This window comes from Curvibacter fontanus (assembly GCF_054780335.1).
Map to the genome: position 1 here is coordinate 109,470 of NZ_BAAGWN010000012.1, position 221,074 is coordinate 330,543.

General features: G+C 65.1%; 220 protein-coding genes, 6 tRNA genes and 1 riboswitch (2 of these 227 only partly in view). Of the genes, 126 read left to right on the top strand and 100 right to left on the bottom strand.

Features of this window, described 5'->3' with window-relative positions:
- The 4 genes from ACYVH8_RS08310 to ACYVH8_RS08325 form a co-directional block, all read right to left on the bottom strand.
- Positions 1-274: the beginning of a M20/M25/M40 family metallo-hydrolase gene (locus ACYVH8_RS08310; protein WP_460488379.1), read on the bottom strand. Its footprint begins 977 nt before the window's first position; 274 of the gene's 1,251 nt are visible here — the first part of the coding sequence; its start codon is at positions 272-274; its stop codon lies off the left edge, out of view.
- A gap of 185 nt (positions 275-459) precedes the next feature.
- Positions 460-2,229 (bottom strand): 2-oxo-4-hydroxy-4-carboxy-5-ureidoimidazoline decarboxylase, encoded by a 1,770-nt coding sequence (gene uraD, locus ACYVH8_RS08315; protein ID WP_460488380.1) that lies wholly within the window; start codon positions 2,227-2,229, stop codon positions 460-462.
- 11 nt (positions 2,230-2,240) lie between these two features.
- A complete protein-coding gene (gene puuE / locus ACYVH8_RS08320; RefSeq protein ID WP_460488381.1) occupies positions 2,241-3,191 on the bottom strand; it encodes an allantoinase PuuE in 951 nt (316 codons plus the stop codon).
- Positions 3,188-3,853, bottom strand: coding sequence for a GntR family transcriptional regulator (locus ACYVH8_RS08325; protein WP_460488382.1), 666 nt, complete (start codon positions 3,851-3,853; stop codon positions 3,188-3,190). Before ACYVH8_RS08325 ends, puuE begins: the two co-directional genes overlap by 4 nt.
- 78 nt (positions 3,854-3,931) lie before the next feature.
- On the opposite strand from ACYVH8_RS08325, the gene uraH reads away from it, so the two are divergent.
- Together uraH and ACYVH8_RS08335 are read left to right on the top strand one after the other, a co-directional pair.
- Complete coding sequence (uraH, locus tag ACYVH8_RS08330) at positions 3,932-4,285, top strand: hydroxyisourate hydrolase (protein ID WP_460488383.1); 354 nt, start codon at positions 3,932-3,934, stop codon at positions 4,283-4,285.
- A 3-nt stretch (positions 4,286-4,288) separates the two neighbouring features.
- Positions 4,289-5,488 (top strand): urate hydroxylase PuuD, encoded by a 1,200-nt coding sequence (locus ACYVH8_RS08335; RefSeq protein ID WP_460488594.1) that lies wholly within the window; start codon positions 4,289-4,291, stop codon positions 5,486-5,488.
- 142 nt (positions 5,489-5,630) lie between these two features.
- Here the strand turns inward: ACYVH8_RS08335 and ACYVH8_RS08340 are convergent, their stop codons facing one another.
- The 4 genes from ACYVH8_RS08340 to ACYVH8_RS08355 all read right to left on the bottom strand — a co-directional run bounded on the left by ACYVH8_RS08340 (position 5,631) and on the right by ACYVH8_RS08355 (position 9,627).
- Positions 5,631-6,407 (bottom strand): ABC transporter permease, encoded by a 777-nt coding sequence (locus ACYVH8_RS08340; RefSeq protein WP_460488384.1) that lies wholly within the window; start codon positions 6,405-6,407, stop codon positions 5,631-5,633.
- Positions 6,408-6,432: 25 nt separating this feature from the next.
- Complete coding sequence (locus ACYVH8_RS08345; RefSeq protein WP_460488385.1) at positions 6,433-7,329, bottom strand: ABC transporter ATP-binding protein; 897 nt, start codon at positions 7,327-7,329, stop codon at positions 6,433-6,435.
- A 64-nt stretch (positions 7,330-7,393) separates the two neighbouring features.
- On the bottom strand, positions 7,394-8,428 hold the full coding sequence (locus tag ACYVH8_RS08350; protein ID WP_460488386.1) for an ABC transporter substrate-binding protein: 1,035 nt from the start codon (positions 8,426-8,428) through the stop codon (positions 7,394-7,396).
- 287 nt (positions 8,429-8,715) lie between these two features.
- A complete protein-coding gene (locus ACYVH8_RS08355; protein ID WP_460488387.1) occupies positions 8,716-9,627 on the bottom strand; it encodes a LysR family transcriptional regulator in 912 nt (303 codons plus the stop codon).
- Positions 9,628-9,865: 238 nt separating this feature from the next.
- Here ACYVH8_RS08355 and ACYVH8_RS08360 point away from each other — a divergent pair, with 238 nt between their 5' ends.
- The 6 genes from ACYVH8_RS08360 to ACYVH8_RS08385 all read left to right on the top strand — a co-directional run bounded on the left by ACYVH8_RS08360 (position 9,866) and on the right by ACYVH8_RS08385 (position 16,318).
- Positions 9,866-10,945 (top strand): Ldh family oxidoreductase, encoded by a 1,080-nt coding sequence (locus tag ACYVH8_RS08360; protein WP_460488388.1) that lies wholly within the window; start codon positions 9,866-9,868, stop codon positions 10,943-10,945.
- Positions 10,942-12,318, top strand: a complete 1,377-nt coding sequence (locus ACYVH8_RS08365) for an NAD-dependent succinate-semialdehyde dehydrogenase (RefSeq protein WP_460488389.1) — start codon at positions 10,942-10,944, stop codon at positions 12,316-12,318. The genes ACYVH8_RS08360 and ACYVH8_RS08365 overlap by 4 nt, the downstream gene beginning before the upstream one ends.
- 157 nt (positions 12,319-12,475) lie before the next feature.
- Positions 12,476-12,898, top strand: coding sequence for a cupin domain-containing protein (locus tag ACYVH8_RS08370; protein ID WP_460488390.1), 423 nt, complete (start codon positions 12,476-12,478; stop codon positions 12,896-12,898).
- 73 nt (positions 12,899-12,971) lie between these two features.
- Positions 12,972-13,955, top strand: coding sequence for a Bug family tripartite tricarboxylate transporter substrate binding protein (locus ACYVH8_RS08375; protein WP_460488391.1), 984 nt, complete (start codon positions 12,972-12,974; stop codon positions 13,953-13,955).
- 46 nt (positions 13,956-14,001) lie between these two features.
- Complete coding sequence (locus ACYVH8_RS08380) at positions 14,002-15,255, top strand: LVIVD repeat-containing protein (RefSeq protein WP_460488392.1); 1,254 nt, start codon at positions 14,002-14,004, stop codon at positions 15,253-15,255.
- Positions 15,248-16,318 carry a CobW family GTP-binding protein gene (locus ACYVH8_RS08385; RefSeq protein WP_460488393.1) on the top strand — a complete coding sequence of 357 codons (1,071 nt, stop codon included), beginning with the start codon at positions 15,248-15,250 and terminating at the stop codon, positions 16,316-16,318. Before ACYVH8_RS08380 ends, ACYVH8_RS08385 begins: the two co-directional genes overlap by 8 nt.
- Before the next feature lie 28 nt (positions 16,319-16,346).
- On the opposite strand, the gene ACYVH8_RS08390 is transcribed toward ACYVH8_RS08385, so the two are convergent.
- A complete protein-coding gene (locus ACYVH8_RS08390; RefSeq protein ID WP_460488394.1) occupies positions 16,347-16,775 on the bottom strand; it encodes a helix-turn-helix domain-containing protein in 429 nt (142 codons plus the stop codon).
- Positions 16,776-16,967: 192 nt separating this feature from the next.
- Positions 16,968-17,672, bottom strand: a complete 705-nt coding sequence (locus tag ACYVH8_RS08395; RefSeq protein WP_460488395.1) for a hypothetical protein — start codon at positions 17,670-17,672, stop codon at positions 16,968-16,970.
- 75 nt (positions 17,673-17,747) lie between these two features.
- Between ACYVH8_RS08395 and ACYVH8_RS08400 the strand changes: the two genes are divergently transcribed.
- The 13 genes from ACYVH8_RS08400 (at position 17,748) to hslO (ending at position 31,396) form a co-directional block, all read left to right on the top strand.
- Complete coding sequence (locus tag ACYVH8_RS08400) at positions 17,748-18,950, top strand: ABC transporter substrate-binding protein (protein ID WP_460488396.1); 1,203 nt, start codon at positions 17,748-17,750, stop codon at positions 18,948-18,950.
- Positions 18,951-19,065: 115 nt separating this feature from the next.
- Entirely contained in the window at positions 19,066-19,986 is a 921-nt protein-coding gene (locus tag ACYVH8_RS08405) for a branched-chain amino acid ABC transporter permease (protein ID WP_460488397.1), read from the top strand.
- A 124-nt stretch (positions 19,987-20,110) separates the two neighbouring features.
- On the top strand, positions 20,111-21,055 hold the full coding sequence (locus tag ACYVH8_RS08410) for a branched-chain amino acid ABC transporter permease (protein WP_460488595.1): 945 nt from the start codon (positions 20,111-20,113) through the stop codon (positions 21,053-21,055).
- Positions 21,052-21,813 carry an ABC transporter ATP-binding protein gene (locus tag ACYVH8_RS08415; protein ID WP_460488398.1) on the top strand — a complete coding sequence of 254 codons (762 nt, stop codon included), beginning with the start codon at positions 21,052-21,054 and terminating at the stop codon, positions 21,811-21,813. The genes ACYVH8_RS08410 and ACYVH8_RS08415 overlap by 4 nt, the downstream gene beginning before the upstream one ends.
- On the top strand, positions 21,813-22,385 hold the full coding sequence (locus tag ACYVH8_RS08420; protein WP_460488399.1) for a hypothetical protein: 573 nt from the start codon (positions 21,813-21,815) through the stop codon (positions 22,383-22,385). The genes ACYVH8_RS08415 and ACYVH8_RS08420 overlap by 1 nt, the downstream gene beginning before the upstream one ends.
- Positions 22,382-23,092 carry an ABC transporter ATP-binding protein gene (locus ACYVH8_RS08425; protein ID WP_460488400.1) on the top strand — a complete coding sequence of 237 codons (711 nt, stop codon included), beginning with the start codon at positions 22,382-22,384 and terminating at the stop codon, positions 23,090-23,092. The genes ACYVH8_RS08420 and ACYVH8_RS08425 overlap by 4 nt, the downstream gene beginning before the upstream one ends.
- 167 nt (positions 23,093-23,259) lie before the next feature.
- On the top strand, positions 23,260-23,661 hold the full coding sequence (locus tag ACYVH8_RS08430) for a hypothetical protein (protein ID WP_460488401.1): 402 nt from the start codon (positions 23,260-23,262) through the stop codon (positions 23,659-23,661).
- Between the two features lie 91 nt (positions 23,662-23,752).
- Positions 23,753-25,048, top strand: coding sequence for a TolC family protein (locus ACYVH8_RS08435; RefSeq protein ID WP_460488402.1), 1,296 nt, complete (start codon positions 23,753-23,755; stop codon positions 25,046-25,048).
- A gap of 18 nt (positions 25,049-25,066) precedes the next feature.
- A complete protein-coding gene (locus ACYVH8_RS08440; protein ID WP_460488403.1) occupies positions 25,067-26,224 on the top strand; it encodes an efflux RND transporter periplasmic adaptor subunit in 1,158 nt (385 codons plus the stop codon).
- A gap of 4 nt (positions 26,225-26,228) precedes the next feature.
- Positions 26,229-29,315: an efflux RND transporter permease subunit gene (locus tag ACYVH8_RS08445; protein WP_460488404.1), complete on the top strand. Its 3,087-nt coding sequence runs from the start codon at positions 26,229-26,231 to the stop codon at positions 29,313-29,315.
- 11 nt (positions 29,316-29,326) lie between these two features.
- A complete protein-coding gene (locus ACYVH8_RS08450; protein WP_460488405.1) occupies positions 29,327-29,671 on the top strand; it encodes a P-II family nitrogen regulator in 345 nt (114 codons plus the stop codon).
- Between the two features lie 198 nt (positions 29,672-29,869).
- A complete protein-coding gene (locus ACYVH8_RS08455; protein WP_460488406.1) occupies positions 29,870-30,394 on the top strand; it encodes a gamma carbonic anhydrase family protein in 525 nt (174 codons plus the stop codon).
- 15 nt (positions 30,395-30,409) lie between these two features.
- Complete coding sequence (hslO, locus tag ACYVH8_RS08460; RefSeq protein WP_460488407.1) at positions 30,410-31,396, top strand: Hsp33 family molecular chaperone HslO; 987 nt, start codon at positions 30,410-30,412, stop codon at positions 31,394-31,396.
- Here hslO and ACYVH8_RS08465 read toward each other — a convergent pair.
- From ACYVH8_RS08465 to ACYVH8_RS08490, 6 genes are all read right to left on the bottom strand, one after another.
- Positions 31,350-31,763 carry a hypothetical protein gene (locus ACYVH8_RS08465; RefSeq protein ID WP_460488408.1) on the bottom strand — a complete coding sequence of 138 codons (414 nt, stop codon included), beginning with the start codon at positions 31,761-31,763 and terminating at the stop codon, positions 31,350-31,352. The two genes, hslO and ACYVH8_RS08465, sit on opposite strands and share 47 nt — an antisense overlap.
- A 7-nt stretch (positions 31,764-31,770) precedes the next feature.
- Positions 31,771-32,046 carry a septum formation initiator family protein gene (locus tag ACYVH8_RS08470; protein WP_460488409.1) on the bottom strand — a complete coding sequence of 92 codons (276 nt, stop codon included), beginning with the start codon at positions 32,044-32,046 and terminating at the stop codon, positions 31,771-31,773.
- A 179-nt stretch (positions 32,047-32,225) separates the two neighbouring features.
- Positions 32,226-33,509, bottom strand: a complete 1,284-nt coding sequence (gene eno / locus ACYVH8_RS08475; RefSeq protein ID WP_460488410.1) for a phosphopyruvate hydratase — start codon at positions 33,507-33,509, stop codon at positions 32,226-32,228.
- 34 nt (positions 33,510-33,543) lie between these two features.
- Positions 33,544-33,852, bottom strand: a complete 309-nt coding sequence (locus tag ACYVH8_RS08480) for a DUF1330 domain-containing protein (protein ID WP_460488411.1) — start codon at positions 33,850-33,852, stop codon at positions 33,544-33,546.
- A 27-nt stretch (positions 33,853-33,879) separates the two neighbouring features.
- A complete protein-coding gene (kdsA, locus tag ACYVH8_RS08485) occupies positions 33,880-34,734 on the bottom strand; it encodes a 3-deoxy-8-phosphooctulonate synthase (RefSeq protein WP_460488412.1) in 855 nt (284 codons plus the stop codon).
- A gap of 10 nt (positions 34,735-34,744) precedes the next feature.
- Positions 34,745-36,415: a CTP synthase gene (locus ACYVH8_RS08490; protein WP_460488413.1), complete on the bottom strand. Its 1,671-nt coding sequence runs from the start codon at positions 36,413-36,415 to the stop codon at positions 34,745-34,747.
- 126 nt (positions 36,416-36,541) lie between these two features.
- Between ACYVH8_RS08490 and coaBC the strand changes: the two genes are divergently transcribed.
- Together coaBC and dut are read left to right on the top strand one after the other, a co-directional pair.
- The gene (coaBC, locus tag ACYVH8_RS08495) at positions 36,542-37,798 is read left to right on the top strand and encodes a bifunctional phosphopantothenoylcysteine decarboxylase/phosphopantothenate--cysteine ligase CoaBC (protein ID WP_460488414.1); all 1,257 of its coding nucleotides are present in this window, start codon (positions 36,542-36,544) and stop codon (positions 37,796-37,798) included.
- A gap of 22 nt (positions 37,799-37,820) precedes the next feature.
- A complete protein-coding gene (dut, locus tag ACYVH8_RS08500) occupies positions 37,821-38,270 on the top strand; it encodes a dUTP diphosphatase (RefSeq protein WP_460488415.1) in 450 nt (149 codons plus the stop codon).
- Here dut and ACYVH8_RS08505 read toward each other — a convergent pair whose 3' ends face one another.
- Positions 38,271-38,804 (bottom strand): FKBP-type peptidyl-prolyl cis-trans isomerase, encoded by a 534-nt coding sequence (locus tag ACYVH8_RS08505; protein WP_460488416.1) that lies wholly within the window; start codon positions 38,802-38,804, stop codon positions 38,271-38,273.
- A 35-nt stretch (positions 38,805-38,839) separates the two neighbouring features.
- Here ACYVH8_RS08505 and ACYVH8_RS08510 point away from each other — a divergent pair, with 35 nt between their 5' ends.
- From ACYVH8_RS08510 to ACYVH8_RS08520, 3 genes are all read left to right on the top strand, one after another.
- Positions 38,840-39,973 carry a JmjC domain-containing protein gene (locus ACYVH8_RS08510; protein WP_460488417.1) on the top strand — a complete coding sequence of 378 codons (1,134 nt, stop codon included), beginning with the start codon at positions 38,840-38,842 and terminating at the stop codon, positions 39,971-39,973.
- Positions 39,963-40,469, top strand: coding sequence for a hypothetical protein (locus ACYVH8_RS08515; protein WP_460488418.1), 507 nt, complete (start codon positions 39,963-39,965; stop codon positions 40,467-40,469). Before ACYVH8_RS08510 ends, ACYVH8_RS08515 begins: the two co-directional genes overlap by 11 nt.
- A gap of 361 nt (positions 40,470-40,830) precedes the next feature.
- Positions 40,831-41,034 carry a hypothetical protein gene (locus tag ACYVH8_RS08520; protein WP_460488419.1) on the top strand — a complete coding sequence of 68 codons (204 nt, stop codon included), beginning with the start codon at positions 40,831-40,833 and terminating at the stop codon, positions 41,032-41,034.
- Between the two features lie 63 nt (positions 41,035-41,097).
- On the opposite strand, the gene bamC is transcribed toward ACYVH8_RS08520, so the two are convergent.
- From bamC to ACYVH8_RS08550, 6 genes are all read right to left on the bottom strand, one after another.
- Entirely contained in the window at positions 41,098-42,180 is a 1,083-nt protein-coding gene (gene bamC / locus ACYVH8_RS08525; RefSeq protein ID WP_460488420.1) for an outer membrane protein assembly factor BamC, read from the bottom strand.
- Between the two features lie 299 nt (positions 42,181-42,479).
- A complete protein-coding gene (gene dapA / locus ACYVH8_RS08530; protein ID WP_460488421.1) occupies positions 42,480-43,376 on the bottom strand; it encodes a 4-hydroxy-tetrahydrodipicolinate synthase in 897 nt (298 codons plus the stop codon).
- Positions 43,377-43,449: 73 nt separating this feature from the next.
- Positions 43,450-44,022 carry a class I SAM-dependent methyltransferase gene (locus ACYVH8_RS08535; protein ID WP_460488422.1) on the bottom strand — a complete coding sequence of 191 codons (573 nt, stop codon included), beginning with the start codon at positions 44,020-44,022 and terminating at the stop codon, positions 43,450-43,452.
- Entirely contained in the window at positions 44,019-44,831 is an 813-nt protein-coding gene (locus ACYVH8_RS08540) for an SDR family oxidoreductase (RefSeq protein ID WP_460488596.1), read from the bottom strand. Before ACYVH8_RS08540 ends, ACYVH8_RS08535 begins: the two co-directional genes overlap by 4 nt.
- Before the next feature lie 53 nt (positions 44,832-44,884).
- Positions 44,885-45,013: a hypothetical protein gene (locus ACYVH8_RS08545; RefSeq protein ID WP_460488423.1), complete on the bottom strand. Its 129-nt coding sequence runs from the start codon at positions 45,011-45,013 to the stop codon at positions 44,885-44,887.
- On the bottom strand, positions 45,010-46,230 hold the full coding sequence (locus tag ACYVH8_RS08550) for an MFS transporter (protein WP_460488424.1): 1,221 nt from the start codon (positions 46,228-46,230) through the stop codon (positions 45,010-45,012). Before ACYVH8_RS08550 ends, ACYVH8_RS08545 begins: the two co-directional genes overlap by 4 nt.
- Positions 46,231-46,339: 109 nt before the next feature.
- Between ACYVH8_RS08550 and ACYVH8_RS08555 the strand changes: the two genes are divergently transcribed.
- The 5 genes from ACYVH8_RS08555 (at position 46,340) to ACYVH8_RS08575 (ending at position 53,771) form a co-directional block, all read left to right on the top strand.
- The gene (locus tag ACYVH8_RS08555; protein ID WP_460488425.1) at positions 46,340-47,353 is read left to right on the top strand and encodes a chorismate transformation enzyme, FkbO/Hyg5 family; all 1,014 of its coding nucleotides are present in this window, start codon (positions 46,340-46,342) and stop codon (positions 47,351-47,353) included.
- A gap of 49 nt (positions 47,354-47,402) precedes the next feature.
- Positions 47,403-49,370: a DNA topoisomerase IV subunit B gene (locus ACYVH8_RS08560; RefSeq protein WP_460488426.1), complete on the top strand. Its 1,968-nt coding sequence runs from the start codon at positions 47,403-47,405 to the stop codon at positions 49,368-49,370.
- Entirely contained in the window at positions 49,370-50,101 is a 732-nt protein-coding gene (locus ACYVH8_RS08565; RefSeq protein WP_460488427.1) for a lytic transglycosylase domain-containing protein, read from the top strand. The genes ACYVH8_RS08560 and ACYVH8_RS08565 overlap by 1 nt, the downstream gene beginning before the upstream one ends.
- Positions 50,102-50,108: 7 nt before the next feature.
- Positions 50,109-52,448: a DNA topoisomerase IV subunit A gene (gene parC / locus ACYVH8_RS08570; RefSeq protein ID WP_460488428.1), complete on the top strand. Its 2,340-nt coding sequence runs from the start codon at positions 50,109-50,111 to the stop codon at positions 52,446-52,448.
- Positions 52,449-52,589: 141 nt separating this feature from the next.
- Positions 52,590-53,771 (top strand): FAD-dependent monooxygenase, encoded by a 1,182-nt coding sequence (locus tag ACYVH8_RS08575; RefSeq protein WP_460488429.1) that lies wholly within the window; start codon positions 52,590-52,592, stop codon positions 53,769-53,771.
- Positions 53,772-53,781: 10 nt separating this feature from the next.
- On the opposite strand, the gene ACYVH8_RS08580 is transcribed toward ACYVH8_RS08575, so the two are convergent.
- The 3 genes from ACYVH8_RS08580 to ACYVH8_RS08590 are packed head-to-tail and all read right to left on the bottom strand — an operon-like array spanning position 53,782 to position 56,229.
- Entirely contained in the window at positions 53,782-54,087 is a 306-nt protein-coding gene (locus ACYVH8_RS08580; RefSeq protein ID WP_460488430.1) for a YkgJ family cysteine cluster protein, read from the bottom strand.
- Positions 54,087-55,007 carry an ornithine carbamoyltransferase gene (argF, locus tag ACYVH8_RS08585; RefSeq protein WP_460488431.1) on the bottom strand — a complete coding sequence of 307 codons (921 nt, stop codon included), beginning with the start codon at positions 55,005-55,007 and terminating at the stop codon, positions 54,087-54,089. The genes ACYVH8_RS08580 and argF overlap by 1 nt, the downstream gene beginning before the upstream one ends.
- A gap of 10 nt (positions 55,008-55,017) precedes the next feature.
- Positions 55,018-56,229, bottom strand: coding sequence for an acetylornithine/succinylornithine family transaminase (locus ACYVH8_RS08590; RefSeq protein ID WP_460488432.1), 1,212 nt, complete (start codon positions 56,227-56,229; stop codon positions 55,018-55,020).
- A 264-nt stretch (positions 56,230-56,493) separates the two neighbouring features.
- On the opposite strand from ACYVH8_RS08590, the gene ACYVH8_RS08595 reads away from it, so the two are divergent.
- Positions 56,494-56,808 (top strand): DUF3579 domain-containing protein, encoded by a 315-nt coding sequence (locus ACYVH8_RS08595; RefSeq protein ID WP_460488433.1) that lies wholly within the window; start codon positions 56,494-56,496, stop codon positions 56,806-56,808.
- Between the two features lie 113 nt (positions 56,809-56,921).
- Here the strand turns inward: ACYVH8_RS08595 and rpsT are convergent, their stop codons facing one another.
- Positions 56,922-57,218 carry a 30S ribosomal protein S20 gene (gene rpsT / locus ACYVH8_RS08600; RefSeq protein WP_460488434.1) on the bottom strand — a complete coding sequence of 99 codons (297 nt, stop codon included), beginning with the start codon at positions 57,216-57,218 and terminating at the stop codon, positions 56,922-56,924.
- Between the two features lie 143 nt (positions 57,219-57,361).
- Here rpsT and murJ point away from each other — a divergent pair, with 143 nt between their 5' ends.
- Complete coding sequence (gene murJ / locus ACYVH8_RS08605) at positions 57,362-58,918, top strand: murein biosynthesis integral membrane protein MurJ (RefSeq protein WP_460488435.1); 1,557 nt, start codon at positions 57,362-57,364, stop codon at positions 58,916-58,918.
- Positions 58,919-58,930: 12 nt separating this feature from the next.
- Positions 58,931-59,782 (top strand): SirB1 family protein, encoded by an 852-nt coding sequence (locus ACYVH8_RS08610; protein ID WP_460488436.1) that lies wholly within the window; start codon positions 58,931-58,933, stop codon positions 59,780-59,782.
- Between the two features lies 1 nt (position 59,783).
- Here ACYVH8_RS08610 and ACYVH8_RS08615 read toward each other — a convergent pair whose 3' ends face one another.
- Together ACYVH8_RS08615 and ACYVH8_RS08620 are read right to left on the bottom strand one after the other, a co-directional pair.
- Positions 59,784-60,845, bottom strand: a complete 1,062-nt coding sequence (locus tag ACYVH8_RS08615) for a nucleotide-binding protein (RefSeq protein WP_460488437.1) — start codon at positions 60,843-60,845, stop codon at positions 59,784-59,786.
- A 126-nt stretch (positions 60,846-60,971) separates the two neighbouring features.
- Positions 60,972-62,174 (bottom strand): MFS transporter, encoded by a 1,203-nt coding sequence (locus tag ACYVH8_RS08620; RefSeq protein WP_460488438.1) that lies wholly within the window; start codon positions 62,172-62,174, stop codon positions 60,972-60,974.
- Positions 62,175-62,282: 108 nt separating this feature from the next.
- Here ACYVH8_RS08620 and ACYVH8_RS08625 point away from each other — a divergent pair, with 108 nt between their 5' ends.
- From ACYVH8_RS08625 to ACYVH8_RS08635, 3 genes are read left to right on the top strand one after another with little or no spacing between them, the layout of a single operon-like run.
- On the top strand, positions 62,283-62,468 hold the full coding sequence (locus ACYVH8_RS08625; protein WP_460488439.1) for a type II toxin-antitoxin system HicA family toxin: 186 nt from the start codon (positions 62,283-62,285) through the stop codon (positions 62,466-62,468).
- 11 nt (positions 62,469-62,479) lie between these two features.
- A complete protein-coding gene (locus ACYVH8_RS08630) occupies positions 62,480-62,866 on the top strand; it encodes a type II toxin-antitoxin system HicB family antitoxin (RefSeq protein ID WP_460488440.1) in 387 nt (128 codons plus the stop codon).
- 15 nt (positions 62,867-62,881) lie between these two features.
- A complete protein-coding gene (locus ACYVH8_RS08635; RefSeq protein ID WP_460488441.1) occupies positions 62,882-63,322 on the top strand; it encodes a hypothetical protein in 441 nt (146 codons plus the stop codon).
- Positions 63,323-63,325: 3 nt separating this feature from the next.
- Here the strand turns inward: ACYVH8_RS08635 and purM are convergent, their stop codons facing one another.
- Positions 63,326-64,366: a phosphoribosylformylglycinamidine cyclo-ligase gene (purM, locus tag ACYVH8_RS08640; protein WP_460488442.1), complete on the bottom strand. Its 1,041-nt coding sequence runs from the start codon at positions 64,364-64,366 to the stop codon at positions 63,326-63,328.
- Positions 64,367-64,482: 116 nt separating this feature from the next.
- Here purM and ACYVH8_RS08645 point away from each other — a divergent pair, with 116 nt between their 5' ends.
- Genes ACYVH8_RS08645 through ACYVH8_RS08670 form a run of 6 tightly spaced genes read left to right on the top strand, consistent with a single transcriptional unit; the run spans position 64,483 to position 70,743 of the window.
- Positions 64,483-65,553, top strand: coding sequence for an AI-2E family transporter (locus tag ACYVH8_RS08645; protein ID WP_460488443.1), 1,071 nt, complete (start codon positions 64,483-64,485; stop codon positions 65,551-65,553).
- 16 nt (positions 65,554-65,569) lie between these two features.
- Complete coding sequence (gene hda, locus ACYVH8_RS08650; RefSeq protein ID WP_460488444.1) at positions 65,570-66,256, top strand: DnaA regulatory inactivator Hda; 687 nt, start codon at positions 65,570-65,572, stop codon at positions 66,254-66,256.
- Entirely contained in the window at positions 66,253-66,933 is a 681-nt protein-coding gene (locus ACYVH8_RS08655; protein WP_460488445.1) for an HAD family hydrolase, read from the top strand. The genes hda and ACYVH8_RS08655 overlap by 4 nt, the downstream gene beginning before the upstream one ends.
- On the top strand, positions 66,930-68,477 hold the full coding sequence (pcnB, locus tag ACYVH8_RS08660; RefSeq protein WP_460488446.1) for a polynucleotide adenylyltransferase PcnB: 1,548 nt from the start codon (positions 66,930-66,932) through the stop codon (positions 68,475-68,477). The genes ACYVH8_RS08655 and pcnB overlap by 4 nt, the downstream gene beginning before the upstream one ends.
- Positions 68,474-68,959, top strand: coding sequence for a 2-amino-4-hydroxy-6-hydroxymethyldihydropteridine diphosphokinase (folK, locus tag ACYVH8_RS08665; protein WP_460488447.1), 486 nt, complete (start codon positions 68,474-68,476; stop codon positions 68,957-68,959). Before pcnB ends, folK begins: the two co-directional genes overlap by 4 nt.
- Positions 68,960-69,012: 53 nt before the next feature.
- A complete protein-coding gene (locus tag ACYVH8_RS08670; protein WP_460488448.1) occupies positions 69,013-70,743 on the top strand; it encodes a methyl-accepting chemotaxis protein in 1,731 nt (576 codons plus the stop codon).
- A gap of 73 nt (positions 70,744-70,816) precedes the next feature.
- Here the strand turns inward: ACYVH8_RS08670 and ACYVH8_RS08675 are convergent, their stop codons facing one another.
- On the bottom strand, positions 70,817-71,272 hold the full coding sequence (locus tag ACYVH8_RS08675; protein ID WP_460488449.1) for a RidA family protein: 456 nt from the start codon (positions 71,270-71,272) through the stop codon (positions 70,817-70,819).
- 62 nt (positions 71,273-71,334) lie between these two features.
- On the opposite strand from ACYVH8_RS08675, the gene ACYVH8_RS08680 reads away from it, so the two are divergent.
- Together ACYVH8_RS08680 and mltB are read left to right on the top strand one after the other, a co-directional pair.
- Complete coding sequence (locus tag ACYVH8_RS08680; RefSeq protein WP_460488450.1) at positions 71,335-73,353, top strand: transglutaminase TgpA family protein; 2,019 nt, start codon at positions 71,335-71,337, stop codon at positions 73,351-73,353.
- 113 nt (positions 73,354-73,466) lie between these two features.
- Positions 73,467-74,546 (top strand): lytic murein transglycosylase B, encoded by a 1,080-nt coding sequence (gene mltB / locus ACYVH8_RS08685; RefSeq protein ID WP_460488597.1) that lies wholly within the window; start codon positions 73,467-73,469, stop codon positions 74,544-74,546.
- Here the strand turns inward: mltB and ACYVH8_RS08690 are convergent.
- From ACYVH8_RS08690 to ACYVH8_RS08705, 4 genes are all read right to left on the bottom strand, one after another.
- On the bottom strand, positions 74,465-75,340 hold the full coding sequence (locus ACYVH8_RS08690) for an HDOD domain-containing protein (RefSeq protein ID WP_460488451.1): 876 nt from the start codon (positions 75,338-75,340) through the stop codon (positions 74,465-74,467). The two genes, mltB and ACYVH8_RS08690, sit on opposite strands and share 82 nt — an antisense overlap.
- A gap of 72 nt (positions 75,341-75,412) precedes the next feature.
- The gene (locus ACYVH8_RS08695; RefSeq protein WP_460488452.1) at positions 75,413-77,860 is read right to left on the bottom strand and encodes a DNA internalization-related competence protein ComEC/Rec2; all 2,448 of its coding nucleotides are present in this window, start codon (positions 77,858-77,860) and stop codon (positions 75,413-75,415) included.
- 114 nt (positions 77,861-77,974) lie between these two features.
- Complete coding sequence (locus ACYVH8_RS08700) at positions 77,975-78,970, bottom strand: DUF58 domain-containing protein (RefSeq protein WP_460488453.1); 996 nt, start codon at positions 78,968-78,970, stop codon at positions 77,975-77,977.
- 14 nt (positions 78,971-78,984) lie between these two features.
- Positions 78,985-79,905, bottom strand: a complete 921-nt coding sequence (locus tag ACYVH8_RS08705) for an AAA family ATPase (RefSeq protein WP_460488454.1) — start codon at positions 79,903-79,905, stop codon at positions 78,985-78,987.
- Between the two features lie 41 nt (positions 79,906-79,946).
- On the opposite strand from ACYVH8_RS08705, the gene ACYVH8_RS08710 reads away from it, so the two are divergent.
- Entirely contained in the window at positions 79,947-80,900 is a 954-nt protein-coding gene (locus ACYVH8_RS08710; RefSeq protein WP_460488455.1) for a histone deacetylase family protein, read from the top strand.
- Positions 80,901-80,993: 93 nt separating this feature from the next.
- On the opposite strand, the gene ACYVH8_RS08715 is transcribed toward ACYVH8_RS08710, so the two are convergent.
- Positions 80,994-81,479 carry a DsrE family protein gene (locus ACYVH8_RS08715; protein WP_460488456.1) on the bottom strand — a complete coding sequence of 162 codons (486 nt, stop codon included), beginning with the start codon at positions 81,477-81,479 and terminating at the stop codon, positions 80,994-80,996.
- 78 nt (positions 81,480-81,557) lie between these two features.
- Here ACYVH8_RS08715 and ACYVH8_RS08720 point away from each other — a divergent pair, with 78 nt between their 5' ends.
- The 5 genes from ACYVH8_RS08720 to ACYVH8_RS08740 all read left to right on the top strand — a co-directional run bounded on the left by ACYVH8_RS08720 (position 81,558) and on the right by ACYVH8_RS08740 (position 87,787).
- Entirely contained in the window at positions 81,558-82,793 is a 1,236-nt protein-coding gene (locus ACYVH8_RS08720) for a mechanosensitive ion channel family protein (protein ID WP_460488457.1), read from the top strand.
- Between the two features lie 156 nt (positions 82,794-82,949).
- A complete protein-coding gene (locus ACYVH8_RS08725) occupies positions 82,950-83,699 on the top strand; it encodes an electron transfer flavoprotein subunit beta/FixA family protein (protein ID WP_460488458.1) in 750 nt (249 codons plus the stop codon).
- A gap of 126 nt (positions 83,700-83,825) precedes the next feature.
- Positions 83,826-84,770: an electron transfer flavoprotein subunit alpha/FixB family protein gene (locus ACYVH8_RS08730; protein ID WP_460488459.1), complete on the top strand. Its 945-nt coding sequence runs from the start codon at positions 83,826-83,828 to the stop codon at positions 84,768-84,770.
- A gap of 172 nt (positions 84,771-84,942) precedes the next feature.
- Entirely contained in the window at positions 84,943-86,727 is a 1,785-nt protein-coding gene (locus ACYVH8_RS08735) for an acyl-CoA dehydrogenase (RefSeq protein WP_460488460.1), read from the top strand.
- 91 nt (positions 86,728-86,818) lie between these two features.
- Positions 86,819-87,787 carry an NAD(P)H-dependent flavin oxidoreductase gene (locus tag ACYVH8_RS08740; RefSeq protein ID WP_460488461.1) on the top strand — a complete coding sequence of 323 codons (969 nt, stop codon included), beginning with the start codon at positions 86,819-86,821 and terminating at the stop codon, positions 87,785-87,787.
- Here ACYVH8_RS08740 and ACYVH8_RS08745 read toward each other — a convergent pair whose 3' ends face one another.
- The 19 genes from ACYVH8_RS08745 to ACYVH8_RS08835 form a co-directional block, all read right to left on the bottom strand.
- Entirely contained in the window at positions 87,788-88,042 is a 255-nt protein-coding gene (locus ACYVH8_RS08745; RefSeq protein WP_460488462.1) for a PAS domain-containing protein, read from the bottom strand.
- Positions 88,043-88,133: 91 nt separating this feature from the next.
- Positions 88,134-88,784 (bottom strand): phosphoethanolamine transferase domain-containing protein, encoded by a 651-nt coding sequence (locus tag ACYVH8_RS08750; RefSeq protein ID WP_460488463.1) that lies wholly within the window; start codon positions 88,782-88,784, stop codon positions 88,134-88,136.
- A 55-nt stretch (positions 88,785-88,839) separates the two neighbouring features.
- Positions 88,840-90,204, bottom strand: a complete 1,365-nt coding sequence (locus ACYVH8_RS08755; protein ID WP_460488464.1) for an MBL fold metallo-hydrolase — start codon at positions 90,202-90,204, stop codon at positions 88,840-88,842.
- 100 nt (positions 90,205-90,304) lie between these two features.
- Complete coding sequence (gene dnaJ / locus ACYVH8_RS08760) at positions 90,305-91,438, bottom strand: molecular chaperone DnaJ (RefSeq protein WP_460488465.1); 1,134 nt, start codon at positions 91,436-91,438, stop codon at positions 90,305-90,307.
- 12 nt (positions 91,439-91,450) lie between these two features.
- Positions 91,451-91,813, bottom strand: a complete 363-nt coding sequence (locus ACYVH8_RS08765) for a four helix bundle protein (RefSeq protein WP_460488466.1) — start codon at positions 91,811-91,813, stop codon at positions 91,451-91,453.
- A 35-nt stretch (positions 91,814-91,848) separates the two neighbouring features.
- Positions 91,849-93,789 carry a molecular chaperone DnaK gene (dnaK, locus tag ACYVH8_RS08770; protein WP_460488467.1) on the bottom strand — a complete coding sequence of 647 codons (1,941 nt, stop codon included), beginning with the start codon at positions 93,787-93,789 and terminating at the stop codon, positions 91,849-91,851.
- 190 nt (positions 93,790-93,979) lie between these two features.
- Positions 93,980-94,504 (bottom strand): nucleotide exchange factor GrpE, encoded by a 525-nt coding sequence (gene grpE / locus ACYVH8_RS08775; RefSeq protein ID WP_460488468.1) that lies wholly within the window; start codon positions 94,502-94,504, stop codon positions 93,980-93,982.
- Between the two features lie 100 nt (positions 94,505-94,604).
- Positions 94,605-94,964 (bottom strand): FKBP-type peptidyl-prolyl cis-trans isomerase, encoded by a 360-nt coding sequence (locus ACYVH8_RS08780; protein ID WP_460488469.1) that lies wholly within the window; start codon positions 94,962-94,964, stop codon positions 94,605-94,607.
- A gap of 107 nt (positions 94,965-95,071) precedes the next feature.
- Positions 95,072-95,383, bottom strand: a complete 312-nt coding sequence (locus ACYVH8_RS08785; RefSeq protein WP_460488470.1) for a winged helix-turn-helix transcriptional regulator — start codon at positions 95,381-95,383, stop codon at positions 95,072-95,074.
- A 196-nt stretch (positions 95,384-95,579) separates the two neighbouring features.
- Positions 95,580-96,041, bottom strand: coding sequence for a MarR family winged helix-turn-helix transcriptional regulator (locus ACYVH8_RS08790; RefSeq protein WP_460488471.1), 462 nt, complete (start codon positions 96,039-96,041; stop codon positions 95,580-95,582).
- Positions 96,042-96,044: 3 nt separating this feature from the next.
- Positions 96,045-97,739, bottom strand: coding sequence for an acyl-CoA dehydrogenase family protein (locus ACYVH8_RS08795; RefSeq protein ID WP_460488472.1), 1,695 nt, complete (start codon positions 97,737-97,739; stop codon positions 96,045-96,047).
- A gap of 9 nt (positions 97,740-97,748) precedes the next feature.
- Positions 97,749-99,461, bottom strand: a complete 1,713-nt coding sequence (locus ACYVH8_RS08800) for a tannase/feruloyl esterase family alpha/beta hydrolase (RefSeq protein ID WP_460488598.1) — start codon at positions 99,459-99,461, stop codon at positions 97,749-97,751.
- A gap of 57 nt (positions 99,462-99,518) precedes the next feature.
- Positions 99,519-100,253 (bottom strand): ABC transporter ATP-binding protein, encoded by a 735-nt coding sequence (locus ACYVH8_RS08805; RefSeq protein WP_460488473.1) that lies wholly within the window; start codon positions 100,251-100,253, stop codon positions 99,519-99,521.
- An 11-nt stretch (positions 100,254-100,264) separates the two neighbouring features.
- Positions 100,265-102,034, bottom strand: a complete 1,770-nt coding sequence (locus tag ACYVH8_RS08810) for a branched-chain amino acid ABC transporter ATP-binding protein/permease (protein WP_460488474.1) — start codon at positions 102,032-102,034, stop codon at positions 100,265-100,267.
- A 1-nt stretch (position 102,035) separates the two neighbouring features.
- Positions 102,036-103,076 (bottom strand): branched-chain amino acid ABC transporter permease, encoded by a 1,041-nt coding sequence (locus ACYVH8_RS08815; RefSeq protein WP_460488475.1) that lies wholly within the window; start codon positions 103,074-103,076, stop codon positions 102,036-102,038.
- A gap of 105 nt (positions 103,077-103,181) precedes the next feature.
- Positions 103,182-104,315, bottom strand: coding sequence for an ABC transporter substrate-binding protein (locus ACYVH8_RS08820; protein ID WP_460488476.1), 1,134 nt, complete (start codon positions 104,313-104,315; stop codon positions 103,182-103,184).
- A gap of 88 nt (positions 104,316-104,403) precedes the next feature.
- The gene (locus tag ACYVH8_RS08825) at positions 104,404-105,168 is read right to left on the bottom strand and encodes an SDR family NAD(P)-dependent oxidoreductase (RefSeq protein ID WP_460488477.1); all 765 of its coding nucleotides are present in this window, start codon (positions 105,166-105,168) and stop codon (positions 104,404-104,406) included.
- Positions 105,169-105,366: 198 nt separating this feature from the next.
- Positions 105,367-107,253: a feruloyl-CoA synthase gene (locus ACYVH8_RS08830; RefSeq protein ID WP_460488478.1), complete on the bottom strand. Its 1,887-nt coding sequence runs from the start codon at positions 107,251-107,253 to the stop codon at positions 105,367-105,369.
- A 29-nt stretch (positions 107,254-107,282) separates the two neighbouring features.
- Positions 107,283-108,065, bottom strand: coding sequence for a crotonase/enoyl-CoA hydratase family protein (locus ACYVH8_RS08835; protein WP_460488479.1), 783 nt, complete (start codon positions 108,063-108,065; stop codon positions 107,283-107,285).
- Between the two features lie 124 nt (positions 108,066-108,189).
- On the opposite strand from ACYVH8_RS08835, the gene ACYVH8_RS08840 reads away from it, so the two are divergent.
- Together ACYVH8_RS08840 and ACYVH8_RS08845 are read left to right on the top strand one after the other, a co-directional pair.
- Complete coding sequence (locus ACYVH8_RS08840) at positions 108,190-109,053, top strand: amidohydrolase family protein (RefSeq protein WP_460488480.1); 864 nt, start codon at positions 108,190-108,192, stop codon at positions 109,051-109,053.
- A 242-nt stretch (positions 109,054-109,295) separates the two neighbouring features.
- Complete coding sequence (locus tag ACYVH8_RS08845) at positions 109,296-109,577, top strand: late competence development ComFB family protein (protein ID WP_460488481.1); 282 nt, start codon at positions 109,296-109,298, stop codon at positions 109,575-109,577.
- Positions 109,578-109,625: 48 nt separating this feature from the next.
- Here ACYVH8_RS08845 and ACYVH8_RS08850 read toward each other — a convergent pair whose 3' ends face one another.
- Positions 109,626-110,753: a 5-methyltetrahydropteroyltriglutamate--homocysteine S-methyltransferase gene (locus ACYVH8_RS08850; protein ID WP_460488482.1), complete on the bottom strand. Its 1,128-nt coding sequence runs from the start codon at positions 110,751-110,753 to the stop codon at positions 109,626-109,628.
- 207 nt (positions 110,754-110,960) lie between these two features.
- Here ACYVH8_RS08850 and ACYVH8_RS08855 point away from each other — a divergent pair, with 207 nt between their 5' ends.
- From ACYVH8_RS08855 to ACYVH8_RS08885, 7 genes are all read left to right on the top strand, one after another.
- A complete protein-coding gene (locus ACYVH8_RS08855; RefSeq protein WP_460488483.1) occupies positions 110,961-112,100 on the top strand; it encodes an ABC transporter substrate-binding protein in 1,140 nt (379 codons plus the stop codon).
- Between the two features lie 228 nt (positions 112,101-112,328).
- Positions 112,329-113,504 (top strand): ABC transporter substrate-binding protein, encoded by a 1,176-nt coding sequence (locus tag ACYVH8_RS08860; protein ID WP_460488484.1) that lies wholly within the window; start codon positions 112,329-112,331, stop codon positions 113,502-113,504.
- Between the two features lie 72 nt (positions 113,505-113,576).
- Complete coding sequence (locus ACYVH8_RS08865) at positions 113,577-114,452, top strand: branched-chain amino acid ABC transporter permease (protein ID WP_460488485.1); 876 nt, start codon at positions 113,577-113,579, stop codon at positions 114,450-114,452.
- Between the two features lie 124 nt (positions 114,453-114,576).
- Positions 114,577-115,530, top strand: coding sequence for a branched-chain amino acid ABC transporter permease (locus tag ACYVH8_RS08870; protein ID WP_460488486.1), 954 nt, complete (start codon positions 114,577-114,579; stop codon positions 115,528-115,530).
- Positions 115,527-116,312, top strand: coding sequence for an ABC transporter ATP-binding protein (locus ACYVH8_RS08875; protein WP_460488487.1), 786 nt, complete (start codon positions 115,527-115,529; stop codon positions 116,310-116,312). The genes ACYVH8_RS08870 and ACYVH8_RS08875 overlap by 4 nt, the downstream gene beginning before the upstream one ends.
- A complete protein-coding gene (locus ACYVH8_RS08880; protein ID WP_460488488.1) occupies positions 116,305-117,009 on the top strand; it encodes an ABC transporter ATP-binding protein in 705 nt (234 codons plus the stop codon). The genes ACYVH8_RS08875 and ACYVH8_RS08880 overlap by 8 nt, the downstream gene beginning before the upstream one ends.
- Positions 117,010-117,050: 41 nt before the next feature.
- Positions 117,051-118,025: a Bug family tripartite tricarboxylate transporter substrate binding protein gene (locus tag ACYVH8_RS08885; RefSeq protein WP_460488489.1), complete on the top strand. Its 975-nt coding sequence runs from the start codon at positions 117,051-117,053 to the stop codon at positions 118,023-118,025.
- A gap of 116 nt (positions 118,026-118,141) precedes the next feature.
- Here the strand turns inward: ACYVH8_RS08885 and ACYVH8_RS08890 are convergent, their stop codons facing one another.
- The 3 genes from ACYVH8_RS08890 to ACYVH8_RS08900 all read right to left on the bottom strand — a co-directional run bounded on the left by ACYVH8_RS08890 (position 118,142) and on the right by ACYVH8_RS08900 (position 120,896).
- Positions 118,142-118,990 (bottom strand): metal-dependent hydrolase, encoded by an 849-nt coding sequence (locus tag ACYVH8_RS08890; RefSeq protein ID WP_460488490.1) that lies wholly within the window; start codon positions 118,988-118,990, stop codon positions 118,142-118,144.
- A 131-nt stretch (positions 118,991-119,121) separates the two neighbouring features.
- A complete protein-coding gene (locus ACYVH8_RS08895; RefSeq protein WP_460488491.1) occupies positions 119,122-119,964 on the bottom strand; it encodes a shikimate dehydrogenase in 843 nt (280 codons plus the stop codon).
- A gap of 14 nt (positions 119,965-119,978) precedes the next feature.
- Complete coding sequence (locus tag ACYVH8_RS08900; RefSeq protein WP_460488492.1) at positions 119,979-120,896, bottom strand: LysR substrate-binding domain-containing protein; 918 nt, start codon at positions 120,894-120,896, stop codon at positions 119,979-119,981.
- Between the two features lie 131 nt (positions 120,897-121,027).
- Between ACYVH8_RS08900 and ACYVH8_RS08905 the strand changes: the two genes are divergently transcribed.
- From ACYVH8_RS08905 to ACYVH8_RS08960, 12 genes are all read left to right on the top strand, one after another.
- Positions 121,028-121,717, top strand: a complete 690-nt coding sequence (locus ACYVH8_RS08905) for a substrate-binding domain-containing protein (protein ID WP_460488493.1) — start codon at positions 121,028-121,030, stop codon at positions 121,715-121,717.
- 179 nt (positions 121,718-121,896) lie between these two features.
- Positions 121,897-122,925 (top strand): amidohydrolase family protein, encoded by a 1,029-nt coding sequence (locus ACYVH8_RS08910; RefSeq protein ID WP_460488599.1) that lies wholly within the window; start codon positions 121,897-121,899, stop codon positions 122,923-122,925.
- Positions 122,926-122,980: 55 nt separating this feature from the next.
- The gene (gene ligK, locus ACYVH8_RS08915) at positions 122,981-123,673 is read left to right on the top strand and encodes a 4-carboxy-4-hydroxy-2-oxoadipate aldolase/oxaloacetate decarboxylase (RefSeq protein ID WP_460488494.1); all 693 of its coding nucleotides are present in this window, start codon (positions 122,981-122,983) and stop codon (positions 123,671-123,673) included.
- Between the two features lie 40 nt (positions 123,674-123,713).
- Entirely contained in the window at positions 123,714-124,523 is an 810-nt protein-coding gene (locus ACYVH8_RS08920; RefSeq protein ID WP_460488495.1) for a transporter substrate-binding domain-containing protein, read from the top strand.
- Positions 124,524-124,547: 24 nt separating this feature from the next.
- Complete coding sequence (locus tag ACYVH8_RS08925; RefSeq protein ID WP_460488496.1) at positions 124,548-125,483, top strand: amidohydrolase family protein; 936 nt, start codon at positions 124,548-124,550, stop codon at positions 125,481-125,483.
- 112 nt (positions 125,484-125,595) lie between these two features.
- Entirely contained in the window at positions 125,596-126,036 is a 441-nt protein-coding gene (ligA, locus tag ACYVH8_RS08930) for a protocatechuate 4,5-dioxygenase subunit alpha (RefSeq protein WP_460488497.1), read from the top strand.
- 17 nt (positions 126,037-126,053) lie between these two features.
- A complete protein-coding gene (locus ACYVH8_RS08935; protein ID WP_460488498.1) occupies positions 126,054-126,926 on the top strand; it encodes a class III extradiol dioxygenase subunit beta in 873 nt (290 codons plus the stop codon).
- A gap of 108 nt (positions 126,927-127,034) precedes the next feature.
- On the top strand, positions 127,035-127,982 hold the full coding sequence (locus ACYVH8_RS08940; protein ID WP_460488499.1) for a Gfo/Idh/MocA family oxidoreductase: 948 nt from the start codon (positions 127,035-127,037) through the stop codon (positions 127,980-127,982).
- Between the two features lie 147 nt (positions 127,983-128,129).
- The gene (locus tag ACYVH8_RS08945) at positions 128,130-129,137 is read left to right on the top strand and encodes an aldo/keto reductase (RefSeq protein ID WP_460488500.1); all 1,008 of its coding nucleotides are present in this window, start codon (positions 128,130-128,132) and stop codon (positions 129,135-129,137) included.
- Positions 129,138-129,216: 79 nt separating this feature from the next.
- Positions 129,217-129,930, top strand: a complete 714-nt coding sequence (locus ACYVH8_RS08950) for an alpha/beta fold hydrolase (protein WP_460488501.1) — start codon at positions 129,217-129,219, stop codon at positions 129,928-129,930.
- 99 nt (positions 129,931-130,029) lie between these two features.
- Positions 130,030-130,518, top strand: a complete 489-nt coding sequence (locus ACYVH8_RS08955; RefSeq protein ID WP_460488502.1) for a hypothetical protein — start codon at positions 130,030-130,032, stop codon at positions 130,516-130,518.
- A 42-nt stretch (positions 130,519-130,560) separates the two neighbouring features.
- Positions 130,561-130,752 carry a hypothetical protein gene (locus ACYVH8_RS08960; protein WP_460488503.1) on the top strand — a complete coding sequence of 64 codons (192 nt, stop codon included), beginning with the start codon at positions 130,561-130,563 and terminating at the stop codon, positions 130,750-130,752.
- 14 nt (positions 130,753-130,766) lie between these two features.
- Here ACYVH8_RS08960 and ACYVH8_RS08965 read toward each other — a convergent pair whose 3' ends face one another.
- Entirely contained in the window at positions 130,767-132,002 is a 1,236-nt protein-coding gene (locus ACYVH8_RS08965; protein ID WP_460488504.1) for an NAD(P)/FAD-dependent oxidoreductase, read from the bottom strand.
- Between the two features lie 58 nt (positions 132,003-132,060).
- Between ACYVH8_RS08965 and ACYVH8_RS08970 the strand changes: the two genes are divergently transcribed.
- The gene (locus ACYVH8_RS08970; protein WP_460488505.1) at positions 132,061-132,231 is read left to right on the top strand and encodes a hypothetical protein; all 171 of its coding nucleotides are present in this window, start codon (positions 132,061-132,063) and stop codon (positions 132,229-132,231) included.
- Positions 132,232-132,307: 76 nt separating this feature from the next.
- Here the strand turns inward: ACYVH8_RS08970 and tolA are convergent, their stop codons facing one another.
- The 5 genes from tolA to ACYVH8_RS08995 form a co-directional block, all read right to left on the bottom strand.
- Positions 132,308-133,129, bottom strand: a complete 822-nt coding sequence (gene tolA, locus ACYVH8_RS08975) for a cell envelope integrity protein TolA (RefSeq protein WP_460488506.1) — start codon at positions 133,127-133,129, stop codon at positions 132,308-132,310.
- Between the two features lie 13 nt (positions 133,130-133,142).
- Complete coding sequence (locus ACYVH8_RS08980; protein WP_460488507.1) at positions 133,143-133,571, bottom strand: ExbD/TolR family protein; 429 nt, start codon at positions 133,569-133,571, stop codon at positions 133,143-133,145.
- A gap of 11 nt (positions 133,572-133,582) precedes the next feature.
- Positions 133,583-134,284 carry a protein TolQ gene (tolQ, locus tag ACYVH8_RS08985; RefSeq protein WP_460488508.1) on the bottom strand — a complete coding sequence of 234 codons (702 nt, stop codon included), beginning with the start codon at positions 134,282-134,284 and terminating at the stop codon, positions 133,583-133,585.
- Positions 134,281-134,631 carry a YbgC/FadM family acyl-CoA thioesterase gene (locus ACYVH8_RS08990; protein ID WP_460488600.1) on the bottom strand — a complete coding sequence of 117 codons (351 nt, stop codon included), beginning with the start codon at positions 134,629-134,631 and terminating at the stop codon, positions 134,281-134,283. The genes tolQ and ACYVH8_RS08990 overlap by 4 nt, the downstream gene beginning before the upstream one ends.
- A gap of 256 nt (positions 134,632-134,887) precedes the next feature.
- On the bottom strand, positions 134,888-135,085 hold the full coding sequence (locus ACYVH8_RS08995; protein WP_460488509.1) for a helix-turn-helix domain-containing protein: 198 nt from the start codon (positions 135,083-135,085) through the stop codon (positions 134,888-134,890).
- A 125-nt stretch (positions 135,086-135,210) separates the two neighbouring features.
- On the opposite strand from ACYVH8_RS08995, the gene ACYVH8_RS09000 reads away from it, so the two are divergent.
- The 4 genes from ACYVH8_RS09000 to ACYVH8_RS09015 are packed head-to-tail and all read left to right on the top strand — an operon-like array spanning position 135,211 to position 137,363.
- Positions 135,211-135,609 carry a hypothetical protein gene (locus ACYVH8_RS09000; protein ID WP_460488510.1) on the top strand — a complete coding sequence of 133 codons (399 nt, stop codon included), beginning with the start codon at positions 135,211-135,213 and terminating at the stop codon, positions 135,607-135,609.
- Positions 135,610-135,643: 34 nt separating this feature from the next.
- Positions 135,644-135,994, top strand: a complete 351-nt coding sequence (locus tag ACYVH8_RS09005; RefSeq protein WP_460488511.1) for a hypothetical protein — start codon at positions 135,644-135,646, stop codon at positions 135,992-135,994.
- A 34-nt stretch (positions 135,995-136,028) separates the two neighbouring features.
- Positions 136,029-136,553, top strand: a complete 525-nt coding sequence (locus ACYVH8_RS09010; RefSeq protein WP_460488512.1) for an HAD domain-containing protein — start codon at positions 136,029-136,031, stop codon at positions 136,551-136,553.
- Positions 136,554-136,598: 45 nt separating this feature from the next.
- Positions 136,599-137,363 carry a metallophosphoesterase family protein gene (locus ACYVH8_RS09015; protein WP_460488513.1) on the top strand — a complete coding sequence of 255 codons (765 nt, stop codon included), beginning with the start codon at positions 136,599-136,601 and terminating at the stop codon, positions 137,361-137,363.
- Here ACYVH8_RS09015 and ACYVH8_RS09020 read toward each other — a convergent pair.
- Complete coding sequence (locus tag ACYVH8_RS09020; RefSeq protein WP_460488601.1) at positions 137,314-137,547, bottom strand: HAD domain-containing protein; 234 nt, start codon at positions 137,545-137,547, stop codon at positions 137,314-137,316. The two genes, ACYVH8_RS09015 and ACYVH8_RS09020, sit on opposite strands and share 50 nt — an antisense overlap.
- Positions 137,548-137,689: 142 nt before the next feature.
- Here ACYVH8_RS09020 and ACYVH8_RS09025 point away from each other — a divergent pair, with 142 nt between their 5' ends.
- Positions 137,690-138,019, top strand: a complete 330-nt coding sequence (locus tag ACYVH8_RS09025) for a hypothetical protein (protein ID WP_460488514.1) — start codon at positions 137,690-137,692, stop codon at positions 138,017-138,019.
- 142 nt (positions 138,020-138,161) lie between these two features.
- On the opposite strand, the gene ACYVH8_RS09030 is transcribed toward ACYVH8_RS09025, so the two are convergent.
- The 6 genes from ACYVH8_RS09030 to ACYVH8_RS09055 all read right to left on the bottom strand — a co-directional run bounded on the left by ACYVH8_RS09030 (position 138,162) and on the right by ACYVH8_RS09055 (position 141,978).
- Positions 138,162-138,566 carry a DUF6527 family protein gene (locus tag ACYVH8_RS09030; protein WP_460488515.1) on the bottom strand — a complete coding sequence of 135 codons (405 nt, stop codon included), beginning with the start codon at positions 138,564-138,566 and terminating at the stop codon, positions 138,162-138,164.
- Positions 138,563-139,750, bottom strand: coding sequence for a ThiF family adenylyltransferase (locus tag ACYVH8_RS09035; RefSeq protein WP_460488516.1), 1,188 nt, complete (start codon positions 139,748-139,750; stop codon positions 138,563-138,565). The genes ACYVH8_RS09030 and ACYVH8_RS09035 overlap by 4 nt, the downstream gene beginning before the upstream one ends.
- Positions 139,710-139,949: a multiubiquitin domain-containing protein gene (locus ACYVH8_RS09040; RefSeq protein WP_460488517.1), complete on the bottom strand. Its 240-nt coding sequence runs from the start codon at positions 139,947-139,949 to the stop codon at positions 139,710-139,712. The genes ACYVH8_RS09035 and ACYVH8_RS09040 overlap by 41 nt, the downstream gene beginning before the upstream one ends.
- 88 nt (positions 139,950-140,037) lie before the next feature.
- Complete coding sequence (locus ACYVH8_RS09045) at positions 140,038-140,523, bottom strand: hypothetical protein (protein WP_460488518.1); 486 nt, start codon at positions 140,521-140,523, stop codon at positions 140,038-140,040.
- 25 nt (positions 140,524-140,548) lie between these two features.
- On the bottom strand, positions 140,549-141,667 hold the full coding sequence (locus ACYVH8_RS09050; protein ID WP_460488519.1) for a HigA family addiction module antitoxin: 1,119 nt from the start codon (positions 141,665-141,667) through the stop codon (positions 140,549-140,551).
- A 14-nt stretch (positions 141,668-141,681) separates the two neighbouring features.
- The gene (locus tag ACYVH8_RS09055; protein ID WP_460488520.1) at positions 141,682-141,978 is read right to left on the bottom strand and encodes a type II toxin-antitoxin system RelE/ParE family toxin; all 297 of its coding nucleotides are present in this window, start codon (positions 141,976-141,978) and stop codon (positions 141,682-141,684) included.
- A gap of 181 nt (positions 141,979-142,159) precedes the next feature.
- Between ACYVH8_RS09055 and ACYVH8_RS09060 the strand changes: the two genes are divergently transcribed.
- Positions 142,160-142,849 (top strand): ImmA/IrrE family metallo-endopeptidase, encoded by a 690-nt coding sequence (locus ACYVH8_RS09060; RefSeq protein ID WP_460488521.1) that lies wholly within the window; start codon positions 142,160-142,162, stop codon positions 142,847-142,849.
- A gap of 279 nt (positions 142,850-143,128) precedes the next feature.
- Here ACYVH8_RS09060 and ACYVH8_RS09065 read toward each other — a convergent pair whose 3' ends face one another.
- The 12 genes from ACYVH8_RS09065 to ribD form a co-directional block, all read right to left on the bottom strand.
- Positions 143,129-143,617 carry a hypothetical protein gene (locus ACYVH8_RS09065; protein ID WP_460488522.1) on the bottom strand — a complete coding sequence of 163 codons (489 nt, stop codon included), beginning with the start codon at positions 143,615-143,617 and terminating at the stop codon, positions 143,129-143,131.
- Positions 143,589-145,619 (bottom strand): hypothetical protein, encoded by a 2,031-nt coding sequence (locus ACYVH8_RS09070; RefSeq protein WP_460488523.1) that lies wholly within the window; start codon positions 145,617-145,619, stop codon positions 143,589-143,591. Before ACYVH8_RS09070 ends, ACYVH8_RS09065 begins: the two co-directional genes overlap by 29 nt.
- 32 nt (positions 145,620-145,651) lie before the next feature.
- The gene (locus ACYVH8_RS09075; protein WP_460488524.1) at positions 145,652-147,376 is read right to left on the bottom strand and encodes a site-specific integrase; all 1,725 of its coding nucleotides are present in this window, start codon (positions 147,374-147,376) and stop codon (positions 145,652-145,654) included.
- Positions 147,369-148,292 (bottom strand): hypothetical protein, encoded by a 924-nt coding sequence (locus ACYVH8_RS09080; RefSeq protein WP_460488525.1) that lies wholly within the window; start codon positions 148,290-148,292, stop codon positions 147,369-147,371. The genes ACYVH8_RS09075 and ACYVH8_RS09080 overlap by 8 nt, the downstream gene beginning before the upstream one ends.
- Positions 148,293-148,839: 547 nt before the next feature.
- Entirely contained in the window at positions 148,840-149,259 is a 420-nt protein-coding gene (locus tag ACYVH8_RS09085; protein WP_460488526.1) for an acyl-CoA thioesterase, read from the bottom strand.
- A 60-nt stretch (positions 149,260-149,319) separates the two neighbouring features.
- Complete coding sequence (locus tag ACYVH8_RS09090; RefSeq protein WP_460488527.1) at positions 149,320-149,457, bottom strand: hypothetical protein; 138 nt, start codon at positions 149,455-149,457, stop codon at positions 149,320-149,322.
- The gene (locus ACYVH8_RS09095) at positions 149,454-150,662 is read right to left on the bottom strand and encodes a pyridoxal phosphate-dependent aminotransferase (protein ID WP_460488528.1); all 1,209 of its coding nucleotides are present in this window, start codon (positions 150,660-150,662) and stop codon (positions 149,454-149,456) included. The genes ACYVH8_RS09090 and ACYVH8_RS09095 overlap by 4 nt, the downstream gene beginning before the upstream one ends.
- A 110-nt stretch (positions 150,663-150,772) precedes the next feature.
- A complete protein-coding gene (nusB, locus tag ACYVH8_RS09100) occupies positions 150,773-151,252 on the bottom strand; it encodes a transcription antitermination factor NusB (protein ID WP_460488529.1) in 480 nt (159 codons plus the stop codon).
- Positions 151,249-151,725 carry a 6,7-dimethyl-8-ribityllumazine synthase gene (gene ribH / locus ACYVH8_RS09105; protein ID WP_460488530.1) on the bottom strand — a complete coding sequence of 159 codons (477 nt, stop codon included), beginning with the start codon at positions 151,723-151,725 and terminating at the stop codon, positions 151,249-151,251. Before ribH ends, nusB begins: the two co-directional genes overlap by 4 nt.
- A 16-nt stretch (positions 151,726-151,741) precedes the next feature.
- The gene (gene ribBA, locus ACYVH8_RS09110) at positions 151,742-152,857 is read right to left on the bottom strand and encodes a bifunctional 3,4-dihydroxy-2-butanone-4-phosphate synthase/GTP cyclohydrolase II (protein WP_460488531.1); all 1,116 of its coding nucleotides are present in this window, start codon (positions 152,855-152,857) and stop codon (positions 151,742-151,744) included.
- Entirely contained in the window at positions 152,854-153,495 is a 642-nt protein-coding gene (locus ACYVH8_RS09115; RefSeq protein ID WP_460488532.1) for a riboflavin synthase, read from the bottom strand. Before ACYVH8_RS09115 ends, ribBA begins: the two co-directional genes overlap by 4 nt.
- 24 nt (positions 153,496-153,519) lie before the next feature.
- Positions 153,520-154,605: a bifunctional diaminohydroxyphosphoribosylaminopyrimidine deaminase/5-amino-6-(5-phosphoribosylamino)uracil reductase RibD gene (gene ribD / locus ACYVH8_RS09120; RefSeq protein WP_460488533.1), complete on the bottom strand. Its 1,086-nt coding sequence runs from the start codon at positions 154,603-154,605 to the stop codon at positions 153,520-153,522.
- Positions 154,606-154,877: 272 nt separating this feature from the next.
- On the opposite strand from ribD, the gene ACYVH8_RS09125 reads away from it, so the two are divergent.
- The 8 genes from ACYVH8_RS09125 (at position 154,878) to ACYVH8_RS09160 (ending at position 164,590) form a co-directional block, all read left to right on the top strand.
- Entirely contained in the window at positions 154,878-155,354 is a 477-nt protein-coding gene (locus ACYVH8_RS09125) for a type IV pilin protein (RefSeq protein ID WP_460488534.1), read from the top strand.
- Positions 155,318-155,881 carry a GspH/FimT family pseudopilin gene (locus ACYVH8_RS09130; RefSeq protein ID WP_460488535.1) on the top strand — a complete coding sequence of 188 codons (564 nt, stop codon included), beginning with the start codon at positions 155,318-155,320 and terminating at the stop codon, positions 155,879-155,881. Before ACYVH8_RS09125 ends, ACYVH8_RS09130 begins: the two co-directional genes overlap by 37 nt.
- A gap of 1 nt (position 155,882) precedes the next feature.
- Positions 155,883-156,320, top strand: coding sequence for a type IV pilus modification PilV family protein (locus ACYVH8_RS09135; protein WP_460488536.1), 438 nt, complete (start codon positions 155,883-155,885; stop codon positions 156,318-156,320).
- Between the two features lie 11 nt (positions 156,321-156,331).
- The gene (locus ACYVH8_RS09140; protein WP_460488537.1) at positions 156,332-157,525 is read left to right on the top strand and encodes a prepilin-type N-terminal cleavage/methylation domain-containing protein; all 1,194 of its coding nucleotides are present in this window, start codon (positions 156,332-156,334) and stop codon (positions 157,523-157,525) included.
- The gene (locus ACYVH8_RS09145) at positions 157,519-158,145 is read left to right on the top strand and encodes a pilus assembly PilX family protein (RefSeq protein WP_460488538.1); all 627 of its coding nucleotides are present in this window, start codon (positions 157,519-157,521) and stop codon (positions 158,143-158,145) included. The genes ACYVH8_RS09140 and ACYVH8_RS09145 overlap by 7 nt, the downstream gene beginning before the upstream one ends.
- Positions 158,146-158,228: 83 nt before the next feature.
- Positions 158,229-163,163, top strand: coding sequence for a pilus assembly protein (locus ACYVH8_RS09150; RefSeq protein WP_460488539.1), 4,935 nt, complete (start codon positions 158,229-158,231; stop codon positions 163,161-163,163).
- Between the two features lie 24 nt (positions 163,164-163,187).
- Entirely contained in the window at positions 163,188-163,904 is a 717-nt protein-coding gene (locus ACYVH8_RS09155) for a hypothetical protein (protein ID WP_460488540.1), read from the top strand.
- Between the two features lie 134 nt (positions 163,905-164,038).
- A complete protein-coding gene (locus ACYVH8_RS09160) occupies positions 164,039-164,590 on the top strand; it encodes a GspH/FimT family pseudopilin (protein ID WP_460488541.1) in 552 nt (183 codons plus the stop codon).
- A gap of 1 nt (position 164,591) precedes the next feature.
- Here ACYVH8_RS09160 and nrdR read toward each other — a convergent pair whose 3' ends face one another.
- The 3 genes from nrdR to ACYVH8_RS09175 all read right to left on the bottom strand — a co-directional run bounded on the left by nrdR (position 164,592) and on the right by ACYVH8_RS09175 (position 167,309).
- Positions 164,592-165,041, bottom strand: a complete 450-nt coding sequence (gene nrdR / locus ACYVH8_RS09165; RefSeq protein WP_460488542.1) for a transcriptional regulator NrdR — start codon at positions 165,039-165,041, stop codon at positions 164,592-164,594.
- A 9-nt stretch (positions 165,042-165,050) separates the two neighbouring features.
- On the bottom strand, positions 165,051-166,295 hold the full coding sequence (gene glyA / locus ACYVH8_RS09170; protein WP_460488543.1) for a serine hydroxymethyltransferase: 1,245 nt from the start codon (positions 166,293-166,295) through the stop codon (positions 165,051-165,053).
- 35 nt (positions 166,296-166,330) lie between these two features.
- Positions 166,331-166,470, bottom strand: a riboswitch (ZMP/ZTP riboswitch).
- A gap of 35 nt (positions 166,471-166,505) precedes the next feature.
- Complete coding sequence (locus tag ACYVH8_RS09175; RefSeq protein ID WP_460488544.1) at positions 166,506-167,309, bottom strand: transglycosylase SLT domain-containing protein; 804 nt, start codon at positions 167,307-167,309, stop codon at positions 166,506-166,508.
- A 774-nt stretch (positions 167,310-168,083) separates the two neighbouring features.
- On the opposite strand from ACYVH8_RS09175, the gene ACYVH8_RS09180 reads away from it, so the two are divergent.
- Entirely contained in the window at positions 168,084-170,645 is a 2,562-nt protein-coding gene (locus tag ACYVH8_RS09180) for a DUF349 domain-containing protein (RefSeq protein ID WP_460488545.1), read from the top strand.
- A gap of 15 nt (positions 170,646-170,660) precedes the next feature.
- On the opposite strand, the gene ACYVH8_RS09185 is transcribed toward ACYVH8_RS09180, so the two are convergent.
- The 7 genes from ACYVH8_RS09185 to ACYVH8_RS09215 all read right to left on the bottom strand — a co-directional run bounded on the left by ACYVH8_RS09185 (position 170,661) and on the right by ACYVH8_RS09215 (position 176,426).
- The gene (locus ACYVH8_RS09185; protein WP_460488546.1) at positions 170,661-171,467 is read right to left on the bottom strand and encodes a M90 family metallopeptidase; all 807 of its coding nucleotides are present in this window, start codon (positions 171,465-171,467) and stop codon (positions 170,661-170,663) included.
- A 2-nt stretch (positions 171,468-171,469) separates the two neighbouring features.
- Positions 171,470-172,279: a UDP-2,3-diacylglucosamine diphosphatase gene (locus ACYVH8_RS09190; protein WP_460488547.1), complete on the bottom strand. Its 810-nt coding sequence runs from the start codon at positions 172,277-172,279 to the stop codon at positions 171,470-171,472.
- 11 nt (positions 172,280-172,290) lie between these two features.
- Entirely contained in the window at positions 172,291-172,797 is a 507-nt protein-coding gene (locus ACYVH8_RS09195) for a peptidylprolyl isomerase (RefSeq protein WP_460488548.1), read from the bottom strand.
- Between the two features lie 8 nt (positions 172,798-172,805).
- Positions 172,806-173,402, bottom strand: a complete 597-nt coding sequence (locus ACYVH8_RS09200; protein ID WP_460488549.1) for a peptidylprolyl isomerase — start codon at positions 173,400-173,402, stop codon at positions 172,806-172,808.
- The gene (locus tag ACYVH8_RS09205) at positions 173,399-174,685 is read right to left on the bottom strand and encodes a L,D-transpeptidase family protein (RefSeq protein WP_460488550.1); all 1,287 of its coding nucleotides are present in this window, start codon (positions 174,683-174,685) and stop codon (positions 173,399-173,401) included. The genes ACYVH8_RS09200 and ACYVH8_RS09205 overlap by 4 nt, the downstream gene beginning before the upstream one ends.
- Positions 174,686-174,736: 51 nt before the next feature.
- Positions 174,737-175,828, bottom strand: coding sequence for a L,D-transpeptidase Cds6 family protein (locus ACYVH8_RS09210; protein ID WP_460488551.1), 1,092 nt, complete (start codon positions 175,826-175,828; stop codon positions 174,737-174,739).
- Between the two features lie 79 nt (positions 175,829-175,907).
- Entirely contained in the window at positions 175,908-176,426 is a 519-nt protein-coding gene (locus ACYVH8_RS09215) for a tetratricopeptide repeat protein (protein WP_460488552.1), read from the bottom strand.
- Positions 176,427-176,559: 133 nt separating this feature from the next.
- On the opposite strand from ACYVH8_RS09215, the gene cysS reads away from it, so the two are divergent.
- The 6 genes from cysS to ACYVH8_RS09245 all read left to right on the top strand — a co-directional run bounded on the left by cysS (position 176,560) and on the right by ACYVH8_RS09245 (position 182,144).
- Complete coding sequence (cysS, locus tag ACYVH8_RS09220; RefSeq protein WP_460488553.1) at positions 176,560-177,936, top strand: cysteine--tRNA ligase; 1,377 nt, start codon at positions 176,560-176,562, stop codon at positions 177,934-177,936.
- Positions 177,933-178,577 carry a DNA-3-methyladenine glycosylase family protein gene (locus ACYVH8_RS09225; protein WP_460488554.1) on the top strand — a complete coding sequence of 215 codons (645 nt, stop codon included), beginning with the start codon at positions 177,933-177,935 and terminating at the stop codon, positions 178,575-178,577. Before cysS ends, ACYVH8_RS09225 begins: the two co-directional genes overlap by 4 nt.
- A gap of 53 nt (positions 178,578-178,630) precedes the next feature.
- Positions 178,631-179,608: an acetyl-CoA carboxylase carboxyltransferase subunit alpha gene (locus ACYVH8_RS09230; protein ID WP_460488555.1), complete on the top strand. Its 978-nt coding sequence runs from the start codon at positions 178,631-178,633 to the stop codon at positions 179,606-179,608.
- A gap of 78 nt (positions 179,609-179,686) precedes the next feature.
- Positions 179,687-180,631 (top strand): tRNA lysidine(34) synthetase TilS, encoded by a 945-nt coding sequence (gene tilS / locus ACYVH8_RS09235; RefSeq protein WP_460488556.1) that lies wholly within the window; start codon positions 179,687-179,689, stop codon positions 180,629-180,631.
- Between the two features lie 100 nt (positions 180,632-180,731).
- A complete protein-coding gene (locus ACYVH8_RS09240; protein ID WP_460488557.1) occupies positions 180,732-182,000 on the top strand; it encodes an aspartate kinase in 1,269 nt (422 codons plus the stop codon).
- Between the two features lie 51 nt (positions 182,001-182,051).
- Positions 182,052-182,144 (top strand) — tRNA-Ser (locus tag ACYVH8_RS09245).
- A gap of 170 nt (positions 182,145-182,314) precedes the next feature.
- Here the strand turns inward: ACYVH8_RS09245 and ACYVH8_RS09250 are convergent.
- Positions 182,315-182,722 (bottom strand): RNA-binding S4 domain-containing protein, encoded by a 408-nt coding sequence (locus ACYVH8_RS09250; protein WP_460488558.1) that lies wholly within the window; start codon positions 182,720-182,722, stop codon positions 182,315-182,317.
- 51 nt (positions 182,723-182,773) lie between these two features.
- On the opposite strand from ACYVH8_RS09250, the gene ACYVH8_RS09255 reads away from it, so the two are divergent.
- The 8 genes from ACYVH8_RS09255 to ACYVH8_RS09290 all read left to right on the top strand — a co-directional run bounded on the left by ACYVH8_RS09255 (position 182,774) and on the right by ACYVH8_RS09290 (position 190,991).
- The gene (locus ACYVH8_RS09255; RefSeq protein WP_460488559.1) at positions 182,774-184,237 is read left to right on the top strand and encodes a sigma-54 interaction domain-containing protein; all 1,464 of its coding nucleotides are present in this window, start codon (positions 182,774-182,776) and stop codon (positions 184,235-184,237) included.
- A 153-nt stretch (positions 184,238-184,390) separates the two neighbouring features.
- A complete protein-coding gene (locus ACYVH8_RS09260) occupies positions 184,391-185,590 on the top strand; it encodes a substrate-binding domain-containing protein (protein ID WP_460488560.1) in 1,200 nt (399 codons plus the stop codon).
- 165 nt (positions 185,591-185,755) lie between these two features.
- Positions 185,756-186,520, top strand: coding sequence for an ABC transporter ATP-binding protein (locus tag ACYVH8_RS09265; RefSeq protein WP_460488561.1), 765 nt, complete (start codon positions 185,756-185,758; stop codon positions 186,518-186,520).
- On the top strand, positions 186,517-187,242 hold the full coding sequence (locus ACYVH8_RS09270; protein ID WP_460488562.1) for an ABC transporter ATP-binding protein: 726 nt from the start codon (positions 186,517-186,519) through the stop codon (positions 187,240-187,242). Before ACYVH8_RS09265 ends, ACYVH8_RS09270 begins: the two co-directional genes overlap by 4 nt.
- An 85-nt stretch (positions 187,243-187,327) precedes the next feature.
- Positions 187,328-188,305, top strand: coding sequence for a branched-chain amino acid ABC transporter permease (locus ACYVH8_RS09275; RefSeq protein WP_460488563.1), 978 nt, complete (start codon positions 187,328-187,330; stop codon positions 188,303-188,305).
- A 10-nt stretch (positions 188,306-188,315) separates the two neighbouring features.
- Positions 188,316-189,404, top strand: a complete 1,089-nt coding sequence (locus ACYVH8_RS09280) for a branched-chain amino acid ABC transporter permease (protein WP_460488564.1) — start codon at positions 188,316-188,318, stop codon at positions 189,402-189,404.
- Positions 189,401-190,270, top strand: a complete 870-nt coding sequence (locus ACYVH8_RS09285) for an alpha/beta fold hydrolase (protein WP_460488565.1) — start codon at positions 189,401-189,403, stop codon at positions 190,268-190,270. The genes ACYVH8_RS09280 and ACYVH8_RS09285 overlap by 4 nt, the downstream gene beginning before the upstream one ends.
- 64 nt (positions 190,271-190,334) lie before the next feature.
- Positions 190,335-190,991 carry a glutathione S-transferase family protein gene (locus ACYVH8_RS09290; protein WP_460488566.1) on the top strand — a complete coding sequence of 219 codons (657 nt, stop codon included), beginning with the start codon at positions 190,335-190,337 and terminating at the stop codon, positions 190,989-190,991.
- Here ACYVH8_RS09290 and hemH read toward each other — a convergent pair.
- The gene (gene hemH, locus ACYVH8_RS09295; RefSeq protein WP_460488567.1) at positions 190,988-192,079 is read right to left on the bottom strand and encodes a ferrochelatase; all 1,092 of its coding nucleotides are present in this window, start codon (positions 192,077-192,079) and stop codon (positions 190,988-190,990) included. The genes ACYVH8_RS09290 and hemH overlap by 4 nt on opposite strands.
- A 19-nt stretch (positions 192,080-192,098) precedes the next feature.
- On the opposite strand from hemH, the gene ACYVH8_RS09300 reads away from it, so the two are divergent.
- Complete coding sequence (locus tag ACYVH8_RS09300) at positions 192,099-192,812, top strand: HAD family hydrolase (protein WP_460488568.1); 714 nt, start codon at positions 192,099-192,101, stop codon at positions 192,810-192,812.
- Here the strand turns inward: ACYVH8_RS09300 and ACYVH8_RS09305 are convergent.
- The 4 genes from ACYVH8_RS09305 to hpnC form a co-directional block, all read right to left on the bottom strand.
- Complete coding sequence (locus ACYVH8_RS09305; protein WP_460488569.1) at positions 192,809-195,235, bottom strand: penicillin acylase family protein; 2,427 nt, start codon at positions 195,233-195,235, stop codon at positions 192,809-192,811. The genes ACYVH8_RS09300 and ACYVH8_RS09305 overlap by 4 nt on opposite strands.
- Before the next feature lie 98 nt (positions 195,236-195,333).
- On the bottom strand, positions 195,334-196,617 hold the full coding sequence (gene hpnE, locus ACYVH8_RS09310; RefSeq protein ID WP_460488570.1) for a hydroxysqualene dehydroxylase HpnE: 1,284 nt from the start codon (positions 196,615-196,617) through the stop codon (positions 195,334-195,336).
- A gap of 100 nt (positions 196,618-196,717) precedes the next feature.
- Entirely contained in the window at positions 196,718-197,557 is an 840-nt protein-coding gene (hpnD, locus tag ACYVH8_RS09315) for a presqualene diphosphate synthase HpnD (protein WP_460488571.1), read from the bottom strand.
- A gap of 19 nt (positions 197,558-197,576) precedes the next feature.
- Positions 197,577-198,428: a squalene synthase HpnC gene (gene hpnC, locus ACYVH8_RS09320; RefSeq protein WP_460488572.1), complete on the bottom strand. Its 852-nt coding sequence runs from the start codon at positions 198,426-198,428 to the stop codon at positions 197,577-197,579.
- A 97-nt stretch (positions 198,429-198,525) separates the two neighbouring features.
- Between hpnC and ACYVH8_RS09325 the strand changes: the two genes are divergently transcribed.
- From ACYVH8_RS09325 to ACYVH8_RS09435, 23 genes are all read left to right on the top strand, one after another.
- Positions 198,526-199,707 carry an efflux RND transporter periplasmic adaptor subunit gene (locus ACYVH8_RS09325; protein WP_460488573.1) on the top strand — a complete coding sequence of 394 codons (1,182 nt, stop codon included), beginning with the start codon at positions 198,526-198,528 and terminating at the stop codon, positions 199,705-199,707.
- A gap of 7 nt (positions 199,708-199,714) precedes the next feature.
- Positions 199,715-202,891, top strand: a complete 3,177-nt coding sequence (locus ACYVH8_RS09330) for an efflux RND transporter permease subunit (protein ID WP_460488574.1) — start codon at positions 199,715-199,717, stop codon at positions 202,889-202,891.
- 171 nt (positions 202,892-203,062) lie between these two features.
- Positions 203,063-203,149 (top strand) — tRNA-Leu (locus ACYVH8_RS09335).
- A 61-nt stretch (positions 203,150-203,210) separates the two neighbouring features.
- A complete protein-coding gene (tig, locus tag ACYVH8_RS09340; RefSeq protein ID WP_460488575.1) occupies positions 203,211-204,521 on the top strand; it encodes a trigger factor in 1,311 nt (436 codons plus the stop codon).
- A 121-nt stretch (positions 204,522-204,642) separates the two neighbouring features.
- The gene (gene clpP / locus ACYVH8_RS09345; RefSeq protein WP_460488576.1) at positions 204,643-205,275 is read left to right on the top strand and encodes an ATP-dependent Clp endopeptidase proteolytic subunit ClpP; all 633 of its coding nucleotides are present in this window, start codon (positions 204,643-204,645) and stop codon (positions 205,273-205,275) included.
- 101 nt (positions 205,276-205,376) lie between these two features.
- Positions 205,377-206,642 carry an ATP-dependent Clp protease ATP-binding subunit ClpX gene (clpX, locus tag ACYVH8_RS09350; protein ID WP_460488577.1) on the top strand — a complete coding sequence of 422 codons (1,266 nt, stop codon included), beginning with the start codon at positions 205,377-205,379 and terminating at the stop codon, positions 206,640-206,642.
- A 121-nt stretch (positions 206,643-206,763) separates the two neighbouring features.
- The gene (gene lon / locus ACYVH8_RS09355; RefSeq protein ID WP_460488578.1) at positions 206,764-209,199 is read left to right on the top strand and encodes an endopeptidase La; all 2,436 of its coding nucleotides are present in this window, start codon (positions 206,764-206,766) and stop codon (positions 209,197-209,199) included.
- Between the two features lie 63 nt (positions 209,200-209,262).
- A tRNA-Gly gene (locus tag ACYVH8_RS09360) sits at positions 209,263-209,338 on the top strand.
- 81 nt (positions 209,339-209,419) lie between these two features.
- Positions 209,420-209,493: transfer RNA gene (locus tag ACYVH8_RS09365), tRNA-Cys, on the top strand.
- Between the two features lie 8 nt (positions 209,494-209,501).
- Positions 209,502-209,577, top strand: a tRNA-Gly gene (locus ACYVH8_RS09370).
- A gap of 91 nt (positions 209,578-209,668) precedes the next feature.
- A tRNA-Leu gene (locus ACYVH8_RS09375) sits at positions 209,669-209,760 on the top strand.
- A 145-nt stretch (positions 209,761-209,905) separates the two neighbouring features.
- Positions 209,906-210,529 (top strand): DUF6806 family protein, encoded by a 624-nt coding sequence (locus tag ACYVH8_RS09380; RefSeq protein ID WP_460488579.1) that lies wholly within the window; start codon positions 209,906-209,908, stop codon positions 210,527-210,529.
- Between the two features lie 89 nt (positions 210,530-210,618).
- Positions 210,619-212,364, top strand: coding sequence for a GspE/PulE family protein (locus ACYVH8_RS09385; RefSeq protein ID WP_460488580.1), 1,746 nt, complete (start codon positions 210,619-210,621; stop codon positions 212,362-212,364).
- Between the two features lie 8 nt (positions 212,365-212,372).
- A complete protein-coding gene (locus ACYVH8_RS09390; protein ID WP_460488581.1) occupies positions 212,373-213,605 on the top strand; it encodes a type II secretion system F family protein in 1,233 nt (410 codons plus the stop codon).
- Between the two features lie 155 nt (positions 213,606-213,760).
- Entirely contained in the window at positions 213,761-214,132 is a 372-nt protein-coding gene (locus tag ACYVH8_RS09395; RefSeq protein WP_460488582.1) for a pilin, read from the top strand.
- Between the two features lie 361 nt (positions 214,133-214,493).
- Complete coding sequence (gene pilM, locus ACYVH8_RS09400; RefSeq protein WP_460488583.1) at positions 214,494-215,507, top strand: pilus assembly protein PilM; 1,014 nt, start codon at positions 214,494-214,496, stop codon at positions 215,505-215,507.
- Between the two features lie 17 nt (positions 215,508-215,524).
- Positions 215,525-216,187 carry a PilN domain-containing protein gene (locus tag ACYVH8_RS09405; protein WP_460488584.1) on the top strand — a complete coding sequence of 221 codons (663 nt, stop codon included), beginning with the start codon at positions 215,525-215,527 and terminating at the stop codon, positions 216,185-216,187.
- On the top strand, positions 216,184-216,807 hold the full coding sequence (locus ACYVH8_RS09410) for a hypothetical protein (RefSeq protein WP_460488585.1): 624 nt from the start codon (positions 216,184-216,186) through the stop codon (positions 216,805-216,807). The genes ACYVH8_RS09405 and ACYVH8_RS09410 overlap by 4 nt, the downstream gene beginning before the upstream one ends.
- On the top strand, positions 216,804-217,142 hold the full coding sequence (locus ACYVH8_RS09415; protein WP_460488586.1) for a hypothetical protein: 339 nt from the start codon (positions 216,804-216,806) through the stop codon (positions 217,140-217,142). Before ACYVH8_RS09410 ends, ACYVH8_RS09415 begins: the two co-directional genes overlap by 4 nt.
- A gap of 86 nt (positions 217,143-217,228) precedes the next feature.
- Positions 217,229-218,977, top strand: a complete 1,749-nt coding sequence (locus ACYVH8_RS09420; protein ID WP_460488587.1) for a secretin N-terminal domain-containing protein — start codon at positions 217,229-217,231, stop codon at positions 218,975-218,977.
- Positions 218,978-218,980: 3 nt separating this feature from the next.
- Positions 218,981-219,898 carry an ExeA family protein gene (locus ACYVH8_RS09425; protein WP_460488588.1) on the top strand — a complete coding sequence of 306 codons (918 nt, stop codon included), beginning with the start codon at positions 218,981-218,983 and terminating at the stop codon, positions 219,896-219,898.
- Between the two features lie 14 nt (positions 219,899-219,912).
- Positions 219,913-220,983: a hypothetical protein gene (locus tag ACYVH8_RS09430; RefSeq protein ID WP_460488589.1), complete on the top strand. Its 1,071-nt coding sequence runs from the start codon at positions 219,913-219,915 to the stop codon at positions 220,981-220,983.
- 73 nt (positions 220,984-221,056) lie between these two features.
- Positions 221,057-221,074 carry the 5' portion of an HD-GYP domain-containing protein gene (locus tag ACYVH8_RS09435; RefSeq protein WP_460488590.1) on the top strand. Its footprint extends 1,221 nt past the window's final position, so the window shows 18 of its 1,239 coding nt (coding positions 1-18); the start codon lies at positions 221,057-221,059; its stop codon lies off the right edge, out of view.

Consider the following 221,074-nt stretch of genomic DNA (forward strand, 5'->3'; position numbering starts at 1 on the left):
CGATGGTCGGGCCGCCCGGTCCGTAACGGCGACGCACGATCAGGTTGGTGAGGGTTTCCAGGCCCGCGGCTTTTACTTCGGCTGCGGGCACGGGGTGCGCTTCCACCTCCCAATCCCAGGCGCGCAGCAGTTGCGCCGTGAGTTCGGCGTGCGGGGCGTTGTTGCCTGGGGGGGTGTCCGTGGGTACGCGCACCAGCTGCTGCAGGAAGCTCGTCTCTTCGGCGAAATGGTCGGCCACCCACTGGTCCAGGGCGGCGTACTGTGTTGTGCTCATCTTCAATCTCGGTGGGGGCTGGTTCAGAGGCTGGGAGTTTTTCTGGCGTGCCCGAGCAACGCGCCAGAAGGCGGCCAATCAAGGCGCAAAGCGCAGCCATAGCTCGGGCTATGGCGAGCATTTGCAACGACGAGTGGGCGTCTTCTGGTGTGGTGGGCGGGCATGGAAGAAAGACACTCAGCCTCTTAGGCCAGCTGCTGCAGGAGGTGCTGGAAGGCACGTACGGCGAGCTCCATGTCGTCGCTGGTGCTGGACTCGAGCGGGTTGTGGCTGATACCCAGGTTCTCGCCGCGCACGAAGAGCATGGCCTGGGGCATGACTTCATGCAACTTCATGGCATCGTGGCCGGCCCCGCTGGGCAGCTTGAACACGGGCAAGCCCAGGGCGCTCACGGCCTGTTCCCAACGCGCCTGCCATTCGGGGGCGCTGGGTGCGGCGCTGGCGCGCATGGTTTCTTCCAGCATGTATTGCACGCCGCGGCGTTCACAGATCTGCGCCAGGCCAGCTTGCACATCGGCCAGCAGTGCATCGCGTTGGGCATTGTCTGGCGCGCGCAGGTCCAGGCTGAAGCGGCAGCGGCCGGGGATGACGTTGATCGAACCGCTGGGTACTTCGAGCATGCCCACGGTGCCCACGCTGCCCGTGTGGCGGCGCGCGGCCTGCTCCACGTGCAGGATGAGCTCGGCCACGGCGGCGGCGGCGTCGGCGCGCATGGCCATGGGCGTGGTGCCGGCATGGCTGGCCGTGCCGCGCACCTCGCCCAGCAGGCGCACGCTGCCGTTGATGGAGGTGACCACCCCCAGGGGCAGGTCGTGCTGCGTCAGCACCGGGCCCTGCTCGATGTGCACCTCGACGAAGCCCAGGTACTTGGCCGGGTCGCGTTTCAGGGCGTGGATGGCTTCCAGCGTGGCGGGCAGGCCGGCGGCCTGCATGGCTGCGCGCATGGAGACGCCATCGGCGTCCACCTGGTCCAGCCAGGCGGGATTGAAGTCGCCGCGCAGGGCACCGGAACCGAGGAAGGTGGCCTTGTAGCGCTGGCCTTCCTCTTCGGCGAAGCCCACGATCTCCAAGGCAAAGGGCAGGCGCTGGCCGCGTTGATGCAGCTCGCGCACGCAGGCCAGGGGCACGTAGATACCCAGGCGGCCGTCGTACTTGCCGCCGTTGCGCACGGTGTCGTAGTGGCTGCCCGTGAGCAGCGCGCGCGCGCCGGGCGCATTGCCTTCGTAACGGCCCACCACATTGCCCACGGCGTCGATCGTGACGCTGTCGCAGCCCACCTCGCGCATGGTGCGTGCGATGGCGGCGGCGCAGGCACGGTGGGCCTCGGTGAGATAGGTCACCGTGAGTTCGCCGCGTTCGGCGTAGGCGGGTTCGTTGTGGGCAGCCAGGGCTTCCTGCCAGTCCCAGACCAGATGACCCAGCGTGGGCTCGACGCCGAACTTGTCGTTGAGCCGGATCTCGGCGATGCGGTGGATGTTGCGCAGGCACTCGGCCAGCTCGGCATCGGGGCGGCTGTGCAAGCGGCGCTCGAAGGCCGCGATGATCTGCCGCTTGTCCAGGCCGCTGCCGCGCGGGCCGCGCACGGCCAGGATGAAGGGCCAGCCGAAGCGCGTGTTGTAGTTCGCGTTGAGCCGCTGAATGCGCGCGAACTCCTCGGGCGTGCAGTGCGTCAGGCCGGCCTTGCTCTGCTCCTTGGAGGATTCGGCCGTGAGGGTCTTGGCCACCATGGCCTTGCCCGCGAGTTCGGGGTGGGCGCGCACCAGGGCGATCCGGGCCTCGCGACTGCCCTGTTCGAGCACGCGGGCGCAGGCCAGCTTGAGCGCGGCCAGGCTCGCGAAGGGGCGCTGTTGCATTGCCTGCTCGACGATCCAGGGCGTGTGCTCGTAGAGGCCGTCGAGCATCCGCGCCGCTTCGGGCAGAGGCGCGGTGTTGAGTTTTTCCAGGGTGTAGGCCACAACGGTTCCGCTCAGGCGGCCGGGCAGGGATGGGTGGCGCGCCAGTGGCGCGCGATGTCCAGGCGGCGGGCCACCCAGACCCGTTCATGGCCCTCGATGTAATCGAGGAAGCGCTGCAGCGCCGTGATGCGGCCGGGGCGCCCCAGCAGGCGGCAGTGCATGCCGATGCTCATCATCTTGGGGCGGTCCAGGCCCTGCGGATCGCCTTCGGCATACAGCGCGTCGAAGCTGTCCTTGAGGTAGGCGAAAAACGGGTCCGCGTGGGAAAAGCCCTGGGGCAGGGAGAAACGCATGTCGTTGCAGTCGAGCGTGTAGGGCACGATGAGCTGCTGTGCATCGCTGCCGTCGCTCTTGCGCACCTTCATCCAGAAGGGCAGGTCGTCGCCATAGTAGTCGCTGTCGTATTCGAAGCCGCCGTGGTCGGCGACGAGGCGGCGGGTGTTGGGGCTGTCACGGCCGGTGTACCAGCCCAGGGGGCGCTGGCCCGTGAGCTTGCGGAGGATCTCCATGGCCTCGGCCATGTGGGCGCGCTCGATGGATTCATCGAGGTTCTGGTAGTGGATCCACTTGAGGCCGTGGCAGGCGATCTCGTGGCCCAGCGCCGTGAAGGCCGCGCAGACCTCGGGGCTGCGCTGCAGGGCCGTGGCCACGCCGAAGACCGTGAGCGGCAGGCCGCGCTGCTCGAACTCGCGCAGGATGCGCCAGACACCCTGGCGTGAGCCGTACTCGTAGATGCCTTCCATGCTGATGTGTCGCGCGGGGAAGGCCGCCGGGTTGAACATCTCGGAGAGAAAGGTCTCGGAAGCGGCGTCGCCGTGCAGCACGCTGTTCTCGCCGCCCTCTTCGTAGTTGAGGACGAATTGCACCGCGATGCGCGCGCCGCCGGGCCAGCGCGCATGCGGCGGATTGCGGCCGTAGCCGATCAGGTCGCGCGGGTAGGGGGCCGTGCTGTCGTAGATCATGCGAGGGCCAGGGCAATGTCGTTGGTGGGCGGCTTGCGGTCGAAGGTGAGGTTGGCCATGACGTTGTTGAGATGCTCTTCCATCAGCCGTACCGCCAGGTCCTCGTCCTTGGCGGCCACGGCCTTGACGATCTCCACATGCTCGTCGTTCGAATGCTCGGCCGCGCTCTTGGACTGGTAGACCAGGGTGATCAGCGCGCAGCGCGAGATCAGTTCTTCGAGCAGCTCGGCCAGCACGCGGTTGTTCATGAGTTCGGCCATGCGCACGTGAAAGTCGCCCAGCAGCTCGTTGCGGCCCGGCACGTCGTTGCCGGCCACGGCCTTTTTCTCCTCGGCTACATGGGCGCGCAGGGCCTTGATCTTGGCCGGGGTGGCCTGGCGCACGAAGCTGCGCACCATTTCGAGCTCCAGCATGCGCCGCACCTCTAAGACCTGCTGGGCCTCTTCCACCGAAGGGGTGGCCACGAAGGCGCCGCGCGAGGGTTCGAGCCGGATCAGGCGGTTCTGCGCCAGCTGGAACAGGGCCTGGCGCACCAGGGTGCGCGAGACGCCGAAGTGGTCGCCCAGTTTCTGTTCGGCCAGTTTGGTGCCGGGGTGCAGGCGATGCTCCACGATGGCGCGTGTGAGGGCCTCGACGATGTGGCGTGTGCTGGATGATTCCATCGTGAAATGATATCGTCAATCCGAAAAACTGTATACACTTTCGGTGGACTGCTCCGGTTTTTCAAAAGGACGATCACCATGGGCCTCAGCACCCACGTACTCGACACCATGCACGGCTGCCCCGCCGCGGGCATGGCGGTCGCGCTCTACACCACGCAGGGCGGACAGGCCGAGCTGGTCCGGCGTTTCACGCTCAACGACGACGGACGCAATCCGGACGGCATGCTCTACGACAACAGCCAGCTCAAGGCAGGCACCTACCGTCTGGTCTTCGGGGTCAAGGCCTACTTTCTGGTCAAAGGGGTGGCCTTGCCCGAGCCGGCTTTCCTGGACCAGGTGGCCCTCGACTTCGGCGTGGCCGACCCGGCGCAGCACTACCACGTGCCCCTGCTCGTGAGCCCCTGGAGCTATTCGACTTACCGGGGAAGTTGAATGATGGAAAGCTACCTGCTCGATTGGGCCAACCTGCTGCTGCGCTGGTTGCACGTGATCGTGGCCATTGCCTGGATCGGCTCTTCCTTCTATTTCGTTTTCCTCGACAGCAGCCTCACCTCACCCGAGGACGGCAAGCTGCGCGGCGAAGGCGCCACGGGTGAACTCTGGGCCGTGCACGGCGGCGGCTTCTACCACCCGGTGAAGTACGCGGTTTCGCCGCCCACGCTGCCACCACACCTGCACTGGTTCTACTGGGAGAGCTACAGCACCTGGCTCAGCGGCTTTGCCCTGTTCCTGGTGTCCTATCTCTGGAGTCCCGGCGTCTACCTGATCGATCCCCGGGTGATGGACTGGGCGCCGGCCGCTGCCATCGCCGCGGCGCTGGGCTTTCTGGTGGTCTTCTGGGTGCTGTACGACCTGGCCTGCCGTTTCCTGGGCGAGGGCGAGAAGGGTGACGCCAAGGTCGGCCTGGCCGTGCTCCTGCTGGTGGTACTGGCGTCCTGGCTGGCCTGCCATCTCTTCGCCGGCCGTGCGGCCTTCCTGCTGGTGGGCGCCATGCTGGCCACGACCATGAGCGCCAACGTGGCCATGCGCATCATCCCGGGCCAGCGCAAGGTGGTGGCGGCGCTCAAGGCCGGCCAGCCCGTGGACCCCATTCACGGTCTGCGCGGCAAACAGCGCAGCGTGCACAACACCTATTTCACGTTGCCGGTGCTGTTCGCTATGCTCAGCAACCATTACAGCTTCACCTACGCGTCTGCGCACAACTGGGTCTTCCTCATCCTCATCATGGCCGCGGGCGCGGCCATCCGCCAGTTCTTCGTGCTGCGCCATGGCTACAAGCTGGGGCGCAATGCGCATCCCTGGCCTTATGCGGCGGCGGGTGTGGCTGTGCTGCTGGGGCTTATCGTCTGGCTGCGACCGACAGCGCCGCTTGCTGCAGCCGCCGCGCCCCAGGCCGTGAGCCTGGCCCAGGTGCAGGCCATCGCCACCGAACGATGCGTCATGTGCCACGGGCTGGCCTTGCAGTCCAAGGGGGTGCGGCTGGATACGCCAGAGGAACTCCAGAAGCACGCGCTGCAGATTTACCAGCAGGTGGTGGTGAGCCGGGTGATGCCCATGAACAATGCGACGGGGATGACGGAGGCTGAGCGGACGGTTTTTACGGAGTGGTTTCGGCCTGGGGGCAAGAGGAACTGATTTGTCTTTGTTTTATGCCTGGGCGTGCCTGCTTTGCCGGGTCTCGCCCCGGCGGACGAGGTACTTTTCTTTGAAGCAAAGAAGGTGAGTGCGCTGTCGGCGCATCACCCGACACCCAACCAGCCGCCGGAGTGAACTAAGGTCACGCGCTCTGCGAGCCGCGGTGGGCCCAGCCCGTGGTGTGCTTCTCGATGAAACTGAAGAGCTCGTACATGGCCATGGCCATGGCGCCCACCACGAGCAGGCCGCTGAAGGCCAGGCCCATCTGCATGGCCGAGCCGGCCGAGATCAGCAGGTAGCCGATGCCCTCGTTGGCGGCGGTCATCTCGGACACCGTGGTGCCCACGAAGGCCAGGGTGATGGCCACCTTGAGCGAGCCGAAGAAGTAGGGCATGGAGCGCGGCAGGCCCACCTTGATCAGCACGTCCCAGCGCCTGGCGCCCAGCACGCGCAGCACGTCTTCGAGCTCGGGCTCCAGCGTGGCCAGGCCGGTGGCGATGTTGACCGTGATGGGAAAGAAGCTGATCAGGAAGGCCGTGAGGATGGCCGGGCCGATGCCGATGCCGAACCAGACCACCAGGATGGGCACAAAGGCCGCCTTGGGCAGGGCGTTGAAGGCGGTCATCAGCGGGTAGACCGCTGCGTAGGCCAGGCGCGAGCTGCCGATCAGGAAACCCAGCAGCACCCCCACCACGATGGCGATGCCGAAGCCCGCCATGGTGACCCAGAAGGTGCGCCAGGCATGGGCGGCGATGACGGCCTTGTGTTGCAGGGTCTGTTCCCAGATGCGCAGGGGGCTGGGGAAGATGAATTCCGAGACGTTGAATGCCGAGGTGATGATCTGCCAGAGGGTGACGATGGCGACCAGCAGCAGCAGGGGGGACCAGCGTTCGAGGTGCTTGCGGTGTTTCGCATTCATGATGATTTCTCCGGGGCGCCTCTCTTCATTGCGGGAACACCGCAGAACCGGCTTCGCCGGGCTGCTGGTGTTGTCCCCCAGGGGGGGATGACGGCCGACGGGCCGGCACAGGGGGGCTTCTCATCGCACCGATGTGGCCGCGCAGTTCGTGCACGATGCCGGTGAACTCGGGGGTGTAGGTCACTTCGAGCTCGCGCGGGCGGGGCAGATCGATCTGCCGCTGCACCACAAAACGTCCCGGGCTCTTGCTCATGACGTAGACGGTGTCGGCCAGGAAGACCGATTCGCGCAGGTCGTGCGTGACCAGGATGACGTTGAACTTCTGTGCCTGCCAGAGGTCGCGCAGGGTGCACCAGAGTTCCTCCCGCGTGAAGGCATCGAGCGCGCCGAAGGGTTCGTCCAGCAGCAGCATCTTGGGTTCATGGATCAGGGCGCGGCAGATGCTGGCGCGCTGCTGCATGCCGCCCGAGAGTTCCCAGGGGAATTTCCTGGCGTAACCGCCCAGGCCCACGGTCTCGAGCAGCTTGAGAGCGCGATCCTCGAACTCCTTGCGGCGGTCCTTGAACTGGTGACGGTAGGGTTCGACGATCTCCAGCGGCAGCAGCACATTGTCCAGCGTGGTCCGCCAGGGCAGCAGGGAAGGGGCCTGGAAGGCCATGCCCGAGACCTTGAGCGGGCCGGTCACGGGCTGACCGTCCACGCGGATACGGCCCATGCTGGGCATCTTCAGGCCCGTGGTCAGCTTCATGAAGGTGGACTTGCCGCAGCCCGAGGGCCCGACGATGGCGATGAACTCGCCCTGGCGCACGTTCAGGTTGATGGCCTCGACCGCAAAGACGTTCTGGACCAGCAGCTCGTCGTTGTAGGCCAGCCAGACGTCGTCGAACTGGACGAAGGGAGGGGAGGTGGTTTCGTTGGACATGATCGGATCGGCGCAAAAAAATGGCCAGACAGTGCTGGCCAGTTGATTCAGGCAAGCATACCGCTCACTTCCTGGCCGGCGGCAGGATGTTGAGTTCGGCCGCGGTCGGCAGGAAGGAGCCGTTCCAGATCGCACCGGCATCGACGCGGGTCTTGGTGCCGAAGGCGTCCGACACCTGTGAGGCCATCAGGGACAGGCGGCCCGCATTGATCTGGCCGAAGCCTTCCTTGCGTGCGTCCGGGCTGGCGACCACCGAGTCGATGGCCATCTGCAGGCGGCGGGTTTCCAGTTCGACGTTGATGATGCCGTCGCGCGCTTTCACCGTTTCAATGCCGGCGGCCGGATTGGCCATGACTTCCTTGGCGCCCTTGGTGAAGGCCTTGAGGAAGGCCTTGATCAGCTCGGGGTTCTCCTTGATCAGCTTGGGGCTGGCGATGATGGCGTTGCCGTAGAGCTTCACGCCGTAATCGGCGTAGGGCATGACGACCACGTCCGCGGCCTTGACACCACGCGCTTCGAGGTTGAGCAGGGAGGTGAAGGAGAAGCCCGTGATCGCGTCGATGTCACCGCGCACCAGCATGGTCTCGCGCAGGGGCGGGTCCATGGCGGTCCAGGCCACGTTGCTCACCTTGTTGGCCTTCTCGAAGATGGGGAAGGCCTTGCGGCCGGCGTCGAACACCGGGGCGCCGAGTTTCTTGCCGCTCAGATCGGCCGGGGTCTTGATCCCCGACTTCTTGAGCGCGATCACGGCGGCCGGCGTGTTGTTGTAGACCATCATGACGGCCACCGGCTTGTTGGGGGCGTCGGGGTTGTTGGCGTGGAACTCCATCAGGGCGGCCATGTCGGCGAAACCGATGTCGTAGGTGCCCGAGGCCACGCGCGTGACGGTGCCGCCCGAACCGTTGCCGCTGTCCACGGTCACGTCCAGGCCGGCTTCCTTGAAATGGCCCTTGGCGGCCGGCAGGGTGAAGAAGGCGGCCGGGCCTTCGAAGCGCCAGTCCAGCTGGAACTTGAGCGGCTTGGTCTGGGCCTGGGCGGTGGCGAAGCCGGCCGTCAGGGCGAGAGCGACGACGGTTTTGAGGAGGTGGCGCTTGGACATGGGGGATCTCCTGGGTAAGCCTGCCTGCAGGCGATGAATGAAAGTGATGGCGACCACCACGGTACTATGGCTTGAGCAAAAAGGGTGCCAGTTCCGGATTCGGTGGATGCGGGATTGAAAACACAGCTGTATACAGATTGTCTGGTCGATTTGAACCCCAGATATTCAGATAAACCCTGAAAAGTGCGCACAAGGCTGGTGCGCTGCACGTTGACGGTGCGTGACTGCAGGGCGCCGGGGCCAGCATCTTGCGTGTGGCCAGTGTCTTCGCGCTCAGCACGGCACGGTCATTGGCTGGTGGTGAAGGTGAACACGCCTTCGCGCATGAGGCGGGAGAACTCCGCTTCGATCATTTCCTGTACCACCGGGATGGCCAGCTTGCCCTCGGGTTCCAGCCGGGTCGCCAGCACCAGCAGGCGCGTGAGCTGGACGCCGGTGATCTGCGACATCACGATCTGCGTCGAGGTTCCGGCTTCCTTGAACACCGAGACCGGCATGATCGTGGCCCAGGGCCCCTTCTGAACCAGCGCGCGGATCGAGTCCACCGAGTCCAGCACGGCCTGGACGTTGAGCGTCTTGCCCAGGGGCAGCAATTGCCGCTCCACGATGTCGCGGTGCAGGCTGGTCATGAGCAGGGGGATCCTGGCCAGCTGCGCGAGCGAGACGATGGGCCCCATGCCCATGGAGGCGTGCGAGACCAGGGCAAAGGGCTCGCCCAGCAGGGGCTGCAGCGAGACCGAGCGGCCGATGCCCGGGTTGGTGACGACGGCCATGTCGATGATGCCGCGCTCCAGCCAGTCCAGCAGCTCGGGTGTGAAGGCTTCGCGCGAGCGCAGCTCCACGTCCTGCAGGGTGCGCATGCAATGCTCGAACAGGCCCGGCAGCAGCACCCGCGCCAGCGTGGGCGAAACGCCCAGCACCACGGTGGTCCGGGTGTCGCCGGCCTTGCTGGCCAGGCGCTGGCGCACGCGCTGGGCCTCGCCCAGGATGCGCTGCGCCGCTTCGTAGAGCGTGACGCCCGCCTGCGTGAGCCGCACGCCGCGCGGCATGCGGTGAAACAGCGGCATGCCCAGATCGGCCTCCAGCTCGCGCAGTTGTCGTGTCAGGGCTGGCTGGGCGATCGAGATGGCGGCAGCGGCGGCGGTCAGGCTGCCGGCATCGGCAATCGCCACGAAGTAGCGCAGGGTTTTCAGGTTCATGGGCGCAGAAGCGAGCGGTCTATCGATATCAGGATGATATGGCATCGCGTGAAATGAGTATTGGACGGGCCACCCCCGCCTCCCTAAACTTCGGGACTTCCAGCCCACCTGAAAGCGCCCGGGCGCCGATGCATTCAAGACAGCCGGGCCCCGCCCGCTTATCGATAACCGATTGAGATTCCACGGGGATGCAAGGCAGGCCCCGCGTCCGACTCCAGACCCGAAGAAAGCACATCACTTGAAAGCGTCCCACCCCAATTTCACGGCGGTCCGTCCGGACGTCTTGCGCAACTTCATCCAGTCCGCGTTTGTGAGCCAGGGTTTTCCGGAAGCGGACGCCCGCACCATCGCCTCGCTCATGGCCGAAGCCGATCTGCAGGGTTCGGACGGCCACGGTGTCATCCGCCTGCCGCAGTACATGAAACGCATCCGCGCCGGCGGCATCAACAAGCACCCCGACATCAAGGTGGTCAGCGAACGCGCGGGCATGGCGGTGCTCGACGGTGACAACGGCATGGGGCACCTCGTGATGTCGCGCGCGGTGAACCTGGCGATCGAGAAAGCCCGGACCTGCGGCGTGGCCTGGGTCAGCGCGCGCCACAGCAACCACGCCGGCCCGGCGTCCCTGTATGCACGCAAGCCCCTGCAGCACGACATGCTCGGCCTGTACTTTGCCGTGGGCAATGCCAACCATCTGCCGCCATGGGGTGGCACCGACATGCTGCTGTCCACCAACCCCATCGCGGCCGGCATTCCTGCCGGGAGTGAGCCGCCCGTGGTGCTGGACATGGCCACGACGGTGGCGGCCTATGGCAAGGTCAAGGCCAAGGCCAAACGCGGCGAGATGATGCCCGAGGGCTGGATGATCGACCGCCAGGGCAAGCCCCTGACCGATCCCAACCGCGCCGGCGAGGGTTTCCTGCTGCCCATCGGTGACTACAAGGGGTATGGCCTGGCGCTGGTGGTCGGCCTGCTGGCCGGTACCCTGGGCGGTGGTGCCATGGGGCGCGAGGTGATCGATTTCAATGCCGACCATGTCAGCGTCACCAACACGGGCCAGGCCATCCTGGTGATCGACCTGAGCGCTTTTGGCGATGTCGCGGTCTTCAAGGGTGCCGTGGACACCCTGGTCAGGGACATCCGCAGCAGCGAACGCCTGCCGGGCGTGGAACGCATCTGGTTGCCGGGCGAACAAAGCCATGAGCGCCGGCAAAGTTATGCAGCAGGCATACCGATCGCCAACACCCTGGTTCAGGAGTTGGCAGTGCTGGCCAAGGATCTGGGCATCCAGCCGCTGGTTCAAGGAGGTGCCGCATGATGATGAATTCTTTCAACCCGGCCACCGACGCCCTGCTGGGGAAGTTCCCCATCCATGACGCGCAGGCCATCGACAGCCGGCTGCGCGTGGCCTCTGCGTCCCAGAAGACCTGGGCCCGCCTGGACGTCCGGCAGCGCCTGCCTTACCTGCTGCAGGTCGCGGCCGTGCTGCGCCGCAAGAAACAGGAGCTGGCCCTGCTCATCACGTTGGAGATGGGCAAGCCCCTGAGCGAGTCGCTGGGCGAGATCGAGAAATGCGCCTGGAACTTCGACCACTACGCCCAGCAGGGTGAGACCTTCCTGGCGGACCAGGTGGTCGCAAGCTCGGCCGCCGACAGCCGCATCGTGTTCGACCCGCTGGGTCTGGTGCTGGCCGTGATGCCCTGGAACTATCCCTTCTGGCAGGTCATGCGCGCGGCCGCGCCCGTGCTGGTGGGCGGCAATGGCATGGTGCTCAAGCACGCCAGCAATGTGCCGCAATGCGCGCTGGCGCTGGAGCAGGTGTTCAAGGATGCCGGCTTGCCCGAAGGACTGTTCACCACCCTGCTGGTCGAGTCCTCGGCCGTGCAGGGCCTGATCCAGGACGATCGCATCGCCGCGGTGACCTTCACCGGCTCCACGCCCGTGGGGCGCAGCATCGCCGCGCAGGCCGGCCAGGCGCTCAAGAAGCAGGTGCTCGAGCTCGGCGGCTCGGATCCCTTTGTCGTGCTCGCCGACGCCGACATCGAGGCGGCGGCCGCGGTCGCCGTCAAGGCGCGTTTCTCCAACACGGGGCAAAGCTGTATCTCGGCCAAGCGCTTCATTGTCGAGCGGTCGATTGCGGACCGCTTCGCGGAAGCCTTTGTGGCCGGCACGCGCAAGCTGGTGGTCGGTGATCCCCTGCAGGCCAACACGACCATCGGCTCCATGGCGCGCGGCAAACTGCGCGACGAGTTGCATGTCCAGGTCAGGGCTTCGGTGCGGGAAGGTGCGCAGGTGCTGATCGGCGGCCAGCCGGTGGAAGGCCCCGGCGCCTATTACGAGCCCACCATCCTGGACCACGTCACACCCGGCATGACCGTGGCCATGGAAGAAACCTTCGGTCCCGCCGCCGCCATCCTGCGGGTGGCCTCGGCGGACGAGGCGATCGCCGTGGCCAACGACACCCCCTTCGGCCTGGGCGCATCGCTCTGGAGCCGTGACCTGGACCGCGCGCGTCAGCTGTCTCGGCGCATCGAGGCCGGCGCCGTTTTCGTGAACGGCCTGGTGGCTTCCGATCCCCGCCTGCCGTTTGGCGGGACAAAACAATCCGGCTACGGCCGCGAGCTCGGGCACCTGGGGCTGCACGAGTTCATGAACATCAAGACGGTCTGGACCGGACCTGTCAGAACCTAAGAATATGCTGAGCATGTCCCTCCGTTCGGACTGAGCTTGTCGAAGTCCTCTGCAAGTTGTTGATTTGCAAAGAGGGCGTTTCGACAGGCTCAACGCGAACGGACTTGTTCAGCGCAGCCCTAAGCAGAGCCTTGAACCCCTGAAAGGAGAACCCGAGATGAGCAACACCACAGCAGCACGCGCTCCCACCGTGCTCAAACCCGACCAGATCAAGAGCCATGACCGTGGCGGCGGCGCCCGCACCACCCCCCTGGTGACCCCGGCGCTCGGGGCGCAGAGTTTCATCAACGGCATCACCGAGTTCGCGCCCGGCACCGCGATTCCTTTCCACAGCCACAACTGCGAAGAGAGTGTGATGCTGCTGGCGGGTGATGCCGTCATGGATGTCGCAGGGCAGGAGTCGCATGTGCTCAAGCCCCTGGACACGACCTGGATCCCCCCGAACGTGTCGCACCGCTTCCGCAATATGTCGAGCACCGAGCCCATGAAGATCCTCTGGATCTACGCCTCGCCGAACGCGACCCGCACGCTGACCGAGACCGGTGAAACCCGTCTGGTGGCGGTCGAGCACGGCAAGTGATTTCCCGAGTGTCCGGGGCCTGCGTTTTTTGCGCCGCCACCGGACTGGATGCCTGAACCTGCAAGGAGACAAGATGATGTTCCGTCGAAACTGCCTGCGCCTCTTGAGCGCCGCCGCCCTGCTGTCCGTTCTGGGCCTGGCGCTGGCCCAGAGCGACAACTACCCCAGCAAACCGATCCGCCTGATCGTTCCGGCATCGCCGGGCGGGGCCGCAGATTTTTTTGCCCGCATCGTCGGCCCGAAACTCGGCGAGGCGCTGGGCCAGAGCATCGTGATCGAGAACCGCTCGGGCGCTTCGGGCACGATCGCGGCCGATATCACGGCCAAGTCCGCGGGGGACGGCTACACGGTGCTGATCGGTCAGTCGACCAGCATGGCCGTGGCGCCGCACATGTACAACAAGCTGGCCTACGACACCCTGCGTGACCTCAAGCCGGTGACGATGGTGGCAGAGGTGCCCAATATCCTGGTGGTCCACCAGAGCGTGGCGGCCAGGAATGTGCAGGAGCTGATCGCCCTGGCCAAGGCCAAGCCTGGCGCTCTCAACTATGGTTCCTCCGGCAAGGGTGCCCCCACCCATCTGGCGGGCGAGCTGTTCGAGATCGCCACGGGGGCCGAGATCACCCATATCCCCTACCGGGGCGCCGGCCCCTCCGTCAATGCCCTGCTGGCCGGGGAGATCCAGCTGATGTTCGCCCCCATGGTGGCCGTGTTGCCGCATGTGCAGTCCGGGCGCCTGCGTGCCCTGGCCCTCACCTCGGCCAGCCGCTCTGCGGCTGTGCCGGACGTGCCTACCCTGGCCGAATCGGGTCTCAAGGATTTCGACGTCTCCTCGTGGTTCGGGTTCTTCGTTCCGTCCAGCACGCCGGCAGCCATCGTGGACAGGCTGCAGCGCGAAACCGCCAAGGTGCTCAAGGACCCCGGCGTCCTCGAACGTCTGGCCAAGGAAGGCGCGACGCCCGGCGGGAATACGTCCGCCGCTTTCACCAGCTACGTGCACGCCGAATACGCCAAATACGGAAGACTGGTGAAGGAAAAGAATATCCAGGCGGAATGAACCTGTGGTGCCCGGCTTTCATCCGGCCTCTTTTTTTGAGTGAAACATGAACCAAGCTGATTTGACGACCTTGCGTCCCCGCGCCGACCAGCCCATGGCGCACAACATGAAGCTGATCTCGCACAACGAGCTGCAGGGTTTCGGCGGCATGGGCGAGGGCATTGCCATGCAGCTGGCCGACGACGGCCGGCGCATCCTGTGGATGGCGCACGAGTCGGCGCCCAAGAATTTCACCGGTGTCGACGTGAGCGACCCCAGGAACCCGCGCGTGATCGTGCAGACCGAACTGCCGCACATGAAGGTGCGCTCCAACTCGCTGGACGTGGTGGGCAACCTCATGGTCGTGGCCAGCCAGGTCAAGGAACTGGGTGCCAAGCCGGCCGGCTTCAACATCTACGACATCAGCAAACCCGAAGAGCCGCGCCTGCTCTCGCACTTCGACTGCTCGGGCCCCTATTCGCGCGGTGTGCACGCCGTCTGGTTCGTGGACGGCAAGACCGTGCACATGGCTTCGGGCGCGCCGGACTTCCAGCCGCGCAATCCCAAGGACGACCAGATCTACCGCATCATCGACATCTCCGATCCGACCCAGCCCTTCGAAAAAGGCCGCTGGTGGTACCCCGGCACGCGCGAGGGTGACGTGGCCCCGCCGCCGCCGCGCCTGCCGGCCCAGTTCGACACGGGCTTCCGCGCCCACAACACCAACGTCTTTCCGCAGCGGCCCGACCGCGCTTATGTGGGTTACATCGACGGCGGCGCCATCGTGCTCGACATCGGCAAGCCCTCGGACATCAAGCTGGTGTCCCACTGGAACCATTCGCCGCCCTTCAACGGCTTCACACACACCGTGCTGCCGCTGTTCGAGCGCAATCTGTGGATCGTCTCCGACGAATGCGTGCAGGACGATGGCAAGGACTGGCCCAAGCTGGTCTGGGTGGTGGACTCGCGCACCGACGCCAACCCCCTGCCCATCGGCACCTTCCCGGCCCCGCCCTACGACACCTTCGCCAAACGCGGCGGCCGTTTCGGCGCGCACAACCTGCACGAGAACCTGCCGGTGCCCTGCTCCTTCCGCTCGGAGACGCTGTTCATCGGCACCTTCTTCAACGCCGGCGTGCGCGTCTACGACACCAGCAATCCCTACCAGGTGCAGGAAGTGGCCTACTACGTGCCGCCGACACCGGCGCTGTCTTCGCGTGGCGCGGTGCAGCTCAACGACGTTTACGTCGATGACCGCAAGCTGGTCTACACGGTCGACCGCTTCAGCGGCGGGCTCTACATCCTCGAAATGAATGTCTGAGTGGTCAACAGCCTCCGGCGGGCGTGACGCGCTGGCCGGCAAGATCCCGGTCACGCTGATCACCGGTTTTCTCGGCGCGGGCAAGACCACGTTGATCGGCAAGCTGGTCAGGCACCCGGACATGGACCGGGTGGCCGTGGTCATCAACGAGATCGGCGAGATCGGCATCGACAACGACCTGGTCAAGATGTCGACCGAGAGCGTCAGCCTGCTGGCCAACGGCTGCCTGTGCTGCTCGGTGCGCACCGATCTGCAGGACACCCTGCGCGAGCTCTTCGGGGACCGCCGCGCCGGGGTGATCCCCGACTTCGACCGCGTCATCATCGAAACCACCGGCCTGGCCGATCCCGGGCCGGTGATCCAGACACTCTCCAGCGACACCATGCTGGACGCGCACTACCGGCTGGACGGCGTGGTGACCCTGGTGGACGCGGTCAACGCCCGCGACCAGCTGGCCCACCAGCCCGAGTCCCAGCAGCAGATCGCCCTGGCGGACCGCATCTTCGTCACCAAGTGCGATCTGGTGTCCCCCGAAGCGGTGCAGGAACTCTCGGCCGAGATTGCCGCCATCAACACGCGGGCCGACATCCGTCGCTGCACCCAGGGCGAACTGCATCCCCGGGACCTGATCGGTCTGGGTCTGCAAAGCGAACGTGCCGGGCAGGACACCCTGCGTTTTCTGGGCGAGCTCGCCACGCGGGAGGAGCCGGCGGCAGGTGAGGGCGCTTATCTGGCAGGGCGCCTGCCCGGGCGGCACCACCCTTCAGTGCGCAACCTGTCACTGAGATTCGAGACACCGTTCACCTGGCCCGCGTTTTCGGCCGCCATGGAGTTGTTGATCTCTTTGCGAGGCCGGGACATGCTGCGCGTCAAGGGCATCGTGAATGTCGAGGGGCGGCCCGTGGTCGTGCAGGGCGTGGGCCATGTGTTCCACCCGCCGGTCACGCTGGACCGCTGGCCCAGCGCAGACCAGGGCAGCCGTATCGTCTTCATCACGCGCAACATCGAAGCCGACAGGATCAAGGCCCTGTTCCAGGCGGTCGGCGGCATCGGAGCCGTCTGAGGGCTGGCGGCCTCCGGTCTGCGGCCGCTCAGGCCTGGGCCAGGCGCGCGCTGACTTCGCGTTTGCCCAGCTTGCGCACGGCGGCTATCTCCGCCAGCTGGCTGTTCCGGGGCCGCGAGAGCCCTTTTTCCCAGTGGTAGATGGATTGCGCCGAAACGCCCACCAGCTGGCCCATCTCGGCGGCCGACACACCCAGCTTCTTGCGCAGACTGGCAAACCCCTCGGAGCGGAAGCGCAGCTTGGGGCTGTCCGCGGCGGGGGTGGGGCTTGCGGCCGACCGGCTGTTTTTACGCAGCTGGGAGAGCAGGCGTTCCTGGTCGGCGAGGCGGCGCTTGAGAGCGGCGATTTCGCTGCGGTGCTGCGCGGAGGCTTTTTTCAGGGTCTGGGTTTCAGCACGAACTTCTTTGCGTGCGATGCGGGAGATTTCTGATTTCAAGAGACTTGCGAGATTGGCCATGTCGGTCCTTGCAGATAGTGCTTCGCTATCTTACAAGCTCCTCACATCCGTTCGCCCTGAGCCTGTCGAGGGGCTTCGATAGGCTCAGCCTGAACGGCAAGGTGACTTGGCGTACCCAAGCTGGGTTTTCGAAAAACTGAGCCGCTGGCATTTTGAGAGGCGTTTCTTGCTGGGCCAGTGGGGTCGGACCTCTCAGGCCCAGGAGACCAGTTCCCAGCGGTGCCAGTCTTCGCGCAGCCGGCTGAGGCCCCGGCCGGTGGACACGCGGTATTCGCCGGTGATCTCGCGCGCCACCCAGCGGCCGATCTCCGGTGCCAGCCACAGGGTGTCGCGCCGTAGGGTTTCCGTGCGCGAGACATCGCGATGCTGCAGGCGTATGAATTTTTCGATGCGCAGCGCCAGCTGGGGGCCGTTCGCCAGCGCCACGCGCTCCCAGCCCTGCACCGTGGTGTGCTGGGTGATCCAGTAGCGGAAGGAATCGTTGTCGATGCGGTAGGTGGTGCTGTGCACGCTGCGGCTGCCCGGGCGCGGGTCGGCCGGCCACAGCGGCATGGCTTGCTCGTAGTTCAGCACACCGTCCCAGGCAAATTCGCGCAGGACCTGGCCCCAGGGCTGCTGCTGCTCTTCCAGCTCGGCCGGGGAGGCATCGCTGCGGATGCGGATGCGTATGCGGGGCTCCAGGGCCACGACCTCTTGCACCTCCGTGCCCAGCAGGGCGCTGTTGTAGCCGTTGTACTTGCGATAGGTCCAGCGCTGGCCCAGGGCCGGTGGGCGCAGGCCGACGGTCTGGGCCGGTGCGGCAGCGGCTTCGGTGCGCAGCCCGCCCAGAGGCTGGTAGGCGCAGCCGGCGGGCAGGGCCAGCAGGGCCAGGCTGAGTTTTCGGCGGGTGGGGTTCATGAACTAAGCTCCACGATCTGGACGCTATCATTCTGGCAGCCCATTTCTGCAGCCTCATCCCGAACAGGAAAGACCATGAAACCCAACGTGCCCTTTGCCCTGCTGCGCCGCAGCTTTTTTGCGGCCACCGTCTCTGCCGTGCTGGCCCTGCCGGCCCTGGCGGCCGACAACGTCAAGATCGGCCTGCTGTCCACGCTCTCGGGCCCCGGCGCCGGCTTGGGGCTGGACATCCGCGACGGTTTCCAGCTGGCGGTGAAGTTGAACGGCGGCAAGCTCGGCGGCCTGCCGGCCGAGGTCATCGTGGCCGATGACCAGGCCAGTCCCGATGTGGGCCGCCAGACGGCGGACCGCCTGGTCAAGCGCGACAAGGTGGACTTCATGACGGGCATCGTGTTCTCCAACGTCATGCTGGCCGTGGGCGCGCCCACCTTTGCGGCCAAGACCTTCTACATCAGCGCCAACGCCGGTCCTTCGCAACTGGCGGGTGAGCAGTGCAACCCCTATTTCTTCAGTGCCTCCTACCAGAACGACAACCAGCACGAGGCCGTGGGCAAGACCGTGGCCGACAAGGGTTTCAAGCGCGTGGCCCTGATCGCCCCCAACTACCCGGCGGGCAAGGACGCGCTGGCCGGCTTCAAGCGCTACTACAAGGGCGGCGAGATCGTCTCCGAGAGCTACACCCCGCTGAACCTGCTGGACTACGGCGCCGAGCTGTCCAAGCTGCGCGCGGCCAAGCCCGACGCGGTCTACATCTTCCTGCCGGGCGGCCTGGGCATCAACTTCATCAAGCAGTTCGTCGGTGCCGGCCTGTCCAAGGACATGACGCTGTTCGGCCCCGGCTTCTCGGGCGACGAGGACGTGATCCGCGCCGTGGGCAACCCCATGCTGGGCATGTTCAACAGCTCGCAGTGGGCGCACGACCTGGACAATGCGGCCAACCAGACCTTCGTCGCCGCCTTCGAGAAGGAATACGGCCGCCTGCCCACGCTCTACGCTTCCCAGGGTTATGACGCGGCCCAGCTGATCGGCGCGGCCGTGCGCGACAGCAAGGGCAAGCTGGACGACAAGGCCGCGGTGCAAAAAGCGCTCAAGGCCGCCAAGTTCGACTCTGTGCGCGGGGCCTTCAAGTTCAACAGCAACCAGTTCCCGATCCAGGATTACTACCTGCGTGTCATCACCAGCGACAGCAAGGGCCGGGTGACCAACCGCACCATCGGCACCATCTTCAAGAACCACGCCGACGCCTACGCCGCCCAGTGCAAGATGCCGGCGCTCTGATCTCATTTCCGTTCGCGTTGAGCCTGTCGAAACGCAGTCGCCGAGTGCTGGCGCCCGCTGGCTTCGACGAGCTCAGCCCCAACGGTCTGGCTTGTGTCATGGACTTCAACACGCGATGACCGGTATTCTCATCCTGGAGCAGGCCCTGAACGGCCTGCAGTTCGGGCTCATGCTCTTTTTGCTGGCGGCCGGGCTCACCCTGGTCTTCGGCATCATGGACATGATCAACCTGGCCCACGGCTCGCTTTATATGGTGGGGGCCTATCTGGTGGCCTCGGCCACCACGGCCAGCGGCTCCTTCTGGACCGGGCTCGGGGTTGGCATCATCGGTGCGGCCGTCTTCGGTGTGCTGCTGGAGCTTACGGTGCTGTGCCGCCTCTACACGCGGGACCATCTGTCGCAGGTGCTGGGCACCTTCGCCATCCTGCTCATGTGCAACGAGGCCGTGCGTTTCATCTGGGGCTCGCAGCCCGTGCAGCTGAGCCCGCCCGAGTCTTTGTCCGGTCCGGTCGAGTTGCTCAGCGGTTTCCATTACCCGGCCTACCGCCTGTTCATCATCGGTGTGGGTCTTGCTGTGGCGCTGGGGCTGTGGCTGCTGATCACACGCACGCGTCTGGGCATGCAGCTGCGCGCCGGCGCGTCGAACCGAGAGATGGCCCTGGCCATGGGCGTGCCGGTACGTGCGCTGTTCACCGCGCTGTTCGGCCTGGGCGCGGCCCTGTGCGCCGTGGCCGGCGGCATGCTGGGCCCGCTGCTGGCGGTGCAGGTGGGCATGGGCGAGAGCATCCTGATCCTGGCCTTCGTGGTCATCGTGATCGGTGGCATCGGCTCGGTGCGCGGCGCGCTGCTCGGTGCCTTGCTGGTCGGTGTGGTGGACACGGCGGGTCGCGCGCTGATCCCGCTGCTCTTCGGCGCCGTGCTGGGCCCGTCCGCGGCCGACAACGCCGGTCCGGCCGTGGCCTCCATCCTGATCTACGTGCTGATGGCCGCCGTGCTCTTCTTCAAACCACGCGGTCTCTTTCCTGCCCATGGCTGAGAGACTCCCGCCCTCTACCGTTCGCGTTGAGCCTGTCGAAACGCAGCGTGTGGCAGGACTTCGACCCTTCGACAAGCTCAGGACAGGCCAGGCTCAGTCCGAACGGTCTGAATCAGCGCGCGGCCTGCTCGACCATGCCCTGGGCTGGCGCTGGGCCTTGCCGCTTTTCGTACTGCTGCTGGCCCTGCCGCTGATCACCCCGCTGATCGGTGGTGACTTCTACCTGGGCCTGGCCGCACGCATCCTGATCTTCGCCCTGGCCGCCACCAGCCTCAACCTCATCCTGGGTTTCGGTGGTTTGGTGAGCTTCGGCCACGCGGCCTTTGTGGGCGTGGGCGCCTACACGGCCGGTGTGCTGCTGCAGGCCGGTGTGACATCGGCCTGGGTGCTGTGGCCCGCAGCCATGATTGTGGCGGCCTTGTTTGCCGCCGTGATCGGCGCCATCAGCCTGCGCACGCGCGGTGTCTACTTCATCATGATCACGCTGGCTTTCGCCCAGATGCTTTATTACCTGGCCATCTCCACCAAGGCCTACGGTGGTGACGACGGCCTCTCGCTCTCCGCGCGCGGCACGCTGGGCGCGGGGCTGGACCTGGCCAACGAACGCACCTTCTACTGGACCACGCTGGCCCTGGCCACGTTGGTTTTGCTCTTCGTCTGGCGCCTGCTCAACGCGCGCTTCGGCCACGCCCTGCAGGCCATGCGCGAGAACGAACAACGCATGGAGGCCGTGGGTTTTGCCGTCTACGGTCACAAGCTCACGGCCTTTGTCATCGCCGGTGCGCTGGCTGGCCTGGCAGGGGCATTGCTGGCCAGCCTGGGCGGTTTTGTCAGCCCCTCCACGATGCAGTGGGGCCAGTCCGGCCTGCTCATGGTCATGGTTATCCTGGGCGGTGTGGGGCATCTCTGGGGCGGCGTGATCGGCGCCGCGGTCTTCCTGCTGCTGGAAGAGGTGCTGAGCCACTACACCATCTACTGGCAGTTCGTGCTGGGCGCGGTGCTGCTGGCCGTGGTGCTGGCCGCGCCCAACGGGCTCATGAGCCTGTTCCGGCGCAAGGGGCGGGCATGACACAGGCGTTGCTTGAAGTCCGCGGCCTCGTGAAACGCTACGGCGGTCTCGTGGCCACCGATCGACTCGACCTGAGCGTGCGTGCCGGTGAGATCCACGCGCTGATCGGCCCCAATGGCGCGGGCAAGACCACGCTGATCCAGCAGCTCTCGGGCGCGCTGGCGCCCGACGCGGGAGGCATTGTCTTCGACGGCGCGGATGTGACCGCGCTGTCCATGCACGAGCGTGTGCGCCGTGGCCTGGCGCGGTCTTATCAGATCACCAGCATCTTCACACGCCTCTCGGTGCTCGACAACGTGGCCCTGGCCCTGCAGGCGCGCAGCGGCGGCAGCCTGCGTTTCTGGGCTGCGGCGCGCGCCGAGGCGCAACGTTATGAACAGGCTGCGGCCCTGCTGGGCCGCGTGGGCCTGGGTGAACGCTTGGCGCAGACCGCAGGCGCGCTCTCGCACGGCGAGCAGCGTCAGCTGGAGGTGGGCATAGCCTTGGCCACCGGCGCCAGGTTGCTGCTGCTGGACGAGCCCATGGCCGGCATGGGCCCCGAGGAATCCGAGCGCATGGTGGCCCTGCTGCAGGGCCTGCGTGGTGAGCTGACCCTGTTGCTGGTTGAGCACGATATGGATGCCGTGTTCCGCCTGGCCGACACCCTCTCGGTGCTGGTGGCCGGCCGCATCATCGCCAGCGGGGCGCCCGCCCTCATCCGTGCCGATGCCGAGGTGCGGCGCGCCTACCTGGGTGACGACATCGAGGAGGGCGCCTGATGCTGCTCCCGGCACCGACACCGATGGCCCTGCCCGTGGCGCGCGCCGTACGCTCCTGGTGGCGTTTCCATCCCCTGACCCTGTGCATCGGCCTCCTGCTGCAACTGCACCTGGGCTATCTCCTGTGTGTGGACCAGCTCAACCCGGCGCCCGAACCCGAACAACTGGTGCAGATCCCGGTCGAGGTGCTGCGGGTGCAGGACCGCGTGCCGCATCTGCAGGTGCGGCTGGCCGACGAAACGCAGCAGGCCATGGAGTTCCCGGTATCGGCGGCCCTGCTCGCGACCGCGCGCACGCCGCTGGACGAAGCAGGGGAGCGGGACAGCCTGCCGGGCTGCATGGGTTATGTGCTGGGCGTGCCGGTGCGCTGGGTGCGGGACGAGCGTTTCCGCATCTGGGAGCTGCACTGCGGTCCCGTGCACCGGGTCTATGCCGAATTCAAGGCCGGTTTTGAGGCGGCGGCCAGAGATGCGCAGCGGGCCATGGAGTGGCACGGTGCGGTCATCCTGCTGCTGACGATCGTGGTCCTGGTGCTGGAGCACCGTGCCCTGCGGCGCAGGGGGCTGGCATGAGCGTGCTGCTTGAGGTCGAGGACCTGCAGACCGCCTACGGTCCTGGTCAGGTGCTGTTCGGCATCAGCCTGCGCGTGGAGGCTGGCGAGGTGGCCACGCTGCTGGGCCGCAATGGCATGGGCAAGACCACCACGGTGCGGTCCATCCTCGGGCTCACACCGCCGCGCACAGGGGTGGTGCGCTTCCTCGGTGAACGCATCGATGGCCTGAGCCCGGACCGCATCGCGCGCATGGGCCTGGCCCTGGTGCCCGAGGGCCGGCAGATCTTCCCCAACCTCACGGTGGAAGAAAACCTGCGGGCCTTCGCGGCCAACCGTCGTTCCAGCGACCAGCCCTGGACCTTGGAACGCGTCTATGAACTCTTCCCCGCCTTGCTGGCGCGTCGCCGCCACATGGGCAAGCAGCTCTCGGGCGGCGAGCAGCAGATGCTGGCCATCGGCCGCGCGCTCATGACCAATCCGCAGCTGTTGATCCTGGACGAGGCCAGCGAAGGCCTGGCCCCGCTGATCCGTGAACAGATCTGGGCCTGCCTGGGCGGCTTGCGTGCGCAGGGCCAGAGCATCCTGGTGATCGACAAGTACGTGCAGCGCCTCATCACCCTGGCCGACAGCCACACCCTCATCGAGCGCGGCCGTGTGGTCTGGGCCGGCGGCTCGGCGCAGCTGGCCGCCGAGCCCGGTCTCTGGCATCGCTACCTGGGGATCTGACTTCCCGCTGCGGGTGCGTTTACGTGCCCTTAGTCCCCGCCACACCTAGGGAAAACACCGATGTGGCCTAATTCTTGCGAATCAAGCACTTGGGCCTGTTCACACTGATTTCTCACCTGAGAAATCAGTGTGAACAGGCCCAAGCCTTGATGCACAAGAAACCCGCCATGCCCCGCCCACCTCACGTCCTTTCCCGCCCGGCCCCGCGCCGGCTGAGGCTCGTGCAGGCGCTGGCTTTCTTGTGGCTGCTTGGCGGTCTGCTCTGGTCCTGGAACCAGGCCCATGCCAGCCCCGCCGACAGCGAGATGGTCTTTTTCATGTCCGAGGTGGAAGTCACCGAAGCGCAGGAGTCCGTGGCCGAGCTGGAGATGGGGGTGAGCTGCCGCAAGCCGGCACCGCTCAAGTCCACGGTGGCCGATCTGTTGTGCCATGAAGTCGACCAGGCCGTGCGCCTGCACTGGCAGATCTGCCGGGTGCTGACACAAGCCGCTCCCGCGCCCGGTCCACAGCACATCCTGCCCGAGGCCGGACAACAGCCTTTGCTGCGTCCGCCAGCCGCTCTGGGCTGAGCTTTCCGTTTTCCGTTTTCGACGGGTGGTGTGACCGGCCGGCGCCAGGCCAGGGTCGGGCTGCGCCATCCGCATGCTTCGAGGATATTTGATGAAATTGACGACCTTGCGTCCCTGGGTGAGCGGCCTGCTGCTGTGGCCGGCTGCCGGCCTCATGGCGCAAACCGTGGCCCCGCCCACGACACTGCCCGCCGGCACCGCTGCGGTGGCGCCGGCTGGCCCGGCCTACGGCCTGGGCGAACTGGTGAACATCGTGCTCACGCACAACCCCACCTTGCAGATGGCCCGGCGCTCGCGCGAGCAGGCCCAGGCCGGCATACGCACGGCTGGTGCCCTGCCCAACCCGCGTCTGGAATTCAGCGACGGCCGCCTGCGCCCCAGCCATGGGGGCAGCAGCGGCAACGTCAGCGCCTGGGGTGTCTCGCAGATGATCGAGAACCCCTGGCTGCGCAGCGCGCGCGTGGACGCGGCCGAGCAGGGCCTGCGCAGCAGCGAAGCCCAGGTGGGCATGACACGCAGCGAGGTGGTGGCCCAGGTGCGACTGCGCGCCTACGAGCTGCTGCTGCGCATCGAAGAGGCGCGCGCCGCGGCCGACGAGCTGCTGCTGCTGGAGCAGACCCGCGAGCGCGTGCGCCTGCGTGTGAGCAGCGGCGAAGCTGCGCGCTACGAAATCATCAAGGCCGAGGCCGAGTTCATCAGCGCACGCCAGCGCCAGCAAAGCGCCCGGCTGGCGGTGGAGCAGGCGCGCATCCGCCTCAACCAGCTCGCCGCCGGCCAGTTGCCCGCAGGCTGGCGCCTGAGCGCCGACCTGGGCGACACCCTGGCGCCCCTGAACCCCAGCCTGCTGCGCGAGCTGATGCTGGCGCACAACCCCGAGCTGCAGGCTCTCGGTGCCGAGCAGGAACGCCAGCAGGCCCGCGTGCGCGAGGCCGGCGCCAGCCGCTGGCCCGGCGTGGAGCTGCGCTACAGCGACACACGTGAGCCCGACAACCGCCAGAACATCGTGGGCGCCAGCATCCAGGTGCCCCTGTTCGACCAGAAGCGCGGCCCGCGCGACGAGGCCCAGGCCGAACAGCTGCGCGCGCGCGCCCGGCTCGATGGCCGCCAGATCGAGCTGCAGCTGCAGCTCGACGCCGCCGTGATGACGCTGGAGATGGCGCGCCTGCGCGTCGAGGCCCTGGGCACCGGCGCCATCCGTGACGCCGAGGCCGCCCTGCGCGTGGCCGAAGCCGCCTACCGTTATGGCGAGCGCGGCATCCTGGACGTGCTGGACGCGCAGCGTGTGCTGCGCACCGTGCGCGCCGACCTGCTGCAGGCGCGTTTCCAGCAGCAGGCCGCCGTCATCGAAATCGATCTCCTGACCGGCCGCGACGCCGCTCAACCCTGAAACGCAGGAATGAAAACCATGAACTACAAGACTTACCGACTGCCGGCCCTGCCCCTGGCGCTGCTGGCCGCCCTGCTGATCACCGGCTGCGGCAAGGGCAAGGATCAGGCCGCCGCCGCCACACCCGATGTCGACCCCAACCTGGTGATCGTCAATGCAGAGATGGCGCGCAACTTCAAGGTTGCGCCGCTGGCCCTGCAGGCCCTGGACACCGAGCGCGATGTGCCGGGCCGCATCGAGGCCAATGAACAGCTGGTCACGCGCATCGGCGCCTCGGTCACCGGCCGCGTGACCGAGGTGCTGGCCGAAGTGGGTGCGCGCGTGCAGGCGGGCCAGGTGCTGGCCCGCATCACCAGCCCGGAGCTGACCAACGCCCAGTTGACCTATCTGCGCGCGCACTCCGGCACCGCCCAGGCCGAGCGCGCGGTGGAACGCGCCCGTCTGCTGATCCAGGCCGACGTGATCGGCACGGCCGAATTGCAGCGCCGCGAGGCCGAACTGTCCATCGCCCGTGCCGAGTTGCGCGCCGCCACCGATCAGCTGCGTCTGCTGGGCGTGCCCGATGGGCAGATCGATCGCCTGCGCGAGAAGGGGCAGCTCAGCTCCTTTGCCGGCATCACCGCCACCCGTTCGGGTGTGGTGATCGAGCGCAAGGTCAGCCAGGGCCAGGTGGCGCAGCCGGGTGACCCGCTGTTCACCGTGGCCGATCTTTCCAAGGTCTGGGTCGTGGGCGCTTTGCCCGAGCAGGACGCCGCTGCCGTGAAGATGGGGCAGAAGGTCGAGATCAAGGTGCCGGCTCTGGGCGAGCGCCAGTTCAGCGGCCGGGTGGTGTTTGTCAGTGACACGATCTCGCTCGACACGCGCTCCCTGACCGTGCGCACCCAGGTCGACAACGCCGACCGCGCGCTCAAGCCGCAGATGCTGGCCACGCTGCGCATCATCGGCCAGGCGCGCCAGCAACTGGCCCTGCCCGAGGCCGCCGTGGTGCGTGACAACGACCGGGACCATGTTTTTGTGCAGACCGGCCCCGGCCAGTTCCGCCTCACGCCGGTGGAACTCGCGCCTGCCGCGCGCGGGCTGCGTCCGCTGCTCAAGGGCCCGGCCGCCGGCACGCCGGTGGTGGTGGAGGGCGCCTTCCATCTGAACAACGAGCGCAAGCGCGCGGAACTGGAGTGACGCGATGCTAGGTTCATTGATCCGCGCCGCGCTCAGCCAGCGGCTGGTGGTGGTCGCCCTGGCCCTGGTGCTGTGCGCCTTCGGCTTGCGCGAGGCCACCCGCCTTTCCGTTGACGCCTTTCCCGACGTCACCAACGTGCAGGTCCAGATCGCCACCGAGGCCACGGGCCGCTCGCCCGAGGAGATCGAGCGTTTTGTCACCGTGCCGCTGGAAATCGCCATGACCGGCCTGCCCGGCATCGTGGAGATGCGTTCGCTCAACAAGAGCGGCCTGTCCATCATCACCCTGGTTTTCACCGAGGCCACCGACGTCTACTTCGCGCGCCAGCTGGTGACGGAGCGTCTGATCGAGATCACGCCGCGCATGCCCGTGGGCATCACCCCGGTGCTGGGCCCCGTGTCCACCGGCCTGGGCGAGGTCTACCAGTACACGCTGGACCACCCGGACGACGGCCAGCGTGCGCTCACGCCGGCCGAGCTGGCCGAGCGGCGCATCGTGCAGGACTGGGTGGTGCGCCCGTTGCTGCGTTCCATTCCCGGCGTGGCCGAGATCAACTCGCAGGGCGGTTATGTGCGCCAGTACCAGGTGCTGGCCAAACCCGATCGCCTGCTGCACCATGACGTGGCCATCGACCAGGTCTTCGAGGCCATCGCCAAGAACAATGCCAACGCCAGCGGCGGCATCCTGCCCCAGCGCTCCGAGCAGTACCTGATCCGCGGCGTGGGCCTGATCCGCACGCTCGATGACATCGCCAACATCGTGGTGCGCGAGAAAAACGGCGTGCCGCTCTACGTGCGTGACATTGCCGAGGTGACCCTGGGCCACGAGGTGCGCCAGGGCGCCATCATCAAGGGTGGTTACACCGAATCGGTCTCGGGCATCGTGCTCATGATGCGCGGCGGCAATGCCAAGCAGATCGTCACCCGCGTCAAGCAGCGCGTGGCCGAGATCAACAGCAAACACATGCTGCCCGGCGGCCTGCAGATCGTGCCCTACTATGACCGCACCGAACTGGTCGACTCCGCCCTGTGGACCGTGGGCAAGGTGCTGATCGAGGGTATCTTCCTCGTGGTGGTGGTGCTCTTCATCTTCCTGGGTGACGTGCGTTCCAGCCTGATCGTGGTGGCCACACTCGTCATCGCGCCGCTGACCACCTTCATCATGATGAACCGCTACGGCATCTCGGCCAACCTGATGTCACTGGGGGGGCTGGCCATTGCCATCGGCCTCATGGTGGACGCCACCGTGGTGGTGGTGGAAAACGTCTTCCACCGCCTGGGCCAGGCCAAACCCGGGGCTTCACGCGTGCGCCTGATCCTGGAGGCGACGCAGGAGGTGGCCACGCCCACGGTGTTCGGCATCGTCATCATCATGCTGGTGTTCCTGCCGCTCATGACGTTGCAGGGCATCGAGGGCAAGATGTTCGCGCCCCTGGCGCTGACCATCGTGATCGCCCTGGGTGTGTCCCTGCTGGTCTCGCTGATCCTCTCGCCCGTGCTGTGCTCCTACATCCTCAAGGGCGGCGCCGACCACGACACCAGGGTCATCGCCGTGCTCAAGCGGGCTTACCTCAAGCTGCTGGACCGCGCCCTGGGCAACCAGATGGGCACGCTGGCGGTGGCCATCGTCCTGCTGCTGTTCTCGCTGGCGCTGTTCCCCTTCCTGGGCAAGTCCTTCATGCCGACCATGAAGGAGGGGGCGCTCACGCCGCAGATCAACCGCGTGCCCAGCATCTCGCTGGACGAATCGATCCGCCTGGAGATGAGCGCCATGAAGACCATCGCCGAAGTTCCGGGCGTGCGCATGGTGGTCTCCAAGCTGGGTCGCGGCGAATCACCGGCCGATCCGGCCGGCCCCAACGAGTCCGATCCCATCGTGCTGCTGGATCCTGACAGCGATCGCACGCAGGACGAGATCGATGAAGACATCCGCCAGCGGCTCTCGTCCATCCCCGGCGTGCAGATCGTGCTCTCGCAGCCCATCTCCGAGCGGGTGGACGAGATGGTGACGGGTGTGCGTTCGCAGCTGGCCGTGAAGATCTTCGGTGATGACCTGAACGATCTGCGCCGGGTGTCCGAGCAGGTGGCCAAGCTGCTGCGTGGCGTGCCGGGCGCGCGCGACATCCGCATCGAGCGTCTCTCGGGCCAGCAGGCCCTGACCATCGACATCGACCGCAAGGCCATCGCGCGCCACGGCATCAACGTGGCCGAGGTGCACAAGCTCATCGAGACCGCCATCGGCGGCAGGGAAGTGAGCCAGCTCTACGAGGGCGAGCGCCGCTTCGGCATCGCCGTGCGTTTCCCCGAGGCGTCGCGCAACACCATCGAGTCCATCCGCAACATGCTGCTGCGCGCGCCCGACGGCGCCCTGGTGCCCCTGCATTCGGTGGCCACCATCGAGCTGCGCGACGGCCCGGCCCAGATCAGCCGCGAGAGCGCCAAGCGCCGGGTGGTGGTTGGGGCCAATGTGGAAGGGCGTGACCTGGGAGGTTTTGTGCAGGAGGTGGAGCAGCGCATCGCGCGTGAGGTGAAACTGCCCGAAGGTTTCTACTTCGTCTTCGGCGGCCAGTTCGAGAACATGGAGCGCGCCATGGCCACGCTGACCATCATCGTGCCCATCACCATCGTGGCCATCTTCTTCCTGCTCTTCCTGCTGTTCAACTCGCTCAAGCTCGCCTCGCTCATCATCCTGGTGCTGCCGTTCGCGTCCATCGGCGGCCTGATCGGCCTGGCCGTCACGCGCGAGTACCTCAGCGTGCCGGCCTCGGTGGGCTTCATCGCGCTGTGGGGCATAGCCGTGCTCAACGGCGTGGTGCTGGTGAGCTACATCCGCCGCCTGCGCGAGGACGGCAGGCCCGTGATGGAGGCCGTGCGCGAAGGCTGTGTGGCGCGTTTCCGCCCGGTCATGATGACGGCCACCGTGGCCCTGCTGGGCCTGGTGCCCTTTCTGTTCGCCACGGGCCCCGGCTCGGAAGTGCAGAAGCCGCTGGCCATCGTGGTCATCGGTGGCCTGATCTCGTCGACATTGCTCACCCTGGTGGTTGTGCCGGCGCTGTACCGCTGGTTCGATGAAAACCCTATTGAAGCTTGAGGAACACACCCATGAAAAAGATGATGGAAATCCGCGCCATCGTGCGCCCCAGCCGCCTCCCGCAGCTGCGTGATGCCCTGCACGACATCCCCAACTTCCCCGGCCTCACGCTCATGAAGGCCGAGGGCTTCACCGCCCCGGCCGCCGTGGGCAAGCGCACGGTGAAGGAGGAGTTGATCGACTATTCGCCCAAGATCATGGTGGCCGTTCTGGCCGACGAGGACATGGTGGCGGAGATCCGCAACACCCTCATCGGGGCCTGCAGCACGGGCCAGATCGGTGACGGCCTGGTCTGGACCGTGCCCATCGCCAGCATGCACCGTGTGCGCAATGGCTCGGACATGCTGGCGGAATGATTTCGCCTGATCTGATGTGAAAGAGGCCGGCATGCCGGCCTCTTTTTTTCTGGCGTCGTGTGCGCGTCAGGCGCTGATCGTATGTGCCGTCGACTCCAGGATCCCGGTCCACCCGGCGGCGCGGGGCATCCCCCCGCGCCGGAACGGAAATCAAGCCCTCCTTACAATCTTGCCCACCCACCAAAGACGGAAAACAAGATGGCAATCTACGAACTCGACGGCCAATCCCCCACATTGGGCAAAAACGCCTGGATCGCCGACAGCGCCCAAGTCATCGGCAAAGTCACCCTGGAAGAAAACGTCAGTGTCTGGTTCGGCGCCGTCATCCGCGGTGACAGCGAACACATCCATATCGGCCGCAACACCAATGTCCAGGACGCCAGCGTGCTGCACGCCGACCCCGGCGTGCCGCTGACCCTGGGCGAGAACGTGTCGGTGGGCCACCAGGTCATGCTGCACGGCTGCACCGTGGGCGACGGCTCGCTGATCGGCATCGGTGCCATCGTGCTGAACCACGCGAAGATCGGCAAGAACTGCCTGGTGGGGGCGGGCGCGCTCGTGACCGAGGGCAAGGAGTTTCCGGATGGCTCCATGATCCTGGGCAGCCCGGCCAAGGCGGTCCAGCAGCTCAGCCCCGAGCAGATCGCCGGGCTGCGGCGCACGGCCCAGCATTACGTCGGCAACGCCGAGCGCTTCCGCAAGGGCTTGAAGAAAATCGCCTGAGCCTCATCTGGCCGTATGTCTGAACTCCACAAATTTCTCTTCGAAGGCCTGCCGGTGCGTGGCATGGTCGTTCGCCTGACTGACGCCTGGACCGAGATCCTGAAGCGTCGCGCGCAAAGTGCTTCGGGGGCCTATCCGGCCCCGGTGCAGGCCCTGCTGGGCGAGATGGCCGCGGCCGGGGTGCTGATGCAGTCGAACATCAAGTTCGACGGCGCGCTGATCCTGCAGGTCTTTGGCGATGGCCCGGTCAAGCTGACTGTGGTCGAGGTGCAGTCCGACCTCAGCCTGCGTGCCACCGCCACGGTGCAGGGTGCCGTGCCTGACGATGCCGGCCTGCCCGCCATGCTCAATGTGCGGGGCCTGGGGCGCTGTGCCGTCACCCTGGACCCGCAGGGGCGTCAGCCGGGCCAGCAGCCTTACCAGGGCGTGGTGCCGCTGTCGGATGCCGAGGGGCATTCCGTGCAGAGTCTGTCCCAGGCCCTGCAGCTCTATATGCGCCAGAGCGAGCAGCTCGAGACGGTGCTGGTGCTGGTAGCCGACGACAAGGTGGCCGCGGGTCTGCTGATCCAGCGCCTGCCCATCGAAGGCGTGGGCAACCTCGCGGGCCAGAACCCGGCCGAGGCCGAGCAGCACGCCGCCGAGATGCACGAGCACTACAACCGCATCGCCACGCTGGCGTCCAGCCTCAAGCGCGAGGAGCTGCTGACGCTGGACGTGGAGACCATCCTGCGCCGCCTGTTCTGGGAAGAGAAGCTGCAACGCTTCGAGCCCCAGGCGGGTGAGACCGCACCGCGTTTTGCCTGCACCTGCAGCCGCGAACGTGTGAGCGGGATGATCCGCGGCCTGGGCGAGCCCGAGGCGCGCGACATCCTCGCAGAGCGCGGGTCGATTCAGGTGGACTGTGAGTTCTGCGGCGCCGGTTACCGCTACGACGGCATCGACGTGACGCAGCTGTTCAAGCAGGCGGGCGACCGGCCGCCTTCGAGTTCAGCAATCCAGTAAAGAGCTGGAACTCGCATTCGGGATCGGCGCAGCGCTCGCAGGGACCGGTCCAGCGCGGGACGGGTCCGTCCTGCGGCTGGATGAGCCGCAGGGCGGCGCGCAGTCTTTCCTTGTCCCGGCCGTAGACCACACCAAAATCCACGCCTGCGGCCGCGAGCTGTGCGCGCAGGGCGGCGTCGGCCGCCTGCTGTGCCGGCGTGATGACGGGCAGATCCAGGCCCATGAGCAGGACCTGGCCGTAGCGACCGGCCGGCAGCGTGTCGGGGGAGGGGGCGTCGCTGAGCTGCAGTTCAGGCAGGTGCAGGGCGAGGGCGGTCGCCAGCGTGGTCTTGCCGGTGGCTGGTGCGCCCACAACGGCAATTTTCATGAGCGGCTTATTTCGTGATCTGGACGTAGATCTCGTTGGGCTTGACCATGCCCAGTTCCAGCCGCGCCTTTTCCTCGACCATGGCCAGGCCTTCCCTGAGGTCCTGCACCTCGGCGGCGAGCCGGTCGTTGACCAGCTGGGCCTGGGCGTTCTTCTGCCTTTGCGCCTCGAGTTCGGTCGCCAGGCTGGCGACCTTGGGCACGCTGCCCCGACCGAACCACAGCTGCGCGTGCAAAACCACGAGCAGGGTGAGCAGGACGGCCGGGACGAAGCGTGTACCCAAGGCTTACCTTTCTGAAGCCCGTTTCGCTGCCGGGCCGCCCCAATGCGAAACGCGGCCGCCTCGGGGGGCTGAGGCCCGCGGCTCCGCGTCTGCCTGCGCAGACTCGGACGGGCCGAAGAGCCGCAGCCTCCGGCGCGGCCCCACAGAGAGCCACATGCAATGCGTGAGCGTGGGGGCCATTACCTCAAGTTATAAAAAGCCGAGCGACCGGGGTAGACGGCGACTTCGCCCAGGTCTTCCTCGATGCGCAGCAGCTGGTTGTACTTGGCCATGCGGTCGGAGCGGCTCAGCGAGCCGGTCTTGATCTGGCCGGCGTTGGTGCCGACGGCGATGTCGGCAATCGTGCTGTCCTCGGTCTCACCCGAGCGGTGGCTGATGACGGCGGTGTAACCGGCGCGCTTGGCCATCTCGATGGCGGCGAAGGTTTCGGTGAGTGTGCCGATCTGGTTGATCTTGATCAGGATGGAATTGGCAATGTTCTTGTCGATGCCTTCCTTCAGGATCTTGGTGTTGGTGACGAAGAGGTCGTCACCGACGATCTGCACCTTCTTGCCCAGGCGATCGGTCAGGATCTTCCAGCCGTCCCAGTCGCCTTCGGCCATGCCGTCCTCGATGCTGATGATGGGGTACTTGTCGCACCAGCTGGCCAGCATGTCGGTCCACTCGGTGGCGGACAGCACCAGGCCTTCGCCCTCCAGGTGGTACTTGCCGTCCTTGTAGAACTCGCTGGCGGCGCAGTCCAGGCCCAGGGCGATCTGCTCGCCGGCGGTGTAGCCGGCCTTGTCGATGGCTTCCAGGATGAGCTGGATGGCGGCTTCGTGGTTGGCGACGCTGGGGGCGAAACCGCCTTCGTCACCGACGGAGGTGGGCATGCCCTTGTCGTGCAGGATCTTCTTGAGCGCGTGGAAGACCTCGGCGCCATAACGCAGGGCTTCACGGAAGCTGGGCGCGCCGATCGGCAGCAGCATGAACTCCTGCAGGTCCAGGTTGTTGTTGGCATGCGCGCCGCCGTTGATGACGTTCATCATGGGCACGGGCATCTGCACGGCGCTCATGCCGCCGAAGTAGCGGTACAGGGGCAGGCCGGCCTCTTCGGCGGCGGCGCGGGCCACGGCCATGGAGACGGCCAGCATGGCGTTGGCGCCCAGGCGGCTCTTGTTCTCGGTGCCGTCCAGGTCGATCAGGGTCTTGTCCAGGAAGGCCTGCTCGGAGGCGTCCAGGCCCAGCACGGCTTCGCTGATCTCGGTGTTGATGTGTTCGACGGCTTTCAGCACGCCTTTGCCCAGGTAACGGCTCTTGTCGCCGTCGCGCAGCTCGATGGCTTCGCGGCTGCCCGTGGAGGCGCCGGAGGGGACCGCGGCGCGGCCCATGGTGCCGGACTCCAGCAGGACGTCGCATTCGACGGTGGGGTTGCCTCGGCTGTCCAGGACTTCGCGGCCGACGATATCAACAATAGCGCTCATGCTTACCTTTCGATTTCGATTTTGAGAGTGGTATTCAAACGAGGGGGGCGGCCACGCCCTCCACCAGAATCATGTTGAAGAACTGGGTGGCACCGGCGCGCTTGGCGCGAGCCAAGGCGTACATCTCACCGTCGTAGAAGGCCTTGGCCTGCTCGAAGCCGGGAAAGCGCAGCATGGCCACGCGGGCCGGCTGCCAGCTGCCTTCCATCACCTCGAAACGGCCACCGCGCACCAGGTATTCGCCGCCGGCGGCGGCTACTGCGGCGGGGGCTGCTGCCATGTACTGCTTGTACTGCTCCATGTCGGTGATCTGCATGTCGACAATGATGTAGGCAGCGGTCATGGTGGATGGGTGCGGTTTAGGGTGGTTTCAGTTGAAACTGTTTTCGAGGAAGCCGTTCTTCTTGGTCACCTGGTCCAGCGCGACCAGCGTTTCCAACAGGGCTTTCATGTGTTTGAGCGGCACGGCGTTGGGGCCGTCGGACAGGGCCTTGGCCGGGTCCGGATGGGTTTCCATGAACAGGCCCGCGATGCCCGTGGCCACGGCCGCACGGGCCAGCACGGGCACGAACTCACGCTGGCCGCCCGAGCTGGTGCCCTGGCCGCCGGGCAGTTGCACCGAGTGGGTGGCGTCGAACACCACCGGGGCTTTGGTCTCGCGCATGATGGCCAGCGAGCGCATGTCGCTCACGAGGTTGTTGTAGCCGAAGCTCACGCCGCGTTCGCAGGCCATGAAGTTGTCTTCGTTCAGGCCCTTGGCCTTGGCCGCGGCGCGGGCCTTGTCGATCACGTTCTTCATGTCGCCGGGCGCGAGGAACTGGCCTTTCTTGATGTTCACCGGTTTGCCGGCCTGGGCCACGGCATGGATGAAGTCGGTCTGGCGGCACAGGAAAGCGGGGGTCTGCAGCACGTCCACCACGGCCGCTGCCGCGGTGATGTCGTCTTCGGTGTGCACATCGGTCAGCACCGGCACGCCGAGTTCGCGCCTGACCTTGGCCAGGATGTCCAGGCCCTTGTCCCGGCCGGGGCCGCGAAAGCTGGTGCCGGAGGAGCGGTTGGCCTTGTCAAAGCTGCTCTTGAAGATGAAGGGGATGCCCAGCGAGGCGGTGATTTCCTTGAGCTGGCCGGCCACGTCCATCTGCAGCTGCTCGGATTCGATCACGCAGGGACCGGCGATCAGGAAGAAGCGCTTGTCGAGGCCGATGTCGAAGTCGCAGAGTTTCATGTTCGTGTCCTTATGCGACGGCTTTGAGGTTTTTCTTGCCGGCGCCCTGGTGCTCCAGCGCCGCCTTGACGAATGCGTTGAACAGCGGGTGGCCGTCCCAGGGGGTGGACTTGAACTCGGGGTGGAACTGCACGCCGACGAACCAGGGGTGGGCGCTTTGCGGCAGTTCGACGATCTCGGTGAGCTGCTCACGCTGCGTGAGGGCCGAGATCACCAGGCCGGACTTGCGCAGGGTGTCCAGGTAGTTGACGTTGGCCTCGTAACGGTGGCGATGGCGCTCGGTGACCACGTCACCGTAGATCCTGTTGGCCAGCGTCCCCTTGGCCACGTCGGAGCTTTGCGCGCCCAGGCGCATGGTGCCGCCCAGGTCGGAGTTGGCGTCGCGGGTCTTGATGCTGCCGTCGGCGTCTTTCCACTCGGTGATCAGCGCGATCACGGGGTGCTGGCAGTGGGGTTCGAACTCGGTGCTGTTGGCGTCCTTGAGGCCGGCCACGTGGCGCGCGAACTCGATGGTGGCGACCTGCATGCCCAGGCAGATGCCCAGGTAAGGCACCTTGTGCTCGCGGGCGTAACGCGCGGTGCTGATCTTGCCCTCGATGCCGCGCTTGCCGAAGCCGCCGGGCACCAGGATGGCGTCGTACTTGGCCAGGCGGGCGAGGGTCTCGTCGGTGATGGTTTCCGAATCCACGTGTTCGATCTTCACGCGCACATGGTTGCGCATGCCGGCATGGCGCAGGGCTTCGTTGACCGACTTGTAGCTGTCGGTCAGGTCCACGTACTTGCCGACCATGGCGATGGTGACCTCGCCCTGGGGGTGTTCGGTCTCGTAGACCAGGGAATCCCAGCGCTTGAGGTTGGCCGGCGGCGTGTTCAGGCGCAGCTTGTCGCAGATCAGGCCGTCCAGGCCCTGCTCGTGCAGCACGCGCGGCACCTTGTAGATGGTGTCCACGTCGGGCATGGAGATCACACCCCACTCCGGGACGTTGGTGAAGAGCGAAATCTTGTCGCGCTCGTCGTCGGGAATCGGGCGATCAGCACGGCACAGCAACGCGTCGGGCTGGATGCCGATCTCGCGCAGTTTCTGCACCGTGTGCTGGGTGGGCTTGGTCTTGAGCTCGCCGGCGGCGGCGATCCAGGGCACATAGGTCAGGTGCACGAAGGCCGCGTTGTTGGGGCCCAGGCGCAGGCTGAGCTGACGCACGGCTTCCAGGAAGGGCAGGGACTCGATGTCGCCCACGGTGCCGCCGATCTCGACGATGGCCACGTCAACGGCTTCAGGGGTGTCGTAGCCGGCGCCGCGCTTGACGTATTCCTGGATTTCGTTGGTGACGTGCGGGATGACCTGCACCGTCTTGCCCAGGTAGTCGCCGCGGCGCTCTTTCTCGAGCACGCTCTTGTAGATCTGGCCGGTGGTGAAGTTATTGGTCTTCTTCATGCGCGTTTCGATGAAACGCTCATAGTGGCCCAGGTCCAGGTCGGTCTCGGCCCCGTCATCGGTCACGAAGACTTCGCCGTGCTGGAAGGGCGACATCGTCCCCGGATCGACGTTCAGATAGGGATCGAGCTTGATGAGGGTGACTTTGAGGCCCCGCGATTCCAGGATCGCGGCCAGAGACGCTGAGGCGATTCCCTTGCCCAGGGAGGACACCACACCGCCGGTGACGAAGACGAATTTGGTCATGTCAGGTTCGAACGCGGGGGTTCGAGGAGGTGGTAAAGCGAGATTATACGGGTTGAGGGTTCTGCGTTGGGCGTTCGGCGTGCAAACTCCGCTCAACGCTCGACGCCGGACGCTAAACTCCCACCCATGAACGACCTGGCTGGAAAACACATCGTCCTGGGCCTGACCGGGGGCATCGCCTGCTACAAGGCGGCCGAGCTCTGCCGCGCCCTGATCAAGGAGGGCGCCACGGTGCAGGCGGTGATGACCGAGTCCGCCAGCCAGTTCATCACGCCCGTGACCATGCAGGCCCTCTCGAACCGGCCGGTCTACCACTCGCAGTGGGACCCGCGTGAAACCAACAACATGGCGCACATCAACCTCAGCCGCGAGGCCGACGCCATCCTGATCGCCCCGGCCAGCGCCGACTTCATGGCCAAGCTGCTGCACGGCCGCGCCGACGATCTGCTGAGCCTGATGTGCCTGGCCCGTCCCATCGAGACGGTGCCCCTGCTGGTGGCCCCGGCCATGAACCGCGAGATGTGGGCCAACCCGGCCACCCAGCGCAACGTGGCCCAGCTCCAGGCCGACGGCGCCCATGTGTTCGCCGTGGGCAGCGGCGACCAGGCTTGCGGCGAGACCGGTGACGGCCGCATGCTGGAGCCGCAGGAGTTGCTGGAGGAGGTGATTGTCTTCTTCGCACGCAAGAGCCTGCGTGGCCAGCGTGTGCTGGTGACGGCCGGCCCGACCTACGAGGCCATCGACCCGGTGCGCGGCATCACCAACCTTTCCAGCGGCAAGATGGGTTTTGCCATCGCACGCGCGGCGCGCGAGGCCGGTGCCGAAGTCACGCTGGTGGCCGGCCCGGTGCACCTGCCCACGCCGCGCGGCGTGCGCCGTGTCGACGTGCGTTCGGCGCGGGACATGCAGCAGGCGGTTGACGCCGAAGTGTCGATGGCTACAGTTTTTGTAGCAACGGCGGCTGTGGCCGACTGGCGACCGGCGACGGCGGCCGAGCAGAAGATCAAGAAGGACGGTTCCGGCCAGCCGCCGGCGCTGAGTTTCGTCGAGAACCCCGACATCCTGGCTGCCGTGGCACAGAGCCCGCGCGCGAAAAGCGGCGCGCTCTACTGCGTGGGCTTCGCCGCCGAGAGCCACGACCTGCTGGCCCATGCCCAGGCCAAGCGCGAGCGCAAGGGCGTGCCCCTGCTGGTGGGCAATATCGGCCCGGCCACCTTCGGCCAGGACGACAACGTGCTGCTGCTGGTGGATGAAAAGGGTGTCACCGAGCTGCCGCGCGCGGATAAGCTGGCCCTGGCGCGCCAACTCGTGGCCGAGATTGCAGTGAGGTTGAGTGTTCAGCGTTCTTCGTTCAGCGAGAATTCCTCTGCGCCCAACGCCTGACACTCAACGCTACACCTCTCCAATGAACATCGACGTCAAGATTCTCGATCCGCGCCTGGCGGATCAGCTACCCGCGTACGCCACCCCCGGCAGCGCCGGCCTGGACCTGCGCGCCTGCCTGCTTGAGGCCGTGACCCTGCTGCCCAATGCCTGGCAGCTGATCCCCACGGGCATCGCCATCCACCTGGCCGACCCGGGGTATGCCGCGCTGATCCTGCCGCGCTCGGGCCTGGGCCACAAGCACGGCATCGTGCTGGGCAATCTGGTGGGCCTGATCGACAGCGATTACCAGGGCCAGCTCATGGTGAGCGCCTGGAACCGCAGCCCCACGGCCTTCACCATCGAACCCATGGAGCGCATCGCGCAGCTGGTCGTGGTGCCCGTGGTACAGGCGCGGTTCAATGTGGTCAGCGAATTTCCCGCCGCCACCGAACGTGGCGCCGGCGGTTACGGCTCCACAGGCAAGGCCTGATTACTGCAGGGTATTGCTGCCCGGGGGCAGCGTATCGATGGGCTGGATGCGGAAGAAGCCGGTACCGGCCGAGCCGCGACCGATTTCCTCTTCGGTGGCTTCGCGCACGCCCTCGACCTTGAGGGTCAGGCGCAGGGCGATACCGGCCAGCGGGTGGTTGCCGTCCAGCACCACGTGCTCGGGGTAGAGCTCGGTCACCGTGTAGAGCACATCTTTTGGTGCTTCCGGATTGCAACCCGCCGGCAGGGCCGAGCCTTCGATGGTCATGCCCTCTTCGATTTCGGCCGGAAACAGCGGGCGCGGTTCCAGGAAAACCAGGTCTTCCTGGTAGTCGCCGAAGGCCTCTTCGGGTTCCAGCTGCAGGGCCACGGTGGCGCCCATGCGGTGGCCCTGCAGGGCATCTTCGATTTTCTTGAACAGGTCCTGCCCGCCGATCAGGAATTCCACCGGCTCGTCGAGCACGTCGAGTTCCTCGCCCAGGGTGTCCTTGAGCGTCCAGGTCAGGGCGACCACGCATTGCTGATTGATATCCATAGGGCAGAATTGTCGCAGTTAAACCGGAAATCGACATGGATGTGAAAAAGCCGCTGCCCCTGTTGGGCGGTCTGAGCCCCGAGGTCTTCATGAAACGGCACTGGCAGAAGAAGCCTCTGCTGGTGCGTCAGGCCATCCCCGGTTTTGCGCCGCTGCTGGCGCGCAGCGAGTTGTTCGAGTTGGCGGCCCGTGAAGAAGTGGAGTCGCGCCTGATCACGCTGCAGCACCACCGCGGCAAGGAGGCCTGGAGCCTGCGACGCGGGCCCTTGGAGCGCCGCGCGCTGCCCGCGCTCAAGACCCCGGAATGGACCCTGCTGGTGCAGGGGGTGGATCTGCACAGCGATGCGATCCACGGGCTCATGAACCGTTTCCGTTTCATCCCCGATGCCCGGCTGGACGATCTCATGATCAGTTACGCCAGCGAAGGCGGTGGTGTGGGGCCGCATTTCGACAGCTACGATGTCTTCCTGTTGCAGGCCCGGGGCCGGCGGCGCTGGCGCATCGGTCGCCAGCAGGACCTGAGCCTGCGCGAGGGCGTGCCGCTGAAGATCCTGGCCAACTTCGTGCCCGAGCAGGAGTTTGTGCTGGAGCCGGGTGACATGCTCTACCTGCCGCCGCGCTACGCTCACGACGGGGTGGCGGAGGGGGGCGACTGCATGACCTATTCCATCGGCTTTCGCTCGCCCAAGCAGGGCGAGCTGGCCCAGGAGCTCTTGCAGCGCCTGGCGGAAGATGCGGCCGAAGCGGTGGGGGAATCTCTTTACCGCGACCCGTGCCAGGCGGCCGTGGCCCAGCCGGCAGCTATGCCGGTCGAACTGGAGCGTTTCGCCCGGGAGGCCCTGCAGCAGGCGCTGAAGGACCCGCTGGCCCTGGCGCGCGCGCTGGGCGAAACCCTGAGCGAGCCCAAGCCCCAGGTCTGGTTCGAGGCCGGCGAGCCACCCGGGGTACGCGCTGGCGTGATGCTGGACCGGCGCACGCGCATGCTCTACGACGAACACCACGTTTTCATCAATGGGGAGAGCTACCGCGCCGCAGGGCGCGACGCCTTGCTGATGCGACGCTTGGCCGACCAGCGCGGCCTGAGCGCGGCCGAACTGGCGCGTGCCAGCGCTGCGGCGCGCGAGTTGCTGCAGGCCTGGTGCGAGGACGGATGGGCCCATGCCTGCTGAGGAAACACCCCCCGCCGTGCTGCCGCAGGGCCGGCTGCAGGGGCGCAGCGTGTTCACGCAGGCCTTGCGCGATGCGCTGCAGGCCGCCGCCCGCGAAGGCTGGAACGAGCTGATCCTGTGTGACGCCCATTACGCCGACTGGCCCCTGGGCGAGCGCGCCGTGGTCGAGTCTTTGCAGGCCTGGTCACGCGGGGGTCGCCGTTTTGTCATGCTGGGCATGGACTACGCGGGGGTGATACGCCGGCATGCGCGCTTCGTGAAGTGGCGCCAGACCTGGGACCACATCATCGAATGCCGCGTCTGTCGCTCTGGCGATGCCCTGGCTTTCCCGAGCGCGCTCTGGACGCCGGCCTGGGTGATGCAGCGCATCGACAGCGAGCGCGACGTGCTGCTGTGTGACAACGCAGCGCCCCGGCGCGTGGAATTGCGCCAGTTGCTCGACGAATGGCGGCGCGACAGCACGCCGGGATTCCCGGCCTCGGTGCTCGGACTCTAGTGCCGCGACCCGGAAGTATCGAAACATGAAAGCGCGCCTTCGCACGCATGGCGGCGTTGCAAATCCTCGCCATAGCTGCGGCTATGGCTGTGGTTTGCGCCTTGCCCTGCGCACGCGAATCCATCGCTTTCATTTTGTTTCTCTACTTCCGTGTCGCAGTACCAGGGTCAAGCTGGCTGCGGCTGGGGTTCCTCGGGTATTACTTAAGGGTTAGCCCTATTTTTTTCGCAATGTGGCATTGAATCCGCCATATAATTTTCCGCTAAGCAAGCTTTGTGTAAGCGAGCCTGCTTGGTCAGTGCGGTTCACCGCGCTGGCAACTTCCGGAAATTGTCTTCAACTTTTTACTAGATATATCAACATGAACAAGACTCTCGTTCTGGCCGCCGTGATCGCCGCCGCTGCCCTGGCCGCTTGCGGCAAGAAGGAAGAAGCTGCTGCTCCGGCCGCTGCTCCCGCTGCTGCTGCCCCCGCTGCCGCTCCGGCTCCGGCCGCCGACGCTTCGGCTCCCGCTGCTGCTCCGGCCGCTGCTGCCGCTCCCGCTGCTGAGCCGGCCAAGAAGTAATTCTTGCCCTGCCAGTAAAAAAGCCACCGCGAGGTGGCTTTTTTTACGTCCGTGTACAGGCTCTCAGCGCAGATCGTCGGTGATGACCTGCAGGATGCGTTGGGCGTTGTCAGACACTTCGGGCGCACCTTCGGCATTGAGCACGGCCACCGTGCTGCTCTCGCCCTGGCCGCTGACCGTGATGCGGTACTTCTGAGGAACCTTGTCCTTGGGCGTGCTGCTGAACATGCGTGCGAAGAAGCCGGGCTCTTCCTCGCCGGGTTTCTTGGGTTCCACGTAGCGCACGAAATAAACCCCCTGGCTGCGATCGCGGTCCTCGACGGTAAAGCCGGTGCGATCCAGCGTCAGGCCGACACGGCGCCAGGCGCGGTCGAAACCTTCGCTGACCAGCACCACGGGCTGACCGTCGCGCGTGTCCAGGCGCGAGGTGCGGCGGGGCGCCACGGCGGCCTGCTGATCGGCTTGCTGGCTGGGCGCCCCGAGCTTGATCATCAGACGGCGCAGCATCTCCACTTCCATCTCGGGGTCGGGAGCGCGCGGCTGCCAGACGAGTTTTTCCTTGGACGCGTCTGTGTAGACTTCTTCCAGACCGCGCTGGCTGATGTAGATCTCGGTGCCGCCAGCGGCATTGCGCTCCAGGCGTGTGCGGTACTTGTCCAGCATATTGGTGGAGAACAGGGCGCCGACGATCTTGCCCAGTGTGCGGCGCATGAAGTCCTGCGGCAGCTTGGCGCGGTTCTCGGCCCAGTCGGTTTCCATGATGCCCAGCTGGGCCTGTTCCGTGATCAGGGTCATGCCGGTCTCCTGCCAGAACTCCTTGACCAGGGGCCAGAGTTTCTCGGCGGGCTGGTCCACCACAAGCCAGCGCTGGCCACCAACGCCATCGATGCGCATGCCAGGGTAGGCCGCGACCGCAATGGCATTGGCCACGGTGCCTTGTGTGGCGTTCTGGTAACCGGAGGCGCTGACCGTGCTGCCCGGTATGACGTAGCGGGTGTCACGCGGCAGTTGGGTCAGATCGGGCGGGATGGACAGCGAGGGCGCCTTGGCGGCGGCCTTGTAGTCGACCTTGTCGCCGTCCAGTGTGGAGCAGGCGACCAGCGCCAGTGGCAGGCCCAGCAGGGCCAGTTTCAAAACAAGCTTCACCGGCAATTTCCTTGGGGAACAGTTGGGGTTAGGGCCTGTTCGCACTCATTTCTCAAGTGCGAACGAGGTGAAAACAGCGCCAATCTAGGCGCGCGACGACGCCCAGGCTGGCCGCCTGGGCTAGGAGTGCAACAACGAGTGGCGCTGTTTTTACCTCGTTCCCTACGGGTTGCGGCCAAAAAAGCCATGCGGGGTGTTGCGCGGACTGTGGCCGGGGGATTACCCCGGCGGCGTCCACGCGCCTACCGCATGACTTTTTTGATCCGCAACGCATCTTGAGAAATGAGTGTGAACAGGCCCTAGATCAGGCCGGTCGCTCGCAGCGCCGCCTCGACCGCGGGCTGGTTGGCCGCCGTCAGCGGCGTCATGGGCAGGCGCAGCGTGCCGCCGCAGCGGCCCATGCGTTGCATGGCCCACTTGACCGGGATGGGGTTGGGTTCGACGAAGAGATGCTTGTGCAGGGGCATGAGCTTGAACTGGATCTCCATCGCGCGCTTCACATCGCCGGCCATGGCCGCCACGCACAGCTCATGCATCTGGCGCGGGGCCACATTGGCCGTCACGCTGATATTGCCGTGGCCGCCGCAGAGCATCAGGGCCACGGCGGTCGGATCGTCGCCCGAGTAGATGGCGAAGCCCTTGGGGACATCACGGATCAGCCACTGCGCGCGTTCGATATTGCCCGTGGCTTCCTTGATGCCGACGATGCCCGGCACCTGGGTCAGGCGCAGCACGGTGTCGTGCGCCATATCGGCCACGGTGCGCCCCGGCACGTTGTACAGCACCATGGGCAGGTCACCGACGGCTTCGGCTATGGCTCGGAAGTGCAGGTACTGGCCTTCCTGCGTGGGCTTGTTGTAGTAGGGCACGACCTGCAGCTGGCAGTCGGCACCGACCTTCTTCGCAAATTTAGCCAGCTCGATGGCCTCGGCGGTGGAGTTGGCGCCGCAGCCTGCCATGATGGGCACCCGGCCCTTGGCCTGCTCGACCGAGACACGGATGATCTCGCAGTGCTCGTCCACGTTGACCGTGGGCGATTCGCCTGTGGTGCCGACCACGCCGATGCAGTCCGTGCCTTCGGCGATGTGCCAGTCGATCAGTTTGCGCAGGGTGGGGTAGTCGACGCTACCGTCCTCGTGCAGGGGGGTGACGAGGGCGACGATGCTGCCGGTGATCTGGCGATGGGAGGAGGTCATGTCCGCAGAGAGTTAAGTTCAGGCCAAAGAGGCATTCTACCGAGGGTGGGCTCCGGCTTTGAAGGGCCGGGGCTCAGAGTGGATAACGCGCCGGCGCGCCGTGCGTGGACAGACCGGTCTCGCGCACGGCCGCGATGCGTTGCACATAACGCTGTGGCGCGGCCAGATACCCGTTTTCATAGGCCACGACGCGCAGCGAGCCGCAGACCTCCAGCAGTTCGCCGGGGCGCAGCAGGAAATCCGGGCGCGAGGGTTTGCCCACGGTTTCGTTGCCAGCGGTAAAGGTTTCGTAAATCAGCACACCGCCCGGTGCCAGGCTCTGCAGCAGCACCGGGAACAGGGCGCGCCACAGGTAGTGGGTGACCACCACGGCGTCGAAGGTCTGGGGCTGGCCGTCCTGCAGCAGAGGCCAGGGGCCGTTCTCGATGTCGGCCTGCAGCACCGTGCCCAGGGACGCCACGGCCGCGATCGCCTCGGGTGAGCGGTCCACGCCGGTCACCGGGTGGCCCTGCCCGGCGAACCAGCGCAGGTGGCGGCCGTGGCCGCAGGCCACGTCCAGCACGCTGCCGCCCGGACGGACCAGATGCGACCAGCGCTGGACCCAGGCCGAAGGCGCCTCCGTGCCGTGCACGGGGGGCAGGCTCATCGCGGCTTGACCTCGTCCTTGAGCGCGGCCAGGGCCATGCGTTCCACCAGACCGGGGGCCAGCAGCTTGAGGTAACGGCCCAGCTTGCCCTGGGTGCTCATCACGACTTCGCGCTGGCGCCGTGCCATGCCATCGAGGATGAGGCGGGCGCATAACTCGACCGGCATGGCGTCATCCTCCTTCAGGCCGCTGGAGCCGGCGGCGACACCGGCCGCGTTCAGTCCGCGGTAGCGGATCCGGGTGGCCACCACACCGGGGTAGGCCGTGGTCACGGCCACGCCGGCGGGTTTGAGCTCGGCACGCAGGGCTTCGAAAAAGCCGGTCATGGCGAATTTGCTGGCGCTGTAGGCCGTGCGTCCCGGCACGCCGATCAGGCCGGCCAGGGAAGAGACGGCCACCACCTGGCCGCGGCTGGCCTTGAGGTGGGGCAGGGCGGCGTGCGTGCACCAGACGCTGCCCCAGAGGTTCACGCGCATCAGGTCTTCGTACCATCCCAGGTCTTCGGGCTGGACCTGTTCGAACAGGGCCTGGGCCGAGACGCCGGCGTTGTTGACGAGGGCGTCGAGCCAGCCGAAGCGCTCCACGCTGCGTTCGATCAGAGCGCGGCACTGGGCCGGGTCGGTCACATCGGTCGGCACGACCAGCACCTCGCTGCCGTGGCTGCGGCACGCTCTGGCCACGTCCTCGAGCTGGGCTTCCTTGCGCGCGGCCAGCGCCAGGCCGGCTTCGGCGCCGTGCCGCTGCGCCAGCTGACGCGCCATTTCAGCGCCGATGCCGTCGGACGCGCCGGTGATGATGATGGTCTTCATGGTCATGGCAGGCAGTGTGCCACGCGGTCATGTCCGGCGGATGCAGGATATCCCTAGAAGCAGGCCCAGAGCTGGTCGGCCAGGGTCAGCAGGAAATCCGGTCGGGTGTAAAGCGCGAACACGGCCAGCAGCAGGCCCAGGGCAGCGCCCCAGGCCAGCAGCTGGCGCGGCAGTTTTTTCATGCCGCCGCCTGGGGTTCACGCCGGATGGCGGCCTCGCGCACCGGCAGGTTGACCAGCGCCGCCGCCACGCCCAGGCCGATGGCGATATACCAGACGATGTCGTAGCTGCCGGTCTTGTCGTAGAGGTAGCCGCCCAGCCAGACGCCCATGAAGGAGCCGACCTGGTGGCTGAAGAAGACAAAACCGCCGAGCATGGACAGATGGGCCACGCCGAAGATCTGGGCCACGATGGCATTGGTGGGCGGCACGGTGGAGAGCCACAGCACACCCATGACGGCCGAGAACACGTAGACGCTCATGGGCGTGAGCGGCACCAGCAGGAAGACCGTGATGGCGATGGAGCGGGCGAAGTAGATGAAGGCCAGGATGTTCTTCTTGGCCAGGCGCTGGCCCAGGGCGCCCGCGATGTAGGTGCCGAAGACGTTGAAGAGGCCGATCAGCGCCAGCGAGTAACTGGCCACCTGGGGCGAGAGGCCGTGGTCCTTGAGGTAGCTGGGCATGTGCACGCCGATGAAGACCACCTGGAAGCCGCAGACGAAATAACCGGCCATCAGCAGCTGGAAGCTGGGATAGGCGAAGGCCTCGCGCAGGGCCTGCAGGATGGACTGTTCACGTTTGGGCGCCGTGCCGGCGGCAAAGCTGGGTTCATGCAGGCCCCAGGCCAGCGGAATGATGAGCAGGGCGGCCATGCCCAGGGTCATCAAGGCCTGCTGCCAGCCCAGGCTGCTGATGAGCCAGCCTTCGACCGGCACCATGAGGAACTGGCCGAAGGAGCCGGCTGCCGCGGCCACGCCCATGGCCCAGGAGCGTTTGTCCAGGCTCACATTGCGGCCGATCACACCGTAGATCACCGCATAGGTGGTGCCGGCCTGGGCCACGCCGATCAGCACGCCGCAGCTCAGCGCGAAGAGCAGGGGCGTGGGCGCGTTGGCCATGCCGATCAGGCCCAGGGCGTAGAGGATGGCGCCGCCGACGATGACCTTGAAGGCGCCGAACTTGTCGGCCAGCATCCCGGCGAAGATGCCGGCCAGGCCCCAGGTCAGGTTCTGGATGGCCATGGCCAGGGCGAAGGTTTCGCGGGTCCAGCCCTGGGTCTGGGTCACAGGCTGCAGCCAGAGGCCGAAGCCGTGGCGTATGCCCATGGAGAGGGTGACGATGGCGGCGCCGCAGATCAGGACCTGGGCCATGGAGAGTTTCTTGTTGCTATGCGTGCTCATCATTGCACTGTAGCCAATTTGCAGTGTCCGTGCTGCGGCCAGCGGGATGGGCCTGACGCGATAATGGCCGCCCTGTAGGTATCGGTATCGTGGACCAGGGAGAGGGCACATGGCCCCAGTATTGACGTCGGAACTGCGCGCGCAGCGCGCGCCCGTGACAGCAGCCTTGGGGGCGGATGGAACGCCCCTGGGCTTGATCCTGCCCGCCTTGCCGGATCTGCCGCAGGCGCCCGGGGCCACCTTGCGCGTGCCCATGCCCTGCCTGGGCGGCGAAGCTTGCGCGCAGCAGGGTTGGTGGGGCGGCGCTGTGCTGCAGACCGCCCGCACGCAGGGCAGGGATGGCCTGAGCCTGCATCTCGCGCAGAGCGAGGACTTCCTCTGGGCCGTGGCCGAGCTGCAGGTCGAGCAGGATCTGCTGGGGCAGGCCCAGGCGGTTTACGAGTTGTTGTTGCAGACGGTGCGGGAATCGGGCAAGCCGCAACTGCTGCGGGTCTGGAACTACTTGCCGCGCATCAATGCCGTGGAAGATGGTGAAGAGCGCTACCAGACCTTCAACCGTGGTCGGCGCCGGGCTTTCGCGGCGGCTGGGCTGTCGGTGGGCATGGGCGCGCCCGCGGCCTGCGCGCTGGGCACGGCGCAAGGCACGCTGCGGGTGGCCGTGCTGGCGGGGCGTGAACCTGTGCTGTCCATCGAGAACCCGCGCCAGGTCAGCGCCTACGACTATCCGCGCCAGTATGGGGAGGAGCCGCCGCTGTTTTCACGCGCCGCCTGGTTGCCCCAGGCGGGTGGGCGCGATCTGCTCTTCGTCAGCGGTACGGCCAGCATCGTCGGGCATGCCACGGTGCATGCCGGCGAAGTGCGGGCCCAGACCGAGGAGAGTCTGCGCAATATCGAAGCCGTGCTGCAATCCGCCAACGCCCGGGCCGGCCGGCCCCTGTGGCGCCTGCAGGATCTGTCGGGTTGCGTCTATGTGCGGCATGCCGAGGACTATTCCGTGGTCCGTGCTGCGCTGAAAGGCCGGAGGCTGCGCAACTTCTGTTACCTGCAGGCCGATGTCTGCCGAAGTGACCTGCTGGTGGAGATCGAGGCCGAAGCCCAGCTCGGGGCGTTTTCTGAAGCGTAACTGTATGTAATTACAGCTCCGCGCAGGATCAGGTCTACAATTCCGCGCCATGGCTGTCAAACCCACCCCCGAATATTCCGAAGGCTCCATCCGCGTCCTCAAAGGGCTGGAGCCGGTCAAGCAGCGCCCGGGCATGTACACCCGGACCGACAACCCGCTGCACATCGTCCAGGAAGTGCTGGACAACGCAGCGGACGAGGCCCTGGCCGGCCACGGCAAGAAGATCGCCGTGACCCTGCACGCCGATGGCTCGGTCAGCGTCGAGGACGACGGCCGCGGCATCCCCTTCGGCCTGCATCCCGAAGAGAAGGCGCCGGTGATCGAGCTGGTCTTCACGCGCCTGCACGCCGGCGGCAAGTTCGACAAGGGCAAGGGCGGCGCCTACAGCTTCTCGGGCGGTCTGCATGGCGTGGGTGTGTCCGTCACCAACGCCCTGGGCAAACGGCTGGAAGCCACCAGTTACCGGGAAGGCAAGGTGGCCCAGCTCGCCTTTGCCGGCGGTGATGTGGTGGAGAAACTGAGCACGCGTGCTGCGGGAGCGGGCGACCGCAAGCAGGGCACCACCGTGCGGGTCTGGCCCGATCCCAAGTACTTCGAGTCGGCCGCCCTGCCCATGGCCGAACTCACGCACCTGCTGCGCAGCAAGGCCGTGCTCATGCCCGGCGTCACGGTGACCCTGACGGTCGAGAAGAGCAAAGAGACCCAGACCTGGCTCTACAAGGGCGGCCTGCGCGACTACCTGATGCAGAGCCTCAGCGCTGATCCGGTGATCCCCATGTTTGAGGGCGAGGGTTATGCCGAGAACAACGACAGCTTTGCCGAAGGCGAGGGCGCGGCCTGGGCCGTGGCCTTCACCGAAGACGGTGCGCCGGTGCGCGAGAGTTACGTCAACCTGATCCCCACCAGCGCCGGCGGCACGCACGACAGCGGCCTGCGCGACGGCCTGTTCACGGCCGTCAAGAGCTTCATCGAACTGCACAGCCTGTTACCGAAGGGGGTGAAGCTCCTGCCGGAAGACGTGTTCGCCCGCGCCAGTTATGTGCTGAGCGCCAAGGTGCTGGACCCGCAGTTCCAGGGCCAGATCAAGGAGCGTCTCAATTCTCGTGACGCCGTGCGCCTGGTGTCGAGCTTCGTGCGCCCGACGCTGGAGCTCTGGCTGAACCAGCACGTGGAATACGGCAAGAAGCTGGCCGAACTGGCCATCCGGGCCGCGCAGACGCGCCAGCGCGCGGGCCAGAAGGTCGAAAAGCGCAAGGGCTCGGGCGTGGCCGTGCTGCCGGGCAAGCTGACCGATTGCGAGAGCCGCGACCTGAACCACAACGAACTCTTCCTGGTCGAGGGTGACTCGGCCGGCGGCAGCGCCAAGATGGGCCGCGACAAGGAAAGCCAGGCCATCCTGCCCCTGCGCGGCAAGGTGCTCAACACCTGGGAGGTCGAACGCGACCGTCTGTTTGCCAACACCGAAATTCACGACATCTCGGTCGCCATCGGCGTGGACCCGCATGGCCCCGGCGACACGCCGGACTTGAGCGGCCTGCGTTACGGCAAGGTCTGCATCCTGAGCGATGCAGACGTGGACGGCTCGCACATCCAGGTGCTGCTGCTGACGCTCTTCTTCCGCCATTTCCCCAGGCTCATCGAGTCCGGCAACGTCTACGTGGCGCGCCCGCCGCTGTTCCGTGTGGACGTGCCCGCGCGCGGCAAGAAGGCCGCCAGCAAGGCCTATGCCCTGGACGAGGGTGAGCTCACCGCCATCCTCGACAAATGCGCCAAGGAAGGCGTGGCCAAGGAGCGTTGCCAGATCAGCCGCTTCAAGGGCCTGGGCGAGATGAACGCCGAGCAGCTCTGGGAGACCACGCTGAACCCCGACACGCGCCGCCTGCTGCAGGTGCGCCTGGGCACTTTCGACAACCTGCAGACCGAGGGCGAGATCACCAAGCTCATGGGCAAGGGCGAGGCCGCGGCGCGCCGCGAGCTCATGGAGCTGCACGGCGATTCGGTGGAGGTGGACATCTGATGTTGACTCGCCCGGTCCTCGTTGTGCTGGCCATGCTCCTCCTCTTGGGGCAGGGTGTGGCGCGCGCCGATGTCTGGGCCTATGTCAACGAGAAGGGCGTGACCCACTTTGCCACCGAGCGCGTGGACGAACGCTACGAGCTCTATTTCTCGGACGAGGTGCCCGAAAACGCCGCACGCGCGCGCGGCGTGCCCATGGCGCCCACGCGGCTGCATGCCTTCTTTGAAATCTCGCCCGACTACAAGGCCGTGCGGCACCTGCTGCGCGAGGCCGCGCGCGCGCATGGCATCGATTACGAACTGCTGCAGGCCCTGATCGCCACCGAATCGGGCTTCGATGCCGATGCCGTGTCGCCCAAGGGTGCGGTGGGGCTCATGCAGGTCATGCCGGCCACGGCGCGTGGTTATGGCCTGGCCGATGTCCGGCGTCGTCCGGTGGCACGCCAGCTTGTCGATGCACGCACCAATATCCAGATCGGCAGCCGTCATCTGCGCCGCCTGCTCGACAAATTCCCCGAACGCCCGGACCTGGCGCTGGCGGCCTACAACGCCGGTCTGCGCACGGTGCGCCGTGCCGGCAACCAGGTGCCGCCTTTGCGCGAAACCCAGGACTACGTGCGCACCGTGCTGGCCCTGTACACCGTGCTCAAGCCGCCGACCTGGCGTGCCGCACAAGCTTCCCAGCTGGCCCGCATCGACGACGCCGAGTCGCATTGGGCCCTGAACTACTGAAGACCCCATGGATTCCACGACGCTAGATCCCACGACCGACCCGGCCGGCGACGACGCCCTGACCCTGGCCCATTACGCGCAACGCGCCTACCTCGAGTACGCGCTCAGCGTGGTCAAGGGCCGGGCCCTGCCCGATGTCTGCGACGGCCAGAAGCCGGTGCAGCGCCGCATCCTGTACTCGATGTCGCGCATGGGCCTGGGTTACAGCGGACCCAACAGCAACACTGCGGCCAGACCGGTCAAGAGCGCGCGTGTGGTCGGCGACGTGCTGGGCCGTTTCCACCCGCACGGTGACCAGGCCGCCTACGACGCGCTGGTGCGCATGGCGCAGGATTTCGCGCAGCGTTACCCGCTGATCGACGGCCAGGGCAACTTCGGCAGCCGCGACGGCGACGGCGCCGCCGCCATGCGTTACACCGAAGCGCGCCTGGCCAAGATATCCACCCTGCTGCTCGATGAGATCGACGAAGGCACGGTGGACTTCCAGCCCAACTACGACGGTTCCACCGAAGAGCCCAAGCAGCTGCCGGCCCGTCTGCCTTTCACCCTGCTCAATGGCGCCAGCGGTATCGCCGTGGGCCTGGCCACCGAGATTCCCAGCCACAACCTGGGCGAGGTCGCGCAGGCCTGCGTGGCGCTGATCAAGACCCCGAAGCTGGCCGACAGCGAGCTGTTCGACTTGCTGCCGGGCCCCGACTACCCGGGCGGCGGCCAGATCATCAGCCCGGCCAGCGACATCGCCGAGGCCTACCGCACGGGACGCGGTTCGCTCAAGGTGCGCGCGCGCTGGAAGATCGAGGAACTCGCGCGCGGCCAGTGGCAGCTCGTCGTGACCGAGCTGCCGCCGGGCGTGAGCACGCAGAAGGTGCTCGAAGAGATCGAGGAGCTGACCAATCCCAAGGTCAAGACCGGCAAGAAGGCGCTGACCCCCGAGCAGAACCTGCTCAAGGCCACGGTGCTGGCGGTGCTCGACGTGGTGCGCGACGAGTCCAGCAAGGACGCGCCGGTGCGCCTGGTCTGCGAGCCCAAGACCAGCCGCATCGAGCAGCAGGAGCTCATCACCACCCTGCTGGCGCACACCAGTCTGGAAACCTCGGCCTCCATCAATATGACGATGGTGGGGCTGGACGGCCGGCCCACGCAAAAGACCCTGCGCCAGATGCTGGAAGAGTGGATTTCCTTCCGCCAGACCACCATCGAACGCCGCTCGCAGCATCGGCAGGACTTGGTGCTGGCCCGTATCCACATCCTCGAAGGCCGGCAGCTGGTGCTGCTCAAGATCGACGAGGTCATCGCCCTCATCCGTAATTCGGACGAACCCAAGCCGGCGCTGATCGCGCGTTTCAAGCTCTCGGAGCGTCAGGCCGAGGACATCCTCGAAATCCGCCTGCGCCAGTTGGCGCGGCTCGAAGCCATCAAGATCGAGCAGGAGCTGAAGGAACTGCGCGAAGAGCAGAAGAAACTCGAAGATATCCTGGGCAGTCCGGCCGCGCTGCGCAGGCTGATGGTCAAGGAAATCGAGGCCGACGCCAAGGTCTACGGCGATGCGCGCCGCACCCTGATCCAGGCCGAGAAGAAGGCCGTGGCCGAAGTGAAGGTCGTCGACGAGCCGGTGACCGTCATCGTCTCGCAAAAGGGCTGGGTGCGCGCGCGCCAGGGCCATGGGCACGAGGCGGCGAGTTTTGCCTTCAAGGCCGGCGACGGCCTGTACAGCACCTTCGAATGCCGCACGGTGGACACCCTGCTGGCTTTCGGCAGCAAGGGCCGTGTTTATTCCGTGCCCGTGGCCAGCCTGCCCGGTGCGCGTGGCGACGGCCAGCCCGTGACCACGCTGGTCGAACTCGAAGCCGGCACGCAGCTGGTGCACTACTTTGCCGGCGCGCCCGCGGCCTGGCTGCTGCTGTCCACCACCTCGGGTTACGGCTTCCTGGCCACCGTCGAGAACATGAGTTCGCGCCAGAAGGGCGGCAAGTCCTTCATCAACTGCGGCGATGACGACAGCGTGTGCCGTCCTTCGCCGGCCAATGTGCCGCCGCAGCCGCCGGCCACGCATGTGGTCTGCGCATCGAGCGGCGGCCGCATCCTGAGCTTCGAGATCGGCGAACTCAAGCCCATGCCCAACGGCGGGCGCGGCCTGATGCTGATCGACCTGGAGCCCAAGGACACCCTGGCCGGCGCCGCCGCCTACACGCGCAGCGTGAAGATCGAAGGCCTGGGCCGGGGTGGCAAGGAGCGTGACGAGACGCTGGAAATTCGCAGCCTGAACAATGCGCGTGCCGCGCGCGGCCGCAAGGGCAAGGCGGCCGACCTGGGCTTCAAGCCCACGGGCGTAATGCGCGTCGAATAAGCCAGCTAGGCTGCTGCGCACGGGAACCCTTAATTCGGGGACACCGCAGAACCGGCTTTGCCGGGCCGCTGGTGTCGCCCCCTTGAGGGGGAGGCGCCGCAGGCGCACGGGGGTGTTCTCATCGGGCAGAATCAGACCCCGATGCACACCGACGTACTGATTGCTGGGGGCGGCATAGGCGGCCTGGCCGCCGGCCTGGCCTGCTCAAAGGCCGGCTGCCATGTCCGCCTCTATGAACGCGCCAACACCTTCAACGAGGTGGGGGCGGGCATCCAGATGGGGCCCAACGTCGTGCGCGTATTGCAGGGCTGGGATCTGGACACGGCATTGCGCCAGGTGGCGGCTTTCCCCGACAGGCTGCAGGTGCGTCACGCCCTCAGCGGGGCCGAGCTGGGCGTCTTGCGCCTGGGGCAGACCACGGTGCAGCGCTACGGCGCACCCTATGCCACCCTCCATCGTGCCGATCTGCAGCAGTTGCTGCTGAACGCCCTGCAGCAGCGCGACGCCGTCTGGCTGCACACCGGCAAGACGGTAAACCGTTATGTGGAGACGAATGGCGCTGTCGGCCTGAGCCTGGATGACGGCCTGGACGTGGAGGGCGACGCCCTGATCGCGGCCGATGGCCTGTGGAGCCGGGTGCGCCAGCAACTCCTCGATGACGGTCCACCGCGTGTGGCCGGGCACCTGGCCTATCGCGCCATGCTGCCGCAGACCAGCCTGCCGGCCGCACTGCGTAGCCAGCAGGTGACGGCCTGGCTGGGGCCGCGTTTGCACGTGGTGCAGTACCCCGTGCGCGGCGGCGAGTGGCTCAATGTCGTGGCCATCGTGCACGGGCATGTCCATGGCGAACTCGAGGATTGGGACCACGGCGCCAACGCGGCCGACCTGCAGGCTGCGTTGGGACAGGCCTGCAGCGACTTGCGCGCCTTGATCGAGGCCGTGCCGGCCTGGCGCCTCTGGGTGCTGTGCGACCGTCCGCCCCTGAGCGCAGCCGACCAGATGGCGCGCGGTCATGTGGCGCTGCTGGGCGATGCCGCACACCCCATGCGCCCCTATCTCGCCCAGGGTGCCGGCATGGCCATCGAGGACGCGGCCGAACTGGGGCGCCAGGTGGCGCTGGTCGATGGCGTGCTGGACGTGCCCACGCTGCTGCAGCGTTATGCCCTCAACCGCTGGCAACGTTGTGCGCGGGTGCAGGCCCGTTCCATCCGCAATGGCGAGATCTTCCACCTGGAAGGGCCCATGGCCTGGGCGCGGGATGCGTCCCTGCGCCTGATGGGCGAACGCCTGCTGGATGTGCCCTGGCTCTACCGGGGACCCTGAAACTCAGGATTCAGGCAAGAGGCGGCAGGCCGACCTTGGCGCGTGCCCGGTGGCAGGCCTCGCTGCCTTCCTCGAACTCACGGCAGGGCGAGGGACGCCATTCGTAGATGCCGCAGGCGACCTGCTCTCCGAGCTTGCCGGTCAGCGCCGCGCAGCGCGGTGGCCAGTGATCCGTGCCGCGCATGCGCGCCGTGTTGCCGTTGACCTCGACGGTCAGGCCTGACGGCACGTGGCCACCGTTTTCATCGAGTTCGTAGCTGGAGAAATCAACACGGCACCAGGAACAGCAGGCGCCGCAACTCGTGCACGCGGACATCAGAGTTTCCCGAGCAGCAGGTACTCCATGAGTGCCTTTTGCACGTGCAATCTGTTTTCTGCTTCATCCCAGACCACCGACTGCGGGCCGTCGATGACTTCAGCCTCGACCTCCTCGCCGCGGTGCGCGGGCAGGCAGTGCATGAAGAGGGCATCGGGCTTGGCGGCGCGCATCATCTCCTCGTCCACGCACCAGTCGGCAAAAGCCTTTTTGCGGGCTTCGTTCTCGGCCTCGTAGCCCATGCTGGTCCAGACGTCGGTCGTGACCAGGTCGGCGCCGGCGCAGGCCTGCATGGGGTCCTTGAAGACCTTGTAGCAGTCGCTTTTGGCTCCGGCCACCGCCGGGTCGATCTCGTAGCCGCTGGGCGTGCTCACGTGCACGGTGAAACCCAGCAGCTCGGCGGCCTGCAGCCAGGTGTTGGCCATGTTGTTGCCGTCGCCGACCCAGGCCACGGTCTTGCCCGCGATCGAGCCGCGGTGCTCGATGTAGGTGAAGATGTCGGCCAGGATCTGGCAGGGGTGGTACTCGTTGGTCAGGCCGTTGATCACAGGCACACGCGAGTACTCGGCGAAGCGCGCGATCTTGTCCTGCCCGTAGGTGCGGATCATGACCAGATCCACCATGCGGCTGATCACGCGCGCGCTGTCCTCGATGGGTTCGGCGCGGCCCAGCTGGCTGTCGCCCGTGGTCAGGTGCACCACGCTGCCACCGAGCTGGTACATGCCGGCCTCGAAGCTCACGCGCGTGCGCGTCGAGGCCTTCTCGAAGATCATGGCCAGGGTGCGGTCGGTGAGCGGCTGGTGCTTCTCGTAGGCCTTGAACTTCTTCTTGATCAGCGCGGCACGACCGAACAGGTAGGCGTACTCGTCGGCCTTCAGGTCGGTGAATTTCAGGTAATGCTTGAGCTTCGTCGCGGTCATCACGCTGCCCTCAGGCTTCGGCCAGGAACTGGCGCACCAGCGGCGCCAGCAGGCCCACCACTTCGTCGGCCTCGGCCGTGGTCATGATGAGCGCGGGCACCAGGCGGATCACGCTGTCGGCCGTCACGCTGATCAGCAGGCCGGCATCGGCCGCGCGGGTGAGCAGCACGCCGCAGGGCTTGGCCAGCTCCACGCCGATCATCAGGCCCTGGCCGCGGATGTCCTTGACGCCGGGCAGCTTGCCCAGTTCGCGTTCCAGCGCCGCCTTCAGATGGGCGCCGACCCTGGCGGCGTTGTCCAGCAGGCGATCCTCTTCCATGATGCGGATGGTCTCGATGCCGGCGCGCATGGCCAGCGGGTTGCCGCCAAAGGTGGTGCCATGGTTGCCGGGCTGGAAGATGTTGGCCGCCTTGGGTCCGGCCACCACGGCGCCGATGGGCACGCCCGAACCCAGGCCCTTGGCCAGAGGCATGACGTCGGGCACGATGCCGGCCCACTGGTGGGCGAACCACTTGCCGGTGCGACCCATGCCGCACTGCACCTCGTCGATCATCAGCAGCCAGTCCTGCTGGTCGCAGAGCTTGCGCACCTGCTGCAGGTATTCGGCGCGCATGGCATGGATGCCGCCTTCGCCCTGGATGGTCTCGAAGAAGACGGCCACCACATGGGGGTTGCCGGCCGTGGCCTGCTTGAGCGCCTCGATGTCGTTGAGCGGGACGCGGATGAAACCTTCCACCAGCGGGCCGAAGCCCTTCTGCACTTTCTCGTTGCCGGTGGCGCTCAGGGTGGCGATGGAGCGGCCGTGAAAGGCCTTCTCGTAGACCACGATCTGGGGTTTTTCGATGCCCTTGTCATGGCCGAACTTGCGCGCCAGCTTCAGGGCGGCCTCGTTGGCTTCCAGGCCGGTGGAGCAGAAGAACGCATTGCTCATGCCCGAGAGCTCGACCAGCTTCTTCGCCAGCAGCTCCTGGCCGGGCACGTGGTAGTAGTTCGAGGTGTGGATGAGCTTGGCGATCTGGTCCTGCAGGGCCGGCACCAGGCGCGGATGGTTGTGGCCCAGGGTGTTGACCGCGATGCCGGCCAGCGCGTCGAGGTATTCCTTGCCGTTGATGTCCCAGACGCGGCAGCCCTGGCCGTGCGACAGCGCGATCGGCACGCGGCCGTAGGTGTTCATCACGTGGGGGGACGCGGCTTCGACAGGCTTGGCGGCGGGGGCGTTCATGGCTACACACTCCGGAGGAATCACAAAACAAGGCGGCCCAACGCAGGTTGGGCCGTTGAGACGTGATTTTAGAGCCTGTTCACACACTTTTTGCAGGTGTGAACGGACACCGGGGATACACCAGGCTGTCACACTGCGCGCCTGATGCTGCGTGCAGCGGACGAGCGAGGCCTCAAGTCTTATATAAGATACAATACTGCCAACCCACCCGCTGCCGGACCAGCCGCTGTACCCAGCCCGCGTCCGCTGCCCGAGTCCCAACCCATGGTCTCCAACGCCACCCAGGAAGTCTTCATACTTGGCCTCACCCGGACCGGCAAGGCTTTTCGTCCCAGTGACTGGGCCGAGCGCCTGGCCGGCGTGATGAGCCCCTTCCGCCCGGGCGGCCCGCAGCCCGGCAGCCACCTGCGTTATTCCCCCTGGTGCATCCCCAGCTCGCTCGACGGCATCAAGTGCGTCATCGTGAACCGCGAGCTGCGCGACGCCGAGCCCATGGCCTGGGACTTCTGCATCAATTTCGCGCGCGACAACAATCTGCAGGTGCGTGAAGGCGACGGGCAGGGCCGGCCCATCGCCTGAATCCGTTTCGCCCACAAAAAAGCCGCTCAAAGAGCGGCTTTTTTGCTTTGCTGACAGCGCACCCGTTACAAACGGCGGACGGGTCAGACCCGTCCGGGCTGTTTGCCTGAATCTCAGGCGATGGCCAGGGCCTTGACCTTGGCGGACAGGCGGCTCTTGTCGCGAGAGGCCTTGTTCTTGTGGAAGATGCCCTTGTCGGCCACGGTGTCCACCACGGCCTGCATCTTGCCGAACAGTTCGGCGGCTTTCACCTTGTCACCGGCGAGAACAGCCTTTTCGACGTTCTTCACGGCGGTGCGGTATTTGGAGCGCAGGGACGTGTTGGCTGCATTCAGCTTGACGTCCTGACGTGCGCGTTTGCGGCCCGACGCCAGGCGCGGGTTCTTTTTCTTCGGCTTTCCAGATGCCATATCAGTGTTTCCTTGTGTCTGTGGATGATGTCAGCAAAGCCGGCTATTGTAGCACTTCGGATGGCCGGGGGTGAGTGAGCGCTCAGCCCCCAAGCGGGCGGGCTACACTAGGCTTGATTGAGCGCCTAAAGGATCCTACCGCCGTGAGTCTTTTCAAAGCCGCCTCGACGGTCTCCCTGCTGACCCTGGCCTCGCGTATCACCGGGCTGGTCCGCGAACTGCTGATCGCCGCCACCTTCGGCGCCAGCGCCATGACGGACGCCTTCAATGTGGCGTTCCGGATTCCCAACCTGTTCCGCCGCTTTTTTGCCGAAGGGGCCTTCAGCCAGGCCTTTGTCCCGGTGCTGGCCGCTGCCCGCACGCAGCAGGGCGAGGAGAAGACGCGGCAGCTCATCGACCACGTGGCCACGGTGCTGGCCTGGATGCTGCTGGGGCTCAGCGTCATCGGCGTTGCGCTGGCGCCGGTGCTGGTGTGGGTGCTGGCCAGCGGCCTGGGTCACGGATTCGAAGCGGCGGTGGTGATGACGCGCTGGATGTTCCCCTACATCGCCTTCATGTCGCTGGTGGCGCTGTGCGCGGGGGTGCTCAACACCTGGAAGCGTTTTGCGGTGCCGGCGGCCACGCCGGTGCTGCTCAACGTGGCCATGATTGCCGCGGCCTGGCTGGGCGCCCCCTGGCTGGCTGGCCGGGGCGTGGAGCCGATCTACGCGCTGGGCGGCGGTGTGCTGCTGGGCGGCGTGCTGCAACTGGGCGTGCAACTGCTGGCGCTGAAAAAGCTGGGGCTGATGCCGCGCTTCGGCCTGAGCTGGGCTGCCATCAAGACTTCATGGACTGACCCGGATACGAGGAACATTGTCCGTCTCATGCTGCCGGCCTTGCTGGGCGTGAGCGTGGCGCACATCTCCACCATCATCAACACGCAGATCGCTTCGCATCTCGCGCCGGGCAGCGTGAGCTGGCTGACCTATGCCGACCGGCTGATGGAGTTTCCCACCGCCTTGCTGGGCGTGGCCATCGGCGTGGTGCTCATGCCGCAGCTGGCCTCGGCCAAGGCGGCCAATGACACGGCCAGATACTCCGCCATGCTGGACTGGGGCTTGCGCATCGTGGTGCTGCTCACCGTGCCTTGCGCGCTGGCGCTGCTGACGTTTGCCAAGCCGCTGGTGGCCGCGCTCTACCACTACGGCGCCTTCACCGACCGCGATGTGGTGCAGACGAGCACCGCCCTCGTGGGTTATGGCGCGGGTTTGCTGGGGCTGGTGGCCATCAAGGTGCTGGCCCCGGGGTATTACGCCAGCCAGGACATCCGCACGCCGGTGAAGATCGCCATGGCCGTGCTGGTCATCACGCAGTTGCTCAACCTCGTGTTCGTGCCCGTGTTTGCGCATGCGGGGCTGGCGCTGGCCATCGGCATCGGCGCCCTGATCAACGCGCTGTGGTTGCTGATCGGCCTGCTGCGCCGTGGCAGCTACAAGCCCTCGCCGGGCTGGGGCGTGTTCAGCCTGCAGGTGCTGGCGGCCTCCGCGTTGCTCACGGTCTTCCTGATGTGGGCGGCCAGTGCCTGGGACTGGACACGTCTGCAGTCACAGGCCGGCCTGCGCATCGGCTTGCTGGTTTTGATAGTGCTCGGCGCGGCGGCCATCTATCTGGGCGCCGTCCGGGCCGCGGGTCTGCGCTTCCGGCAGTTCCTGAAGCGCTAGCGAGGCATGCCCATGAGCCTGTCCTTCAAGCTGCCCACACCGCTGGATTACTTCGGGGTCCTGGTCCAGAGCGATGCGCAGCTCCATCTGCTCGAGGCCGCCGTTTGCCTGGGGCAGGACGAATACCCCCGGCTGGACGTGCAGCAGGTGCTGGCCGAGGTGGATGCGCTGCTGGTGCGCCTGCGCCAGCGCCTGCCGGCCGATGCGCCGGCCATGCACAAGCTGCGCCTGCTCAACCATTTCTTCTTTCACGAGCTGCATTTCGGGGGCAACCTCAATCACTACTACGACCCGGAGAACAGCTACCTGCACCGGGTGCTGGAGCGCCGGCGCGGCATCCCGGTCTCGCTGGCCGTGCTGTGGCTGGAACTGGCGCAGGGCCTGGGCCTGCCGGCGCACGGGGTGGGCTTCCCCGGACACTTCATGGTCAAGGTCAACCTGCCGCATGCGCAGGTGGTGATCGATCCCTTCAGCGGCCAGTCCTTGAGCCGTGAGGAGTTGCAGACACGGCTGGAAGCCTGGCGTGGCAACCACAGCCTGCCCGGCGCCTCCGAACTGCCACTGGGCCATTACCTGCAGGCCATGCCGGCGCGCGAGATCATTGCGCGCATGCTGCGCAATCTCAAGGAAATCCATCGCACGCAGCAGGACTGGCCACGGCTGGTGGCCGTGGAGGACCGCTTGCTGGTCTTGCTGCCGCAGGCCTGGGACGAGTACCGCGACCGCGGCCTGGCCCAGGCTGAGCTGGGGCAACTGGGGTCCGCGGTGCAGGACCTGGAAACCTATCTGGGGCAGGCCGGTGATGGCGAGGATGCCGCAGCCATTGCCGAGCGCGTGGCCGACCTGCGCCGCGCGCTGGATTGAATCAGCACTTCACCAGTTTCAGGAAAGACGGGATAGAGGGCGCTTCGTGCACCTGGGGCGTCTCGACAGAGCGGCTTGTGGCCGAGGTGTTGCGCAACGTGGCGTTGTTGCCGGCGACCCGGTCGAGCACGCGTGTGTTGTTCAGGCGTGTGACGGCCGGCTGCGGCCGCGAGACCAGCATGCGCGGCACGGCGGGGGCGGCGGTTTCACGTGCCAGCAGGCTGGGAGCCGGCCGGGCGGCCGGGGCCGACGGGATCGGGCTGGAGATGGGCGCGACGGCCGCTCCGGGTGGCAGACTGCGGCTGGCCGGCGCTGTGTTGTGCGTGGCCAGCAGGCGGCTGGGCAGGGGGGCGGGCGCGACTGCGGGGCTGGCCGGCAGGGGAGCCGTGGCCAGCGTGGGGGGCGGATTCCCCAACGGGACAGCGGTGGGCGTGATGGCCAGTTGCGGTTGCAGCCAGCCCAGGATGGGTTGCCACTGGCGCAGGTCGGTGGTGACGCGGTCGGACGGCAGGTCGAACAGGGTCATGCCACGTTCCAGGCATTGCACATAGGCCTGGCTTTCGCGCAGCACACCCAGAAAGGGCATGCCCAGGCCGGTGGCCCAGTCCTTGAGGGCCTGCGGCGTGCGGGTACGGGTGTCGATGCGCATGCCGATGCAGGCGACCTTGCAGCGGCCGGTGGCCACGCGGGGCAGGGCCATGAGTTCAGCGTGGCAGTCGGCGGCCGATTCACGGTCGAAGGCCGAGCCGCAGACCGGCATGAGGATGATGTCGGCGAACATGACCATGCGGGCCAGGTCGAAGCCGTGCAGGCCGCCCGGCGTGTCCAGGATGACGTGGGTGATGCCGACGGGCACACGCAGGATGTTCTGGTCGACCGTCCAGGGGGCGATGGCGGGCAGGGTCTCGCTGCGTTTGCGCAGCCAGGAACGGGTGGATTGCTGCCGGTCCACGTCACCGAGCATGACCGCGCTGCCTTGGTGCGCGCACCAGGCCGCCAGGTGCGCCGCGAGCGTGCTTTTGCCGCTTCCTCCCTTGCGATTGACCACGGCGATCACAGGCATGAATGCTCCTGGCGGTGAACCAAAAACTGCAGTGTGACCTGAAACTATCTGAAAGTCCAGTGTCCGCGGGTATGGACAGCTAGGGATTTTGTAGCGAAAAGCAACACTTGCCGGAACAGGCCGGGCTCAGCCGCCGTGCTCCGGCTTCGATGCCGGCTGACGCAGCACCAGCAGCACGAGCGTGGCCGCGCTGAACGCGGCCCCGGCGGCAAAGGTGCTGGGCGCTCCCCACAGGTCCCAGAGCAGTCCGGCCAGGACACTGGCCAGCAGCATGGCCAGGCCGCTGAGCAGGTTGAACATGCCGAAGGCGGTGCCGCGCAGATCGGCCGGTGCGGTGTCGGCCACCATGGTGGCCAGCAGGCCCTGGGTCATGGCCATGTGCAGGCCCCAGAGCGCCACGCCGCCCCAGACAAAAAGGCCGCGGTTGCCCCAGGCCAGCAGCAGGTCGGCGCCGATCAGCAGCCCCAGGCCCCAGGCCAGCAACTTGCGGTGATCGACCCGGTCGGCCAGCCTGCCGAAAGGATAGGCGCCCAGAGCGTAGACGAGGTTCATGACAATCAGCACCAGCGGCACCCAGGCCAGGGGTAGGCCGCCCTGCTGGGCGCGCAGCACGAGGAAGGCTTCGGAGAAGCGCGCCAGCGTGAAGACCGCGCCGATGCCCACCACCCACCAGTAGGCCGGGGTCAGCCGGCGCAGGTTCTCGCGCCGGATCGGGTTGCTGCGGGGTGCGCCGGCCGGGCGCTCCGGTTCCTGCACGCCCAGCACGAGCAGGGCCACGCAGAGGACGGCCGGGATCACGGCGACCCAGAACACGGCCTGAAAGTCATTGGCCCACAGCAGCATCAGGACCATGGCCAGCAGGGGGCCGAGGAAGGCGCCCACGGTGTCGAGTGACTGACGCAGGCCGAAGGCGGCGCCGCGCAGCGCGGGCGGGGCGATGTCGGCCACCAGGGCGTCGCGCGGCGCGCCGCGGATGCCCTTGCCCACACGGTCCAGCAGCCGGGCGGCGATCACGGGTTCGACCGTCGTGGCCAGGGCGAACAGGGGTTTGCTCAGGGCGCCCAGGCCGTAGCCCAGCACGGCCAGCGGCTTGCGCCGGCCCCACCAGTCGCTGAGCGCCCCCGAGAAGACCTTGACGATCAGCGCCGTGGCCTCGGCCGCGCCTTCGAGCAGGCCCACCACCAGCATGCTGGCGCCCAGGCCGGTGACGAGGAAAACCGGCAGCAGGCTGTGGATCAACTCGGAGGAGATGTCCATCAGCAGGCTGACGAAACCCAGCGCCCAGATGCCGGCCGGCATGCGCGGGGAGGAGGGGGTGAGCTCAGGCATGCAAGAGGGCCGTGTTCAATGTGCTGGGAGTGGGCAATGCCGCGGCCATTATCGAGTGGGGCCGACAGGCAGATTGCAATCAATTGATTGATGTGTATGATACACATAATGACCAGCGACGAGTTAATCAAGCGCATGCTCAAAGCCGGCTGGGTACTGCGCGGCGTCAAAGGGTCACACCATGTGTATGTCCACCCGCGACGTCCTGGTCATGTGACCGTGCCGCATCCACGCAAGGATTTGGGCGTGGGCCTGTTGCACAAACTGCTGAAACAGACTGGCCTGGACCGTTGAGGGATTCCACCATGCATTACCCCATTGCACTCGAAGCCGGCACGGACAGCCACGCTTATGGCGTGGTCGTGCCCGATCTGCCGGGTTGCTTTTCCGCCGGCGACACGCTGGAAGAAGCTTTGGCCAACGCCAAGGAGGCCATCGAGCTGTGGCTGGAGGTGGCCATCGATGAAGGCTCGGCCCTCCCCGAACCCCGGCCGCTGGCCGAATTGCAGCGCAAGCGTGAGTTCAAGGGCTGGACCTGGGCCGTGGTGACGGTGGATATTGCCACGCTGTCGGACAAGACCGAACGCATCAACATCACCTTGCCCGCGCGCGTGTTGCGGAGGATTGACCAGGCCGCCAAGGCGGCCGGGGAGTCGCGTTCCGGCTATATCGCCAGACGGGCTTTGGCCTGATTTCGAGGTGATGGGATGGGTTTCTTCGACATCAGGAACTCTGCTGACATGTTCCAGAAGTTGGAGCGTGAATACGTGCGATTGCAGACTGACTCGTCAGACCCGTTCAATTTCTTCGTGACAGCCGGCCACATCGGGGGCTACCTCGGGAAAGAGGTGGCGGTCAGCGAAGACGAACTCAAGGAGTTCGTGTCGCAGCAAGACATGGTCGATTGCAAAGCCCTGTGCGATAAAGCCAAGCACCACACGCTAACCCGGCAGTTGGATAAACGTTCCGATCCTAAGACGCGGACTTGGCGCGGCGGAATCTGCGGAGCCCCGATTGGTGTGCTGGGAGTGGCGGCGGGAGCCAAACGCGTGATGCTCAGTGGGAACCGGACCGTTGATGTGGACTGGCTGGCTGAACGGGTGATGCAGAAGTGGCGAGGATTTTTCTCAGCGCATAAGCTGTTGTAAGTTTCAGGCCACCACCACCGGCGCGCCCGCGCCGCGCTCGGCGATGACGCCGATCTCGAACACTTGCTCACCCAGGCCGCGCAGGGTCCGGGCGGCGGCGGCGGCGCTGGCCGCGTCGATCACCACCACCATGCCGATGCCGTTGTTGAAGGTGCGGTTCATCTCGAAGTCGCCGATGCCGGCGGTCTTCTGCAACCAGGCGAAGAGCTCGGTCTGCGGCCAACTGCCCTTCTTCAGATGGGCGGCCGTGCCTTCGGGCAGCACGCGCGGGATGTTTTCCAGCAGGCCGCCGCCGGTGATGTGGGCCAGGGCCTTGATCGGGTGCTGCGCCAGGGCGGCCAGCACGTTCTTCACGTAAAGGCGGGTGGGCTCCATGACGGCCTGCTTGAAGGGCTTGCCGTCCAGGGTGGCGGGCAGGCTGCCGGCGGCGCGTTCGATGCACTTGCGCACCAGGGAGAAGCCGTTGGAATGCACGCCGCTGGAGGCCAGGCCCAGCACCACGTCACCCGGTTTCACGCTCTGGCCGGTCAGAATCTTCGATTTCTCGACCGCACCGACGCAAAAGCCGGCCAGGTCGTATTCACCGTCCGGGTACATGCCCGGCATTTCGGCGGTTTCACCACCGATCAGGGCGCAGCCGGAGAGTTCACAGCCCCTGGCGATGCCACCCACGACGCTTGCTGCCGTGTCCACGTGCAGCTTGCCGCAGGCGAAGTAGTCGAGGAAAAACAGGGGCTCGGCGCCCTGCACCAGCACGTCGTTGACGCTCATGGCCACCAGGTCGATGCCCACGGTGTCGTGCATATTCCATTCGAAAGCCAGCTTGAGCTTGGTGCCCACGCCGTCGGTGCCCGAAACCAGCACCGGTTCCTTGTAGCGTTTGGGCACTTCGAACAGGGCGCCGAAGCCGCCGATGCCGGCCAGCACGCCCTCGCGCATGGTTTTCCTGGCCAGGGGCTTGATGCGCTCGACCAGCGCGTCACCGGCATCGATGTCGACGCCGGCGTCTTTGTAGCTCAGGGGAGAGGTGGAGGAAGTAGTCATGCTGGGTGCTCTGGTAGGGCGGGTCGGCGTGTGGCTGCGTTTTTAGTTCGGGCGCCAGCAGGCAAGCCCGATAGAATTCAGCGCTAGATTCTAAGGGTTCACCCCAGTCAGCCTCCATGCAATTGACGCCTACCCAAAAACGCACCCTGACCTGGTGCCTGATCGCTGCCCTGGCGATGCTGGCCCTGTGGTTGCTGGCGCCGGTGCTGACGCCTTTTGTGGTGGCGGCCGTGCTGGCCTATGTGCTGACGCCGGTGGTGGACCGGCTCGACCGCCTGGGCCGGGGCAGGATGCCGCGTGTGCTGGCGGTCCTGATCGTGGAAACCCTGTTCATCCTGATCCTGGTGTCCATCGTTCTGCTGGTGGTGCCGATCTTTGCCAAGGAACTGCCCTTGTTGCGCGAGCAACTGCCCATGCTGGCAGACCGTGTCAACAGCGCGCTGAGCCCCTGGCTGGCCCAGTTCGGCATCAAGGTGTCGCTGGACGGCAAAAGCCTCCAGGCCTTTGTCGTCAAGTACCTCAACGCCAATGTCGAAGAAGCCTTCGGTTCGGTGATGGCCTCTGTGAAACTGGGAGGAAGCGTGGCGCTGGCGATCATCGGCAATGCCGTGCTGATTCCCGTGGCCCTGTTCCTGCTGCTCAACGACTGGGAGCGTTTCGTGGCGCGTGTGGTCGCGCTGGTGCCGCCGCGGATGCGGGCCGCCTATGACAGCTTCATCGCGGAAGCCGATGAAGTGCTTGGCCAGTACCTGCGCGGCCAGTTGCTGGTGATGGGGGCGCTGACGGTCTATTTCAGCGTGGCGCTGACCCTTTTCGGGTTTGACCTGGCCGTGCCGCTGGGGGTGTTCACCGGCCTCGCTTTTTTCATCCCCTACCTGGGTTTCGGCCTGGGGCTGATCCTGGCCTTGCTGGCGGGCATGCTGCAGTTCGGCGGCCTGTACGGTGTGCTGGTGGTGGCGGGTGTTTATGGCGCCGGACAGCTGGTCGAGAGTTTCTACCTCACGCCGCGGCTGGTGGGCGAGCGCATCGGCCTGCATCCGCTGGCCGTGATTTTCGCCTTGATGGCCTTCGGGCAGGTCTTCGGTTTTCTGGGCTTGCTGATTGCCTTGCCGGCCAGCGCCGTGCTGCTGGTGGCCATCCGCCGTGTGCGGGCCAGCTATCTGGCCAGCAAGCTGTACCTGGGCTGACGATGGCAGCGCAGGCATGAAGCAGATCGCGCTGGACATCGGGCTGGGCAACGGCCCGACCCTGGGCAATTTCATGGCGGGTCCCAACGAAGCCGTGCTGCGCCATCTCCAGCTGTGGGTGGGTGACGGTTCCAGCGCGGCCCTGCGCTCGCCCGTGCCCACCTATCTCTGGGGGGCTTCGGGCAGCGGCAAGACCCATCTGCTCAAGGCCGTGCGCGAGGCCTTGCGCGAGCAGGGGGCGACGGTGGGCTGGCTCGATGCGGCGGTGGCCGAGCCGCCGCCCTTCGACGAGCGTTGGGCTGCGGTGTTGCTGGACGACGTGCAGCTCTACACCGCCGTGCAGCAGCACGCGGCCTTCAACTGGTTCGTGCATGCGCAGACCGGCCACCAGTGGGTGCTGGCCGCCGGCGAGACACCACCGGCCGATCTCAAGCTGCGCGAGGACCTGCGCACCCGCCTGGGCTGGGGGCATGTCTACAGCCTGCAGGTGCTCAGCGAGGCGGAGCGCCGCGCCGTGCTGCGCCAGGCGGCTGACGCGCGTGGCATCTTCCTGGCCGACGAGGTCATGGACTACATGCTCACGCGTTTCAGCCGCGACTTGGGGCACCTGATGCGGTTGCTCGACCACCTGGACGGCTACGCCTTGCAGACCCAGCGCGCCATCACGATCCCGCTGATCAAGGCGATGCTTCAAGAGATATGACCCACAAGACCAAGCTGGCCCTGTTCGACCTGGACCACACCCTGCTGCCCATCGACTCCGACTACGCCTGGGGCACCTTCACCATCACCATCGGCTGGACCGACCCGGTGGCGTTCGCGCGGCGCAACGACGAGTTCTATGCGCATTACCAGGCCGGCACGCTGGACGTGCACGACTATGTGCGCTTCGCCACCGAAGCCGCGCGCCTCAAGGGGGCCGAGCTGGCACTGGCGGCGCGCGAGCGCTTCATGCGCGAGGTGATTGCCCCGGCGATCCGTCCGCAGGCCGTCGATCTGGTGCGCCGGCACAGAGAAGCGGGCGACGAGGTGCTCATCATCACGGCCACCAACGAGTTCGTCACCCGCCCGATCGCCGAGGCCTTTGGTGTGCAGCAGCTCATTGCCGTCGAGCTCGAGCGCGACGCCGGCGGCTGGATCACCGGCGAGATCCGCGGCACGCCTTCCTTCCGCGAGGGCAAGGTGTTGCGCTTCGGTGAGTGGCTGGCAGCGCGCGGGCTCAAACGCCATGAGGCCGAAGTGACTTTCTACTCCGATTCGGTCAACGACCTGCCCCTGATGGACAATGCGGACTGTCCGGTGGCCACCAACCCCGACGACCGCCTGCGCGCCCTGGCTCTGGAGCGCGGCTGGCGGGTACTGGAACTATTCAACCAATGATCAAGAAAATCATCAACAGGCTGCTGGGCAAGGCGGATGCGCCCCAGCCGGCTTTCGGCAAACGACGCGAATTCAGCGCGGCCGAACACGGCATCGACCCGACCCTGGTCGATAAACGTGCGCTGGACGTGGTGCAGACCCTGCAGGACGCCGGCTACGGGGCCTACATCGTGGGTGGCGCCGTGCGCGACCTGCTGCTGGGCCTGCGGCCCAAGGACTTCGACGTGGCCACCGATGCCACGCCCGAGCAGGTCAAGGGCCTGTTCCGCCGTGCTTTCATCATCGGACGGCGCTTTCGCATCGTGCACGTGGTCTACGGCCGCGGGCGCGAGCACGAGGTGATCGAGGTCTCCACCTTCCGCGCCTACATGGACAACGCGGCGGCCGAGCAGGTGGCGGGCAACGAGCGCACCAGCAAGAGCGAGCTGGCCGGCATGAAACACGCGGTCGATTCCAGCGGACGCGTGCTGCGTGACAACGTCTGGGGCCCGCAGGACGAGGACGCCGCGCGGCGCGACTTCACCATCAACGCCATGTACTACGACCCCGAGACGCAGGTCGTGGTCGATTACCACGGCGGCATCCAGGACGCTCAGCGCCGCGTGCTGCGCATGATCGGCGACCCGGCCACGCGTTACCGCGAGGACCCGGTGCGCATCATCCGCGCCGTGCGTTTTGCCGCCAAGCTCAGCGCCGTGGGTTTCAAGTTCGAAGCCAAGACCGCCAAGCCGCTCAAGGAAATGCGGGACCTGCTGGCCGACGTGCCGCAGAGCCGCCTGTTCGACGAGATGCTCAAGCTGCTGCAGACCGGGCACGCCCTGGCCACGGTGGAGCAGCTCAAGAAACTGGGGCTGGACCGCGGCATCTATCCGCTGCTGGACCTGGTGGTCGAGCGCGCGGCCGAGCCCTTTGTGAAGGCCGCGCTGGAAGACACCGACCGCCGGGTCGGCGAGGGCAAACCGGTGGCGCCCAGCTTCCTGCTGGCCTGCGTGCTCTGGTCCGACGTGCGCGACGGCTGGGCCCGGCGCATCAAGCAGCGCCAGCATGCGCACCCGGCCCTGCAGGATGCGATCGACGATGTTTTCAATGCCCGCATCGGCGACGTCTCGGGCCGTGGCAAGCTGGCCGCCGACATGCGCGAGATCTGGGTGATGCAGCCGCGCTTCGACAAGCGTGTAGGCAGTGCACCCTACGGCCTGGCCGAGCAGCCGCGTTTTCGCGCCGGCTTCGACTTCATGCGCCTGCGCGCCGACATCGGCGAGATCGACGTGGTGCTGGCCGACTGGTGGCAGGAGTTCAGCACGGGGGACGACAACCTGCGCCAGGACCTGATGGACCAGGCGCGCGAGGAGCAGGTGCGCCAGCGCGCCCAGGCCCCGCGCCAGCCCGTCGCACGCTCGACCGACGCCGAACGCCTGGCGGCACCGCGTGCCGCCGAGCCCGAGACGCTTGCCGAGGACGGCGCCGCGCCCAAGAAGCGTCGCCGGCGCCGGCGTTCAGGCGCCAAGAAATCCGGCGACGGCGCGCCGGACACCGGGGCGTGAACACGGCCCCCGGCGCTCCGGTGACGGTCTATGTCGCACTGGGGGCCAATCTGGGGGATGCGCAGGCGGCCTTGCGCCAGGCGCTGAACGATTTGGCAAGCTTGCCGCGCACGCAAGTCCTGCGTGCCTCTTCCATGTATCGCAGCGCACCGGTCGATTCGTCGGGGCCGGACTATGTCAATGCCGTGGCCGAGTTGTCCACGGTGTTGGGTCCCTATGAGCTGCTGGCCGGGCTGCAGCGCCTGGAACAGGCCGCCGGCCGCGAGCGACCCTGGCATAACGCCCCGCGCACGCTGGACCTGGACATCCTGCTCTATGGTGAACTGCGCCAGGACGATCCGGTGCTGACCTTGCCGCATCCACGCATGGGAGAGCGTGCTTTTGTGCTCCTGCCCCTGGCGGAAATTGCCCCGGCCCTCGTCAGTCCTGCCCAGTTGCTGAAGGTCGAAAAGCAGGTGATTTCGCGCATGACAAGCCTGTGACGCAGCGCAGGGTGCTGCACTAAAATGAAACCATCATCCATCGGGATACAACGATGAACTTCAGAAACATGCATGTGGCGACCAAGCTCTGGCTGGGAGTTGCCGTCATCATCATCTCCCTCACGGTCTTGATTGCTTTCGCCGCCCTGCGTTCGGCTCGTCTGCAGGCCGAAAGCGAAACGACCTTGCGTGCGCTCAACAACCGGGTCAACCTGGCCAGCAGCTGGGCCGGCCTGACCGAGGCCAACGCGGCCCGTACGGTGGCCATGATCCTGACTTTCGACCCGGGTGTCGAGGCCCGCATGGGGGATGACATCAAGGCCACCACGGCCCGGATTTCCAAGGCCCAGCAAGTGATCGAGGCCATGGACCTGAGCGCCGGGGAAAAGGCGCAGATGGACAAGATCGCGGAAAAGCGCAAGTCCATGATCGATGTGCGCAATCTGGCGCAGAAGGCCAAGGCTTCGGGCGACAGCGAGGGTGCCCAGAAAATCGTGAACGAGCAGTACATGCCGTCGGTCCACGCCTATGTGGCCACCCTGCGCGAACTGGTGGACCAGGAGGAACGCACCGAGCAGCAATATTCTGAAGAAGTCTCCGCCGCGCGCGGCCTGACGATCAAGATCGCCGGTGGCGCCATTGTCATCATCCTGGCGGCCATCCTGGCGGGGGCGGCGGTGCTGATCCGCTCCATCCGCGAGCCCCTGCGCGAGGCCAACGAGCTGGCCTCGCGGATCGCCCAGGGTGACCTGAGCGCGCGCATCGACACCTCGCGCGGCGACGAGTTCGGTGATCTCATGAAGTCACTGGCGCGCATGAACGAGGCGCTGGCGCAGATGGTGCAGCAGGTGCGCCAGAGCACCGACGGCATCGCCATCGCCAGTGCCGAGATCGCCACCGGCAACCACGATCTCTCGGTGCGCACCGAGCAGACCTCCAGCGATCTGCAGTCCACGGCCTCGGCCATGGAAGAGCTGACCAGCACGGTGTCCCACAGCGCCGACAACGCGCGCCAGGCTTCGCAACTGGCCTCCAGCGCTTCCAGCGTGGCGCAAAAGGGCGGCGCCATGGTGCAGGAGGTGGTGAGCACCATGGACGAGATCAACGCCAGCAGCAAGAAGATCAGGGACATCATCGGCGTGATCGACGGCATCGCTTTCCAGACCAATATCCTGGCGCTCAACGCCGCGGTGGAAGCCGCGCGCGCCGGGGAGCAGGGCCGTGGTTTTGCCGTGGTGGCCAGCGAGGTGCGTTCGCTGGCCGGACGCAGCGCCGAAGCGGCCAAGGAGATCAAGACCCTGATCAGCACCTCGGTGCAAAAGGTCGATTCCGGCGCCCAACTGGTCGGTCAGGCCGGCGACACCATGAACGAGATCGTGCAGTCGGTGCGCCGTGTGGCCGACGTGATCGGTGAAATCACCGCGGCCGCCGGCGAGCAGAGCACCGGCATCGCCCAGGTCAACACCTCCATCGCCAACCTCGACCAGATGACGCAGCAGAACGCCGCGCTGGTCGAGCAGAGCGCCGCCGCCGCCCAAAGCATGCGCGAACAGGCCGACCAGCTGGCCCGGGCCGTGGCAGTGTTCAAGCTGGCAGCAGCCCAGACGGCTGTGGCCACGGTGCCGCGCTCGGCGCCGGACAGCCGCCCCAAGCCGCAGGCTGTGACCCGTCCCGCCGCCGCCAAGCCCGTAGCGACCAAGGCGCCCGCTTTGGCTGCAGCCAGGTCAGCGGCGCCCGCCGCCCGGGCCAAGGTCGGCAACGATTCGGACTGGGAAAGCTTCTGACGCTGCCGTTCTGTCCGCGCCGCAAAGGGCCTGCACCGCAGGCCCTTTTTCATGAGAGACCGTGAACAGGCTCTCAGTCCACCTCGGCGATCAGCTCGATCTCCACGCAGGCGCCCAGGGGGATCTGCGCCACGCCGAAGGCGCTGCGCGCATGCGCGCCCTGGGGGCCGAAGACTTCGCCCAGCAGTTCGCTGGCGCCATTGGTCACCAGGTGCTGCTCGGTGTAATCGGGTGTGGAGTTCACCAGGGACATCACCTTGACGATGCGCCTGACGCGGTTGAGGTCACCCACGGCGGCCTGCAGCGTGCCCATGAGGTCGATGGCCACGGCGCGCGCGGCGGCCTTGCCCTCTTCGGTCGTCATGGTCTTGCCGAGCTGACCGACCCAGGGCCTGCCGTCCTGCTTGGCGATGTGACCGCTCAGGAAGACCAGCTTGCCGGTCTGCACATAGGGAACATAGGCGGCGGCCGGCGTGGCCACCGGGGGCAGGGTGATGTCGAGCTGCTTGAGTTTGTCGTTGATGTTCATGGGGACTCCTGGTCAGGGGAAACGGCAAAGCGCGTCATTGTCGGGTATTGTTGCAGTGAACCATGAAGAACCCCTTTGCCAACCTGCCCCGTGACAGCCGCGACACCCTGTTCCTGCTGGTCGTGATCGCCTGGGTCCTGCTGCCGCATGCCGGTCACCTGCCCTGGTGGTGCAGCGCCATGGCCGCGGGCATGCTGCTCTGGCGTGGCTGGCTGGCCTTCACGCTGCGTCCGCTGCCGGGCCGATGGTGGCTGCTGGCGGCCCTGGTGCTGACCGTGGGCGCGACCTGGGCCACGCACCGCACCCTGCTGGGCCGCGACGCCGGCGTCACGCTGATCGTGGTGCTGCTGGCGCTCAAGACCCTGGAGCTGCGTGCGCGGCGCGATGCCTTCGTGGTCTTTTTTCTCGGCTTCTTCACGATGCTGACGAATTTCTTCTACTCGCAGTCGCTGCCCACGGCCGCCGCCATGCTGCTCGGCCTCATGGGCCTGCTGACCGCGCTGGTCAACAGCCACATGCCGGCGGGCCGGCCTTCGCTGTGGCAGTCGGCGCGCATGGCCACGCGCATGACGCTGCTGGGCGCACCCATCATGGTGCTGCTGTTCCTGCTCTTTCCGCGTCTGTCGCCCTTGTGGGGCACGCCGGGCGACGCCCTCAGCGGGCGCAGCGGCCTGTCGCAGCGCATGCAGGTGGGCAATATCGCCAGCCTGGCGCTGGACGACAGCGTGGCCCTGCGCCTGCGTTTCGAGGAAGGCTCCCCGCAACCGCCACAGGGCACGCTGTATTTCCGCGGGCCGGTGTTGTCCACCTTCGACGGGCGCGAATGGTTGCCCCTGCAAGCCACCTTCCCGCCCTCCATGCAACCGCGTGCCGATCTTGAAGTGCGCGGCCCGCCGCTGCGCTACGAGGTCACGCTGGAGCCGCACAACCGTCCCTGGTTGCTGACGCTGGACGCCACGGCCACCGCGCCCGTGCTGCCAGACGACATGCAAGCGCGCATGAGCGAGGAACTGCAGTGGCGCGCCAACGGGCCCGTCAACGACCTCTTGCGTTACCGCGCCCAGAGCCATACCGATTTCCGCCACGGCCCCCAGCGCATGCTGGCCAGCCTGCAGGACTACACGGCCCTGCCGCGCGGTTTCAACCCGCGCACCCTGCAGTGGGCGATGGAGCTCAGCCGTGAAACCGGCAACGACCCGGCGGCGCTGATCGACCGCGTTCTGAACCATCTGCGCACGGGGGGCTACACCTACACCCTGGAGCCGGGCGAATACGGCCAGCACACGGCCGACGAGTTCTGGTTCGATCGCAAGCTGGGCTTCTGCGAGCACATGGCCTCGGCCTTTGTCGTGGTGATGCGCGCGGCCGGCATCCCGGCGCGCATCGTCACCGGCTACCAGGGCGGTGAGCGCAACACCGTCGACAACTTCTGGGTGGTGCGCCAGAGCGATGCCCATGCCTGGACCGAAGTCTGGCTGGCCGGCCAGGGCTGGTTGCGCGTGGACCCGACAGCAGCGGTCTCGCCCGGGCGCATCGGTTCCTTGCAGCGGCTGGTCGCGCCGCGCGGTGCCGTTGCCACGGCTGTGGGGACGGTGGTCGGCCCCAATCTCATGCAGAGCGTGCGGGCCCTGTGGGAGGCGGTCAACAATGCCTGGAACCAGCGTGTGCTGAACTACACGCAGAGCCGCCAGCTCAACCTCCTGCGCGCGCTGGGTTTCGACGCCCCGAGCTGGGAGGACCTGGGTTATCTGCTGCTGGGCGCCCTGGTCACGGCCAGCCTGGGCGGCGCGCTCTGGACGCGCTGGGAGCGTCGGCGCCAGGACCCCTGGCTGCGCCTGCTCGAGCACGTGCGCCGTCAGCTGGCGCGCGCCGGGCTGCCCCTGGGTGCGGCGGTGACGCCACGCGAGATGGCGGTTCGGCTGGCGCAAACGCATGATCCCAAGGACAATCGGGTGCTGGCCATCCAGGCTTGGCTGCAACGCTATGAACAGTTGCGTTATGCACCGCGCCGCGGGCGCGGCAGCAGCAGCGACCTGGCGGCCCTGCGACGCGAACTGAAAGAACTGAGCTGGCCCACGTGAGCAAACGACATCCGACTTTCCTGCTGCTGACGGCCCTGCTGTTCCTGTTCTCCTGCCTGCTGCCTACGCAGGCCGCTGCGACCAAGAAACCCCGCCTCAAACGGGTGCAGGACATGGGCGTCACCCTGATCGAAGGCAGCGGCCCGGCCTATGCCGGCCGTCCCGAGGCCACGGCCCTGGCCGACGAGATCGCCGAGCGGCACGGCCTGGATCGCAAATGGGTGCGCCGCACCCTGGGCAAGGCCCGCTACGTGCCGCAGCTGGCCAAGCTCGTGGTGCCGCCGCCGGTGACGGCGCCACGCAACTGGCAGCAGTACCGCAGTCGTTTTCTGGAAACCGAGCGGATCCAGGCGGGCGTGGCCTTCTGGCAGGCCCACCGCGAACTTCTGGATCGGGCCGGTGCCACCTATGGCGTGCCGGCCGAGATCATCATCGGCATCATCGGCGTGGAAACCTACTATGGCCGTCACATCGGCCGCTACCGCGTGATCGACGTCCTGGCCACGCTGGCCCTGGACTTTCCGCAGGAGCATCCCCGCGCGGCGCAGCGCGCGGCCTTCTTTCGCGCCGAACTTGGCGAGTTCCTGAAACTGCGCCAGCAGGCCGGCACCGATCCCTTCAAGGCGCGTGGCAGTTATGCGGGCGCCATGGGCATCCCGCAGTTCATGCCTTCGAGCTGGGCGCGCCACGCTGTGGATTTCGACGGGGACGGCCGCGTGGACCTGGTCGACAGCGCGGCCGATGCCATCGGTTCGGTCGCCAGTTATTTCAAGGCCCACCACTGGCAGCCCGGCATGCCCACCCACTACCCGGTGGATTTCGACTACGAGCGCCTGGACATGCCGGCCTTGCTCGCGCCCGACATCAAGCCGACCTTTGCGGTCGAGCAGTTCACGGCCAAGGGCATCCTGCTGGGCGCTGCGGGCCGCCAGCACGCGGGTCCTCTGGCCCTGGTCGAGCTGCAGAACGGTGACTACTCGCCCAGCTACGTGGCCGGCACCGAGAACTTCTACGCCATCACGCGCTACAACTGGAGCAGCTACTACGCGCTGGCCGTGATCGAACTGGGCCAGGCCGTGGCGACCGCACGGCAGGCTGCCCTGACCCAGGCTCAGGCCAGCACCACGGCCTCGAACATCGGGTGCAGCGTATCGATCCAGAGTTCGACCTCAGACTCGCCGATCTGCAGGTAACTCAGGCAGGCCGGACCAAAGCGCGTCCACTCGGTCTGCGCCTGCACGCCTTCGTAATCGGCCACCAGATGCTCGGCCACAGCGGCCAGCGCCACCAGGTTGCGCACCCCCGCCGGAATCGAGCTCACGCGCAGCACGGTGAAGTCGTGGTGCAGGCGGATGGCAAAGGCGATCACCGGCGGCAGAAACCAGGTGCGCGCCACGATGGCGCCCACCACCGCATGGTCGGTGCGGTGCACGGTATTTTCGGTCTCGGTGAAGCTGCGGTCCTGCCGTGCCATGGCCTCGGCCAGGGTGCCGGCGTAACCGCGCACGCCCTGCAGCATGACGGGAATGCCCACGTGCATGAAAAGCCCGCAGGTCTGGGCCACCTCGGCGTCCACGCCGTAAAGCTGGCGGGCCATATAGGCCATGGCCAGCGAGCGGCGGGTCGAGGTTTCCCAGAAATGCTCGACCAGCGGTGAGTTGACGCGTATGGTGCTGCGCGCCAGGAAACCGGTCAGGATGGCCGCCGCCTGGCCCAGGCCCAGCATGGTCACGGCTTCGGCCACGGTGTTGGCGGGACGGGCGCGGGAATACAGGGGGCTGTTGGCCATGCGCATGAGCGCGGCGGCCATGGCCACGTCGCTGCCGGCGATGCGCGTGACCTCGGCCGGGTCCGGGTCGGTCTGGCGCATCTCCAGCTGCAGGGCCGTGAGCAGTTCGGGGCAGGGCGGGATGACGATGTCACGCACGGGTCCTTCCGATCTGGCCTGATCGAGTTCCCGGTCGATGTCCGTCACTTGCAAACCCATGGTGACTCCTGTCCGCCCCATTATCCGCAGAAAACACCGGATGGCCTTGCGTTGCTGCAAGTTCCGGATGCTTCAGTGCGTGGCCTGGGGGCGGTGCTGCCAGTAGCGGGCCTGCATCTCGCGCTCGCAGCGGGTCTGCCGTGGCTGCTCCGAGCCCCAGCGGGCGGCGCCACACTGCGTCGAGTTGAGGACCTGCACACCGCGTTCCTCATAACGCGCCGTCACCTCGGCTGCCGGGTGGCCGAAGCGGTTGCGGTAGCCGGCCTGCACCAGGGCCGTATGGGGCGCCACCGCGTCCAGGAAGGCGGCCGTGCTGGAGGTCTTGCTGCCGTGGTGGGGCACCAGCAGCCAGTCGGCGCGCAGGGCGGCGCCTTCCTGCACCAGCCGGGCCTCCTGCGCCTTCTCGATATCACCTGCGAGCAGCGCGGTCTGCAGGCCATTGCTGATGCGCAGCACGCAGGACAGGGCATTGCTGCGCCGCGCCCGGCCATAGTCTCCGGCCGGCGGGTGCAGCACTTCGAAATGCACGCCGTCCCAGTCCCAGGCCTGGCCGGCCATGCAACGGCGGCTGCGGCGCAGGGTTTGCAGCTCGTGCGCGTCCTCCAGCGAACTCAGCAGGTCTGCGTCCGGCTGGGCCGACAGCACCGCCACGCCACCGCCGGTGTGGTCGCTGTCGCGGTGGCTCAGCACCAGGCGGTCCAGCCGCACATCCAGGGCGCGCAGCAAGGGCACCAGCACGCGCTGACCGGCGTCGCTGTCGTTGGCGTAACGCGGCCCGGCGTCGTAGAGCAGGGCGTGCCCGGCGGTGCGCACCAGCACGGCATTGCCCTGACCGATGTCGACCGCCAGCAAATCGAACTGCCCGGGCGCCGGGCGTGGCGCCTGCCAAAGGAGCACGGGCAGCAGCAGCGGCAGGCCGGCAAAACGCATGGCCCAGGGCAGACGCAGCACCAGCAGCAGGCCGCCCAGCACACCGGCCACACCGGCCCACAGCGGCGCCTGGGCCACCGAGAACGTGGCCAGCGGCAGTGAGGCCAGACCGCCCAGCGCCCAGCCCAGCCACTGAACGGTCTGCGCCGCCGCATCCCACAGCGGCGCCCACAGCAGGCCCAGCAGGGACAGGGGTGTGACCAGCAGCGTGACCCAGGGGATGGCCAGCACATTGGCCAGCAGGCCGGCCAGCGAGACCTGGCCGAAGAGCAGCAGGGTCAGCGGGGCCAGCGCCAGGGTGATCAGCCACTGTTCACGCAGCAGATCCCACAGGTGCTGTCGCAGCGTGCGGGGTGCTTCCGGCGTTTCACGACCGGCACCGGCGAACAGCACGCCCACGGCCACGAAGCTCAGCCAGAAACCGGCCTGCAGCAGGGCCCAGGGGTCGGCTGCCAGCACCACGGCCGCCGCGAGCAGCCAGAGCTGCGGCCAGGGCCAGCGCCGGGCCGACAGGCGCAGCAATGTCACCGTGGCGAGCATGAGCACCGTGCGCTGCGCCGGCACGCCCCAACCGCTGAAGAGGGCATAGCTTGCGGCCAGCAGCAGGCCGCCCAGCAGGCCTGCGTGCTGCGCCGGGAAGGCCAGGCACAGGCGCGGCGAGGTACGCCAGAGCGCGCGCAGCAGCAGCGCGGCCAGCCAGGCAAAGAGCGTGATGTGCAGGCCCGAGATGCTCATGAGATGGGCCACGCCGGTGGCGCGGAACACATCCCAGTCGCTGCGTGTGATCGCCTGCTGGTCGCCCGTGACCAGCGCGGCCACGATGCCCATGGCGCGGGCCTGTGCTTCTTCGGTCGGGCTGCCGCTGACGACAGGCGCGCGCTGCTGGATCGCGTCGCGCACCTGCTGGCGTGCCCATTCCACCGGGTGTTTCCCGCTCTGTTCGATCAACCGGGGTTGCGGATCGCGTCTGCCGGTACGCACATACCCCGTGGCCTGCAGGCCCTGTTCCCAGAGCCAGAGTTCGAAGTCGAAGCCATGCGGGTTGCGCGCGCCGTGCGGCGCGCGCAAGCGCACCGTGAACTGCCAACGCTCGCCAGCCTGCAAGGCCGGCGCCACCTGCGTGGGCTCCAGCAGCGCACCGTCCTCGTTGCGCCAGCTGCCGTACCAGCTGAGGTAGAGCTGCGGCGGGATCTGCACGGCCTGGCCCTCTTGCGTTGCGCTTTCCACGGTGTAGCGGAAGCGGGTGCTGTTCTCGCCGAACTGCGGCATGGCGCTGATGCGGCCGGTGACACGGACGTCCTGGCCTTCCAGCGCCGGGGCCAGCGCCTGCTGCTGGAAGTGCAGGGCGCGCAGGCCGGTGCTGGCGTGGGCCAGCAGGGCCGTGGCGACGAAGATGAGGAGCAGTCTGGCTGCCTGCTGGTACAGCCTGTTCAGTACGAGAAACAAGGCGAGCGCAGCGGCGATCAGCAGGCCGTAGTGGGCGGCGGGCCAGAGCTCGCTTTGCTGCAGTTGCAGGGCCAGGCCGGTGATCCAGCCCAGGAGAGCGGGGGTCAGGAGTCTGGCTTTGCTCTGGGTTTGGCTTTGCGGCATGGCTCCATGCTAATGGGTGCCGTGTAGCTTTGTCGTTGCGTTGCAGCATGTGTGGCATTGCCGGGCGCACATCCCGGCGATGCCACGCCTGCAATGACATGGCCTCAAAGAAAGTCAGTGCAAAGCCAACGCTTCCAGACACCGCCTCTTGTGCATCTCCCCCTGCTCAGGCGGCAACTCAAGCCCAGGCAAACGCAAGCCGTAGTCCAGCTCCAGGGCCTCTGCGGCCAGCACCCAGGCGCACAGGCGTGAGAGACGTTGCTCCAGCGAGGCGCCCTGGGTTTCCGAGAGATCGAGCCAGAGCTGGAAGTGCTGGGCCTGCAGGCTGTCGCGGCTGACCAGTTCGTCGGTCTTGGCGGCTTTTTTCCAGACGATGCTCTTGAGCGGGTCGCCGCGGCGGTAGGGGCGCACGCCGTCGAACTCACTGCTGGCCACATGGCGCGCGGCGCTGCCGCCGTGGCTGTGGGCCTGCCCCTCGGGCAGCGCGGGGGGCGAAGGTTCGGCCTGCGGGTAGACCAGCACGCTGGCGGCCGGGCGCCACAGGGTCCAGACGCGGAAGATACCCAAGGGGAAACGTGTCTCGGCCGTGAGCATGGGGACCTCGTGCCGGCCGCGCGACAGGCCGGGCCATACCAGTTCGGTGTCGGTGCTGCCCTGGCCGGGCACATCGCACCAGACCCAGGGGGCGTGCAGATCTTCGCCATAAACGCGCAGGCCGATGCCGTAACGTGGTGCGCTGCGCGCGTTGTGCAGGCTGATGCGCAGTTTGCTGGGCGCGCCGGCGTGGTGGGCCTCGACGGGGTGCAGCACCAGGGTGAGGCCGCGCAGCGTGCCGTGCGAGATGTAGGTGCTGACGATGGCGCTGCCGCCCAGCAGGAAAGTCAGCAGGTAGCCCAGGTTGAGCTGGTAGTTGATGGAGGCCACCAGCAGCACCAGCAGGGTGCCGGCCAGCATGAAACCGGCGCGTGTGGGCAGGATGTAGACGTTGCGCTGCGTCAGCGTGAGCGTGTCGCTTTGGGGCAGACGGGCCTGCCACCAGCGCTGCCAGCGGGCGCGCACATGGCCCAGCGGGTGCAGTGCCGGGTTGGGCAGAGGATGCGCCGCGTCCATGGTGGGCCCGGTGCTCAGGGCAGGGGCACCGCTTCCAGCATGGCGCGCACCTGCTCCAGCGGGCCGCGGCCGGCGCTGGCCACGGGCACCAGGCGGTGGGCCGTGGTCTGCGGCAGGATGGCCTGCAGGTCGTCGGGGGCCACGTAGTCGCGCCCGCTCAGAAGGGCCTGGGCCTTGGCGGCGCGCAGCACGGCCAGGCCCGCGCGGGGCGAGAGGCCTTGGACGAACCAGCGGCCGTTGCGGGTGGCGGCGATCAGGTCCTGCAGATAGTCCAGCAAAGGTGGGGCGGCGTGCACGGCCTGCACCTGCTGTTGCAGGGCCTTGAGCTCCTCGGCGCTCAAGAGGCCGGGCAGGCGGTCCACCATCTCGCGCCGGTCGCTGCCCGAGAGCAGCGCGCGTTCGGAGGCGCGGTCCGGGTAACCCAGGGAGATGCGCATCAGGAAGCGGTCCAGCTGCGACTCGGGCAGCGGGTGGGTGCCCAGCTGCTCCTGCGGGTTCTGCGTGGCGATGACGAAGAATGGCTGGGGCAGGGGGCGGGTCTCGCCCTCGATGCTGACCTGCTTCTCTTCCATGGCTTCGAGCAGGGCGCTCTGCGCCTTGGGACTGGCGCGGTTGATCTCGTCGGCCAGCAGCACCTGCGCGAAGATGGGGCCGGGGTGGAAGACAAAGACGTTCTGGTTGCGGTCGTAGATCGACACACCCGAAAGGTCGCTGGGCATGAGGTCGGCGGTGAACTGCACACGCGAGAACTGCAGGCCGAAACTGCGCGACAGCGCGTGGGCCAGGGTGGTCTTGCCCACGCCGGGCGCGTCCTCGATCAGCAGGTGGCCGCCGGCCAGCAGACAGGCCACGCCGTCCTGGACCTGGGCCGGTTTGCCCACGATCACCGTGTTAAGCTGATCCAGCAATGATTTGAGTTTGGCTTGTGCGTCCATGGCATGACCATAACTGAAATTCCCAGGAGACGGGCGCCGTCATGAGCAAGACCGGATTTTTTACCCACCGTGACTGTCGCAAGCATGAGATGGGCCCGGGCCATCCCGAATGTCCCGAGCGGCTCGACGCCATCGAGGACCGCCTTCTGGCCAGTGGTGTGGGCGATGCGTTGACACGCAAGGAAGCCCCATTGGCTTCGCTGGACGAGGTGGAGCTGGCGCACAGCCGCATGCATGTGTCGGCACTGCGCGGCCTGAGCGTTACCCTGATCGAAGAGAGCGAGGCTGGCGGCCCGGGCTACGCCATGATCGATCCGGACACCTCCATGAATGCGCACTCCTGGAACGCCATCCTGCGCGGGGCCGGTGCTGCTTTGGCGGCCACCGATGCCGTGATCGCCGGCGAACTGGAAAACGCCTTCTGCGCGGTGCGCCCGCCTGGTCACCATGCCTGTCGCGACCAGGCCATGGGTTTCTGTTTCATCAACAACGTGGCCACGGCGGCCAAGTACGCGGTGGAACGCCATGGCTTGAAGCGCGTGGCCATCGTGGACTTCGACGTGCACCACGGCAACGGCACCGAGGACATCGTGGCCGGTGACCAGCGCATCCTCATGGTGAGCTTCTACCAGCATCCCTTCTACCCGCACGGCGGTTCGCGTTCGGACGCCGACAACCTGGTCAATGTGCCGGTGCCGGCCTACACCAAGGGCATGGCGGTGCGCGAGCTGATCGAGACGCTATGGATGCCGCGCCTGGAAGCGCACAAGCCCGAGATGATCTTCATCAGCGCCGGCTTTGACGCGCATCGCGAGGACGATCTGGCCCAGCTGGGCCTGGTGGAGGCCGACTACGCCTGGATCACCGAGCGCATGATGGACGTGGCGCGCCGCTACAGCAAGGGACGCATCGTCTCCTGCCTGGAGGGCGGCTACAACCTCAGCGCCCTGGGGCGCAGCGTGGAGGCGCATCTGCGAGCCCTGGCCGGGGTCTGATCAGAGGTTTCGCCGCTGGGCCGCCCCAAGGCGAAACGCGGCCCCCTCGGGGGGGCAGGGAGCTCACGCAGTGAGTGACCGTGGGGGCCACATTCACCAAGCCACATAGGCGTAGCCCTTTTCCTGGTATTCCATGAGGGCCGCCGCCCCCACTTCCTCGATGCGCGCGACGTCGAGCATGTCGGGCTTGGACCAGTTCAGGGAGTGCATGGTGTTGCCGCAGGCCACGAATTCCACGCCGTAGGACTCGCTCATGCTCCTGACGCGCTGCTGCAGCAGGGGCGCGACCGGACGCAACGGCTTTTTGGCCAGCAGATGGATGCCCGGCCCCCAGGCCACCACGGCAATGGCCACGTCGTCCACGTATTTCTTGAGCACGGCGCCGACGGAGTTCAGGATGGCTTCCTGGTACTCGTGCTCGGGGCGATTGAGCTGGTAGACGATCTTGTGCGGTGGGCCGTCGGCAGCGGCCTGCGCTTTGCCTGTGGCCGCGCTGACGGGGAGTGCGGCGCCGGCCGTGGCGGCGGCTGCGACGGCGCCGAGCAGCTGGCGGCGGGCCAGGGGGGTGGTTTTGGACATGGTGTTCTCCGTGGGGTCCACCGTAGATTAGCCCATGCGATGCCGAGTTCCCGGCGCAATCGGTGAAAATCCTGCACCATGAGCGAACTTCAAAATCTCTTGCACGATCTGGGCGGCGCGCGCGTCTGGGTCGAGGTGCTGGTGCTGCTGGCCTGCCTGGCCCTGGCTTACGGCGTGGCGCGGTATGCGCGGCGCGGGCACGGGGCCGATTCCGTCTGGTTCGGCCGCCATGTGTTCGACGGCCTGCTGTTCCCCGTGCTGGCCCTGGTGCTGATCTATGCCGCCCGCCATGGCGTGGCCCGGTACCAGACGGTGGCGGTGCTCAAGGTGGCCCTGCCCATCTTCACTTCGCTGGCGGCGATCCGCCTCTTCGTGCGCGTGCTGGGGGCCTCTTTTCCCCTGTCGGCCGCGGTCAAGCTGATCGAGCGTTTTGTTTCCTGGCTGGCCTGGGGCGCCGCCGTGCTCTGGATCACCGGCCTGCTGCCGGCCGTGCTGGAGGAGCTGGATGCCATCCACTTCCTGTTCGGCAAATCGCGCATCAGTGTGCGCACCCTGCTGGAGGGCACGCTGTCTTCGGGCCTGATGCTGGTGGTGGTGCTGTGGATCTCGGCCACCATCGAGCGACGCATCCTGCGCGAGGCCGTGGGTGATCTGTCCATCCGCAAGGTGGCGGCCAACGGCATCCGTGCCCTGCTGCTGCTGCTGGGGCTGCTCTTCGTGCTCTCGGCCGTGGGGGTGGACCTGACCGCCCTCTCGGTGTTGGGGGGTGCGCTGGGCGTGGGCCTGGGCTTCGGCCTGCAGAAGCTGGCGGCCAATTACGTCAGCGGCTTCGTCATCCTGCTGGAGCGCTCGCTGCGCATCGGTGACGTGGTGCGCGTCGACAACTTCGAAGGCGTGGTGACCGACATCAAGACGCGGTACACCCTGATCCGCGCGCTCAACGGCCGTGAGTCGGTGGTGCCCAATGAGCTGATCATCACGCAGCGTGTGGAGAACCTGTCGACGACGGATCCGCGGGTGCAGCTTTCGATCAATGTGACCGTGGGCTACGAGAGCGAGGTCGAGCAGGTGCGGGCGATCCTGGTGGCTGCAGCCTTGGCGAGCGAGCGGGTGCTGAAAGACCCGACCCCGGCCGCCTACCTGGCCAGCTTCGGCCCCGACGGGCTGGAGTTCACGCTCTCGGTCTGGATCCAGGATCCCGAGAACGGTCAGCTGGCCCTGCGCTCCGAGATCAACATGGCCATCCTGCGCGGCCTGCGTGGGGCGGGCATAGAGATTCCGTACCCCCAACGCGTCGTCCACATGAAGTCCTGAAAGACGTCGTATTTCTCCGCGTATAATAAAAAAGCACGATCGTTCTTTTTATGTCGCGCAAGTGCCCATCGTCCGAGGTGGGTGCGCCTAGAATCGTTTGCCTGACGTGTACGTCAATCGCAACCATCGAATCAGTAACCAGCAGGAGTGGCTCCCATGAAAGTCCTCGTCCCCGTCAAACGCGTGGTCGACTACAACGTCAAGGTTCGTGTCAAGTCGGACAACACCGGCGTCGACATTGCCAACGTCAAGATGAGCATGAACCCCTTTGACGAGATCGCCGTCGAAGAGGCCGTGCGCCTGAAGGAAAAGGGCGTGGTGACCGAGGTCATCGCCGTGTCCTGCGGCGTGACCCAGTGCCAGGAAACCCTGCGCACCGCCATGGCCATCGGCGCCGACCGGGCCATCCTGGTCGAGACGGCTGAGGAACTGCAGCCCCTGGCCGTGGCCAAGCTGCTCAAGGCCCTGGTGGACAAGGAACAGCCGGGCCTGATCATCCTGGGCAAGCAGGCGATTGACGACGATTGCAACCAGACCGGCCAGATGCTGGCCGCGCTGGCCGATCTGCCGCAAGCCACGTTTGCCTCCAAGGTCGAGATTGCCGATGGCCGGGCCTTGGTCACGCGTGAGGTGGACGGCGGCCTGGAGACGCTGAGTGTCAGCCTGCCGGCCGTGGTCACCACCGACCTGCGCCTGAACGAGCCGCGTTACGTCACGCTGCCCAACATCATGAAGGCCAAGAAAAAGCAGCTCGACATCCTCAAGCCCGAAGACCTGGGCGTGAACGTCGCCCCGCGCATCAAGACCCTCAAGGTCTCGGAACCCCCGAAGCGCAGCGCCGGTATCAAGGTGCCCGACGTCGCCACGCTGGTGAGCAAGCTGAAGAACGAAGCGAAAGTTATTTGAATGACGAATGACCTCGCGCCTGCAGCGCATCGATGATGCGGTCTACGCCCGCATGACTTCAGTCATTTTGTCATCGAAGCCGCACAGCGGCGAGGTCATTCTGTCATCCGACATTCAGGAGTAAACATGACCACACTCGTTATTGCCGAACACGACAACGCGTCCATCAAGGGCGCGACCCTCAACACCGTCACCGCGGCCAAGGCCTGCGGTGGTGACGTCCACGTGCTGGTCGCCGGGCACAACGCCGGTGCCGCCGCTGCGGCTGCCGGCAGAATAGCCGGCGTGAGCAAGGTGATTCACGCCGACGGCGCCCAGCTGGCGCACGGCCTGGCAGAGAACGTGGCCGCCCAGGTGCTGGCCATCGTTTCGAATCCGGCCGGCAACTACAGCCACATCCTCTTCCCGGCTACGGCCGCGGGCAAGAACGTGGCCCCGCGTGTGGCCGCCAAGCTGGACGTGGGCCAGATTTCCGACATCATCAAGGTCGACAGCCCCGACACCTTCGAGCGCCCGATCTACGCCGGCAACGCCATCGCCACCGTGCAGAGCCTGGACGCCAAGAAGGTCATCACCGTGCGCACCACCGGTTTCGATCCGGCCGCCGCCACCGGCGGCAGTGCGGTTGTGGAAATCGCAGCGGCCGCGGCTGACAGCGGCAAGAGCAGTTTTGTCGGTTCCGAGATCGCCAAGAACGACCGCCCCGAACTGACCGCCGCCAAGATCATCGTCTCCGGTGGCCGCGCCCTGGGTTCGAGCGAGAAGTTCAACGAGGTCATGACCCCGCTGGCCGACAAGCTGGGCGCCGCCATCGGCGCCAGCCGCGCCGCGGTGGACGCGGGCTACGCGCCCAACGACCTGCAGGTCGGCCAGACCGGCAAGATCGTGGCCCCGCAGCTGTACATCGCCGCAGGCATCTCGGGGGCCATCCAGCACCTGGCCGGCATGAAGGACAGCAAGGTCATCGTGGCCATCAACAAGGACCCTGAGGCCCCGATCTTCTCCGTGGCCGACTACGGCCTCGAAGCCGATCTGTTCACGGCCGTGCCCGAGCTGGTCAAGGCGCTGTAAGGGCATGAAGCGCCCTGCGGGCGCATGACCTCGCGCCCGTGGCGCATGGGTGACGCGGGCTGCGCCCGCAGGGCTTCGGTCATTTCGTCATCGATGCCGCGCAGCGGCGAGGTCATGCCCGCACAGCGGGCGTCATGCGAGCAGCAAGTCATGCGTTATTAGGAGATATGCCATGAGTTACGTCGCCCCCGTCAAGGACATGCTGTTCAACATCAAGCACCTGGCCCGCATCGATGAGATCGCCAGACTGCCCGGCTTCGAGGACGCGGGTTACGACACGGCCCAGGCCGTTCTTGAGGAGGCGGCCAAGTTCAACGAGCAGGTGGTGGCGCCGCTCAATGGGGACGGGGACAAGAACCCTTCGAGCTGGAAGGACGGCAAGGTCACGACCACGCCGGGGTTCAAGGACGCCTTCCGTCAGTTCGGTGAGGGTGGCTGGCAGGGTCTGCAGCACCCGTCAGATTTCGGCGGCCAGGGCCTGCCCAAGACCATCGGTGCGGCCTGCATCGAGATGGTCAACAGCGCCAACCTGAGTTTCGCGCTGTGCCCGCTGCTCACCGACGGCGCCATCGAGGCCCTGCTCACGGCGGGTTCCGACGAACTCAAGTCCATCTACCTGGAAAAGCTGGTCAGCGGCGAGTGGACCGGCACCATGAACCTGACCGAGCCCCAGGCCGGCTCCGACCTGGCCCTGGTGCGCAGCCGCGCCGAGCCGCAGCCCGACGGCAGCTACAAGGTCTTCGGTACCAAGATCTTCATCACCTACGGTGAGCACGATATGGCGGGCAATATCGTGCACCTGGTGCTGGCGCGTGTGACGGGTGCGCCTGAGGGCATCAAGGGCATCAGCCTGTTTGTCGTGCCCAAGTTCATGGTCAACAAGGATGGCTCGCTGGGCGCGCGCAACGACGTGCACTGCGTGAGCATCGAGCACAAGCTGGGTATCAAGGCCAGCCCGACGGCGGTTCTTCAATACGGCGACCATGGCGGTGCCGTCGGTTACCTCGTGGGCCAGGAGAACCGCGGCCTCGAATACATGTTCATCATGATGAACGCCGCGCGCTACGCCGTGGGCATGCAGGGCATTGCGGTGGCCGAGCGCGCCTATCAGCAGGCCGTGGGCTATGCGCGCGACCGCGTGCAGAGCCGCCCGGTCGACGGTTCGCTCAAGACCAGCGCGCCCATCATCCACCACCCCGACGTGCGGCGCATGCTCATGACCATGCGCGCCTACGTCGAGGGTTGCCGCGCCATGTCCTCGGTGGCCGCTGCGGCCTACGACGCCGCGCACCACCATCCCGATGCCGAGGTGCGCAAAGAGAACCAGGCCTTCTATGAATTCATGGTGCCCCTGGTCAAGGGCTACAGCACCGAGATGAGCCTGGAAGTCACCAGCCTGGGCGTGCAGGTGCACGGCGGCATGGGTTTCATCGAGGAGACCGGCGCGGCCCAGCACTACCGGGACGCCAAGATCCTGACCATCTACGAAGGCACCACGGCCATCCAGGCCAACGACCTTGTGGGCCGCAAGACCCTGCGCGACGGCGGCCAGACCGCCAAGGCCATCGCCCAGCAGGTCGCCGCCACCGTGGCTGAGCTCAAGAAAAACGGCAGCGCCGACGCACTGGCCGTCGCCGCGCGCCTGGATGCCGCAAGACGGGCCTTTGTCGACGTGGTCGAGTTCATGGTCGCGGAGAAGGACCCCAACGCCGTCTACGCCGGCAGCGTGCCCTACCTCATGCTGGCGGGCAACCTGATGGCGGGCTGGCAGCTCGCGCGCGCGCTGCTCGTGGCCCAGGCCGAGCTGGCCCGTGCTGAAGACAAAGCCTTCATGCAGAGCAAGATCACCGTGGCGCGTTTTTACGCCGAGCACATGCTGAGCAAAGCCCCGGGCTCACGCGACAGCATCGTGGAAGGAGCCGCCAGCGTGACGGCGCTGGCACTCGAAGCCTTTTGATCCACCGTTCGCCCTGAGCCTGTCGAAGGGCCCTTCGTCCTTGCTCAGGACAGGCTCAGCCTGAACGGATCGCCTTGTGTATGGAGACATGATGTCCAAGCTTCCCGCTACTTTGCAGAACCTGCCGCTGCCCATCATCGGTTCGCCGCTGTTCATCATCAGCAATCCCAAGCTCGTGATCGCCCAGTGCATCGCCGGCGTGGTCGGCGCCATGCCGGCACTCAACGCGCGCCCGGCCGCGCAGCTCGACGAGTGGCTGGCCGAGATCACCGAGGCGCTGGCGGCGCACAACCAGGCGCACCCGGAGCGGCCGGCCGCACCCTTTGCCATCAACCAGATCGTGCACAAGTCCAACGATCGCCTGGAGCGCGACATGGCCCTGTGCGTGAAGTACAAGGTGCCGGTCATCATCACCTCCCTGGGCGCGCGCGAAGAGATCAACCAGGCGGCGCACAGCTACGGCGGCGTGGTGCTGCATGACATCATCAACAACAAGTTCGCGCACAAGGCGATCGAGAAGGGCGCCGACGGCCTGGTCGCCGTGGCCGCGGGTGCCGGTGGCCATGCGGGCGTGAAAAGCCCCTTCGCCCTGGTTCAGGAAATCCGCCAGTGGTTCGACGGCCCGCTGGCGCTCAGCGGCTCCATTGCCACCGGCGCCTCGGTGCTGGCGGCCCAGGCCATGGGCGCGGACTTCGCCTACATGGGCACGGCCTTCATTGCCACGCATGAGGCCCGCGCGGTGGAGGCCTACAAGCAGGCCATCGTCGAAGGCAGCTCGGACGACATCGTCTACAGCAGCCTGTTCACCGGGGTGCACGGCAATTACCTGGCGCCCAGCATCCGCGCCGCGGGGCTGGACCCGGACAAGCTGCCCGAGAGCGACCCCAGCGCGATGAATTTCGGTGGTGACGCCAAGAAGGCCTGGAAGGACATCTGGGGTTCGGGCCAGGGCATCGGCGCCATCACCCAGGTGCAGGGTGCGGCGGAATTCGTCGCGCAGCTGCGGCGTGAGTACCGCGCCGCGCGTGAGCGCCTGCTGGCCGTCTCGACCGGTGTCTGATCAGGCGCAAGTCTCGACGCGGTCGCGCTCGGCCTGCTTGGCCTTGTACATGGCTTCGTCGGCGCGCATGTGCAGCTGGCTGGTGGCGATGTCCCAGAGCTGCAGGAACTGGCGGTTGTGTGAAACCACCATGCCCTGGGCATCAACGACCAGGATGCCGTCGGGAGTGGTTTCGTAGATGGCCTTGATCAGCCGGGTCTGGAAATCAACCGAGTCCTTGTTGGGGGACGTTGGTTCTCGAGTCGTGGGTTCCACGCTTGCCTCCTGAGCACCCGGGAGTCGGCGCCGGCGGTGGGGGCGCGGCCCGTCATAACGAAGCCCGGGCCCTGGCAAGTGCCGGGGCCGCTCAGTGGCGCAGGCTCAGCAGGGTGTTGAAGGGGCTGAGCAGTTCAAGCCAGCGCGGCTGGTCCTGCAGCAGCGGCAAGAGCGCGGACTTGCCCAGGAACCAGACCAGGCCCAGCAGGCAGATGAAGATGAGCAGCAGCAGCAGGTTTTGCGGCAAGCGGCTGGCCAGCGCAACGCGCCGCAGGCTGAGCTGCCACATCCATACCGAAGGCAGCAGGGCCAGCAGGCCGAAGACCAGCAGAGGCTGCCACAGCGGCAGGGCCCGCAGCTGGGACCATACCGTCTGCAGCATGCCGGGTTTCAGGCTGGCGCTCAGATAGCTGTGGCCGGCCCACAGCAGCAGCGAGTTCAGGGCCGCCAGCCACAGCAGCGCGATGACGCTGATCTTCAGCAGCCAGGACCAGTTCAGCAAACTCAGCAGCACGCCGAGGGCGGCGGTCGTCAGCAGGCCGAAACACAGGCCGATCCACAGCAGGGAGCCGAAGTCCATGGGCAGGCGCGCGAGCTCACGCCAGAGCGGCAGATTGCCAGCCAGCGCCAACCAGAGACTGGCCAGCAGCAGGAGCTGCGCCGGATGCCGCGCCTCGCGCTGGTCGGCAGGCGACAGCATCGATTGGGCGAATTCGGTGACGTGGAAGAGTCTCAGGCTCATGGCGCGTCATTCTGACCGATTGCGGCCAGGTCACGTAACAGGGGGTAACCCCCGGTCAGGCCGGCCAGGTGGCGCCATGCTCGGGTACCAGGGCCCGCCAGCCCAGCCCGTGCTTAATGCGCACTCTCAGGGCATCGGCTGCTCCGGCTTCGCCGTGGACCACGTAGATCTGGTCCGGGGGAGTGGGCAGGCTGCGCAGCCAGGCTTCGAGCTGCGGTGCGTCGGCATGGGCCGAGGCGGATTGGAGCTGCACCACCTCGGCGCTCACGGCCACGTCCTTGCCATGGATGCGCACCGAGGAGGCACCGCTGGCCACCGTGGCACCGCGCGTGCCCGGCGCCTGATAGCCGGTGAGGATGATCATGTTGCGGTGGTTGCCCGCGTAGAGTGCCAGGTGGTGCAGCACACGCCCGCCCGTGGCCATGCCGCTGGCGGCCAGGATGACCATGGGGCCGTGGCGGCGTGCCAGGGCCTTGGACTCATCGGGTGTGTTGACCATGGTGGCACTGTGCGTCAGGGCCCGGACCTCGTGGGCATCGAGCCGGTGTTCATGGGGAAAGTGCTCGAACAACTGCGTGGTGTGGATGGCCATGGGGCTGTCCAGGAACACGGGCAGATTGTGGGGGACCTCTCCGCGTGCCTTCAGCTGGGCAATGGCGTGCAGGATTTCCTGCGCCCGCCCGACGGCAAAGACCGGGATCACCGCAACGCCGCCGCGCCCGGCCAGCCGGTGCAGGGCCGGGCCGAGTTCGGCCAGCACGTCTTCCTGTGGGTGCTGGCGGTCGCCGTAGGTGGATTCGATGAGCACGGTGTCGGCCGCAGGCGGGGGCTCGGGCGGGTTCATGATGAAGTCATCGGTGCGCCCGAGGTCGCCAGAGAACAGGATGCGCCGCCCCGCCACCTCCAGTAGCACACTGGCGGCGCCCAGGATGTGACCCGCGCGCAGGAAGGTGACGCGCCAGCCCTTGATGGGCTCAAAGCTGTGGCCGAACTCATGGGCCTTGATCTGTTTGAGACAAGCCTGGGCATCCTTGCGGGTATACAGGGGCAGGGCCGGGGCGTGTTTGGAAAAACCGTGGCGGTTGGCAAAGGCAGCGTCTTCTTCCTGGATGTGGCCACTGTCGGGCAAGAGGATGGCGCAGAGCTCGCGCGTGCCGCGTGTGGTGTGCACGGGGCCGCCGTAGCCTTCGCGTGCGAGCAGGGGCAGGTAGCCGCTGTGGTCCAGGTGGGCATGCGTGAGGATGACGGCATCGACCTGGTTGGGAGCCACCGGCAGCGGCGTCCAGTTGCGCAGGCGCAGTTGTTTGTAGCCCTGGAAGAGACCGCAGTCCACCATCAGGGTTTCCGCGCCATGGCGCACCAGGTACTTGGAACCGGTGACCGTGCCGGCACCGCCGAGGAAGGTGATGGAGACGCTCATGGGCGCATGGTAGTCCCGCGCCGAGTTCGCTTCTAGACGCAGATCAAAAAAGCCGCAAAGACTGACGTCCTTGCGGCTTCGGATCAGACAGGGCCAGGCTTCAGCTGAAGAAGCTCTTGAGCCGGTCGGCCCAACTGCCCTCACCCGGCGAGTGCTTGGCGCCACCCTTTTGCAGGGACTCGCCCAGCTCGCGCAGCAGCTTGCGCTGGTGCTCGGTGAGCTTGACCGGGGTCTCCACCGTGATGTGGCAGTAGAGATCGCCGGGGTAGCTGGCGCGCACGCCCTTGATGCCCTTGCCGCGCAGGCGGAACTGCTTGCCGGTCTGCGTGCCTTCGGGGATGTCGATGGCGGCCTTGCCCTGCAGGGTGGGCACCTCGATCTCGCCGCCCAGCGCCGCCGTGACGAAGCTGATGGGCACGGCGCAATGCAGGTCGTCGCCATCACGCTCGAAGATATCGTGCTTGCGCAGGCGGATCTCGATGTAGAGATCACCCGGCGGCCCGCCGTTCATGCCCGGCTCGCCATTGCCGGTGCTGCGGATGCGCATGCCGTCGTCGATGCCGGCGGGGATCTTCACTTCCAGCGTCTTCTGGCGCTTGATGCGGCCCTGGCCCTGGCAGCTGGGGCAGGGCTCGGGAATGATCTTGCCGCTGCCATGGCAGTGGGGACAGGTCTGCTGCACACTGAAGAAACCCTGGCGCATCTGCACCGAGCCCGAGCCGTGACAGGTGCTGCAGGGCTTGACCTGGGTGCCCGGCTTGGCGCCGCTGCCGCGGCAGGTCTCGCAGTTGTCCCAGCTGGGGATGCGGATCTGCGCGTCCTTGCCGCGGGCGGCTTCCTCCAGCGTGATCTCCATGGCATAGCTCAGGTCGCTGCCGCGGTAGACCTGGCGGCCGCCGTTAGCGCGTCCGCGCTGCTGGCCGAACATGTCGCCGAAGATGTCGCCGAAGGCCTCGGCAAAACCGCCGCCAAAACCTTCGCCTGCGCCGCCACGCATATTGGGGTCGACGCCGGCATGGCCGTACTGGTCGTAGGCCGCGCGCTTCTGCGCGTCGGACAGCATTTCGTAGGCCTCCTTGGCCTCCTTGAATTTTTCCTCGGCCGCCTTGGCGCTGTCACCCTGGTTGCGGTCAGGGTGGTGCTTCATCGCCAGCTTGCGATACGCCTTCTTGATGTCCTCGTCGGATGCGTTCTTGGGCAAGCCGAGGATTTCGTAAAAGTCTCTTTTAGCCATGACAAAATGACCTCAGCGGCTGCGCCGCTTTAATGACGAAATGACGGTGAGCACCTGGCTCTGGACGTCATCCAACTGCTCCTGGAGCTGCAACTTGTCGGCGATGTAGCCCAAGCGAACGGCCAATTCCAGATGGGTGTCGAGTTCAGACAAGGAACCGTTGGCGATATACAAAAACTGCAGCAGTTCCGCCGTGCTTTTTCTGGCAGAACCTTCTGCGATATTGGCGGGAACGGAAACCGCTGCACGCCGGATTTGCGAGGTTAATCCGAAAATCTCGTCCTTCGGGAATGACTGTGTGACAGAGTAGAACGCCTCGACGAGTTCCATCGAGGCGTTCCAGACCGGCAGCTTGGTGTGCGCGCGAACGGTCATTTTGTCATGCAGTCGCGAAGCGAGGGGTCATTTCGTCATCCCTTCTTGACTTCCTTGACTTCGGCATCCACCACATTGTCGTCGGCCGGACGGCTGGCCTGCGGCTGCTCGGCGCCCGGGGCGGCACCGCCACCGGCGGCGCCCGCCGCAGCCTGCTGCTCGGCGTAGAGCTTCTCGCCCAGCTTCTGGCTGGCCAGCATCAGGGCTTCGGTCTTGGCCTCGATGGCGGCCTTGTCCTCGCCCTTGATGGCTTCTTCCAGGTCCTTGGCAGCGGCTTCGATTTTTTCCTTCTCGCCGGCATCGAGCTTGTCGCCGTGCTCGGCCAGGCTCTTGCGCACGCCATGCACGGTGGCATCGGCCTGGTTGCGGGCCTGCACGATCTCCAGGCGCTTCTTGTCCTCGGTGGCGTTGAGTTCGGCGTCCTTCACCATCTTCTGGATTTCCTCCTCGGACAGACCCGAGTTGGCCTTGATGGTGATCTTGTTTTCCTTGCCCGTGGCCTTGTCCTTGGCGCCCACGTGCAGGATGCCGTTGGCATCGATGTCGAAGGTCACCTCGATCTGCGGCAGGCCACGCGGAGCGGGGGCGATGCCCTCGAGGTTGAACTCGCCCAGCGACTTGTTGCCGGCGGCCATCTCGCGTTCGCCCTGGTAGACCTTGATGGTCACGGCCGGCTGGTTGTCGTCGGCGGTGGAGAAGGTCTGCGCGAACTTGGTCGGGATGGTCGTGTTCTTGGCGATCATCTTGGTCATCACGCCGCCCAGGGTCTCGATGCCCAGGGACAGGGGGGTGACGTCCAGCAGCAGCACGTCCTTGCGGTCACCCGAGAGCACCTGGCCCTGGATGGCGGCGCCGACGGCCACGGCTTCGTCGGGGTTCACGTCCTTGCGCGGCTCCTTGCCGAAGAACTCCTTGACCTTGTCCTGGACCTTGGGCATGCGGGTCATGCCGCCCACGAGGATCACGTCCTGGATGTCGCTCACGCTCACACCGGCATCCTTGATGGCGGTGCGGCAGGGGGCGATGGTGCGCTCGATCAGCTCTTCGACCAGGCTCTCCAGCTTGGCGCGGGTCAGCTTGACGCTCAGGTGCTTCGGACCGGTGGCGTCCGCGGTGATGTAGGGCAGGTTGACGTCGGTCTGCGAGTTGCTGGAGAGTTCGATCTTGGCCTTCTCTGCGGCTTCCTTGAGGCGCTGCAGGGCCAGCACGTCCTTGCTCAGGTCCACGCCCTGGTCCTTCTTGAACTCGGAGATGATGAAATCGATGATGCGCTGGTCGAAGTCCTCGCCGCCCAGGAAGGTGTCGCCGTTGGTGGACAGCACCTCGAACTGCTTCTCGCCGTCCACGTCGGCGATCTCGATGATCGACACGTCGAAGGTGCCGCCGCCCAGGTCGTACACGGCGATCTTGCGGTCGCCGGCGCCGTGCTTGTCCAGGCCGAAGGCCAGGGCCGCGGCGGTAGGCTCGTTGATGATGCGCTTGACGTCCAGGCCGGCGATGCGGCCGGCGTCCTTGGTGGCCTGGCGCTGGGCGTCGTTGAAGTAGGCCGGCACGGTGATCACGGCTTCGGTCACGGGCTCGCCCAGGTAGTCCTCGGCGGTCTTTTTCATCTTGCGCAGGATGTCGGCGCTGACCTGCTGGGCCGAGATCTTCTTGCCGCGCACTTCCACCCAGGCGTCGCCGTTGTCGGCGGCCACGATGCTGTAGGGCATCAGGTCGATGTCCTTCTGCACTTCCTTCTCGGTGAACTTGCGGCCGATCAGGCGCTTGATGGCGTACAGCGTGTTCTTGGGGTTGGTGACCGCCTGGCGCTTGGCCGAGGCGCCGACCAGCACTTCACCGTCTTCCTGGTAGGCGACGATGGAGGGGGTGGTGCGCGCACCTTCCGCGTTCTCGATCACCTTGGTGCTGTTGCCCTCCATGATGGAGACGCAGCTGTTGGTGGTGCCGAGGTCGATGCCGATGATTTTGCCCATGTTCTTACTCCTGAGGGAAATTGGTTGCAGTCTTATCTGTGGATAACTGGCATGTTTTCAAGGGGATGACGCGCCTGCGGCGCATGACCTCGCTGCGCATCGATGACGGCGCTGCGCGCCATGATTGCAGTCATTTCGTCATGGAACCTGCGCGGCGGGGAAGTCATGCGCCGCAGGCGCGTCATCAAGTTCATTTCGGCGCCGCCACCGTCACGAGCGCCGGGCGCAGCACGCGCTCGGCGATGGTGTAGCCCTTTTGCAGCACGCTGACCACGGTATTGGCTTCCTGATCGGCGGGCACCACGCTGATGGCCTGGTGCTGGTGCGGATCGAACCGGGTCCCGGCAGGCGGGTTGATGGCGATGACCTTGTTGCGTTCCAGCGCGGCGCTGAGCTGGCGCAGGGTGGCTTCGGCGCCCTCGCGAATCTGCTCGGGCGTGGCGTCCTTGATGGTCAGACCGGCTTCCAGGCTGTCGCTCACCGGCAGCAGGCTCTCGGCAAAGGCTTCCACGGCGAACTTGCGGGCCTTGGAGATTTCCTCCTCGGCGCGGCGGCGGGCGTTTTCGGCCTCGGCCTTGGCGCGCAGGAACTGGTCGGCCAGCTCAGTGCTCTTGGCCTTGAGTTCGGCCAGTTCGGCCTGGGCCTGGGTCAAGGGGTCGGCGGCAATGCTGTCGGGGGTCGGATCGGGCGTGGGAGTGGCTTGCGGGTCGGTCATTTTTCGAGGGAAATGAAGATCAGCCGCCGACTTGGGGGCGGAATCCACCATTTCAAGAGGGGAGATAACAGGGACCGGCCGCGGGGCGGCCGCAGGAGGCTCAGCCGGCCAGGGCCAGCAGTTCGACTTCGAACTTCAGGGTGGCGTTGGGGGGGATGACGCCGCCGGCGCCGCGCGCGCCATAACCCAGGGCCGCCGGGATGATCAGCACGCGGGTGCCGCCGATCTTCATGCCGGCCACGCCCTCGTCCCAGCCGCGGATCACCATGCCGGCGCCCAGGGAGAATTCGAAGGGGTCGTTGCGGTCCTTGCTGGAGTCGAACTTGGCGCCTTGCACGCCGTTGTTGTAGAGCCAGCCGGTGTAGTGAACGGTCACGTCCTGGCCGGTTTTGGCTTCGGCGCCGGCGCCGGGCGCGGTGTCTTCGTACTGCAGACCGGAGGGGGTGGTGGTGATGGCCATGGCGCTGTCCTTCGTGCTATTTATTTGATAGCTGACAGTGCCGGCCGCAAGCCCGCACGCCAGCAAGGCGAAGGGCGAATTATGCCAGTTGGGGCGACCCGGGCCGCTCAGCGTGCCTTGCGCGCCTGGCTGGCCAGCCACTTGCTGGCAAAGGGGGGCAGCTCGCCCATGCGACGGGTCAGTTCGGCGCCGGTGCCGGTCAGCAGGTAACCGTCACTGCCGTGGTTGAGCAGGCCGGCTTCGCGCAGTTCCTTGATGCGGGTGTTCAGGGTGTTGGGCGTGATGCCGCCCACGCTGTCCTGCAGCAGACGGAAGGTCTGCGCATGGCCATCGCGCAGGGCCCACAGCACACGCATGGCGTAGCGCGACTCCAGCAGAGCCAGCAGCTGACCAATGGCGGCATTTTCCTTGTAGCTCATCCCACAGCACTCCTTGAAACGCCAGACCTGAGGCTTGGCGCACCCTCCCCGTGCCTGATGCCGCCGCTGTACAGCAGGCAGGCGAGGCGAAGGCGGACTATAGCGCAGATTCCGGACTGCTACAAGATTAATAGCTGATGGGTTTCCCCGCACCTGCCACAGAGGCCTGTTGCCGCCGCGCAGTGTGAAAAAGTCGTCAAATATAAATTTTTTTCAACAGCTGCATCAAGGTCCGGCGCTCGGCGGGGCTGAGCCTGGCGGTGGAGGCCTCCTCCAGCTCGGAGGCCGTGACTTCGGCCTGTTTCATCATCTTGCGTCCCTCGGGCGTGAGGTGCAGGCCCATGGCGCGCCCGTCGTTCGGGTGGGGCCGGCGCGTGATGAGATCGCGTCTTTGCAACTGACTGATCATGCCCACCAGATTGGGGGGCTGGATGTTGAGTGTGGTGCAGAGCTGGCGCGAGGTGACGCCCGGGTTGTGCGCGATCAGCGAGAGCACCGAGAAATCCACCGGCCGCAGGCCATAGACCGCCATATTGCGCAGAAAGGCGTCGACGATGACCAGGGTGGCGCGCCGGGCGTTGTAGCCGACCAGGCTTTCGAGGTAGCTGGTGTCGACCTGTTCGACGGCGGCGTCCGGGGTGGTTTTGCGTGTGCTCATGGTTCAGGCCGCCGCCGGTGCAGGGGCGCCGGTTTCGGTATCGCTCAGCTGCTGCTCGATGATCTGCAGGCGCAGTGCGAATTCGGGCAGCACCCAGGTCCGCAGGGCGCGTGCCGGGGCCAGCCAGTGCGGCAGGCCGGCGCCGATGCGCGCGCCGGCCCAGCCCAGCAGGGCCAGAGCCGTGGCCTGCAGGAAATCGTCGGCCACCCAGTAGGGCAGGTCAGCCCGGTAGCTCGCGGCCCGGGCCAGGCGCACGGTCAGGCTGCGCAGCTGCTCGAAGCGTTGCAGAACGGCTGGGGGCAGCGTGTCTTCGGCGCTCAGCTGGTCGAACAGCGCACCCAGCGCCGCACCGCCGTCGGGCAGCACCTTGCGCACCAGCAGGTCGATGGCCTGGATCTCGTTGGTGCCTTCGTAGATCATGGTCACGCGCGCGTCGCGCACGATCTGCTCGATGCCCCATTCGCGGACATAACCGTGGCCGCCGAAGACCTGCAGGCAGGCGCTGGCGCCATGGAAGCCCTGGTTCGTCCAGGCGGCCTTGAGCACGGGTGTGACCAGGCTGCACCAGCGCTGTGCGGATTCTCTCCGTGCCGCATCGGGGTGGTGTTTGAGCATGTCGAGTTCGATGGCCGTGCGGTAGGCCAGCAGGCGGCCGCCATCGATCCAGGCGCGCTGCGTCGTGAGGATGCGCAGGATGGCTGGATGGTCCTGGATCAGGCTGGTCTGCGTGGCGCCGGGCGCGCGCATCTGGCGTCGCTCCTGCGCGTAGGCCCGGGCTTTCTGCCAGGCGGCTTCGAGCAGGGCGATACCCTGCAGGCCCACGTGCAGACGGGCCGCGTTCATCATCACGAACATGGCATTCAGGCCGCGGTGCGGCTCGCCCACCAGCCAGCCGGTGGTGTTCTCGAAACGCAGCACGCAGGTGGGGCTGCCGTGCAGGCCCATTTTTTCCTCGATGCGTTCGCAGACCACGCCGTTGCGTCTGCCATCGGGCAGGAACTTCGGGGCGAGGAAGAGCGACAGGCCTTTGGGGCCGGGTGGTGCATCGGGCAGTCGGGCCAGCACGAAGTGCACGATGTTGTCGCTCAGGTCGTGCTCGCCGCCGGAGATGAAGATCTTGCCGCCGGAAACCAGGTGGCTGCCGTCGGCTTGCGGCGCTGCCTTGGTACGCACCAGGCTCAGGTCGCTGCCGGCCTGCGGCTCGGTCAGGCACATGGTGGACAGCCACTCGCCGGTGGCGATCTTTTCCAGGTAGCGGGTTTTCAGTTCCTCGCTGCCGTGGTGCTTGAGGCATTCGTAGGCGCCGTGCAGCAGGCCGGGCGCCATGGTCCAGCCGTGGTTGGCCGCGCTCAGCATCTCGTAGAGCACGGCCTCCAGCACGGCGGGCAGGCCCTGGCCGCCGTCTTCGGGAGCGCAGGATAGCGCGGGCCAGCCGCCCTGCCAGAAGGCCTGGTAGGCCGCGCGAAAACCCGGCGGCATGGTGACCTGCCCGGCCTCGAAGCGGGCGCCGGTCTCGTCACCCACACGCTGCAGGGGCGCGATCTCGCTGGCGACGAATTTGCCGGCTTCCTCTAGCACCTGCTGCATCAGTGCCGCATCGACTTCAGCGTAGGGGGGCAGGGTCTGCAGTTGCGCGGGGGCATCCAGCACGCCCATCAGCAGCTGGTGGATGTCCTCGAGGCGGGGCTGGTAGTCCATGGGCCGGGCTTATTGGCAAATGAAGCTGCCGGCGTCTTCCAGCGAGCCCTGTCCCTTGTAGCGGGCCACGGCCGGGTAGGCGCACAGGGGGCGGCCGCGCGTGGCGGACCAGTCCTGCGGCAGCTCGGTATTCACGCCGCCGGCATGGCCCGCACCGCGCGCCGTGGCCGGCACGCCTTGAGGCGCCACACCCTGTTCCACCCACTGCACCAGCGGGCCCAGCAGATCGAACTGGTCGGTCGCCGGACCGCCGCTGCAATGGTTCATGCCGGGCACGGGGAAGTAGCGGGCGAAGTCGTTGGCCGGGCCGCCCAGGGCCTTGCCCAGGGCTTCGATCCACAGTCGGGTGTCTTCGGCCGAGAAGACCGCGTCGCTCACGCCGTGGTAGAGCAGCATCTTGGCGCCACGCGCACGCAGCGGGGCCAGGTTGCCGGGCTGTTCATGGCCGGGCGGTGTCATGAGCGAGAGGCCCGACTCCTTGTAGTTTCCATCGGTGGTGTTGAACAGCGCCAGCCGCGCACCCAGGTCTTCCCTGAGCGGATCGACCCGGCCCGGCGGCACGCTGAAGACCGTGGCCACGGCCAGCGGGTCCAGCGCCAGCGAGTTCACGAACTTCCACGTGCCCCAGTTGGCGCCGACCAGGCCGCTGTCATAGGGGAAGGGGGCGTACAGCGGCTGGCCGCTGCTGCTGCGGGCGCCGCTGAAGAGCGTGCCTATGACCTGTTTTTGCGCCGTGCTCAGGCATTGCCCTGTGCGCTCGGCGCCGCAGCTGGGCACATCGGTCTGCAGATTGAAGCGGGCCTGGCAGGCCTGCACGTCCTGCACCATGCCGTCGCGTGCGCCGTCCAGGGCATCGCACCTGGCCAGGATGGCCTGGGCCACGGTCTGGCGCTCCTGCGCTGTGAAGGCGCTGCTCAGGTCGGGGATGCGTCCTTGCGGAGCCAGGGGGTGGGGCGCGGTGGCGCCCGGCGTGGCCAGGGCGCTGAACTGCTGGGCGCCCCAGAGCTGGGCCAGGGCGGCCCGGGGCAGGCGATAACCGGGCGCACCGATCAGGTAGCCGTCGTATTGCTCGCCCAGGCGCGCGGCGGCCACCATGGCATGGCGTCCGCCGTTGGAGCAGCCGCCGATGTAGGAGCGGTCCGGTCCCTTGCCATAAGCGGTGCGGATCAGGTCCTTGGCCATGGGCGTGAGCTTGGCCACGGCCTGGTAACCGTAGTCCAGCCGCGCCTGCGGCTCCAGGCCGAAGACCGTGGTCTGCGCGCCCGTGTGGCCGGCGTCGGAGCTGATGACGGCAAAACCCTGAAACAGCGCGCCGGTCAGCGGCCCGCCGCCCAGCGCACCGAGCGCGGGCTGCACATTGCCGTCCAGCCCGCCGTTGCCCTGGTAGTAGAAGCGCCCGTTCCAGGCCTCGGGCAGGCGCATCTCGAAAGCTATGGCGTAGTCGCGGCCGTCGCTGCCCTTGCGCCTGTGCATGCTGCCCCTGACCAGGCAGTGGGCCGCGACCGGATTGCCGCCAAGGCTCAGGGTCCCGGCCGCCACGGGGGCGGACGTGTCGATGCTGGTCTGCGTGTAGGCGTACCGGTCCTTGAGCGCGGCGCAGGCCTGCAGTGCGGCACCGCTGGCCGCGGGCAGTGCAGCCGTACGCGAGCCCGGTGCATCGGGGGCCGTGCTGCAGGCCGACAGCCACGCGGCTGAAAGTGCGATGAGGTGGGCCCGGTGCATGCTTTTCATGGTGTCTCCTGCGGATGGCGTTGGTGAGGGTTGGCGCCTGTGCCGGTTTCAGGCCTTGGTCTTGGCGGCGCCCAGGTAGGTGTCGATCACGCGCGGGTCCTGCGCCAGCTGTGCGGCGGGGCCCTGCAGCGCAAGCTCGCCCATTTCCAGGACGTAACCGTGATCGGCCACGGCCAGCGCGGCGCGCGCGTTCTGCTCGACCAGCACGATGGTCACACCGGTCCGGCGCAGTTGCTCGATGATGGCGAAGATCTCGCGCACGATCAGCGGCGCCAGGCCCAGGCTGGGCTCGTCGAGCATCAGCAGTTTGGGGCCGGCCATCAGCGAGCGGCCCACGGCGAGCATCTGCCGCTCGCCGCCGGAAAGGGTGCCGGCAAGCTGGCCGCGGCGCTCTTCGAGGCGTGGGAACAGGGTGTAGACCTCGTCGAGCCTGTCGCGCCAGCGGGCGTTGCCCAGGCGTTTCTGGCGGAAACCGCCGAGGATCAGGTTGTCCTCGACCGGCATGCTGGAGAACAGCTCGCGTTTCTCCGGCACCAGCGAGATGCCGCACATCACGCGCTCCTCCAGGGTCAGGCGGGCGATGTCTTCGCCATCGAAGCGGATCGTGCCCTGGCCGGGCAGGATGCCCATCAGGGTGTTGAGCAGGGTGGACTTGCCGGCGCCATTGGGACCGATCACGGTGATCACGCTGCCCTTGTCGGCCTGCAGGCTCAGGCCGTGCAGCACTTCGGCGCGGCCGTAGCCGGAGCGCAGGTTCTGCACTTGCAGCAGGGGGGTACTCATGTTCGTCATCTTCAGTGCTCCGTGCCCAGGTAGGCGGCACGCACCTTGGGGTCCTGCTGGATCTGCGACGGCGGGCCCTGGGTCAGCAGGGTGCCGAACTCCATCACCACCAGGTGGTCACAGATGTCCATCACCAGGTCCATGTCGTGCTCCACCAGCAGGATGCTCATGCCCTCGGACTGCAGCTGGCGCAGCACCGCGACCAGGTCCTGCTTTTCCTTGTGGCGCAGGCCGGCGGCCGGTTCGTCGAGCAGCAGCAGCGTCGGATCGCTGCACAGCGCGCGCGCAATTTCCATCAGCCGCTGCAGGCCCATGGCCAGGTTGCCCGCCTGCTCATGCAGGTAGGCGCCCATGCCGACGCGCTCCAGCTGGCGTTGTGCTTCGCGGTAGAGCTGTCGCTCCTCGGCGCGGTTCAAGCGTGTCATGGCGCTCACCACGCCCTTGCGGCCGCGCAGGTGGGCGCCCAGCGCCACGTTTTCCAGCACCGTCATGTCGGGGATCATCTTCACGTGCTGGAAGGTGCGGCCCATGCCGCGGCGAGCGATTTCGCGCGAGGGCAGGCCGTCGAGCGGTTCACCGGCAAACACCACATGGCCGCGCGTCATGCCCAGCACGCCGGTCACCAGGTTGAAGGTGGTGGACTTGCCGGCGCCGTTGGGGCCGATCAGACCGACGATCTGGCCGGCGCGGATCTGGAAGCTGATGTCGTTGACGGCCACCAGGCCGCCGAATTCCTTGCGGATGGCCTGCACGTCCAGCAGCAGTTCGCCGGTGGCGGGCTTGGCGCGTTCGGGCAGGGGCGCGGCCTCACTCCAGTCGTTCTTGCGTTGGCGGCGCGGCAGCTTTTTCTCGACCATGGACCACAGGCCGTCGGGCAGGTACTTCAGCACAAGCACCAGGGAAATGCCGAAGACGATCATCTCGTAGTTGCCGCTGGTGCCGATCAGCCGTGGCAGCAGGACCTGCAACTGGTCGTCGAGCACCTTGATCAGGCTGGCGCCCACCAGTGCACCCCAGACGTGGCCGACACCGCCGACCACGGCCATGAAGAGGTACTCGATGCCCATCTTCAGGCCGAAGGCCGTTGGACTGACCGAGCGCTGGAAGTGCGCGAACAGCCAGCCCGAGACCGCGGCCAGCAAGGCGGCGAGCACGAAGATGGTGACCTTGTAGCGGAAGGTGTTCACGCCCATGGCTTCCGCCATCTGCGCGCCGTTCTTCAGGGCGCGGATGGCGCGGCCGGCGCGCGAGTCGAGCAGGTTGAGCATGGCCACGGCCGCCAGCAGCACAATGGCCCAGACCAGCACGAAGAAGCCGCGACCTTCGCCGAAATCGATGCCGCCGATCGCCAGGGTCTTGATGCCGGTGATGCCGTCGTATTTGCCGAGCGCTTCAAGGTTGCCCATCAGGTAATAGAGCGACAGGCCCCAGGCGATGGTGGCCAGCGGCAGGTAGTGACCCGACATGCGCAGCGTGATCAGGGCCAGCAGCAGCGCGCAGCTGGCCGTCAGCACCAGGCCGATGGGCAGCGTCAGCCAGGGCGAAGCGCCCAGCTGCACCGTCAGTACCGCCGTGGTGTAGGCGCCGATGCCGACGAAGGCCGCTTGGCCGAAGGAGGTCAGGCCGCCCACGCCGGTGAGCAGCACCAGGCCCAGGCCCGTCAGGCTGTACAAGGCGATGGTGTTGAGCTGTGTGAACCAGAAGTCCGGCAGCGGCAGCACGGTCAGCAGGGGGATGGCGATGGCAAGGGCCAGCAGGCCCAGGGTGCGAGGCGACTTCATATCAGTGGTCCTCGTCCGAATGCGAGCTGTACAGGGAGCGCACCAGCAGGACGGGCAGGATGACGGTGAACACGATGACTTCCTTGAAGGCGCTGGCCCAGAAGGAGCCGAAGGATTCGATGACGCCCACGAACATGGCGCCGATCAGCGCCCCCGGGTAACTGGACAGGCCGGCGACGACGGCGGCCACGAAACCCTTGAGGCCGATGATGAATCCCGAGTCGTAGAAGATGGTGGTGGTGGGGCCGATCAGCAGGCCCGAAAGCGCACCGATCAGTGCGGCCATGGTGAAGCTCAGCTGGCCGGCGGCGTGGCTGGAGATGCCCATCAGGCGCGCGCCCAGGCGGTTGACGGCCGTGGCCCGCAGCGCCTTGCCGAACAGCGAGCGCTCGAAGAACAGCCACAGCAGCACGATCAGGGCCAGCGAACTCAGGCCGATGATGATGGTCTGGCCCGACAGCATGACGGGGCCCAGGTTCAGGCGCAGGTCCCAGAAGGCCGGATTGCGGAAACCCTCGGCGCCGAAGAACAGCAGGCCCAGGCCGGTCATGGCGAAATGCACGCCCACCGAGACGATCAGCAGCACCAGCGGGGTGGCCGATTCCAGCGACTGGTAGGCGACACGGTAGACCAGCGGGCCGAAGGCGGTGACGACCGCTACCGACAGCAGCGCCTGCACCAGCAGATGGAACTGCTGGGGTGCAGCCCAGATGGTGACGAGCGATACGAGGACCGGCGCGATCAGGGTCTTGAGCGCGGCGATGGCCGCAGCACCCAGGTCGCGGTGGTGCAACCAGCGGGCATGGAACTCCATGAGCGCGGCGACAGCGGCCAGCAGCAGCAGCAGCCAGACCGTGCCGGGCACCCGCCCGGTCTGCAGGATGGCCAGGGTCAGGGCGCCGTAGGCGACGAACTCGCCTTGCGGAATGAAGATGACGCGCGTGACGGCGAACACGAGCACGGTGGCGATGCCAAGCAGCGCATAGATGGCGCCGTTGGTCACGCCGTCGAGCAGAAGGATGCTCGCGATAGTCGAATCCATGGGGCAGGGGTCCGGACGGTGGAAGAAATCGAAAGAGAAGCGGTGCAGGCGCGGCGCCTGCACCGGGGCCGTCACGCCCTGGGCGTGACGGGAGCAGGCAGCGGCTTACTGGACGACAACGAACTTGCCGTCCTTGACCTGCAGCAGCACGGCGGTTTCGTTGGTGTAGCCCCAGTGGTCCGTGGCGCTCCAGTTCATCACGCCGTGCGAGAACACGGTGCGGCCCATGGTTTCCATGGCGTCGCGCAGCGCGGCACGGAATTCAGGCGTGCCCGGCTTGGCTTTCTTCAGCGCCACCGGCAGGATCTTTTCCAGCACGATTTGCGCGTCATAGGCATGGGCGGCAAACTGGTTGCGGCTGCCAGGGCCGTAGGCCTTCTCGTAGTTGGTCACGAAATCGACGGCACGCTTCTTGGACGGGTGGCCGTCGGACAACTGCTCGGCGACCACGGCCGGACCGGAGGACACATAACCGCCTTCGACGTCCTTGCCACCGATGCGCACCAGGTCGGGCGTGGCGGCGGCGTGGGTCTGGTAGATCTTGCCCTTGTAACCGCGTTCGATCAGGCCCTTGTGCGGCATGGCCGCACCGGAACCGGAGGCCACCACCAGGATGGCATCCGGATGGGCCGAGGTCAGCTTGAGGGCCTGGGGTGTGACGCTGGTGTCGGTGCGGGCAAAGCGTTCGACGGACACCAACTTGATACCGGCCTTCTCCAGCGCGGGCGTCATGGCCTTGAGCCAGATCTCGCCGTAGGCGTCGGCATAGCCGAGGAAGCCCATGGTCTTGACCCCGGTCTTCTTCATGTTCTCGACGATGGGGTAGGCGATCACGTCGGCACCCTGCGGCAGGCGGAACAGCCAGTGTTCCTGCTCCGGGGGGCCGCCCACGGGGGAGACCGCGAGCTGTACGGTCTTGGCTTCGGCGGCCAGCGGAATCATGGCGGCCGATACCGGCGTGATGGACGAGCCGATGATCATGTCGACCTTGTCCTCGGTAATGAAGCGGCGCGCATTGGTGACGCCCTTGCCGGGATCGGAGGCGTCGTCCAGGACGATCAGATTGATTTTCTCGCCCGCGATGGTCTTGGGAAAGAGCTTGAACTGGTTGTTCACCGGGATGCCCAGGCCGGAGCCCGGGCCGGTCAGCGAGAGGCTGACGCCGATGTTGACATCGGCCAGGGCGGTGCCGCAGGCCATGGCGACCAGGACGGCCAGCAGGGTAGATCGTAGTTTCATGGTTGTCTCCTCGTTTGGGTTGGGATTGAGAAACGCGGGCGGAAAACAGTATCGAGTGCTGGCTGGAATTTCTGCCTGGGGTTAACTCTCAGCGCGGCGCCATGCGCAGCGCGCCGTCCAGGCGGATCACCTCGCCGTTGAGATGGCCGTTGCTGACGATGTGGCAGGCCAGCTGGGCGAACTCCTCGGGATGGCCCAGTCGTTTGGGGAAGGGGATGGAGGCGGCCAGGGCGGCCTGGACGTCCCCGGGCAGTTCCTTCATGAGCGGCGTGGCGAAGAGGCCGGGCGCCACGGTGCAGACGCGGATGCCGTGCTGGGCCAGGTCACGCGCCATGGGCAGGGTCATGCCGACCAGGCCGCCCTTGGAGGCGCTGTAGGCCTGCTGGCCGACCTGGCCGTCGAAGGCGGCGACCGAGGCGGTGAACATCATCACGCCGCGTTCGCCATCGTCCAGCGGCGCCAGCTTGACACATTCCGCCGCAAACAGGCGGCTGATGTTGTAGCTGCCGATGAGGTTGATGTTGACGACGCGTGCGAAGTCTTCCAGCGGTGCGGGCGAGCCGTCCCTGGTGACGATGCGCTTGGCGCTGCCGATGCCCGCGATGTTCATCAGGATGCGTGCCGGACCGTGGGCGGCGGCGGCCTTGGCGAGTGCGGCGGTGACGCTGTCGGTGTTCGTGATGTCGCAGACACACGCGACGCCGCCGATGTCCGCGGCCACTTTCTCGGCCAGCGCGGCATTGACGTCGAGTACGGCGACCCTGGCGCCCAGGCGTGCCAGTTCACGTGCCGTGGCTTCACCGAGGCCCGAGGCGCCGCCGGTGACCAGTGCTGCTTGTCCTTGAATGTTCATGTCAGTGATTCAGATCGATGAGGGGATGTAAACCCAGAGCACCCGCGGAACCGGCTTCGCCGGGCCGCTGGGTACGCCCCCTTGAGGGGCTGAAGGTTGCGGCTCCAGTCCTGCCTGCGCAGGACTGGACAGCCTGAAGAGCCACAGCCTCTGGCTGTGAGCGCAGGGCGCCGCAGGCGCTTCGGGGGTGTTTCATTTCTAGGCTTGAGGTGTGAGGATGCCGGGCGCGCTGCCATCGTGCAGGGCCTGCACGAGCGCATCGCGGTGCTTGAGCACGGCACGCTGGTTGATCGAGCCCTTGTCGGTGACCTCGCCCTTGTCGATGGAGGGCGGCTCGGCCAGCAGCAGGGCGCGCGCGATGCGGTTGGCGCTGCCGGTGGCGGCGGCGGCCAGCTGGTTCAGGATCGCCTGGAAGTGTTCACGCACCGGTCGGCTGTCCAGTACCTCGCGCGGGCTGGCGGCGGCACCCAGGCCGCTGAGCGCGCGCACGGCGGGCGTGGGGAAGATCAGGGCGCCGACCTCCCTGAGGTTCAGGCCGGTCAGCACCGCGTCCTGGATATAGGGCGCGCCGGTAGCGATGATGCGCGCGCGCAGGGGGCCCACGCTGACGAAGGTGCCGGTGGCGAGCTTGAAGTCCTCGGCGATGCGGCCGTCGAATTTCAGGCCGCGGTGGATGTTTTCCGGATCGATCCACTGCACGGCGTCGCCGGTGCAGAAGAAGCCTTCCTCGTCGAAGGCTTCCAGGGTGGCCTCGGGCGCGCGCCAGTAGCCCGGCGCGATGTTCGGGCCTTTGTAGCGGACCTCGATCTTGCCGTCGACCGGCACCAGCTTGAGCTCCATGCCCACGGTGGGCACGCCCAAGTCGCCCGAGCGCACCTCGGGGCTGGTGATGTAGAGGGCGAAGGGGCCGGACTCGGTCATGCCCAGGCCGGTGCCCATGACGATGCGCTCGCCGATTTCGGCCTCCTGTGTGCGGTGCAGGCTGTCCCAGACGGGCTGGGCCAGGCCGGCGCCCGAGTAGAAGAACAAACGCACACGTGAAAGCAGCTTCTTGCGCAGCGCCTCGTCGGTCTTCATGGCCAGGGCGATCATCTCGAAGCCCGTGGGCACGTTGAAGTACAGCGTGGGTGCGATCTCGCGCAGGTTGCGCAGGGTCTCGCCCATCAGCGTCGGTGTGGGCTTGCCGTCGTCGATGCAGAGCGTTCCGCCATGGAACAGCACCATGCCGAAGTTGTGATTGCCACCGAAGGTGTGGTTCCAGGGCAGCCAGTCCACCAGCACCAGCGGCGCCTCGGCCAGCACCGGCATGCTCTGCGCCATCTGCTGCTGGTTGGCGCACCACATGCGGTGCGTGTTGATGACGGCCTTGGGGTTCTTGGTTGAACCCGAGGTAAAGAGAAACTTGGCGATGGTATCGGGTCCGGTGGCTTGCTGCGCGGCCTCCACAGCCGGGCTGGGGCGGGTGTCGAACAGCGCGCCCAGCGGGGTGCAGGCCCGGCCGGCGAGGGCGTCGCCGGGCGCGCTGGCCAGCACTACCTCCACCTCGGGCGCCACGGCGGCCGCGATGGCCTTGCCATAACGCGCGGCGTCGCCCGCGAACACCAGCCCCGGCGTCAGCGTGGTCAGCACGTGGCGCAGCTTGTCGTAGTCCTGGCTCACGGTGGAGTAGGCCGGCGAGACGCTGCAGTACGGCACGCCGGCGTAAAGACAGCCCAGCGCCAGCAGCGCGTGCTCGATACTGTTCTCGCTCAGGATGGCCACAGGCCGGTCGACACCGAGTTGGCGGTCCAGTAGCGCCTGGCCGATGCTGCGCGCCGCCTGCAGGGCGCGGGCGTAGCTTACCTGCTGCCAGTCGCCGGTGCCGCCGCCGGGCAGCGGCGCGCGGCGCGCAATGAAGACCCGATCGGGCGTGGTGCGAGCCCAGTGCAGCAGGCGGTCGCTCATGCGCTCGGGATAGGGCGGCAGGGGCGGTTCGGCGCGCAGGTACTGCACGCCCTGGGCGCCCTGGCGCAGGGCCACGCGTGTCACGCCGAAGGCCAGCGGCCGGTAGCGCGCTGCACGCAGTCTGGGGTTAGTCTCGCTCATGTCCGTGTTCTTCTTGAGGGGGGTGGTGCTCAGCCCTTTTTCACCTTGGTGGCCTTGCCGTCGAGGAAGGCGCGCACGCGTTGCTTGGCCTCAGGCGCGCTCTGGGCGATGGCGGCCATCATGGCCTCGGTCAGCAAGCCCTGATCGGCCGGCTGCTCGGCGATGCGCGGCAGGGCGTGGATCAGGGCGTAGTTGGTCAGCGGGGCGTTCTGCGCCACGCGCACGGCCAGCTCGAAAGCCTTGTCGAAGGCGCTGCCCTGCGGCACCAGGTACTGCGCCATGCCGATCTTTTCGCCGTCCTGCGCGTTGTAGACACGACCGGTCAGCATCATGTCGGCCATACGGGAGGCGCCGATCAGGCGCGGGATGCGCACCGCGCCGCCGCCGCCCACGAAGATGCCGCGCGAGCCTTCGGGCAGGGCGTAGAAGGTGGATGCGTCGGCCACGCGGATGTGGCAGGCGCTGGCCAGCTCCAGGCCGCCACCGACCACGGCGCCGTGCAGCGCGGCGATCACCGGCACCGGGCCGTATTGCACACGCTCCAAGGCGGCGTGCCACATGCGCGAGTGGTAGAGGCCCTGGCCGGCGTCACGTTCTTTCAGTTCGCTCAGGTCCAGGCCGGCGCAGAAGTTCTCGCCCTCGCCGTCGATGACGGCGGCGCGCACGCCTTCGGGCATGTGCTCGAACAGATCGCGGATGGCCAGGATCAGGCCGTCGTTGAGCGCATTGCGCTTGGCCGGGCGTGTCAGGCGGATGACGGCAACTTCCTGCTGCTCGCCACGCCGCTCGAAATGGAGGTCGGGGTTCTTCATCTTGCGTTTCTTTCTGGAATCGATTATGGTTATAAAATATAACCAATTCAAGCAAGCGACGTTCGCTTTTCATCGGTGTTTACCCTGGGATGTCGAGGTCGGCATCCCCCGCCAGGAGACGGTCATGGACCACAAGAACCTCATCGCCATCGACGTCCACACGCACGCCGAAGTCAGCTGCTGGAACCCTTTCGACAACTACGGCGAGGAATACGACCGCGCGGCGGACAAGTACTTCCGCTCCAACCGCCGGCCGACCATCGCCGAGACGATTGCCTATTACCGCGAGCGCAAGATCGGCCTGGTGATGTTCACGGTGGACAGCGAATCCCAGCTGGGCCGCCGCCGCATCCCGAACGAGGAGATCGCCGAGGCGGCCAAGGCCAACAGCGACATGATGATGGCCTTCGCCAGCATCGATCCGCACAAGGGCAAGATGGGCGCGCGCGAGGCGCGCCGCCTGATCGCCGAGCACGGCGTCAAGGGTTTCAAGTTCCACCCCACGGTGCAGGGCTACCATCCCTACGACAAGATGGCCTGGCCCCTCTACGAGGTCATCGCCGAGCACAAGCTGCCGGCCATCTTCCACACCGGCCACAGCGGCATCGGCAGCGGTATGCGCTGCGGCGGCGGCCTGCGCCTGGAATACAGCAACCCCATGCACCTGGACGACGTGGCGATCGCCTTCCCCGACATGCAGATCGTCATGGCCCACCCCAGCTTCCCCTGGCAGGACGAGGCGCTCTCCGTGGCCACGCACAAACCCAACGTCTGGATCGATCTCTCGGGCTGGAGCCCCAAGTACTTCCCCAAGCAGCTTGTGCAGTACGCCAACACCCTGCTCAAGGACCGCATCCTCTTCGGCTCGGACTATCCGCTGATCACGCCCGAGCGCTGGATGAAAGACTTTGAGGAAGCGGGTTTCAAGCCCGAAGTCATGCCCGGCATCCTCAAGGGCAATGCGGTGCGACTCCTAGGCCTGGGCTAGTAGACTGAATCTGAGAGATCGCCGGCAAGCGGCTGACCAGCGCTGCGGCAGGCAAGGCGCAAAGCACAGACGGGCCCGTAGGCCCGGCGAGCATTTGCAACGCCGCATGGCACAGCGAGGGGCAGACGAGTGCCAGTGAATCTCACGGATTCAGTCTACTAGGCTGCGTTGAACGGCGCGCGCGGCCTTGTCAGGCCGTACGGGAACTGCTAAGGTCAGCGGCAGTTGTCCTGGAGGTTTTCATGATCAGCAATTTCGAGCAGGTCCATAACTATTACGAACGACTGGTGTTCGAAGAAGTCCTGCGCCGTGCCCCGCGCTGGCCCAGCATGACCCCCGATATGCTGGCCGACGTGGCCTGCGTGGCCCTGAACCGCCTGCCCGCGCGTTATGTTCGGCATGACGTGGACCTGATGTTCTACCTGACCGAACACGAGCGCCATGCCATCGAGCTCTCGCTCGAGGCGGCGCTGGACTTCGGCTTCAATTTCGTGAAGGACCGCTCGGCCAAGGGCGGCGCATGAAAAAGGGCGGCCCGCAGGCCGCCCTCATCTCCTGATGATCGCTCTGGTTCAGGCGCGGCCCCACACCTCTTCGGCCGTTTCCACCACCAGGCGCAGCTTGGCGCGCTGGTCCTCCACCGCGATGTCGTTGCCGTGCACGGTGCTGGAGAAGCCGCACTGCGGTGACAGGCAGAGCTGATCCATGGCCACGTACTTGGCCGCTTCGTCGATGCGGCGCTTGAGTTCGTCCTTGGATTCGAGCTTGCCGAACTTGGTGGTCACCAGGCCCAGCACCACGATCTTCCCCGGGGCGAGGAAACGCAGGGGGCGGAAGTCGCCGCTGCGCTCGTCGTCGTATTCCAGGAAATAGGCGTCGAGGTTCATTTCCTTGAGCAGGGCCTCGGCCACCGGCTCGTAGTTGCCCGAAGCGGCGTGTGTGCTCTTGAAGTTGCCGCGGCACAGGTGCATGGCCAGGGTCATGCCGGCGGGTTTCTGCGCCACCACCTTGTTGATGAACCTGGCGTAGCGGTGCGGCAGTTCGTTGGGGTCGTCACCGCGCTGGCGGGCGGCCTCGCGCATCTTCTCGTCGCAGAGGTAGGCCAGGTTGGTGTCGTCCATCTGCACATAGCTGCAGCCGGCGGCGGCCAGGCTGCGCAGCTCGTCGCCATAGGCCTGGGCCACGTCGTCATAGAACGTGGGATCGAGCTCGGGGTAGTGCTCCTTGCTGATGCCGGCGCGGCCGCCGCGGAAGTGCAGCATGGTGGGCGAGGGGATGGTCACCTTGCCCACGCTGCCGCGGCCCGGCGCGATCTGGCTCTTGAGGTATTCGAAGTCGGCGCGCTGGATGTCCTTGACGTGGCGCACCTTGTCGATCACGCGCATCACGGGCGGGGCCAGTTCCTTGGTGCCATCGGGTTTGATGACGGTGACCGGCACGTCGGTGCGCACGCCGCCGACCTGCTCCAGGAAGTCGATATGGAAGTAGGTGCGGCGGAACTCGCCGTCCGTGATGCTCTGCAGACCCACGTCTTCCTGGAACTTGACGATCTCGGTGATGGCCTTGTCCTCCACCTTGCGCAACTGCTCGGCCGTGATCTCTCCCTTGGCCTTCTGCTCACGCGCTTCCAGCAGGTATCTGGGGCGCAGGAAGCTGCCGACATGGTCGGCGCGGAACGGGGGGGTGGTACGTCGCGTCATGGGGGGTCTCCTCGGTTGGATACGGCTTATGTGAGAATGCCAAGCACATTCAGGATACGGATTATCAAGCAGATGCAGGCCAGGATAGCGGGTCAGCTGCCAGAAAATCTCCATGAGCCACGCACAAAGACGACCGTTTGCCGCGCAAGTGCCGTAGCTTGGCCGGCGGAATTGAGTATCACGAGAAGGAAGGCAGGAATGAAAACCATGCATCTGATCGCTTGGCGTTTCCCGGCCCTGCTGCTGGGCCTGGCGGGTTTGTTCGGCGCATGGCAGGGCGCGCAGGCGCAGGACATCGTGATCGCTCAGATCGGGCCTTTCTCTGGCCTGCCGGCGCCGGATGCGCCGCAGATCAACCAGGGGGCCAAGGCCTACTTTGCCCAGCTCAACAAGGCGGGTGGCATCAGCGGGCGCAAGGTCACCTTCTTCGAACTGGACGACACCTACAAACCCGACGGTTTCGCGGCAGCGTTCGAGCAGGCCATGCAGCGCAAGCCGGTGGCGCTGATTTCCCCGGTCGGCTCGGCCTCGCTGCAGCGCATGTTCGCGGACAAGCTGCTCGACAAGCACGATGTGGTCTTGATGAACGCCGTGCCCGGGGCGGAGGCTTTTCGCAACCCCGGCCATCCGCGCCTCTTCCACGTGCGGGCCGGTGACAGGCAGCAGATCGAGAAGATCGTGAACCACGCCCGTACGCTGGGCATCGTCAAGCTGGCGGTCATGCATCAGGACATCCCGATGGGAACCGGGGGCGTCAAGGTGGTGGCCGACGAGGCGGCCCGCCTCACGGGCATGGACGTCAAGGGTTACCAGTCCGTCTTCAAGCCCGAAGAGCAGGCCAAGGCGGCCGAAGAGGTCTTCAAGTCCAACCCCCAGGGCGTCATCGTGATCGGTGCGCCGCCCTTCACCGCAGGCAGCGTGGCAGCCCTGCGCAAGGCGGGCGTGACGCAATCCATCTTCGTGCTGGCCGATACGGCGCCCGGCATGCTGGCCAAGGTGGCGGGTGTCGAGTTTGCGCGCGGGGTGGGCGTGGCCCAGATTTACCCCAACCCCAATGGCAAGACCAAGACCCTGATACGGGATTTCCAGTCGGCCATGAAAGCGGCCTATCCCGACATCGCGAGCTACGCCTCCTTCCAGATGGAGGGCTATCTCTCCGCGCGCATCCTGGCCGAGGGCTTGAAGCGTATCCGGGGCGAGATCACCCCGGCCGCCCTGGCCAAGAGCCTGCAGGCCATGGGCGAGATCGAGTTCGATGGCTATCGCATCGACTTCTCCAAGAGCAATGCCGGCAGCCGTTATGTGGACATTGCCGTCATGGACCAGGAAGGTCGCCTGCGTTATTGAGCGCCGGCCGGCTTTCGCGACACAGGGCCTGCGGGGCCCTGTGTTCGTTTATGCTGCTAATGACTGCCCATAAGATATGTCGTTTTGCTATATCTATCAGTCCGAAACTTGACTTGCGCATGATCTGGTTTGAGGCGAAAGTAATGCACCTTCGCGTGCGAGGACAGGGTCGCACCTGTGCGCCACCGACCGGCTGCGTAAGGGGATAAAACCTAATAGGAGTCTTTCATGCAAAAGCGAGTGTTTCTGAGTGCGTCCATGCTGGCGCTGGCTGCGCTGTCTTCCACGGCCGTGCTGGCCCAGGACGGCGCCTTCAAGATCGGCCTGATCCTGCCCATGACCGGTCAGCAGGCTTCCACCGGCCGCCAGATCGAGGCCGCCGCCAAGCTCTACATGGCTCAGCATGGTGACACCGTTGCCGGCAAGAAGGTCCAGCTGATCATCAAGGACGACACCAGCGTGCCGGACGTGACCAAGCGTCTGGCCCAGGAGCTGGTGGTGAACGACAAGGTCAATGTTCTGGCGGGCTTCGGCATCACGCCCTCGGCCTTCGCCACCGCACCCATCGCCACCCAATCGAAGACGCCGATGGTCGTGATGGCCGCCGGCACCTCCAGCATCACCCAGTCCTCGCCCTACATCGTGCGCACCAGCTTCACGCTGGCGCAGTCCTCGGTCGCCATGGCCGACTGGGCCGTCGCCAAGGGCGGCATCAAGAAGGTCGTGACCCTGGTCAGCGACTACGGCCCCGGCCACGATGCCGAGAAGTTCTTCAAGGACCGCTACATCTTCAACGGCGGCACGGTCATCGAGTCCCTGCGCGTGCCCATGCGCAACCCCGACTTCGCGCCCTTCCTGCAGAAGGTGCGCGACGCCAAGCCCGACGGCCTCTTCGTCTTCGTACCCTCGGGCGCCGGCGCAGCCGTCATGAAGCAGTTCCTCGAGCGCGGCATGGACAAGGCCGGCATCAAGCTGATCGGTCCCGGCGACATCACCGATGACGACCAGCTGGGCGATATGGGCGACGGCGCCCTGGGTGTGGTCACGGCGCACTTCTACTCGGCGGCCCACCCCTCGCCGACCAACAAGAAGTTTGTCGAGGCCTTCAAGAAGGCCAACAAGGGCATGCGTCCGAACTTCATGGCCGTCGGTGGTTATGACGGCATGCGCGTGATCTACGAAGCGCTCAAGGCCACCAAGGGCCAGGGCGGCGGGGATGCCCTGCTGGCGGCCATGAAGGGCCAGGTCTGGGAAAGCCCGCGCGGCCCCATGTTCATCGATGCGCAGACCCGTGACGTCGTGCACAACATCTACCTGCGCAAGGTCGAGAAGCAGGGCGGCGAGCTGTTCAACGTGGAATTCGACGTCATCAAGGACGTCAAGGATCCCGGCAAGTCCAAATAAGCGGGCGACCATGGGCGCCACCCGTCGAGGTGGCGCCCATGTTTTTTTGTCCTGACCTGACACCCAGAGTTCATGCTGACGATACTTTTTGACGGCATTGCCTACGGCATGCTGCTCTTCATCCTGGCGGTCGGCCTGTCCGTGACCATGGGTCTGATGAACTTCATCAACCTGGCCCACGGCGCCTTCGCCATGGTCGGCGGCTACATCACCGTGCTGCTGATGCAGCGCATGGATGTGCCCTTCCTGCTGTGCCTGCCCATCGCCTTCATCGGTGTGGCCCTGCTGGGCGCCGTGCTCGAGCGCACGCTGTACCGGCCCATGTACAGGAAGCCGCACCTGGAGCAGGTGCTGTTCTCCATCGGCCTGACCTTCATGGCCGTGGCGGCCATGGACTATTTCATGACCTCCAGCCAGCAGATCATCCAGCTGCCCGAGTGGATCAAGGGCCGCACCGAGATCGGCGAGGGGGCCTGGATGCTGGGCATGGGGCATTACCGGGTCTTCATCATCGTCATCTGCGCGGCCTTGACCATCGGCCTGCAGTACATCCTGGCCAGGACCCGTTTCGGCAGCCGTCTGCGCGCCTCGGTCGACGACCAGCGTGTGGCCGCCGGCCTGGGCATCAATGTCAATGTCGTGTTCCTGCTGACCTTCGCGGTCGGCTCCGGCCTGGCGGGCCTGGGCGGTGCGCTGGGCGCCGAAGTGCTGGGCATGGACCCGAGCTTCCCGCTCAAGAACATGATCTATTTCCTGATCGTCGTGGCCGTGGGCGGCACCTCGTCCATCACCGGCCCGCTGCTGGCGGCCCTGCTGCTGGGCCTCGCCGACGTGGCCGGCAAGTACTACATCCCGCGCTTCGGCGCCTTCATCGTCTATTTCCTGATGATCGTCATCCTGATCTGGCGCCCGCAGGGCCTGTTCGTGCGCAAGGGAGGCAAGGCATGAGTCGCAGGGCCGCTCCCAAGACGACAACGAAGTTGCGGTGCAGACTCACAACTGCGCGCAGCGCTTGTGACGTCGAAGCCAATACCGCAGCGCGCAGCGCGGAGGCCACCGAATGAAAAACGCCATGCAATCCCTGCACGATCTGCAGCGCTGGAAGCTCTGGGAGCCCGTCTTGTGGTTGCTGGCCCTGGCCTCGCCCTGGCTGCTGTCCACCCATGCGCTCATCATCAACGAGATCGCCATCGTCGCGCTTTTCGCTGTTTCCCTGGACCTGATCCTGGGCTACGCGGGCATCGTCTCGCTCGGTCACGCGGCCTTCTTCGGCATGGGTGCCTACGCGGCGGCCCTGTTCGCCAAACTGGTGATGCCCGACCCGCTGGTGGGCCTGGCCTTCGCCATCGCCGTGTCCACGCTGCTGGGCGCTGTCTGCTCGCTGACCATCATGCGCGGCACCGACCTCACGCGCCTCATGGTGACCATGGGCGTGGCACTGATCCTGATGGAGCTGGCCAACAAGCTGGACATCACCGGCGGGGCCGACGGCCTGCAGGGCGTGGTCATGGGGCCGCTGCTGGGCCGCTTCGAGTTCGATCTTCAGGGCCAGACGGCGGCCTGGTATTCGATCAGCGTGCTGTTGCTGTTCTTTGTGCTGGCGCGCCGGCTGGTGCACTCGCCGCTGGGCGGAACCCTCAAGGCCCTGCGCGACAACCGCCTGCGTGCCATGGCCATCGGCATTCCGGTGACCGCCCGCCTGGCCGTGATCTACACCATCGCCGCGGGCGTGGCCGGCGCCGCCGGTGGCCTGCTGGCGCAGACCACCAGTTTTGCCTCCGTGGACTTGTTCGCTTTCGACCGCTCGGCCGATCTCATGCTGCTGGTGGTCATCGGCGGCACCGGCTGGCTGTATGGCGGCGTGGCCGGCGCCATCGTGTTCAAGGTCATGCAGGACTGGATCTCCTCCATCACGCCGCAGTACTGGACCTTCTGGATCGGCCTCTTCCTTGTCGTGCTGATGCTGGTCGGCCGCGAGCGCCTGATCCGTCCCTGGACCTGGGTATCGAGGGGCAAGAAATCATGAGTTCTCCTGAGATCGTCCTCTCAGCGCAGAACCTGGTCAAGCGTTTCGGCGGCATCACCGCCACCGGCAACGTCAGCCTGGACCTGCACAAGGGCGCGCGCCATGCGCTGATCGGCCCCAACGGCGCCGGCAAGACCACGCTGATCAACCTGCTGACCGGTGTGCTGGAGCCCACCGGAGGCCGCATCCTGCTCGAAGGGCAGGACATCACCCAGCTGGCGCCGCACCAGCGTGTGCGCCGCGGCATGGTGCGCACCTTCCAGATCAACCAGCTCTTCGACACGCTCACGCCGCTGGAGACGCTGGCGCTGACCGTCTCGCAGCAGAGCGGCCTGGGCACGCGCTGGTGGCAGCCCCTGGGCAAACGCCCGCAGGTGGTGGAACGCTGCGAGCAGCTCCTCGAGCAGTTTCATCTGACCGAGGTGATGAACCAGAAGACCCATGTGCTGGCCTACGGCAAGCGCCGCCTGCTGGAAATCGCCATCGCCCTGGCCTGCGAGCCGCGTGTGCTGCTGCTCGACGAGCCCGTGGCCGGTGTGCCCGCTGGCGAGCGCGAGGAACTGCTGCAGACCGTGGCGGCCCTGCCGGCCGATGTGTCGGTGCTCCTGATTGAACATGACATGGACCTCGTCTTCAGTTTTGCCAAGCGCATGACCGTGCTGGTCAACGGCACCGTGCTCACCGAAGGCGATCCCGAGACCATCGCCAATGATCCGCAGGTCAAGGCGGTCTACCTGGGACATGGCGAGGACGCAGACGCGGGGGCTCACCACCATGGCTGAACTCCTCAAGGTTGAAGGCCTCAGCGCGGGCTACGGCGAGGCCGTGGTGCTGAACAATGTATCGGTGAGCCTGGACCAGGGTCAGACCCTGGCCCTGCTGGGGCGCAACGGCACCGGCAAGACCACCTTCATGAACACCCTGGCCGGCGCCACGCGCCAGCACGGCGGCACTATCACCTTCGATGGCGTGGCCCTGCACAAGGTGCCGCTGCACCTGCGTGCCGGCGCCGGCATCGGCTGGGTGCCGCAGGAGCGCAATATCTTCAAGTCGCTCACGGTGGACGAGAACCTCACCGCCGTGGCCCGCCCGGGCCCGTGGACGCCGGCGCGCGCCTACGAGATGTTCCCGCGCCTGGCCGAGCGCAAGACCAACCTCGGCACCCAGCTCTCGGGCGGCGAGCAGCAGATGCTGGCCGTGGCCCGCGCCCTGGTGCTCAACCCCAGGCTCCTGCTGCTGGACGAGCCGCTGGAGGGCCTGGCGCCCATCATCGTGCAGGAGCTGCTGCGCGCCATACGGCGCATCACACGCGAGGAGGGCCTGTCGGCCATCATCGTCGAGCAGCATCCGCAGGCCATCCTGGCCATCTCGGATGTGGCGGCCGTGCTGGACCGCGGCACCGTGGTGCACGCGGGCACCGCGCAATCGTTGCTGGACCAGCCCGAGCTGCTGGACCGTTTGCTGGGTGTGGCGCGCTAAAGCGCGCCGCGCCTTTTTGTTGAGTCTTAGGAGATCAAGACATGAAGCTGAAGATCAACCGCCGCAGCACCGTGGCCCTGCTGCTGGGGGCCACCCTGGCGACCGCCGGCTGGGCCCAGTCCTTCCCGAACAAGCCGCTGCGCATCGTGGTGCCCTTTGGCCCCGGCGGCGTGGCCGATATCACGGCCCGTACCGTGGCGCAGAAGATGTCCCAGACCCTGGGCCAGCCGGTGGTCATCGAGAACAAGCCCGGTGCGGGTGGTGTCGGCGCTTCCGACCTGGTCGCCAAGTCCGCACCGGACGGCTACACCCTGCTGCTGATGTCCAACGCCAGTGCGGTGACGGCCACCATGTTCACCAAGCTGCCCTATGACACGGCCAAGGATTTCGCGCCGATCAGCACCCTGGGTTTCTTCGACATCGGCGTCGTCACCGCCACCGAATCCAAATTCAAGACCATGGGTGAGCTGCTGGCCTATGCCAAGGCCAACCCCGGCAAGCTCAACGTCGGCAGCATCAACACCGGCAGCACCCAGAACCTGGCGGCCGAGCTTTTCAAGACGAATGCCGGCGTGGACATGCAGATCGTTCCCTTCAACGGCACGCCGGCCGTGGTCAACGCCCTGCGCGGCGGCCAGATCGACGTGGCGGTCGAAATCCTCTCGCCCATCATGGGTCAGATCAAGGGCGGCGCCCTGCGTGCCCTGGCCGTGACGGACGACCAGCGTTCGGCCTCGCTGCCCGATGTGCCGACCACCAAGGAAGTCGGCCTGCCGAACTATCTGGCCTCGTCCTGGAATGCGCTGGCCGTGCCCGCTGGCACGCCCAAGGACGTCGTGGCCCGCCTGCATCGCGAGATCGTGGCCGCCGTCAAGGACCCGGAAGTCAGCAAGAGGCTGCGCGACATGAACATCGAGCCGCGCACCAGCACGCCCGAGCAGACCCAGGCTTTTCTGCAAAAGGAAATCAAGCGCTGGGGTGATGTGATTGTCAAGGCCAACGTTCCGCGCCAGTAAGCGCGCGATCGGGGCCGGGAATGCAGCCCGGCCCGGAACGGAAAAGCGGTCCTCGTGGCCGCTTTTTTCATGGGATGTTCCGGGCTGCCGTCGGTGCAGATCGGCGCAGGGAACGGTCAGAAACTGAACCTCTCACCTGGTTGCAGCGGCACCACCTTGGTGGCCGTCCGGCCCAGAGCCTGCTGGTATTGCTGCGGCGTACCCTGGTTCAGCGGGTTGGTGCCGTAGTGCATGGGGATGGCGAACCGGGGCTTGAGCCATTCGCGGGTGGCGTAGGCCGCGTCCACGGGGCCGGTGGTGAAGTTGCCGCCGATGGGGATGAGCAGCACGTCGGGCTTGTAGTACTCGCCGATGAACTTCATGTCGCCGAAGAGACCGGTGTCACCCATGTGGTAAATCTTCTGGCCGTTCTCCAGCTCGATGATGAAACCCACGGGCTCGCCGCCGTTATGGGTCTCGTCCTTGCCGGTGGCAGGGTTCTTCCAGACATAGAGCGAGGAGTGCTCGGCCTTGACCATGGTGATCTTCAGGCCCGGCGCGTCGGCAAAGGGCGCTACCGTCCCGCTCTTGTTCATGCGCGGCGTCAGCTCGGGCGGCAGCACGCCCAGCACGGTCAGGGTCTGGTTCAGATCACCCGGCGCATAGACGCGGGCCTTGTGCATCAGGGCCAGGGCCGGGGCATCGGCGATGTGGTCGAAGTGGCCGTGGGTGACCAGGATCAGGTCGACCCTGCCCAGCTTGGCCAGGTCCTTGTACTCGGCCGGTGTCTTGGGGTTGGGGCGCAGCCAGGGATCGATCACGATGACCTTGCCGCCGGGCGTGGTCAGGCGGAAGGCGGCCTGGCCCAGCCAGAGCAGTTCGGCCTGGCCCTGGGTCGTGGCCGCGGGCGGCGGTGTGAGGGCGCAGGCGGCCAGCAGCAGGCCGCTGACCAGCAGGGTCAACAGACGGGGCAGGGAAGTTTGCATGGCTTGCCTTTCGGTTCGTTGAAGTCGTCGCGGCCGAGAATAGGCGCGTCGACTACCCGGGGCAAGCAGGGCTTACGATGGAGCAGGCCGGACCCTGGCGATGGGCCCATCACAATTTGTGATGGGCAGACTCAGAGCGTCGCTTCGATCTGGCGCCGCAGCTCGGGTGTCACTTCCGGCATCACGCCGAACCAGTGCCGGAAAGCCGGGCGGGCCTGGTGCAGCAACATGCCCAGGCCGTTGACGGTGGCGTTGCCGCGCTCGCGCGCAGCGGCCAGCAGCGGCGTTTCCAGCGGCACGTAGATGACGTCGCACACCAATGCGTGCTTGGGCAGCCGGTCGAGCGACAGGGTCAGCGGGTCCTGCCCTTTCATGCCCAGGCTGGTGCTGTTGACCAGCAGGGCCGCGCCTTCCAGCGCCGCTTCGCGCTGTTCCCAGGGGTAGGCGCGGATCGGCCCGCCGAATTCGGCCGCCAGGGCCTGGGCCTTGTCCAGGCTGCGGTTGCACAGGCGGATCTCCTTGGCCCCGCGCTCGGCCAGCGCGACCAGGATGGCGCGCGCCGCGCCGCCCGCGCCCAGCACGGTGACGGGGCCGGCGTCGGCGCGCCAGTCCGGCTGGGCGTCCAGCAGGCTCTGGATGAAACCATAGGCGTCGTTGTTGTAGCCGGTCAGCGTGCCGTCGGGTTCGACGACGATGGTGTTGATGGCGCCGATGCGCCGCGCCAGCGGGTCGATGCGGTCCACCAGCGCCATGGCCGCCACCTTGTGCGGGATGGTGATGTTGCAGCCGGCAAAACCCAGGGCGCGCAGGCCGCGCACCGCATCGGCCAGGCGGTCCGGCAACACGGGCAGCAGCACGTAGCTGCCCTTGAGCTCATGTTGGTGGATCCAGTGGGTATGGATGGCGGGGGAGCGCGAATGCGCCACCGGCCAGCCCATCACGCCGGCGAGTGTGTAGGGTTTGTCAGTTGCCATGGTGTCGGTAGATTTCATACGGGTGCGGGGGCTGCACCAAAGACCTCGCCGGCCACCTGCTGGATCAGCTCCAGCATGGCCTGCTGCGTCATGGTCGTGGTGCGGCCGGCCGCCGTGGCCAGCGCCAGGCGGCTGGACAGGCGGGGTTTGTCGATGGGGCGTGCCTGGTAGGCCTCGGGCCGCTGCGTGGTGGCCAGCGCGTACCTGGGCAGCACGGCGTAACCGGCGCCGTCGGCCACCAGGTCCAGGATGGCGGCCACGCCGTCGATCTCCAGGCTGATATCGGGCTTGCAGCCGATGCCGGCCATCTCGGTCTCCACGACCATGCGGATGGCGTTGGGTCGGCTCGGGATGACCAGGGGCAGGGTGCTGACTTCCTTGAGGCCGATGGGCTGCGCGCCGGCCTTGCTGCGCGCCGGGCGCGGCCCGATCAGGAACAGATCTTCGTCCAGCAGCGGCAGGGTGTTGAGCTCGGGGCTGGCGGGCGGGTTGTAGAGCAGGGCGATGTCCAGACGCCCGGTCAACAGGCCTTCCTGCATGGAGATGGTCAGGCCCTCGCTGATGGACAGCGCGGCACTGGGCAGGCGCTTGCGAAAGGCGCGCGTGAGCGGCACCGTCATCATGCGGGCGATGCTCGGCGGCAGGCCCAGGGCCACGCGTCCGGCCAGGGCGCCGCGCACGCGGCCCAGGTCCTCGCGCGCGCGCTCCACCTGGTGCAGGATGCCGCGGCCATGCTCCAGCAGCAGCTTGCCGGCATCGGTGGTGGTGACACCACGGCCGTTGCGCAGCAGCAGGTTCTGCCGCAGTTCCACCTCCAGCAGACGCACCTGGCGACTCAGCGCCGGCTGGGCAATGTTGAGCACCCCGGCGGCCCGCGTGAAACTGCCCAGTTCGGCGACGCGCACGAAATATTCGAGTTGTTTCAGGTCCATGGTTTGCGGGATAGCTTGTCAGCGATTATGCCGAAATGCGATACCTGCTAGAAACCGCGCCGCCTTGGCACAGCGGGGCAGGGTGGCCACAATCGCTGTCTGTTCTTATCAATTTGCCGGCCCTCTCCCCCATGAGCACCCCCCTGCGAGGCATCTCGTCCATGGCCACCCGCCAGGTGCTGGCCGAACTGGTGGCGGCCTACCAGCAGCAGGCGGGCCAGACTGTGGCCATCGAGTCGGTGGGCGGCGTGGATGCCGCCAGGCGCGTGGCGGCCGGCGAGGCTTTCGACGTGGTCATCCTGGCCTCCGACGCCATCGACAAGCTCGTCGCCTCCGGCCATGTGCTGGCCGGCAGCAAGGTGGACCTGGTGCATTCGGGCGTGGCCGTCGCGGTGCGTGCGGGTGCCCCCAAGCCCGACATCTCCAGCGAGGCGGCCGTGCGCGATGCTGTTCTGAAGGCGCGTAGCCTGAGCTACTCCACCGGTCCCAGCGGTGTGGCCCTGGCCCAGCTTTTCGAGCGCTGGGGCATCGCCGGGCAGATCGAGGACCGCATCGTCACCCCGCCGCCGGGCATCCCCGTGGGCAGCCTGGTGGCCAGGGGCGAGGTGGCGCTGGGCTTCCAGCAGTTCAGCGAGATGCTGAACCTCGAAGGCCTCACCGTGCTGGGCCCGCTGCCACCGGCCATCCAGATCACCACCACCTTTTCCGCCGGTGTCTGCGCCAGCAGCACCCAGGCCGATGCCGTGCGCGCCATGCTGGCCTATATGGCCTCGCCCGCCGCCGCCGAGGCCAAGCGCCGCCAGGGCATGGAACCGGTCTGATATGAAACACCCCCAGGCTTCGCGCACTGCGTGTCGCTACGCCACCCCCCTTGCAGGGGGCAACGCCAGTGGCCCGGCAAAGCCGGTTCCACGGCGTTCCCCGCTTAGACCATCCCCGTCCAGGATGGATGTGGCCACGCATTGAGATTTGAATCCCAGGAGACCCCATGAAAAAGCCCATGATCATCGACATCCACGGCCACTACACCACGGCCCCCAAGGCGCTGGAGAACTGGCGCAACCAGCAGATCGCCGGCATCAAGGATCCGGCCCTCAAGCCGAAGGTGGCCGACCTCAAGATCAGCGACGACGAGCTGCGTGAGTCCATCGAGAGCAACCAGCTCAAGCTGATGAAGGAGCGCGGCTCCGACCTCACCATCTTCAGCCCGCGCGCCAGCTTCATGGCCCACCACATTGGTGACTTCAATGTCTCGTCCACCTGGGCCGCCATCTGCAACGAGCTCTGCTACCGCGTGAGCCAGCTCTTCCCCGAGCACTTCGTGCCCGCCGCCATGCTGCCGCAGTCGCCCGGCGTCGACCCCAGGACCTGCATCCCCGAGCTGGAGAAGTGCGTCCAGCACTACGGCAACGTCGGCATCAACCTCAACCCCGATCCGAGCGGCGGCCACTGGACCAGCCCGCCGCTGACCGACAGGCAGTGGTACCCCATCTACGAAAAGATGGTCGAGTACGACATCCCGGCCATGATCCACGTCTCCACCAGCTGCAACGCCTGCTTCCACACCACGGGCGCGCATTACATCAACGCCGACACCACGGCGGTGATGCAGCTGATCCAGGGCGACCTCTTCAAGGACTTCCCCACGCTGAAGTTCATCATCCCGCACGGCGGTGGCGCTGCGCCCTACCACTGGGGCCGTTACCGCGGCCTGGCGCAGGAGATGAAAAAGCCCCTGCTGTCCGAGCATCTGCTGAAGAACATCTACTTCGACACCTGCGTCTACCACCAGCCCGGCATCGACCTCTTGACCCGTGTGATCCCGGTGGACAACATCCTGTTCGCCTCCGAAATGATCGGCGCCGTGCGCGGCATCGATCCCGAGACCGGCGCCTACTACGACGACACCAAGCGTTATGTGCAGGCCACACCCAACCTCAATGACGCTCAGCGTTACAAGATCTTCGAGGGCAACGCACGTCGTGTGTTCTCGCGCCTGGATGCCCAGCTGAAGGCCAAGGGCAAGTGAATTCACTCCCTCTCCCAGAGGGAGAGGGGATAGATACAAACAGAAAGGAAACATCATGAGCGTCAACGCACCCTTGGGGCTGGTCAAGCGCAACATCGTGCGCGCCGATGCCGCCGCTGTCGAAAAAATGGGCCAGTACGGTGTGGCCACCGTGCACGAGGCCCAGGGCCGCATCGGCCTGATGCAGTCCTATATGCGTCCCATCTATGCCGGCGCCAGGATCTCCGGCCCCGCCGTCACCGTGCTGCTGCACCCGGGTGACAACTGGATGCTGCACGTGGTGGCCGAGCAGATCAAGCCGGGCGACATCGTTGTCGCGGCCCTGTCCTCGCCCAACACCGACGGCTTCTTCGGCGACCTGCTGGCCACCAGCTTCAAGGCGCGCGGCGCGCGCGGCCTGATCATCGATGGCGGCTGCCGCGACATTGCCGAACTCAAGTCCATGGACTTCCCGGTCTGGAGCCGCGCCATCAGCGCCAAGGGCACCATCAAGGCCACGCTGGGTTCCGTGAACATTCCCGTGGTCTGCGCGGGCATGATCGTCAACCCGGGTGACGCCATCGTGGCCGATGACGACGGTGTGGTCGTCGTCAACGCTGCCGATGCGCAGAAGGTGGCCGACGCTGCCGCGGCGCGCGAGTCCTTCGAAGGGGAGAAGCGCGCCAAGCTGGCGTCCGGCGTGCTGGGCCTGGACATGTACAAGTTCCGCGAACCCCTGGAAAAGCTGGGCCTGAAGTACATCGACTAAGCTGACCGTTCGTTCTTCATCATCCGAGAGGGGATACGCCATGAACATGTTGCGCAGAACCTGGTTCACGGGCCTGCTGGCGGGCATCACGCTGCTGGCCGGCTGTGCCGTCACGCCGCCGCCGGCGCCCACGCCCGAAGCGCGTGTGGTGCTCACGCCCACGGGCGTGCTGCGCGTGGGCGTTTATGCGGGCAGCCCGACCTCGCTGGTGGTGGACAAGAGCGGGCGCAATGCCGGTGTGGCCCATGACCTGGGCAAGGAGCTGGCGCGCTGGCTGAACTCGCCCTTCGAACTGGTCGAATTCAATCGCATCGCCGAGGTGATCGAGGCCATGAAGGCCGGCCAGGTGGATTTCACCTTCACCAACGCCACCGAGGCGCGTGCGCGTGAGGTGGACTTCACCCTGCCGCTCGTGAGCCTGGAGCTGGGCTACCTGGCGCCGCCCGGCAGCAAGCTGCGCAGCGCGAACGAGATCGACCGCGTGGGTGTCAAGGTCGGTGTCAGCGAAGGCAGCACGTCGCAGGGCGTGCTCAGCCGCGCCTACAAGCAGGCCCAGGTCGCGCCCATGCCTTCGCTCAAGACGGCCATCGAGCAGCTCAAGCTGGGCAAGATCGACGCCTTCGCCACCAACAAGGGCATCCTCTTCGAGATGTCCGACAACCTTTCCGGCTCACGCGTGCTGGACGGCCGCTGGGGCCTGGAGAACCTGGCCATCGCCGTGCCCAAGGGCCGCCAGGCCGGTCTGTCCTACCTGAGCCACTTCGCGCTGACCGTGCGCCGCGACGGCACCCTGCAGTCGGCCATCGATCGCGCCGGCCTGCGCGGCACGGTCGAACCGGCCATGCGCTGAACACAAAAATCATCCGAGAGAACCATGAGCAAACCCCCCACAGGCCCCTTCGAGAAAACCGCCGGCTGGCTGGACTGGTACACCGGCCCGAGCAAGCCGCGCTTCCAGCTGCCCGTGGGCGCAGTGGACGCGCACTGCCACGTTTTCGGCCCGGGCGCCGAGTTCCCCTACGCCCCCGAGCGCAAGTACACGCCCTGCGACGCGAGCAAGGCGCAGCTCTTCGCCCTGCGCGACCACCTGGGTTTCGCGCGCAACGTCATCGTGCAGGCTACCTGCCACGGCGCCGACAACCGCGCCCTGGTGGATGCCTGCCTGTCGTCCAATGGCAAGGCGCGCGGCGTGGCCACCGTCCGGCGCAGCGTGACGGACGAGGAGCTGCGGAAGCTGCACGCCGCCGGCGTGCGCGGCGTGCGCTTCAACTTCGTCAAGCGCCTGGTGGACTTCACGCCCAAGGACGAGCTGCTGGAGATCGCCGGCCGCATCCACAAGCTGGGCTGGCATGTGGTGATCTACTTCGAGGCCGTGGACCTGCCCGAGCTGTGGGACTTTTTCACCGCGCTGCCCACCACGGTGGTGGTGGACCACATGGGCCGCCCCGACGTGAGCAAGCCCGTGGACGGGCCTGAGTTCGCGCTGTTCCTCAAGTTCATGCGCGAGCACCGGAACGTCTGGAGCAAGGTGAGCTGCCCCGAGCGCCTGTCGGTCGCCGGCCCCAAGGCCCTGAACGGCGAGCAGGCCGCCTACCGCGACGTGGTGCCCTTTGCGAAGCGCATCGTGCAGGAGTTCCCGGACCGCGTGCTCTGGGGCACCGACTGGCCGCACCCGAATCTGAAGGACCACATGCCCGACGACGGTCTGCTGGTGGACTTCATCCCCCATATCGCGCCCACGGCCGAGCTGCAGCGCAAGCTGCTGGTGGACAACCCCATGCGCCTGTACTGGAATGACGAAGTGAAATGATTTCATCCCCTCTCCCTCTGGGAGAGGGTTAGGGTGAGGGTTGCTCCGGCGAGAGGCCCTCACCCCCGCCCTCTCCCATGGGGAGAGGGAGTTCAACGAGAAAGGAATTTTCATGTCCCTCGACAAACCCTATCTGGACGTGCCCGGCACGACCATCTTCGACGCCGAGCAATCGCGCAAGGGCTACTGGCTCAACCAGTTCTGCATGAGCCTGATGAAGGCCGAGAACCGCGAACGCTTCAAGGCCGACCAGCGCAAATACCTGGACGAATGGCCCATGACCGAAGAGCAGAAGCAGGCCGTGCTGGCTGCCGATCTCAACAAGGCCATCTCCCTGGGCGGCAACATCTACTTCCTGGCCAAGCTGGGCGCCACGCACGGCAAGAGCTTCCAGCAGATGGCCGGTTCCATGACCGGCATGACCGAGGAGGAGTACCGGGACATGATGATCCAGGGCGGCCGCTCCGCCGAAGGCAACCGTGTGGTCGGCGAAAACGGAACAGCCCAGGCAAAGAACCAGCCCCAGGGCCACGGCACCGGCAAGCTGCTTTGAATTTGAGAAAGACTGACATGGCCAAGATCACCGCATCCGTCTACACCTCGCACGTGCCCGCCATCGGCGCGGCCATCGACCTGGGCAAGACCCACGAACCCTATTGGCAACCCCTGTTCGCCGGCTACGAGCCCGGCAAGCAATGGTTCCAGCAGAACAAGCCCGACGTCATCTTCCTGGTCTACAACGACCACGCCACGGCTTTCAGCCTGGAGATGATTCCCACCTTCGCCATCGGTACCGCCGCCGAATACCAGCCCGCCGACGAGGGCTGGGGCCCGCGCCCCGTGCCCAAGGTCCAGGGCCATCCGGACCTGGCCGCGCACATCGCGCAGTCCGTGATCCAGCAGGACTTCGACCTCACCATCGTCAACAAGATGGATGTGGACCATGGCCTGACCGTGCCCCTGTCCCTGGTCTGCGGCACACCCGACAAGGCCAGCTTCGAGTGGCCCTGCCCGGTGATCCCCTTCGCCGTCAACGTGGTGCAGTACCCCGTGCCCAGCGGCCGTCGCTGCTTCGAGCTGGGCAAGGCCATCCGCCGCGCCATCGAGTCCTATGACGAGCCGCTCAATGTGCAGATCTGGGGCACGGGTGGCATGAGCCACCAGCTGCAGGGCCCGCGCGCCGGCCTGATCAACAAGGCATGGGACAACGCCTTCCTCGACGAGATGATCGCCAGCCCCGAGACCCTGGCCAGCAAGCCGCACATCGACTACGTGCGCGAGGCCGGCAGCGAAGGCATCGAACTCGTGATGTGGCTCATTGCGCGCGGCGCAATGAGCGACGTGGCCGGCAAGGGCAAGGCGCCCAAGGTCGCGCACCGCTTCTACCATGTGCCCGCGTCGAACACGGCGGTGGGCCACCTGATCCTCGAAAACCAAGCGTAACTCCCTCACCCTCTGGGGAGGGCAGGGGTGGGGGCTGGCGAACGAAGGACCCTCACCCTGACCCTCTCCCAAAGGGAGAGGGGAAACAAAACTGATTGGAGAAAACACATGACCATCAAAGTCGCACTCGCCGGCGCCGGTGCCTTCGGCATCAAGCACCTGGACGGCATCAAGAACATCGAGGACGTGGAGGTCGTCTCGCTTGTCAGCCGCGAACTGGAGAAAACCAGGGAAGTGGCCGACAAGTACGGCATCAAGCACGTCACCACCGATCTGGCCGACAGTCTCAAGATCAAGGAAGTGGACGCGGTCATCCTGTGCACGCCCACGCAGATGCACGCCGCGCAGGTCAAGGCCTGCCTGGAAGCCGGCAAGCATGTGGAGGTGGAAATCCCCCTGTGCGACGTGCTCAAGGAGGGCGAGGAAGTCCTGGCCCTGCAGAAGAAGACCGGCCTGGTCGCCATGTGCGGCCACACCCGTCGTTTCAACCCCAGCCATCAGTACGTGCACAAGAAAATCAAGGCCGGCGAGTTCAACATCCAGCAGATGGACGTGCAGACCTATTTCTTCCGCCGCACGAACATGAACGCCCTGGGCCAGGCCCGCAGCTGGACCGACCACCTGCTGTGGCACCACGCCGCCCACACCGTGGACCTGTTCGCCTACCAGTGCGGCAGCCCCATCGTGAAGGCCAACGCCATCCAGGGTCCCATCCACCCCGTGCTGGGCATCGCCATGGACATGAGCATCCAGCTCAAGGCCGCCAACGGCGCCATCTGCACGCTGAGCCTGTCCTTCAACAACGACGGCCCCCTGGGCACCTTCTTCCGCTACATCGGCGACACGGCCACCTACCTGGCCCGTTACGACGACCTGTTTACGGCCAAGGACGAGAAGATCGACGTCAGCAAGGTGGACGTCTCCATGAACGGCATCGAGCTGCAGGACCGCGAGTTCTTCGCCGCCATCCGCGAAGGCCGCGAGCCCAATTCCAGCCTGGCCCAGGTGCTGCCCTGCTACCGGGTGCTGCACCAGCTGGAGCAACAGCTGGCCTGATCATGATGCGAGCGATTTTTCCCGTTCGGACTGAGTTTGTCGAAGTCCTGGCGATTCGCTGCCCAACGACCGGCTCAGGGCGAACGGATGGGCTCGCCATCAGCGTCGACGTGCTCTGACCCCTTCGTATTTCTGCGAGGAACAAGCATGCAAGAACGCAAGATCGGTCCTTTCCAGGTGTCGGCTCTGGCCTTGGGCTGCATGAGCCTGAGCCACGCCTACGGCCAGCCGCCGTCGCCCGAGCACGGCGAGCGTGTGCTGCTCAGCGCGCTGGACGCGGGTGTCACCCTGTTCGACACCGCCGCGCTCTATGGCTTCGGCGCCAACGAAACCCTGGTGGGCCGCGCGCTCAAGGCGCACCGCAGCAAGATCACCCTGGCCAGCAAGGGTGGCATGGCCGGCGTGGACGTGGCGGGTGACGGCAAGCTCGTGCGCGTGATCGACGGCCGGCCCGAGAGCATCCGCCGTGATTGCGAGAGCAGCCTGCGCCGCCTGGGCACCGATGTGATCGACCTCTATTACCTGCACCGTTGGGACAAGAAGGTGCCTGTGGAGGACAGCGTGGGTGAACTCTCGCGCCTGGTCGAGCGCGGCCATGTGCGCGCCATCGGCCTGAGTGAAGTGTCGGCCGCCACCGTGCGCAAGGCCCACGCCGTGCACCCGATTGCCGCCGTGCAGACCGAGTACTCGCTGTGGACACGCAACCCCGAGATCGCCGTGCTGCAGGCCTGCCGCGACATCGGCGCCGCCTTCGTGGCCTTCAGCCCGGTGGCGCGCGGTTTCCTCACGGGCAAGCTGCGCGATGTGCAGGCGCTCGACGCCAAAGACATCCGCCACGGCATGCCGCGCTTCGAGCCGGCCCACTACGCGGGCAACCTCAAGCTGCTGCCGGCCTACGAGGCTGTGGCGCATGAAGCAGGCTGCACCCCGGCCCAACTGGCCCTGGCCTGGCTGCTGCACAAGGCGCCGCACATCATCCCGCTCTTCGGCACCACCAGCCTCGATCATCTGGCCGAGAACCTGGCCGCCGCCGACGTGAAGCTCAGCCCGGCGCTGATGGCCCAGGCCGAGGCCGTGGTCAACCAGCAGACCGTGGTGGGCAACCGCTACAGCGAACAGAGCAACCGCGAAGTCGATACGGAAGTCTTCGCCTGAACAACCGTTCGGACTGAGCCCGGCCCATACCGTTCGGGCTGAGCCTGTCGAAGCCCAGCGATCCACAGAGAGCTTAGCCATGCCCACCACCCTCATGCTTCTGCCCGGCCTCAACTGCGACGCCGCCGTCTGGGCCCCGCAGGTCGCCGCGCTCCGTGGCCAAGCGCATTGCGTCGTGCCCGCCTGGGGCCTGCATGACAGTCTTACCGCCATGGCCCGGCAGGTGCTGGACGAAGCACCGACCGAACGCTTCAGCATGGCCGGCCATTCCATGGGCGGCCGGGTGGCGCTGGAAGTCATGCGCCTGGCCCCGCAGCGCGTGGAGCGCCTGGCCCTGCTGGACACGGGCACGCACCCGCTGGCAGCGGGTGAGGCGGGCGAGAAGGAGCGGGCAGGGCGTATGGCCCTGCTCAAGATTGCACAGGCGCAGGGCATGCGTGTCATGGCCCAGGAGTGGGCCAAGGGCATGGTGCACCCGGACCGCATCGGCGGCCCCATCTTCGAAGAAGTGCTGGCCATGTTCGACCGCGGCAGCGCCACGCAGTACGCCGCGCAGATCAACGCGCTGCTGAACCGGTTTGACGCCGCCCCACTGCTACCGGGCATTACGTGCCCCACGCTGGTCCTGACAGGTCGTCAGGACGCCTGGAGCGGCCCAGCCCAGCACGAAGCCATGGCCGCCGCCATCCCTGGCGCGCAGCTCGTCATCGTGGAAGACAGCGGCCATATGACGACCATGGAGCAGCCGCAGGCAGTGAGTGCGGCGCTGACGACTTGGCTGCGGCTTCCGTGAAGCCCGCTGATGCGGCGTTCCGGTCAGGGTTGGGTTGTGAGACGATCCTCATCCACCTGCCAAGGTTGTCTCCAGACTCATTCAAATTTAAGGTGAACCATGTGGCCATTTAAGAAAAAGGCTTCTGCCTTAGCTGTTGTCTCAGAAATTGTCAGTGGTGACCAAAACAAAGCATTGCTCGCGGAGTTCGGATTAAAGGTTGATGATTTGCAGGTTTTACTCCTTGAACATGCCCTGTTGCTACTGGCTGTAAGATTTCTTCCCGTCTCGCCTGTGTGGGAGGTAGCGATTGGCAATTCGCTTGCATTAAATTGTGCTGAATACGATCCACAAAACAAATTGAGACTTGGTTTGGTGCTCTATCAGTACCCGTTCGACGAAAGCCCTTTCGATAAAGCGTCGTTCTATGGAAGCAATAACAGCGTTTGTCGTCCAATTGTCAAAGTGGTCGAGTACTTCTACATACTGAACGCAATTCAACCGGACAGAATGCAAGTTCTTACGCATGCCATGATGTGTACTGGAACCTTGGTTGCTGCCGCAAAGGTGATCACTGGTGTTGAGAAGTCAATGACAGTTGGACCATGAGAGGAAGTCGCTGCCAATCGCATATGTCAAGGAGATCGCGTGATGCCGAGCTATGGAATCCACACCAGTAACCTCCCCGCCACCATCGCCATCGAGTTCCTATCGGCTGAACACGTGGCCGAGCAGCAGCAAGGCAGGCAGAGCCAACAGCAACTGGCCGATATCGTTGCCGTTGACTGGAATGCAGTCTATGCGGTCGTTGGTTCGTTTGCCGACGAACACAGCACGCTTTGATGGTGTGAAGCACCTTACTTCGGCACCAGCCCGTTCAGATCAAACGCCACATCCCCCGCCTGCTGCGGTGTGGGCGAGATGCCCGCATCCATGAGCTTGCGCACCAGCAGGTGGTCCTTGGGGGTGTTGACGTTGTCGATGGCGATCAGCTTGTCGCTCTTGTAGTGGAAGAGGCTGAAGGCAGCGCTGGCCAGGTCGCCGCGTAACACCTGCTGGTCGGCGCCGGCGGACAGGCCCGCCATCTGCAGCTTCTTGTCGTACTGGTCGCTCCAGAACCAGGGGGTGGCGGTGAAGGGGCGCTCCTGGCCCAGCAGGGCGGCGGCGGCGCTCTTGCCTTGTTCGGTGGCGTTGTTCACCGACTCCAGGCGCAGCAGGCTGCCGTCGGGCAGGCGGCGCGCGGTGCAGTCGCCGGCGGCCACGATGTGCGGGTCGCTGGTGCGGCCGCAGGCGTCCACCACGATGCCGCGCTCGCACTCCAGGCCGGCGGCGCGCGCGAGTTCGTCGTTGGCGTTCACGCCGATGCCGATGAGCACCAGGCCGGCGGGGTGGACGGTGCCGTCGTTCAGACGCACGCCGGTCACGTTGTGGGCCGCGTCATGTTCGATGGCGGCGATCTGCGCACCCAGCACCAGCTGTACGCCGTGGCCGCGGTGCAGTTGGGCATACCAGTCCGAGAGCAGGGGCTGCAGCACACGGCCCAGCAGGCGCGGCGCGGCTTCCAGCACGGTGACGGCCAGGCCTTTTTTGCGCGCGGTGGCCGCCACTTCCAGGCCGATGAAACCGCCGCCGATGACGAGCAGGGACCGGTTGTTCTCCAGGCACACGGTCATGCGCCGGGCGATGGCGTCGGCGTCGTCGCGCGTGCGCAGGGCCAGCACGCCTTGCGCCGTGCTGCCGGGCAGGGGCAGGGTGCGCGGCGTGGCGCCGGTGGCCAGCAGCAGACCGCCGTAGGGCAGGGTGCTGCCATCGGCCAGCGTCACGGTCTTGGCGGCGCGGGCTATGGCCGTGACCTGGCAGCCGGTGCGCAGCTCGATGGCCTTGCCCGCCAGCATCTCGGGCGTGCGCATGGGCAGGCGTGAGGCATCCATCTCGCCGGCCAGCCAGGCCTTGGAGAGCGGGGGGCGGTGGTAGGGGCCGTGGGCTTCGTCGCCGAGGAGGGTGAGGGGGCCGGTGTAGCCGCCGCTGCGCAGGGCTTCGGCGGCCATGATGGCGGCCTGGCCGGCGCCGATGATGAGGATGGGTGCGTTCATGCCCGCCATCTTAGTGGGCTGGTGACGATGCGTTTGGAAATTCCCGTTCGGGTTGAGCTTGTCGAAGCTTGTGCTGAGCAAGGCCGAAAGGCCCTTCGACAAGCTCAGGGCGAGCGGAGTCGAGTGGGCTGCGGCCGGCGGCTCCGGCATGCGCCGGGTCGGCAGCAATTGCCATATCCCGATTTCCAGCGCGGCCACGGCGGCACTGGCGCTGGAGACGGTGGATTGATCAAGCTGAAGTGCGTGCCACCTCGTGCCGCCGAACGACGGCTTCAAGCGCCCGGGCAGTCCAAGCCGGGCTTTTTTTAGTCCTTGAGGCGGAAGACGATGGTCATGGGAGAGGGAACCTGTCCCTCTTCGTTGCGCGGCAGGGTGTCCGTCTTGTCGATGGCCTTGAGCACTGCCTCGTCCCAGTTGGGGACACCGCTGCTCTTGATCAGCTTGCGCCCGACGATGGTGCCGTCAGGTGAGGTGCGCACTTCCACTTCGGCGCTCGGGTTGGTGGCGATTTCGTCGGGGAAGACGATGTTGGGCTTGATGCGTGCGCGGATGCGGCCGGCGTAGCTGGACGAGATGCCGGATGACTTCTGGGCTGTGCCGGTGGCATTGGGCGCGCCCGTGGCGCCGGCCAGGCCGGCCATGCGCTTGAGGTTTTCCTGGCGATCTTTTTCGCGCTGCTTGGCTTCTGCTTCTTCCTTGCGCCTGGCTTCGAGTTCCTTTTTTTTCTTTTCTTCGGCCAGCTTCTTCTCGCGTTCCAGCTTTTCACGCGCCAGCTTTTCCCGTTCCAGCCGCGCCTGTTCCAGCTTTTCCTTGGCCTGGCGTTCCTTTTCGCGGGCCAGGGCGATGTCGGCCTCGCTCTGGCGCGGTTCCTCGACCTTGGGCGGCGGGGGGGCGGGTTCAGGGACCGGCTCGGGTACGGGCTCGACCAGCTTGGGGGCCGCCTGTTGCGGCACGGAAGACCAGAGCTCGGCTTCGACCGAGAGGCTGGTGTCGCTGCGGCGCCAGTTCACGCCCCAGGTCAAGGCGGCCAGCAGCAGGCCGTGGATCAGCAGGGCCAGGCCGTAGGCGCGCAACAGGCCCTGGCGCTGTACCGGCGGGTTGAAATCGAAACGGCTGGCGACGTACATCAGGCCCTGCCCGTCAGTTGACCATCTGCACCGACAGGCCCACGCGCTGCACACCGGCGCGTTGCAGCGTGTCCATGACCCGGACCACGGTTTCGTACTTGACGCTCTTGTCCGCGCTGATGACCACGGCGCTGCTGGCGTCCTTGCCGGCGTCGGACTGCGCCCGCTTGACGTTGGCGGCCAGTTCACCGAGCCTGAGGCGCGTGCTGTTGTCCTGTGTGCGCAGCGTGAGGGCCTCGTCCTTGCCGACGATGATCTCGATCACCTGGTCGGGTTTGCGCGCGGCCTTGCCCACGCTGGGCAGGTCCACCACGCTGGGGGTGATGAGCGGGGCGGTGACCATGAAGATGATGAGCAGCACCAGCATCACGTCGATGAAAGGCACCATATTGATCTCGTTGATGGTGCGCCGTCCGCGCCCGCGACTGACCAGGGTGGGCATGGTCGTCTCCCTTAATGGACGGAAGCCGGCGAGGCGGGTTGCGCGCCGACGTTGCGCTGCAGGATGTTGGAGAACTCCTCGATGAAGGTCTCCAGCATGATGGCCACGCGGTCGATCTCGCGCGCGAAGCGGTTGTAGGCCACCACGGCGGGGATGGCGGCGAACAGGCCGATAGCAGTGGCCACCAGGGCCTCGGCGATGCCGGGGGCCACGGTGGCCAGCGTCACCTGCTGCAGCGAGGCCAGGCCGGTGAAGGCGTGCATGATGCCCCAGACCGTGCCGAACAGGCCTACGTAGGGCGAGACCGAGCCCACCGAGGCCAGGAAGGAGAGGTTGGTTTCCACCACGTCCATCTCGCGCTGGAAGTTGGCGCGCATGGCGCGGCGTGCGCCGTCGAGCAGGGTGCCGGCGTCGGTGATGCGGCGCTCGCGCAGCTTCTGGTATTCGCGCAGGCCGCTGACGAAGATGCGTTCCATGGGGCCGCTGGCATGGCCCTTCTGGGCTGCCGTGGCGTACAGGGTGTTGAGATTGGCGCCGGACCAGAAGTCGCGCTCGAACTGTTCGTTGAGTTCGCGCACGCGCCGCAGCGAGAAGAGCTTGCTGAAGATGGCGGCCCAGCTGGTGATGGACACCAGCAGCAGCAGCAGCATGACGGCCTGCACGACCCAGCTGGCGTGCAGCACGAGTTGGATGATGGAAAGGTCTTGGCTCATTGAAGTGTTTCCAGAATGCTGCCGGGAATTCTTTCAGGTTTCATGCTGTTTGCGGACACCCAGCCGATGCGGATGCGGCCTTCGCACAACAGTTCAGGCTCGCCTCCCGTCTTGCGCCAAGCCTGCTGCGCAATTGTGAGGGATGCGCGGCCGCTTTCCTGCAGCCGGGCTGTAACCAATAGTTCGTCGTCCAGCCGCGCCGGGCGGTGGTATTTGACGGCGGTTTCGCTCACCACGAACATGCCCCCGGTCTGCTCGCGCAGGGCCTGCTGGCCGATGCCCAGCGAACGCAGCCATTCGGTGCGGGCGCGCTCGAAGAACTTGAGGTAGTTGGCGTAGAAGACGATGCCGCCGGCACCGAGATACCGGCGTGTTTATAAGGCATGGACAAATGAAAAGATGTTCAAAAACAAATAGTTAGGAAGATGCTGGAATGTCCATGGGGCGATCAACTTTAAGCGGATTTATGGCGTTTGATGTCCATGCCAATGAGTAGTCAAGCCAACCTTTAAGGCCGCTAAGTAGCGCTGGGATTGCTTGATTTTGCAGCAGAGCTCAACAAGTTGACGCGGGAGAAGACATTAATGCTTGACGTCAACCTCTTCAATCAACTGTTAACGGTGGTGAGAGCAATAACGCTACGTCAACTTTTAATGCATTGGCGATCTTTTCGATGTTGTCGATGGAGACGTTGCGTTCCGACCTCTCAATCCCACCTATGTAAGTTCTGTCTAGGCCGGCAAGGTGGGCCAAGGCTTCTTGCGACAGACCAGCACTTAGTCGAACGACACGCATCTGCATAGCGAGTCGTCCACGCGCAGAGATGTGAAACTTTCTACTACTGGACATTTGCCCGGTAGCATCTCTGCATTGACGACTTTACGTCTACGGACTATAAGTATCATTTTTCAGATTATGGAGTTCAGATGTTGCAGACATTGAGACCAAAATCGACAACTGAGCTGGCGTCGCTCAGTAGGTTTGCTGAGAGCAGGCCCGTGGAAGAGCTCCTTCCTTCAAAGTTAAGTGAGCCGATCCTGTTGTCCCTTGCGTTGGATCTTCGCCGTGTCGAATTGATGGTGAAACAGGACGCCGAAGCTTCGAGCAGCCTGAGCGTAGCGGTGTATCTCGTTGTGAAGTACCTCATGCTTCTGGCATCTCCGAAAGGAGATCGCGAGATATCGATTCCAGAGGAGTCACTCTTTCAGGCCGTACAGATCCTCTCAATTACCGTGGAACGCGAGATCGTGACGAGAATCATTGGAGTAAGTGACCAGAATGGAGATGAATACCTTTTAAGCGCGTTGAAAACGATAAAGGTTTAGTCTCTTTCCGGCTGATATTCGCTTAAGAAAAGCCATGGCAGACGTTCCAGCCGACTTTCCTCGTGGGTGCACCGCGCCAACGGTTCCTGGAGCTCAACCCAAATTCATTGCCAGAAAGATTGATGGCCGCTATGTGGTTGGACTAACCGAATCTGAATTGCACGAACGATGGGTTTATTGCGAAGACCTGGCTCAACAGTTGGCAGAGCGGACACGACGCAAGCAGGCAGCCGGCCTCGTTCCCGACCTGGATGACTTCTACCGAGAAACCGAGCATCGTGTCCGCGGTCAAGGTTGGGACCTCAGCAACGACGAGGTGATCTGGCTGATGAAGCGTACGCGCGCCCTCGCGGAGGATTCCGCGCCATCCTCTCTTGGACGCTAGTCTTGTACTAGCCGCCAATCTCCAGAGCTCCGTCGTGCTCGACCGAAAAGTCAAAGGGCTGAGCCTGCCGCTCCTTTACCTGGACTTCGACGGCGTCCTTCACCCTGAGTATTGCTACTGGCATCCTCGCAAAGGCCCCTACCTCAAGGCTCCTGGCCACAGCCTGTTCGAACATCTCGCTTTACTGGAACGACTGCTCGAGCCCCATCCCGAAGTCTTGATCGTGCTTTCCACCAACTGGGTACAGACCTACCAGTTCAGCGAAACTGCTCGAAAGCTCGGACCGGCTCTTCGAACTCGGGTGATCGGAGCAACCTTTCACACGGGGATGGACAAGGACAACTTCAATAGCATGCCACGAGGCCTCCAAGTAGCGGGAGATGTGGCACGGCGTCTACCGTCCTCATGGGTGGCCCTGGATGACGATCCCACAGGCTGGCCAGCCGATGCCCAGGACAAACTGGTCCGGACTCACGGGCTCCATGGCCTTGGAGAGGAACGGGCGCAGTTGGCGTTGCAGATCAAGCTGCATGCGCTGGCTGCAAACAAGCCCTCTTGAACCCCCATCAGGACGAATCGTGGTGACAGATTGTTGAAACAGGACATGGACAACGTCCGCACCACCGAATTTGACCGAGACCGGGCCGACGCATTGCGGCGGATCTGGTTCGTAGGCGACGTGCACGGGGAGTTCAAATACCTGGCCCAGACCTTGTTACAAGCCCAACTACGACCGCGCTGGATCGTGTTTGTCGGTGACATCGACATCTTCCATAAACCCTTTCGGGAGATCCTGGAGCCACTGCGGCGGTTCGATCCACATCTGGGCATAGCATTCATTCACGGCAATCACGACGCAGATACCCACCAGCATTGGGAGATGCTTCACGACGCCGGCGATGCGATCGTGTTTCACGGACTAGTCGCGAACCTTTCCGGCATTTGGGTGGCGGGTCTCGGAGGTCACTTTCTCCGGCCTATCTGGATGCCACCGGCAAGCCCGGCCTTCGCCACCCAGCAGGCCGCCATGCGCGGCGATGTGTTTAAGTTTCGAGGAGGTCAGCGCCCATCTCCGGAATATCTCGCAGCCATCTACCCGGACGATCTGGACCGTCTTGCAGCCGAACATGCTGACATTCTGGTAACCCATGAGGCGCCCAGCTGTCATCCCCGTGGTTTTGAGGTTCTGGATGACCTGGCACGACGAATGGGCGTGGTCAGGAGCTTTCATGGCCACCACCATGATGACCTGACTGCTGAGTATGCCCGGCACCGTAGCAGGCTTGGTTTTCATGCCATCGGACTGCGCTATTGCCAGATCAAGAATGCGCTGGGAGAAGAGATCTTTGCAGGGTTACCTGGCTGGTGATGCTTTGACCACGCCTCGTGGGAGAGTGCAGGCGCCATGAGGAGGACCAGACGAGCCACACTTGAGGATATTGCCGCATCAGACTCTCAAAACTTTGAAGATGACAGAATTCGAGTTCGGGTCCTACGCCTTCAGGACGCAGGATGCCATCGAAATCAAGAAAGAGGTAGAGGTTGGTTCGTATTGCCTGTGGTGATGTACGTCGCGAAGTCGATTTCGGCCCAGAGTGCTTCTAACGTTGCATCTAAATATTAAGGTTGGAACTAAATATCGGGCCTTCTAAGTGATCCCTAGCGAGTGCACAATCCTCAGGATTGGAGAACTAGATGAGTGACCGTACCGACAAGTTTTCAATACTCTATCTGAGTCGCAGGAATCTTGAGGCGCTGTTGGCAAAGCTAAATCGGCGTTCTAATGGCGAGGACACATATTGCGCGATTATTAAGACCCAGCAAGCCTCTCCCGTGTACAAGCAGACGATGCACGAGATTCTGGTAGTTGCTGTCGACAACGACGAGTACTACTTATCGCAAGCCCGTCCTGCTGGCGAGATGCATCCACTGGACGAAGCAACTCTGGACTCACCGTTGACTGAAGTACGCGATTGCTCGACTAGACTCGAAGCACAAAAGCCGGCCAAACGTGGACCGGTATAGGCTGGTTGCCGTCACTCGCTGCCAGCCAGTCGAAGGACGGCTTCGAGCCCATAGCGAACGGTCACCAGCCAGCGGTGCGCAACCACGTTGAGGAAAACCGACCAAATGGAGGTATCGGTAGGCGCTCTTTCAAGGCATTCCACTAGCGACCGAACCACGACTTGAACCAATCCGCACAGCGGCGCAAGAAGGAAGATTTCGCCTTCCGCTTCTTGTCCTGTTCGACGTGGCGGCGTACCTGAGATTGCATGACCCGATCAACCGTTTCCTTGGACCATCGCTGTGCCCATTCCACCTGGCCCTTCCGAATAAAGAAGTGAGACAAGCAAGGAGCGTCTGAAACTAGTATGGAAGGGGTGACAGTGGGCAGTCCGCTCTCTATAACAAGTTGGTGCTGGTCCAGCAAATTCAGCATGACCCTGTGACCGCACCCGCACGCGCAGGCCAAAGCGGCCATTTCGAAGCGTCGGCTGTAATGGAACTCAAATGGCCCTACCTGAGGCGGGAGCCTTTCGTTCTCGATGATGCGATATACACCGCTGCTCATTCTGCTGTATCCATCGCCATCCCGGCAAGATCGAATACCACGGAGTGCGAATCGGTCAGGCGATCAAAGAATCCCATGTGCTGCTTGAACCGAATCACGGCAATCGCGGCGTTGAGCGCGTTGAGTTCAGCAATCTGAGGCTGATTCCTATATTCACGATCATGGGCGTTTTGTGCGGGCAAGTGCTGCGTGCCATTGAGTTTGTCAAAATCGCCACGCTTGCCGCCAGCGGTACGAACAAATCCGTACAAGCCGTTTGCGCCCTTATTCAACCCCATGCCCACGTCTACAAACGGCACTGAAGCGCTGTGGCAGGCCTGAGCGATGATTTGCCGAGACGGGGCATCATCGACACACACGAAGACGAAGTCGAACCCATTCAGACAAGCGATATTGTTTTGATCGACGCGTTCGACATGCGGTTTGATACCGCCATGAAATTGGCTGTAGGCCCCAGCCAATGCTTCGACCTTGGGTATGCCCAGATGTTTTTCACCATAGACCCCGGGAAGTCGGAAGAGCGTGTGCACATGGACGATGTCGTCGTCGAACAGGTGGATCTCCTCAAGATGGGTTTTGGCGATGTAGTCCAACACATACGCGCCCGTGCCGCCGCACCCGATGATGGCCACCTTGTGCTTACGCAACTTGTGCGACAGATCCACCACTCCTTCACGAGCAGACAGCGTGTCAGGAAATTTCAATGGACTCAGCGCCGCCTCAAGGTGCTTCTTCAGGGCGCGTCGGGGCGTGACGTCGGGATACTTATGAACCGCCGGCGAAGAAATCAAGGCAAGATACTGGTTGATCTTTTCCTCGATGGAATCGTACTGCCTCATCCCTTCCGGTTTGCTGGAAAGCATTCTGTTGCCGACGATATGCTCCGACACAGTGCGAACCTCTTCTGAAGTACCCGCGCTGATCTTCAACCCATCGATATTGCACGGTATCTCGCCCGCAAAGTAGACCTTATGGTCCGATGGGCGGTCGATCAAGTATTCTTCGCGCAGATCTAATGGACAGATCATGTCGAGATATTTCAGCTCGCCCGAGGCGTTCAGATAGGGTACGCCAAAGATGACGAGATGCGCGTTAATGAACCCTACGTCATAGCCCTGTTTGACCAGTTTGTCGACGAACGGATTACGACTCGCCAGTGCCTGTAATTCGGAAGTCCATGCCATCTTTCACCATCACTTCTCCGCCCGGAGGCAGGGTACCAGTCAAGTTATCAGAATTGCCTTTGTAGTATTTAACGATGTAGTTTGTTCCTGTGGCGCCGGGGAACGCCATCGCAATCAGCGTCGCATACGAAATTTTCTGGTGCGGCACCACAAGGTCAACCGTGTTCACGGAAATGGTAACTGTCTTGTTATCAGGCATGAATTTCTCCAACTGATTTGTGCATTGATTCGAAACAAGTTGCTAAGGAAGCACAGAGAAAATCCTTTGGGCACAGAGTCAGTCGAGCTCACGCTGCCTTCTTGGTCTGAAGCGGCAACTGTAGCTCTTCAACGTCCAGCGTGAAGTCAAGGGGAACCTGGATGGGCTGTTGATTCGCACACTTAAAGTTGTAGACGTCCACGTCAGTCTTGAGTTGATAACAGTCGCCGACGATTTGCTGGCGCCGCTGTGCAAAGGACTTCACGAAATGGTCGCGAGGAGCCTTGTCATCGTCAATGTCGGCCCAGAGCGACATGGACTTCTCGCCTTTTTTGAATCGCACGGCATGCTTCGCGCGGTATCGCTGGCCGTTCTCGCTAGTACGGAACTCCTCCCGAAAGAACTGCGAGATGTCCGACGCTATTGCATCCACAACCGTGCGAATACTCGGCTTGTGCAGCCCTCGCTGGTATGCCCACTCGGCCACCGCGTGCGGGTCGAGCAGGCCGTCGCGGCCAACCTCTTCTTGGTAACGCTCAATATAGGACTTCACCTGATTCGCATAAGCCGACATAGCAACTCCTAACGGAATGTTGTGATTACTCGGAGAACGAACCCCAGCCATCGGTGTCGGCCGACGGCAGCACCAAAGCTCGTACCTTGACTTGATACTTGCGCAAGAAGTCATGGCGACCCAGCTTGCGCTGGAGCTGCCCGACCACTAATCCCGGATGCACGTTGATCCGCTGTGCAAAGCGAAGTACCTTCTCCTCGGAGAAATACGGCTGCACACGGGCGATGAAATTCTCAATTTCAGCGGAAGACACGCAGAACTCCGCCCCCGCTGCGTTGGCTAACCGTTCACATTCAGGCAGCTCTGCGTTGTCCTCCCCAACATCTGTGTCAATGACAGCTTGGCTATTGGCCTTCCCATCCTCTCGCAGCACGTGCTCAATCTCGTGCCTCAAAACGAACCAGAAGTTATCAATCCGGTCAAAGCGCAGCGTCATACCAATAACCGGCTTGTCATCCTCAAGCCAAAAGCAAGCACCGTCCATCTTTGAGCCAGCCATGGGCTCCACCAGTGCAAGTCGAACACCCGCCTCTGCAAGAATGCGAGGCACATGGCGAACCTCCTCAGGCGAGAGGGTTAACGCCTTGAGCTTGTCCAGTGCTGCCAAGAGTTTGGCTCGTGAGTAGGCCTGCACCACCTGTTGGCTCGCCATGGCCTTTACACGGAATAGCCAAGCCAACTGCAGCGGAGTGGCATCTAAGGTCGCATAGGTCTTCTTCGCGCTGTGGCAGAGCACAGGCTCTGCCGACATGTCCGGGATAGAAAAGAAAGCGCAAAAGCGCTGCTCCAAGACATCCATGTTTTCGCTCGCCCGAACCCACCCGCGGCGAAGCATTTCCCGCACAGGGAACTTGTCGTACAGCCGAGCCTTGCGTGCAACGTTATCGTTGGATAGCTTGACTTTGGAAAGCTGATATTGGCTTTCCAGGTTCATCCAATAGTCCGGCGATGTGCCAAAGGCGCCTGCCAAGCCCGTGGCTGTTTCGGGTGTGATGGCGCGCTTTCCAGCAATGAGCTCGCTAATAAGGCGGGGCGGCCGGTCAAGAATATCTGCCAGCTCCTGCTGGCTCCACTCCCGCGCTTCCAGCTCCTCCCGCAGGAACTCTCCAGGCGGAAATATTTCAGCAGGCACGCGTGTGTTCATGGTCTCTCCAATTTCTAGTGATAGTCAACAATTTCAACAATCCCGATGATCTTGCAGGGGTGGTCACCTCGAATCTCCAATATCAGTCGCCATTGCAAGTTCAGACGTATCGAATGTTGTCCTTCTCTGTTCCCCTTGAGTTTTTCAAAGTACAACGACCTCACAGCCAGAAAATCGCGCTCATCCCTAAAGGCTCGAATCTGCTGCATCCGCTTCCGAAAGGCGCGCACGATCTCCTGCGAGTGCCCGGCAGTAAACCGCGCGTCGGTCTCCAGACGATCTAGGTCGTCATCGTCGAACTCAACTTCCATGGACAGCGAGTCTAAGGTGAAATGGCAAACATGTCAAGTACACCATTACACATGGTGTAATGGTGTACTTTTAAGTAAAAATGGATGCGCGGCAGCAATTCAGAAACACTATAGGTAGTGAGAAATCGGTCAAAACACACTACATGTAGCGTATTTCTGTGGTTTCCGCTACATTGTTAGCATGAACAGCAGCGTATATCGCATCGACCCCGAGCAAACGGCGCGGACGTTGCAACTTGAGCTGTGGGATCGACAGTGCGCCCTTTGGCCTGGTGAAAAAGTTACGCCCCTGGACGTCTGTGACCCTTGGGTTGCCGCCAAATATCTAGACTTTGAAGTTCAAGAAGGGTGGCTGAGCAGCGAGACAACGCGACAAGGATTCCAGTTAGGCGGGTTCATAAATCGCCCGGCGAAGCTGATTGCGGTCTCTTCTGAGCAAAAGCCACGTACGAAGCTCTTCACTCTCGCCCATGAAGTTGGGCACTTGCTCATGCATCCGGGTCTTCACCATCATCGGGAGCAACCGATGCATGGCCTGACCGAGCCGCGTGAGCCCACCGATCAGAAGGAACGTCAAGCGAACCACTTCGCTGGCTGCTTCCTCGTGCCTGAGAAGCAGCTTCGCCTCGCTTTTAATGCGAGCTTCGGCGTCAAGGATTTGAAGCTGACAGACACCATTGCATGGGAATTGCTTGGGGCCAGCTATACGTCCTTGATGAACTCCCCCTACCCCTCGCTTGCTTTTGAGCGAGTGGTCGCGCAAGCCAAGCGCTTTAACGGTCACCAGTTCAGCGCCCTTAACGACCTCTTCCAAGTTTCACCTACCACGATGGCGATTCGTCTGCGTCAGACTGGTCTGGTGTATCGCTAGAGAAAGATTAAGGCTACTCACTCGTGCTACCGAAATGACCACTTCATGGTCGTAACCGGACGGTCAGAATTCCAAAGTGACAGACTGCAATCGCTGCAACACGGTCTTACCTTTACCTATTCAATGCGGCTTCAGAATACTGTTCAGTATTTGTGCCAAGTGCGCCCCCGCCTCTGCCAATTGGAAAAGCATCACAGGCGTGTATTTCTGTACATAAGCGGCATCGAGCTTCGTATCGGGATACACACCATAGCAACGGGGCAAGTGAAACGGGCTGAATTATTCAGGTCGACGATGGCCGTTTTCCGGGATACCGTGAATGGCTTTTGGCTTGGCAGCGGTCATGGGCAGAATGCGGGCGCGTGGCTGCATGTCTTCTAGCTGTGCCACCAAGTCTCTCACGCGTAAGGTGAGGTTTATGATCATTTCATCTGCCTCGACCAGCCGTGAGACCGCGTCGTCGCGTTCTACCTTGAGGCTGGCAATTGTCTCGGTTTTGCTCCGTGAGGCTTGGCGGGCTTTGAGAAGGCGTTGGCGCTCAGAAGTCGGGCGTTCATGTCCTTGCGTGGCGAGATAGGCCTGGATATCTTCGATGAGATTAGGGAATCGCGATTTGCGCAATGCTGAAGGGTCGCAGCCGGCTTCCCTGGCGACGTTGTTTTGGCTCACCAGGGCGCCTGCAGGCAAGACCTGGGGCCGCCCGGCTTTCAGGCGTTCAAAAGCCTCTCTGAATTTGGTCTCAGCAGTTTTGGGCTTGTACGTGGGCATAGTATTTCTCGATAGACAGCTTCTCGCCTTGTAGGGCGTGGCAGCGTGGGGAATCAGGGTGAACCACTGCCAGTTGAGCGTCAACGGCCTTCTCATATCGCTTGATGTTGTCAGTTTTTGTCACGTCCAGCAGCAAGTCGGGGCAGCCCTTGCCGTTATCCCCACCAAGGCAATGCGTGATGGATTCAATACCGCCATAGGGGCAGGGGCGTGCATTGAAGCAAAAGCCCGCTCGGATTTTGCGAGCACTGATATCACCTCGCTTAATCACCTTGATAAGAGCAGCGGCATCCTTCTCGTTGATTAAGTTCACGATGGAGGCCTTTCGTGCTTCGCCCAACGGGCTTACAAACTGGGTGCCTGATATTGTGCTCAAGGCACGCGCCTGATCCTCGTACATAGCTTTGAGATAGAGCGCGCGCGTCTCTTCATTGAGTGCCAGACGGGCGCTATTGCGGCCGTAGTAGAGCGTCATCACGCGAGTTTGGTGCTTAAGTTGTACTTGAAGCGATGGGTCATCCACCAGTCCCGAACTCTGCATGTTGACTGCCCCGGTGCGGCGCAACTGATGCCAAGCGAAGGGCCACACCGTCCCGATTTTGAAAGTCTCTTCGTCCAAGGTCGGCGTGATCATCCGTGCAATCCGAAGATCCTCTGCAGTAATGGTGATTTGCGCACTGTCCAGAAGCAGTGGGTAAGCGGTAAGCACCTGTTGGTAATCCCAAGCCTGTGGCCTCGTCCGATAGGGCTTGGAATTGCCTCTGCTCCAAGGTTCGTATTGGTAAGAGATCAAGTAGGGATTCGCTTCGTCTTCTTTGGTGATGCCCAGGCCACCACGCCCTCGAGCACAGTGCATGCGCAGGGCAGAGATGTGCTTCATGACGTTGATCGCGAGTGTTGCACTCTTTGACACAGGCCAACGTGCATCCGAGTCGGAGTCTGTCTTGGTCGTTTCTCCAACCAGCATGGGAATGTCACCAAACTTCTCGTCATGTTCAAGCAAGAGGCAGTCTGAGCGCAAGCTGTAGCCCTCTTCGATGCGCATAAGCGAGAAGTTGATCAAGTGGGCAAGGCCGGCTTTTGACACAAGATCAAGGTACTGCGAAAGCTTTTTTATCTGATTTTCACCAACCTCACCAGCGAACGGCCCTATCCATTCCTCCAACAGTTCTGTGATTCCGAAGCGGTCGGCTGTCAGTTTAAACGGGCCAAGGTATGTGAAAGAACCGGTGGATTTCTTGATTCGGAACGGCGTACTATATTTATCAGCTCGCTCAGTCAGAGCGGACTTTCGTGCGCTGCGGTTATGGGCATAAGCCTCCACACAAAACCGAAAGCAGTCCTCAATGCGCTCGCGGTGCTTGGTATAGGCCTGCAGGCACTCCCGCAGCCTGTTGAGCTGATAGACCCAGATGCGCGAGGGGATGTAAGGCGTTTGTTCCTTCTCGTGGCCGGGTTTCATCTTGGCAAGTCGAGCTAGGCCGTCTCGGTTGAGCAAGCAAAAGCCCAGGTGTTCTCTGACGCCCAGCAGGTCGTGAAGGATGGAGATGATCTTGTAGAAATTCGAGGGAGGCACCTTTGCAGCTACCTTGTCGATCACCGCTTCAAAACGCATCAGGTTGCTTGCCAAGATGCCTTCTTGGCTGCAGACGACAAATAGAGGTTTGATGGTATGGAATTTGTCTTGAAGCGATCCGGGCGTGCGGCAACCACGCGGGCCAGCCATGAACCAGGTCGTGCAATGGCGCAAGAGGTCGGCATTTTGGGTGTCAATGGATGCACCTCGGTTCGTTTTACCATCCCCAAAATTCAGTTTGCACGGCTTGCCTGCCCACACATCCAGCGGCCAGATGGAGTCGCTGTACAGGCAAACCGGTTTACCCTGGGCATCTAGTATGGGGGCCCAGTCTGGTGGCGGAGGCCAGCTCGGAGGGCGAAAATTGTTGGCTTGCGGATGTACCGTGGGGCTGACAATCTGCAAGCCCAGCAGGTCAAGGTTCATGATGGTTTCCGATTGGAATCAAATGATCGCAATTACAGGCTCTCGATGAAGTCGGCCCAGGCCGGGTGATAACGCCCCTCTTCCAGCCGAAGCAGGGCTTCCTTTACCCATTCGGCGCGTTCAGGGGTGCTTGCTTGAATGAAGTCCAGCTTGGCCGTGATTCGCTCGATAGCAAGATCTGATGGGTGTTGGGACGGGTTCTTTGACTCCGCATGGCCCTGAGCGCCCAGTTCAAAAGACTTGAGCAGGCGAAAACTCGCTAGGGACCACACATGGTCGAGGCTATCAATATCGCGCTGGTGGACGCAAAACAGGCATCCAGCGGGCGTCGTACAGTCAGGCTGGGTTGCGGTGGGTGGCATATCTGCCACTGGCTCAGCGGCCTTGCCCGCGCAGGAGCCGGGGCCAAGTGGAGCAAGGGCCGGGTCATACTTCGCCCAAAACACCTGCGTTTGTATCATGGCCCGCTGCAGGCTTGGCTTCTCATACACACCCAGCAGTGTCCGTTTGTCATGCTGCTTCTCATCGGCGGTGAGGTCGGGGTCGCCGGTTCGGCGCAACATCCAGTTGACATTGGTGTTGCGCAGCGCCTGGGGGCCTATGTATTTGACCCCGGCGCGCTTGCATGCATCATTGATCGAGGTAAACGCCGGCGGTTCGTCCAATCGGCGTCGCGCTGGGGTGCCGCCTTTGCCGAGTAAAGGGAACAGCAGCCCGTCGGGGTCGCCTGGGAAGATGGCTTTGCGCCACTGAAGGAAACGCTCAAAAACTGCGCGGTATCCTCCGTAGATCTTGAAGATCACCGGGCCCCAGCGGCGGTGCTTGTAAGTACGGATTTCGTAGCCATGATCGCAAGACTTGTAGCGCCACTCGTCCGCACGCAGTTGGTCCATACGCAGTTGATGGGCTTGGGCGAGGTTTACAGCCGGCTGCCCCATTAGCATGAGCATCTCTGCCATGATGCGCAAATTGATGAGCGAATAGCGTGTCCGATACGACTTTTCACCTTGCCAAGCAGCCCGATTCTGTGCCGCACGCTTAGCTTTGGATGGCCATTTTGGCGGCTTCAGTGTATTGGAGCGCTTGAGACCGGACCACTCTTCGATGGTATTGCCGTTGCGCAGCCGGATCTGCAGCGGCAGTGGCCCCCAAATGGCATCGACCGAGAGAGCGTCGGATAAGTCCAGCAAGAAGTGCCCAAATGCGAAGGTCTCCTCAAGGTTCTGCTTGTCGGCCTTGGGGCTGACAGCCCGAGGGGGCGCCTTTGGCTTTATGAGTCGGGTGGTCTTGAGGAGGGGGCTGCTTCGCTCCAAAACCTTGTCCAAGGCCCAGCCGACTCTGGAACCGTACTGATGGGCGGATATTTCTTTGAGATTACGAACGACGCGAACTCGGTGCAAGAGCGCGTCGCACCAATGTCGATAGTTTTGCTCAGCGGTTGCAAGGCTTAAATTTGAGCCGGTGGTTTCATCAGCCCATTGAAAAAACAGCTTCAGTTTATTAAGGCAGGACAGGACAGTCGCCCTTCGACCGCCGCCCTCTAGATAGTTCAACAGACTTTCACGAAGCAACCGAACCAACTCGATGCGCTCAAGCAAGGGGCGCCCCAGCTTGCCTGCCTCTATTAACGGAGCTACGTCATTCGCGCGCACCTCCGCCCCGCCTTTGTAGAGCCACGGCAGCAAGTCCCAGGGTGTTTCATGTGGCCCAAATGTCACGCCGGGAAATTTTAGGTCGGGTACATGCACATCAAGCATGGCCATTTCGCCCGCGTTTACTTAGTCCGAGGAAAGCGTCGCTATACGCGTTGGCGACCTCTGCCTTCATGGGTTCCTGCTGGACGAACTTGATGTACTTGAGGGTTGTGCTTACGTCTTTATGCAGCATAAGGGCACTGACAAGACCGATCACTTCCTTCTCGGTCGCGCCCGCTTTGGACAGCAACAGCGAGGTCAACGAGGTTCCAAAGGTGGCCCGTGTCATGTGAAAGTGAAAATGCTTGGCAAACGTCAGACCGGCCGTCGCGGCCTTGCGCCGCAAATCCACCATGGCCCGGCCTATTGCGGTGCCCGAGCCAGAGTCTCGGTCTGCATAGCGACGCCCATAACGGGTCAGGAACACCAGTTCCTTGTCCTCAGGAGCTGCCAGGGCCTCGCGTTTAAGTCGGCGCACACCAGCCACATAGTGGCGCAGTTCTTCTAGCAATGCGGCAGGTATAACGATTTGGCCAGATACGTTGAACTTGGTAGTGACATGGGGGCGATGCCCTGGGCCTACGGACAGGTAAAACAGTCCTGGCTCCTTAGGATCTGACACGGCGTTGTCCAGCGTGCCGCGCTTGAGGTCGGCGATTGTCTCAACTCGGGCGCCAGAGAAGAATCCCAATTTGAGCATCAAATCAATTTCTTGACTAACGTTGCCCGCCCGCCCGGTGAAGGTCAGCAACTCCTGTCGGTACTCATCTGTAAGCGGTGTCAAACCATTTTCCAACTTGAGCCCGTGCTGAGCACGGTTTGGAATCGCTAAGTCGGTACTTTGCCTGACCATGGTTCGCTCAAAGCCTACCGAATTGGAAAACCGAAGGACTACTTGGCGCTCCTTCCACATGGGCATTTCACGACTGATGAGCCCGTACACTTGGATAAATCGGTAAAAGTGAATCGTGGCGTTCATGCGATGGGTCGCTGTTGATGGTAACAACAAGCCTAGCGTGTCCCTCTGGTCGATCAAGTGCTTGCGCCAGCGGACGAGCACACGGTCTCGCTCCAGCATCGGAAAGTGGCGCCAATCCAACTCTTGGTCTTCAAGCCACTGAGCGTACTTGTGGAGATGGCTGAGGTTCGAACGTACCGTCTTGATGTTCGTTACGCCATTGGTTGCTCGAATGAATGCCCAGAGATTCGCCTCCCTCCAACTCGCCCCGTCAGCCCAAACGATTTGAGGCAGTCCCCGGATGGGGCGAAGCGATCGATCTGCCTCACGCCGCAGATCACCAACCTCGTTCACGATAATTCGATGGGGGGTGTAATGAATATGTTCTAGAGAGGCCATTAGCTGATCACACCTGAACGAACGAACTCGTAGAGAGTGAATTTTCCAATTTTGAAGCGTTGTGCAAGGGCAGCTGGTGAGGTACTTCGGTCTGTCATCAGAGCGGGCATTTACGGTACTAGAGCAACGTCGAGCATGCATTGCCCATGCTCCGTTTGTCCGGCAACGTTCATGGAATCAAAGGCCCAAGAACGCCTTCTAGCTCAACTGGTATCTCAGGACGCCCGCGAGCATTTAGAGCTGTGCCCGTGACCAAAGCGCTCAACATGACTTGCCCATCGGTTGAACGCTGGATCTCCTGGGTGAATTGAAGGCGCAGGCGCCCTTTCCTCTGAAGCTCTGTGCGAACGATGAAGGTGTCCCCGCTGGTTAGAGGGGCCTTGAAGTCAGCCTCAATGCGGGTGACAACCAAGAAGATGCCGCGCTTGGCTAGGTCGCCAAATCGGATATCCATGCTACCAAGCAGCTCATGTCGAGCATGTTCAAGGTAGTTGAGATAGACCGCGTTGTTGACGACATGACCCATGTCGCATTCGTAGTCTCGGACCTTGAGCTCAATATTTAGGCTACGGATAGAGGTGTCTAGCATGGAGCTCGTAAATCATGGAAAAGTCCATAGCGTAACATCACGCCATTCGCATATCCATGCCTACAACACGCTCGTATCGGTGTCTTCCCAGTAGACGCGGATCGGCAGGCTGAATATCCGTTCGCCCTGAGGCGGTCGTTGGGCTTCGACAGGCTCAGCCTGAGCGGTGCTGGACGAAACATCGATCTGGTGATTCATCTCAGTAGTGTGCGTAGTCGCTCCACCGCGGCCTGCAACTGGGGCAGGGCGCTGGCGGTGGAGAAGCGGATGTAGTGCTGCGTCTCGGCCGTGCCGAAGTCGCGCCCGGGTGTAACGGCTACATGGGCCTCTTGCATGAGGGCGAAGCTCAGCTCCCAGCTGCCCATGACGCTGGCGGCACTCCCCAATTTTTTGCCGAGTTTGTGGCAGGCCTGCGTGCAGTCGGCCCAGGCGTAGAAAGCCCCGTCGGGCATCACGGGCACCTTCAGGCCCAGCTCGTTGAGGGCCGGGATGAAGAAGTCGCGCCGGGCCTTGAACTCGGCGCGGCGGCGTTCGTATTCGGCCAGGCTGTCGGGCTCGAAGCAGGCCAGGGCGGCGTGCTGGGCGATGGTGCTGGGGCAGATGTAGAGGTTCTGGGCCAGGCGCTCGACCACGGGCACCAGTTCTTCCGGCAGCACCAGCCAGCCCAGGCGCCAGCCGGTCATGCTGAAGTATTTGCTGAAGCTGTTGATCGAGATGATGTGGTCGTCGATGGCCAGCGCGCTGTGGCCGTAGCGTTCGTCGTAGCTCAGGCCCAGGTAGATCTCGTCGACCAGGGTGATGCCGCCGTGTTCTTTCACCACTTCATGGATGCGGCGCAGTTCGGCCGGATCGATCGAGGTGCCCGTGGGATTGGAGGGCGAGGCCAGCAGCACGCCACGGGTCTGCGGCCCCCAGGCGGCGCGCACCTGCCCGGCGCTGAGCTGGAAGCGTTCTGCGGGACCGGCAGGAATGAGCCGTGCCGTGCCCTCGGCAGCGCTGACGAAGTGCCGGTTGCAGGGGTAGCTCGGGTCCGGCATCAGGATCTCGTCGCCGGCCTCGATCAGCGCCAGGCAGGCCAGTTGCAGGGCGGCCGAGGCGCCGGCCGTGACGACGATACGGCTCGCGGGGACGTTCAGGCCATAGCGTTGCGCATACCAGCCGCTGATGCGTTCGCGCAGGGCGGGCAGGCCGGTGGCGTCGGTGTACTGGCTGCGGCCGGCGCGCACGGCGCGTTCGGCCGCCTCCTGCACCAGCGGCGGGGCCGTGAAATCCGGCTCGCCGATGTTCAGGAAGATCATGGGCGCGATGCCCTGCGCCGCTTCGCGCGCCAGGGCCGAGGCGGCCTTGGCCACCTCCATCACGTAGAAGGGTTCGATCTTCTGTGCTCGGGAGGAGATTTTCATGGGCGAGCAAGCCTCACCCTAACCCTCTCCCAGAGGGCGAGGGAATGAAGAGGCTCCCTCGCCCCGCCGGGGAGAGGGCTGGGGTGAGGGGCAAGGTGCGGGCGAATGATTCACCTGGCCTTGCCGCTGGAGCGGTCGGCCGCCACTTCAGCGGCGCGCAGTGCAGGCGCCAGGCCGTTGAGCACGCCGTTGACGTACTTGTGGCCATCGGTGCCGCCGAAGGACTTGGCCAGCTCGATGCATTCGTTGAGGATCACGCGCCAGGGCACGTCCAGGCAGTGCTGCATTTCGTAGGCGCCGATCCACATCACGGCATGCTCGATGGGCGAGAGCTCGGTCAGCTTGCGGTCCAGCAGGGGGGTGATGAGGCGGTCCAGCTCGTCGGCCTGCTCCACGCAGCCGTGCAGCAGGGCGTCGTAATGGGCGGCGTCGGCCTTGGAGAAACCCGAGAGGTCGCGGGTGAAGGTGTCGATGGCGCTGGTCTCGTTGCGGCCGACCAGGTGCTGGTAGAGGGCCTGCAGCGCGAACTCGCGTGAGCGGCTGCGGCCGGACTTGGCGGCCGATTTGCGCGGGGCGGCGGCGGTGCTCATTGCACGTCGTCCATCAGGTTGGCCATTTCCACGGCCACGCGGGCGGCGTCGCGGCCCTTGTCGGTCTGGCGTGCAATGGCTTGCTCCATGTTTTCCACGGTCAGGATGGCGTTGGCGATGGGGAGCTGGTAGTCCAGCGCGACACGGGTCACGCCGGCGCCGGACTCGTTGGCCACGAGTTCGAAGTGATAGGTCTCGCCGCGGATGATGCAGCCCAGGGCGATCAGCGCGTCGTAGCTGTTCTTCTCGGCCAGGGCCTGCAGGGTCAGCGGCACTTCCAGCGCGCCGGGCACCATGACGTGGTCGATGTTTTTGGTCTGGACCCCCAGCGCGGCCAGCTCGGTGCGGCAGGCCTGCGCCAGGGCATTGGTCACCGATTCGTTGAAGCGGGCCTGCACGATCGCAATGGCCAGCTTGCGGCCGTCCAGCTTTGCGTCGGTGGGTTGGAGATTGCCTTTGTCAGCGCCAAACATGGTGGTTTCCTTGGGTTTATTTCTGGGTGTAGCCAGTGACTTCGAGTCCGTAGCCGACCATGCTGGGCAGCCGGCGCGGGTTGCCCATGAGGTTCATCTTGTGCACGCCGCAGTCGCGCAGGATCTGCGCGCCGACGCCGTAGGTGCGCAGGTCCATGCGGCCGCGCTCGGGCGCATGGCTGGCGCGTGCCGTGCCTTCGAACTGGGCCAGCAACTGCCCGGCGCTTTCGCCGCAGTTGAGCAGCACCACCACGCCGCGGCCTTCCGATGCGATGCGCGAGAGGCAGGCGTCCAGGCTCCAGGAGTGCATGGCGCGGCCGACTTCGAGCGCGTCCAGCACCGAGAGCGGCTCGTGCACGCGGGCCAGCACCGTGTCCTGCGCGCCCCACTGGCCGCGCACCAGGGCCAGGTGCAGGCCCTGGCTGGGTTTGTCGCGGTAGGCGTGGGCGCTGAAGTCGCCGTGGGAGGTCTTGATGGGACGGCTGCCGATCTTTTCGATCAGCGATTCATGGCGGCTGCGGTGTTCGATCAGGTCGGCGATGGTGCCGATCTTGAGGCCGTGCTCGGCGGCAAAGGCCTGCAGGTCGGGCAGGCGGGCCATGGTGCCGTCGTCCTTCATGATCTCGCAGATCACGGCGGCCGGGGAGCAGCCGGCCATGGCCGACAGGTCGCAACCGGCTTCGGTGTGGCCGGCGCGCATGAGGACGCCGCCGTCCACGGCCTGCAACGGGAAGATGTGGCCGGGTTGCACGAGGTCTTCGGGTTTGGCGGTCGGGGCGACAGCGGCCTGCACGGTGCGCGCGCGGTCGGCGGCCGAGATGCCGGTGGTGACACCCGTGGCCGCTTCGATGGACACCGTGAAGGCCGTGCTGTAGACCGTGCCGTTGCGCGCGGCCATGGGTGGCAGGCGCAGGTATTCGCAGCGCTGTCGCGTGAGGGTGAGGCAGATCAGGCCGCGGCCGAAGCGGGCCATGAAGTTGATGGCGTCGGCCGTGACGTGGTCAGCGGCCAGCACGAGGTCACCTTCGTTTTCGCGGTCTTCCTCGTCCACGAGGATGACCATGCGGCCGGCGCGCATCTCGGCCACGATGTCTTCAACGGGCGAGATCGCCACGGGTGCTTTGTTGCTCATGCGGATGCTTTCTGCGGGGTGGCGCCGGCGGCGAGCATGCGCTCGACGTAGCGGGCCACGGTATCGATTTCGAGGTTCACGCCCGAGCCCGCTTTGAGCGCGCCCAGGCCGGTGTTCTGCACCGTGTGGGGAATGAGGTTGATGCTGATCTCGCAACCCGCGTTGTTGTCGGCCACGCGGTTGACCGTCAGGCTCACGCCGTTGACGGTGATGGAGCCCTTGTAGGCCAGATAGCGGGCCAGCTCGATCGGGACCTGGATGCGCAACTCCCAGCTTTCACCGACCTGGGCGAAGTGGCTGACTGTGCCCACGCCGTCCACATGGCCCGAAACGATGTGGCCTCCCAGGCGGTCGCCCGCGCGCAGGGCTTTTTCGAGGTTGACCCGGGCGTCCAGGGCGAGACCGGTGGTTTTGGCCAGGGATTCGGCCGAGATGTCGATGGTGAACTGCTGCTGGGGGAGGTCGAAGCTGGTGACCGTCATGCAGGCGCCGTTGAGGGCGATGCTGTCACCCAGACCGACGTCGTCCAGGTAGCCGGACGGACAGGCAATCGCGAGGCGCTTGCCGTGCTGCAAAGAGCTTCCGAGGTCGTGGCTGGCGACGATACGCCCCACGCCGGTGATGATGCCGGTGAACATCCCGCTATTTTCGCAGGGAAACGGTCAGAAATTGTCGCGCCCGGGAATTCTTGCGAGAACCCGCAGATCGGGCCCGACCAGGGCGGTTTCGCGGTATTCCAGGGGCACGGCCTGAGAGAGCTCGGTCAAAGGGCCGATATTCGCCATGCCGCGGCCGGCACCCAGCAGCTTGGGCGCCAGATAGACCAGGAATTCGTCCACCAGGCCCTCGCGGACCAGGGAGCCGTTGAGTTTGTGGCCGGCTTCCACATGCAGTTCGTTGATCTCGCGCAGGGCCAGATCCCGCAGCATGGCGGCCAGATCGACCTTGCCGCCCGGGCCGGGGCAATGGATCACCGTGGCGCCCAGGGCTTGCAGGGCTGCTTTTCTGGCTGCGTTCGGCGTGGCTGCATAGATATAGTGCTGGCGCCCGGGAAGGAAGAGCTTTGCGTCCAGCGGTGTGTCCAGTCGGCTGTCTACCACCACCAGATGGGGTTGGCGCGGGGTTTCGACCAGACGCACATCCAGACGCGGGTCGTCCTCCAGCACGGTGCCGATGCCGGTCAGCACGGCGCAGGCCCGGGCCCGCCAGGCATGGCCGTCGGCGCGGGCGGGTTCCGAGGTGATCCACTGGCTGGCGCCGTTTTCCAGCGCGGTCTGGCCGTCCAGCGAGGCGGCGATTTTCATGCGCACCCAGGGGGTCTTGCGGACCATGCGGCTGAAGAAGCCGATGTTGAGTTCGCGTGCTTCGGCTTCGCCCGGGCCGATCTCGACCGCGATGCCGGCGGCGCGCAGGCGGGCAAAACCCTGGCCGGCCACCTTGGGGTTGGGGTCCTGCAGCGAGGCGACCACCTTGGCGATGCCGGCCGCCACCAGAGCGTCGCAGCAGGGCCCGGTGCGGCCCTGGTGGGCGCAGGGCTCCAGGGTGACGTAGGCGGTGGCGCCGCGGACGGAATGGCCCAGCGCGGCGGCGTCGCTCAGTGCCATGATTTCCGCATGCGGGCCGCCAGCGCGCTGGGTGTGGCCCTGACCCAGAACCCGACCGTCTGGCGCGACGATGACGCAGCCCACGCGGGGGTTGGGGGAGGTCAGGCGCAGGCCTTGCGCGGCGAGGTCAATTGCCGTAGCCATGGCTTGAGGGTACGGTGTCATGGCATCAGTTGATCAATAGGCTGCCCGGGCTGGGAGAACCATGGTTTTCGTTGTTCGGTGGGAAAACGGCATGCCGACCAACTCCAACCCCAGGCCGTTCAGCGACTCAGAACCGCCATTCGTCACTCCGCTGGGTGGCTTGGGGTGTCGGCCGCCTATTATGGTCCGTAAGTCTCTTTGCACGACCGTCCATTAGCTGTCGGCAACGGGTGGCATGGAACAGTTTGGCTCAATTCTGCTGGAGATTCTCGATGCTCTCTCTCTCTATCCTTGTCGGGCGAGTAAGTCACCGCACTCTGGCGCGTCGCCACAAGGGCTTTACCTTGATCGAGGTGCTCATTGTGGTGGCCATCATCGGGATTTTGGCTGCTGTCGCATTGCCTTCTTACAACGATTACGTAACGCGTGGAAAAATTCCGGACGCCACGTCCAATCTGGCGGTGATGCGGGTCCGGCTGGAGCAGTTCTATCAGGACAATAAAACCTACGTCAACGCGCCCGATTGCAATAACAATACGACGGCTAGCAAGTACTTCGCTTTCGCCTGCACGACGCCTGGTTCGGCAAACGGCTACGTTCTGCAGGCGACAGGCGTGGGAACAATGGCCGGTTTCGCCTACAACATTGACCAGAGCAATAACAGGACAACGGTGAGCGTTCCTGCCGGTTGGGCCTTGCCAAGCCCCAATACATGCTGGACGGTCAGAAAGGGGGGCGTGTGCAGTTAAGGCCTCGTCAAGCCGGTTTTACTCTGATCGAGCTGATGGTCGCCATAGCCCTGCTGGCCATGCTACTGGCCGCAGGAGCGCCCAGCTTCAGTGCTTTTATCCAGAACAGAAAAATCCGCACGGCGGCGAGTGCTGTTCAGGATGGCCTGAACGTTGCCAAATCAGAGGCGGTCAGGCGCAACACGAACATCAGTTTTGCCCTGGATGCGGCGGGGGGCTGGGTTGTGGGCTGCACGACGGTCACGGGGGTGGATTGCCCGGCGTCGATTCAGACCCGCTCTTCGGGTGAGGGTTCTGTCGGCGTTGCGACGACCGCTGCCAATCTGACCTTCAACGGTTATGGCCGGGCATCGTCACTGGCCGCGGGCGCCAACGCCACGATCAATGTGAGCAATCCGCTGGGGACTTGCGAGGATGCGGGTGGCAGCATGCGGTGTTTGCGCGTGGTCGTGACCCCGGGTGGGCAGATTCGCATGTGCGACCCCAAGACAACGATCTCCAATCCAACCGCTCCGCAGGCTTGCTGATATGAAGTTGCCATCGTTTTCACTCAAGCGCACGCCGGTATCGCAATCGGGCGTGATGCTGATCGAGGTCATGATTGCGATACTGATTTTTGCCCTCGGTGTCTTAGGCATCGTGAGCCTCCAGGCGGCCTCTGTGTCGCAGATCTCGGATGCCAAGTACAGGTCGGATGCAAGTTTTCTGGCGAACCAGCTCTTTGCGACGATGTGGGTGGGTGACAGAACAGCTGCAACCCTGCAGAACAATTTCAATACGACCAAGCCGGCTTACGTGACCTGGAAAAACAAGGTAACGGGAGCCCTGCCGGGTGTGGCGAGCAAGCCGCCCCTGGTGAAGGTGGACAACGCAGGCATTGCCACGGTGGAGATCTTTTGGTTGCCCCCGGGTGCGCCGACTGGCGCCGTGCACAACCGATACGTTGCGGTTGCTCAAATCAAATAGGGGATGATCAATTGACACGCTCTCGGTCGGTCACATCGCGTCACGCGGCGGGTTTTAGCCTGGTGGAGATCCTGGTGGCCATGGTCATCGGTTTGATCGCGACCCTTGTTGTCATGCAGGTGTTTTTCGGGTCCGAGGCGCGTGGTCGTACGGCCAGCGGCAATGCGGATGCGCAGAGCAACGGCGTCATGACTTTTTACCAGCTCCAGAGTCATATTCAGAAGGCGGGTTATGGCCTGGACTCCATCGGCTTGTATAACTGCCTGGTGTCATGGACGCCGGCAGCAGGCACGGCTATCGATAAGTCCATCACCCTGGCGCCGGTCACCATCAACCCCGTAGGCACCAAAGCGGGAGTGAAATCACTGCTTCTGCCGGCGGGCGACGCCAATACCGACACCTTGCTGGTGGTGTATGGCAATGGCAACGGTCAGCCGCAGGGCAATCCCATCATCGATTCTGCGGCACTGGTCTACACCATGCAGATGCCGGGCTCGTTTGCCATTGGCGACCGCGTCATCCTGGCTTTGGGCACCGCTCCTGACACCTGTGGCGCCACGGTCTTGAATATAGATCGGGTGGCCGCGGTGGATGCCACGTCAGTCACGCTGGTAACGGGCGGTGCTGGCGTTGCCATGTTCAACCTGGGCAAGGGGCCGAATGGCGTCAATGTCACGCCTTCCAGTACCAATCCCAGCAATGGGCCAACGATCCTTGCCTACGCGGTGCGCAATGGCAATCTGACAGCCTGCGATTTCACAGTCCATGACTGCAGCCTGGCCGCGAACGCAAACTTGACAACTGTCTGGGTGCCCATCGCCAACAACATCGTGAGCATGCGCGCAACCTACTGGAACGATACGAGCGTGGCCTGGGACGGGAGCTCAAGTACAAGCAATCAGACGCAGCCCACCACGGCCTGCCTCTGGGCCAAGGTCAAGGCCGTCAGCCTGGTCATGGTGGCCAGAAACGCGGAGCGGGACAAGAATTTGGTCACCACCACAACCTTGGATGGTGTGAGCGCGGCCGATGCCAATATGCCCGTGTGGGACCAGGATGCTGTGGCGCCGCTGGTTGCGAGCACCGGAGCCTTGGGGCCGAATACCACGGCAGATGAAGAATGGAAATACTATCGGTACAAGACATTCCAGGCCCTGATTCCACTGCGCAACGTGAACTGGATGGGGAGGCCCACGGGATGCTGAATCGCTCAATTCATCGTCATGGCGTGGCCGCGGGCCATCGCACGCAGTCGGGTGTGGTGCTGGTCATCATGCTGATCGTTTTGGTGGCCATGACCATGGCGGCTATTTCCATGGTGCGATCGGTCGATACGACCAATTTGATCGCAGGCAATCTCTCCTTCCAGCAGGCAGCAACCCATTCAGGAGACACCGGTATTGAATTGGCTTCAACCTGGCTGACCGCCAATGCGGTGGGTACAACGCTGGAAATCGACGATTCGACCAATGGTTACGCGGCTGGCGGACTTAATGTCGCACCTAATCTGACGGCCAATCCACCGCAGACATGGAACGATTATTGGGTCAACACCTTGGCTGTCCGTGCGGTGAAGGCGACCCAGGTGGATGCAGCTGGCAACACGGTGTCCTACGTCATCGACCGCATGTGCGCCAATGCCGGATCCGTGACGTCGGGCGCCTCTTGTGTAGGTTCGCCGACCGTGAAGGCGGCCTCCGGTAACAGCGAAGAAGCGGGTGATAAGCAACTGAATGCCTCGTCAGGTGTGTACTACCGCATCACGGTCCGGGTCGATGGTCCCAGAAATACCGTCAGCTATGTGCAGGCTGTCGTGTCCATGTAGTGACAGGCACGAGTAGAAATTCATCGATGACCAGGCTCAAGGTTTCCGGTGCCCGATGGGGTGCCAGCAAAGGAGAAGTTCTCATGGCAATTTACCGAACAACCAAAATCGCCAGCCAGGCGGCGATACTGGCTTTGCTGGGGCTGGTGGCGGCAGTTTCGAGTGCGACCGACATCTCGACCGTGCCCCTGAGCACCTATGCGGCCACATCTTCTACGGATGTCAAGCCGAATGTGCTTTTCATCCTGGATGACTCGGGCAGTATGGATTGGGACTTCATGCCAGACAACACCAATTCGAGCATCCAGTACCGTTTCCGGAATTCAAGCTTCAACGGCATGGCCTATAACCCGGCCATCGTTTACAAGCCGCCAATCAACGTCAACAGTGCCGGCGTGACTGACACGACAACCTACAAGAATATGACGGGTGTCGATACCAGCACCGGGGGCAATGTCTCGGCGACAACGGCGTCTCCCAACTGGAATTCGGTCAAGAACGATGCGTATGGTGTGCAGAGTACGAGCACGACCAACCTGACGCCCAGTTCCTCGACGGCGCCTTATTTCTACACTTCGATAGCTGGGGAATACTGCAAGACCGCGAGTCTGCGCGAGTGCCAGGCGGCGACCGCGCCAACCGCCACCTATCCCTATCCGGCCTACGTGCGTTGGTGCGATTCGACGGCGCTGACGAATTGCAAGGCTGCATATGACAGCGGTACCTTTGCCAATGTCCGCATGCCCGTGCCCAGAAAGGCTACGGTGACGGTTACAAGTGCAGCCAGTGGTGTCATCAGTGGGGTCACGGTCGATTCGAAGCAGATCATGGCCGCGGCAACGGCCTCATCCTCAACGGCCAGTACGTTGGCGAACCTCATTGTTGCCCAGATCAATGCCTGCACTTACGCGATCTCTGGCAATTGTCAAATCGTCGGGTACACCGCCACCGACAACGGCAGTGGTGTCGTCACCATCTCGGCGCCTGTGCAGACATCCAGCTCGCCGGTGGTGACGTTCACTGGTGCTGTGGCCTATTCAACGGCTGCATTCAGTCAAGGTGCGGTTCCGGGCGAAAATCTGCGCACCACGATCACGTCGAGTGTCACCAGCTATCCTTATCCCGGTAGCACCACCAAGGCCTCCTCGCGTAGCGATTGCGTTGGCACCACCTGCACCTACAAGGAGGAGATGACCAATTACGCCAATTGGTTCACGTATTACCGCACGCGCATGCAGATGATGAAGACGGCTTCCAGCAATGCGCTAGCGGCCATCGACAGCGCTGCAGATATTGCTGCGGGTAAATCCAGGTTCCGTCTGGGTTTCATGACCATCAACAACAACAACACGACCGATTTTGTCAATCTGGGCGAGTTCACGGGTGCTCAAAAGTACGCCTGGTACCAGAAGCTGATCAACGCCAGTCCCAGCTTCAGCACGCCGCTGCGGGAGGCCCTGGCGAACGCCGGTCGCCTGTACGGCGGGCAATTGAACGGGACTGTTTTTAACGGCGTCACGGTGACGGACCCGCTGCAATACTCCTGCCAGCAAAACTTCACCATTCTTTCAACCGACGGTTTCTGGAATGGTAGTTCAGGTTTCAAACTGGACGGCATCACGGCAGTGGGCAACCAGGACGGGGGACTACCCGCACCCTACGGGGATGGCGCGACGGCCCAGCTGCAGTCCCGCACCAGCACCTTGCAGACTGCTGCAGGTGCGCGCTACAGCCAGTCGACCAGCGACCTGCAGTCGCGCTCGATGTCGAATCAGGCTGCGCCTTTACATCGTCAACGTACGTCGACCGACAGTGGAGCGACGTGGACGGCATGGACTGATGTGGCGTCCTGTACTGTTGGTTTGTCGAACCCGACAAGGACAGATTGCCAGTTCCCGACCAGTACTTCGTCGGATAGCGGCGCGACTTGGACCAACTGGACTTATCTCGCTACGAATGTGGCCTGCGTTGTCGATAATTCAGGCGCTAGCCGAAGGGCGTGCTCAGGAACCGTGGCAGTGATGAGTAGCTGGGCCAACGTGAGTACGTGCACGGCCACGGGTGGTGTTGAATGCCAGTACACGGCCTGGTCCACGGCTGTTCCGGTGGGTTCCTGTACCGCGGTGGCCAGGAGCACGGCCTCGCCCTACACGGTCGGTACCGCCGTCCAGTGCACCGACAATGGCACGACACTGACCTGGACGAATGCCACCACGACCTGCACGCAATCGAACACCACGAGTTGTCGTTACACCGCATGGACCAGCTGGGCCAACACCTCGGCGTGTGCCGCGGTGGCGCAGGATGCCGGGCCCACCTTCACCGTGCTGACGGCGCGGGAGTGCCAGGCCATCACCAGCGGTGGCACGTCGGACACCCTGGCGGACGTGGCGGCGTATTACTACGCCACCGATTTGCGTAGCCCGACCGCAATCGGGGCTGATGCGACGGGCACATGCACCGGTCCCATCATTTCGCCAAACACCACCGCCAATGATTTGTGCACAAACAATGTCGCGGGTACGACTACGGATCCTGCCACGACCCAGCACATGACCACCTTCACCCTGGGCCTGGGAGCACAGGGCAAGATGATCTTAGCCCCCACGGACGGATCCAATTATTGGAACGACACCATTGGTGACTTCTATGACGTCAAGAACAAGACTTCGGCGTCGCCCAGCACCGGTATCTGCTCCTGGCTCAGCAGCGGAGCCTGTTATTGGCCGACTCCCGCCGCCAATAGCAATGCCAATATTGACGACCTGTGGCATGCCGCCGTCAACGGACGCGGCACCTATTTCAGCGCCAGGGATCCCTCTTCTCTCACGAGCAGCCTGACCAGTTTGCTGGCGAAGATAGCGAACACGCCCCGCCCGGGTACGGCAGCCGCTGCGGCCAGCAGCAACCCGAACGTCAGCACCAGTGATAACTATGTGTTCAGTTCTTCGTACCGGTCGGTTTCCTGGTTCGGCGAATTGGTTCGTCAGCAGATCACCACTGCGGGCACGTTGACAGCGCAGAACTGGTCGGCTATGCGCTTGGTGGATTGTGCGACCACTCCTTGGCTTGCCAACAACGCCTATGTCATAGGCAATGTGTACCGCCAGGGTAGTAGCTGTTATCTGGTCCAGGGTGACTACACCTCCGGGGCGAGTTTTGATGGCTCGATCACGGGGGTCGATGGACAAGGCACGCGTATCCTGAAGGAGGATGAAGCCTCTTCGACCTCTGGCCCGGTGGTGGCGAAAACCTCGCGCACCATTTACACCAACAGTTTGAGTGCCTTGATACCTTTCGACTGGGCGAATCTGGTCAGCGCGAGCCTGGATGGCTACTTCATCCAAAGCTATCTGAGCAGTCGTCTGTCCCAGTTCTGCGCATTAGGTGCCGATTGCCTGAGCAGTGCAAATCAGACCAATGCCAGTGGTTCGACCCTCGTGAACTATCTGCGTGGGGAGCGTACCAATGAGAAAACCTACTACAGAACGCGGGAGCATGTGCTGGGCGACATTGTGGCCTCCGAGGCGCGCTACGTTAAGGCCCCCTTGTTCAACTACGTGGACGCCGGCTACAGCGATTTCAAGACTCTGATGAAGACGCGGAGCGGGGCGGTTTATGTCGGCTCCAACGATGGCATGCTGCACGCCTTTGATGCCGCCAACGGGCAGGAGCTATGGGCTTATATTCCGCGCCCTGTGCTGCCAAACTTGCACGCTCTGGCGGACAGGAAGTATGCCGACAACCACCAGTTTTTCGTGGACAACACGCCCGAGGTCGGGGAAATCTCGGTGCCCTGCACGCCGGTGTTCCCGGCAACCACCTGTAACCCATGGAAGACGATTCTGGTGGGGGGGCTGAATCGGGGTGGCAGCAGCTATTACGCGCTGGACATTACCGATCCTGCCAACCCGAAATTCTTGTGGGAGTTCACGCAGAGCACCATGGGCTACAGCTACGGCAACCCCAGAATCACCAAGCTCAAGGACGGGACCTGGGTGGTGATGCTGACTTCGGGCTATAACAATGCCGACGGCAAGGGATACATGTACGTGGTGAATGCGCAAACCGGTGCCTTGATCAGAACTTTCACCGCCGATCCGGGAGCGGGCAAGATGGGGAGCCTCGCTCGTATCAGTGCCCACGCCAAGACCGCTGATACGAACAATACGGTGACCGCGGTTTACGGGGGCGATGTTCTAGGCAACCTCTGGCGCTTTGACGTGAATGGCGACATGGGCGCCCCCGGGTACGACTCGCAACTGCTGATCAACTTCGTGGATGCCAGTGGGTTTCCCCAGCCGATTACCGCCAAGCCTACGGTTGCCACAGTCGATGGTCAGACCGTGGTGTATGTCGGCACCGGGAAGTTTTTGGGTGTTACTGATATCAGTGACACGCAATTCCAGTCTTTTTATGCGGTGATAGACAGTGGTGGCAGTACGACGCTGACGACGCCGCGCACAACAGGCAGTGGCTTTGTCAAACAGGTGTTGACGAATGGTACTTGCCCCATGGGTGCGCCTGCGTCGGTATGCACGCAAGGACAGACGGTTCGCACGTCAACGTCGAATCCCGTGGACTGGACGTTGAACAAGGGCTGGTATATGGACTTTTTGGGTGCTGGCGAGCGTGCGAGTACAGACCCAAGTCTGGGATTGGGTACCTTGCTGTTCACCACCAATCTGCCTTCGCTGACCTCGGGTAGCGTGTGCGGTGACCCGAGCACATCGGGTGCAAAAAGCTTCCTTTACGCCTTGAACTACAAAACCGGGGGCGCTGTTTCCAATTCTTCTGGCGTCGCTGGCGTGTCCTTGGGTGATGGCGCCGTTACCCGTCCAGTCATGATCCTGATGGCGGACGGCACAGTGCGCGCTTTGACGCGGGTGTCCAACGGCCTGTCAAGTGGCAACGGCAGCACTGACCAGGGACAGACCGTGATTACCACGCCGCCGATCGACAAGGGCGCGGGCAGCGGCCTGCGGCGTGTGTCCTGGCGCGAACTGACGATGCAGTAGTGAGCTGAATTGGCGGTGGTGGGGGTGGAAGCAGTAGAAGCGGGGCGCATTGACATCCTGAAAGGTGGTCTTGCGCTCCTGTCCCGGCATCGCACCAACCTGCTGGCCCTTGCGCTTTCCTGCCTGCTCCATGCGGGCTTGTTCTGGGGGTTCAGGACGGAATTCTTGAGTGGTGGCGCACTTTTCGGTCTGCGCTCATCCTCGGCGGTTGTTCGTTTTACCCTGATCTCCTCGCCAGCAGGCATGCCATCTGGCAGTGCCGGTCTGGTGGCAGGGAAAAACCGTTCCGGGCCTGCTTCCCGCCCCGCGAGCGCTTCGCAGCCTGAAGCAACTGCAGCAACTCAGGCTCCGGGGAGTCCGAGCCCTGCAGATCAAGGTGCTGCCCAACGCCTCTCATCCGACGCAATGCCTCAGCAGGGAGGCCCGTTGCCCGAGCTTCACTATTTCCCCCCCGAAGAGCTGTCGGTCAAGCCTCAGATTCTGAGTGATGCTGGGTCGTCGGAGCCCACGTTTATTCCAGACATTCTTCCTCTGCCCGTCCTGGTGCAACTCTTGATCAATGAGCAAGGTGGGGTGGACAGGGTCATTTTGGGCGAGAATTTCCTTTCAGATACCGCTAAAAAATACATAGTTGAATCTTTTTCGGGCATGAAATTCAGCCCGGGCATGCTGGGGCCGACCCCCGTGAGGTCTCAATTGCAGATAGTGGTGAGCCTGGATCCGACCATTCCGGTAAATTAAAGGATCAACAGCCGTCTGCGGTATCAGCCCGGAGATTTTGGATCGCAGGCATCCCCAATTTTAGGGATGCCTTTTTTCTTTGGTATGAACTAACTTACGCCCAGCTCAACGGCCTCAATGTTGAAGGGGGATGTATGGTGTTCTATCGGATGACCAAGGGGTATACGCTGCCCGAGGTGATGGTGGTGATGCTGGTTTTTTCGCTGTGCATGACTCAGGCGGTTCCCGCCATGTCAAGAGTGGTGGACAACGTGCGTATAAAAACAGGGATGTCCGCCCTCATGGACAGTCTGCATCTCACTCGTTCTGAAGCCATACGGCGCAATGCGCGAGTTGTGTTGTGTAAATCGGTTTCCGGGAACACCTGCACATTGAATGGGGCCTGGGAACGTGGTTGGATCATATTCCAGGATGTGAATGGCAATGGTGTGGTCGATCCTGGTGAAGATGTGCTTCGCCGGGAAGCTTCCTTGCCGTCGAACTTGCGGATGGTCGGGAATACAACGGTCGACGACTACATCGCATACACAGGGCTGGGAAAAACAACTCTGAATTCCGGCGCATTTCAAGCTGGCACCATCACGGTATGTCAGCCATCTGCACAGAAGACTGATGTCTACCAGATTGTCATCAACAGTTCGGGGCGAGTGCGTGTTGCCAAGGCCGCACTGAATGCATGCCTTTGATTCAACGCCGTACTTCGTCGACCAGTGTCTTGAACTCGTCGATGTCCTCAAAGCTGCGGTAGACACTGGCGAAGCGCACATAAGCCACTTTGTCCAGCTTCTTGAGCTCACGCATGACCAGTTCGCCGATGCGGGTGGAGGGCACTTCACGCAGGCCGAGGTTGAGAAGTTTTTCCTCGATGCGTTCGATGGCACTGTCAATCTGCTCGGTGCTGACCGGGCGCTTGCGCAGCGCCAGCTTCATGGAGGCCAGTAATTTGCTGCGCTCGTACTCGATGCGCCGGCCATCCTTCTTGACGATGGAGGGGAAATTGACGTCCGGACGTTCGTAGGTGGTGAAGCGCTTTTCGCAGGCGCCGCACTGGCGGCGCCTGCGGATGAAATCCCCATCCTCCGAAATCCGGGTCTCGACGACCTGGGTCTCGGAGTTTCCGCAGAAGGGGCATTTCATCGAACGGGCTTACTTGTAGACCGGGAAGCGAGCGGTCAGAGCGTTGACCTTGGCTCGCACGGCCGCGATGCTGGCTTCGTCGCGGGGATTGTCCAGCACGTCGGCGATCAGGTTGGCCGTCATGCGCGCTTCCTCGTCCTTGAAGCCGCGAGTGGTCATGGCGGGTGTGCCGACGCGCACGCCGCTGGTGACCATGGGCTTTTCCGGGTCGTTCGGGATGGCGTTCTTGTTGATGGTCATGTGGGCGGAACCCAGCACGGCCTCGGCTTCCTTGCCCGTGATGCCCTTGGAGCGCAGGTCCACCAGCATGACGTGGCTTTGCGTGCCGCCGCTGACGATGCGCAGGCCGCGCTTCGTCAGCGTCTCGGCCACGATCTGGGCGTTTTTCACAACCTGCTGCTGGTAAGCCCTGAAGCCCGGATCCATGGCTTCCTTGAAGGCCACAGCCTTGGCCGCAATCACGTGCATCAGCGGGCCGCCCTGCAGGCCGGGGAAGATGGCGCTGTTGATGGCCTTCTCGTGCTGGGCCTTCATCAGGATGATGCCGCCACGCGGGCCGCGCAGGCTCTTGTGGGTGGTGGAGGTCACCACGTCGGCGTGCGGGACCGGGTTGGGGTAGACGCCGGCGGCGATCAGGCCGGCGTAGTGTGCCATGTCCACCATGAAGATGGCGCCCACGTCCCTGGCCACCTTGGCAAAGCGTGCGAAGTCGATGTGCAGGCTGTAGGCCGAGGCGCCGGCGATGATGAGCTTCGGTTTCGTCTCGTGCGCCTTCTTCTCCATGGCGTCGTAGTCGATCTCTTCCCTGGCGTTGAGGCCGTAGGAGACCACATTGAACCACTTGCCGCTCATGTTCAGCGCCATGCCGTGGGTCAGATGGCCGCCTTCGGCCAGGCTCATGCCCATGATGGTGTCACCGGGTTTGAGGAAGGCCAGGAAGACAGCTTCGTTGGCCGAGGCGCCGCAGTGCGGCTGCACGTTGGCGGCGTCGGCGCCGAAGATGGCCTTGACGCGGTCGATGGCCAGCTGCTCGGCCACATCCACATGTTCGCAACCGCCGTAGTAGCGCTTGCCCGGGTAACCTTCGGCGTACTTGTTGGTGAGCTGGGTGCCCTGGGCAGCCATGACGGCGGGCGAGGCGTAGTTCTCGCTGGCGATCAGCTCGATGTGGTGTTCCTGGCGGGCGTTCTCGGCCTGGATGGCGGCCCAGAGTTCGGGGTCGGTTTGTTCGACGAGGATGTTGCGGTTGTACATGGCGGTCGGAAAAAACAGGTGTCCCCCGGTGGGGCGGGGGCTGCCCAGGCGAACGGCTGAACACAGGACAAGGCTTGCCGCCTCATCCCGTGGCACGCTTCCCGGTGGTCTGTCCACGTCAGCGTCACCTGACCTGGAGGGTCAGGCGCACCTATCGCCAGTCGCGTGCCCGACTAGTGTAGCGGAGAGCAGCAAGCGGGAAGTCGGGAGTCAGGAGTTGAGCAGGACCAGGGTTTCGGGAGCGACCGGCTTGGCCGGCGCCGTCACCGGGATGGGCTGGGCGGTCTGGGTCGGTACAGCGCGGCCCGATGCGACCTGGACCAGGCGCGAGTGCTCGGCCAGCACCTTGGCGGCGTAACCGCCATCATCCGGCAGGTTGGCGGCACCCACATAGATACGCAGGCCGCCTTCGATGGAGCCGGCGCGCCGGACGTATTCCTGCAGCACCAGGGCTCCGACACGCAGGTTGGCGACCGGGTCGAAGGCCGCCAGCTTGCCGCCGAAGGCCTCGTATTTGTCGCTGTGCACGCGGGTCATCACCTGCATCAGGCCCTGGGCGCCGACCGGACTCTGGGCAAAGGGGTTGAAGCTGGACTCGATGGCCATGACCGAGAGCAGCAGCAGGGGGTCGATGTCGATACGGCGGCCGATCTCGTAGGCTTCCATGACCAGCGCCGAGACCGGTTCCGGCGCCACGCGGTATTTCTTGCTCAGCCAATAGGCCACGGCGGCCTGCTGTTTGGGCAGTTCATGCGGGTGGGCTGCCGTGGCGCGTTCCACGGCCACGGGTTCGGGCTCGATGCCGCCGGTTTCGGATTGGCGGTTCTGGAGCCAATCCATCAACTGGACTTCACCTTCCCGGCGCAGCTCAGGGCGGGCTACCAGGGCAATGGTGGCGAAAAGGACGGCCAGCCCCAACAGTGCAAAGCTGTTGTGGATGGTGGCGAAGAAGATCTGGGAGATCTGGCGTGCGACGGATCGCAGGCCCTGGCCCATTTCTTGAAACGCTGTCATAGCACTTCCTCATCTCGCGTGGTGCCAAGTCTGGTTCTGTGACTTGTTCACAGAACCAGACCGCAGTCAGCACGTCTGGGTTGGTACGCCATCTGGATCGGCCTGGCGACGTGTTGCCGGCATGTGATCCGATGTAGCCGGGGTCGGCAGCGGGTTGGGGTATTCCCTAGTTCGGGGTGAAACGAATTGTAAGACCCGCCATATAACCAGTCAATAATATCAATCGTATTTGATTGGCTTTAAAATAAATAAAGAAGGACGTAACAGCTAAACTTCTTTAAAAAAATCAATAAAAATCAAATGCTTAGATAATTAATCTCAAAAATAGCCTGAGCTCTACTGTATTTTGTAACAGTGCCAGGCGGAGTCGTTTTTGGGACCTTTTGCGGATGCGTTTCAGGGCTCAATCGGAGGAAAGGCTTTCATTGATACGCTGATTTGAATCCGGTGACAGCGTGGCTAGACTGAATGAGCCTGTCACATCAGGCGCTTCTGCTGGAAGTAGCCGGCACACACCTTCAGGGTGCAGGTGCCAGCGCCAAACTGGCAATCAATGGTGGCAATCTCTTGCCGCCTTCGCATTGCGGGACCCGACTCTCCCCTTTGCGATACCCAGACGGCATGGGCTTGTAGCCCGCCGTCAGGCCCGGCGGGCTGGCTTCTGCCACCCGGCCGGGCTTTCTATTTGCGGCTTGGCACAGGGCAAAAATCCGCAGGGGCAGAGCAAATGAAGGCGACAATCAGCGCTTTCCATTTGCCAGCCGAGTCCGCACCGTGTCCTCTTCGACCCCTTCCGCCCCACATAAAGATACCCAAGCCCTGGATGAACTGACGGACGGTGCCTTTTCCGCACACACGGCCAGCGAACGCACTGCGCGGGTACGGGCCTGGCTGCAAAGCGAACCGGCGACCGAGCAGATGCAGCTGGTGTACCGCGAACTGAGTGTCAAGGACAAAGGTGCGGCCAAGCTATTGCGCGAGAAGCTGGACGAACTCAAGCGTCAGCGTGACCAGGAAGGCATGGCCGTCGAATGGGCCCAGAAAGCCCGGGCCCTGCTGGATGCCGCCCGACTCAACGTGGCGGATGCCCTGGCCTGGCAGCGCGATGCCGCCAAGGCCGGAGCGCCGCTGAGCCGTGAACCGCTGGCCTCCCTCAAGACCCGCCTGGCCGACCGCATCAAGGCCATCGAGGATGTGCAGCATCGGGCCCAGGTGCAGCGCGAGGCCGCCGTGTTGCTGGCCCAGCGCATCGAGATCCTGTCTACCAAATCCTGGCGCGATGCCCAGGCCGCCGTCGAAAGCCTGTCCAGCGATGTGGGGCACTGGCAGACCGAAGCGGCTGCGCTCCCCGCCGATGCCCATTGGGCCAGCATTGATCTGCGCTTTGCGCCGCAACTGGATGCTTCACGCGCGCAGCTGACCCTGGTCTGGGAGGCTTTCAGCGCGGCGCTGGAGCAGGCCCGGGCGGCGGCAACCGATCCGGCAGCGCCGCTGCCCCAGGTGCCGGTCTGGGCCGATGAGTTGCGCCAGGCGCGCGGCGTACCCGTCGAAGCAACGTCTGCTTCCAGGCCCAAGATCGACCCTGAAGTCCGGACCCAGGCGAATGCAGCCGTGCGCGAGGTGCTCGGCCGGCTGGAGCAGGAGGTGGCCCAGGGCCATGGCAAAGCCAGCACGGGCGCGGCCAATGCACTGCGCCAAGCCCTGAAAGAGCACGGTCGTCATATGGACAGTCAGCTGGACCGTCAGGCCCATGCCGCTCTGGCTGCGGCGGGTGAGCTTGAAGGCTGGCAGCGCTGGCGCGCCGACCAGTTGCGCGAGGAACTGGTGGCCAAGGCCGAGGCCCTGCTGAACCGGCCGGAAGGCCAAACCCTGGGTGGCCGCAAGACGCAGGAGTCCTTGCGCGAGTTGCGTGAGGCATGGAAGCAGACCGACCAAGGCGGTGTGCCCAACCACGGGCTGTGGAAACGTTTCGACGAAGCCTGCAACCAGGCCTACAAAGTGGTCGAGGCCTGGCTGGAGAAGGTCCGGGCCGAGTCGGCCGAGCACAGGGCCAAGCGTCTGGCCCTGATCGCGGAACTCAAGGCCTGGGGCGAGACCCAGGTGGCTGCAAGCGTCAGTGATTTGAAAGCCTTTAACCGCGAACTGCACCAGTTCGCCGAGCGTTGGCGTGAGGCCGGGCATCTGAGTGAAAAGGCGTTTGCCGAGATGCAGCCGCAGTGGAAGGCCGCCATGCAGGCCGCTGCCGCCCCCCTGGAGGCCGCGCAGAAGCTCAGTCTGCAGAACCGGCATGCCATGATCGAAGAAGCGCAAGCGTTGGGGACTGCGCCCGAGCTACGCATCGACGCCGTCAAGGCCCTGCAGCAGCGCTGGCAGGCCGAAGCCCACGCCGTGCCCCTGGACCGGCGCCTGGAACAGAAGCTCTGGGATGCTTTTCGCAAGCCGATCGACGAGGCCTTCGCGCGCAAGAGCGCGTCCCGCGAGCAGGCGGCCTCAGCCATGAGCGAACACGACAAGGCGGTGCTGCAGGCGTCCCAGGCACTGGATGCGGCCAACGCCAGCGGCGATGCGCAGGCCATCCGCGCCGCCATGGGCGCACTGGAAGCTGTGCTCAAAGGGGCAGCGCAGGCGCCGGAGGCCGTCCCGCAACCGTCTCCTGCGTCGACGAGCGAAGCACCCCCATCTCCGGTCGCCGCGCTGGCTCAGCCGCGCAAGCCCGTTGTGGCCGTGCGTGGCGATGACCGTCCAGGCATGAAGCGGGCCGAGCCCGCTGCGCCTGCGGGGCGTGGCCGACCGGGTGAACGACGCGATGCACCGCGCCGTGACGAACGTCGGCCCGAACGCGACGGCCGGCGCGAGTTCGGTCGTGAGCGCGAGGGGCCGCGTCTGGGTGATGCTGCCTTCCGCGCCCAGCGTGATGCGCTGGACCATGCGCAGGCCGCCCTCAAAAAGCTCGCGGTGCAGGCGCATGGCGAGGCGCTCACGCACCTGCTGACGGCCTGGGAGCAGCGCGATGCCGCCAAGCTGCCCACGGCAGCCGAGATCGGCGGGCGCGTGACACCGGCCGTGCGCGGCCTGTGGATACAGGCGCTCGCGGCGGCCCCCTCGGCCCCGGCGGACGAGACCCTGCTGCGCCTGGAGATTGCCGCCGAGGTGCCGACGCCGGCCGAGCAGATCGATGCGCGGCGTGCCTTGCAACTGCAGCTGCTGACAAGGCGCAACGAACCGGCGCCGGTGCAGACCTGGGGCCAGGACGTGGCGCGTGTGCTGGCGGCAGCTTATGACGTCAGTCGGGCACGTCGCCTGCAGCAGGCGCTCAAGGCCTTGCTCAAGCGCTGAGGTCAGCCCTGTTGTTCAGCGCCTGGCCTGGTAGTAGGCGTCGAACAGCGGCAGCAGCGAATCGAACTCGCGCCCAAAACGCGCACGGTTGACGAAATAGGCTTCGCTGCTCACGGCGAAGAATTCGTCGATGGCTTCGGCCCCGTAGGGGTCGAGCCAGGGGGGGGCACCGCCAAAGCGCTCGGCCTTGATCACCGCTTCCCGGAAGGCCTCATAGGCGGTCTGCAGCGTGGCCAGCCAGTGGCTGCGTGCAGCTCGGGCGCTGGGCTGGCCCATGAATCCTTTCGTTAGCGGTGGGCAGCCATCGGGCATGCCATCGCGCAGGTCGAGCTTGTGCACGAACTCGTGGATGACCACGTTGTAGCCGGTCTCGCTGGAAGCGGCCGTCACGTCGTGCCAGCTCAGCATCACGGGGCCCTCGTGCATGGCCTCGCCGGCCAGCGTTTCCTCATAATGATGCACCACGCCGTGCTCGTCCACCACCTCGCGCTGCGCCACGACCTCGTCTGGATGCAGCACGATGCCGACGAAATCGTCATACCAGCGCAGGGGCTGGTCACCGGGGCCGAAATGCAGCACGGGCAGACAGGCCTGCGCGGCGATGGTGAGCGCCATGGCATCGGTGATGAGCAGACCCTGGGCGCCGTGGAACTCCTTGTCCTCGAGGAAGAAGGTGCTGAGTTCGCGCAGCCTGGCGAGGTCGGAGGCTGGAAGCGCGCCCAGGAAAGGGCAGGCGTCCAGGGTTTGTTGCCACAGCGCGTCGGGAAGGCCGGTCTTTGGCCGGCGTTCACGCCTCATCAGGCGGCCGAGCCAGGCCCACATGCTCAGCGGATGTCCGCGGCCGGCAGCCGCTGGACCTGGACCGGCTCTTGCGGACCTTGCAAGGACAGGCGCAGCACTTCGGCACGTAGTGGCTTGGCGCCTGCATCCCAGTCGCTCAGCACGTGTCGCGTCAGGCCCTGGCCCAGATCATGGTCGGCCGGCTTGTGGGTGTGGCCGTGGATCAGGGTGGGGGCATGCGCGCTTTGCAGCCACGTACGCGCCATCGGAGCGTCAACATCGGCGTAGCTCACGCCGCTGCGTTTGCGCTCCTCGCTGTGTTGGCGCAAACCGCGGGCGATGTGCCGGCGCTGGGCCAGGGGCTGGGCCAGAAAGGCCTGTTGCCAGGTCTTGGTACGAACCTGGGCGCGGAAAGCCAGGTATTCGCGGTCGTCCAGACAAAGCGCATCGCCATGGCTCAGCAGCCAGCGCTCGCCGCCGAAGGCCAGCACCGTGGGGTCGTCCAGCAAGTTGCAGTGGGCGCGGCGCGCGGCCTCGGCGCCGAGGAGGAAGTCGCGGTTGCCGTGCAGGAAATACAGGGCGCAACGCTGGCCGGCGGCCTGCAGCTTTTCGATGCATTCGCGTTCGAAGCGGGCGTCTTCGTCGTCGCCGTCGAGTCCGTCGTCGCCAACCCAGACCTCGAAGAGATCGCCGAGGATGAGCACCGCATCGGCGCGGGTCTGGTCCAGGTAGCGCACCCAGGCCTGCACGGTCAGCGGTTCGCCGGCCTGCAGGTGCAGGTCGGAAATGAAATCGACCACCCGCCAGTGCGCCGGGGCTGACAGCTCGGCGAACCGGGGTGTGGTCGAGGTCATGGAGCCGGAGATCAGAGGGCGACAGCCTTCTCGATCACCACATCTTCCTTGGGCACGTCGCCGTGGAAACCCTTTTGACCGGTCTTCACGGCGGCGATCTTGTCGACGACGTCATTGCCGGCGACGACCTTGCCGAAGACGGCGTAACCCCAGCCCTGAGCCGAGGGGGCGGTGTGGTTCAGGAAGCCGTTGTCGGCCACGTTGATGAAGAACTGCGCCGTGGCCGAGTGCGGGTCATTGGTGCGCGCCATGGCCAGGGTGTACTTGTTGTTCTTCAGGCCGTTGTTGGCCTCGTTGTTGATGGGTTTGTCGGTGGCCTTCTGGGTCATGCCCGGCTCGAAGCCGCCGCCCTGGACCATGAAGCCGGGGATCACGCGGTGGAAGATGGTGCGGTCGTAGTGGCCCTTGTTCACATAGGCCAGGAAGTTGGCCACGCTGTCGGGCGCCTTGGCGGCATCGAGTTCGATCTTGATGATGCCGAAGTCGGCGATGTGGAGTTCGACGTGGGGATTGCTCATGGTGGTTTTCAGGGCAGCACGGTGGCCGCGTTGATGGTGATGGGGGTCAGGGGCACGTTCTGGTGCATGCCTTTATTGCCTGTGGGTGCGGCGCTGATCTTGTCGACGATGTCCATGCCTTCAACGACCCGCCCGAAAACGGCATAACCCCAGCCCTGTTGGGTGGGGGCGGTGTAGTTCAGGAAGGCGTTATCGGCCACGTTGATGAAGAACTGCGCGGAGGCCGAGTGCGGATGCGGCGTGCGTGCCATGGCCAGGGTGTACTTGTCGTTCTTCAGGCCGTTGTTGGCTTCGTTTTCAATCGGCTTCTCGGTCGGTTTCTGCGCCATGGCATCGTCGAAGCCGCCGCCCTGGACCATGAAGCCGGGGATGACACGGTGAAAAATGGTGCCCTTGTAATGGCCCTTGCGCACGTAGGCCAGGAAGTTTTCGACGGTCTTGGGCGCCTTGGCAGCATCCAGTTCGATCACGATGTCACCGGCGCTGGTGGCCAGCTTGACGCGCGGCGCGGTGGCGGCCTGCGCGTGCAGGGCGCCTGTGAACACCAGGCTGGCGCAGGCCAGCAGCAGGCTGCGGCGCAGCCCCGAAGAGAAAGACGATGTCATCCGATGATTCCTTCAAAGAAAATTTTCCATTCGCTGCCCTGGCGTACCCAGTACTGGCGCTTGGTGGGTCCGCTGCGCTCGCCGTCGGCCACCTCACCGAAGGTCACGACCATGGTGTCGGCGGCGTCGGTCCAGCGCAGATAGGACAGGTCCTTGAGCTGGATGGGCTTGCCGCGAGCCTTGTCGACTTCGCTGCGCAAGGCGGGCGCCCATTCGGCCAGGGTCTTGCCAAAACTGTTGAAGTCGGGCGTATAAAAGCGCAGCAGCTGATCAACGTCGCCGCGGGATTTGGCGCTGCGCCAGGCGTCCAATGCGTCCTCAAAGGGCTTGCGCTCAGCTTGCACGCTGTACGGCGCCACCCATTCCAGCCGCGGCGAGATGACCACAGGCGTGGTGCGGATTTCGACCGTGCGGGTCAGAAACTCAAGATCCGGATTGGACAGGACCACGCAGCCGTCGGACGCCAGCGGGGCGCGGGCGAACTGGTTGGGTGGCGTGCCGTGCAGCCAGATGCCGCGGCCGGTCTTGCCGCGCTTGCTGTCGAGCACATTGGGGTAGTTGATGGGCAGCGCCCCCGAGCCGTAGAAGTCGCTCAGTGACTTGGGGTCGAGATTGCTGACGATGAAGTACACGCCCAGCGGTGTGCGCGCATCACCTTCGACCATCTTCTCAATGCCGGATTTGCCGATCGAGATGTAGAAGTCGGCCACCAGCCTGAGCTGCTGCGGCGTGTTCTCGAACAGGTACAGGCGCGAGCGCGACGCGTCGATGGCGATGGCATGGCGGTTGCGTGGCGACAGGGCCAGGAACTGCGAAGGGAGGGTGCCGGCGGGGGGACGTTCCCGCAGGGCCTTGAGGCGCATCTGCGATTCGTACCGCAGATCGTCCAGGATCTCGCCTGCATGTCCGTTGGACAAGTCTGGTGGTACATCGCCGAAATCGCGCACGGGACGGGACTGGGTGGTCAGCAAATCACCATAGACCAGCTGGGCCAACTGGAAATGGGGGAAGTCACGCACCAGGCTTTCGGCGCGCTGCAAGGCTTCGCGCGTGCGGCCGGCGCCGGTCAGGCGGTAGACCTCGATCAGGCGTGCCTCGGCAGCGCCACTGATCTGGGAGGTGCTGCCCGGTTCGGCGCTCGCGGGGAAGGCCTGCAGTGTCCATGGCGCTTGCTTGGCGGCCAGCGCCATGGTCTCGACACGCGTCGGCACGCCGTTGGCCAGCGCCACGAGCACGATGGTGGCGCCTACGAGCAGCAGCAGAGGGCGAGGGCCTGGTTTCATGTCAGTACGGATCTATTCGGCGAAGCACCCCAGGGCTGGCGCGCGAGGGGCTCAGCCGCCACTGGATTCTTTCACGATCAGCCAGCGCTCGCCGGACTTGGCCAGTTCCAGCGTCTTGCGGCTCAGGACGGCCAGCGCATCAGCTTTGTAGTCCTGGCGGAATTTTGCCACGGCCCGGTTGCCATTGACGGTGATGTGCAGTTCGAACAGGTTGACCGTGATGCGTGACTTGCTGCTGATGCGCAGGCGACGCTCCTGTTCCCAGACGCTGCGGCTTTGCTGGCCCGGTGTGTCGAAGCCCTTGTCGTAGGCGGCGAGGTACTGGCTCATGTTCTTGTCGGACCAGGCGCGTGCCCAGGCATGCACCGCCCGCTCCACTTCCTGCTGACTGTTCGATGCAGCCAGCGGTGCTGGTGCGGCGGGCGCCACGGCTGTCGCGGCGGCCGGTGGTTTGGCTTGGATCGGTGCAGCGGTGACAGCGGCTGGTTCGGTCTGGGCAGTTGCCGGTGCGGCGGCCACTGCGACGGGCTTGGCAGGTAGCGCAGGCGCTGTCGGCCTGGCGGGCGTCGGGCCGCCGGGAGCTGCGGCCAGCAGGCTGCGGGGTTGGCTGCCGGGGACCGTGGAGAGTTCGCGGATCAGGGCCAGGCGTGCTGGCGGGCTGGCGGAGGCCGAGCCGTCGAGTTGCAGCGCTTTGCTGTAAGCCTGGCTGGCCAGGCGGGCATAGACGTCGGCCAGGTTGTCGTGCGCCGTCGCATAACTCGGGTTGGTGCGCAGGGCTTTTTCCAGGGCGATGCGAGCTTTGTCATATTGCCCCTGGGCGGCGTGGATGACGGCCAGGTTGTTGTAAGGCTCAGGCAGCTCGGGGTGATCTTCGCTGAGCCGCGTGAAGGTGGTCAGGGCCTCGGCCGGACGACCCGATTCGCGCTGGATCACACCCTTGAACAGGCGCATCTGGGGATCGCGAGGTTTGGCGGCCAGATGGCGCTCCACCCGGGCCTGTGCCTCGGCCAGCTTGCCATCGCGCAGTAACTGGGCCACGTCGCTGTACTCGTCAGCCCGGGCTGCGCCCAGGGTGAGGCAGGCTGCAAAGACCAGCAGATGGACGGGCAGCAGGGGGGAGGATGGGGCGCGACCGAACTTCATGGACAGGGGGAATTGTAGGGGGACAGGCCCCATGAAATGTCAGGCGAAAAGGGGAGGCGCGGCACGCGAACGAAGGCCATCACGGGCAATGCGTGCCCAGGGTGCTCAGCTTGGACCGCAGCGCGCTGTTGTTGGCATCCAGCTGCAGGGCCTTGCAGTAAGCCTGTGCGGCCAGCCGGGCGTAGACGTCACCCAGGTTCTCATGGGCTGTGGCGTAAGCGGGATTGGCGCGGATGGCCATTTCGAGGGCACTGCGGGCCTTGTCCAGCGCGCCCTGGGCGGCGTGGATGACGGCCAGTGCGTTGTGAGGCTCAGGCAGCTCGGGATAGTCTTCTGTCAGCTTGGTGAAGGTGGTCAGCGCTTCGGCCTGCTGACCCGAATCGCGCTGGATGACACCCTTGAAATAGCGCATCTGGGGATCGCGCGGCTTGGCGGCCAGGGCGCGGTCGACCCGGGTCCGGGCTTCGGCCAGCCGGCCGGCGCGCAGCATCTGGCTGATGTCGCTGTAGTCGTCGGCGAGCGCCAGGCCTGCGCTCAGGCTGGCGGCCAGCACCAGCAGACGAGCCAGGGCAGGAAGAGGGGTGCTACCGGGCTTCATAAGGGCTGTGCATGGGGTGGGGCATACCCGGTCCAAGGACGCTGGCCGGGGCTTTATACTGCGTGCGATTGTAGCCCCCGTCCTAGTTCCCACCGCCGCGCCCAGCCCTCGCACGCCGGTTTCTGATCTATCCATGAGTCTGCGCATTTACAACACGCTGTCGCGTGCGCTGGAGCCCTTTACCCCGCTCGAACCCGGTCATGTCCGCATGTACGTCTGCGGCATGACGGTCTACGACCTGTGCCATCTTGGCCACGCCCGGGCCATGGTGGCCTTCGACCTGGTTCAGCGCTGGCTCAAGGTCAGTGACTACCGCGTGACCTATGTGCGCAACGTCACCGATATCGACGACAAGATCATCAGGCGGGCGCTGGAGAATGGCGAAACCATCCGCTCCCTGACCGACCGCATGGTCGAGGCACTGCACCAGGACGCCGATGCCCTGGGCATCGAGCGCCCAACCCACGAGCCGCGCGCCACCGAGTACGTGCCGCAGATGCTCAGCCTGATCGGAACGCTGGAGCAAAAGGGCCTGGCCTACCGGGCCGGCAACGGTGATGTGAACTATGCCGTGCGCAAGTTCCCGGGCTACGGCAAGCTCTCGGGCAAGTCGCTGGACGAATTGCGCGCCGGCGAGCGTGTGGCGGTGCTGGACGGCAAGGACGACCCGCTCGACTTCGTGCTCTGGAAGTCGGCCAAACCGAGCGAGCCGGCTGAGGCCAGGTGGGACAGCAGCTACGGCCCGGGTCGCCCGGGCTGGCACATCGAGTGCTCGGCCATGAGTTGCGAGATGCTGGGCGAGAGCTTCGACATCCACGGTGGCGGCGCCGACCTGCAGTTTCCGCACCACGAGAACGAGATCGCTCAGAGCGAAGGGGCCACGGGCCAGCCGCTGGCGCGCTACTGGATGCACAACGGTTTCGTGCGCGTGGACAACGAAAAGATGTCCAAGTCCCTGGGCAATTTCTTCACCATCCGCGAGATCCTGGCCAGGTACGATCCGGAGACCGTGCGCTTCTTCATCCTCCGGGCGCACTACCGCAGCCCGCTGAATTACAGCGACGTCCACCTGGACGATGCGCGCGGCGCGCTCAAGCGTCTGTACACCGCGCTGCAGGCCGTCAAGCCCGCTGCAATTGCGATCGACTGGCTTGACGGGCATGCCGCGCGTTTCAGGGCGGCGATGGACGAGGACTTCGGCACGCCCGAGGCCGTGGCTGTGCTGTTCGAGCTGGCGACCGAGGTCAACAAGACCGGTTCTGCACAGTTGGCCGGCCTGCTCAAGGCGCTGGGCGGCTGCCTGGGTCTGTTGCAGGATGAGCCTGAGGGCTTCCTCAAGGCGGGTTCCACGCTGGACGAGACGGCCATCCAGTCCATGATCGAACAACGTGCCGCGGCCAAGCAAGGCAAGGACTTCGCCGAAGCGGATCGCATCCGCAAGGCCCTGCTGGAGCAGGGCATCGTGCTGAAGGATTCGCCTGCGGGCACCACCTGGGAGGTGGCGCAATGAGCACCGCCCCCACGGCCAAACCCGCCATGCCCGACTACTGGGACGAGGCGCGCAGGCACCTGATGAAAAAAGACCGGGTGATGAAGCGGTTGATCCCGCAGCATGGTGATGCCTCCCTGCAGACCCGGGGCGATGCCTTCACCACCCTGGCGCGCAGCATCGTGGGCCAGCAGATCTCGGTCAAGGCGGCCCAGACCGTCTGGGACCGTTTTGCCGAACTGCCACGGCGCATGACCGCAGCCAATGTGCTCAAGCTCAAGGTCGACGACATGCGGGCCGCGGGTCTGAGCGCCCGCAAGGTCGAGTACCTGGTGGATCTGTCCTTGCATTTCGACAGCGGGGCCATCCGTGTCGCGGCCTGGAAGGACATGGACGACGAGGCCATCATCGCCGAGCTGACGGGCATCCGGGGCATCGGACGCTGGACGGCCGAGATGTTCCTGATCTTTCACCTGCTGCGGCCCAATGTGTTGCCGCTGGACGACGTGGGCCTGATCAACGGTATCAGCCATAACTATTTCTCCGGCGAGGCCGTTAGCCGCAGTGATGCCCGTGAAGTGGCCGCCGCCTGGGCACCGTTTTGCAGCGTCGCAACTTGGTATATTTGGCGCTCGCTCGATCCGCTACCGGTCGAGTATTGACGTTTGGGGCCCGGGCGCTTCGGGAGCGGGCACACAGAACAAGGAGTTTCTCCATGGCCAAGAAGACATTTCTCGATTTCGAGCAACCGATCGCCGAACTGGAAGCCAAGATCGAAGAGCTGCGTTATGTGCAGACCGAGTCTGCCGTCGACATCAGCGAAGAAATCGACCAGCTCAGCAAGAAGAGCCTGCAGCTGACCAAGGACGTCTACAGCGACCTCAATCCCTGGCAGATCACCAAGATCGCGCGCCATCCCGAGCGTCCCTACACGCTGGATTACGTCAACGAGCTCTTCACAGACTTTGTCGAGATGCACGGTGACCGCCACTTTGCTGACGATCTGAGCATCGTGGGTGGCCTGGCGCGTTTCAACGGCCATGCCTGCATGGTGCTGGGCCAGCAGAAGGGCCGCGACACCAGGGAGCGCGGCCTGCGCAACTTCGGCATGAGCAAGCCCGAGGGCTACCGCAAGGCCCTGCGCCTGATGAAGACGGCCGAGAAATTCGGTCTTCCCGTGTTCACCTTTGTCGACACCCCCGGCGCCTACCCCGGCATCGACGCCGAGGAGCGCGGCCAGTCCGAGGCCATCGGCCGCAACATCTTCGAGATGGCGCAGCTGGAAGTGCCCATCATCACCACCATCATCGGCGAGGGCGGCTCCGGCGGTGCGCTGGCGATCTCGGTGGCCGACCAGGTGCTGATGCTGCAGTACTCGGTCTACTCCGTGATCAGCCCCGAGGGTTGTGCCTCCATCCTCTGGAAAACCGCCGAGCGTGCACAGGACGCGGCCGAGGCCCTGGGCATCACGGCGCATCGCCTCAAGGCCCTGGGTCTGGTCGACAAGATCGTCAACGAGCCGGTCGGTGGCGCGCACCGCGACACCAAGCAGATGGCGGCCTTCCTCAAGCGGGCGCTGGGCGACGCCTACCGCCAGGTCGCCGACCTCAAGGTCAAGGAGCTGCTGGAGCGTCGCTACGAGCGCCTGCAGAGCTATGGCCGCTACACCGACACCAAGACCAGCGGCAAGTAAGCCGCGGGTGCGGCGAAGAGCTCCGCCGGGCCGCTCCCAAGGAGCTCGCACCGCAGTGCGCAGCACGAAGGTACACCCGTGACCCGCATGCTGGCGCAGGCCCTGCAGGACTTCCAGCCCGGTCTGCCCCTGGCCGTGGCCTACAGCGGCGGCGCCGATTCCACCGCGCTGCTGCTGGCCTGCGCCGAACGCTGGCCGGGGCAGGTCAGCGCCATCCACATCCATCACGGCCTGCAGGCCGCAGCCGACGGCTTCGAGTTGCATTGCCGTGAGCTCTGCGCCCGTCTGGGTGTGCCGCTGCAGGTGCAAGGTGTTGATGCACGCCATGCGCCCGGGCAGAGCCCGGAGGAGGCCGCGCGCAGCGCGCGTTACCAGGCCCTGCGCCGGTGTGCCGAGGCGGCCGACCCGCCGATCCGTCACATCGCCCTGGCCCAGCATGCCGACGATCAGGTGGAAACCCTGTTGCTGGCGCTGAGCCGCGGCGCCGGCCTGCCGGGCCTGAGCGCCATGCCGGCCCATTGGGAGCGCGACGGCATCCGCTATTACCGGCCGCTGCTGGAAGTGAGCGGGGACCAGCTGCGCCAGGGCTTGCGCGAGCGTGGCGCAAGCTGGATCGAGGACCCCACCAACGCCGACGAGCAGTACACACGCAACCGCATCCGTGCCCGTTTGTTGCCGGCGCTGGAAGCGGCCTTCCCGCAGTTCCGTGACACCTTTGCCCGCAGCGCCGCCCATGCCGCCCAGGCCCAGCGCCTGCTGGACCAGGTGGCGGCCGAGGACCTGGCGCGCGTCGGTCTGCCGCCGCAGATCGGGCAACTGCGGGAACTGAGCCGCGAGCGCCAGGCCAATGTGCTGCGTCACTGGCTGCGCAGCGCCCACGCCACGGCGCCCAGCGCGGCCCAGCTGGAAGAGTTGCTGGACCAGCTGGCGGCCTGCACCACCCGCGGCCATGGCATCCGCCTCAAGGTGGGGGCGGGTTATGTCGAGCGGCAGGGGCAAGCACTGACTTGGTACAATTCCTAGGTTTTGCACGCCTGAAAACCAGGCTTGGGCAAGGCCTCCCCCCTGTAGACACCGGTCGCTGCGGCAAGCGCATGCGGCGGCCACCTATCCAACATTTTCAATGGCACTGATCGTTCACAAGTACGGCGGCACGTCCATGGGCTCGACCGAGCGCATCCGCAATGTCGCCAAGCGCGTCGCCAAATGGGCGCGCGCCGGCCACCAGATGGTGGTGGTGCCCTCGGCCATGAGCGGCGAGACCAACCGCCTGCTCGGCCTGGCCAAGGAGCTGGCGCCCGCGAAATCCAATGAGGCCACCAACCGCGAGCTCGACATGCTGGCCGCCACCGGCGAGCAGGCTTCCAGCGCGCTGCTGGCCATCGCCCTGCAGGCCGAGGGCATGGCCTCGGTGAGTTATGCCGGCTGGCAGGTGCCGATCAAGACCAACAGCGCCTACACCAAGGCCCGCATCGAGTCCATCGACGACCAGCGTGTGCGTGCCGATCTGGCCCAGGGCAGGGTCGTCATCGTCACCGGCTTCCAGGGCATCGACGAGCAGGGCCACATCACCACGCTGGGCCGTGGCGGTTCCGACACCTCGGCCGTGGCCGTGGCCGCGGCCATGAAGGCCGACGAGTGCCTGATCTATACCGACGTCGACGGCGTCTACACCACCGACCCGCGTGTCGTGCCCGAGGCGCGCCGCCTGCACACCGTGAGCTTCGAGGAGATGCTGGAGATGGCCTCCATGGGCTCCAAGGTGCTGCAGATACGTTCGGTCGAATTCGCCGGCAAGTACAAGGTGCCGCTGCGCGTGCTCTCCAGCTTCACGCCCTGGGACATCGACATCAACGAGGAAGCCAAGTCCGGCACCCTGATCACCTTTGAGGAAGACGAGAAAATGGAACAAGCCATTGTTTCCGGCATTGCATTCAACCGCGACGAGGCCAAGATTTCCGTGGTCGGCGTGCCCGACAAGCCCGGCATCGCCTACCAGATCCTGGGCGCCGTGGCCGAGGCCAACATCGAAGTCGACATGATCATCCAGAACATCAGCAAGGATGGCAAGACCGACTTCAGCTTCACCGTGAACCGCAACGACTTCGCGCGCGCCATGGACCTGCTCAAGGACAAGGTTGTCCCCGCGCTGGGCGCCACGGAAGTCGTGGGCGACACCAAGATCTGCAAGGTCAGCATCGTGGGCATCGGCATGCGCAGCCACGTGGGCATCGCCAGCAAGATGTTCCGCTCGCTGAGCGAGGAGGGCATCAACATCCAGATGATCTCCACCAGCGAGATCAAGACCTCGGTCGTGATCGACGAGAAGTACATGGAGCTGGCCGTGCGCGCCCTGCACAAGGCCTTCGACCTGGACCAGCCGGCAGCCTGAATTTCCGCCTGACAGCGGATCGATTCATGCGATAATCCCGCTGACCTTTCAGGAAACGTGACCGAGTGGCCGAAGGTGCTCCCCTGCTAAGGGAGTATGGGGTGTAGAGCCTCATCGAGGGTTCGAATCCCTCCGTTTCCGCCAAGAACAAGCCCCGCCTAGTGCGGGGCTTTTTTTTGACGGAAACGGAGGGATTCGAACCCTCTGGTTCGCTCAGAAACAGTCCGGGGGATTGTTTCTGGACGCGCGCAGCGCGGGGGAAGGGCGACGCTGAACAAGTCCTTGCCGCGTGCTGCATCGCACAAACGCAGCGCTCAGGAGTCAGTGGAAGCACTCCACCTTTCACCCCACCCCGCCTTGTCCATCTGCCGCCGATCCCGCTTGGTCGGCCGCCCCTGTTCGATGCTCAGCGCCGGCTCGGCGGCCAGACGTCGCTGCTCGGCCGCAGCCTCGCGCGTCAGCCGGCTGGCCTCGGTTTCCTCATAGAGCTGCTGTGCCACGGGGGCCGGGCCGCGCTGGCCGCTCAGGCCTTTCACCACCACGGTGCGAATGACGGCACCCTGGCGCACGCTGACCAGGTCACCGGGCCGTACCTCACGCGCAGGCTTCACCGTCTGTTCATGGACCAGCACGCGCCCCTTGGCGATCTCCTCGACGGCCAGCGAGCGGGTCTTGTAGAAACGCGCGGCCCACAGCCATTTGTCGATGCGCAGGGCATCCATCTCAGGGATAGAGCGGAGGGCGGAACATGCGGCTCACTGTACCATTGCCCCATGGAAAAAACGGACGTCCTGCCGCGCGATGCCCAGAGCATCCTGGAGCTGGCCGCGCGTTCCATGTTCGATCTTTTCGCCAACGCCAGCGAAGGCATGCTGCTGGTGGACCGGCAGGGCAAGGTGGTCTGGATCAACGAACAGTACAAACGTTTTCTGCCGGCGCTGGGGTATGCGCGCGTCGATGATTTCGTGGGCCATCCGGTGGCCAGCGTGGTTCACAACACGCAGCTGCACCATGTGCTGGAAACCGGCAAACCCATCCTGATCGACCTGCTCAGCAACCGCGCCGGCACCTTCGGGGTCAGCCGCATTCCGCTGCGCGACAGCTCGGGCGAAGTCATCGGCGCCCTGGGCATCGTGTTGTTCGATCACCCCGAGACCAATCTGCAGCCGCTGATCAACAAGTTCGCGGCCCTGCAGCGCGAGCTGGACGATGCCCGCCGCGAGCTGGCCAGTCAGCGCAGCGGCCAGCGCCGCGCCAAGTACACCTTCGCCAGTTTTGTCGGCGCCAGCCCGGCGGTGGTGGAGCTCAAACGCCTGGCGCGGCGCGCGGCGCAGTCGGGCAGCCCGGTGCTGCTGCTGGGGGAAACCGGCAGCGGCAAGGAGTTGCTGGCGCATGCCATCCATGCGGTGTCTTCGCGCCCCAACGGCCCCTTTGTCACCGTCAACATTGCGGCCGTGCCCGACACCCTGCTGGAGGCGGAGTTCTTCGGCGTGGCGCCTGGCGCCTACACCGGGGCCGAGCGCAAGGGCCGCGACGGCAAGCTCAAGCTGGCCGACGGCGGCACGCTGTTCCTGGACGAGATCGGCGATATGCCGCCGGGCCTGCAGGCCAAGCTGCTGCGCGCCCTGCAGGAAGGCGAGTTCGAGCCCCTGGGCTCCAACCGCTTGCTGCGCTTCGAGGCCAAGGTGATCGCCGCCACCTCGCGTGACTTGGGCCGCCTGGTGCGGGAGGGCAAGTTCCGCGAGGACCTGTACTACCGCCTCAATGTGCTGCCCTTACGCGTGCCCCCCCTGCGTGAACGCCGCTCCGACATTCCCGCCCTGGTCGAGGCTTTGGGGGAGGAGCTGGCCCAGCGCAGTGGACTGCCGCAGCCCGAGTACACACCCGAAGCCATGGCCCTGCTGACCGCCCAGCTCTGGCGGGGCAATGTGCGCGAGCTGCGCAATGTGCTGGAGCAGGCCGCCCTGCTGGGGGATTCGAGCCGCATCGATGGGGAGCGCATCACGCAGGTCTTGCGCGAAACCGGCATCGAGCAGCTGGAGACACCCCAACCCGTCGCCAGGGTGGCGAGCCCCGAACCCTCGGCCGTACGGCCGCTGGCCGAGCAGGTGGCTGAAGTGGAGCGCCGGGCCATTGCCGCTGCCCTGCGGGCCTGTGGCGGCAACAAGGTCGCTGCGGCCAGGATGCTGGGCATTGCCCGTGCCACGCTTTACGAGCGCCTCGATGTCGATGTCTGAAATTAGTGCATTTGTCTAAATATTAGACAATAAATTGCATTTTATGTAGACATTTTTTTGAGTAGAAAAAGAAATCTGAATGAAATCAATGGCTTTTGATGTGGCACGGTATCTGCTGATATGCATCCATAACATTCACATGAGGAGACCTCCATGCAACGTCGTCACTGGATCATTCAAGGTGGCCTGATCGGCGCCACTCTGGCCGCCACCGTCCTGGCAACGGGCGCACTCGCCCAGGGCAAGGACATCCGCATCGCCCACATCTACAGCAAGACCGGTCCGCTGGAAGCCTACGGCAAGCAGACCCAGACCGGTTTCATGCTGGGCCTGGACTACGCGACCGGTGGCACCATGGCCGTGGCCGGCCGCAAGATCGTGGTGATCGAGAGGGACGACCAGGGCAAGCCCGATCTGGGCAAGAGCCTGCTGGCCGCCGCCTACGGTGACGACAAGGTGGATCTGGCCGTCGGTCCCACCGCTTCGCCCGTGGCCCTGGCCATGCTGCCCGTGGCCGAGGAATACAAGAAGATCCTGCTGGTCGAGCCGGCCGTGGCCGACTCCATCACCGGCGACAAGTGGAACAAGTACATCTTCCGCACCGGCCGCAACAGCAGCCAGGACGCCATCGCCAACGCCGTGGCGCTGGACAAGCAGGGCGTGAACATCGTCACCATGGCGCAGGACTCGGCCTTCGGCAAGGACGGCGTCAAGGCCTTCCGCGAGGCACTCAAGAAAGCCAAGCTGGTGCACGAGGAATACCTGCCCCCGGCCACCACCGATTTCACCGCCGGTGGCCAGCGCATGATCGACAAGCTCAAGGGCCTGCCGGGCCGCAAGGTGATCTTCATCATCTGGGCCGGCGGCAATCCCTTCAAGATCGCCGACATGGACCTCAAGCGCCATGGCATCGAGATCGCCACGGGCGGCAATATCCTGCCGGCCATGGTGGCCTACAAGCAGTTCCCGGGCATGGAGGGCGCGGCCTACTACTACTTCGGCATGCCCAAGAATCCGGTCAACGAGGCCCTGGTGGCCCAGCATTACAAGCAGTTCAAGGCCCCGCCGGACTTCTTCACGGCCGGCGGTTTCAGTGCGGCCATGGCCGTGGTCACCGCGCTCAAGAAGAGCAACGGCGACACCGCGACCAACACGCTGATCAAGACCATGGAAGGCATGAGCTTCGACACGCCCAAGGGCAAGATGACCTTCCGCAAGGAAGACCATCAGGCCATGCAGAGCATGTACCACTTCAAGATCAAGGCCGATCCGGCTTTCGCCTGGGGTGTGCCCGAGCTGATCCATGAGATCAAGCCGGAAGAGATGTCCATCCCGATCCGCAACAACCGTTGAATGGGTGCTCGGCTACTGCGCGGCCGCCCGGCGTCGTTGGGCGGTGCTCGCAATCCTCACGTACCGCAAGTACGTTCCGGTTGCTGCGCTCCGTCCGCCTAGCCGGGCAGCCGCTCGCTACGCCGCTCCCCCATTCAATCTCCCCAACTACGGGGAACTGACTTCATGCTGGAAACCAGAAATCTCACGGTCCGCTTCGGTGGGCACGTGGCGGTCAACGCCGTCTCGTGCACCTTCGCGCCAGGCACCTTGACGGCCATCGTCGGCCCCAACGGGGCGGGCAAGACCACCTATTTCAATCTGATCTCGGGGCAGCTGACAGCTTCCGAGGGGAGGGTGCTGCTGGGTGGGCAGGACCTGTCTAATCTGTCGGCCTCGGCGCGCACGCGTGCCGGCCTGGGGCGGGCCTTCCAGTTGACCAATCTGTTTCCCAACCTCAGCGTGCTGGAGAACGTGCGCCTGGCGGTGCAGGCCACGCTGGACGGCCCGCACCGCCGCGGCCTCAACCTGTGGAGCATCTGGAGCGACCACGCGCCCCTGATGGCGCGCGCGCACGAGATCCTGGTTTCGGTGGCCATGGCCCATCAGCAGGACGTGACGGTGGCCAGCCTGCCGCACGGGGACCAGCGCAAGCTCGAGGTGGCGTTGCTGATGGCGCTGGATCCGCAGGTGTATATGTTCGACGAACCCACCGCCGGCATGGGCCATGACGAGGCGCCGGTGATCCTGAACCTGATCCATCAGCTCAAGCGGGACAGGACAAAAACCATCCTGCTGGTGGAGCACAAGATGGACGTGGTGCGTGAACTGGCCGACCGAATCATCGTGCTGCACAACGGCACCTTGGTGGCCGATGGTGAGCCGGCCGCGGTGATTGCATCACCCGTGGTCCAGGAAGCCTACCTTGGCGTCGCGAAGGAGCCGGCATGAGCGACAGCTTGTTGACTCTCGAAGGCGTACAGACGCACATTGGGGCTTATCACATCCTGCACGGTGTGGACCTGCGAGTTCCACGCGGCCAGCTGACCCTGCTGCTGGGGCGCAATGGCGCCGGCAAGACCACCACGCTGCGCACCATCATGGGCCTGTGGCGCGCCTCGGCCGGCCGCATCACTTTCGACGGCCAGGACATCACGGCTCTACCGACACCGGCGATCGCCGCACGGGACATCGCCTACGTGCCCGAGAACATGGGCATCTTCGCCGACCTCACGGTCAAGGAAAACATGCTGCTGGCCGCGCGCCAGGCGCGCCGCGCCGCCGACATGGATGAAGAACGTCTGCAGTGGATCTTCAAGCTCTTCCCGGCGGTGGAGAAGTTCTGGAACCATCCGGCCGGCAAGCTCTCGGGCGGGCAGAAGCAGATGCTGGCGGTCTCGCGCGCCATCGTCGAGCCGCGCCGCCTGCTGATCGTGGACGAGCCCAGCAAGGGGCTGGCACCCGTGATGATCGACAACATGATCGCGGCCTTCCAGCAGCTCAAGGCCGGGGGTGTGACCATCCTGCTGGTCGAGCAGAACATCAACTTCGCCAAACGCCTGGGCGACAGCGTGGCGGTCATGGACAACGGCCGTGTGGTCCATGCCGGCGCCATGCAGACACTGGCCGGTGACGAGGAACTGCAGCAGTCGCTGCTGGGGCTGGCGCTATGAAGATGAGCGCCGCAGGGCCGTCCCAAGGCGCGAGCGACCACTCGGGGGGCAGCGCAGTGCACGCAGTGACAAGCGTGGGGGTACCATGAAAAACTTCGACACCAAGCCTCTGCTGCTGGTGCCCGTGCTGGCGCTGGCGGCGCTGCCGCTGATCGGCTCGGGCTCGACCTGGCTCACGCTGACGGTGGCAGGCCTGGCCATGGGCATGATCGTTTTCATCATCGCCTCGGGCCTGACCCTGGTCTTCGGCCTGATGGACGTGCTCAACTTTGGTCACGGTGTTTTCATCGCCCTGGGTGCCTTCGTGGCCACCAGCGTGCTGGGCCTGATGGGGGACTGGACCGGCTCGCAGGAACTCTGGCGCAATCTCGTGGCCCTGCTGCCAGCCATGGTGGTGGCCATGCTCGTGGCCGGCGCGATCGGCCTGGCTTTCGAGCGTTTCATCGTGCGTCCGGTCTACGGCCAGCACCTCAAGCAGATCCTCATCACCATGGGCGGCATGATCATCGGCGAGGAGCTGATCAAGGTGATCTGGGGCCCGCAGCAGATTGCGTTGCCCCTGCCGGAGGCCATGCGCGGCGCTGTGCTGCTGGGTGATGCGGCAGTGGAGAAATACCGCCTGATTGCCGTGGTCGTGGGTCTGGCCGTCTTCGCAGCCCAGGCGTGGACGCTCTCGCGCACCAAGATCGGCCTGCTGATCCGCGCGGGCGTGCAGGACCGCGAGATGGTCGAAGCCCTGGGCTACCGCATCCGCCGCCTGTTCATCGGCGTGTTTGTCATGGGCAGCGCGCTGGCCGGGCTGGGTGGCGTGATGTGGGGCCTGTACCAGCAGAGTGTCATCCCGCAGATGGGTGCGCAGGTCAATGTGCTGATCTTCATCGTCATCATCATCGGGGGCCTGGGCTCCACGGCGGGCGCGCTGATCGGCGCGCTGCTGGTCGGGCTCATGGCCAACTACACCGGCTTCCTTGTCCCGAAGGTGGCGCTGTTCTCCAACATCGCGCTCATGGTGGCCATCCTGCTGTGGCGTCCCCAGGGCGTCTATCCGGTCGCGAACCGTTGAAGGCCCGCCCATGTTCGCTCGCCTCATCTCCAACGACCTGCCGCGCAGCCGCATCCTGGCCGTGCTGCTGCTCGCTATCCTGATCGCGCTGGCTGCGGCGCCCTTCGTCGTGCCTGGCGTCAAGGCCCTCAACGTGGCGGCCAAGATCCTGATCTTCCTGGTGCTGGTGGCCAGTTTCGACCTGTTGCTGGGTTACACCGGCATCGTCAGCTTTGCGCACACCATGTTCTTCGGCATCGGCGCCTACGGCATCGCGATCGCCACCACCCATCTGGGACCCACCTGGACGGCGCTGGGGGTCGGGCTGCTGGCCGCACTGGCGCTCACGCTGCTGCTGGCCCTGGTGATCGGCCTGTTTTCTTTGCGCGTGCGGGCCATCTTCTTCGCCATGATCACGCTGGCCGTGGCCTCGGCTTTTCAGACCCTGGCCTCACAGCTGTCGGAGTTCACCGGCGGCGAGGACGGCCTGAGCTTCAAGCTGCCGCAAGTGCTTTCCCCGAGCTTCGAGTTGTTCGAAGAACCGGTGCTGGGCACCATGATCGACGGCAAGCTGATCACCTACTACCTGCTCTTCGTGCTGGCCCTGGTGCTCTTGCTGGCGCTGCTGCGCACCGTCAACTCGCCCTTCGGCCGTGTGCTGCAGGCCATCCGCGAGAACGAGTTCCGCGCCGAAGCCCTGGGCTACCGCGTGGTGATCTACCGAACCCTTTCCAGCGTGCTGTCGGCCCTGTTCGCCTGCCTGGCCGGCGCCATGCTGGCGCTCTGGCTGCGCTACAACGGACCCGACACCTCGCTCTCCTTCGAAATCATGATGGACGTGCTGCTGATCGTGGTCATCGGCGGCATGGGCACGATCTACGGTTCAGCCATCGGCGCGGCGCTGTTCGTGGTGGCGCAGAGTTATCTGCAGGATCTCCTGCGTCTGGGCAGCGAGGCCGCGGCCAGCCTGCCCTTGCTGGCCGCTTTGCTGTCCCCCGACCGCTGGCTGCTCTGGCTCGGTCTGCTTTTTGTCTTGTCGGTTTACTACTTCCCGACCGGGGTCGTGGGACGTTTGCGGGCGGCATCCGCCCGTCGGATGGCAACGGGGGCGGCACGATGACTCCCCAGTCGAATTACCTGAGTTTGGCCGGTCGTGAGATTCACTACATGGAGTGGGGCGCTGGCAATGACCAGACCGTGATCGCCTGGCATGGCCTGGCGCGCACGGGGCGCGACATGGACGAACTGGCCGGGCACCTGAGCGCCCAGGGCTACCGCGTCATCTGTCCCGACACCCTGGGTCGCGGTTTGAGCCAGTGGAGCCCACAGCCGCAGCAGGAATACAACCTGGCCTTCTACGCGCGTCTGGCGGCCGATCTGTTCGAGCAGCTGGACATCACCTCGGCGCACTGGGTGGGCACCTCCATGGGCGGGGCCATCGGCACGGTGTGCGCCGCAGGCCGCCTCCAGCCGCAGCTCAAGGCCCGCATCCGCAGCCTGGTGCTCAACGACAATGCGCCGCAGCTGGCCGATGCCGCCATCGCACGCATCCGAGCCTACGCCGGCAACCCGCCGGCTTTCGAGACGGTGCGCGAGCTGGAAGCCTTTTTCCGTCAGGCCTACAAACCCTTTGGCTGGCTCAGCGACGCGCAATGGCGGCGCCTGACCGAGACCTCGACACGGCGCCTGACCGACGGGCGCGTGACCCCGCATTACGACCCGGCCATGGTGCAGCAGTTCGTGAACTACCCCGATGACTACCTGATCTGGGATCACTACGAACAGCTCGACATCCCGGTGCTCCTGCTGCGCGGTGCGGAGTCCGATCTCGTGCTGCCCGAGACGGCGCAGCGCATGCACACGCTGGGGCCGGGCCGCCAGGGCCGCTTCCAGCACATCGAGGTAGCGGGCTGCGGCCATGCGCCGGCGCTCAACGTGCCTGAGCAACTGAACCTCATACTGGATTTCATCCGCCGCAACGACTGAGCCGGGACGACATCAGGCCCAGGGAGCTTGGGCACAATGCTGGCTGTCCAATCGAGGAGACTTCATGGCATTGACGATCTACGGCATCCAGGCATCGCGGGCGGTGCGCCCGCTCTGGGTGGCGACCGAGCTGGGCTTGACGTTCGAGCACGTGCAGACCGATTACAGGGTCGGGACCACGCGCACACCGGATTTCATGGCGCTCAATCCGAACGGCCACATCCCGGTCGTCGTCGACCACCGGCCCGAGGGCGATGTGACCGTGTGGGAGAGCATGGCCTGCACGCTCTACATTGCGCGCGAGCATGGCGAGGCTGACGGTCTCAATCTGGTGCCCGCGACACCGCGCGAGGAGGCCGAAGCCCTGCGCTGGAGTTTCTGGGCCATCACCGAAGTCGAGAAGGACGCGCTGACCGTGCTGATGCACAGCTTCGCCATGCCGGTCGAGCAGCGCAAGCCCGAGCTGGCCCACGCGGCCGAGCAGCGCCTCAAGGTGCCGCTGCGCGTGCTGGAGCAGCACCTGGCGCAGCAGCAGGCGCGCGGTGAATCGCATATTGCAGCCGCGCGCTTTACCGTCGCCGACCTTTGCGTGGCCAGCGTGCTGCTGTGGGTGCGTGCGAGACGCGACTTGATGGCGCAGTACCCGCTGGTCAACGCCTGGCTGACGCAGTGCCTGACGCGTCCGGCCTACGTGTCGCTGCGGCCGCCGAAGAAAGCCTAGTTCTTCGCGCCTGCCGCCAGCGCGGCCGCGCGTGTCGCTGCCAGGGTGCTTGCATCCGGCGCCTGGCGGGTCGGCCAGCCGCCCAGGTGTTGCTCGCTGAGCCGGCCCAGGGCCGCGATCCAGTCGGCGCTGTCGTTGAGGCAGGGGATGTAGTGGAAGGCCTGGCCGCCGGCGTGCAGGAAGGCCTCGCGCGCTTCCTGCGCAATTTCCTCCAGCGTTTCCAGGCAATCGCTGATGAAACCGGGGCAGGCCACGTCCACGCGTTTCACGCCGGCCTGTGCCAGCTGGACCAGCGTGGGCTCGGTCGAGGGCTCCAGCCACTTGGCCTTGCCGAAGCGCGACTGGAAGGTCACGCGGTACTGCGCCTTGCTCAGCCCCAGCTCCTGCGTCAGCAGGCGCGCGGTCTTGAGGCACTCGCAGTGGTAGGGGTCACCGAGGTGCAGCGTACGCTCGGGCACGCCGTGAAAACTCAGCACCAGCTGGTCCGGCCGGCCGTGCTCCTGCCAGTAGGCGCGGATGCGCTGCGCCAGCGCGCCGATGTAGCCAGCGTCATCGTGGTAGCGGTTGATGAAGCGCAGTTCAGGCAGCGTGCGCACCTGCTCAGCCCAGTGGTAGGCGGCATCGCTGACGCTGGCCGTGGTGGTGCCGGAGTACTGTGGGTAGGCGGGCAGCACCAGCACGCGTGTCACGCCCTCGGCCTTGAGCGCATCGAGCTGCGAGGCGATGGACGGATTGCCGTAGCGCATGGCGTAACGCACCGTCACTTGGTGGCCCCGAGACTGCAGCCAGTCCTGCAGGCGTTGCGCCTGCTTCTCGGTCCAGACCTTGAGCGGGGAGCCCTCAGGCGTCCAGACCGTGGCGTATTTGGCGGCCGATTTGGCCGGGCGCAGGCGCAGGATGATGCCGTGCAGGATCAACCACCAGATGGGCTTGGGGATTTCCACCACGCGGTGGTCGCTCAGGAATTCCGCCAGGTAACGGCGCAGGGCCGCAGGCGTGGGTGCATCGGGTGTGCCCAGATTGCACAGCAGAATGGCCGTGGACGGCGCCTGGCCATGGGTGTGCGGAGGTTCGGGTTTGAAAGCCATGCGGTATTCTCGCCCACCTATGCAAGTCACGCTCGATGCCTCCCGGATCAAGGCCATCTCGCTCGATCTCGACGACACCCTGTGGCCGATCTGGCCGGTGATTGCGCGTGCCGAGCTGGTCCTGCAGGACTGGCTGCGTCCGCATGCGCCGGCTACAGCCGTCTGGCTGGCCGATGCCGAAAAGCGCCTGGCCCTGCGCCGCGAGGTGCAGGAGAGCCGGCCCGATATCGGCCATGACCTGCGGACCCTGCGCCAGGAGCTGATCCACCGCGCCCTGCAACGCCATGGCGAGGACACCACGCTGGTGGAGCCGGCCTACGAGGTCTTCATCGCCGAGCGCATGCGCGTCGAACTCTACGAGGATGCGCGCCCGGCCCTGGCCTGGCTGGCGCAGCGTTACCCGGTGGTGGCCCTGTCCAACGGCAATGCCGATGTGCAGCACATCGGGCTGGGTGAGTTTTTCCATGCCAGCCTGAGCGCGCAGGAGTTCGGCGCGGGCAAGCCCGATGCCCGTTTCTTCCATGCTGCTGCCCAGGCTGTGGGTGTGCAGCCGCACGAGGTGCTGCACGTGGGGGACGATGCCGCGCTCGACGTCGTGGGCGCGCTGGATGCAGGCCTGCAGACCGTCTGGGTCAACCGGGCCGGCCACGACTGGGCGCACGAAAGCCATCGCCCGCATGCGACCGTGGGCGACATGCAGGCGCTCTGTGCATTGCTGGGCGCGGGTGGCTAAGGCGCCGGCTGCAGCACCAGCGTGCTGCGCGCGGCAGCTTTCACGTCGGCCGGGTTCAGGTGCATGGGCTGGTAGCGGCCGGCGATGAAGTCCTGTGCCTGGTCGGCGTAGTGGGTGTCCAACAGCACGCCGCTCTGGCCCAGGGGGTTGATGCCCAGGGCCTTGCCCGCATCGGCGAAGTCGATCAACCGCCGCGTCGAGGGGCCGTAAACCACGCTCCAGGGGGCCGGGCCCAGGGCCTGTGCCAGGTTGTTGGGGACCTCACGCCCGCCCGGGGCTTGCAGCGGGCCGACGTCGAACAGCTTGTCCAGCGGCTTGAGGCGCCCCAGGGGATGGCCGTGGGTCAGGGTGTGGTTGTTGCCCCAGGTCCAGCCGGGCAGGGAGAGGCCGCGCAGGTCCTGCAGGTGTTTGAGGCTGGCGCGCCAGGCCTGCAACACGATGTCGTTTCGGCCCTCCTTCTGCTCGGTGCGGCGATCGTCCCACCAGGGCGAGCGCGGGTCGGCGGCCAGGCGCGGCAGGGCCTGATCGATGGCACGGGTGCGCAGCAGGTTGTTGAACTGCACCTCGCCCAGTTCGTCGGCCATGCTCGCCTTGAGCAACTCATAGACAAACTGGTTGTAGACCGTGGGGGCGATGCTGGCCGCGTCGTGGCGGCCGTTCCATTCGGCCATCTGGTCGATCAGCGCGCGTTCGATGGAGTCGGTCGCCCGTTCACGCAGCAGCGGCAGCAGGGGGCGCAAGACGCGCGGTCCGTAGTCGGTCTGTTCGTCGAGCTGCAGGGCCTGGCTGTTCTGCAGGTTCCACAGGGTGCCGGCGGGACGCAGCAGCTGGTCCAGGCGTCGCGCGCGGTCCGGCAGGTTGTAGTAACCCGGCACCGGCACGCCGCTGCGCGGCACGGGCTGGTGGTTGGCCGAGACGATGTAACCGCGCGCCGGGTTTTCTTCCTGCGGGTTGTCGGCGAAGCGGTAATAACCGGGTTTGTCGGCCTGTTCGCTGCCACCGTCGAGGATGAAGCTGGGGTTCACGTTGAGCGGACGCTGCACCAGCTTGGCCGCGGCCCACCAGCCGATATCGCCGGCTGTGCTGGCCCAGACCACGTTGAGGCCGGGCGCGTGGATCTTGCTGGCCGCGTTGCGCGCCTTGGGCAGGGTATCGGCGCGGTTGAGTTGGTAGAAGGCGTCGAGGATGGGGTTCTCGGTTTCCAGGAAAGCCCACCACATGGCGATCGGCGCCTGGCCCAGGCTGTCGGGGAAAGCCTGGTTGATGAGGGGGCCGTGGGGCGAGCGTGTCAGTGTGATGCTGACCGGATCGGCGTTCTTCACGGCGATGGTTTCGGTGCGGCTTTGCAACGCCACCCACTGGCCCCGGTACCAGACTTCTTGGGGCTTGTCCGGATTCACCTTCAAGGCCACCAGATCCATGTCGTCGTTCTGGAACATGGTCAGGCTCCAGCCGAAATTCTGGTTGTGGCCGAGCAGGGCAAAGGGGTTGAGCGCCTGGTGGTGGCCGTAGAGTTCGAAACCCGGGGCGCTGAGGTGCGCCTCGTACCAGACGGCCGGCAAGGAGTAGGCGATATGGGGGTCGCCGGCCAGCAGGGGCTTGCCGCTGGCGGTGCGGCGCCCGGAAATGGCCCAGGCATTGCTGCCCTCGAAGAGCGGCACCCCTGCGAGGTCCATGGCCTGCTGGCTGACCTCGGACGCACGCGCCAGGGCCTGCCAGTCGGCCGCGGCCAGCTTGCGCGCAGCGGTCTTTTGCGCCATCGGGCCGACCACACCCAAGGGCTGCCATTCCAGATCGAAGATTTGCAGATAGTCGGAACCGAGCTGGTCTCGCACATAGGTCAGCACGGGCTCGGTACGCAGCGTGGCGGCAAAGCTGTAGGCCAGGTAGCCGGCCACGGCCAGGGTGTCGACCGGCGTGTAGGGCCGGGGCTGGATGCGCAGCAGCTCGAATTCGACAGGCAGGGGGCGCGTGCCCTGGAATTCGTTGATGCCGTCCAGATAGGCCAGCAGGCCCAACCAGGCCGGGCTGTTGCGGTCGACGCGTTGGAGACTTTCCTCGGCATGGGCGCGCAGTTCCAGGGTGCGGAACAGGCGGTCGGTGTCGAGCAGCTTGGGGCCCAGGATCTCGGCCAGCTCACCGCGCGCCAGGCGGCGCACCATCTCCATCTGGAACAGACGATCCTGCGCATGCAGGAAACCCAGGGCGCGGTAGAGGTCGGTTTCGTTCTGCGCCTGCAGGTGCGGCACGCCGCGCTCGTCCCAGTCCACCAGGACCGGCGCCTTGAGCTGGCTCAGCATGAGCGTGCCGCTGCGTTGCGGCAGCTTGCTGCGGGCATGCCAGACACCGGCAGCGACGGCGATGGCCAGCATGGTGAGCAAGACGATGAGCAGGATGAACAGGATCTTGAATGTGCGTTTCATCTCTGCGGGGTCTCCTGGTTTTCAGCGGTGCTGTGGATTGTGTTGCGATGCCGGTACCCATGTCCATGCATGGCACCTTGTCTCATGCCTGCTTTGTATCACCTGGCGAGGGCCTGCACCGCCGTCAGGCCGCTGCGCACCGCGCCCTCGAGCGTGGCAGGGTAGGGGCCTGCGACATAGTCGCCGCAGGCCAGCAGGCCGGGTGCGATGCTCTGTGGCGGACGCAGCAGGCCGGGCGTGCAGGCAAAGGTGGCGCGTTTTTCGACCACCGTCTGTACGGCCTGCAGGTCCAGGTCCAGCTGGCTGCGGGCCTGCTGCAGGACCCGGGCCTGCAGCGTCTCGCGCTCTCCCTGGCTGGCGCTGACCACGAAGGCCAGCAGACCTGCGGGTCCACCGAGCCGGCCCCGGTCGAAGACGAATTGCGCCGGCTGTTGCCCGTCGTGACGCAGGGCCAGCATGGGGGCCGGCAGCCGGGCCTCTGCGGTCCAGGCGTAGACGGTGGTGATGGCCTCGAAGTGCAGGGCCGCGGCCGTGGCGGCCCAGGCTTGCAGCGCGGCGGGATCCGTTTGCGCAGCTGCGGCGCCGGTGACCAGGCGCGCGGCCTCGGTCGAGGGGCAGGCCAGCAGCACGCAGTCGAAAATCTGTTCATCGAGCTGCCACTGCGCGGCCTGGGCCTGCAGGGTGTGGATGCGCACGCCGGTGTGAACGGTGGCCCCGTTCTGGGCCAGCCAGCGCGCAGCCGCCTGCGGGAACAGGGCCGACAGATTCAGGCGGGGCAGCAGCAGCTGTGAGCCACCGGGAACGCCGAACAGCGCATCGCGCAGCACGCGCAGGAAGACCTGTGCGCTGGCCTGGTGGGCGGGTGTGTTCAGGGCCGAAACGCACAGCGGTTCGATCAGCTCCTGCATGACATGCGGGCCGAGCTGGCGGCACAGCTCGGCCACCGACAGCTGCGCTTTGCATTCGAAGTCCCGGAGTTTCCAGCCCAGGGCCGCGCGCAGCAGGCCCAGGCGCTGCTGCAGAGGCCAGCCGCCGTTGCGCAGGATGCCGGCCAGCACGTCCAGCGGCACGGGCAGGCGCGGCAGCTGCAGGCCGGCACCATCGGGAAACTTCAGGGTCAGGGGCAGACGCTGCAGCGCTGTGTCGGTATCCACACCGACCTGTCGCATGAGGCGCAGCGTCTCGGTGTAGGCGCCGATCAGGATGTGCTGGCCGTTGTCCAGGGCGACGGGGCGTCCATCGGGCAGGCGGCCTTCGAGACCGCGTGCCCGACCACCGAGGGTGCGGCTTGCTTCAAAGACGGTGACCTGATGGCCGGCTTGCGTTGCTGCTACGGCAGCCGCCATACCGGCCCAGCCGGCACCGACGATGGCAAGCTTCATGCACAAGGCCCTGGTTTCGCCGCCGGGCCGCCCCAAGGCGAAACGCGGCCCCCTTGGGGGGCAGGGAGCCACACGGAGTGGGCGACCGTGGGGGCCATGTCTATAGCTTCCCCAAGGCCTGCACGCGCCAGGCCAGCCAGAGCTTGCGCAGGGGTGTCAGGCTGGTGCGCTGGTGCAGCACCTGGAAGTTGTCACGCTCGATTTCGCGCAGCAGGGTGCGGTAGATGCTGGCCATCATCAGCCCGGGCTTCTGCGCGCGGCGGTCGACCTCGGGCAGCAGGGCCAGGGCTTCGTCGTAGAGGCTGTGGGCGCGCTCGGTCTGGAACTTCATCAGCGCCGCGAAACGCCCGGAATACTGGCGCTTGAGCACCTCGTGCGCCTTGACGTCGAACTGCTGCAGCTCATGGACCGGCAGGTAGATGCGGCCGCGCAGGGCGTCTTCGCCCACGTCACGGATGATGTTGGTCAGCTGGAAGGCCAGGCCCAGGGTGTGGGCGTAGCGCGTGGTCTGCTCCTGGGTCTGGCCGAAGATGCGCGCCGCCACTTCACCCACCACGCCGGCGACTAGATGGCAGTAGCGCTGCAGGGCCGGGTAGTCCAGGTAGCGGGTCTGCTGCAGGTCCATCTGGCAGCCTTCGATCACGGCCAGCAGGTGGCGCGCCTCGATGCCGTAGGCGGCGGTGTGTGGCAGCAGGGCCTGCAGCACCGGGTGCGCGGACTGGCCCGTGTAGGCGCGCTTCACCTCGGCCTCCCACCAGGCCAGCTTGGTCTGGGCCACGCCAGGGTCGGAGACTTCGTCGACCACGTCATCGACTTCACGGCAGAAAGCGTAGAAGGCCGTGATGGCGGCGCGGCGCGGTTTGGGCAGGAAGAGGAAGGCGTAATAGAAGCTGCTGCCGGAGGCGGCGGCTTTCTGCTGGACGTATTGCTCGGGCGTCATGGGGCGCATTGTCGCCGCTTCACATCCGCAGGCTGCGCCAAAAGAGCAGCGGGGCATCGCTGGCGCCGACCGTGGGGCGGTGTTGCAGGGTGTTGAAGCCCAGGGCCTCGATCTTGTCCAGGATGCGCAGGCCGCCTTGCACCACGAGGCGCAGTTCCCAGCCGGCGCGGCCCGGGATGCGGTGCACCAGTGGGGCGCCTGCCTGCATGAGCGATCGTGCCGAGCGCACCTGCGATGCAATCAGGGCCAGGATGCGGGGCGTCGGTGTGAGCTTGGCCAGTTCCGCGCGCGGCACGCCCTGGGCGCTGCAATCCGCGTCCGTCAGGTAATGGCGGCCGCGCGGGATGTCGCGGCTCAGGTCCTGCCAGAAGTTGATGAGCTGCAGGGCGCTGCAGATGGCGTCACTCTCGCGCAGCGCGGCCTCGTCCTGCACGCCGTAGAGGTGCAGGAGCAGGCGGCCGACCGGGTTGGCCGAGCGGCGGCAGTAGTCCAGCAATTCGGCCGGGTCGGCATAACTGGCCTGGTCACGGGTCTTGCGCACGTCCTGGGCAAAGGCGTCGAGCAGGTCGTCCAGCAGGGGAACAGGCAGGCGGAAAGCCGCCAGCATGGCCGCCAGCGGGTCGAAGACCTGCGGCCAGCGCCCGCTGTGGGCCTGGCCCTGGGCCAGGGCCAGCAGGTCGGCCCGGTAGGCGGCCAGATCGTCCAGGCGCTGCTGGGCCGGGGCCTCGCCCTCGTCGGCGATGTCGTCGGCCGTGCGGGCGTAATGGTAGATGGCGGCAATCGGCGGACGCAGCCGTGGCGGGCACAGCCAGGAGGCCACGGGAAAGTTCTCGTAATGTTCGACCGGCTGCTTGGGGATGGGCTTGTTCACGCCGGGGATTCTCACCCGGCTTGACAGGGATCGGGTTTTTACCTAGATTACTGACCAGTCGGTTATTAATTTCAAATTCACTACCGGAACCCCTGCCATGTCCGATACATGCCCTCGATGGCCCAGGCGCGCTGCCTGGGCGGCGCTGCTGCCCTTGGCCGCCTCGGCCCTGATTGCCTGCTCGCCTGCGGCACCGCCCGAAGAGCCGGTGCGAGCCGTCAAGGTCATGACCGTGCGCCATGCCAGCCTGAACGCCACGCAGGAGTTCGCGGGCGAGGTGCGTCCGCGCATTGAATCACGCCTGGGCTTCCGGGTGGCCGGCAAGCTGGTGCGCCGCGAGGTCGAACTGGGCGAGCGCGTCAAGGCCGGCCAGGTGTTGGCGCGGCTTGATCCGCAGGACTACCGACTGGCGACCGATGCGGCCCAGGCTCAAATGGGGGCGGCAGTGACCAACCGGGATCTGGCCGCCGCGGATTTCAAGCGGTTCAAGGAACTGCGTGAGCAGAACTTCATCAGCGGCGCCGAGCTGGAGCGGCGCGACGCGGCGCTCAAGGCGGCGCAGGCCCAGGTCGACCAGGCCCAGGCGCAGCTGGCCTCCCAGCGCAACCAGGGCAGTTATGCGACCCTGGTGGCCGATGCGGCCGGTGTGGTGACGGCCGTCGAGGCCGAGCCCGGTCAGGTGGTCAGCGCCGGCCTGCCGGTGGTGCGCGTGGCCCAGGACGGCCCGCGCGATGCGGTCTTTGCGGTGCCGGAAGACAAGCTGGCCATGATGCGCCAGGGCAGTGCAGTGGACGTGCGGGTCTGGCCCGGCCAGACCCAGCTGGTGGGCCGGGTGCGCGAGGTCTCGGCCAGCGCCGACCCGGTGACGCGTACCTACCAGGTCAAGGTGGCCCTGGAAGGCAAGCAGTCGCCGCCCCTGGGCGCGACCGTCACGGTCTTCCCCAAGCTGCGCAGTGAGCAGCGCCAGGCCGCCATCAAGCTGCCCACCAGCGCCTTGCGCCAGGACGGCCAGGCGACGGCGGTCTGGGTGCTGGACAGCCAGAGCATGACGGTGCGCTCGCAAGTGGTGCAGATCGCCACCGCTGACGGCAACGAGGCCGTCGTGGCTGCGGGCCTGCAGGACGGGCAACTGGTGGTGTCGGCGGGCGTGCATGTGCTCTCGCCCGGTCAGAAGGTGACGATCTACCGTGAGAAGGCGACCGGCACCATGAGCAGCGTGCCGCAGACGGCCGTGGACGCTACCCTGGGTAGCGCGACTGTGCCTTTGGCAGGCAAGTGAGGCGCGCATGAGTTCCACAGAACAGGCATCGACCGGCTTCAATCTCTCGCGCTGGGCCATCGAGCATCCCGCGCTCACGCGCTACCTGCTGGTGGTGCTCATGGTGCTGGGCTTCGCGGCCTATTTCCAGCTGGGCCAGGACGAGGATCCGCCCTTCACCTTCCGCGCCATGGTGGTGCGCACCTACTGGCCGGGCGCCACCGCGCAGCAGGTGGCCGAGCAGGTCACCGACAAGATCGAGCGCACCCTGCAGGAAGTGCCGGGCTCGGACAAGATCCGCAGCTATTCCAAGCCCGGTGAGTCGCAGATCATCTTCCAGCTCAAGGACTCGACCAAGGCGGCCGACGTGGCCAACACCTGGTACACGGTGCGCAAGAAGATAGGCGACATGCGGGCCACGCTGCCCGGCGGTATCCAGGGGCCTTTCTTCAACGACGAGTTCGGTGACGTCTACGGCGTGATCTACGCGCTGCAGGCCGACGGCTTCAGCGACGCCGAGGTGAAAGTGTTTGCCGACGATGTGCGCCAGCAGCTGCTGCGCGTGCCCGACGTGGCCAAGGTGGAACTCTTCGGCGTGCAGGACGAGAAGCTCTACATCGAGATTTCGCAAAAACGCCTCGCGCAACTGGGGCTGGACCTGAACCAGGTGCTGGCCCAGCTGGGCCAGCAGAACGCGGTGGAAAGCGCCGGCGCCGTGCAGACGCCGCTGGACGTGGTGCAGGTGCGTGTGGCCGGCCAGTTCGAGGCCGTGGATCAGTTGCGCGCCATGCCCATCCGCGGCAGCACGGGCAACCAGCTGCGCCTGGGCGATATCGCCGAGATCAAGCGGGGCTATGTGGACCCGGCCAGCATCAAGGTGCGGCACCAGGGCAAACAGGTCATCGCCCTGGGCATTTCCATGGCCAAGGGCGGCGACATCATCGCGCTGGGCAAGTCCCTGCGCAAGACCACGGACCGCATTGAAAAGAACCTGCCCGCCGGCATCGAGCTGGTGCAGTTGCAGGACCAGCCCAAGGCGGTGGCGACGTCCGTCAACGAGTTTGTCGGCGTGCTGATCGAAGCCGTGATGATCGTGCTGGTGGTCAGCTTCATCAGCCTGGGTCTGCACAAGCACCAGGGCGCGGACCATCTGCCGCTCTGGAAACGCTATTACGTCGACATGCGGCCCGGCCTGGTGGTGGGCATCACCATTCCCCTGGTGCTGGCGCTGACCTTTCTGGGCATGCAGTACTGGGGCATCGGCCTGCACAAGATTTCGCTGGGTTCGCTGATCATCGCCCTGGGCCTGCTGGTGGACGACGCCATCATTGCGGTGGAGATGATGGTGCGCAAGATGGAGGAGGGCTACGACAAGGTGCGCGCGGCCACCTTTGCCTACGAGATCACCGCCATGCCCATGCTCACCGGCACGCTGATCACGGCCGCCGGTTTTTTGCCCATCGGCATGGCCAAATCGGCCGTGGGCGAGTACACCTTCGCCATCTTCGGCGTGACGGCGCTGGCCCTGGTTCTGAGCTGGATCGTGTCGGTCTACTTCGTGCCCTACCTGGGCACGCTGCTGCTCAAGGCCCAGCCGCACCATCAGGCGGCCCAGCCTGATCCGGCCGGTGGCCCGCACGAACACTTCGACACACCCTTCTACCAACGCTTTCGCGCCGTCGTGAACTGGTGCGTGCAGCACCGCTGGCTCACCATCGGCGCCACGGTCCTCACCTTTGCGCTGGGCATTGCCGGCATGGGCAAGGTGCAGCAGCAGTTCTTCCCCGATTCGAGCCGGCCGGAAATCCTGGTAGACATCTGGTTCCCGGAAGGCACCTCCTTTGTCGCCAACGAGGAAGCGACACAGCGCGTCGAAAAGCGCCTGCTGGCACTGCCGGGCGTGAATGCGGTGAGCACCTGGGTGGGCTCGGGTGTGCCGCGTTTTTACCTGCCGCTGGACCAGGTCTTCCCGCAGACCAATGTCTCGCAATTCATCATCTTGCCGAAAGACCTCAAGACGCGTGAAACGCTGCGTGTGCAGTTGCCGACGTTGCTGGCCCAGGAGTTCCCCGAAGTGCGCGGCCGCGTCAAGCTGCTGCCCAACGGCCCGCCGGTGCCCTACCCGGTGCAGTTCCGCGTGGTCGGCGCCGATCCGGCCGTGCTGCGCGCCCGTGCCGACGAGGTCAAGGCCGTGATGCGCGAGAGTGCCAACACGCGCGGCGTCAACGACAACTGGAACGAATCGGTCAAGGTGCTGCGTCTGGAGGTCGACCAGGCCAAGGCGCGCGCCCTGGGGGTGAGCAGCCAGTCGATCGCACAGGCGGCGCGCACCCTGCTGGCCGGCCAGAACGTGGGCCAGTACCGCGAGGGCGACAAGCTGATCGACATCGTGCTGCGCCAGCCCCTGGACGAGCGCAACGCCATCACCGACCTGGCCAACGCCTACCTGCCGACCAGCAGCGGACGTTCCATCCCGCTGACGCAGATTGCCAAGCCGGTCTTCACCTGGGAGCCGGGTGTGATGTGGCGCGAGAACCGCGAATTCGGTATCACCGTGCAGTCCGACGCCGTGGAAGGCATGCAGGGCGCCACCCTGACGGCCGAACTGCTGCCCTCGCTGAGGGCCCTGGAGTCGAAATGGCATGCCGCCGGCTTGAACGGCTACCGCATCGAGGTAGCCGGCGCGGTGGAGGAGAGCAGCAAGGGCACGGGCTCGATCGCTGCCGGCATGCCCTTGATGCTTTTCCTCACCTTCACGCTGCTGATGCTGCAGCTGCAGAGCTTCAGCCGCGCCACGCTGGTCTTCCTGACCGGCCCTTTGGGCCTGGCCGGGGTGGCCGGTGCGCTGCTGCTGCTCAACCGTCCCTTCGGTTTCGTGGCCCTGCTGGGCGTGATCGCCCTCATGGGCATGATCCAGCGCAATTCGGTGATCCTGATCGACCAGATCGAGCAGGACCGCGCCAGTGGCGTGCCGGCCTGGGACGCCATCGTGGAGTCCGCGGTGCGCCGTCTGCGCCCCATCGTGCTGACCGCTGCCGCGGCCGTGCTGGCCATGATCCCGCTGTCGCGTTCGGTCTTCTGGGGCCCCATGGCCGTGGCCATCATGGGCGGGCTGATCGTCGCCACCGTGCTGACGTTGCTGGCGCTACCGGCCATGTATGCCGCATGGTTCCGCGTGAAACGCGGAACACCGGCATCTTCATGAATCCGCCCGCGGGGCTGCCGCGCAGCGCCGGACCCGCATGGTTTCGCGTGAATCGCGAAACACCGGCGGTGCCTGGTTTGAGGTGAAACGGCGGTCTCCTGGCGGGGTTAAAATAGCAGGTTGACCGATTTCATGGGGAGGTCTGTCGGACCTCCCCTTTTGTTTGGACCCGCGCGGGTGGCGAAATTGGTAGACGCACCAGGTTTAGGTCCTGACGCCAGCAATGGTGTGGGGGTTCGAGTCCCCCCCCGCGCACCAGTCCGGCCGCAGCAAAGCCTGCGGGCCGACCCCGTTTTTGAATTGATTGGAGTGAGTCATCATGGCCGTTACCGTTGAAACCCTCGAGAAACTCGAGCGCAAGATCACCCTGAGCCTGCCCCTGGCAGCCATCCAGTCCGAAGTCGAGACGCGCCTCAAGAAGCTGGCCCGCACCGTCAAGATGGACGGTTTCCGTCCCGGCAAGGTGCCCATGAACGTGGTGACCCAGCGTTACGGCTACTCGGTGCACTACGAAGTGCTGAACGACAAGGTCGGCGAAGCCTTTGCCCTGGCCGCCAATGAAGCCAAGCTGCGCGTGGCTGGCCAGCCCAGCATCACCGAGAAGGACGGCGCACCGGCAGGCGAGGTGAGCTTCGATGCCGTGTTCGAGGTCTATCCGGAAGTCAAGATCGGTGACCTGGCCGGTGCCGAGATCGAGAAACTGAACGCCGAGGTGAGCGAGAGCGCCATCCAGAAGACCCTGGACATCCTGCGCAAGCAGCGCCGCACCTTTGCCCAGCGTGCCATGGACACCGCCGCCCAGGACGGCGACCGCGTGACGATCGACTTCGAAGGCAAGATCGACGGCGAGCCCTTTGCCGGTGGCAAGGCTGACGACTTCCAGTTCCTGGTCGGTGAAGGCCAGATGCTCAAGGAGTTCGAGGACGCCGTGCGCGGCATGAAGTCGGGCGAGAGCAAGACCTTCCCCCTGGCTTTCCCGGCCGATTACCACGGCCAGGACGTGGCCGGCAAGACCGCCGACTTCATGGTCACCCTGAAGAAGATCGAAGCGGCCCATCTGCCCGAAGTCAATGACGCGCTGGCCAAGTCCCTGGGCGTGGCCGAGGGCACCGTGGCCGCCCTGAACGCCGACATCAAGAAGAACCTGGAGCGCGAGGTCAAGTCGCGCCTGGCGGCCCGCAACAAGCAGGCCGTCATGGACGCCCTGGTGGCCAAGGCCGAGCTGGACTGCCCCAAGTCCATCGTGCAGGCCGAGATCGACCGCATGATCGAAGGCGCGCGCGAAGACCTCAAGCAGCGCGGCATCAAGGACGCCGACAAGGCCCCGATCCCCGGCGAGATGTTCCAGCCCCAGGCCGAGCGCCGCGTGCGCCTGGGCCTGGTGGTGGCCGAACTGGTGCGTGTGAACAAGCTGCACGCCACCCCGGATCAGATCAAGGCCCATGTGGACGAGCTGGCCGCCAGCTACGAGCGCCCGGAAGACGTGAAGCGCTGGTACCTGGGCGACAACCGCCGCATGGCCGAGGTCGAGGCCGTGGTGATCGAGAGCAACGTCACCGACTTCGTGCTGTCCAAAGCCAAGGTGAGCGACAAGGCGATTTCCTTCGACGATCTGATGGGCCAGGCCTGATTCAGACGCCGTGATCCCGGCAGGTGGGGCTTGGCGCCCGGGCTTGCAGTCCGGGCGGCAAGCCCCATTTCATTTGGGGCCGATATTTTTCGGTAAAGTAGACCCCATATTTGGAGTGAGTATGAATCTGCGCAACAGTGCATACAACGGCGCCCTGGACACCCAGGCCCTGGGCATGATCCCGATGGTGATCGAGCAGTCGGGCCGCGGCGAGCGTTCCTACGACATCTATTCGCGCCTGCTCAAGGAGCGCGTGGTGTTCCTGGTCGGTCCGGTCAACGACCAGACCGCCAACCTGGTGGTGGCCCAGCTGCTGTTCCTGGAGAGCGAGAACCCGGACAAGGACATCTCCTTCTACATCAACTCGCCCGGTGGTTCGGTGAGCGCCGGCATGGCGATCTTCGACACCATGAACTTCATCAAACCCGACGTGTCCACGCTGTGCGTGGGCATGGCTGCCAGCATGGGCGCCTTCCTGCTGGCCGCGGGTGCCAAGGGCAAGCGTTTCTCGCTGCCCAATTCCAAGGTCATGATCCACCAGCCCCTGGGCGGAACCCAGGGCCAGGCCACCGAGATCGAGATCCATGCCCGCGAGATCCTCAAGACCCGTGAGCAGCTCAACAAGATCCTGGCCGAGCGCACCGGCCAGCCGCTGGACAAGATCGAGCGCGACACCGAGCGGGACTATTACCTCTCGGCCGACGAAGCCAAGGACTATGGCCTGGTGGACCAGGTCATCGCCAAGCGCCCCTGAGCGGCGGGCGAGCCTGTTGTTTTCTGGCGCCAGTCCCTAGTCGGGGACGGGCGCCGCATGGTTATCATAGATTCGGTAAATCCCGAGAAGGCGTTCCTCCCATGGCCGAGAAAAAAGGCTCTACCAGCGAAAAAACCCTGTACTGCTCTTTCTGCGGCAAGAGCCAGCACGAGGTCAAGAAGCTGATTGCCGGTCCTTCGGTCTTCGTCTGCGATGAATGCATCGAACTGTGCAACGAGATTATTCGTGACGAATTGCCGGCCAGCACCGAGACGACCGAAGGGCGCGGCAGCCTGCCTGCACCCTCCGAGATCAAGCTCAATCTGGACAACTATGTGATCGGTCAGGAAGCTGCCAAGCGCACGCTGGCGGTGGCGGTCTACAACCACTACAAGCGCCTGCAGCACAAGGAATCTTCGCGCAAGGACGAGGTTGAACTGGCCAAAAGCAACATCCTGCTGATCGGCCCCACCGGGTCTGGCAAGACCCTGCTGGCCCAGACGCTGGCGCGCCAGCTCAACGTGCCCTTCGTGATGGCCGACGCCACCACGCTGACCGAGGCTGGCTACGTGGGCGAGGATGTCGAGAACATCATCGCCAAGCTGCTGCAGAGTTGCAACTACGAGGTCGACAAGGCCCAGCGCGGCATCGTCTACATCGACGAGATCGACAAGATCTCGCGCAAGTCCGACAATCCCTCCATCACGCGTGACGTCTCGGGCGAAGGTGTGCAGCAGGCGCTGCTCAAGCTGATTGAAGGCACCATGGCCAGCGTGCCGCCCCAGGGCGGGCGCAAGCACCCGAACCAGGATTTCATCCAGATCGACACCACCAACATCCTTTTCATCTGCGGCGGCGCTTTTGCCGGCCTGGAAAAGGTGATCGAAAACCGCACGGAGTCTTCGGGTATAGGCTTCGGCGCCGCGGTCAAGAGCAAGCAGCAGCGCAGCCTGACCGAGGTGTTCAAGGAAGTCGAACCCGAAGACCTGATCAAGTTCGGCCTGATCCCCGAACTGGTCGGCCGCATGCCGGTGGTCGCGACTCTGGCCGAGCTGAGTGAAGACGCTATGGTGCAGATCCTGACCGAGCCGAAGAACGCCCTGCTCAAGCAGTACGCCAAGCTGTTTGCCATGGAAGGGGTGGACCTGGAAATCCGTCCATCCGCGCTCAAGGCCATTGCCCGCAAGGCGCTGACGCGCAAGACCGGTGCACGGGGCCTGCGCTCCATTCTGGAGCAGGCCCTGATCGACACCATGTTCGAGTTGCCGGGCATGAGCAATGTCGAACGCGTGGTCGTGGAAGAGTCCACGATCGAGGAAAGCAAGCCACCCCTGCTGGTTTACCGCGAGGCCGCCAAAAAGGCCTGATTCAAGCGGTTTTCCAGTCCTAACTTCATGGATACGACGACTCAGCCCGACTTATCATCAAAGCCGGGTTGAAAATTTCCATTCGCTACCCATATTCAGCAGACCCTTCAAAGGTTCCACCATGTCCGGTCATACCCCACTGCCTGCCATCCCCATCGAGTTGCCGCTGCTGCCGCTGCGCGACGTCGTGATCTTTCCGCACATGGTGATCCCGCTTTTTGTGGGTCGCCCCAAGAGCATCAAGGCGCTTGAATCGGCCATGGAGGCCGAGCGCCGCATCATGCTGGTGGCCCAGAAAGCCGCCGCCAAGGACGAGCCGCAAGTCTCCGACATGTTCGAAGTCGGTTGCGTTTCCACCATCCTGCAGATGCTCAAGCTGCCTGATGGCACCGTCAAGGTGCTGGTCGAGGGCCAGCAGCGCGCCCTGGTCGACAAGATCGTCGAAGGTGAAACGCATTTCACGGCCACCGTGACACCGGTGCAGGCGCCGGCCGAAACCGGCGGGACAGAACGTAACCAGACGAGCGAAATCGAGGCTCTGCGTCGTGCCGTGATGCAGCAGTTCGATCAGTACGTCAAGCTCAACAAGAAAATCCCGCCCGAGATCCTGACATCGATCTCCAGCATCGACGATCCGGGCCGCCTGGCCGACACCATCGCCGCGCACCTGCCGCTCAAGCTTGAAAACAAGCAGGCCGTGCTGAGCCTGGCCGAGGTCAAGGAGCGGCTGGAGAATCTGTTCGAGCAGATCGAGCGTGAGGTCGACATCCTCAACGTCGACAAGCGCATCCGTGGTCGCGTCAAGCGCCAGATGGAGAAGAACCAGCGCGACTTCTACCTCAACGAGCAGGTCAAGGCCATCCAGAAGGAACTGGGCGAGGGCGAAGACGGCGCCGACATCGAGGAGATCGAGAAGAAGATCAAGGCCGCCAAGATGCCGGCCGAGGCGCGCAAGAAGGCCGACAACGAGCTCAAGAAGCTCAAGCTGATGTCGCCCATGTCGGCCGAGGCCACCGTGGTGCGCAACTACATCGACACCCTGGTCGGCCTGCCCTGGAGCAAGAAGACCAAGATCAAGCACGACCTGGCCAATGCCGAGGAAGTGCTCAACGAAGACCACTTCGGCCTGGAGAAGGTCAAGGACCGCATTCTTGAATATCTCGCTGTGCAGCAACGTGTGGACAAGGTCAAGGCCCCCATCCTGTGCCTCGTGGGTCCCCCGGGTGTGGGCAAGACCTCGCTCGGTCAGTCCGTGGCCAAGGCCACGGGCCGCAAGTACGTGCGCATGGCCCTGGGCGGCATGCGTGACGAGGCCGAGATCCGCGGCCACCGCCGCACCTATATCGGCGCCATGCCGGGCAAGGTGCTGCAAAGCCTGAGCAAGGCCGGTACGCGCAACCCGCTGTTCCTGCTCGACGAGATCGACAAACTGGGCACCGACTTCCGAGGGGATCCGTCCAGCGCCCTGCTGGAGGTGCTGGACCCCGAGCAGAACAACAAGTTTGGCGACCACTATGTGGAGGTCGATTTCGACCTGAGCGATGTGATGTTCGTGGCCACCTCCAACTCCATGAACATTCCGCCAGCCCTGCTGGACCGCATGGAAGTGATTCGCCTCTCGGGTTACACCGAGGACGAGAAGGTCAACATTGCCCAGCGTTATCTGCTGCCCAAGCAGCTCAAGAACAATGGCGTCAGGGAAGAAGAGCTGCTGGTGGCCGAAGACGCCCTGCGCGACATCGTGCGCTATTACACGCGTGAGGCCGGGGTGCGCTCTCTCGAGCGAGAGATCTCCAAGATCTGCCGCAAGGTGGTGAAGGGCTTGCAGCTCAAGAAGCTGCAGCCCCTGGTCAAGGTCTCGGCAGAGAATCTCAACGACTACCTGGGTGTGAGAAAGTTCAGCTATGGCCGCGCCGAGCAGCAGAACCAGGTGGGGCAGGTCGTGGGGCTGGCCTGGACCGAGGTCGGTGGTGATCTGCTGACCATCGAGACCGCGCTGATGCCGGGCAAGGGCGTGATCACCCGCACGGGCTCGCTGGGCGACGTGATGAAAGAATCGGTCGAGGCCGCCCGCACCGTGGTGCGCAGCCGCGCCCGCCAGCTGGGCATTCCGGACGAATTCTTCGAGAAGCGCGACATGCACATCCACGTGCCCGACGGCGCCACGCCCAAGGACGGCCCCAGTGCGGGTGCCGCGATGACGACGGCCATGGTGTCGGCGCTGACCGGCATCCCCGTGCGCGGCGACGTGGCCATGACCGGCGAGATCACGCTGCGTGGTGAAGTCACGGCCATAGGCGGCCTCAAGGAAAAGCTGCTGGCGGCCCTGCGCGGCGGCATCAGGACGGTGCTGATTCCCGAGGAAAACGTCAAGGATCTGCAGGAGATCCCGGACAATGTGAAGAGCGGCCTGGACATCGTGCCGGTCAAGTGGATCGACAAGGTGCTCGACATCGCCCTGGAACGCAAACCGACGCCGTTGCCGGATGATGAGCCTGCCGTGACGGCGCCAGTGGCGCCGGCTGCTGCGCCGGCGCAGGAGTCAATCAAGCACTGAGACAAATAATCGGCGGTGTTTTGCAAAAGCAGAAAAATACCGCTATAATTTAAGGCTTGAAGCGCGGGAATAGCTCAGTTGGTAGAGCGCAACCTTGCCAAGGTTGAGGTCGAGAGTTCGAGACTCTTTTCCCGCTCCAAATTCCGAAAAGGGAAGCAAAAGCTTCCCTTTTTTATTGAAGGAATGGCCGGCTCTTTGGGGGTCGTCATGTTCAGCTTCTGGCGCGGTAGCAAAGCGGTTATGCACCGGATTGCAAATCCGTGTAGGTCGGTTCGACTCCGGCCCGCGCCTCCAGACTCCATGCGGGAGTAGCTCAGTTGGTAGAGCGCAACCTTGCCAAGGTTGAGGTCGAGAGTTCGAGACTCTTCTCCCGCTCCATTTCACACGCCTGGTGGCCTGCCCGGTCCGCAAGTGCTGCGGTCCAGGTGGGCTGATCGCGTCTTTTGCGGGACAATGCAAGGGCGGCATGGCCTCGATGGTGAAATTGGTAGACACAGCGGACTTAAAATCCGCCGCTTCCAGAGATGGGGCGTGCCGGTTCGATTCCGGCTCGAGGCACCAGATTTTCAATTTCCAATGTTCGTGGGTGATCGCGAACCGACACGCCCAAGGGCGATCATGACGAAGCGCGCTGCGCGCGCGGGTTCGATTCCGGTTGGCGAGGAGTTGACCCTGTTAGAGTGCCAGTGCGTATAGAGAGAACACCATGGCAAGCTACAACGCCCCTTTTGAAATCCATGTTCATGGACAGGTGCTCCTGCGCACCGACGTCGACTTCAACCAGCTGCAGGAAGCGCTCAAACCCCTGTGGCAGTACGCTGGGGCCCGCTCGCTGGCGGATGGCGCGCACAGCCATTACGAGGACGAGCCGGGCATACGCTTCGATGCCCAGGAACACATGCTCCAGCTGTGCTGGAGCGTGATCGGTGACGAGGACTTCCGCCAGTCGCTCGACGAGATGTGCATGAGCCTCAACGAGCTGTCTCAGACTGGTGCCGCCATCGAGATCACTTTTTACGATACCGAGTTTGACGAGGACGAGGCTGAGCCCGAGGCCCAGTCGCGCGACGATTTCATGGTGCTCTTCGTGGGTCCCAACCCTGCGGCCATCATGCAGGTGCAACGTGACCTGCTGGTGCAGGATGTCATCAGCCTGATGGAACGCCACTTCGACGCGGCCGAACTGAGCGGGGTGGTGAGCGAGGTTGATCGCCTGTTCAGCCAGCGTTTCGATTCACTGGTCAATTCCCTGGAGATCGGCAAGCCGCCTCGCGGTTCCGGTGGCCATGGAGGCCACGGTGGCGGACGCAAACCGCGACATTTGCACTGATTCCCCACTTCCGTGTGCCAGACGGCGACTCAAATCGGGTCGCTCGTGCTACTATTTTCATAGTTATGGTGCCACTCAAGGACTGACGCATGAACATGGCTGCTGCTGCTTCCGCCAAGCCGGCCGGCGCGCGCGCCGCCGGGCGTCCGGAGAAATTGCGTCTGGGCGACGTGCTGGTCCAGCAGCGCCTGATTTCGCAGGAACAGCTGCAACAGACCCTGGAGCTGCAGCAGCAGACTGGCCGCAAGGTGGGTCGCCTGCTGATCGAGAGCGGTGTCATCACCGAAGAATTGCTCGCTGACGCGCTGGCCCGGCAGTTGCGCGTTCCCTTCATCAATCTCAAGACCTATCCTTTCCGCGGTGACGTGGTCAAGCTTCTGCCGGAATCGGCAGCGCGGCGCTTTCGTGCCCTGGTTCTGGAGGACAAGGGCGACAGTCTGCTGGTGGCCATGGCCGATCCGCTGGACCTGTTCGCCTACGACGAGATCACGCGCCTGCTCAAGCGCAATATCGCGATCGCGGCTGTGCCCGAGAGCCAGCTGGCCCTGGCCTGCGATCGTCTCTACCGTCGCTCGGAGGAGATCAGCGGCCTGGCCCGTGCGCTCGAGAAGGACCTGGGAGATGCGGTTGACTTTGGCGAACTGACGGCCTCGGCGGGTGCCGAAGGCGCACCGGTGGTGCGCCTGCTGCAATCGCTGTTCGAGGATGCCACCCAGGTCGGGGCTTCCGACATCCACATCGAACCGATGGAATCCGGCTTGCAGATCCGCGTGCGTGTCGACGGCGTGCTGCAGACCCAGACCCAGGCCGAAAAACGCATCGGCGCTGCCTTGGCGCAGCGTATCAAGCTCATGGCGGGCCTGGATATTTCTGAGAAACGCCTGCCGCAGGATGGCCGTTTCAGCGTGCGTCTGAAGGAGCGGACCATCGACGTGCGCCTGTCCACCATGCCCAGCACCTATGGCGAGTCGGTGGTCATGCGTCTGCTCAGCCTGGACGGCGGCGTGCGCCAGCTGGACAAAGTGGGCATGCCACCGGCCATGTTGCAGCGCTACCAACAGTTGCTGGGCCGGACTTCGGGGCTGATCCTGGTCACGGGTCCCACCGGTTCGGGCAAGAGCACCACCCTGTATGCCTCGCTGGCCGAGCTCAACACCAGCGAGCTGAAGATCATCACGGTCGAGGATCCGGTGGAGTATCGCCTCTCGGGCATCACCCAGGTGCAGGTCAACGACAAGATCGAGCTTTCCTTTTCCAAGGTCCTGCGGTCTACCCTGCGCCAGGATCCGGACGTGATCCTGGTCGGCGAAATGCGGGACCCCGAGACGGCCGAGATCGGCCTGCGCGCGGCCATCACGGGCCACCTGGTGCTGTCCACCCTGCACACGCGTGACGCGGCCAGCACGCCCTTCCGCCTGCTGGACATGGGGGTGCCAGCGTACATGGTGGCCACTTCGCTGCAAGCTGTGATCGCCCAGCGCCTGGTGCGCATCAATTGCGAGGTCTGCAGCGAACCCCATGAGCCCGATGCCCATGAAACGGCCTGGCTGTCCGGCCTGCTGCAAGAGGGGGAGCGCATCAATGCCTTGCGGGGCCGTGGGTGCTCGACCTGCAACGGCACCGGTTACACCGGCCGCCAGGGGGTCTATGAGATGCTCGAAATGGATGCCGAACTCACCCAGTCGGCCAGCCGTTCGGACCCGGCGGCCTTCCTGCGTGCGGCCCGTGAACGCCTGGCTGGCCAGACGCTGACGTACCACGCCCTCGAACTTGTCCGCCAGGGCCGCACTTCGCTGGCCGAGGCCATGCGGGTGGGCTACGACCTCGAGGATTAGGCGCGACCATGGCTGTCTACGCATGGCGGGGGCGCAACACCCTGGGTGAACTGATCCAGGGCGAGCTGGATGCGGTATCCGAGGACGCCGTGGCCGACCAGTTGCTGGGCTTGGGTCTGGTGCCGGTGCAAATTCAGCCGGCGCCGCAGGTCCAGGCCCAGGAGAGCTGGTGGGAGCAGCTCAAACGCCGTTCCATCGACATTGAAGACGTGTTGATCTTCTCGCGCCAGATGTACACCTTGAACAAGGCGGGTGTGCCCATCCTGCGTGCCTTCGCGGGGCTGCAGTCGTCGACGGACAATCTCGCCATGGGCGAGGTGCTGCAGGACGTGCGCGCCAGCCTGGACCAGGGGCGTGACATGGCGACCTCCCTGGCGCGTCACCCCAAAGTCTTTGGCCCTTTTTACGTCGCCATGGTCAGGGTGGGCGAGATGACAGGTCGTTTGACCGAGGTTTTCCTGCGCCTGGCGGAGCACCTGGAGTTCGAGCGCGATACCCGGGCACGCATCAAGCAGGCCCTGCGCTACCCGACCTTCGTGATCGTCGCCATGCTGATCGCCATGGTCATCATCAATCTTTTTGTGCTGCCGGTGTTTGCCAGAGTCTTCGCCGGTTTCAATGCGCAGTTGCCCTTGATCACCCGCGGTTTGCTGGGATTTTCGAGCTGGATGATCACCTGGTGGCCGGTATTGCTGGCCCTGGCGGCGGCCGGTGTGGTGCTGGTCCGTTCTTACCTGAGCAATCCACAGGGGCGTTACAACTGGGACCGGCGCAAGCTGGCATTGCCCATCGTCGGGTCCATCATCCTCAAGGCCACGCTGGCACGTTTTGCCCGCAGTTTTGCCTTGTCCAGCCAGAGCGGGGTTCCCCTGGTGCAGGCATTGGCCGTCGTGGCTCAGACCGTGGACAATGCCTACATCGCTTCGCGTATCGAACAGATGCGCGCGGGTATCGAGCGCGGCGAGAGCATTTCACGCTGCGCTGCAGCAACCGGTGTCTTCACACCTGTCGTATTACAGATGATGACCGTGGGCGAGGAGACGGGGGAGTTGGACTCCCTCCTGTTCGAAATCGCCGATCTGTACGAGCGCGATACCGATTACGCCATCAAGGGGCTGTCCACGGCCATCGAGCCCGTGCTGCTGGTCTTCATCGGCGTGCTGGTGCTGTTGCTGGCGCTGGGCGTATTTCTGCCCCTGTGGAACCTGGGCCAGGCGGCCATGGGGCGTGGGGGCGGATAAAGCATGTGTAAACGCCCCGGTTCGTGTGACGTTTTCCACACGAATCGGGGCCGCCGTGGGTACGGGGCCGCAGCTTCGGGCCTATACTACGAAAGTGATAGCGGTGCTACTTGGTGCCGCACCCTTAGCAAGTTAATCCCTGATTGGAGCCTGTCATGAAGCAGCAACGTGGTTTTACCCTGATCGAACTGGTGATGGTGATCGTGATCCTCGGCATCCTGGCTGCCGTGGCGATTCCGAAGTTTATTGATCTGAGCTCCGATGCTGATGCCGCTGCAGTGCAGGGTGTTGCGGGTGGGGTTTCTTCTGCCAGCGCGGTCAACTACGCGGCCCGGAGTGCGAGTTCGACCAAGGGGACGTCAACCGCCAACATTGCTTGCCAGACAGCTGCGGGTGCCATTCTTCAAGGTGGAGTTCCTACTGGCTACACATTGGGAGGTACGGTGGGTGCGGCTGGCGTGACGACGAGCTGCACGGTCACATCGCCCAAAGGTGCGACGGCCACTGCCACCATCATCGGCATCTAAGTCCGGATGGTTATCGGCGGCGACACCGTTCGCTGCCGGCTCGATTGCCAAAGACAAAGGGCCCCGAAAGGGCCCTTTGTCTTTGATGCATCGAATGGAATCTGAGACTTGATCAGGGGCGTTGTGTTCTTGTGACGAGCGTGTAGTGTGATGTTTGCAATGTGGCGTGTCTTGCTGGTTTTCATGGACAATTCGCCAAATAGTACGCAAACGCGTTTTCGTATCGTCCCATCTGTGTGATCAGCTATGAAAAGCAGAGCACAATACGGGCTGTGCAAGTATCGATGTGATGGTCCTGCCAGATGATGCCGGTGAATAAAGATTTTCTGTCCAAGCTGACGTCCGCATGGGGGCTGCTCCGGTGGCTTTGACCCTGCCGCGTTTTCTGACTCGGCGTGGCCGGCAAGTCGAGCAGTTGGTGCTGGCCTGGGACGGCCAGGCCCTGGCTTACGTCCAGGCACGCCAGGACACGGACGACCGGTATCGCGTGCAGCGTTTCGGGGTGCTGCGTCCTGAGGGGGGCAAGCCCGGCGATGAACTGGCGCGTCAGCTGACGACGCTGGGTCTGCGCGGCAAGACGGCACGAGCCATGCTGAGGCCGGCGCAGTACCAGATGCTGCAGATCGATGCGCCGGCCGTGCCGCCCGAGGAGTTGCGCAAGGCCGCGCGCTGGCAGATCCGGGAAATGGTCAATATGCACGTGGACGACCTCACGCTGGATGTGCTCAAGGTCGGCGATGACAAGGTCCGGGCCTCGGGCAGCGTGTTTGTGGTGGCCGCGGCCAATGCCGTGATACGGGACCTCATGCAGACGGCTCAGGCGGCCCGCTGCGACGTCGAGGTCATCGACATTCAGGATCTGGCGCAGCGCAACCTGCAGTCGGCGCTGGCCCGTCGCACGGGGGGCGCCGAGCGTGCCCACGCCGCGATCGTGATGGTGGATGACAGCCAGGCCCTGCTGACCATCTGCGCGAACGAAGAGCTGTTCTACACCCGCCGCATCGATCTGGGGACGGGTTTCATGCAGGCCGCCTGGGGACAGACGCCTGCGGCCGCGAACGGCGAAGCCGATCTGGCGCTCACGCCGCCTGGGCAGGAGGCCGACCCGGCCCAGCGCCTGGTGGTGGAAACCCAGCGTTCGCTGGATCTTTGGGACCGTACCTGGCCCATGCTGGCGCTGGACCGCATCGGCGTGCAGGCAGGCTCTCGCACTGCTGAATTGGCCGCCCTGCTGGCCCGCGAACTGGGGCAGGCCGTGACAGCGCTGGACGTGTCGGCACAGTTCCCGGGGTTCGAGGGAGGCAGTGAGGCGGACCGGTTGCTGTGCTGGCCTTTGCTCGGTGTGCTGCTGCGCATTGAAGGGCGCAAGCTCTGAGCCGCAGAAAGAAGACCATGCCCCAGCAAATCAATCTCTGCAACCCGATCTTCCTGACGCAAAAGCGTTATTTCTCGGCGTCCACCATGGCGCGCTCGCTGGGCGTGTTCGTGCTGCTGGGCGGCCTGCTGTCGGGCTACTGGTCCTGGACCCTGCAGTCCCTGAGCGCGGGATACCAGCAGGCGGTGAGCAGCAACCAGCGTGAAATTGCACGCCTGCAGGCCGCCATCCAGATCAACCGGGCGAATGCGGCGCCAGCCGATGCTGCCCAGCTGAAGGAATTGCAGGCCCGGCAGACCGAGCTGCAGCAGCGCGAACTGCTGTTGCGCGAGCTCAGGCGCGGGCTGCTGCGCGAAGGCTACGGGCATGCGGCCCGCCTGCAGCTGGTGGCCCGCAGCATCCCGCCGCAAGCCTGGGTGACCGAAGTCCGCGCCGACGACCTGCGCCTGGAACTCAGCGGCTACACGCTGGAGCCGGCCGCCCTCAATGGCTGGGTGACCAGGCTGTCGGAGAGCCCCCTGCTCGAAGGGCAGCAACTGTCCGTCGTCAAGGTGGAGCGCGTGAAAACCGAGCAGCGTGCCGCTGGCGCCGCAGCCGTACCGGCGGTTTCCGGGCCGCTGTGGTCCTACACCCTGGTGACGGCCTTGCCCCCCCAGGCTGGCACGGGAGGCAAGCCATGAAGGCCTGGTGGACCAAGCTGGCCGCACGCATCGATGCGCTGAGTCTGCGCGAGCGGGCGTTCCTGTTTCTGACCCTGATCGTCCTGTCCATGCTGCTGGCCAATGTGCTGTGGCTGGCGCCGGTCCAGGCGCTGCATCAGCAGATCGCGCAGCGTTTTGCCGCACAGGATACCGAGTTGCAACGCCTGCGCGATGAGCTCAGGAACAGCGGCAACGAGACCGGGCCGGGCCAGCAGGTGCGCGAGGAACTGGCGCAGGTGCGCGAACGCCTGACGGTCGTGAACCAGGAAATCGCGCAGATGCCGCTGGCGAAAGCGGACGGGACGCCCCTGACCAAGGTGCTGGTGCATTTCCTGCGCCGGCACGAGGGCCTGGTATTGGTACGCACCGCCACGCTGGCCCCCGAAATCCGCGCCGGGCAGGAGGCCACGGCGGCGGGCATGACGCGCCAGGGCCTGGAGCTGACCGTGGCCGGCTCATATCACGAACTGACCCGTTATGTTCAGACCCTGGAGCGCGCCTTGCCGGCCTTGCGCTGGGGTGTCATGAAGATGAGCAGTGAACGTCAACAATCGGCCGAGCTGACCTTGCAGGTCTGGCTCGTGGGAGCTGCGCCATGAGCGGCTTGCGGATCGGTCTGGCGCTGTTGCTGCTTTCGGCCTCACTGGGGGCTCAGACCTTGCGCGATCCCACTTTGCCGCCGGGTGGCGGCGGGGGCGGGGCGGCTGCGCCGGCCGCCCGTGCCAACCAGGGGCGCTGGCCCGTGATTGTGGTGGATGGCCGGCCCCATGTGGCTGTGGGCACCCGCCTCTACGCCGAAGGCCAGATGCTGGGCCGGGCCCGCATCGAACGCATCACCGAAACCGAGGTCTGGCTGCGCGAGGGGCGCGCCCTGCGCAAGGTTCCGCTTTATGCGGGTGTGCTGCGCCGCAGCGTGCCTCCTGAACAGCCCTGAATTTCACCTTTATGCATGAAAATGGCAACATCATGACCGCAACGACGACCACCCGTCTCCTCCGCCGGCCAGCAATGCCCGGGCTGATGCCCGGCCTCGTCCTGTGCCTGGGTCTGCTGGCAGGTTGTGCCGAGCGGCCGCGCCGCACCCCCGACGTGGCTGAAACGATCCGCACGGAACTGGCAGCAGCACCCAAGACCGCCGCCAGTGGCACCGTGCCCGCACGCGTCAGTGACGCGCTGGCCGAGCCGGCGCCGCCGACCGTGCCGGCGCCGCCCGAGCCGCGCCTGGACCTGCTGGTCAACAACGCCAATGCGCGCGAAGTCTTCCTGGCCCTGGTGGCCGACACGCGCTACAGCATGCTGATGCATCCCGATGTGACGGGGGGCATTTCCGTGACGCTGCGCGGCGTGACGGTGAAAGAGGCCCTGGAGTCCATCCGCGATGTCTACGGCTACGACTTCCGTATCGAGGGGCGCCGCATCACCATCTACGCGCCCACGCTGCAGACGCGCATTTTCACGCTGAACTACCCGCATGCGCAGCGCATCGGACGCAGCGAGGTGCGTGTGTCCTCCGGTTCCGCGCCGGCCAACACGGGCGTCGTGGGCGCTACGGGGGTGGCTACCACGGCGATGGCGCAGCAGGGTGCCGCTGCCCAGAGCACCCAGCGCCAGGGCGAGAGCAGCCGCATCTCGACCGATTCGAAATCGGATTTCTGGACCGAGCTGTCGGATGCCGTGCGCGGCCTGGTGGGCAAGGGTGAGGGCCGCAACGTGGTGATCAGCCCGCAGGCCGGCATCATGGCCGTGCGCGCCATGCCCGAGGAACTGCGCCAGGTGGAGCGCTTCCTGAAGGCGACCCAGGTGGCGGTCGAGCGCCAGGTCATGCTGGAAGCCAAGATCGTCGAGGTCGAGCTGCGTGAAGGCCAGCAAAGCGGCATCAACTGGGGCGCTTTCGGCTCCGACAGCAATGGCACCGGTCTGCTCGGCGTGCTGGGCAGTGGTGTGGCGACTTCCAACGCGCTGCTGGCGTCCGGTGCGACTGCTTCGGGGGTGACGCCGGTTCGGATTCCTTCGGTGGCCGCGGGCGGCGGCCTGTTCGGCCTGGCGCTGGCCACCAGCCAGTTCGCGGTCGTTATGGGTTTCCTGGAGTCGCAGGGTGATGTGCAAACCCTCTCGAGCCCGCGTCTGGCCACACTCAACAACCAGAAGGCCGTGCTCAAGGTCGGTGCGGACGATTATTTCGTGACCAACGTCACCGGCGGCACGACGACCAGCAGTGGCGTGGCCGGCGTGGCCGGCAGCACCACGCTGCCCACGCTGACGCTCACACCCTTCTTCTCGGGCATCGCGCTGGACGTGACACCGCAGATCGATGACGGCAGCAGCATCATGCTGCACATCCATCCCTCGGGGACCACGGTCACGGAGAAGACCAAGGACGTGGACCTGGGCAGTGTCGGCCTTTACCGTCTGCCGCTGGCTTCCAGCAGTGTCAACGAGACCGATACCATGGTCCGCCTGCAGGACGGCAATATCGCGGCCATCGGCGGCCTGATGCAGATCTCTTCGAGCCGAAGCGCTTCGGGCGTGCCGGGGTCGACGGCCGAGGGCAATCCCTTCGGTTTCCTGCTGGGCAACCGCGCCAGCGCCGCCCGCAAGAAAGAGCTGGTGGTTCTGATCAAGCCCACCATCATCCGCACCGCGCAGGACTGGGAGGCGCAGACCGAGCGCTCGCGCGCCGCGCTGGAAGACATCGATGCCAGCCGTCGTCGCGTGATCAGGCTCGAAGGTGCGGGGCCGGATTCGCCTGCGACGCCTGCGGCCAGGTAAATCATGTACCTGCGGCACTTTTCCCTGCGTGAACTGCCGTTCTCCATCACGCCCGACCCGGCTTTTTTCTATCCGCACGAAGGGGCGCAGGCGGCGTTGAACACCCTGCTGATCGCCCTGCGCAGTGGCGAGGGCTTTCTCAAGATCGTGGGTGAGGTCGGTTGCGGCAAGACCCTGCTGTGCCGCCAGCTGCTGCGCAGCCTGCAGGACGAATTCGTCACCGCCTACATTCCCAACCCCGACATGGGGCCGGATGATCTGCTGATGGCCCTGGCGCGGGAGCTCGGTATCGAGCTGGTGCCCCCGCTCAGCCGGCACCAGGTGCTGTCCAGCCTGCAGGAAGGCCTGCTCAGGCACGCCGAGGCCGGGCGCTCGGTGCTGGTCTGCATCGACGAGGCGCAGGCCACCCGCATGGCCACCCTGGAGAGCCTGCGACTTCTGTCCAACCTGGAAACCGAGAAGCGCAAGCTGCTGCAGATCGTTTTGTTCGGCCAGCCTGAGCTCGATGAAATTCTGGCGCGCCCGCAGATACGCCAGCTCCTGCAGCGCATCACCTTCAGTGAATACCTGGGAGGCATGCAGCCCGAGCGGGTGGGGGCCTATCTGGCGCACCGCCTGGCCGTGGCCGCCGCAGACGGCTTGACCGATATCCGCGTGTTCGAGCCTGCAGCTGCCGTGGCCCTGGCACGTTACAGCCGTGGCGTGCCGCGCCTGGTCAATGTGCTGGCCCACAAATGCCTGTTGCTGGCCTTCGGCGAAAACACGCATCGCGTGCTGGAGCGCCATGTGGCGCTGGCCGCAGCCGATACGCCTGGGGTGCAACTGCACACGGGACGTGGCTCACGCTGGTCCCCCGCCCGTTGGTGGCGTCGTCTGCTGGGGCCGCGTTCCGTTAAACCGCAAGCAGGGGGAACAGTGTGAGCGTCATCAACAAGATGCTGCGAGATCTCGACGCCCGGCGAGCCGATGGCGCCGTGCCCGACTATCCGCGCCAGGCCAGTCCGGCCGCCATGCAGGGCACGGCCAGCGTGGTGACGTCTGCGCAGCGCCGATCCTCCGCACCTTGGTTGTTGGCTGTCTTGCTGCTGTTGACTGCAGGCGCAGCGGTGTATTGGCGCCTGGAACCGGGTGCGCCTGCCGTGCCAACGCCGGCGCCGGCCGAACTTCCGGCCAGTCCGCCGATGCCAGCCGCTTCGGCACCGGAGCCGGTAGCCAGCGCAGCGGTCGAGCCTGCCATCGCGGTGAGCGAAAGCGCTGCTGTGGTCCCCGTCGAACCGGTGGTTGCGGCGGAACCGGTGGTAAGCCGCAAGAAGAAACGACGGGCCGAGGCGGACGAAGCTGAGGCGAAAATTTCCGCGGCAGCCGAGCGCAAGGAACGGCTCAGCAGAGAACGCGTCTCGTCCTCCATCCCCGACCCGGTGACACCCGCGCCGGCAACTGCCAAGGCCGAGGCCGCCGCCCTGCTTCCCTCGGCAACCGCCAGCGCCCCTGCGACCAGCCTGGCGCTGCAACGCAGGCAGAGCCTGGCCCAGGAAACGCTGGCTCAGGCCCAGTTGCTCTGGAATGCAGGTTCCCGCGAGCCGGCCCTGGAGCTGGTGCGCGAAGCGGTGACGGCTGTTGAGCGCAGTCAGCCGGTCGATGTTCCCTTGCTGGCCCAGCTGGTGCGCGAGCAGGTGCGCATGGAACTGGTCCAGGGCCGACCGGCTGCGGTGCTGTCCCTGCTGGGACGACTGGAGCCGATGCTGTCGGGGCAGGCCGATCTGTGGGCGGTGCGGGGCAACGCGGCCCAGCGCCTGGGACGTCATCAGGAAGCCGTCCAGGCCTATCTGGCGGCCTTGCAGCTGAGGGCTGGAGAGCCACGCTGGATGCTGGGGGCAGCGGTGTCGCTGGCTGCCCTGGGCCAACTGGACGCAGCCGCCCGGCAGGCTGAGCAGGCCCGTGCGCTGGGGCCTGTGAGTCCCGAGGTGCTGGCGTATCTGCGCCAGGCGGGTGTGCTGCTGCGCTGAGCCGGTCACAGCAAGCATCTTCGGTAAAATGAGTCGCACACACTTCGCCCCGTGCGAGGTTGAACCACAGCACATGCTCAAGCGTATCCGC

Coding starts and splice junctions, on each gene's coding strand:
- puuE (WP_460488381.1), bottom strand. CDS start 3,191: ATGATCTACGACAGCACGGCCCCCTACCCGCGCGACCTGATCGGCTAC.
- ACYVH8_RS08325 (WP_460488382.1), bottom strand. CDS start 3,853: ATGGAATCATCCAGCACACGCCACATCGTCGAGGCCCTCACACGCGCC.
- uraH (WP_460488383.1), top strand. CDS start 3,932: ATGGGCCTCAGCACCCACGTACTCGACACCATGCACGGCTGCCCCGCC.
- ACYVH8_RS08335 (WP_460488594.1), top strand. CDS start 4,289: ATGGAAAGCTACCTGCTCGATTGGGCCAACCTGCTGCTGCGCTGGTTG.
- ACYVH8_RS08340 (WP_460488384.1), bottom strand. CDS start 6,407: ATGAATGCGAAACACCGCAAGCACCTCGAACGCTGGTCCCCCCTGCTG.
- ACYVH8_RS08345 (WP_460488385.1), bottom strand. CDS start 7,329: ATGTCCAACGAAACCACCTCCCCTCCCTTCGTCCAGTTCGACGACGTC.
- ACYVH8_RS08350 (WP_460488386.1), bottom strand. CDS start 8,428: ATGTCCAAGCGCCACCTCCTCAAAACCGTCGTCGCTCTCGCCCTGACG.
- ACYVH8_RS08355 (WP_460488387.1), bottom strand. CDS start 9,627: ATGAACCTGAAAACCCTGCGCTACTTCGTGGCGATTGCCGATGCCGGC.
- ACYVH8_RS08365 (WP_460488389.1), top strand. CDS start 10,942: ATGATGATGAATTCTTTCAACCCGGCCACCGACGCCCTGCTGGGGAAG.
- ACYVH8_RS08370 (WP_460488390.1), top strand. CDS start 12,476: ATGAGCAACACCACAGCAGCACGCGCTCCCACCGTGCTCAAACCCGAC.
- ACYVH8_RS08375 (WP_460488391.1), top strand. CDS start 12,972: ATGATGTTCCGTCGAAACTGCCTGCGCCTCTTGAGCGCCGCCGCCCTG.
- ACYVH8_RS08380 (WP_460488392.1), top strand. CDS start 14,002: ATGAACCAAGCTGATTTGACGACCTTGCGTCCCCGCGCCGACCAGCCC.
- ACYVH8_RS08385 (WP_460488393.1), top strand. CDS start 15,248: ATGTCTGAGTGGTCAACAGCCTCCGGCGGGCGTGACGCGCTGGCCGGC.
- ACYVH8_RS08390 (WP_460488394.1), bottom strand. CDS start 16,775: ATGGCCAATCTCGCAAGTCTCTTGAAATCAGAAATCTCCCGCATCGCA.
- ACYVH8_RS08395 (WP_460488395.1), bottom strand. CDS start 17,672: ATGAACCCCACCCGCCGAAAACTCAGCCTGGCCCTGCTGGCCCTGCCC.
- ACYVH8_RS08400 (WP_460488396.1), top strand. CDS start 17,748: ATGAAACCCAACGTGCCCTTTGCCCTGCTGCGCCGCAGCTTTTTTGCG.
- ACYVH8_RS08405 (WP_460488397.1), top strand. CDS start 19,066: ATGACCGGTATTCTCATCCTGGAGCAGGCCCTGAACGGCCTGCAGTTC.
- ACYVH8_RS08415 (WP_460488398.1), top strand. CDS start 21,052: ATGACACAGGCGTTGCTTGAAGTCCGCGGCCTCGTGAAACGCTACGGC.
- ACYVH8_RS08420 (WP_460488399.1), top strand. CDS start 21,813: ATGCTGCTCCCGGCACCGACACCGATGGCCCTGCCCGTGGCGCGCGCC.
- ACYVH8_RS08425 (WP_460488400.1), top strand. CDS start 22,382: ATGAGCGTGCTGCTTGAGGTCGAGGACCTGCAGACCGCCTACGGTCCT.
- ACYVH8_RS08430 (WP_460488401.1), top strand. CDS start 23,260: ATGCCCCGCCCACCTCACGTCCTTTCCCGCCCGGCCCCGCGCCGGCTG.
- ACYVH8_RS08435 (WP_460488402.1), top strand. CDS start 23,753: ATGAAATTGACGACCTTGCGTCCCTGGGTGAGCGGCCTGCTGCTGTGG.
- ACYVH8_RS08440 (WP_460488403.1), top strand. CDS start 25,067: ATGAACTACAAGACTTACCGACTGCCGGCCCTGCCCCTGGCGCTGCTG.
- ACYVH8_RS08445 (WP_460488404.1), top strand. CDS start 26,229: ATGCTAGGTTCATTGATCCGCGCCGCGCTCAGCCAGCGGCTGGTGGTG.
- ACYVH8_RS08450 (WP_460488405.1), top strand. CDS start 29,327: ATGAAAAAGATGATGGAAATCCGCGCCATCGTGCGCCCCAGCCGCCTC.
- ACYVH8_RS08455 (WP_460488406.1), top strand. CDS start 29,870: ATGGCAATCTACGAACTCGACGGCCAATCCCCCACATTGGGCAAAAAC.
- hslO (WP_460488407.1), top strand. CDS start 30,410: ATGTCTGAACTCCACAAATTTCTCTTCGAAGGCCTGCCGGTGCGTGGC.
- ACYVH8_RS08465 (WP_460488408.1), bottom strand. CDS start 31,763: ATGAAAATTGCCGTTGTGGGCGCACCAGCCACCGGCAAGACCACGCTG.
- eno (WP_460488410.1), bottom strand. CDS start 33,509: ATGAGCGCTATTGTTGATATCGTCGGCCGCGAAGTCCTGGACAGCCGA.
- ACYVH8_RS08480 (WP_460488411.1), bottom strand. CDS start 33,852: ATGACCGCTGCCTACATCATTGTCGACATGCAGATCACCGACATGGAG.
- kdsA (WP_460488412.1), bottom strand. CDS start 34,734: ATGAAACTCTGCGACTTCGACATCGGCCTCGACAAGCGCTTCTTCCTG.
- ACYVH8_RS08490 (WP_460488413.1), bottom strand. CDS start 36,415: ATGACCAAATTCGTCTTCGTCACCGGCGGTGTGGTGTCCTCCCTGGGC.
- coaBC (WP_460488414.1), top strand. CDS start 36,542: ATGAACGACCTGGCTGGAAAACACATCGTCCTGGGCCTGACCGGGGGC.
- dut (WP_460488415.1), top strand. CDS start 37,821: ATGAACATCGACGTCAAGATTCTCGATCCGCGCCTGGCGGATCAGCTA.
- ACYVH8_RS08505 (WP_460488416.1), bottom strand. CDS start 38,804: ATGGATATCAATCAGCAATGCGTGGTCGCCCTGACCTGGACGCTCAAG.
- ACYVH8_RS08510 (WP_460488417.1), top strand. CDS start 38,840: ATGGATGTGAAAAAGCCGCTGCCCCTGTTGGGCGGTCTGAGCCCCGAG.
- ACYVH8_RS08515 (WP_460488418.1), top strand. CDS start 39,963: ATGCCTGCTGAGGAAACACCCCCCGCCGTGCTGCCGCAGGGCCGGCTG.
- ACYVH8_RS08520 (WP_460488419.1), top strand. CDS start 40,831: ATGAACAAGACTCTCGTTCTGGCCGCCGTGATCGCCGCCGCTGCCCTG.
- dapA (WP_460488421.1), bottom strand. CDS start 43,376: ATGACCTCCTCCCATCGCCAGATCACCGGCAGCATCGTCGCCCTCGTC.
- ACYVH8_RS08535 (WP_460488422.1), bottom strand. CDS start 44,022: ATGAGCCTGCCCCCCGTGCACGGCACGGAGGCGCCTTCGGCCTGGGTC.
- ACYVH8_RS08540 (WP_460488596.1), bottom strand. CDS start 44,831: ATGAAGACCATCATCATCACCGGCGCGTCCGACGGCATCGGCGCTGAA.
- ACYVH8_RS08545 (WP_460488423.1), bottom strand. CDS start 45,013: ATGAAAAAACTGCCGCGCCAGCTGCTGGCCTGGGGCGCTGCCCTGGGC.
- ACYVH8_RS08550 (WP_460488424.1), bottom strand. CDS start 46,230: ATGAGCACGCATAGCAACAAGAAACTCTCCATGGCCCAGGTCCTGATC.
- ACYVH8_RS08555 (WP_460488425.1), top strand. CDS start 46,340: ATGGCCCCAGTATTGACGTCGGAACTGCGCGCGCAGCGCGCGCCCGTG.
- ACYVH8_RS08560 (WP_460488426.1), top strand. CDS start 47,403: ATGGCTGTCAAACCCACCCCCGAATATTCCGAAGGCTCCATCCGCGTC.
- ACYVH8_RS08565 (WP_460488427.1), top strand. CDS start 49,370: ATGTTGACTCGCCCGGTCCTCGTTGTGCTGGCCATGCTCCTCCTCTTG.
- parC (WP_460488428.1), top strand. CDS start 50,109: ATGGATTCCACGACGCTAGATCCCACGACCGACCCGGCCGGCGACGAC.
- ACYVH8_RS08575 (WP_460488429.1), top strand. CDS start 52,590: ATGCACACCGACGTACTGATTGCTGGGGGCGGCATAGGCGGCCTGGCC.
- ACYVH8_RS08580 (WP_460488430.1), bottom strand. CDS start 54,087: ATGTCCGCGTGCACGAGTTGCGGCGCCTGCTGTTCCTGGTGCCGTGTT.
- argF (WP_460488431.1), bottom strand. CDS start 55,007: ATGACCGCGACGAAGCTCAAGCATTACCTGAAATTCACCGACCTGAAG.
- ACYVH8_RS08590 (WP_460488432.1), bottom strand. CDS start 56,229: ATGAACGCCCCCGCCGCCAAGCCTGTCGAAGCCGCGTCCCCCCACGTG.
- ACYVH8_RS08595 (WP_460488433.1), top strand. CDS start 56,494: ATGGTCTCCAACGCCACCCAGGAAGTCTTCATACTTGGCCTCACCCGG.
- rpsT (WP_460488434.1), bottom strand. CDS start 57,218: ATGGCATCTGGAAAGCCGAAGAAAAAGAACCCGCGCCTGGCGTCGGGC.
- ACYVH8_RS08610 (WP_460488436.1), top strand. CDS start 58,931: ATGAGCCTGTCCTTCAAGCTGCCCACACCGCTGGATTACTTCGGGGTC.
- ACYVH8_RS08615 (WP_460488437.1), bottom strand. CDS start 60,845: ATGCCTGTGATCGCCGTGGTCAATCGCAAGGGAGGAAGCGGCAAAAGC.
- ACYVH8_RS08620 (WP_460488438.1), bottom strand. CDS start 62,174: ATGCCTGAGCTCACCCCCTCCTCCCCGCGCATGCCGGCCGGCATCTGG.
- ACYVH8_RS08625 (WP_460488439.1), top strand. CDS start 62,283: ATGACCAGCGACGAGTTAATCAAGCGCATGCTCAAAGCCGGCTGGGTA.
- ACYVH8_RS08630 (WP_460488440.1), top strand. CDS start 62,480: ATGCATTACCCCATTGCACTCGAAGCCGGCACGGACAGCCACGCTTAT.
- ACYVH8_RS08635 (WP_460488441.1), top strand. CDS start 62,882: ATGGGTTTCTTCGACATCAGGAACTCTGCTGACATGTTCCAGAAGTTG.
- purM (WP_460488442.1), bottom strand. CDS start 64,366: ATGACTACTTCCTCCACCTCTCCCCTGAGCTACAAAGACGCCGGCGTC.
- ACYVH8_RS08645 (WP_460488443.1), top strand. CDS start 64,483: ATGCAATTGACGCCTACCCAAAAACGCACCCTGACCTGGTGCCTGATC.
- hda (WP_460488444.1), top strand. CDS start 65,570: ATGAAGCAGATCGCGCTGGACATCGGGCTGGGCAACGGCCCGACCCTG.
- ACYVH8_RS08655 (WP_460488445.1), top strand. CDS start 66,253: ATGACCCACAAGACCAAGCTGGCCCTGTTCGACCTGGACCACACCCTG.
- pcnB (WP_460488446.1), top strand. CDS start 66,930: ATGATCAAGAAAATCATCAACAGGCTGCTGGGCAAGGCGGATGCGCCC.
- ACYVH8_RS08670 (WP_460488448.1), top strand. CDS start 69,013: ATGAACTTCAGAAACATGCATGTGGCGACCAAGCTCTGGCTGGGAGTT.
- ACYVH8_RS08675 (WP_460488449.1), bottom strand. CDS start 71,272: ATGAACATCAACGACAAACTCAAGCAGCTCGACATCACCCTGCCCCCG.
- ACYVH8_RS08680 (WP_460488450.1), top strand. CDS start 71,335: ATGAAGAACCCCTTTGCCAACCTGCCCCGTGACAGCCGCGACACCCTG.
- mltB (WP_460488597.1), top strand. CDS start 73,467: ATGGGCGTCACCCTGATCGAAGGCAGCGGCCCGGCCTATGCCGGCCGT.
- ACYVH8_RS08690 (WP_460488451.1), bottom strand. CDS start 75,340: ATGGGTTTGCAAGTGACGGACATCGACCGGGAACTCGATCAGGCCAGA.
- ACYVH8_RS08695 (WP_460488452.1), bottom strand. CDS start 77,860: ATGCCGCAAAGCCAAACCCAGAGCAAAGCCAGACTCCTGACCCCCGCT.
- ACYVH8_RS08700 (WP_460488453.1), bottom strand. CDS start 78,970: ATGGACGCGGCGCATCCTCTGCCCAACCCGGCACTGCACCCGCTGGGC.
- ACYVH8_RS08705 (WP_460488454.1), bottom strand. CDS start 79,905: ATGGACGCACAAGCCAAACTCAAATCATTGCTGGATCAGCTTAACACG.
- ACYVH8_RS08710 (WP_460488455.1), top strand. CDS start 79,947: ATGAGCAAGACCGGATTTTTTACCCACCGTGACTGTCGCAAGCATGAG.
- ACYVH8_RS08715 (WP_460488456.1), bottom strand. CDS start 81,479: ATGTCCAAAACCACCCCCCTGGCCCGCCGCCAGCTGCTCGGCGCCGTC.
- ACYVH8_RS08720 (WP_460488457.1), top strand. CDS start 81,558: ATGAGCGAACTTCAAAATCTCTTGCACGATCTGGGCGGCGCGCGCGTC.
- ACYVH8_RS08725 (WP_460488458.1), top strand. CDS start 82,950: ATGAAAGTCCTCGTCCCCGTCAAACGCGTGGTCGACTACAACGTCAAG.
- ACYVH8_RS08730 (WP_460488459.1), top strand. CDS start 83,826: ATGACCACACTCGTTATTGCCGAACACGACAACGCGTCCATCAAGGGC.
- ACYVH8_RS08735 (WP_460488460.1), top strand. CDS start 84,943: ATGAGTTACGTCGCCCCCGTCAAGGACATGCTGTTCAACATCAAGCAC.
- ACYVH8_RS08740 (WP_460488461.1), top strand. CDS start 86,819: ATGTCCAAGCTTCCCGCTACTTTGCAGAACCTGCCGCTGCCCATCATC.
- ACYVH8_RS08750 (WP_460488463.1), bottom strand. CDS start 88,784: ATGAGCCTGAGACTCTTCCACGTCACCGAATTCGCCCAATCGATGCTG.
- ACYVH8_RS08755 (WP_460488464.1), bottom strand. CDS start 90,204: ATGAGCGTCTCCATCACCTTCCTCGGCGGTGCCGGCACGGTCACCGGT.
- dnaJ (WP_460488465.1), bottom strand. CDS start 91,438: ATGGCTAAAAGAGACTTTTACGAAATCCTCGGCTTGCCCAAGAACGCA.
- ACYVH8_RS08765 (WP_460488466.1), bottom strand. CDS start 91,813: ATGACCGTTCGCGCGCACACCAAGCTGCCGGTCTGGAACGCCTCGATG.
- dnaK (WP_460488467.1), bottom strand. CDS start 93,789: ATGGGCAAAATCATCGGCATCGACCTCGGCACCACCAACAGCTGCGTC.
- grpE (WP_460488468.1), bottom strand. CDS start 94,504: ATGACCGACCCGCAAGCCACTCCCACGCCCGATCCGACCCCCGACAGC.
- ACYVH8_RS08780 (WP_460488469.1), bottom strand. CDS start 94,964: ATGGCCATCACCACCACCCCCTCCGGTCTGCAGTACGAAGACACCGCG.
- ACYVH8_RS08785 (WP_460488470.1), bottom strand. CDS start 95,383: ATGAGCTACAAGGAAAATGCCGCCATTGGTCAGCTGCTGGCTCTGCTG.
- ACYVH8_RS08790 (WP_460488471.1), bottom strand. CDS start 96,041: ATGAGCACACGCAAAACCACCCCGGACGCCGCCGTCGAACAGGTCGAC.
- ACYVH8_RS08795 (WP_460488472.1), bottom strand. CDS start 97,739: ATGGACTACCAGCCCCGCCTCGAGGACATCCACCAGCTGCTGATGGGC.
- ACYVH8_RS08800 (WP_460488598.1), bottom strand. CDS start 99,461: ATGCACCGGGCCCACCTCATCGCACTTTCAGCCGCGTGGCTGTCGGCC.
- ACYVH8_RS08805 (WP_460488473.1), bottom strand. CDS start 100,253: ATGAGTACCCCCCTGCTGCAAGTGCAGAACCTGCGCTCCGGCTACGGC.
- ACYVH8_RS08810 (WP_460488474.1), bottom strand. CDS start 102,034: ATGAAGTCGCCTCGCACCCTGGGCCTGCTGGCCCTTGCCATCGCCATC.
- ACYVH8_RS08815 (WP_460488475.1), bottom strand. CDS start 103,076: ATGGATTCGACTATCGCGAGCATCCTTCTGCTCGACGGCGTGACCAAC.
- ACYVH8_RS08820 (WP_460488476.1), bottom strand. CDS start 104,315: ATGAAACTACGATCTACCCTGCTGGCCGTCCTGGTCGCCATGGCCTGC.
- ACYVH8_RS08825 (WP_460488477.1), bottom strand. CDS start 105,168: ATGAACATTCAAGGACAAGCAGCACTGGTCACCGGCGGCGCCTCGGGC.
- ACYVH8_RS08830 (WP_460488478.1), bottom strand. CDS start 107,253: ATGAGCGAGACTAACCCCAGACTGCGTGCAGCGCGCTACCGGCCGCTG.
- ACYVH8_RS08835 (WP_460488479.1), bottom strand. CDS start 108,065: ATGAAGAACCCCGACCTCCATTTCGAGCGGCGTGGCGAGCAGCAGGAA.
- ACYVH8_RS08840 (WP_460488480.1), top strand. CDS start 108,190: ATGGACCACAAGAACCTCATCGCCATCGACGTCCACACGCACGCCGAA.
- ACYVH8_RS08845 (WP_460488481.1), top strand. CDS start 109,296: ATGATCAGCAATTTCGAGCAGGTCCATAACTATTACGAACGACTGGTG.
- ACYVH8_RS08850 (WP_460488482.1), bottom strand. CDS start 110,753: ATGACGCGACGTACCACCCCCCCGTTCCGCGCCGACCATGTCGGCAGC.
- ACYVH8_RS08855 (WP_460488483.1), top strand. CDS start 110,961: ATGCATCTGATCGCTTGGCGTTTCCCGGCCCTGCTGCTGGGCCTGGCG.
- ACYVH8_RS08860 (WP_460488484.1), top strand. CDS start 112,329: ATGCAAAAGCGAGTGTTTCTGAGTGCGTCCATGCTGGCGCTGGCTGCG.
- ACYVH8_RS08865 (WP_460488485.1), top strand. CDS start 113,577: ATGCTGACGATACTTTTTGACGGCATTGCCTACGGCATGCTGCTCTTC.
- ACYVH8_RS08870 (WP_460488486.1), top strand. CDS start 114,577: ATGCAATCCCTGCACGATCTGCAGCGCTGGAAGCTCTGGGAGCCCGTC.
- ACYVH8_RS08875 (WP_460488487.1), top strand. CDS start 115,527: ATGAGTTCTCCTGAGATCGTCCTCTCAGCGCAGAACCTGGTCAAGCGT.
- ACYVH8_RS08880 (WP_460488488.1), top strand. CDS start 116,305: ATGGCTGAACTCCTCAAGGTTGAAGGCCTCAGCGCGGGCTACGGCGAG.
- ACYVH8_RS08885 (WP_460488489.1), top strand. CDS start 117,051: ATGAAGCTGAAGATCAACCGCCGCAGCACCGTGGCCCTGCTGCTGGGG.
- ACYVH8_RS08890 (WP_460488490.1), bottom strand. CDS start 118,990: ATGCAAACTTCCCTGCCCCGTCTGTTGACCCTGCTGGTCAGCGGCCTG.
- ACYVH8_RS08895 (WP_460488491.1), bottom strand. CDS start 119,964: ATGGCAACTGACAAACCCTACACACTCGCCGGCGTGATGGGCTGGCCG.
- ACYVH8_RS08900 (WP_460488492.1), bottom strand. CDS start 120,896: ATGGACCTGAAACAACTCGAATATTTCGTGCGCGTCGCCGAACTGGGC.
- ACYVH8_RS08905 (WP_460488493.1), top strand. CDS start 121,028: ATGAGCACCCCCCTGCGAGGCATCTCGTCCATGGCCACCCGCCAGGTG.
- ACYVH8_RS08910 (WP_460488599.1), top strand. CDS start 121,897: ATGATCATCGACATCCACGGCCACTACACCACGGCCCCCAAGGCGCTG.
- ligK (WP_460488494.1), top strand. CDS start 122,981: ATGAGCGTCAACGCACCCTTGGGGCTGGTCAAGCGCAACATCGTGCGC.
- ACYVH8_RS08920 (WP_460488495.1), top strand. CDS start 123,714: ATGAACATGTTGCGCAGAACCTGGTTCACGGGCCTGCTGGCGGGCATC.
- ACYVH8_RS08925 (WP_460488496.1), top strand. CDS start 124,548: ATGAGCAAACCCCCCACAGGCCCCTTCGAGAAAACCGCCGGCTGGCTG.
- ligA (WP_460488497.1), top strand. CDS start 125,596: ATGTCCCTCGACAAACCCTATCTGGACGTGCCCGGCACGACCATCTTC.
- ACYVH8_RS08935 (WP_460488498.1), top strand. CDS start 126,054: ATGGCCAAGATCACCGCATCCGTCTACACCTCGCACGTGCCCGCCATC.
- ACYVH8_RS08940 (WP_460488499.1), top strand. CDS start 127,035: ATGACCATCAAAGTCGCACTCGCCGGCGCCGGTGCCTTCGGCATCAAG.
- ACYVH8_RS08945 (WP_460488500.1), top strand. CDS start 128,130: ATGCAAGAACGCAAGATCGGTCCTTTCCAGGTGTCGGCTCTGGCCTTG.
- ACYVH8_RS08950 (WP_460488501.1), top strand. CDS start 129,217: ATGCCCACCACCCTCATGCTTCTGCCCGGCCTCAACTGCGACGCCGCC.
- ACYVH8_RS08955 (WP_460488502.1), top strand. CDS start 130,030: ATGTGGCCATTTAAGAAAAAGGCTTCTGCCTTAGCTGTTGTCTCAGAA.
- ACYVH8_RS08960 (WP_460488503.1), top strand. CDS start 130,561: ATGCCGAGCTATGGAATCCACACCAGTAACCTCCCCGCCACCATCGCC.
- ACYVH8_RS08965 (WP_460488504.1), bottom strand. CDS start 132,002: ATGAACGCACCCATCCTCATCATCGGCGCCGGCCAGGCCGCCATCATG.
- tolA (WP_460488506.1), bottom strand. CDS start 133,129: ATGTACGTCGCCAGCCGTTTCGATTTCAACCCGCCGGTACAGCGCCAG.
- ACYVH8_RS08980 (WP_460488507.1), bottom strand. CDS start 133,571: ATGCCCACCCTGGTCAGTCGCGGGCGCGGACGGCGCACCATCAACGAG.
- tolQ (WP_460488508.1), bottom strand. CDS start 134,284: ATGAGCCAAGACCTTTCCATCATCCAACTCGTGCTGCACGCCAGCTGG.
- ACYVH8_RS08995 (WP_460488509.1), bottom strand. CDS start 135,085: ATGCAGATGCGTGTCGTTCGACTAAGTGCTGGTCTGTCGCAAGAAGCC.
- ACYVH8_RS09000 (WP_460488510.1), top strand. CDS start 135,211: ATGTTGCAGACATTGAGACCAAAATCGACAACTGAGCTGGCGTCGCTC.
- ACYVH8_RS09005 (WP_460488511.1), top strand. CDS start 135,644: ATGGCAGACGTTCCAGCCGACTTTCCTCGTGGGTGCACCGCGCCAACG.
- ACYVH8_RS09015 (WP_460488513.1), top strand. CDS start 136,599: ATGGACAACGTCCGCACCACCGAATTTGACCGAGACCGGGCCGACGCA.
- ACYVH8_RS09025 (WP_460488514.1), top strand. CDS start 137,690: ATGAGTGACCGTACCGACAAGTTTTCAATACTCTATCTGAGTCGCAGG.
- ACYVH8_RS09030 (WP_460488515.1), bottom strand. CDS start 138,566: ATGAGCAGCGGTGTATATCGCATCATCGAGAACGAAAGGCTCCCGCCT.
- ACYVH8_RS09035 (WP_460488516.1), bottom strand. CDS start 139,750: ATGGCATGGACTTCCGAATTACAGGCACTGGCGAGTCGTAATCCGTTC.
- ACYVH8_RS09040 (WP_460488517.1), bottom strand. CDS start 139,949: ATGCCTGATAACAAGACAGTTACCATTTCCGTGAACACGGTTGACCTT.
- ACYVH8_RS09045 (WP_460488518.1), bottom strand. CDS start 140,523: ATGTCGGCTTATGCGAATCAGGTGAAGTCCTATATTGAGCGTTACCAA.
- ACYVH8_RS09050 (WP_460488519.1), bottom strand. CDS start 141,667: ATGAACACACGCGTGCCTGCTGAAATATTTCCGCCTGGAGAGTTCCTG.
- ACYVH8_RS09055 (WP_460488520.1), bottom strand. CDS start 141,978: ATGGAAGTTGAGTTCGACGATGACGACCTAGATCGTCTGGAGACCGAC.
- ACYVH8_RS09060 (WP_460488521.1), top strand. CDS start 142,160: ATGAACAGCAGCGTATATCGCATCGACCCCGAGCAAACGGCGCGGACG.
- ACYVH8_RS09065 (WP_460488522.1), bottom strand. CDS start 143,617: ATGCCCACGTACAAGCCCAAAACTGCTGAGACCAAATTCAGAGAGGCT.
- ACYVH8_RS09070 (WP_460488523.1), bottom strand. CDS start 145,619: ATGAACCTTGACCTGCTGGGCTTGCAGATTGTCAGCCCCACGGTACAT.
- ACYVH8_RS09075 (WP_460488524.1), bottom strand. CDS start 147,376: ATGCTTGATGTGCATGTACCCGACCTAAAATTTCCCGGCGTGACATTT.
- ACYVH8_RS09080 (WP_460488525.1), bottom strand. CDS start 148,292: ATGAACGCCACGATTCACTTTTACCGATTTATCCAAGTGTACGGGCTC.
- ACYVH8_RS09085 (WP_460488526.1), bottom strand. CDS start 149,259: ATGCTAGACACCTCTATCCGTAGCCTAAATATTGAGCTCAAGGTCCGA.
- ACYVH8_RS09090 (WP_460488527.1), bottom strand. CDS start 149,457: ATGAATCACCAGATCGATGTTTCGTCCAGCACCGCTCAGGCTGAGCCT.
- ACYVH8_RS09095 (WP_460488528.1), bottom strand. CDS start 150,662: ATGAAAATCTCCTCCCGAGCACAGAAGATCGAACCCTTCTACGTGATG.
- nusB (WP_460488529.1), bottom strand. CDS start 151,252: ATGAGCACCGCCGCCGCCCCGCGCAAATCGGCCGCCAAGTCCGGCCGC.
- ribH (WP_460488530.1), bottom strand. CDS start 151,725: ATGTTTGGCGCTGACAAAGGCAATCTCCAACCCACCGACGCAAAGCTG.
- ribBA (WP_460488531.1), bottom strand. CDS start 152,857: ATGAGCAACAAAGCACCCGTGGCGATCTCGCCCGTTGAAGACATCGTG.
- ACYVH8_RS09115 (WP_460488532.1), bottom strand. CDS start 153,495: ATGTTCACCGGCATCATCACCGGCGTGGGGCGTATCGTCGCCAGCCAC.
- ribD (WP_460488533.1), bottom strand. CDS start 154,605: ATGGCTACGGCAATTGACCTCGCCGCGCAAGGCCTGCGCCTGACCTCC.
- ACYVH8_RS09125 (WP_460488534.1), top strand. CDS start 154,878: ATGCTCTCTCTCTCTATCCTTGTCGGGCGAGTAAGTCACCGCACTCTG.
- ACYVH8_RS09130 (WP_460488535.1), top strand. CDS start 155,318: ATGCTGGACGGTCAGAAAGGGGGGCGTGTGCAGTTAAGGCCTCGTCAA.
- ACYVH8_RS09135 (WP_460488536.1), top strand. CDS start 155,883: ATGAAGTTGCCATCGTTTTCACTCAAGCGCACGCCGGTATCGCAATCG.
- ACYVH8_RS09145 (WP_460488538.1), top strand. CDS start 157,519: ATGCTGAATCGCTCAATTCATCGTCATGGCGTGGCCGCGGGCCATCGC.
- ACYVH8_RS09150 (WP_460488539.1), top strand. CDS start 158,229: ATGGCAATTTACCGAACAACCAAAATCGCCAGCCAGGCGGCGATACTG.
- ACYVH8_RS09160 (WP_460488541.1), top strand. CDS start 164,039: ATGGTGTTCTATCGGATGACCAAGGGGTATACGCTGCCCGAGGTGATG.
- nrdR (WP_460488542.1), bottom strand. CDS start 165,041: ATGAAATGCCCCTTCTGCGGAAACTCCGAGACCCAGGTCGTCGAGACC.
- glyA (WP_460488543.1), bottom strand. CDS start 166,295: ATGTACAACCGCAACATCCTCGTCGAACAAACCGACCCCGAACTCTGG.
- ACYVH8_RS09175 (WP_460488544.1), bottom strand. CDS start 167,309: ATGACAGCGTTTCAAGAAATGGGCCAGGGCCTGCGATCCGTCGCACGC.
- ACYVH8_RS09185 (WP_460488546.1), bottom strand. CDS start 171,467: ATGTGGGCCTGGCTCGGCCGCCTGATGAGGCGTGAACGCCGGCCAAAG.
- ACYVH8_RS09190 (WP_460488547.1), bottom strand. CDS start 172,279: ATGACCTCGACCACACCCCGGTTCGCCGAGCTGTCAGCCCCGGCGCAC.
- ACYVH8_RS09195 (WP_460488548.1), bottom strand. CDS start 172,797: ATGAGCAATCCCCACGTCGAACTCCACATCGCCGACTTCGGCATCATC.
- ACYVH8_RS09200 (WP_460488549.1), bottom strand. CDS start 173,402: ATGACATCGTCTTTCTCTTCGGGGCTGCGCCGCAGCCTGCTGCTGGCC.
- ACYVH8_RS09205 (WP_460488550.1), bottom strand. CDS start 174,685: ATGAAACCAGGCCCTCGCCCTCTGCTGCTGCTCGTAGGCGCCACCATC.
- ACYVH8_RS09210 (WP_460488551.1), bottom strand. CDS start 175,828: ATGAAGTTCGGTCGCGCCCCATCCTCCCCCCTGCTGCCCGTCCATCTG.
- ACYVH8_RS09215 (WP_460488552.1), bottom strand. CDS start 176,426: ATGAAGCCCGGTAGCACCCCTCTTCCTGCCCTGGCTCGTCTGCTGGTG.
- cysS (WP_460488553.1), top strand. CDS start 176,560: ATGAGTCTGCGCATTTACAACACGCTGTCGCGTGCGCTGGAGCCCTTT.
- ACYVH8_RS09225 (WP_460488554.1), top strand. CDS start 177,933: ATGAGCACCGCCCCCACGGCCAAACCCGCCATGCCCGACTACTGGGAC.
- ACYVH8_RS09230 (WP_460488555.1), top strand. CDS start 178,631: ATGGCCAAGAAGACATTTCTCGATTTCGAGCAACCGATCGCCGAACTG.
- ACYVH8_RS09240 (WP_460488557.1), top strand. CDS start 180,732: ATGGCACTGATCGTTCACAAGTACGGCGGCACGTCCATGGGCTCGACC.
- ACYVH8_RS09250 (WP_460488558.1), bottom strand. CDS start 182,722: ATGGATGCCCTGCGCATCGACAAATGGCTGTGGGCCGCGCGTTTCTAC.
- ACYVH8_RS09255 (WP_460488559.1), top strand. CDS start 182,774: ATGGAAAAAACGGACGTCCTGCCGCGCGATGCCCAGAGCATCCTGGAG.
- ACYVH8_RS09260 (WP_460488560.1), top strand. CDS start 184,391: ATGCAACGTCGTCACTGGATCATTCAAGGTGGCCTGATCGGCGCCACT.
- ACYVH8_RS09265 (WP_460488561.1), top strand. CDS start 185,756: ATGCTGGAAACCAGAAATCTCACGGTCCGCTTCGGTGGGCACGTGGCG.
- ACYVH8_RS09270 (WP_460488562.1), top strand. CDS start 186,517: ATGAGCGACAGCTTGTTGACTCTCGAAGGCGTACAGACGCACATTGGG.
- ACYVH8_RS09275 (WP_460488563.1), top strand. CDS start 187,328: ATGAAAAACTTCGACACCAAGCCTCTGCTGCTGGTGCCCGTGCTGGCG.
- ACYVH8_RS09280 (WP_460488564.1), top strand. CDS start 188,316: ATGTTCGCTCGCCTCATCTCCAACGACCTGCCGCGCAGCCGCATCCTG.
- ACYVH8_RS09285 (WP_460488565.1), top strand. CDS start 189,401: ATGACTCCCCAGTCGAATTACCTGAGTTTGGCCGGTCGTGAGATTCAC.
- ACYVH8_RS09290 (WP_460488566.1), top strand. CDS start 190,335: ATGGCATTGACGATCTACGGCATCCAGGCATCGCGGGCGGTGCGCCCG.
- hemH (WP_460488567.1), bottom strand. CDS start 192,079: ATGGCTTTCAAACCCGAACCTCCGCACACCCATGGCCAGGCGCCGTCC.
- ACYVH8_RS09300 (WP_460488568.1), top strand. CDS start 192,099: ATGCAAGTCACGCTCGATGCCTCCCGGATCAAGGCCATCTCGCTCGAT.
- ACYVH8_RS09305 (WP_460488569.1), bottom strand. CDS start 195,235: ATGAAACGCACATTCAAGATCCTGTTCATCCTGCTCATCGTCTTGCTC.
- hpnE (WP_460488570.1), bottom strand. CDS start 196,617: ATGAAGCTTGCCATCGTCGGTGCCGGCTGGGCCGGTATGGCGGCTGCC.
- hpnD (WP_460488571.1), bottom strand. CDS start 197,557: ATGACGCCCGAGCAATACGTCCAGCAGAAAGCCGCCGCCTCCGGCAGC.
- ACYVH8_RS09325 (WP_460488573.1), top strand. CDS start 198,526: ATGTCCGATACATGCCCTCGATGGCCCAGGCGCGCTGCCTGGGCGGCG.
- ACYVH8_RS09330 (WP_460488574.1), top strand. CDS start 199,715: ATGAGTTCCACAGAACAGGCATCGACCGGCTTCAATCTCTCGCGCTGG.
- tig (WP_460488575.1), top strand. CDS start 203,211: ATGGCCGTTACCGTTGAAACCCTCGAGAAACTCGAGCGCAAGATCACC.
- clpP (WP_460488576.1), top strand. CDS start 204,643: ATGAATCTGCGCAACAGTGCATACAACGGCGCCCTGGACACCCAGGCC.
- clpX (WP_460488577.1), top strand. CDS start 205,377: ATGGCCGAGAAAAAAGGCTCTACCAGCGAAAAAACCCTGTACTGCTCT.
- lon (WP_460488578.1), top strand. CDS start 206,764: ATGTCCGGTCATACCCCACTGCCTGCCATCCCCATCGAGTTGCCGCTG.
- ACYVH8_RS09380 (WP_460488579.1), top strand. CDS start 209,906: ATGGCAAGCTACAACGCCCCTTTTGAAATCCATGTTCATGGACAGGTG.
- ACYVH8_RS09385 (WP_460488580.1), top strand. CDS start 210,619: ATGAACATGGCTGCTGCTGCTTCCGCCAAGCCGGCCGGCGCGCGCGCC.
- ACYVH8_RS09390 (WP_460488581.1), top strand. CDS start 212,373: ATGGCTGTCTACGCATGGCGGGGGCGCAACACCCTGGGTGAACTGATC.
- ACYVH8_RS09395 (WP_460488582.1), top strand. CDS start 213,761: ATGAAGCAGCAACGTGGTTTTACCCTGATCGAACTGGTGATGGTGATC.
- ACYVH8_RS09405 (WP_460488584.1), top strand. CDS start 215,525: ATGCCCCAGCAAATCAATCTCTGCAACCCGATCTTCCTGACGCAAAAG.
- ACYVH8_RS09410 (WP_460488585.1), top strand. CDS start 216,184: ATGAAGGCCTGGTGGACCAAGCTGGCCGCACGCATCGATGCGCTGAGT.
- ACYVH8_RS09415 (WP_460488586.1), top strand. CDS start 216,804: ATGAGCGGCTTGCGGATCGGTCTGGCGCTGTTGCTGCTTTCGGCCTCA.
- ACYVH8_RS09420 (WP_460488587.1), top strand. CDS start 217,229: ATGCCCGGCCTCGTCCTGTGCCTGGGTCTGCTGGCAGGTTGTGCCGAG.
- ACYVH8_RS09425 (WP_460488588.1), top strand. CDS start 218,981: ATGTACCTGCGGCACTTTTCCCTGCGTGAACTGCCGTTCTCCATCACG.
- ACYVH8_RS09430 (WP_460488589.1), top strand. CDS start 219,913: ATGCTGCGAGATCTCGACGCCCGGCGAGCCGATGGCGCCGTGCCCGAC.